Genomic DNA, 230,686 nt, shown 5'->3' on the forward strand with positions numbered 1-230,686 from the left:
ACTTGTTGGGTGACCGCGTACCTTTTGTATAATGGGTCAGCGACTTACGTTATGTAGCAAGGTTAACCGAATAGGGGAGCCGTAGGGAAACCGAGTCTTAAATGGGCGACTAGTTGCATGGCGTAGACCCGAAACCGGGCGATCTATCCATGGCCAGGTTGAAGGTGCCGTAACAGGTACTGGAGGACCGAACCCACAAATGTTGAAAAATTTGGGGATGAGTTGTGGATCGGAGTGAAAGGCTAATCAAGCTCGGAGATAGCTGGTTCTCCTCGAAAACTATTTAGGTAGTGCCTCATGTATCACTCTTGGGGGTAGAGCACTGTTATGGTCTAGCGGGCCGTCAAGGCTTAGCAGCCCATTGCAAACTCCGAATACCAAGAAGTGCAATCATGGGAGACAGACTGCGGGTGCTAACGTCCGTAGTCAAGAGGGCAACAACCCAGACCACCAATTAAGGTCCCTAAACTATACTAAGTGGGAAAGGATGTGGGAAGGCTTAGACAGTCAGGAGGTTGGCTTAGAAGCAGCCACCCTTTAAAGAAAGCGTAATAGCTCACTGATCGAGTCGGCCTGCGCCGAAGATTTAACGGGGCTAAGTATAGTACCGAAATTGTGGATGCCGTAAGGCATGGTAGAGGAGCGTCGTGTAAGTCTGTGAAGGTGTGTTGGAAAGCATGCTGGAGATATCACGAGTGCGAATGCTGACATAAGTAGCGATAAAGGGTGTGAAAAGCACCCTCGCCGAAAGACCAAGGTTTCCTACGCAACGTTAATCGACGTAGGGTTAGTCGACCCCTAAGACGAGGCTGAGAAGCGTAGTCGATGGGAAGCAGGTTAATATTCCTGCACTTTTTATTACTGCGATGGAGGGACGGAGAAGGCTAGGTCATCTTACAGTTGGTTTTGTAAGTTTAAGGTCGTAGGCAGAACCCTTAGGCAAATCCGGGGGTTTAATGCTGAGAACTGATGACGAGTCCGTATGGACGAAGTGATTGATGCCATGCTTCCAAGAAAAGCTTCTAAGCTTCAGGTAATAAAGAATCGTACCCCAAACCAACACAGGTGGTCAGGATGAGAATTCCAAGGCGCTTGAGAGAACTCGGGTGAAGGAACTAGGCAAAATAACACCGTAACTTCGGGAGAAGGTGTGCCCCTGCCGGTGATGAGACTTGCTCTCTAAGCTAGTGGGGGTTGCAGAGACCAGGTGGCTGCAACTGTTTACTAAAAACACAGCACTCTGCAAAATCGAAAGATGACGTATAGGGTGTGACGCCTGCCCGGTGCCGGAAGGTTAATTGATGGGGTTAGCTAACGCGAAGCTCTTGATCGAAGCCCCGGTAAACGGCGGCCGTAACTATAACGGTCCTAAGGTAGCGAAATTCCTTGTCGGGTAAGTTCCGACCTGCACGAATGGCGTAATGATGGCCACACTGTCTCCACCCGAGACTCAGCGAAATTGAACTCGCAGTTAAGATGCTGCGTACCCGCGGCTAGACGGAAAGACCCCGTGAACCTTTACTACAGCTTTGCACTGGACTTTGATACTATCTGTGTAGGATAGGTGGGAGGCTTTGAAGCAGGGACGCCAGTCCTTGTGGAGCCAATCTTGAAATACCACCCTGATATTATTGAGGTTCTAACCTAGGCCAGTGAATCCTGGTCAGGGACAGTGTATGGTGGGTAGTTTGACTGGGGCGGTCTCCTCCTAAAGAGTAACGGAGGAGCGCGAAGGTACCCTCAGCACGGTCGGACATCGTGCAATGAGCGCAAGAGTAAAAGGGTGCTTGACTGCGAGACTGACACGTCGAGCAGGTGCGAAAGCAGGTTCTAGTGATCCGGTGGTTCTGTGTGGAAGGGCCATCGCTCAACGGATAAAAGGTACTCCGGGGATAACAGGCTGATACCGCCCAAGAGTTCATATCGACGGCGGTGTTTGGCACCTCGATGTCGGCTCATCACATCCTGGGGCTGAAGTCGGTCCCAAGGGTATGGCTGTTCGCCATTTAAAGTGGTACGCGAGCTGGGTTTAGAACGTCGTGAGACAGTTCGGTCCCTATCTGCCGTGGGCGTTGGAAAATTGAGAGGGGCTGCTCCTAGTACGAGAGGACCGGAGTGGACGAACCGCTGGTGTTCGGGTTGTCATGCCAATGGCATTGCCCGGTAGCTACGTTCGGAAAGGATAACCGCTGAAAGCATCTAAGCGGGAAACCTGCCTCAAGATAAGTTTTCCCTAGACTTTAAGTCTTCTAAAGGGCCGTTTGAGACTAAGACGTTGATAGGCAAGGTGTGGAAGCGCAGTAATGTGTGAAGCTAACTTGTACTAATTACCCGTGAGGCTTAACTATACAACTCAAAAGTGACTTTGAATGTTAAATTAAAACATTTGAACTGGCATGTTGAGCTTGAGAAAATGCTTAGATATGTGAAATTGTTACTAAAATATTTAAACTCTTTACGAGATTTATTCTAAATTCAGTTGTGACTGAGTCAGGGTGTTGATATAAAAACTAAAATTCAACACTTCAGACACAACATAACCCTATTGCTTGGGGACCATAGCAAGTTGGAACCACCTGATCCCATCCCGAACTCAGAAGTGAAACGACTTAGCGCCGATGGTAGTGTGGCAGGTGCCATGTGAGAGTAGGTCATCTCCAAGCTTCATTCCTAAAACCCGCTTATCTTCGATGGCGGGTTTTTTTTTGCCTATATTTACTGAATACCATTTACTAAATAAAAAACCAGCAATATCGGCTGGCATTTATTTTTTATGGAGCTATTTATTAGATTTTAATGGCTTCCAGCTGTTAGCCCAATTTTATTTCCCCATTTTAATACCGCTGCTGTGGCCGCTTTCATTGCATTGTCTGGTAGTTTAAGTATGTTTTTTGCCAAATCGCGGTAGTATTTAATTTCTTGAGTGATGTATTGCTCGCCACCCGCCGCACTAACGACATAATTACTTAAAATCACTAGTGCAGTTATGTGTTTTATTTTTTGGTCGCTGGCAGTTTTTACCGCAAAATCGACATCATGATGAAACAATAGGGCTTTATAAATTACAGGGTCAATATTCCATTTCTTTGAAACAATCGCGCCAATCATTGTATGGTCTGTTTTAAATAGCTCATGCTCTTTTAGAAAGCCAGTTATGGGGTTACCCATTTGTGCCTCAAAAATCTCTTGGTACTCAACAGAATACCTGGATAGGTATAATGCCCCTATGTTTTGCATAAGACCTGCCATATAGGCTTCTGAGCGTGATACATCAAATACCCAATAGGACATTTCAGCTGCCGCAATACCTGACTTTGCACCATGCATTAATATGGCTCTTTCAGTCGGAGATTCAGCTAATAATTGGGTAATACTGGCAGAAAGAAAAATATTGTAGATTTCATCCAATCCCATCACATTAACAGCCGCTTTAGCGTCTTTGATTTGTTGATTTTCTGTGGTTAGGTTGGTGTTGACCAAAGTCATAAAGTCCGCCAACAATTCGGCATTATGCGAAATTAAATTAGCGATGGTAACAGTATTTGGGTATTTTTTATGGAGTTCTTCTTGAAGGCGTATCACTTCCTCAGGTAGGTTTGGGACATTCATTTGAGCCAAAATGTTGCTGGCTACTTTTATTTTGTCTTGCATAAAAACTCAGTCCTCTTTGATTCCTTCTAATTCTACAAATTTTATTCAATTTAGTCGATGAATATTTGTCGCAGTTTGTTATTATGTATTTTTATGACAATTTTGTATTGGGATATAAATGTCTTCCAAAGAAGTTATTTTAATTATAGAAGACCAGCTTTCTATTGCAATGTTACTGAACGCAAAGCTTGTTGAAGTATGTGATTATCCAATTTTGCTATTAAAGTCTTTAGCAGAGGTGGAAGAGGTCTTAGCATCTGAATTTGTACCAATTATTGCTTTATGTGATTTAACTTTGCCAGATGCACCGCATGGTGAAACCGTCAAGGTACTTAGAAAACATAAAGTAACCACAATTGTGTTAACCGGTCGATATGACAATGCAACACGAGAGCGAATGCTAAATGAAATGGTCGCTGATTATGTTATCAAAAATGGGCCTGCTGCCATTCAGTATGTCGTTTCTACTGTCTTAAAATTAATTCAAAACAGTCAGCGTACGGTTTGGATTTTAAGTCCATTGATTCATAATACCCAAAAGTTAATTGGTATGTTACGGGTTCAACGCTATAAAATTAAAGTGTTTGAAACCTATGCTTTAGTCAAGGAAATGTTACTGACTGAGTTGCCAGACTTATTGGTGCTTGAGTCAATAGAGCAACTTAAAGAGATGCCCCCACTTAATTTTGTTGAGCAAGTTCGTGGACAATATTCGGCTAATGAATTACCCATCTTAGCGTGCGAACCTTCTGAAAACATTTTCTTTGCCATTCACTTAATGAAATATGGTGTTAATGACTTTTTTAATGCTAATTTCACCGCGGAAGAGTTATATGTCAGGGTACATCAAAACATCCTACAGTCAGAGTCCTATCGTAAGATTCAAGCCATATCTCAAACAGATTCTTTAACCGGTTTGCATAATCGCCGTTATTTCTTCGACCAGGGTGGGGTGCAATTAAACAGCTATCTGCAGATGGGTGCATCAAAATTTTTGTTAATGTGCGATATTGATCATTTCAAAAAAGTTAATGACACTTACGGGCATCAAGTTGGGGACAATGCGATTGTGTTTGTTGCTCAACTAATCAAAGAAGTTTTTAATGATTGTTTAGTTGCTCGATTTGGTGGTGAAGAATATTGTGTGTTTGGTGGATTGACCCAAGAAGATGTGCAGTTGAGAGCTGAAACACTCAGAGAAAAAGTTGAACAGGAATCAAAGTCGCATACTTCAGTTGCTTTTACCTTGAGTTTAGGCGTTGCCTTTGAGTTTGAAACTTTAGATGCTGGCGTAGGATTTGCAGATCATGCTTTATACGCTTCGAAATCAAATGGTAGAAATTTGGTCTCTGTTTACTCGAATGAGTAATCTTGAGACCCTTATTCGTTTAGCTTATTAAGCTTCGTCATCATCAATATTTTTGATTTTACGGTAAGCTTTTTTAACGGCTTTTTTGACTTTGGCTTCATGCTCTAAATACTCACTTCCTGACATATAAAATGACATATCAATGTCATAGCGTATGTATTTTGGAGGGATACGATTGAGTGCTATGCAGGCCATATCGGCTAACTGGTTACTGGTTAAACCTGAGTGGGTATAGTTTTCATGGACTTCTTGAAAAACTTTGCGTTCATAATAGTTATGGACTGTTTCTAAATCTGACATGCTCATTTCAAATCCTTTCAGTGGTCAAGTGTCGTATTAAGTTGAATGATTAAATTAAACCACAACGCATTCATTTAATCTAATCAAATTCTTTGAAAATCTTAAACAAAAAAGCGAACACTGGGTTCGCTTTTGAGTAGTCATGGTTAAGATAAAGATTCTCGGCGAACCGCACGATGGCCAATGTCTTTACGAGAATAAACACCGTCCCAATGGATGGCATTAACACCTTGATAAGCGCGCTTTTGTGCTTGAGTTACATTCTCGCCTAAAGCGGTTACGCACAATACGCGACCGCCAGCCGTTATGACTTTGTTGTTAGCGTCTAAGGCTGTTCCGGCATGAAACACTTTAAGGTCAGAAGCATTAGCTGATTCTAGGCCTTCAATCACATCGCCTTTTTGATACTCATCAGGATACCCTTTAGCGGCTAATACCACACCCAGCGCAGCGCGCGAATCCCATTCGGCCGATACTTCATTTAAACGCTTGTCTAAGGCCGCATTACAGAGGTCAGTTAAATCAGACTTTAAGCGCATCATTATGGGTTGTGTTTCAGGGTCACCGAAACGACAGTTAAACTCTAGCACTTTAGGCGTTCCATCGGGTGCAATCATAATGCCGGCATACAGAAAACCTGTGTAAGGAATGCCATCTTTGGTCATACCTTCAATGGTAGGTTTTATGACTTCATCCATAATACGATTATGAATTTCACGGGTCACCACTGGCGCAGGGCTGTAAGCGCCCATCCCCCCTGTGTTTGGACCTGTGTCACCATCATTGCGAGCTTTATGATCTTGAGAGGTTGCCATGGGTAAAATATTTGTGCCATCTGCCATCACGATAAAGCTGGCTTCCTCGCCATACAGAAATTCTTCTATAACAACTCGTGCGCCGGCATCCCCAAATTTATTGCCCGCTAACATATCTGAAACAGCTTCTTTAGCTTCTGCCATGGTATCGGCCAAGATCACGCCTTTACCGGCAGCTAAGCCGTCGGCTTTAATGACGATGGGCGTACCCATTTTTTCTAAATAGGCATAAGCCGGTTCGATTTCGGTAAAAACATCGTAAGCGGCGGTTGGAATGTTGTGTTTTGCTAAGAAGTTTTTTGAAAACGCTTTTGAACCTTCAAGTTGTGCAGCTTTTTGTGTTGGACCAAAGCAGCGTAATTGTGCTGCTTCAAAGGCATCAACCACACCAAGCACCAAAGGCACTTCAGGCCCTACAATGGTTAAATTAATTGCATTTTCTTGGGCAAATTTAACCAGGCCTGGTATGTCATTGACCGCAATATTAACATTTTGAACCTTATTTTCTAAAGATGAACCCGTATTGCCTGGGGCAACAAAAACTTGAGAAACTTTGCTGGATTGTGCCGTTTTCCAAGCTAGAGCGTGTTCGCGTCCACCACTACCAATAATCATAACTTTCATGTTGATAAATCCTTGTGTTATCAGTGTTTAAAGTGGCGCATGCCAGTAAAGACCATCGCAATACCGTGTTCATTTGCGGCATCAATGACTTCTTGATCTCGCATAGAACCGCCGGGATGAATAACCGCCGTAATACCAGCAGCGGCTGCGGCATCAATACCATCGCGGAAAGGGAAGAAAGCATCAGATGCCATGACAGAACCAGGTACTTCTAAGCCTTCATCAGCGGCTTTAATACCAGCAATTTTGGCAGAATAAACACGGCTCATTTGCCCCGCGCCCACACCGATGGTCATACCGTCTTTGACATAAACAATGGCGTTAGATTTAACAAACTTGGCCACTTTCCAAGCAAACATAAGGTCTGCCATTTCGGTTGCGGTCGGTGCGCGGTTGGAAACCACTTTTAAGTCAGCTTCGGTAACCATGCCTAAATCACGGTCTTGTACCAACAAACCACCGGTAACGCGCTTGTAGTCATAAGCCGCTAATTGTTCACCTAATGCGCCACAAGCCAATAAACGCACATTTTGTTTGGCAGCAACCACGGCCTTCGCCTCATCAGAAACGCTGGGTGCAATAATCACTTCAACAAACTGACGCTCTACAATTGCTTTGGCGGTTTGTGCATCAAGTTCGCGGTTGAAAGCAATAATGCCACCAAACGCAGAAGTTGGATCGGTTTTATAGGCACGGTCATAGGCTTCAAATAATGAGTCGCCAATAGAAACTCCGCAAGGATTGGCGTGTTTAACAATGACACAAGCGGTTTGAGTGAAGGTTTTGACCAACTCCAAAGCCGCGTCCGTATCGGCGATGTTGTTAAAGGATAATTCTTTGCCTTGAAGTTGAGTCGCCGTAGAAATCGAAGCCTCTGAGGGATTGCGCTCAGTGTAAAACGCGGCCGCTTGATGAGGGTTTTCACCGTAACGCATACTTTGTTTTTTAACAAATTGTGTGCTGAAGGTGCGTGGAAAATGGTCCTGTTCATCGGTATTGAACATAGTGCCAAAGTAGTTAGCAATCGCACCGTCATAACGAGCAGTTTGTTCAAATGTTTTGATGGCTAAATCAAAGCGAGTCGCATGGGCTAATTGACCATTGTTGGCTTGCATTTCTTCAAGAATACGAGCGTAGTCCGCTGGATCGGTGACGACCGCAACATCTTTGTGGTTTTTTGCGGCAGAACGCAACATGGTTGGCCCGCCGATGTCGATGTTCTCTATTGCATCTTCAAGTGAACAGTCTGCTTTAGCAACCGTTGCCTCAAATGGATAAAGGTTAACAACTACCATGTCGATTGGGTCGATATTATGGGCTTGCATAATGGCATCATCTGTTCCACGGCGCCCTAAGAGTCCACCATGAATTTTTGGGTGAAGTGTTTTAACGCGTCCGTCCATCATTTCTGGGAAACCTGTATATTCAGATACTTCAGTCACCGGTAAACCCGCTTCTGAAAGTACTTTATAAGTACCTCCGGTAGATAAAATAGCCACTTGCATTTTGCTAAGTGCTTGCGCAAATTCTAAAATCCCTGTCTTATCAGAGACGCTGATGAGTGCACGGCGAACGGGTTTCATAGTTTTCAGTCCTTTCGAAAAATAAAATGGTTTACAAATGGTATTGTTGAATTTTTTTGCGCAGGGTATTGCGATTTATCCCCAAGAGGGCGGCAGCTTGACTTTGGTTTTGTTCGGTATGTTCCAGAATGAATTGAATCAAGGGTTTTTCCACTTGTCCAATCACCAGTTTATGCAAATCAGTAGGCACTTCGCCTTCTAACGATTTGAAATAGGTCTGCAGCGTTAGGGTTACCGCTTGGCTGAGAGATTGATATTCAGCGTTTTCTTGCAGTTCTTTAAGTGTGTTCATGAAAATAACTTTGTATTAAGCGTAACTGAGTTTGCGGCGTTTCTAATCGATTGAAATCTTTACGGAGAACTTCTCCGTTGGGTAAATATTGGCTATACCAGCCTATATGTTTTCGTGCAATTCGAATGCCAAGGTGGCTGCCATACAATTCATACAACCCTGTCAAATGGGTGTTTATGGTGCTTTCAAACTCACTCAAACTGGGTTTTTCTGCAAGCGTTAGTGTTGTTAAATAGTGTTTAATTTCACGAAAAATCCAAGGATAACCTTGTGCTGCTCGTCCAATTAGGATGCCATCCGAGGCTGTGTATTTTAATACAAATAAGGCTTGCTCGGGCGTAGAAATATCACCATTTGCAATAATGGGAATCGTAACCTGCTGTTTGACTAATTTAATCAGGTTGTATTCTGCATGTCCTGAAAACTTATCCGCGCGCGTTCTACCATGAATGCTCATGCCCTTTAAGCCGCAGGCCTGGGCAATTTGAGCAATTTCTAAAACATTTTGATGCTCAGCATCTGAGCCGGTTCTGGTTTTTACGGTAATGGGTAAATCTACCGCGGATACTAGGGCTTCAAAAATGGCTTGTACTTTATCCGGGTGTGCCATAAGCGCAGAACCCGCCGCCACATCACACACTTTTTTTGCGGGGCAACCCATATTGATATCAATCACTTGCGCACCCTGTGAGGCTTGCCAGACAGCCGCTTCAGCCAACTCTTCAGGCTCGGTGCCGATTAGTTGTACGATGCGTGGTGATGTTTCGTCTGCAGAGGCGTTTCGAGTGCTGGATTTTTGCGAATCCCATAAGGATTTCCTGGACGCCACCATTTCCGAAACGGCATAGTCTGCGCCTTGTTGACGACAAATATCTCGAAAGACACGGTCAGTGATCCCCGCCATAGGCGCAAGTCCGACTAAAGGGCGTTGTCCTAAATGCGGTTGAAGCACAGCAATGACCAATCTTCATGGTTTTGTTGTTCAACAAACTCAAAATTTAGACTGTTGTAAAATTCAATTAAGTCAGCTGCTTGCGTGGTTAACAGCCCCGACAAAATGAGCGTGCCTTGTGGTTTGAGTAGGCGAGAGAACTCGGGTGCCAGTTCTTTTAGCGGGCCAGCCAAAATATTGGCTAACAGGGTGTCTGCTAAAGGCGGGTGAAAGTCTTTGACTAAAGCAAAAGTCATGGCTGCGTGATTACGCTCAGCATTATCAATACTGGCGGTAATGGCTTGTGGATCAATGTCAGTTCCCCAAACTTCAGTTGCGCCTAACTTTTTAGCAGCCAATGCCAAAATGCCTGAGCCGCATCCATAATCTATGACCGTTTGATTGTGTGGTGCATGGACATCTAACCAAGTTAGGCATAAAGCGGTTGTGGGGTGAGTTCCTGTGCCAAAAGCCAAGCCTGGGTCTAAAATTAAATTGATGGCTTCAGGTTTGGGGGCTTGCATGGTGCTGGGCACTATCCAAAGGTTTTGACCAAACTGCATGGGCTTGAAGTTTTCCATCCAGGCGCGTACCCAATCTTTGTCTTCAAGGGCTTCTGTTTTAAATTCAAAAGGACTGACTTCTGGCAAGACTTCTTTTACAAATTCTATCACCGGTGCGCTATCCACTTCTGCGTCATAAAGGGCGGTAACTTTGGTTAATGACCAAACCGGGGTAGTGCCAATTTCTGGTTCAAAAATGGGTTGATCTTCTGCATCGATAAAAGTAACCGATGCAGCATTGGCATCCATAAAAGCATCTGAAAGCGGTTCAACCAAATGTTCTGGTACCGTAGCGTTAATCTGAATCCAGGGCATGTTTTGATTTCCTTAAAATTAAAAAAGCCCTCATTTGAGGGCTTAAATGAAGCGCTATCGATTAAACGAGATGTTCTAAGCGTTCTTCTAAATAGTGAATGTTACGGCCACCTTCGCAGAAACCTAGGTCATTCATAATTTCACGCTGTAGACGGATGTTGCTGTCTATGCCCACCAGCACCAATTCGCTTAAGGCACTGTCCATACGGCGAATAGCAGTGTTGCGGTCGCTACCATGACAAATCAGCTTGCCAATCATTGAATCATAATGAGGTGGCACGCTGTAACCTGTGTAAATGTGAGAATCCCAACGAACGCCTAAGCCACCGGGTAGGTGCAAGCGTTCAATTTTGCCAGGTGAAGGCATAAAGTTTTTAGAAGGATTTTCCGCATTAATACGACATTCAATGGCATGGCCTGTTAACTTGATGTCTTCTTGTTTTAAAGAAAGCTTTTCACCGCGCGCAATTTTGATTTGTTCTTTGACCAAGTCAATACCTGTAACCATTTCGGTGACGGGATGTTCAACTTGTAAGCGCGTGTTCATTTCTATGAAATAGAACTCGCCATTTTCGTATAAGAATTCAAAAGTACCCGCGCCACGATAGTTAATATCGATACAGGCTTTTACACAAGCGGCACCAATTTTGGCACGCTGTTCTGCTGTCACACCCGGTGCAGGCGCTTCTTCCACCACTTTTTGGTGACGGCGTTGCATAGAACAATCACGCTCACCTAAATGAATCGCGTTACCCTGACCATCTGCCAAAATTTGAATTTCAACATGACGAGGGTTCTCTAAGAATTTTTCCATGTAAACTTCTGGGTTGCCAAAGAAGTTCCCTGCTTCAGATTGTGTTAACTGAATTGACTTAATCAAGTTGGCTTCGGTGTGTACCACGCGCATACCGCGTCCACCGCCACCGCCAGAGGCTTTGATGATGATTGGATAGCCAATTTCTTTGGCGATGCGTTTGTTTTCTTCATCGTTTGGACCCAAAGGGCCACCAGAACCGGGTACCGTTGGAACGCCTGCCGCTTTCATGGCGCGAATTGCAGAAACCTTGTCGCCCATTAGGCGAATGGTTTCTGCTTTAGGGCCCATAAACACAAAACCACTTTCTTCAACGCGCTCTGCAAAATCTGCGTTTTCAGATAAAAATCCATAACCAGGGTGAATGGCTTCTGCATCGGTAATTTCTGCAGCGGCTATCAAAGCAGGAATATTTAAATAACTGTGTGTTGATGATGGTGGTCCAATACAAACGGATTCATCAGCCAATAAAACATGCTTTAAGTTCGCATCTGCAGTTGAGTGAACGGCCACGGTTTTAATACCCATTTCTTTACAAGCACGGAGCACTCGTAAAGCAATTTCACCACGGTTGGCGATAAGAATTTTGTCGATCATATTGGCTCCTTATTCGATAATGAATAAAGTTTGGCCATATTCAACAGGCTCGGCGTTATTCACCAAAATTTTCTTAATGGTACCTGAAACATCGGATTCAATGGGGTTCATGATTTTCATGGCTTCAATGATGCAAAGTGTGTCGCCAGCGGCAACTTTGTCGCCAACCTTCACAAAGGGTGCGGCATCGGGAGAACCTGCGGCATAAAAAGTCCCCACCATAGGTGAGTTCATTTTGTGACCTGTTTCAGCAGCCGCAGGAGCGGGTGCGCTAGTCACTTCAACGGTTGCAGAAGGTGCGGCTTGTGGCGCAGCGGGTGCGTAATTTTGTGCAGGAGCACTCATCGCAGGTGCAGAAATGTAAACAGGTTCTTTGCTACGCGTAATGCGAATGTTTGATTCGCCTTCTTTGATTTCAATTTCAGCAATGTCAGACTGTTCCACAATTTCAATCAGTTTGCGAATAGAGCGAATATCCATGAGTCTTTCCTTTTCAATCTTTGAGTCTTTATTTTTTTGTTTAGATGGTGTGTTCAATGTGTTGTCTTTGTGTGAGTTATCAAAAATTATTTTTTATATTTGTTTAAGTCTATTTAATGCGTTCAACGGCTGCGGCTAAAGCCAGTTGATAGCCCATTGGGCCAAGCCCTGCAATAACGCCTTCGGCGAGGTCTGAGAAGTAGGAATGTTGCCTAAAAGCTTCTCGTTTATGAATGTTTGAAAGGTGCACTTCAATAAAGGGAATTTTTACGGTTGCCAAGGCATCTCTTAATGCCACGCTGGTGTGGGTGAAAGCAGCAGGGTTAATGATGATGAAATCGATATCGTCATCCATGGCCAAATGAACACGTTCTACCAATTCATGTTCTGCATTGCTTTGAAAGCTGTGGAGGCGAACTTCGTAGTTATCAGCGAGTTCTTCCAGTTCCAAAATAATGTCTTTGAGGGTTTTACGACCGTAAATTTCGGGTTCGCGTTTACCAAGCATGTTGAGGTTTGGGCCATTGAGTACCAATATGTCCGCCATTCAAAGGTTCCATTTAATTGATTTTAATCAGCAAATTATACATAAGTTTTCAAAACTATGCGAAAAATGCGTGTTTTATGGGTGTGTAAATGATGCGAAATGCGCTGAAAGTTTATAAAAGCAGGCTTTTTAAACTAAAAAGGCCGCAAAAATAACCAGGCCTGGTCATTTTTGGGCTTGTTTTGAGGGTTTTAAGGTTTAAAACCATTTTGAATGTTTTGAATAAAGGCTTCTGGTTTTTTGAAACCGACAACTCTGGCTGCGGCATTTTCAACGCCATTATTAAAAAACATAATGGCTGGTGGGCCAACGACCTGAAAAGCTTTCATTAACGCTTTATCCGTATCATCATTGGCTGTGACATCTGCTTTGAGCAGCGTTACGCCAGAGAGCGCCGCTTTAACTTGTGCATCGCTAAAGGTGAATTTTTCCATTTCTTTACAACTAATGCACCAGTCTGCATAGAAATCGAGCATCACTTTGGGATTGGCAGCCAGTTCAGCATTTAGGTCGTCAATCGATTTAATGGTTTTAAAAGTTAAATGGCTTTCTGCAACTGCAGTACCACCGCCTTGATAAACTTTAAGAGGGTTTAATAAGTCCTTTGAACCTCCCGCTAAACCGAGTATTAAAATTAAACCATAGGCTAGCAGGGTAACGCCCAAGGCTTTAAATAATTTAAACCAGCCAGATTTTGTACCAATCGGTTCTAGTGCGCCCAAGTAAATGGCAGAGCTGATGAGTAGGATTGCCCATAAAGCTAAAGTGACTTCAGCAGGTAAAATGCGCTCTGCCATCCAAATAGCAACACCCAACATCAATACCCCGAAAACGGCTTTGACATTGTCCATCCAGGCGCCGGCACGCGGTAACAGTTTGCCGGCAGAAGTCCCTAGTAATAGAAGAGGGAGCCCCATGCCTAGGCTCATTGCAAACAAGGCTGAGCCGCCTAATAACGCATCACCGGTTTGACCAATATAAATCAATGCACCGGCTAATGGAGGGGCAACGCAAGGCCCTACAATTAAAGCAGATAAAAAGCCCATGATGGCAACGCCAGTCATCGTGCCGCCCGATTGTTTGTTTGAAATATTGGTGATTTTAGTTTGCAAGCCAGAAGGCAGTTGTAGTTCGTAGAAGCCGAACATGGAAAAGGCTAAGAGTACAAAGATGATGCTAAAAGTTCCGATAATCCAGGCATTTTGAAAAGCGGCTTGCAGGTTTTCGCCAAACAGTCCAGCTAAGACACCTGCCACTGTATAGGTCACTGACATGGCTAAAACATACACCAACGACATGGTAAAAGCTTTGCGGGTAGTGAGTTGGTCGCCTTGCCCCACAATGATGCTCGATAAAATGGGAATCATAGGAAAAACGCAAGGCGTTAAAGACAACAACAACCCAAATAAAAAGAAAGTGCCAATCACGACCCAAACGGTGCTGTTTTTTAAAGTATCGGTAATTTGGTCTGTTTCTGATAAGGATGAGCTAGATGCAGTTGGCGCAGGAGCGACATTGGTTGTAAGGGCAGCTTGTGCGCCGCTACCCAAAGTGGCAGTGTTGATTGCAATGGTTTTTTTGATGGGAGGATAACAGACACCGGCTTCTGCACAACCTTGAAAGACGATTTGAACTTTTGCATCGCCCGATAGGTTACTGATTGGCAAATAGCCGGTAAATGGGCCATGATAGACCTTAAGATTTTTATTAAAAACCTTGTCATATTTATCTTCAGCGACGGGTAGGCTAATGTCGCCAAGCGTGGCCGAGCCTTCTAAAACCTTGGCTTGAATTTTTTCTTGATACAAATAGTAGTGGGGGGCAACAACCCAGTTTAAAACCAATTGACCTTTGCCATCGGGCTCGGCATTAAAAGCAAAGGCTTCGTCTGCAGCAAGCAATTCAGGCTCTTCATCGGCAACCAGTTTGCTTAAATCTTGTAACGAGTTAAAGCCGTTGTTTGCTTGAGCAACTTGGAAAAAACCAAGCCATAAAACTGCCAATATTGTCAGAAACCCTTTAAACTGTTTCATATCCCACCCTTGAAATGTTTTTATTTATAACCATAAATTAAATTAAGCTTTGCTTATAAGCAATTCTAACCTATTTTAAATGCGATATTGATGGATTGCCTGAAGCAATCTTGACAATTCTTTTGACTGAGAAGCCCTTTATGAAATTTCTTGTATTATTTTTGCTGGTCCCTTTAACCGAACTCTATGTATTAATTGAGGTGGGCAGCGTGATTGGCGGTTTAACCACGGTATTATTGGTTGTGGGAACGGCGATTTTGGGGGCGAGTTTAATGCGTAGCCAAGGGTTGTTAACGATGCAAAAGGCACAAGCAGCATTAGCCTCTGGCGAGGCACCTCAGCAAGCAATGCTAGAAGGTGTGATGATATTTATTGGCGGCTTATTTTTATTGGTTCCCGGGTTTATTACCGACATTTTAGGCTTGTTATTTTTGATACCGCCAATACGCCATCGTTTGGCCAGCCAGTTTTTAAAACATCGCACTTCCAGCCGTTATTATCATCGCCAAAATATTTATGAAGGCGATTGGCAGGAAAAAACCGACAAAGGTGATCTTAAAGTGACCAAGTCAATTGAGATTATTGAAGGGGAAATTGTAAGCGGGTCAGCCGATAAAAAGCAATCCTAACAAAGAACCCCAAAAAGGATGACTTTGGAGGTTTAAAGTAGATGGATGCAGGCTAAAGCCTGCGCCCCAAAGGTTTGTGATATGGATTCGTGATGCTTACAAAACCTAATGGGGTGGAGGCTTTAATTTCTGACAGAATGTTAATTTAAAGTTTCTAAAATGGCCGCATAACCTTCTTGATAGGTTGGATATTTAAACTCATACCCAGTGCTGCGAATTTTTTGATTAGACAAACGCTTGTTACTTCTGAGCAAACGCGTATTTTCGGTAGGTTCTTTGTGTTCTAAATCGGGAACAGACAATTGCTCTGCTAACCAATCATAAACCTCACAAGTCAAGGTTGGTAGATTGTCTACCCCAATATACAGGCTTTCAGGGTTTTCCAAATTCATCAGGTGTTCAAGCATCGCGGCACAATCTTCAGAGTGAATGCGATTGCTGTAAACATCTTCCATGCAATGTGCTTTACCAGAAATAACCGAATCAATTAGATGCGTTCTTCCTGGGCCATAAATCCCGCCAAAACGCACGACGGTTGCAGGGAAGGGGCCATTTAAAGCCAAGGCTTCACCCTCTAAAATACGGTTACTTGAGAAGTTTTTGCCCTCAGATGGGCTTTCTTCAGTCACCCATTCGCCGTCCGACTGGCCAAATACCGATGTGCTTGAAATAAAAAATAGGCGGTTAATCGATTGGCCATTTAAAGCTTTAATCAAGTTTTTAAGGCCAAGCACATAGGCTTGATAATATTCAAAATCTTTATAGCTGGCAGCAGACACTATGTAAAACGCATAGTCTAGGTTTTGGGGGATAGCGGTGTTTAGATTAAACAAATCGCCCGCAATGGGATTGATGGGCGCAGATATCTTTGAAATATCGCGTCTTAATCCGAAAACTTCATGTCCTTTAGCGCCAAGGCTGTTGCCCAACATACAACCTATGTCGCCACACCCTGCAATTAATACTCGTGCCATTGTTTTGCCCTCACTTTTTGCGAATAGTATCACAAAAAAATCAAAAGGGAATATGACAACCCTGTGACAGCAAAAATATAAATAGTTTGAGGTTAAATTTAACCAGGCCTGGTTGGATTTTAGAAGCGTTCAAAACAAAAAAGCCACTCGTTTGAGTGGCTTTTAATTGTGTCTAATTTAATGGTTTAAATTAGAAGTTCATGCGTAAAGATACAGTGTAGCCGATTTGAGAGTGATCAACGGTGTGTGTGCTAGCATTCGCTGGGTTGCTTAAGTAAGGGGCAGCTGCGACTTGTGTAGATCCGCCCGCGACGGCAGCGTTGTAAGCCATTCCGCCACCAACTGCGCCAGTATTAATTGTTTTTGAAACCTGAGGCGCATAAACTACTGCTCCATCAATCGCAATGTTTTTAGTTAAGCTGTATCCTCCACCAAAAGTAAAGTGTTGCTCAACAACTCCAGGGAAGAAGTGATTATTGAAAAGATTTGTTGCTTGGTTATTGTATCCACCTTGAGCAGCAGTTTTTGATTCATCTAAGACTTTGATTGGGTCAGAGCCGTAGTTATAACCTGCTCCTGCCCAGTATCCATTGCCAGAGTATTTTACACCTAAACCAAATACATTTTGATCCTCCCAGCCAAAGTCTTTGTATCCTTTAGCGGATCCCCAAGCTATGTTTTTGTAGTCACCAGTGAACATTAAACTTCCCATGGTGTAAGCAACACCAACTTTCATTTCCGCTGGCTGTTCTAAGTCATCACTCATGGTTAAACCAAAGCCAGTAGCGGCAGTTGATATTTGGTTTTTGTATTTCATCGAAATTGCTGATTGATAAGCAAGTGCTAAAGTTAAATCATTTGTAATATCAAAGTATCCACCAAGATTGTAACCAAAGCCTAGGTCCGTTGACATGCCATTACCTACATTACTTGTTCCTTGGTTGGCGTAAGTAGCTGGATTAATAGAGCTAGCTTTGTAGTTGATATCAAGAGCACCATACTGAATAACTGGAGCAAAACCGATACCATAATTATTTGAATTGTATGCTAATGTTGGTGCAAATTTCATTAATTGCAAATTGCTGTAGCCGTTAAATAAAGCTGTTCCATCACCATTCTGACCTGCTGCTGCAGTAATACCATTTGTACCTGCATTGTCACGATAATCCACCCCCATTCCCGCAGAGCCAAAAATACCTAAACCAAAAGTAAGATTTTCAGATAGACGAGTTGAAAGAGAAACTTCTGGAATTACATTGGTATCATTATCACTTGTCTGTGAAACTGGTTGACCAGTCATAGATGCCACGTCAGTAGTTGCTTTAACATTTGGCTTAAACAAAGTTCCGCCGATTGTAAATTCAGTGCCAACAGATTTACCAAGCATTCCAGGGTTAGACAGAGCATTTTCAGAACCATAGAACGCTGCTGTACCAGTTCCGCCCAATGCGCGTGATTGAGCGCCTAAACCAATTAGAACATCACCATTGGTTGCAAAGACTGGTGTAGATGAAAGTGCTGCTGTTGCGATTGCTAAAGCGATTCTTGTTTTTTTCATGTGTATTTTCTCTCTTTGTTTTTAATTTGGGTTGCACCGCTTCCTTCTCTGGACGGGGTTTAACTGCTTGTTAAACGGTGCTTGTTTAATTACGTTTGCTACTATGCATTAAAGTTTTTGGGCTTGATAATTAAATAAATTTTATGGCCGATTAGGTGTATTAATTCGTATTGCTTTAGGGGTTGCTTTTTACGTTTAAAATGCCTTTAAAGTGTTGATTTTATTATTTATAAGTAATTTCTAATATAAGGATTTTGGGTTATAAGGTTTATTTTGGGTTCATTCCAAAAAATTTTTATACCTACGCTGATAATTTTTATCAAAGCCTTTATTTATGGTGCTTTGCGGGGATTTTAAAAAAGAATGGGTTAAGTTAGTTTTTGAGGTGTTCAGGTTTGGGTATGTTAAATCTACAAAAGTGGTGGCAATAAAAAACCCGCGTTTTTAGGCGCGGGTTTCTATTGGGGTAAAAAGCAAAAAACTGAGCGTATTAGAACTCGCCTTTTTTACCTTTTTGTAACATTTCCCACATGGTGTCACGCACTTGCATAGTGGCTACTTTTAGATCTTCTGGCATTTTTTTGCCCATTTTGATCGCCATGTCCATGTTCATGGTGTAGATGTGTAAGCCATCTTCTTCTTCAATGATATTTACACGGCAAGGTAGGAAACCACCCATTGCAGGAGAGAAGTCGATCATTTTACGAGCAGTTTCTGGGTTACAGAAAGACATAACGTGAATGGCTTTAGATTCAATGCCACGTGCTTTCAATTCTTCAGATAGTGGAAGTTCACCAACGTTTTTAATGTTGTTGTTTACGCCAACAGCATTGATGGCATCGATGACGTCTGCTAAAGCAACACCTTCATCGACTTTAACTTCCCACATAGTGGCGTCAGCGATATCACCTTCAGAGGCAGTCCATTTGTCCCAAACTTGCATGAATGTATCACCAGCACCATCGTTTAGGTTAGAGATAGCGTTAATTGTGCCACAACCAGATAGGGTAAAGATCGCACCAGCGATGAATGCAGCTTTAAAAAGGTTGATTAGTTTCATTGAATTTCTCCGTTGTAATTTTAAGCAAAGCTTGATGTGTATCAATTTTCGAGTATAAGAATACGCCTGTTTTTTGCAAATGGAAACTTAAGTTTTTTTGTGATGTGATAACTTTATTTTATATAAGATCATAAGCCACTAATATTAGTGGTGTTTAATTTGCAGAATCTATTAAGGTTTGTCGATTATAAATCCCAGCGCCATCAGCTGCGAATGCAAGTTTGCAGAGGCTCCTTTCACCGTTTGATGTTGCCATTCTCTATAAATGGGATAATGGCGGCGATAGTATTCAAATTGTGATTGCACATCTTCGATGTTATCCGCACGAATGGCTAAATCGTCAGCATGAGGATTGTGCGCGCTGCTGAAAATCTGTTTGAGTTGATGTTGTAATGATTGGTGCGCATCGACTTCTATAATCTTTGGGGCTTTTGGTAGCAGGGCTTGCCATTCATTTTCATTGGGGGTTTGCCAAAAATCACACAGCGCTTCATAAACCATTTGGCTTCCCGCGACTTTGGCATCTAATGAATGGCCGGCAATATGCGGGGTAGCTTGTATGGCTGTTTTGTAAAGTTGCGCATTGATATTGGGTTCTTTCTCCCAGCAGTCAATTAAGTTGGCTTGGGTGGGGGTTTGAATCCAAGCAGTTTCATCGATAATGCCACCTCTTGCCGCATTAACAATAATGGTATTGGGGTTGATTGCTTTTAGCCGTTCTGCATTGAGTAAATGATATGAAGGGTGTTGGCCATCAAATGTGAGCGGCGTGTGAAAAGTAATGATGTCTGCGGTTAATGCCGTATCTAGGTCAACAAATTCGGGTAGGTTTTCGTTGGCTTGTCTTGGCGGATCATTCAACAAAGTGCGTATCCCCAGGATTTCAGCTTTTTTGGCAAGCCTCGAGCCAACATTGCCAACCCCAATAATGCCTAAAGTTTTGCTGTTGAGCTCAAAGCCGAGTTGTTCAGCAAGTTGATAGAGTTGTGTGATGACAAACTCGGCAACGGAGTTTGCATTGCACCCTTGCGCAGAATAGAAGAAAATGTCGTTTAATTTTAACCAGGCTTGGTCAATATGATCGAGCCCCACAACAGTGCTGCCCACAAATTTTACCTGGGTATTAGCCAGTAAGGCTTCGTTGACTTGGGTGCGAGATCTCACAATTAAAGCGTCGGCATCTATTAAGTCGGCTTGAGAAATTTGCCGACCCGGTAGGGTAACAATTTTTCCTAAATGAGAAAACATTTCTTGGGCATAGGGAACGGCATCGTCTAGGACAATTTTTCGGTGGTTTGTCATTTTAAGGCTCAATATTAATAATAAAGTGTATTAAGGATAATCAGCCTATGCGAAAAACGCAATCAACAATCATTGCCGGTGCGGTGGGGGATTTGGAAATACGCATCAATCCGCCATCGGATGGACATCGTTGGGTGGTGATCAGTCATCCGCATCCGCAATTTGGCGGAACGATGGATAATAAGGTGGTCACCACCCTAGAGAAAGCTTATCAGTCGATAGGCTTTGGGTCGGTGGTTTATCAGTTTAGGGGCGTTGGCTTAAGTGCGGGTGAATATGATGGCGGTGAGGGCGAGCAAGCCGATTTGGCGGCAGTGGTAAATTGGTTGACCAATGAATATACCCCAAGTTATTTGGTGCTGGCGGGGTTTTCATTTGGGGCTTATATTTCACTCAAGCAAGCAGCTACTTTAGAGCCAGACCATCTGTTGGTCGTGGCACCACCGGTTAACTTATATGATTTTTCAGCGATTCAATTGCCCAGTGTTTCTTGGACTTTGGTGCAAGGTTCGGCTGATGAAGTGGTGCCGGCTTTAGAGGTTTTGGACTGGGCTTTAAAGCTGGAAAATATGCCGGATATTCACTGGCGGAGTGGGGCAAGTCACTTTTTTCACCGACAATTAGTGTGGTTGAAAAAAATTGTTTTGATGGCATATTAGCTTTTTCTTATATTTATTTTGGTTTATAATTTGCGCAATATTAGAAAATTCTTATATGCTTATAAATTTGTATTATCGCTCAATAGTCGCTATTGTTAGCGAAATTAAACACTTATCGAGTTTTCGGAGTGATTAGCAAAGATTAGGCATTAAATTAAAATGTCATATTTAGGAAGTCTTATGAATTCAACCTCGCTCTTATTGAAGACAAAACTGAAGGCCTTATCTGTGGCCTGTATATTGGCCATGCCAGCATTGGTTTCGGCACAAACCCTTGATTTTAAGGCTTGTGTAGAAGCAACGCTAAGTCAAAACCCAGAAGTGGCTGTTAGCCAATACCGTAAACAACAGGCAGAAATGGCGCTCAAAGAAGCCGATGCACATCGTTTACCACAAATTACGGCGTCAATGACCGCTTCGCAATCAGATAATGCTTTGAATGTATTTGGAATGAAATTACAGCAAAGACAGGCTTCATTTTCAGATTTTGGGTTTGATAATAATGCCATGTCACAAATTAGTGCAGGCAACTATGCCTATCAACCAAACGACCTAAACAACCCAGGTTCGCACAACGATTTCAATACTCGCATTGAAGTGCTCATCCCTGTTTGGAATGGCGGTAAGGTGTCTTCTTATCAAGACCAAGCCAAGGCGATGATTCAGGCGGCTGACCATGCCGATACCGCTGTGCAACAATTTTTAACATTTAATGTCTTCCAAGCTTATCAAGGCGTTCACACCGCTCGTGCTTACATAGAAGTGGCTAATCAAGCGGTTAAAGCATCGCAAGCCTATGTGAATACCACCCACAGTTTGGTGGAGCAGGGCGTGGTGGTGATGAGTGAATTATTGACGGCTAAGGTTCATTTAACCGAAGCCAAGACAGCGCTAGAACAAGCCAAAAAAGAAGAGCAAATTGCCCTAGAAAGTTTGAAAATGCTGATGGGTTTAAGCACCTCAGAAAACTTAGATGTTGCGGGCAGTGTTAATATTTCTATGCCAGCAGATACGGTAGATGAAATTTTGGTGATGGCAATGAATGCCAATCCAAAATTAGATGCGCAAAGACAACAAGCGCAATCTGCGGTGGCGGCAATTGATGCTGTGAAGGCAGATAATTATCCTTCTTTTAACCTGATGGCTCGCAATGATTGGAACGACGACTCCTTAGGTTTGGGCAGCAGTGCTTATACGGTAGCGGGAGTGGTTTCTTGGAAACTTACTGACTTTGGTGCCACCAGCAGTGCAATTGATCGCGCCGCTGCCGCCGCAAACGAAAAGAAAGCGGCTGTTCGCTCTGAAGAAAACAAAACCCGTTTAGAGGTTTTGACCGCTTGGAAAAGTTTACAAGTGGCCATTAAGCAAGCAGATTCACAGCGTGTTGCCGTGGGTCAAGCGGATGAAGCCCAGCGTTTGGTCATGAAGCGTTACGAAGGTGGTATTGCAACCATGACCGAAGTGTTGGTGAGCCAAGCACAGTTAGATAAGGTGCGCGCAGACCTAGTGAAAACACAATACGAAATTAATATTTACAAAGCGCAACTGCGTTTAGCCACCGGCACTTTGTCATTGGCACAGCTTTAAATCTAGGTTTTTAGGTAAAAATAATGCCTAAAACCTCCTAAAAATGACCAGGCCTGGTCATTTTTAGTCTTGAAATTAATCAATTTGGCGCTTTTGTAAAGCTGCTGTTTAAATCGTTTTTAAATTAAGGTATAGGAAGAAACATGAAAGCCCTATTAAGTTTATTTGCCATGGGATTTTTAATGCTGTCATTGTCAGCATGTAATCAAGAAGAAGCGGCTAAGCCCGTTAATAAAGCGTTAGCGGTGCAAACCATTCAAGCTAAGGTGCAAACGGTCGAGCTTGGCAATGTGCCCTTAACGGCGGTGGTTCCTGGGGCGGTTGTGCCAGACCAAAAAGCCAAGATTGCTTCGCGTTTAATGGGATACATCAAAGACTTGGATGTTAAGGTTGGGCAAAAAGTTCAGCGTGGTGATTTGTTGTTCTCGATTGATTCGAGTGATGTAACCAGTGGTATCAACCAAGCCAAATCGGCTTATGCACAAGCCAAAGCGGCTTTGATGGATGCAAAATTAGATTACGACCGTTTTGAAAAATTGTACAAAGATGCTTCTGTGTCTAAGCAGCAATTTGACAAAATCAGTTTGCAATATAAGGTTGCGCAAGAAAACTTAGTGGCCGCGCAATCTGGCTTAAATCAAGCCGAAGCGCAATTAAAGTATGTGAATGTGCGTGCGCCGTTTGATGGCGTTATTGTTGAGAAAATGGCGGTTGCGGGCGACTTGGCGGCACCTGGCAATCCAATTGTGGTCATTGAAAACTTAAAATCTTTAAGTGTGCAAACGCAAGTTGCTGAAGACTTGTTTGCGGTATTGCGCCCTGAAGATGAAGTGGATGTGGTGATTGATGGTCAAAAAGAATTATTGAAAGGGACTATCTATACCTTGGTGAGTGCGGCAGATCCAAAAACGCGTACGCATACCGTTAAGTTAAGCTTGCCGGCCATTAACAATGTCAATTCTGGCACCTTTGCGCGCGTTAACTTCCATCGCGGTGTTAGACAAACCATGATGGTGCCAACTTCTGCGATCGTTGTGCGTTCTGGGATTCAGGGCGTGTTTGTGGTCGAAGACCAAAAAGCTTCATTTCACATGGTGCGTTTAGGTGAAACCATTAACGATAAAATTGAAATTCAATCTGGCTTGTCTTTAGGGGATGTCATCGTTGTTGATAATAATGTCAGTATGTTGAATGGCGATATTGTTGATGTGGTTAAGTAACAGTTGGTGATAGGAGCTTAAAGCATGTCAGAAATTCAAAACTCAAATCCCGCTAAAGAAGAAAAACTCAATATTGCGGGTAAATTAGCTAAGGCGTTTATCCATTCAAAAATCACTTTGATGATTATGATTGCAGTGACGCTTGCGGGAACCTTGGCTTATGTTGTAACGCCAAGAGAATATAATCCGCAAATCATTGTGCCAGCGGCCAATATTATCGTGCCTAAAGGGGGGGCTACCCCTGAAGAAGTGCAAAACATGGTGGTTAAACCTTTAGAAACCATTATGGGCGCTTTGCCTGGGGTGGATCATACTTTTGGTTACGCTTCGAACGATTTTGGTGTGGTCACGGTTCAGTTTAAAGTGGGTGAAAATCAGGTAGATAGCTTGGTTAAACTTTATAACCAGCTCATGCAAAACCTTGACAAAATGCCACCGGATACCCAACAACCGATTGTGCGTCCGATTAATGTTGACGATGTGCCTATTATGACCTTGGCGGTGACTTCTAATGAACTTTCAGGTTTTGATTTGCGAGATGTGTCACTGAAGTTAATCGAAAATCTTCGTAATATTCCTGGGGTGTCTTTCACCGATGTGGTGGGTGGACATCGTCGTGCCATTAATGTTTGGTTAGATGCGCGCAAGATTGCCTTAACCGGTTTATCTTTAGAGCAAGTCAGTGACATGCTGTTAGGCAGTAATGTGTCCTTGCCCGTGGGTAGTTTGGTGAATAACAATGTTAACCATTTGGTTCGTGTGAATGGTTATTTGGGCAGCGCAAAAGAGGTAGGCGAGATAATTATCGGTGCTGATTTAGGGCGTCCAATCTATCTAAAAGACATTGCCGAAATTACTGACGGCCCCATGGAAATGGATATAGATACCCGTATCGGTTATGGCCCTGCATCTGATCATGTGGTGCGTGGCGAACAACCTGCCGTCACCATTACCATTGCTAAAAAACCAGGGACCAATGCGGTTACCGTGGCGAATGCTGTTTTAGAACAATTAACAGAATTAAAACGCAGCGTTTTGCCAGCCAATGTTGAAGTGTCGGTCACTCGTAATGACGGTGAAAAAGCCAATGCTGCGGTTAATTTGTTGATGGAGCACTTGGGCATTGCCGTAGGTTCGGTCATTATTATTTTGGTGTTATTCTTAGGGTGGCGTGAAGCAGGCATAGTGACTTTTACCGTGCCGTTAATTTTATTCATAGTGTTGTTTGTGGGCTATATCTCAGGGCAAACTATTAACCGTATCACGCTGTTTGCATTGATTTTGTCTTTAGGTCTATTGGTAGATGCGGCCATCGTGGTGATAGAGAATATCCACCGGCACATTCATAATGGCTTTGACCCAGAAAAATTTGACGAGGTCATGATTAAGGCAACCAATGAAATTGGTAACCCGACGAATGTCGCGACCTTTGCGGTTATCTTGGCTTTTATCCCGATGATGTTCGTAACCGGCATGATGGGGCCATTTATGGCACCGATTCCCTTTAATGTTCCAGTTGCCATGATAGCCTCGTTGGTGATTGCATATATTTTAGTGCCTTATGCCGCTTACCGTTGGTTGGGTAAAAAAGCCATTCGCGAAATGCAAGAGCGCGAAAGTATGATGGAGCATCATGTTCACAAAGAAGATTGGATGCAGAAACTCTATGTCAAAGCCATTGTGCCTTTGATAGAAAGTCGCACCAAGCGCAATATCTTCTTGTTTGCGGTCTTGATGTCTTTGTTTGCTGCCATGTTACAACCCGCTTTACAGTTCTTGCGCAGTGATGGCATGAATAATCCGCTGCACCCATTGGGTGTTGAAGTCAAAATGTTGCCTTATGACAATACCAGTACTTTCCTAGTGCAAGTGGATATGGATGAAGGCACGGCGCTCGAGGCTACCGACCAAGTGGTTCGTAAGGTGAATGAAGTGATTAAAACCACTGAGCATGTCACCGATTACAGTGTGTATTTAGGGCAAGCGGCGCCAATCGATTTTGCGGCATTGGTTCGTGGGGACTTGATTAAGCAAGGGTCAAATTTCGCGCAAATTCGAGTCAACTTGGTGAATAAGCATCGTCGAGATGAATCATCGCATGAAATTGTAATGGGCTTAAACGAACGACTAGAGTCTGTGCGTAAAGTTTATCCTAAAGCCAATATCAAACTTTATGAAACGCCGCCAGGGCCACCAGTCACAACTCAAATTATGGCTGAACTTTACGGTCCAGACTATGATAAGTTGCGCGAAGCTGCACTTGAGTTAAATGGTACTTTCAAAGGTATTTACGGTCTAATCAATGTTGATGACTCGGTGAATGCGGATACGAAAACTTATGAAATTAACATTGACCGTGTAGAAGCCAATCTTTTAGGGGTTGCTCCGGCAGCGGTTTCTAAAATGTTGCGCGACTATATCAATGGGTTTGAGTTAGGGTATATGCACTTAGACAATGTGCGTGAGCCAGTGAATATCGTGGTGCGTTTACCTCGTTCTGAAAGAACGGTCCCCGAGCAGTTATTGTCTTTGCGTGTGCAGTCTCGTGCGGGGGCAGCCGTGCCTATCTCAGCTTTAGCCAGTATCAAAGAAGTGGTTCAGGCCAAACCGATTATTGGTAGAGATCAGCACAGAATGGTGATGATGGGTGGTGAGTTATTAAAATCATCGCCTGTGTATGCCGTGCTGTCATTAGATAGCATGATTGATGAAGTGGCCTTGCCAAAATCAGGGGTTACTTTCCATACCGCAAACCTAGGGTTTGTAACGGCGCAACCGAAAGATGTGATGGATTACACCTTGTTATGGGGCGGCGAAATGCGCTTAACCTTAGATGTGTTCCGTGATATGGGTAGTGCGTTCATCGTGGCATTGATTTTCATCTATTTGATCTTAGTCGGTTACTATAAATCCTTCATGATGCCGGTGATTGTAATGGGTGCTATTCCGCTAACCATGATTGGGGTTTTCCCTGGGCATTGGGCAACAGGGCAAGCGTTTACAGCCACTTCAATGATAGGGGTGATTGCTTTGGCGGGTATCGTGGTTCGTAATTCGCTGTTGTTAATCGACTTTATCTTGGATTATCGCAATGAAGGCTACAGCCTAAAAGATGCGGTTATTGAAGCTGGTAAAGTGCGCTTTAGACCGATTCTATTGACAGCCTTAGCCATTATGTTTGGCTCCATGATTATGGTGACCGACCCAGTATTTGGTGGTCTAGCGGTTGCACTGATTTTTGGAACGCTGTCTTCAACCGTATTGACGCTGTTGGTCATTCCGTTGATGTATTTCATCTGGCAATGGCACGGTGGGGTTAAATACATCGAAGGTGATGTTAAACGCTGATTAAAGCCTGTTCATTAAGAAACCCGCTGCGAGCGGGTTTTTTATTGCCGCCTCTAAAGCATCAGGCTGAAGATTAAATCGTTTGGTTTAGATGCAAACCAACCCTTTGTCTATAGTTGCTAAGAGAGAAGCGGGGTTGCTGATAAAGTTAACGGCTGTTTGCTCAATAGAAAGCCCTATTTGAAACAATTTAAGCCTGCTGGTGCGTCTAAATTGTTCAGGGCGTGCGGATAAGTTAATTGCCATGGACAAGGCTTACTCGGAGCAATAAAAAACCCCGCAAGCGGGGTTTTTTAAGTTTCAACCAATAGGTTTGAAGAGTAACTCTTATAAAGAGTAGTACATATCAAATTCAATTGGGTGAGTAGTGGCGCGGAAACGAGTCACATCTTTCATTTTTAATGCAATGTAAGCATCAATCGTTTCATCATCCATTACGCCGCCCATTTTCAAGAACTCGCGGTCTTTATCTAAGGCGTCTAAGGCTTGATCTAAAGAAGAACAAACCGTTGCATAGGTTGCTTCTTCTTCTGGCTCTAGATCGTATAAATCTTTTTCAGAAGGAGCACCTGGATCAATTTTGTTTAAAATACCATCTAAACCAGCCATTAAGCTTGCAGTGAAAGCTAAGTATGGGTTTGCTGTAGGATCTGGGAAACGAAGTTCTACACGACGCGCACGCTCAGAAGGTGCATAAGGAATACGAATAGAAGCTGAACGGTTTTTACCAGAGTAAGCTAACAGGATAGGAGCTTCAAAACCTGGAACTAGGCGCTTGTAAGAGTTAGTTCCTGGGTTGGTGAAAGCGTTTAATGCACGAGCGTGCTTGATTAAGCCACCAATGTACCAAAGAGCTTCTTGTGAAAGACCTGAGTAAACATCACCAGCAAAAATGTTTTTACCATCTTTAGATAAAGATTGGTTAATGTGCATACCAGAACCGTTATCTCCAACGATTGGCTTAGCCATAAAAGTTGCTGTTTTGCCTAGAGCGTGACAAGTGTTGTGTACAGCGTATTTTAGAATTTGCACTTCGTCAGCCTTAGCCGTTAAAGTGTTACCACCCACCGCTAATTCACACTGACCACCGTTTGCAACTTCGTGGTGGTGAGCTTCAATTGTCAAGCCCATTTGTTCAGCCATGGCACAAATGTCAGCGCGTAGTTCATGTAATTGATCTACTGGAGGCACTGGGAAGTAACCGCCTTTAACTTTTGGACGGTGACCCATGTTACCGCCTTCAAATACTTTTTCAGAGTTCCATGCGGCTTCTTCAGAGTCAATCTTAACGAAAGAACCTGTCATGTCAGCGCCCCAACGAACATCGTCAAATACGAAGAATTCTGGCTCTGGACCAAAGAAAGCTGTGTCAGCAATCCCAGTTGATTTTAAGTAAGCTTCAGCTTTCTTAGCAATTCCACGAGGGTCTTTGTTGTATGGCTCTAAGGTTGAAGATTCTAAAATCATGCAACGGATAATGACAGTTGGGTCGTTAGTGAATGGGTCCATAACCCAGCCATCTGTTTGAGGCATTAGGATCATGTCTGAGTTGTGAATGTCTTTCCAGCCCGCAATAGAAGAGCCGTCAAAAGTAGAACCTACTTCAAAAAAGTCTTCCGTAATACGAGATGCAGGAATGGTTACATGTTGTTCTTTTCCGATGGTATCAGTAAAGCGTAAGTCCGCCCACTTAACATCGTTTTCTTTAATGGCATTGATAATTGCTTGTGGCATTGTTCATCCTTTATTGCGTTGTGACTTTTAAAAAGTAAAAAATATCGTTATTGATAATAGCGTGAAACATGCCAAATTTCCAATAATTTTAAGAAAAAATTTAACTTGTTGTTATTAAAGATATTGTTTTAGGTGGGGGTATTTCAAGGGGCTTAATCAAGCTTGATTAACTGCACTTGTTTGGTGTTTTTGCACTTAATTGGCGCACTGAATAAGTGAGGGGTTTCATCTAGTTGTCATATTGCATCAGTAAAATTGGCAAAAATTTCAAAGTACTAGGATCTATTATGTCAAACCAGGTTCATGAAGCATTAGACAAAGCCTTGAAAGGCCCGCTTTTCGATCGAAGAGTGAGAAGACGCAACCTTAAAGATTCGTTGTTGGGTAGCGGTATCAAGATTGGGGGCGTTGCTATTATTGCGGCAGTGCTTTTAATTATGTTTTTTCTGATTTATGTTGTTGGGCCCTTATTTACTTCAGCCAAAGTTGAAGAAGTGAATCATTATGCCGTGCCGGGTGGTAAAGAGGCTAAAACACTTTATTATGGTGTTGATGAATATAAAAGTACTGCTTTGCGTTTTACGCAATCAGGCAAGCTATATGGCTTTAATTTGCAAACGGGTGAAGCAACCACCGAGGCCACTTTGCCTTTAAAGGGCAATACGATTACCAGTTTCTCGATTATCAGTGATGTCAGCGATTTATTGGCTTTTGGTTTGTCAGATGGTTCTGTATTGTTTGCCAAATATTCTTACAAAGTGAGTTATCCAAATAATGTTAAAACCATTACACCTGCGGTTGAGTTTCCTTTCGGTAGTGAGTCTATTACCTTAGCAAAAGGCGCCATTACAAAATTAGCGGTTAGAGCAAATGATTCGGCGGTGGTCATAGCTTTTCAAGAAGCCAATTCAAAAAACATTCATCTTAAAAGTCTAGCCAAAGAAACTTCTATGTTTGGCGATGATGTTACGCTGACAGAAGATACTGAAAGCGTATTTGAACAGCAAATGATGCCCGATTATTTAATGCTGGATGGCAGTATGCGTAATCTGTATTTGGTGAATCAACAGGGCGTTATTAATTATTACAATGTAGCCGATTTAGAAAATCCCAAACTGCTACAACATATCAACGCCTTGTCTGGCGATGAAAAGATTTCGTCAATTCGTTTTTTGTTGGGTGAATATTCTTTAATGATGGGAACCAATGAAGGGCGTGTCTATCAATATTTTCCAGTACGTAATGCCGATAATATTTTTCAATTACAGTTGATTCGTCAATTTGAAAAATCAAACTCGCCGATTGAAATGATTACCATTGAGCAAGGGCGTAAAGGCTTTGCCACGATTGATGGCACAGGCAGATTTGATTTGTTCCACTCCACTTCAGAAAGACATTTAGAGTCAATGGAAGTGGATGAAAAAGGTTTGTCTTTCGTGACCTTAGCACCGCGTTCAAATGGTGCTTTGGTGGAAACCAAAGACGGTCACCTTAAAGTGTTTGATATTGAAAATGAACACCCAGATGTGTCTATGAGCAGTCTGTGGGGCAAGGTTTGGTATGAAGGTTATGAAGAACCTGGTTATACCTGGCAGTCTTCATCAGCCAGTTCAGACTTTGAGCCTAAGTTTTCGATGGTGCCTTTAACCTTTGGTACTTTAAAAGCGGCTTTATATTCCATGCTATTTGCAGTGCCGATTGCCGTTTTGGCGGCAATCTATACGGCATTTTTTATGGATACCAAAACGCGTCAGTGGGTTAAGCCCTCAGTAGAGCTCATTGAGGCTTTGCCAACAGTTATCCTCGGGTTTTTAGCGGGTCTGTGGTTGGCACCACACATGGAAGCGCACTTGTCGGGATACTTTGCCATCATCCTGTTGGTTCCGTTAGGCGTTCTTTTGTTTGGTCTTGCTTGGTCAAAACTTCCTGAGCCTATTCGCTTAATGGTTCCAGAAGGCAAGCGTGCCGTTTTAATGATGCCCGTTGTGGTGCTTTTGGCCTATATCGCATTGCAATTAAATTCGCCGATTGAAAACCTGTTCTTTGATGGCGATATGCGCCATTGGTTAACCGCATCTGCCGGTATAGATTTTGACCAGCGTAATGCATTGGTTATCGGCTTTGCGATGGGCTTTGCTTTAATTCCTACCATTTTCTCGGTGGCTGAAGATGCTATTTATAATGTCCCTAGCTATTTGGTTAATGGCTCTTTAGCCTTAGGTGCCAGCACTTGGCAAACCATGGTTGGTGTAGTTTTACCAACAGCCAGCCCTGGGATTTTCTCAGCGATTATGCTCGGGTTTGGGCGTGGTGTGGGTGAAACGATGATTGTCTTAATGGCATCAGGCAATACGCCTTTGATGGATGCCAACATCTTTGAAGGCATGAGAACGCTGTCGGCCAACCTTGCGGTAGAAATGGCAGAAGCCGAAGTTTACAGTTCGCATTATCGAGTTTTGTTCTTGTCGGGGTTAGTGTTGTTTATCTTTACCTTTATGTTTAATACGTTGGCCGAGGTTGTGCGTGAGCGCATGCGTCGTAAATATGGTTCACTGTAAGGAGTTTCGTCATGAAAGATTGGTTTAAAAAGGGCGAACACTGGATTTGGTTTAGTGCCTCTGCCGTGAGTATCAGCGTTGTTTTGGTTTTTGGTCTGTTGTTGATGATTTCATACAAAGGATTGATTCACTTTTGGGCGCATGACGTTTACACCTATAACATTACGCAAAGTAATGGTCAGCTAGAAAATATTGTGGGTGAGTTGCATGACACCAAGCTAAAAGAATTTACGCAGGCAAATGGTGAAGTTAAAAAGATTCCACAGTTTCTCATGAAAGTGGGTAACCGTGACATTTACGGTATCGATTTCCGTTGGATCAACACGGCAGATATCGTGGGTCGCCAAGATGTTTTGGATGATGGTGTCACCGTGATTGAAAGAACTGAGTGGGGTAATGTTTACGGCCATTTGGTTGAGGTGCGTAAAGCCGGTGCGGTGCTTGCCAATCAAGATAATGCCAAAGCGGTACTCATGGATTTAGTTGACCAGGGAACGGCGCTGAATGCAGAAATTGCTCACCTTGAAAAGGTTGTGATTGGCGGGATTAACTACAAGCTAGAACAATTGCGCTTAACGCAAAAGAAACTAGAAGCTAAAAATGCCTTTACAGCCGAAGCCGCTCAAGAGTTGGCCGACGAAAGTGCTCAGTTGAATGCGCAATTTAAAACAGAACAAGACAAGGTTAAGTTGCTCTATCAGCAATCAAATGAATTAGGTTCTGCCGTTTTAAAAATTGCTGGCGGTCAAGCGCTGAATGTACCGATTAAAAATATCGTCAGATTTTGGCAGCCTAATAATATGAATTATGGCGAGAAGGTCGGTTTCTTCTTTAGCTCTATCGGACATTTTTTACTAGACGATCCTCGTGAAGCCAATACAGAGGGGGGCGTGTTGCCAGCCATCGTGGGAACCATTACCATGGTAATGTTAATGGCGATTTTGGTCACACCTATGGGGGTGATTGCCGCGATTTATATGTCTGAATATGCCAAAGACGGCACAGTGTTGCGATTGGTGCGTATCTCGATTAACAACCTAGCGGGTGTACCCTCGATTGTGTTTGGTATTTTTGGTTTGGGCTTTTTTGTGTACATTATCGGGGGCTCGATTGATGACTTGTTTTTCAGTTATGCCTTGCCCAGCCCAACCTTTGGAACGCCTGGTTTGTTGTGGGCGGCGTTAACCATGGCTTTATTAACCTTGCCAGTGGTGATCGTGTCCACTCAAGAAGGGTTGTCGCGTATTCCTAGAGCTTTACGAGAAGGTGGTTTGGCGTTAGGCGCAACTAAGTCAGAAACCATTATGCGTATTGTTTTACCAATGGCGACACCGGCTATTATGACAGGATTGATTTTGGCGATTGCCCGTGCTGCAGGGGAAGTTGCGCCTTTAATGTTGGTTGGGGTTGTGAAATTAGCGCCTGCCTTGCCAATCGATTTGAATACACCCTTTATCCATTTGGATAGAAAATTCATGCACCTAGGTTTCCATATTTATGATGTCGGCTTCCAGAGCCCGAACGTTGAGGCGTCGCAACCTTTGGTGTATGCAACCTCATTACTCTTGGTGCTAATTATTGTCGGATTAAACTTAGGCGCCATTACGATTCGTAATCGTCTCAGAGAAAAATACAAATCGCTAGATAATTAAAAACCTTTGCACGAATCAGTATCAATAAATGTTTACCCAGATGAAACGGGTAATTGAGTTAAAAATTTTTAATAGTTAGGGTAGTCAAATGGCCACAGAAAATATGAGTATTGCAATGGACCGAAGCCATCGTGGTTTATCATTGCAAGATGAGAAAGTCGCAATACAAGTGCGCGATTGGAATTTATATTATGGTTCAAAGCGTGCGCTCAATTCAGTCAGTATGGATTTACCAGAAAACCGAGTGACGGCATTTATCGGGCCATCAGGGTGTGGTAAATCGACTTTATTGCGCTGTTTTAACCGCATGAATGATTTGATTGATATCGTTAAGGTTGATGGCCAAATGCTGTTACATGGCGAAGATATGTATGCCAAAGAAATGAATGTGGCAGCTTTGCGTCGTCGTGTGGGCATGGTGTTTCAAAAGCCAAATCCGTTCCCTAAGTCGATTTATGAAAATGTTTGTTACGGCTTAAGATTACAAGGCATTAATGATAAGCAAATCCTTGATGAAACGGTTGAGTGGGCTTTAAAAGGTGCCAATCTTTGGGATGAGGTCAAAGACCGCTTGCAAGAAAATGCCCTAGGCATGTCGGGTGGTCAGCAACAAAGATTATGTATTGCTCGCGCCATCGCAATTAAGCCAGAGGTTTTATTGTTGGACGAACCCACTTCAGCCTTAGACCCCATCTCAACTCTCGCGGTTGAAGAGTTAATTTTTGAGCTGAAAAAAGACTTTACCATTTTGATTGTGACCCACAATATGCAGCAAGCAGCGCGTGTTTCTGATTACACTGCTTTTATGTATATGGGGGATTTAATCGAATATACTGACACTGATACGCTGTTTACCAATCCACAAGTTAAGCGTACCGAAGATTATATTTCAGGACGCTACGGCTAATAATAAGGGAGTTTTCTCATGGAAAAAAAAGAGTTTAACAGCCATATTTCAAATCAATTGAATCGTAATTTAGAAGATTTGTTTAATCATATTTTAGAAATGGGTGGATTGGTTGAAGTTCAGCTAGAAACAGCGTTGCAAGCCTTAGGCGCAGGCGATGTTGCCAAGGCCAAAGAAGTGATTGTTTTAGATAAGGTGGTCAATCAAGCCGAAATGGAAATTGACCGATTATGTGCCAGAGTGTTGGCGCGTCAACAACCAACCGCTTCCGATTTGCGTTTAATTTTAGCAACCATTCGTATCGCCATCGACCTAGAACGCATGGGCGATGAAGTGGTTAAAATTGCTAAGATGATTATTAAGTTTAATGAAGAATATGCCACGGCTTGCAGAGATTATTCTGGCTATGCAGAATTATTAGATATTGCAACACGCTCTAATAGCATGCTCAAAACTTCATTAAATGCCTTCGCAAGAGTCTCTACCGCAGAAGCCTTGGATATAGTGAATCAAGAAGAAGAGATAGATGTTATTTATAAAAATGCCTGCGACAAAGTGACCAATGACTTCAAAGCTAAGCCTGATCAGGTGGAATGTTTATTAGAAGTGATTGGCGCCTTAAGAGCAACCGAAAGAGTCTCTGACCATGCGCGCAATATTATGGAAAGCATTGTGTATTTAGTGCAAGGCCAAGATGTGCGTAGTATGGACGAAGAGCGCTTAATGGCTTTTTTAGCTGAAATTCGTGAAGATTAATTTCTTAATCGAGAGCGGGAGTGGAATGAATGTCTGAACAAACCATTTTAGTGGTTGAAGATGAAGCGGCAATTCGTGACATGTTGAACTTTACCTTGTCTGCTGCCAATTACAAAGTAATGGAAGCACCGAATGCCGAAACTGCCTGGCAAATGCTCAATCAAACTCAGCCAGATTGCGTGTTATTAGATTGGATGTTGCCTGGTGTGAGTGGGGTTGCTTTGGCGCAGCGCATCCGTAATCATGAAAAATTTGCCACCATGCCCATCGTTTTATTGACGGCACGCGGTGACGAAAGTGATCAGGTGCAGGGCTTTGAAGCGGGGGCGGATGATTATGTGGTTAAACCTTTTTCACCTCGCGCTTTGGTGGCACGCATTAAAGCCTTGTTGCGCCGCCAAACCTCTGAATTAGAGTTTGTGGATGTGTTAGCCCAAGGCGCTTTACGATTAGATTTGTCAAGTTACCGTTTTACCGCAGGCGACAACGAGGTTAAATTGGGGCCAACAGAATTTAAGTTGATGCAATTTTTCATGAGCCATCCCAATCGGGTTTATACGCGACTGCAGTTGCTCGACCAAGTTTGGGGAGAGCATGTGGTGGTAGAAGAGCGCACGGTGGATGTGCATATTCGTCGTTTGCGTAAATTGTTAGAGCCAGTCGGGCAAGCCGATATGATTCAAACTGTGCGTGGAGCGGGTTATCGATTTTCAGCTTCAGAGTAACCCAAACTTTCGCTGATACTATAAATCTCACTTTTAGCTTCAAAAAAGCCCTAAAATTAACCAGGCCTGGTTGTTTTTAGGGCTTTTTTGGTTTCTAAGACCCTTTAAATTATGATCAAAAGGACCCTGTGTTGGAATTTAAAATATCAAACGGTATCTCTCGCGAGCTGACTTGGATTATTGTTTCGTTATGGCTGTTTTTGTTGTTTGCCTGGATAACCGACGCTTGGATTGAAACCTTAATTGCGTATGTGTTGTTTTATGTGGCGCGTAACCTCTGGAGTATGCTGAAGTTTGAGCGCTGGATGCGCGGTGGCACCCAAGCGTCTTACCCGCCAACATCAGGGCTTTGGGGCGAATTAAGTTATTTGGTGTCTAAGAAGCAGTTGGCATTGGAGAAACATGCCGATTTAATCAACTATAAGTCAGAGCAATTTCGTGCGGCGTCGATGAGTTTACCGACCGCAATCTTGTCCTTAAACAATCAGCATCAGATTGAATGGTTTAACGAATCGGCACAAAAGATTTTATCCATTCGGCACAGCGATGTTGGACGCAAAATTGAAACCCTGTTGCGTTATCCTGATTTTATTCGTTACTTAAAGTCGCAAAACTATCAAACCCCGATTTTTCTAGATGCGCTGTCTTCGCAAAAGCGGGTTTACAGTTGTCAGATTTTTGAGTATTACCACAATCATAAATTGGTGGTATTTGAGGATGTTAATGAGCTTTACAATCTGGCACAGATTCGCCGTGATTTTGTGGCGAATGCATCTCATGAGTTACGCACGCCCTTAACGGTTTTGAGTGGTTATTTAGAAATGATGATCGATATGCCATCTGAAGAAACCCAAATGTGGCAAAAACCACTCGATCAAATGTTCCATCAAGCCAAACGGATGCAAAGCATTATTGAAGATTTACTCACCTTGTCATCCATTGAATCAGATGTGTTATTAAAAGCGCCGGAAGCGGTGGCGGTTGATGACATTTTACAAATTATGGCGCGCGATCAATTAGCCATTTATGGTGAAGACTATGAGTGGCATTTTGAGATAGCCGAACATTTAGGGCTTAAGGGGTATGCAGAACCCTTGAAAAGTGTTTTTTCAAATTTAATATCCAATGCGGTGCGTTATACCCCGAAAGGCGGAAAGATTCAGGTGCGATGGTATCGTGATCAGCAGGGGGCGCATTTTGAGGTACAAGATACGGGTATCGGTATTCTCAAAGAACATATTCCGCGTTTAACAGAACGCTTTTATAGGGTGGATACCGCGCGGTCAAGAGATACCGGTGGAACAGGATTGGGCTTGGCAATTGTAAAGCATGCCTTAGAAAAGCAGGGCTCGTTTTTAGCGATTGAAAGTCAGATTGGCAAGGGGTCTATTTTTAGCTGCGTTTTTCCAGCAGAGAGGGTACTCACCTTAAAGGATTAAGGTGAGTGAGCTTTCAGGCAGTGAACGGATTAGGGCAACATCATGCCACGAATCATAAAGTAAATCAGTGCGGCCAACAGTGCTGACATGGGCACGGTAATCACCCAGGCAGCCACAATTTTTAAGAAGGCAGAACGCTTAACCAATTCTTTTTGATAAACCTTGTTTAAAGATTTACGCTCTTTTTTCGACAGCTGAACATCCGCTTCTTTTTGTTTAAGTTGTGCCAACATTTCTTTTTTCTGAATCAATGAGGCTTTTTCGAAGCGTTTAATAAAGGCTTCGGTTTCTCGTTGGTCAGCGCCCATGTGATGGTCACGGATTTCTTGAATGGTTTTGGCGTAACTACGCTTGAGGTATTCTCTTAAAAAGCCCACCCCAAAAATGCCCCCCACAGCGATGTGCGTTGAACTCACTGGTAAGCCTAACTGTGATGCCACAATCACCGTAATCGATGCCGCCATGGCAATCGAAAAAGCGCGCATTTGATCCAGCTCGGTAATTTCAGAACCCACGGTTTTAATCAATTTAGGGCCAAATAACAATAAACCTAAAGAAATTCCGATTGCCCCAATCAGCATAATCCACAGCGGAATGCCTGCTTTACTGGACACTTCATGAGAGTTAATGGCATCGTTAATGGCGGCTAAAGGACCAACGGCGTTGGCCACATCATTGGCACCATGTGCAAAACTTAGCAGTGCTGCGGCAAAAATTAAAGGAATGGTGAACAGGCTGTTAACACTGTCTTTTTCATTTTTTAAGTTGACGGATTGTTTAGCCAGTACCGGTTTTACGATTAAGTAGGTCGCTATGGCAATGGCTAAACCGATGGCTGATGCGGTGTAAAAATCGGTTTTCCAAATGTGTTTAAGGCCTTTCATAATCAGATAGGTTGAAAACGCCCAAGCCATAATGGCAATTAAAATAGGAACCATTTTCCTAGAGGAAGCAATCATGTCAGATTGATAGGTGATGCTGCGTTTAATCCAGTATAAAAAGGCTGCGGCAATAATACCGCCGATAACGGGCGAGATAACCCAGCTGGCAGCAATGGCACCCATTTTGTCCCAGTTGGCAATGCTCCAACCTGCTGCGGCGATACCTGCACCTAAAACACCACCGACGATAGAGTGGGTGGTGGAAACGGGCGCACCCATCGCGGTGGCAATGTTCAGCCAAATCGCACCCGCCAATAGGGCGGCAATCATTAGCCAAATAAAGGTGTCGGCATCGCCAATCATAGCAGGGTTGATAATGCCATTTTTAATGGTGCTAATCACTTCGCCACCCGCAATCAGCGCGCCAGCAGATTCAAATATGGCGGCAATAATGATGGCGCCTGTTAGGGTCAAGGCTTTTGAGCCGACCGCAGGCCCTACATTGTTGGCGACATCGTTTGCCCCAATGTTCATTGCCATATAGCCGCCAATCATGGCGGCGATGACCAGTTCAATGCTAACAGTGCCATCGCCAACGGTCAGGTTGGCTGAAAAAAGCATGATTAAAACAATGAAAAGCATGGCAACACCAAAGCGAAACATCTCTTTGCGGCTGACCTCGGTTGCATCTTCAATATCGTTAATGTTTTTAAATTCCATGGTGTCATCTCTTTGTAATCTTTTGACTTGCCGTATTTTATGTCAAAAGCGCTCTAAAATCCCTTTATATTCCAGTAGATTTTGTGAAAGTGACAGAAATTTTTTTGAGGTTGGTTGTGAAATTAATGAGATGTTTGGCTTTTGTCATTTAACTGTCATATTTGTTTCATGTATCTGTTAAGTGCGCTCGCCATAATTTGCACTGTTCAAAACAACTTACTTTCACTTTATGGAGCTTTTTAGCATGAAACATAAATTATTAATGGCAATGGGTTTAGCGACTGCATTGACTTCTCAGATTGCTTTTGCATCTTCAGTTGACGCGGCATTACCTGAGTACAAAACGGTTTCTGGTATTTCTGGAAACTTGTCTTCTGTGGGTTCTGATACTTTGGCTAACCTAATGACTTTATGGGCTGAAGAATTCAAGCGTACTTACCCAAATGTTAACATCCAAATTCAAGCAGCGGGCTCTTCAACTGCACCGACAGCTTTAACAGAAGGTACTTCTAACATTGGACCAATGAGTCGTTCAATGAAAGATAAAGAAGTGGCTATGTTTGAAGAAAAATATGGTTATAAGCCAACAAAAATTGGGGTTGCGATTGATGCCTTGGCCGTTTATGTGCAAAAAGATAATCCAATTAAAGGGTTAACGATTCCACAAGTAGACGCGATTTTCTCTTCAACCCGAAAGTGTGGTGCCGATGATATCTCTACTTGGGGTCAAGCAGGTGTTCAGGGTGAATTAGCTGATAAGTCGGTGCAGCTTTACGGTCGTAACTCGGTTTCTGGGACTTATGGTTATTTCAAGAAGCATGCACTTTGTAAGGGTGACTTCAAGTCTTCTGTAAACGAGCAACCTGGTTCTGCATCGGTTGTCCAGTCAGTGTCTGCATCGGCAAACGGGATTGGTTATTCGGGTATCGGTTACAAAACGGCTGGTGTTCGTGCGCTTCCTTTAGCGAAGAAAGACGGTGCAGCGTTTGTTGAAGCAACGCCTGAAAATGCGTTAAACAAAACTTACCCTTTGTCTCGTGTACTTTATGTTTATGTCAACAAAGCACCTAACAAGCCTTTAGAGCCAGTGGTGGGTGAGTTTATTAAGTTAGTACTTTCTAAGCAAGGTCAAGAAGCGGTTGTTAAAGATGGTTATATTCCGCTACCTGCAGCTGCAGCTAATAAGTACCTTTCTGAAATCAACTAATATCGGTTGAACGCAAGAAAGACAAAACCCCGCAAGCGCGGGGTTTTTTATTGTCTTAATGAAAACTATAAAGCTCAACACAACTAAAACCGATTTTTGCAAAAGGGTTTTAGTTATATTGAGTTTTTAGAGTTGTTTTAATCAGCGCTTAACCAACAAAAACTCAAGTAGCGCTTTCTGAGCATGCAAACGGTTTTCGGCTTCATCCCATACCACGCTTTGTGGTCCGTCCATCACTTCTGCAGAGACTTCTTCGCCACGGTGTGCTGGCAAACAATGCATAAAGAGGGCATCTGGATTGGCTTGTTCCATTATTTCTTGATCCACTTGATAGTCTGCAAAGTCACGCAAACGCTTGCGCATTTCTTCTTCGTGACCCATGCTGTACCAAACATCCGTCACTATCAGGTCAACGCCTTTCGCTGCTTCTAATGGGTTGCGGATAATTTCGACACGGTCTTTGTGTTGTTCCATCATAGCGGCAATTGGCTCGTAACCCTCTGGGCAGGATATACGCAATTTAAAGTCGTATTGCGCCGCCGCATTAATATAGGAATTACACATATTATAGCCGTCACCCACCCACAAAACCGTTTTGCCCTGAATGCTGCCACGGTGTTCGTGAAAAGTTTGCATGTCGGCTAATAATTGGCAAGGGTGATAATCATTAGTGAGGGCATTAATGACCGGCACGCTAGAGTATTGCGCTAAAGATTTCACCATGTCATGTTCGTAGGTACGAATCATGATGGCATCTGCCATGCTAGAAATGACGCGGGCAGAATCTTCTATCGGTTCGCCACGGCCAATTTGCGTGTCGTTGGGAGATAAAAATAGTGCATGACCACCCAGTTGTGTCATACCGATTTCAAAGGACAAGCGCGTGCGAGTGGATGATTTTTCAAAAATCATCGCCAGGGTTTTATGAATTAAGGGTTCATAAACAACACCTGATTTTTGCATGGCTTTGAGTTCAATCCCTCTGTGCAAAACTTGTTGAAGTTCTGCGGGACTTAGATCTTTAAGGGTTAAAAAATGTCTAGTTTGACTCATAAGATTTCTTTTTATTGGTAAAAATTGGTCACCAGTTGCGTGAGTTTCTCAACCAGTTCGTTAGTTTGCTCATTATTCATAATGAGCGGCGGTAATAGACGAATCGTATCACCACGAGTTACATTGATTAATAGGTGTTTTTCTAAAGCCATTTTAACCAGGTCACCACAAGGGCGGTCTAGTTGAATGCCGATCATATAGCCTTTGCCTCTGATTTCTTTCACGCCAGGTATATTGGCAAGTGCCTCTTTAAAGCGTTGCACAATCACAGCGCCATTGAGGGCGGCTTGTTCAATCAAGTTGCTTTTTTCTAGGGTGTTTATAACGGCTAAAGCGGTTGCACAAGCCAAGGGATTGCCACCAAAAGTGGTGCCGTGATTGCCCGGTGCAAACACTTCTGCCGCTTTGCCTTTGGCAAGACAAGCACCAATCGGGAAACCATTGCCCAGCGCTTTGGCGAGGGTCATAACATCGGGTACGATGTTGGCGTGTTGGTGGGCAAACCATTTGCCGGTTCTACCCACGCCAGTTTGAACTTCGTCTATCATCATTAACCATTCGTTGGCATCGCAGATGTCACGAATGTGGGTGAGATAATCATCCGCTGGAATAAAAACTCCGCCTTCACCTTGCACCGGTTCAACCAAAATAGCAACAACTTGTGGGTTAGTGCTGTGGGCACGAATGGCTTCTAAGTCATTAAAGGGTACACGAATAAAACTGTCAACTAAGGGGGCGAAACCTGCATGCACTTTTTCATTACCTGTGGCGGATAAAGTTAGCAGAGTACGACCGTGAAAACTGTTTTCCATCACGATGACTTTGCCGTTTTGAATGCCTCGGTCATTACCATATTTACGCGCAATCTTCAGGGCGGCTTCATTGGCTTCTGCCCCAGAGTTGCTGAAAAATACGCGGTCCATGTGCGAGTGTTGAATCAATTTATCGGCTAAGGCTTCTTGCAAGTCAATGCTATAAAGATTCGAGGTGTGAATGAGTTTGTGGCTTTGCTCGCAGATGGCTTCTGCAACCGCTGGATGTGCATGCCCTAAATTGCAAACGGCAATGCCGCTAACACTGTCAAGGTAAGCTTGCCCATGTGCATCAAACAGTTGAGCCCCTTTACCGGTGACAAAAGCAACGGGAAGTCTGGCATAAGTATTCATTAAATGGTTCATTATTTTTAGCCCGAAAATAAATAGAAGAGTCCATGGTAGAGCGAGTGCAAGCCACGATACGCATTGCGTTAAATAAAAAAGCAACCGGAAGACATGCTTGCGATTGCTTTTTTTGAAAAAGTGCTTTCAAAACAACGATTGTAGCTAACTGGCCGATAATTTCAAGTGAATCAGTTAAATAACCACTAATATTTTGTTTTAATGTTTAGCTAATAGGTTTTTGAAGATTTTTAATATAAAATATGACGGTTTAATTTTACAAAAAAATCAAAGGATTTCGAATGAAAACAATGGATGATCGTGATGGCGTGATTTGGTTTGACGGTGAAATGGTGAACTGGAGAGATGCCAAGACCCATGTTTTAACACATACATTACATTATGGTATGGGTGTGTTTGAGGGGGTTCGTGCTTATGAAGCGGAGCAGGGCACTTCGATTTTCCGTTTAGAAGCGCATACCAAGCGTTTATTCAACTCAGCAAAAATCATGAATATGCCGATGCCTTTTACGCCAGAGCAAATCAATGAGGCGCAAAGAGCTGCGGTGCGCGAGAACGGCTTAAAGTCAGCTTATATTCGCCCAATGGTATTTTACGGTTCAGAAGGTATGGGATTGCGTGCCGATAACCTAAAAGCGCACATAGTGGTTGCGGCTTGGGAGTGGGGTGCTTATATGGGTGAAGAAAATTTAAAGCGTGGTATTAAAATTGCCACTTCTTCTTTCACTCGTCATCATCCAAACATCACCATGACCAAAGCCAAATCAAACGGTTCTTATATGAATTCTATGTTGGCTTTGCAAGAAGCGATAAGCCACGGTTGCGATGAAGCCTTATTGTTAGATACGCAAGGTTATGTGTCGGAAGGTTCTGGTGAAAACTTCTTTATGGTTCGTGACGGAGTGATTTACACCCCAGAGCTTACTTCGGCATTAGATGGTATTACCCGCAATACCATTATTCGTTTAGCGCATGAAGCGGGTTATGAAGTGCGCGAAAAGTGCATTACGCGTGACGAAGTGTATATTGCGGACGAAGCTTTCTTTACCGGAACGGCTGCTGAAGTGACGCCAATTCGTGAATTGGACAATCGTAAAATTGGTTCGGGATCTCGTGGCCCCATTACTGAAATCTTGCAAGCTAAGTATTTCGATGTGGTACACGGTCGTTCAGCGGAGCATTTAGGTTGGTTAACGACGGTTGCTTAATCCGCATGGTTTTATCCGATTAATTTGAAGAGATGATGAGTATGTCAAAACAAAAAGTCGTGGAAGTTACTTATGATGATTTACCGCTGGTGTGCCCAAGACCCGGTGATGAAATTTGGAACAGTCACCCAAAAGTGATGTTGCCAATTCAGGAAACCGGTAAGTCAAAGTGCCCTTACTGTGGAACGGATTATGTTTTAAAAGACTGGGATCCAAAACGCAAATTGCATTAAATTATCAATGCTCTAGAACCAAAAAAACCATCGTAAAGATGGTTTTTTTATGCCTAAAATAACCAGGCCTGGTTATTTTAGGGTTGTTTTTTTGGGGTAAAAGTTAGAGCTTACAAGCCCCGCCGGCACAGCCGTCGTCTTGCGAATCATCTGCGCCATCACGCGTGTTGTGGTAATACAGCGTTTTTAAGCCTAGTTTATAAGCCATCAGCAAGTCTTGTAATACCAATTTAATCGGCACTTTGTCTTCATCAAAGCGCGCTGGATCATAATTGGTATTGGCAGAAATTGCTTGGTCAACAAACTTTTGCATAATACCCACCAGCTGCAAATAGCCGCGGTTATTGGGAATATGCCATAACAACTCGTATTGATTGCGCAGTTCTTTAAAGCCTGGAACAACCTGCTTTAAAATACCGTCTTTAGACGCCTTAACCGACACATAACCACGAGGTGGCTCAATACCATTGGTTGAGTTAGTGATTTGTGAAGAAGTTTCACAAGGCATTAACGCGGTTAAGGTTGAGTTACGCAGACCATGTTGTTTGATGTCTTCTCTTAGGGTTTCCCAATCTAAATGCAACGGTTCTTTACAAACTTCATCCAAATCTTTCTTGTAGGTGTCTATGGGTAAGATACCTTGTGCATATTTGGTGTCACCAAAATAATCACACTTGCCGATTTCTTTGGCGAGTTCTAAAGAAGCTTGCAATAGGTAATATTGAATGGCTTCAAAGGTGCGATGCATCAGTCCATTGGCTGAGCCATCTGAATATTTAACGCCATTCTTTGCGAGGTAATAAGCTAGGTTTGTCACCCCGACACCCAAAGTACGACGCCCTAAACTAGAATGTTTGGCCGCCAAAACAGGGTAGTCTTGATAATCTAATAAACTGTCTAGCGCACGAACAATCAAATCTGATAAGTCTTGCAGCTCACTGAGGTCTTCAATAGCCCCTAAGTTAAAGGCTGATAGCGTACAAAGCGCGATTTCACCATTGGGGTCTTCAATGGAATTCAGAGGTTTAGTCGGTAGCGTGATTTCCAAGCAAAGGTTTGATTGGTGAATCGGTGCTTTCAGCGGATCAAAGGCACTGTGGGTATTTGAGTGGTCAACATTTTGAATGTAGATACGCCCAGTTTGCGCTCGTTCTTGCGCAATTTGAGTAAATAAATCCAACGCCTTAACTTTTTTCTTGCGAATTGATTCATCGACTTCATAAATTTTATAAAGGCGCTCAAACTCGTCTTGGTCTGCAAAGAAAGCTTCGTAAAGACCAGGCACATCTGATGGGCTGAATAAGTGAATATCGCCACCTTCAATCATGCGTTGGTACATCAGCTTGTTGATTTGAACACCATAGTCTAGGTGGCGCACACGGTTTTCTTCAACCCCACGGTTGTTTTTTAAGACAACGAGTGATTCAACTTCTAAGTGCCATATTGGGTAGAAAAGGGTTGCGGCACCACCACGCACACCGCCTTGTGAACAAGACTTAACGGCCGTTTGAAAGTGCTTAATAAAAGGAATCATGCCGGTGTGGAAGGCTTCTCCGCCACGGATTTCACTGCCGAGTGCGCGAATACGCCCAATGTTGACCCCAATTCCAGCGCGTTGCGAAACATATTTAACAATTGAGGATGAGGTTGCATTGATGGAGTCTAGTGAGTCACCGCATTCAATCAATACGCAAGAGCTGAATTGACGCGTAGGCGTTCTCACACCCGACATAATGGGTGTTGGCAAAGACAGTTTGAATAGGGATGATGCATCGTAGAAACGCTTAATATAGTCCAGACGATTTTCAGCCGGGTAATGGGCAAATAGGCACATTGGAATCATCATGTAGATGAACTGTGGGCTTTCATAGATTTGTCCAGAAACGCGGTTTTGAACGAGGTATTTACCTTCTAGTTGTTTAACTGCCGCATAACTGAACGTCATATCACGATCATGGTCGATGTAACGGTCTAGCTCATCAAATTCTGCTTTGGTGAAATCTTCCAAGAGTTGAGCGTCATAAAGGCGGTTGCGGACCATTTTATTAACATGCTCAAACAAAGACGGTGGCGTGTAGCGTTGAAAGGCCTTTTTACGCAAATGAAAAATCGCTAGACGCGCCGCAAGGTGCTGGTAGTCTGGGGCGTTTTCAGAAATTAAATCAGCCGCCGATTTAATAATGGTTTCGTGAATGTCTGAGGTGGACATGCCGTCATAAAATTGAATATGCGAACGCAATTCAACTTCGGAAACTGACACATTATCTAAGCCTTCTGCAGCCCAAGTGATGACGCGGTGAATTTTTTCTAAATCAATGGGTTCTTGGGTGCCATTGCGCTTGGTAACTTGAATATTTTGAGTGGACATATGAAATTTTTGCAACCTGTGAATATTATGATCGTTCAAAATAAATTAACAAAACACTCCAACCCCTTTTTAATCATTAAGTTAGTGCGGCTTTGCACAAAATGATTTAAAAAAGTAAGACAATTGGTAGTGTTCAATAAGGGGTGTTGCCACTATATCTAGTGATATGGTTTTGGCTCGAACGCAAAATATAGTGTATTTTGGGTTTATGTGCAAGTGACAAAGTTTGCGTAATATTCACAGGTCACCAGAATGTTTGCTGTGGTTAACTTCAGCGAAAACCATGTAAAATCCGGCGTTCAGGGTGTGGATAAGTTTGTGGTCAAGATAAAATGCGTAGTGAAAAAAATCTTAATTTTCAGCTTAAATTTTTTATGACTCGAATAAAAAATTATAGGGTAGTTTTTGACAGTTATTAATGGAAAAATTGAGAGTTTTGTGGCAAGGCGTTTGTTAGTCTTTGATTTCTTTGATGCAGGACATGAGTAACTTTTCAAAACCGATAAAATCAAAGTCTGCAGGAGACTCTAAAAGCAGTTCTAAGCGACTGTCTTGTCGATAAGCAATATATTCGCGCGTCACTTCGCCCGCAGCGTATTGAAAGAGCATCCAGGGGGCGCCTGCACGCAACACGCCCTTGGCTCTTTTAACCAGGCCTGGTTGTTTTTGGAGGTTTTCAAAGAGATTTTTGAGTGCCATCCAATTAAAAACCAGCTCGGGTGTAAATATCCAGCCAATTGAGGCGACACCTAACTGGTGCTTATAAGCTCTATTCAACAGACACGGCAGTTCTAGGGGTTGATAGGGTAGTTCTGTGCTAACTTGGGTTGAGGCGTGTTGGTGAGCTATTGTGTTGATGCTTGTAGGTGCATGAGGTTGCAAACGAAAGCCAGAAATAAAACGGTGGCTATGGCTAAGGTAGCTTGGGTCGAGCTGGCTATGGCTGGTTGTGAGTATCGCTTGTTTGGGTGGATAGAGAGTTTCGCAATAGTGTTTGAGTGAGTCCGTTTGTTCTGGGGTTGCGAGGTCTTGTTTGTTTAACACAAGAATGTCAGCCATTGAGAGCAAACTTTGCATAATGGTCAGAGACTTCAGTTCTGAGATGGAGGTGTGCGCAATATCAAAGACGGAAAATAAGGTTTGTACTTCAAAGTTTTTGGATAACTCAGCATCTTTGAATAAGTCCACCAAACTATCAGGTTCTCCCAGTCCTGTGGGCTCAATCAATAATCTATCCAAATTGGGCATTTGCTGAATCAGTTGTTCAATGGTGGTTTTGAGTTCACCTTTGGCCGAACAACAAATACAACCGCCCGGCATTTGGGTAACCATCACTTTGGGGGCATCCGACAAAATGGCGCCATCGATACCAATCGAACCAAACTCATTCACCAAGACCGCCCAAGATTCGTCAGATGGTTTTTGCTCGAGCAGTTGTTTGACTAGGGTGGTTTTTCCAGAGCCTAAAGGGCCGCAAATAATATTAACTTTGATCATGATGTTGAGGTGTTGTGTGTAATAAAGTCGGCTAGGTGTTCAAATGGCAGCGGTTTGCTGAAATAGTAACCCTGGATTTTGTTGCAGTCCATGGTTTGCAAGCTAATCAATTGCGAGGAATCTTCGACCCCTTCAGCAATTGAAGAAATATTCAATGCAGAGGCGAGGGCAATAATGGTTTGAATAATGGCCGAGTCTTTGGCGTTGTGAATATCATCAATAAAAAATTTATCAATTTTCAATTCATCAACGGGCATATTTTTGAGATAAGCAAAGGATGAATAGCCTGTGCCAAAATCATCAATCGCAATTTTACAGCCTAGGCGTTTGAGCTCATGCAAAATGGCCAGGCCACTTTGCATATCGGCCATTAGTGATGATTCAGTGACCTCAAGCATGAGGCGCTGCGCCGGAAATTGCGTGGATAATAAAATTTCTTTGATGGTTTGAACCAGTTTTTTGTCACCAAATTGCACGCCAGATAAATTCACTGAAACCGTATAGGTTTGGTTGGCAAAGTCAGGCAGTTGTTGGGTCTGCTTGAGCACTTCTTCTAATAACCAATACCCCACTTTGATGATGAGGCGAGTGCGCTCTAAAAGCGGAATAAATTTATAAGGTGGAATCAGTTCATTATTGGGGGTGAGCCAGCGTATTAAAGCTTCTGAACCCAGATAAGCGCCGGTTTGGGTGTCCACTTGTGGTTGGTAGTACATCACAAACTCTTTGTTATTAAAGGCGTTGCGCAGTGCGGCTTCGAGTGCAAATTCTTCCTGTGCGATGGATTGCATTTCTTCAGCAAAAAATTGAATATGGGATGTGGGATTGAGCTTGGCACGGTGCAGAGCGGTTAAGGCTTGTTGGTAAATGTCGATAGGCTGCTCTTTTTGTCCGGCAGAAAATACGGTCGCACCAATCGCCATTTCAACATTAAGGCTGTTGTTTCCCACTTGGAAAGGGGTTTTGAAGGCCTCTTCTATTTCATAAATAATTTGATTAGAAACCGTTTGCAAGGCCTCATGGGTTTGGGTTTCTGTTAAGCAAAGTATGGCAAATTCATCGCTGCTGATTCGGGCAAAAGTTTTCTCAACAACATGCTCTAAACTTAATAATGTAAGGCGTCGGCCAACTTGAATAAGCAGTTGATCACCGGCTTCATGTCCCAAAGATTCATTGATGGATTTAAAGCGTTTTAAGTTTATTAAACTTAAAAAATTGTAATAACTTGAGGTTTGCTCCAGTTGTTGGGTGATGCGTTCAATCAATAAAGGGTGGTTGGCCAGTCCGGTTAATTCGTCATGGTTTTGTAAAAAAGAAATTTTGGCGGCGTCTTGTTTCTGTTTGGTTAAATCTTGCGCGTGCGAAATATAGTTAGAAACTCGATGATGTTTGTCATAGACCGCATTAATCTGTTGATAAACCGGGTAGATGGTCCCATCTTTTTTGCGGTTACGAATTTCGCCATGCCAGTGACCCGTTGAAAGCAAACTTTGCCAAATATCTTGATAAGTTTGCGGCGCTTCAAGCCCTGATTTTACAATGCGAGGCGTTAGTCCGATGACTTCTTCTGGCGTATAGCCGGTGGTGTCATAAAAGGATTGGTTGGCTTTTAAGATAATACCTTGCGCATCGGTGATGATGATGTTTTCTTGTGATTCAAATGCAATCGCGGAAACCGCTAAATCGGCTTCTTGGTTTTTTTGGCGTTGAGCCAAACTTAAGCGTTCTATCGCCAAAGACAGGTCATTGGAAAAGGTGGATATCACCTCTAAGACTTCCTCGGTAAATGCATTATTTTGGTCACTATAAAGCGTCATAATGCCATAGATTTTGCCCTGCTCAAATAAGGGTAAACTGGCAACCGACTGTAAGTTAAAAGCCTTAGCTTGTGCCATCCAATACTGCGCTTGTTTTGAGTTTAGGTAATCGTGAATGATAATGGGCTGTTGAGTTCGATAGGCAAGGCTGATAGAACCTTGACCTGCGGGGTGGTTGGCATCCACAGAAATCGGGAGGTGTTTGAGCAAATCTTTGCCCACTCCAGAAACAGCCAGCGCTTTAATCATGCCGTTTTCAGAGGGCTGACTAATCATGCAGCTGGGGACTTTAACGCGCTCATGAATAATGTCTACAATCGCTTGGAAGATTTCTTGGGCATTGTTTAACTTAGCAATGGCTTGGTTGGCCTCACTTAAGCCATGGTAAAGATTGCGCTGTTTTTCCAGTTCTTGGCTGGCTAAGATGAGCTGATGATTTTGCTTAGACAGCTGGTTTAGCACCCACAAGATATAAATCATAAACAGCAAGTTTATGGCGAGCAGCAGGTAGTTAAACTCTTGGCTTTGTTGAACATTTTGTTGCGAGTAGTGTTCGTATCCATCATAAAACTCTAACAACTTGCCCTTGATTGGCGCATTTAGAATGCTTTGGTATTGATAGTGTCTTTTAAGCAAATACTCATTGAGAATTTTGCCGTGTTTGAATAAATCGTTACATTGGTCGGTTGATTTTGCGAGTTTGTCCATGGCTTGCTGAAACTTTAATTGGTTCAGCGATGAGGGTTGAGTGATGTTGTTAATGCCTAAGATATACACCTGTTTTATGATGTCTGAAACCTCTGGTGACGAGTTTTTGTTGGAGCAGTCTTGAATCAGTGTCGGAAAATATAAAGCTGAGTTTTGGAACACGGCATTACTGGACTTGAAGGCATTAACCAAATGAAATTGTTCTTCAAAACTTTGCGTTAGGGCAGTAAAGCGTTTGGCAAGCTGCGGGTTGCTTGGCAGGTTTGCTTGTATTTCAGATAAATAGCGTTGGTTGTCAAGGTGCAAATGGTTGATGCGGTCTAAGTTCACTTGGTTTTGTGACAAGGAAAGGGATAAAACTTCACGCAATTCAGCTTGATTAGCAATCACTTTAACGGTTTGCTGCAAAATTTGGGTGCGGTTTTTGAGCTCATCGACATTACTGAGTAACAGCCAAGCGCTCAAGAGTAAGGAAGAGATAAATAGGGCAGGAAAGCGCCATTGTCGAAAGCGGCGTTTCATCTTTGAGCGGTTAGCGGTAGCCATAAATTAATGATTGCCTGTGCGAGCGTTAGACGCTACTGACATGAGAGGCTTTCCTTGGTATTCACCGGTTAAGGTTTTTAGAAAAGCCTCTAGAAGTTCTAGGTCTTGTTGCCCAAGTTCTTTACCCAGTTGAGCGCGCCCCATTTTGAGAATCGCATCTTGTAATGTATGAGATGAGCCATTATGAAAATAGGGCGCTGTTAAGGCAATGTTTCTTAAAGTGGGCACTTTCATAAAACCTTTTTCGCTGGGATTTTTGGTGACCGTAAAACGATCAGGCGCGCTGGTATCATTTGGAGAAGAGATGTCATCTGAAAAAATCCCCACTTTTTGATACATATTGCTACCTAGGTTAATGCCGTTGTGACAAGCAATGCATCCAAGGTCATTAAAGCGTTGGTAGCCTGCGAGCTCAGTGTCAGTCAGTGCAGAGGGCAAGCCTTTTAGGTAGGCATCAAATTTAGAATTGGGGGTGATGAGGGTTTTTTCAAATTCACCTATGGCATCTACTAGGTTATTTAAGGTCACACCATCTTGATAAAGATTTTTAAAATCATCTAGGTATTGTTTTTTAACATAACTTAAGAGCGTATCTGCTTTTTGGTTGCCCATTTCAATAGGGCTGAATAAGGGGCCTAAGGCTTGAGCGCTGAGGGTGTCAGCTCTTCCATCCCAGTTTTGCGAAAGATTAAAAGCCGCATTAAAAACCGTTGGGGTGTTCAAAGAACCCAGTTGATTGTGAATGCCTTTGGCGGTTTTTAGGCCATCTGTGCCGCCTAAGTTTAACTGGTGACAAGAAGCGCAAGCAACACTTTGATCAGCAGACAGACCTTTGTCAAAAAAAAGCTTTTGACCGAGTAATACTTTTTGAGGATCAGGGTGAAGCGTTTGGGGGATGGGGCTGATAATGCTCAGCTTAATGGTGTCTAGTGTTTCAGAACTTTTAACGGTTTTTTGTGGCTTAGAGTCAGCTTTACTCAGCCATAGAAATGCGAATACAGCAATGGCCAAAATGCTTAACATCGCAGATATCACTAAGGTTGAGCGCATTGATTGAGGCATAAAAGTTAAATCTCTGTTTCACCACAGACTTTGTTCCGGCCGCGGTTTTTGGCTAAATAAAGCGCTTTATCGGCACGATTAAACAGCGTTTCGTAGCTTTCGCCCATTTGGTAAATCGCAACCCCAGCAGAAATAGTGATGGTGAGTTGTTGTTTTTCGGTGCGAATTTTAAGGGGTTTGTTCGCCAGTTTTAGCCGCAAGTTATTGGCAATTGTCATGCCATTGTCGTAGCTGGTGTCGGTTAAAACCACCACAAATTCTTCGCCACCCACTCGGGCAATAAAGTCTTTGCCTTTGGTTTCTTGTTTCAAAAATCTGGCTAAAAATCTTAGGATGCTGTCGCCTAATAGGTGGCCATAGGTGTCATTCACTTTTTTGAAGTGGTCAATATCCAAAACCACCATCACAAAACTATTACCTGATTCATGAGCCGTATTAATCACATTGGCGATTAATTGTTTAAAGCCACGGCGATTTGGAATGTTGGTGAGTTCGTCGGTAATTGAGATATTGGTGGCTTTTTCAAGCTCTGCTTTTAAGCGCACCACTTCATTTTGCGTTGTTTCAACGGTTTGCGCTAAGGCAAGGGTTTCTTCGTGTTGTAATTTTAGTTTGGGCAAAATGATGTCATTAAGCTCGGTGATTACCCCAGGAACCAGCCCTTGTTTGGAAAGGGTGTCAGAAAGTTGAACTAAATGATCTTCAATTTCATGATTGTTCTGTGAAGAATTTTGTAGCCATGCCCGCATATTTTCGACTAATAGATTAATCATATTAGTGAATTCTTCGGTCGGCAGGTTTTTGTGAATAATGTGGCTCAATAGATGGTGGAACATTTCTTCCGCCGTAGCATCGTTGTATTGTTTGAGCTTAATGGCGGTGTCGATTTGTTCTGCGGCAAATGGATCAATTTTGCTAAGCCATTCAAATATGAGTAAAAAATGTAAAGGCGTAGGATTACTGCCTAATTGATTAATTTGAGTGAGTGTATCTTGAGCCAATTGTTGAGATTTTTTAAGGCTCATTGCGTAGCGTTCAGCAAGGGTTGCTGCGTCGGAGCGTTCCATAACCAAAATTCCTTGATTTAATCTCACCGATTATAGTGTTTTTTATTGAGCTGTTGAAAAATTATGATATTTTTGAAATGAATCAATGAGTTCGATGACTTGTTGAGGGATGGCTTGTCATTTTTCTGTCATTTTTACTTCATTTAACTGTTATTTTTAAACATTAAACTTTGTTCTGTTATTTTTAATCTAGGAATTGAGAGTCTTAAAATGAAAAAACTACTAATTGCAATGTCTGTTGCCGGTTTAATGGTTGGTTGTTCTAACGAACCAAAAAAAGTTGAAGTGCCTACTGTTCAGCCTGAAGTGGTTGCGCCAGCTTCTTTAAATAATGAAGATATGTATGTGGCTTATGTTGATGGTCGCGAAAATGTGTTCTACGACGCTGAGCTATTTGTTAAGTTTTTAGAAGAGGGTGAAACTTCTTTCCGCAAAACTTACATAGGTGAAGGCACTAATGGCATGACTTTGGTTTATGGTTTAACCAAAGATGACAAGAAAAAATCAACCAATCCCGCAGAGCAAATGCTTAAGGGTGAGTTAAAGCCAGCAGAAAGTTTTTATGCCGAAGTCTATAACGCTGACCACAATCGCTTTTATGTTTTCTCTGCGTGGGAATCTTTTGATGCTTATCTAAAAAATAGCATTGATAACTTCCGTTATTCAGACATTGCGGCAGGTCCAAAAGGTGAAACAGTGGTTTATGTAGCGGCTGATGAAGCAGCGGCTAAAAAAATACCCGTTGAAGCCATGGCAAAGTTTAAAGCAACACATGGTTTGAAATAAGTAAATTTCTTTAAGTCAAAGTTGTTTAAGCCCGCTCAGCATTTGCTAGCGGGCTTTTTGCATTTAGGGGTATTATAATGAGTAGTATTGATTAGACGATTGTCTAATCAGCGTAATTCTATTAAGAGTAGCTGAATGTCTGGAAGTGTTGATTTAAAATTACCCGGTGAAGCCTATTCGCCCAAAATTCGTGCTCGTTTTTGGTTAACGGGTGACCAAGAAGGCTATTTGGGGATAGGTCGTGTTACCTTATTAGAAAAAATTCAGCAGTTGGGTTCAATGAATCAAGCCGCTAAAGAGATGGGTATGTCTTACAAAAAGGCATGGAAGCTGATTGAAGAATTAAACGCCATGTTTGATGAGCCTTTGGTCATTAAAGAGCAGGGCGGGAAGTCGGGTGGTGGCACTCAGCTGACCCCAAGAGGCATTCAGGCGATTCAACAGTTTAGAGGCATTGAAGAAAGATTAGTGGCCTTTTTAGAAGCCGAATCTAAAAAGCTTCAAAATTAAGGTATATTTAACCAGGCTTGGTTAAAATTGACCTGTAAATTGCTGAGTTTCTAAAAATTCATCCCTTTCATTAAGTTAAGCCAATTTATCTGATAATTAATTTGCTAATTAACTTGCACTTTGTAATTAAATCATTACAATTCCTCTTTTTGATCCTTCCCCTTTTATTGCCCGTTAAACAGTGAAGGAAGTTGTTGTCAAAACAACTGGATATGGATTAGTTAAATTTTTTAGGAAAATGTTATGAGTACATTTGTTGCAAAACCAGCTGAAGTAAAACGTGACTGGTATGTTGTTGATGCAGAAGGTAAAACACTAGGTCGTTTGGCTTCTGAAATTGCTGCGCGTTTACGCGGTAAGCACAAGCCAGAATACACGCCTCATGTTGATTGTGGTGATTATATTGTTGTTATCAATGCGGGTAAAATCGCAGTGACTGGTAACAAAGCAAAAGATAAAATGTATCACCATGTGACTGGTTATGTAGGTCATTTAAAGTCAACTAATTTCACTAAGTTAGTTGATGAAAAGCCTGTGCGTCCACTAGAATATGCTGTTAAAGGTATGTTGCCTCGTGGTCCTTTAGGGCGTGCGATGATGAGAAAGTTGAAATTGTTTGCAGGTGCTGAGCACACGCACGCAGCACAGCAACCTAAAGAACTAAGTTTGTAAGAGGAATAGAAGATGGCAGTAGAACAATATTACGGAACAGGTCGTCGTAAAAGCTCAGTTGCTCGCGTTTTCTTACGAGCAGGTTCTGGCAAAATGACAGTTAACGGTCGTGACATCACTGAGTATTTTGCTCGTGAAACTGACTTAATGGTAATCAATCAACCAATCGAAGCAACTGAAAATGCAGCTAAGTTTGATGCTATGATCACTGTTGTTGGTGGTGGTACTACCGGTCAAGCAGGTGCAATTCGTCACGGTTTATCTCGTGCATTAGTTGCTTATGATGAGGGCAATCGTATTGCTTTGCGTGCTAAAGGTCTATTGACTCGTGATGCGCGTGAAGTTGAGCGTAAAAAAGTTGGTTTACGCAAAGCTCGTCGTCGTCCACAATTCTCAAAACGTTAATCGTTTTTGGATTTGGCTACAAAAACCCGCTTCGGCGGGTTTTTTATTGTCTGAAGTTTGGAACGGCTTGAGTTTAGTTGGACTTTAGTAGGGTTTTTCGGTAAGCTTTGCGCCGAAGTGAATTGGACAATCGCGGAACTGCAAGGTTCGGAGGAAAGTCCGGGCACCAAAGAGCAGAATGCCAGCTAACGGCTGGGCGGTGAGAGCCGACGGAAAGTGCAGCAGAAAATATACCGCCGATGGCTTTGTTTACAAAGATCAGGTAAGGTTGAAATGGTGTGGTAAGAGCGCACCGCGCCACTGGTAACAGTGTGTGGCATGGAAAACCCCATTCGGTGCAAGACCAAATAGGAAAACGCGTTTTGACTTGTCAAAACAAGGTGTTGCTCGCATCTGATTTTCGGGTAGGTTGCTTGAGGAATGCAGTGATGTATCTCCCAGATGAATGATTGTCGCTCGCAAGAGTACAGAACCCGGCTTATAGATTCACTTCTTCTTAATTCTTCAAAAAAGTGGTTTTTTTGAAAAAAATTTCCACTTTTCCCCACTTGGTTGTAAAAACCATGCTTTTACTATATATAGTTGTTGTTAGTTGTAAAAATCTATATATAGTGGATTGTCTTAATTTTGTAAGTCCTGAACTATTGCGATTTTTTTCAACTCCCTAACCTCTTTTTCTAAAGTTGTTTGTACAACCTTTCTCCTAAGTGTTTGAAAAGTATGCGTATCAAAGTTTCTATATTTTAAATTTATGGCGTCATAAAGCTTCGCTAAGTTGTTGGTCTATAAACTAAAATTCAAATTTTCGTGAGGTAAAGTGGGTTGACACTGGCTCGTTGATGCAATATAGTGGCGTCAAGTGGAAAAAAGTGGTGGAAAGTGGTTATCCCATGTTGTTTTTTCGAGGCATCAACTCAATCAGTGTAGACCCAAAAGGGCGTTTGGCTATTCCAAAGCGCTATAGGGATACGATTGCCGAAGCTTCAGAAAATCAACTCATTGCCACAATTGACCTACATAGCCCTTGTTTACTCATTTATACCCTTGATGAATGGGAGATTATAGAGCGTAAACTCATGTCATTACCCAATGTTGACCCCAAAACCCGTGAAGTGCAAAGACTCTTGTTAGGTCATGCAACTGAAATGGAGATGGATGCGCAAGGTCGGGTTTTGTTACCCAGTTTATTGCGTGATCACGCTCGTTTAGATAAGGATGCAATATTGTTGGGTCAAGGTAATAAATTTGAATTGTGGTCACAAGAAGCTTGGGATGCCAGTCGTCCAGAAATGTTGGTATCTGCCTCAGCAGGTCAAGTGTCTGAGTCCTTGGCCAGTTTGAGTTTATAAGATGGAAGAGACCCAAACGATTCATTATTCGGTGTTATTGCATGAATCCATTGAAGGCTTGGCTATCAAGCCTGAAGGTATTTATATTGATGGCACCTTTGGGCGCGGCGGCCATAGTCGCCAAATTTTAAAGTATTTAAATGACAAGGGTCAGTTACTGGCCATTGATCAAGACCCGGAGGCGATTGCTTTTGCCGAGCAAATGACCCATCCGGGGTTCCAAATTCAACACGGCAGCTTTGAAGCTTTAGAGGAATTTTGTGAAGCCAGAGGCTGGGTAGGCCGTGTTGACGGTATTCTCCTTGATTTAGGCGTTTCGTCCCCGCAGTTAGATGATGCAGAAAGAGGTTTTAGTTTTATGCGTGAAGGACCTTTGGATATGCGGATGAATCCGCAGCAAGGTTTGAGCGCCAAAGACTGGATTGCACAAGTGGATGAAAAAACGCTTTCTCAGGTATTAAGACAATACGGTGAGGAAAAATTTTCGGGTCGTATTGCGCGCGTCATCAAAGAATGGTCGGATGCAGATAAATTGCATACCACTTTGGATTTGGTAGAGGCAATAAAAATCGCTGCTCCTAAGGTAGATAAAAACAAGCATCCTGCCACTCGAAGCTTTCAAGCCATTCGTATCGCAGTCAATCGTGAGTTGGATGTTTTAAAGTCTGTTTTGGAGAGCGCTGTTAAGGTTTTGGCGACGCAAGGACGCATGAGTATCATCAGTTTTCACTCGCTAGAAGACAGAATTGTGAAGCAGTTTTTGCGAGATCAGTCCACTTTAAGAGATTTATTTCCAGATTCACCGGTTCAATTGGCTGTGGTTGAGCCAGTTTTGAATCGGATTGGCAAGCCAATTTTTCCATCGGATGAAGAGTGCCGATTGAATCCAAGATCCCGCAGTGCGGTATTGAGAGTGGCAGAAAAAATTTAGCGTTTTGTGGCGAAGTGGCCGCGAAATGAAGTTTAAGTTAATCATTATGTTTTAAACATGTTTTATGGTCGGTAGGGGAGTCATCATGAAATTTAATTTACAAGAAACAACGGTACAAACCTTTGGTATGCCAAAGATTATGGTCATAGGATTGGGCGGTGGCGGCGGCAACGCAGTGGACTATATGGTGCGTTCACAAGTAGAAGGCGTTGATTTTATTTGCGCCAATACCGATGCTCAAGCCCTAAATAACTCATTGGTCGAAAACTGTATTCAGTTAGGTTCAAATGGTTTGGGTGCTGGCGCAAATCCAGAAAAAGGCATGCAAGCCGCTCAAGAAAATATCGAACAAGTTAAGCAAGCCATTAAGGGTGCTGACATGTTATTCATCACTGCGGGTATGGGTGGTGGAACGGGCACTGGCTCAGCGCCTGTGGTTGCTAAGGCAGCACGCGAAATGGGTATTTTGACCGTAGGTGTTGTGAGTAAGCCTTTTAATTTTGAGCGTCGCACCAAAGTTGCTGATGCTGGTATTGAAGCCTTAGCGGCAGAAGTCGATTCTTTAATTACCGTTCCTAACGATAAATTATTAAAAGTGTTAGGTCGTGATTTTGTGCTAGCGAAAGCATTTGATTATGCGAATGAAGTTCTTTTTGGCGCAGTACAAGGGATTTCAGAGTTAGTGACTCGTCCAGGTTTAATGAACGTGGATTTTGAAGATTTGCGTACTGTGATGTCAGAGCGCGGAATTGCAATGATGGGTGTAGGACATGCTAAGGGCGAAGATCGCGCCATTAAAGCTGCCGAGAAAGCCATTGCCAACCCTTTGTTAGAAGATATTTCAGTGGCTGGCGCTCGTGGAATTTTAGTTAACATTACCAGCGGTTTGGATTTCACCATTGGTGAGTTTAATGAAGTCGGTGATGTGATTGATTCAGTTGCTTCGCCAGATGCTAAAGTCATTATTGGGACATCAATTGATGAAACCATGCAAGATGAAATTCGTGTGACTATTGTCGCCACAGGATTAATGAGTTCTGAAGCCGTCAAGAAACCAGAAGTGGTTAAGCCTAATATTGCCGCGGTACAAGCGATTAAACAAGAAGAAATGCAATTAGAGCCTGTTAAAGTTGCACCCAAGGTTGAGCCTGAAATCGTTAGACCTAAAATGGTGGTAAACGGTGGTGTTACGGGTAGCGTTGATGGAAACTCCAATTACTTGGATATTCCAGCATTTCTTCGCCGTCAAGCCGATTAAGTGAAACCTCTAGGATTGTTCTAGAGGCATAACCTAGCGACGAACGCGTGAATTTGTCATCCCCATCAAAACCCAGTCGACCCTTATGGCGTCGGTCTGGGTTTTTTGCATTCATACTTTTAGGAATTTCGATGATTTTGCTGTTGGCGGTTGTTCAGGTTCAGCATCAAGTGCGCTTATTAGAAACAAAGTATTCTGATAAATTGATGCAACAAAAAAACTTGCAAGAAGAATGGGGGCGCTTAAGTCTTGAGCGCAATCATCTAACGGCACCAGCGAGAGTTGAGCATTTGGCAACCCAAAAATTGGGAATGCATTTAATCTCTAACTCAGATAATCAAGCGCAAGTTATTTTCATTAAGCCTGTTATGTCTGATATGTCGGGTGAGCCAATGGTCGCAGGAACTCAAGAAATCGTGATCCCAACGGTTGAGCAGGAAACTGTACCGAAATGAGTTTATATCAGGCCAATCGTCGTATCAAAAGAGATTCGGTTGTCTTTGTGATGATAGCCATTATTGCGTTATTGGTTTTAGCAAGAGCTTTTTATGTGCAGATTCTTCAGGCTGAATTTTTACAGTCCGAGGGTGATAAACGTCAAATACGCACCTTGGAAATTCCCGCGGCACGCGGCACTATCTTTGATCGACAAGGGTCTGTTTTAGCTTTAAGTACGCCCATGGCATCCGTGTGGTGCGATCCCAAAGTTTTGGCACCTTATTTGGATATACAGGCGCATTTGTCTAAAGGGGATTTGAGTGTATTGGTTGAACATAATGAGAAAGAAATTTCGCGTTTGAAAAAACAACTCGCTAACTATCAACAGGTCATGAGTTGGTTGGGCTTGTCTGCGAATATGGTTTCTCAAAAAGTGGCAGGTCAACCGGATAGACGATTTTTATATTTAAAGCGTTCCATTCAGCCAACACTGGCACAAAAAATAGATGACCTTAATATTCCAGGAATTTACGTCGAAAATGAATATAAGCGCTATTATCCTGGTGGCGAAACCACTGCGCATTTAGTGGGTTTTACAGACATTGATGGCAAGGGTTTGTCGGGTGTTGAATCGACTTATCATGATTGGTTGACCGGGCAATCGGGAAAAAAACAAGTCATCAAAGATCGTGCGGGGCATGTGATTGATTTTGTGCAAGACATTACTGAAGATAAGCCCGGTAAAGATTTGGTGTTGAGTATTGATAAGGATGTGCAGTTCTTTTTAGAGCGCGCGTTAAAGCGTGCCATGATTGAACACCAAGCCAAGGCTGCTACGGCAGTTGTGTTAGACGCTAAAACGGGTGAAATTTTATCCATGGCGAGTTTGCCTGCGTTTAATCCTAATGATCGGTCACAGTTAACCGGTGAAGGCATTCGTAATCGAGTGATTACAGATGTGGTAGAGCCGGGTTCTACAGTCAAACCAATTGTTATTGCGAAAGCGCTAGACTTGGGTTTGGTTTCGTTGGATGAAGAAATAAACACCAGTCCAGGCTCGATCACCATTCAAGGTCAAAGAGTCACTGATCCCAAAGATAAGGGGCGTTTAACACCCGAGCAAATCATCGAAAAATCAAGCAATGTCGGTATGGTTAAGGTTGCTATGCGTATGAAACCTGAGCAGCTTTGGCAGCTTTATCAAGATGTTGGGTTTGCGCAAGATTTAGGTATCTTTTTGCCGGGCGAATCTCTAGGGTTTATGAAGCGTTATAGTGAATGGCAAAAAATTGAACATGCCTCGGCGGCTTACGGTTATGGATTTAACATTAACCTATTACAGCTGGCCAAGGCTTACACCATCTTTGCAAACGATGGTCAGCTGGTTCCTTTAAGCATTTTAAAGAAAACGCAGGGTAATGAAAATGCTTTAGAAACCCGAATTCAAGTCGTGTCACCCGAGTCCGCTCATGAAGTGTTGGAAATGATGGAGAAGGTTGTCGGTAGCCACGGTACTGCTCCGCAAGCGCATATTGCCGGTTACCGTGTGGCGGGTAAAACGGGAACGGCGCATAAAACCAAGCGTGGTGGTTACGAAGAAAACCAATATTTTGCCTATTTTGCAGGATTGGTTCCGGTTTCTGACCCAAGATTTATCATGGTGGTGGCGGTGAATGAGCCGAGTCGCGGTATTTATTATGGCGGCAGTGTGGCGGCACCTATTTTTAAAGAGGTCATGACTGAAGTGTTGCGTTTATACAATGTGCCAACAGACATAGTCAAGGAGGTGATGAATGCGCCCTCTTTATGATGTTTGGCAGTTTATCAGCCAATCCACGGATCTCGTTATTCTGAATGGGCATCTTGGGGATGCTGCGAATTATCCCATCCAAGATTTGTTTGATGATTCTCGTCAAGTACAAGCCAACAGTGTTTTTATCGCTGTTTCTGGAAATAAGCTGCACGGCAATGCTTTTATCGAAAAGGCCATCACACAAGGTGCAATATGCGTCATCACAGATGAGAAACCCTGCGAGGAAGTCTTAAGCCAAATGCCACCAGCAGTGGCCATTTGGTGGGTTGCCGATTTGGTCACTGTCTTACCCAAATTGGCCGCCTGGTTTTATAACGCACCCTCAACACAATTAAAACTGATAGGCATAACGGGCACCAATGGTAAAACCTCAACGGCGTTTTATACCGCCCAATTACTAAGCCATTTAACCCATGAACCCGTTGCCATGATTGGCACTTTGGGAAATGGTCTTGTGACTTATGATGCCAATGTAGCCTCTAATCCGCTGAAAGTCGATTTGGAAGTGAGCCCAAATACCACACCAGATGTCATCGTATTGAATCGTGTGTTGGCAAAGTTTGTGGCGCAGGGCATTCGTTATTGCGTGATGGAAGTTTCATCGCATGGCATTGTTTTAAATCGTATCGCGGGACTGATTTTTAATGCGGTCGCTTTAACACAGGTGACCCGAGATCATTTAGATTTTCACCAAACGGAAGCGGCTTATCGTCAGGCAAAGCAAGCATTATTTGAAGACTACTCCGCAACTTATCAAGTGCTTAATTTAGATGATGCATTGGGTCAAGCGCTTTATGCTTCGGATGCTCAGCCATCTAAAAAGTTTGGCTATTCCCTGCAAGTTGCAGCCGATTTGTCACTGTTAAATTTAAAGCTAAATGCGCAAGGCATGATGTTTGATATTGCAACTGAGCATGCCAAATTTGCAACGCATGCCGCGTTAATGGGTAGATTTAATGCTGAAAATCTAGCCTGTGCGGTTGGATTGAGTTTGGTGAATGGTTTTGAGCTGTCGGCCATAGTAGAGGCGCTTCCCAAGTTGCAAGCAGTCACGGGGCGTATGGAAAAAGTTCGCAGTCTGCCCAGTGTATTGGTCGATTATGCCCACACGCCGGATGCTTTGCAGCAGGCATTGTTGGCGGTGCGCCAACACATGGCGCCGGTCGAAACTACTGGGCAGTCCGACCAGAAACTTTGGGTGGTGTTTGGGTGTGGCGGCAATCGTGATAAGGGCAAGCGGCCTTTAATGGGCAAGGTTTCTCAAAATTATGCAGATGCGGTGGTTTTAACCGATGATAATCCGCGTTGCGAAGCCTCTTATGATATTTTGAGCGATATTTTGCAAGGCTTTAATCCGACAAAACATCCGCAACCGCTGATGATTCCTGATCGCCAAACTGCCATAGAAACCGCATTGTCGCAAGCCAATCCGCAAGATATTATTCTCATCGCGGGTAAAGGGCATGAAACCTATCAAGCCTTTTGCCAAGAACAAACCTATTTTAGTGATCAAGCTACTGTGCTGGCGTGGAAGAAAAAAGATGACATGGACTCTTAAACAACTTAGTGATGCAGTAAAAGGGCAGGTAATTAGTGCAAGCGCTGATGCTGAATCAATTACATTTGAACGCATGATAACCGATAGTCGTCAGATACAAGACGGGGACTGCTATGTTGCCCTGCAAGGTCAGAAATTTGATGGCCATGATTTTATTCCTCAAGCCATCAAGCATGGGGTTGCTGTTATCTTGGCGTCTAATCCAGAAGTGGCCCAACATTTGGATATTCCAGTGGTGCTGGTGTCAGATACACGCATCGCCCTAGGGCAGTTTGCGGCATGGCATCGTTTGCAATGCCCATTGAAAACTTTGTTTGCCATTACGGGTAGCAATGGCAAGACCACTTGTAAAACCATGTTGCACAGTGTGTTAGCCCATTTAGGTCATACTTTAGCAACCGAAGGGAATTTAAATAATGATTATGGCGTTCCCAGAACGCTCTTAAATATTCAACCCTCACATGATTACGCGGTGATTGAAATGGGTGCCAACCATGGTGGGGAAATACAGTATTTAACCCATTTAGCTCAGCCCAATGTGGCGATGATTACGCAAGCTTCAAAAGCGCATTTGGAAGGCTTCGGGTCTTTGCAAGGCGTGATTAATACCAAGGGTGAAATTTTTGAAGGGTTATTGCCCGGTGGCAAAGCCATTATCAATTTAGATTCTCCGGGGAGCGAGCAATGGCTGGCATCTTGTCAAGCCCTCGATCGCCAAGTGCTTAGCTTTGGTCGTTCAGAACAAGCAGATGTTCGAGTGCTGAAAGTGACACAAAATGACATAGGTATTCAAGTCGATCTCAAATTACCGGATCAATCTCAAGTGCAAGTGCAGTTGTCCGTATTGGGCCCGCATAACGCCATGAATGTGGCGGGCGTGATTGCTTGTGGTTGGGCGGCAGGCTTAAATTGGGCGCAAATTCAACCAGGCCTGGTCAATTTTAGAGCCGTTTCGGGGCGTTTAATGACTTATCCGTTAAAGCAAGGTGTTCTGATTGACGACAGTTACAATGCCAATCCAACCTCGGTTAAAGCCGGTATTGATACATTGATGGGCTTGAATGGACAGCATTTAGTCTGCTTGGGGTCTATGGCAGAATTGGGCGAACAAAGTTTAGCGGCGCACCAGTCGGTGATTGATTATGCAATGAATGCGGGTGTTGAGTCTATTTTTGTGATGGGTGCAGGTTATGCAGAGTGTCAGTCGAATGATGCAAAAGTTCAGTGGTTTGCCAGCCATGATGCCATGATTGAAGCGGCGCAAAACACGATTCAACAAAATGTAGAAATCAAGATGAATATTCTGGTGAAAGGCTCGCGTTCTGCAGGCATGGAAGTGGTCAGCCAGACCTTGATTTCTAATAACAAACAAACACACAACGGCTAGGAGCAACCTGTATGTTGATTTATTTAACGGAATATCTCACCCAATATGTCTCCGGCTTTGCGGTATTTAACTACATCACCATGCGAGCCATCATGGCGATTCTGACCGCCTTATTGATTTCATTTTTTATTGGTCCAGCCGTTATTCGCTGGTTGATACAACTTAAGGTGGGTCAAGCGGTGCGCTTAGATGGGCCGCAAACCCATTTGGTGAAGCACGGCACACCGACCATGGGCGGAGTAATGATTTTGTTTTCTGTGGCGATGGCCATTTTACTCTGGGGTAATTTAACCAACCATTATTTGCTGATTGTTACCTTGAGCATGATGGGGTTTGGGGTGATTGGCTTTGTAGATGATTACAAAAAGGTGGTTTATAAAGACCCGAATGGCATGCGTTCTCGTACCAAATATTTTTGGCAGTCGCTCGTAGGGTTGGTCACAGCCTATAGTTTATTTGCGTTTGCCAGTTTGCCAGCAGAAACTCAGTTGTTAATTCCCTACATGAAAGACACCTTTATCACGCTGGGGGCTTGGTCGATTGTATTGAGTTATTTTGTCATAGTAGGAACCTCTAACGCCGTTAACCTGACCGATGGATTAGACGGCTTAGCCATTATGCCAACGGTGATGATTTCAGGGGCGTTAGGTGTGTTTGCCTATTTGTCAGGGCATGTGTATTTTGCCAGTTATTTGAATATTCCTTATTTGCCAGGCGTGGGTGAATTGACGATTTTTTGTGCCGCTCTAGCCGGTGCAGGTTTAGGGTTTTTGTGGTTTAACGCGCATCCTGCTCAGGTGTTTATGGGCGATGTTGGGTCTTTAGCGATTGGTGCTGCTTTGGGTACGGTGGCGGTGGCGGTTAAGCAAGAGCTGGTGTTTTTTATTATGGGCGGCGTTTTTGTCGCTGAAACCTTATCGGTTATTTTACAGGTGGGCTCTTTTAAATTACGCAAAGGTAAGCGCATCTTTTTAATGGCACCTTTACATCATCATTTTGAGCAAAAAGGCTGGCATGAATCACAAGTCATTGTGCGTTTTTGGGTCGTCACCATTATTTTAGTGTTGATTGGCTTGGCCAGTTTAAAACTTCGTTAAGAAAGGAAATATCTATGCATCTGGTGGCAGGCTTAGGGCTGACAGGGTTGTCAGTATTGCGCTATTTTGACCGTTTGGGCGAGGCCTGCTTTGGGTTCGATACCCGAGCAGACTTTGATTTGTCTGGCATACAGGCAGAGTTTCCTGATGGACAGTTTGCCGTTGGCAGCTTACCGCCAACTTGGGTTAAAAAGATAGATGCCATTGTATTAAGTCCTGGCATTGCCAAATCTGAACCTTGGGTGTTGGAATTGATTCAGCAAGGTATTGAGGTGATTGGTGACATTGAATTGTTTGCCAGAACCGTTGGGCAACCGATTATTGGGATTACCGGTTCTAATGGCAAAAGCACGGTGACAACGCTGGTCACTGAAGTACTCACCCAAGCAGGTTATCAAGTGGGTATGGGGGGGAACATCGGTACGCCAGCCTTAGATTTATTGGCCAGTGATCAGCCTGAATATCAAGTGTTTGTGTTGGAGTTATCCAGTTTTCAACTGGAAACGACCTATTCTATGCATACCATCGCTTCAACCATCTTAAATTTGTCCGAAGATCATATGGATCGTTATGCGGGTTTAGAGGACTATTTGCAAGCCAAGATGAATATTTTTAATCACACAGAATTGGCTGTTTTACCCAGTAACTTCCCCAGTCATGTTTTTGTGCAAGCGCCTAAGCTTGTGCGCTTTGGTGACGGGAGTCCAAATGGGGTCATGCATTTGGACGGCGAAGATTGGTTGGTATTTGAGCAACAAAAAATAATCAAAGTTTCCGACATGGCTTTGCAAGCGGAGCATCATTATATGAACGCCCTAGCCACCATCGCTTTGTGTAGTGTGTTTGGCATTGAAACATCAGTTTATCAAACGGTGTTTAGCTGTTTTAAAGGATTACCACATCGCACCCAACTGGTTGCACAGCAGGATGGCGTGAGTTGGATTAATGATTCTAAAGGGACGAATGTGGGGGCGACGGTGACTGCCATTCAGTCGATGGGTAAGTCAGCTAACGGAAAAGTGATTTTATTAGCCGGTGGCGTTGGCAAGGATGCCGACTTTAGCGATTTAGCGCCAGTGATGCAAACCTATGGTCGCCACAGTATCCTCTTTGGGCGAGATCAAAATTTAATCGCTCAGGCATTAAGTTCAACGCCTTACACTTGTGTCGAAGACTTGTCGCAAGCCTTAAAACTGGCAAAATCCTTAGCTTTGCCAGGTGATGTGGTGTTGTTTTCGCCCGCATGTGCCAGTTTTGATCAATTTAAAAATTATGCGCACCGTGGTCAAGTGTTTGAAGCCAGTGTGATTGAGCTGTTGCAAAATTGCCATCTGCAGGTCAGCGCATGAGTCCATTGCGTCACTGGCAACATCAAAGTCGACAATGGCCGATTGACTATTGGTTGATTGGGCTGGTGTCGGTATTGATGGTGATAGGGTTGATGATGGTCATGTCCAGCTCCATCGCCATCAGTGAAAAACGCTTTGATCATTCATTTCACTATTTCAGCCGCCAGGCGTTTTCAATGACCTTGGGTATTTTGGTGGGATGGATGATTTTTAAAATCCCTTTGTCCTTTTGGGAAAAGCATCGCGGTAAATTGTTTTTAATTGGCATAGTGCTGCTCATTTTGGTATTGCTGATTGGACGCGACATCAATGGGAGTAAGCGTTGGCTGCCATTGGTGGTTATGAACTTCCAGGTTTCAGAGTTTATGAAAATGGTGGTGGTCATCTTTATGGCAGGCTATTTAGAGCGCCATGCCTCTGCGGTGAGAGAGAATATTTTTGCGGTGATTCGACTGGCATTACCCTTTGGTTTAATGGCGGTGTTGTTATTGCTAGAGCCAGACTTTGGCAGTACTTTTGTGATTGCCGTTATTATTACCGGTATGTTGTTAATCGCCGGCGCACCTTGGTTGTATTTTGTGATTACCGTTTTCCCAATTGCTGTATTACTGATGGTGATGGTCATTGTTTCCCCTTATCGTATGGCGAGGGTAACCAACTTTTTAGACCCCTGGTCTGACCCGTTTGGTAAAGGTTATCAGTTGACTCAAGCGCTCATTGCCTCTGGCAGTGGCGAATGGTGGGGGCAAGGCATAGGGGCGAGTGTTCAAAAGCTATTGTATTTGCCAGATGCGCACACCGACTTTTTGGTGTCGATTTACGCAGAAGAGTTTGGCTTTATAGGCATTGCTGTATTGGTGATGTTGTATTTAATGATTTGCTATCGACTGTTTCGGATTGGCCGCAAGGCGTTTGAAAAGTCCGCCTTTTTTGGCGGCTTAATTGCCTATGGCGTGGGCATTTGGATTATGTTGCAAGCCTTAATCAATTTGGGTGTTAATTTTGGCTTGTTCCCAACCAAAGGATTAACCTTGCCGCTGATGAGTTATGGTGGCTCAAGTGTGTTAATGCTGTGTATTGCGCTGGCGGTGGTTTTACGCGTGGATTATGAAACTCGCAAACCCGAAATTCATCAAACTGACTGACTTTGAATATGAAAAACGCAAGAAAAAAAATCATGATTATGGCAGGTGGAACAGGAGGCCATGTGTTTCCTGGGATTGCGATTGGCCATGCTTTACAAGCTGAAGGGGTCGAGGTCATCTGGCTGGGCACTCAGGGCGGTTTAGAGCAGGGATGGGTGTCGCAAGCCAATATTCCACTGTTTAATATCGCCATTCGCGGCTTAAGGGGCAATGGGCTGTTAGGTTGGTTGGCAGCGCCCTTTAGAATTTTGCGGGCTTGGTGGCAGGCTCGTAAAATTATGCAACAACATCGGCCAGATTTGGTTTTGGGCATGGGCGGTTTTGTGTGTGGGCCAGGCGGTTTGGCGGCAAAGTCTTTAGGGGTTCCTCTAGTGATTCACGAGCAAAATGCCATTCCGGGCTTAACCAATAAACGCCTTGCGCCTTGGGCGGTTAACATCATTACGGCTTTTGAACAAAAGGTTTGGACAGGCCAAAAGGTTTTGCTGTTAGGCAATCCCGTAAGAGCAGGGTTTGAGCAAATCCCTGTTCTACATTCACAAAAACCGCTGCATATTTTAGTCGTTGGAGGCAGTCGAGGCGCTTTGGCGCTTAACGATACCGTGCCAAAGGCTTTGGCTTTATTACCAGCTGAAATCCGCCCAACAGTTACCCATCAAACGGGCGCGGCTTTGCTGGCGCAAACTCAGCAGGCTTATGCCGATGCCAGTGTAGATGCTGAGGTGGTCACTTTTATTGATGATATGGTGAGTGCTTATGAGGCCGCCGATTTAGTGGTGTGTCGTTCTGGCGCTTTAACGGTCAGCGAATTGATGGCCGCGGCACGACCTGCTTTAATGGTGCCTTATCCTCATGCGGTTGATGATCATCAAACGGCCAATGCACAAGCCTTAGTGGGGTTGAATGGGGGAGAGGTTATTTCGCAAGCGGTGATGACCCCAGAATTATTGGCGGAAAAATTGATGCTTTGGTTAGATGTTGAAAAATTAAATGCAGCATCTAAAAGCATTAGGGAGCAAACCCCACAACAAGCGACGCAAAAAATTACGCAACTTTTATTAAATCAACTCAGTGAAAATTCAGTTAAGCCTTGCTAACCTCAGTAAATAAGGCGTGTTTGGATTCTTTGTAGTCAATATTTAAGACTTTGTAAATGACCCTTAAAAGGCCAATTGGGGTAAAAGGTTTTTTAATCCAAGCACTGACTTGATAGGTTTTAAGTATATCTCTGTGGGCGTTACTGTCTTCTGCGCTCAACATGACTATGGGCGTGTTTTTATTTAAACTCTCAGTGCGAGCAGCTTTAATAAAGTCTAATCCGGTTTCCCCATCATCCAACATAAAATCACACAAGATTAAGTCGTAGGATTTGCTTTGCGCAAATTCAATGGCGGTATCAACGGTCTGCGCCTCGTCAACCACATGATCATCACTGGTTAAGGTCAATCTCAATAAAGAGCGAATGACGACAGCGTCATCCAATACAAGTATGTTTAGCATGTTTCGGCTCCGAAAGAGGGGCTGTAAAGGGTCACAAAACCATCAATAATTTTCATTACAGAATCAATGTTTAAAACATTTTGCATGACTTAAGGGGTAAAAGCAATTATGTCGCGGTAATTTGGGTGTAATAACTTGATTTAAAGTTAGTTTTTAGGTGTTAAATGTTGAGTTCTAATTTTTATTTAAGTAAAAGTTCGTAAAAAATTAAAAAGTCCTCGCTTGACTGGCGCATTGCTTTGGCATTTATATTGCTTGTTAAGTTTTACATAAAAATATGACTCATAAGAAGATACCTGATATGGAAGCATTTCTTAAAAAACTGACCCTTAAACAGAAAATTCGCTTTGGATTTGGCGTCATTTGGATTGTTTTAGCCATTATTACCCTACAAGCTGTCATTAATTTGTCAGTGGTGCGGATGAATGTGCAAGAAGTGGTAGAGATAAAACAACCGATTGCTGTCAAAAGTAATGAGATGGCCTTTAGCTTAGAGCAAAGCCTGAGTGAGTTGGTTCAATATGTTTTTACCGGTGATGATCAATCAATGCTGGCTTTTGAAAATCGTTTCAAGCAGGCTGCAGGTCTGTTAAGCGCCTTAAAAGCAGAGTTTAGCAGTGAGCTGGGTCAAGAAGAGCGTCAACTTATTCAAAAATTAGAGTCCTTATTTGAAGGCTTGCCTAGCTTGATTGATGAAGTTAAAACATTGCAAGCGGATAAGTCTAAAAATTATCCGGCGTTTGCGTTTGTGGATAAAAATATGTTGCCTTTAGCAACGCAAATGACGCAAGAAATTAATCTTATGCTGGCATCTGAGTTGTCTAATCTTAATCCTGCACGCCAAAAAGTCATTGAGGATTTGCTTAAAATCCAGTCTAACTGGCAAAACATTATGAGCGGTTTGCGAGGTTATGTGGCTTTCCGTTCGAGTGCTATGGCTGATAGCATCGATATGTATTTAAACCAGTTTGAAAGCTCGGTTTATCAACTCAAAAATCAAACCAAATTTGAACTGACTCTTGAAGAAGAAGATGGTTTGGCAAAATTGCCAGAGATTTATGAAGCCTACCGTGAAAACTTTATGCAAGTGCGTGTGATCCATGAAGGTGAACAGTGGCGCATGGATAACTGGTTGATGATTCACAAAATTAAACCCTTATTTGTCGAAATCGAAAATACCTTAATCAGCTTGTCACAAGTGAGCAACCAAGAAATGGAAGAGCTAGGTTTGGATGTGGCAGACAGCAGCTTAAGAAACCTGATCTTGTTGTTGGTGTTGTCATTACTTGGGCAAGCGGTGGGCATGATGATTTCAAAACGCGTTACTCATTCGGTGGTACAGCCGGTGAAAAACTTGGCAGCGGCCATGCGTGATATTGCCGAAGGTGAAGGCGATTTAACGCGCCGTTTGGCTTTGGCAGGTCAAGATGAGTTAACCGATTTGGCGAGATACTTTAATGCCTTTATCCACAAAATTCAGACGACTCTTAAAGATGTGATTTTAACCGTCGAAGAGTTAGAGAATTCATCAACCAATTTATTACAGGTGACGCAAAATGCCAAATCTGGCGTTGAACAACAAATGCGTATTGCTAAACATTTAAATGGTTCTATGATGGAAATGGCCAATCAAGCCAAACAAGTTGAAGGCCACTCTTTGAACAGCTCAAATGCCACCAAGCAGGCGGCAGAGCGTGTGCGAGAAGGCGGTGAAGTGGTGCGTGGTTCGGCAAGAAATATTCAATTGGTTTCTGAAGAAATGCGCGAAATTACCGCTTCTGTTATGCAGTTGAATGAAGACAGCAAAACCATCAGTACCGTTGTCAGTGTCATTAGAGATATTGCAGAACAAACCAATTTACTGGCATTAAATGCGGCAATTGAAGCGGCAAGAGCTGGCGAACATGGCCGAGGATTTGCCGTGGTTGCTGACGAGGTGCGTGGTTTGGCAAAAAGAACTCAAGAGTCTACGCTCAAAATTGAGAAAGTCATCGCTAAAATTCAAGAGGCCACGCGCATTACCGTGAAAGTTGTCGATTCAGGACAGGAAACCACTCAAGCGGGGCATGATTCTGTGATGCAAGCGCAACAGGTGCTTAATCCAGTGGTGTTATTGATGGAAGACATTAATCAAATGTCGAATCAAATGTTGGCGGCTGCTCAGTCACAAACCACCTTGACTCAGGAAGTGAATCATCAGATTAATGACATTTACAGCGTGTCGGAACAAACTGTGCAAGGGACACAAAAAACTGAAAAAGCCGGGCATCATTTACAAGGATTAGCCGATAAACTCGAAAAGCTGGTACATCAGTTCAAAATTTAACGCGAATAGTTTTAATCAATATCATCAAACTAAGGGGCTTAAAAGCCCCTTTTTTGTTATCATTCTGCCTTTAAGTTTTAGAGTAGGTGGCTGACTTATGTGGCAGTATCCACACATTGATCCCGTAGCCCTGTCGTTGGGGCCATTGCATATTCACTGGTATGGCTTGATGTATTTAGCGGGCTTTGCCAGTTTTTATTTTTATGGCAGCTGGATCGCCAAAAAAACCAACGATTGGAACAGCGATAAAATCAGCGACTTTCTGTTTTATGGTGCGATGGGCGTTATTTTAGGCGGTCGAATTGGTTATATTCTGTTTTATGACTTAAGCCATTATATTGACGCGCCCTTAGATGCTTTGAAGGTTTGGCAGGGTGGAATGTCCTTTCATGGCGGTTTGATCGGGGTGAGTATTGCCATGTGGCTCTATGCCCGTAAGGTTCAAATGTCGGTGTTGGCGGTGGCTGATTTTGTGGCGCCCTTGGTGCCCTTTGGTTTGTTCTTTGGGCGCATAGGTAACTTTATCAATGGCGAACTGTGGGGGCGAGTCACCGATTCTCCTTTGGGTATGGCGGTTTATGATGCGCAATTAGGCCAAGTGGTGACAAAATATCCGACTCAACTGTTAGAAGCCTTTTTAGAAGGGATTGTCTTGTTTGTGATACTCGCCATTTATTCCCGTAAAGAACGTCCTTTGGGTTCTGTGGCTGGGGTGTTTTTATTGGGCTATGGCTTCTTCCGTTTTGTCGTGGAGTTTTACCGAGTTCCCGATTCACAACTGGGTTACCTCTGGTTGGATTGGGTCACCATGGGGCAAATTTTATCTTTGCCGATGATGTTAATAGGTTTGTTCTTGATTTTTTATCGTTCTTTTTCGGTTTCCAAAAAATCCTAAAATCACTTAAAAAGCCCCTAAATTTGACCAGGCCTGGTTAAATTTAGGGCTTTTTGAGGATTAAAATTCATTTTTAAGAGGCTTGGCATGCAGCAATATTTAGACTTACTGACCCATATCATGACCCAAGGTTATGAAAAGGGTGACCGCACCGGCACTGGCACGCGTTCTGTGTTTGGTTATCAAATGCGCTTTAACCTACAAGAAGGTTTTCCGTTGGTCACCACGAAAAAACTTCATTTAAAGTCTATCGTGCACGAGTTGCTGTGGTTTTTAAAAGGCGATACCAATATTGCTTATCTTAAAGAAAATGGCGTGCGCATTTGGGATGAGTGGGCCACTGAAGACGGCGAACTAGGCCCGCTCTATGGCAAACAATGGGTGTCTTGGGAAAAGCCCAATGGCGAAACCATTAATCAAATCGCTGAAGTGATTGAAACCCTTAAGAAAAACCCCAACAGTCGTCGCATGATTGTTTCTGCTTGGAATCCAGCTGACTTGCCAGATGAAACCATTTCACCGCAAGAAAATGTTAAACAAGGTCGCATGGCGTTAGCAACCTGTCACGCATTTTTCCAGTTTTATGTGGCGGATGGCAAATTGTCTTGCCAGTTATATCAGCGTTCGGCAGATACTTTTCTAGGCGTGCCATTTAATATTGCCAGCTATGCGTTATTAACCCATATGATTGCCCAACAAGTGGGTTTGGATGTGGGGGATTTTGTTTGGACAGGTGGCGATGTTCATCTCTACAACAATACCCTAGAGCAAGCGCAATTACAGGTCACCAGACAACCTTATCCTTTACCTAAACTGGTCATTAAACGCCATCCCGCCAGCATTTTTGACTATGTGTATGACGATTTTGAAATTGTGGATTATCAATGTCATCCACACATCAAAGCACAAGTGTCTGTCTAGGCAAAGGGGTTAAAAAATGATGATATCGATGATTGCTGCGATGGATAAAAACCGTGTGATAGGCGCAGACAATACCATGCCTTGGCATTTGCCAGATGACCTTAAATTTTTCAAAGCCAAAACGCTGGGCAAAACAGTCATCATGGGGCGTAAAACATTTGAATCCATTGGGTCTAAGCCCTTACCAGGACGGCGCAATTGTGTGATTAGCCGCAACACTGCTTGGCAGCCTGTTGGGGTTGAAGTTTTCAGCAGTGTTGATGCGGCTATCAACAGTTGTGCGGATGAGGCTGAAGTGGTCATCATGGGGGGCGGGCAGCTTTACGCCCAAATGTTACCTTTGGCACACAAACTCTACATCACGCAAATTGAAGCAGAAGTGACGGGCGACACCGTTTTTCCCGTATGGGAATCCTCAGAATGGCAGGAAATTGAGCGAGCATTTCATCCTCAGGATGAGCGTCATGCCTATGCGTTTTCGTTTATCACCTTGCAACGCAACTGACTCAGTGAGTCAGTACGAATTGAGCGAATAGAATAACCGAGTCAGTTGATAAGAATTATTAATCAACAACCCCTAAAAATTTCGATAGAATTCCGGTATAAAAACATAAAAAAACTGGATACTCATGAAAATCAAATATCGTATGCTGATAGGTATAGCGGGCGCCATACTCTTTCTCGTCATTTCTAATCTCATCACCCTACAAATCATCAATGCCACCAATCAAACGGTGAGCGAGTTGACCGATGTCAACTCGGTCAAAATGAGCGTCTTGAATCGTTTAAAGCATCTGTCTGATGAGCGTGCCATTTTATTTAGAAATTTAATAGTGCTGACCGAAGAAGATGCCGTCAAAGCATCGCGTGAAAGATTAGCGGCCACTTCTGATGAAATTGCACAAATCTTCACCGAACTTGATGGCATGAAACTCGATGCTGCCGAAGCCGCGTTGTATGCCAAAATTCGTGAAAATGTCGTGAGTGCCTATGCTTCATTTGGCAGCTTTATTATGGCCATTGATGAAGATTTTAAGGATGAGGCCACCAATATTTTGGTGACGGATTTTCAAGATAAGTACCAAGGCTTTTCGGATATTGTGAACCAGTTTGTTCATTCGGTTGAAGACAGCAATACTCAAAAAATTGCGCAACTTAAGCAAGAGCAATCCGATGGCTTGTTCAAGATTATTGCGGTTTTAGTCACCAGTATCCTGTTATTTTCCGTGATAGGTGCTTTGGTCGCCCGCAGCTTTTTGCGCCCCATTGATGCTATGCGCAAAACCCTACATTCTATTGTTCAAAGCGGTGAAATGAATCATCAAGTGCCAGTTTTTTCAAAGGATGAACTGGGACAAGTGGCGCAAGACATCAATTTATTGTTAGGCACCATTTCTTCTGCCATTAATGATGTGAATTCGATGATGCATGATGTGTCGAGCGGTAAGTTTGAGCGTGAAATAGACAGTGAATATAAAGGCGATTTCCTAGTCTTGAAAAATGCGGTTAACGAATCCGTGAGCCAAACATTTAACTTGGTGGTGGTATTACGCGGAACTTTAACCGCATTGCAATATGGTCAGTTTTTATCCCTTAAAAATGAAAAAATTGAACTGCGTGGTGACTTTTTAAATGTGTTTAATGATTTGCAAAACGCCATGAATGCCATGTCGGGAACGGTTAGAGATATTTCAAGAACCGTGCAGGGCTTGTCGCAAGGGGACTTTTCAAAACGCGTTACCGTGGATGTGAGTGGCGAGTTTGTTGGCCTTAAGGATGCGGTTAATACCACAGTAAGTAACCTTGAAAGTTTTGTAGAAGAAGTGGTGTCGGTTCAGGTTTCTATCAGTGAAGGGGATTTAACCAAACTGGTGAAAGGCAAATATCACGGGAAAATGGCGGTTTTGAAAGACAGTTTGAATGCCTCTACCAGTAATATTTCAGCGATGATTGCCAAAGTGGGTGCCGTCACGCAAATTGTTGCCGAAGAAGCCGATGCCATCGCCCATGGTAGTCAAGAAGTTTCTGCCAGAATTCAAAACCAAGCCCAGTCACTCGAGAGTTCGTCAGCCCAAATGGAGCGCATGACCTCAACGGTTAAAGGCAATGCGGAAAGTGCGCATCAAACGCGCGATATGACTCAGGCGGCACAGGCCAAATTAAGCTCTGGTGTGGATATCATGAAAAACGCCCTGGTGTCTATGGACGACATGGCGGTTGCCAGTCAAAAAATTAACGACATCATTACCATTATCGATGGGATTGCATTTCAAACCAATCTCTTGGCACTGAATGCGGCGGTAGAGGCCGCTCGCGCTGGAGAGCATGGCCGCGGTTTTGCAGTGGTGGCTGGAGAGGTGCGTAACCTAGCCGGTAAATCAGCTGACGCCGCTTCAGAAATTAAAAAGCTGATAGAAAACTCGGTTCGTATCAGTCATCAAAGTGGTGACTATGTGAAACAAACCAGTGAAGCCTTGATCGAAATTAACCATTCGATGGGCCAAATGGCCGGCATGATTGCCACAATCGCCGATGCCAGTGCGGAGCAATCAAAAGGCATAGAGTTGATGAGTCATTCAATGAATGAGATTGACCGTATGACCCAACAAAGCGCTGGCTTGGTCGAAGAAACGGCTGCCGGCAGTCAAGACTTGAAATCGCAGTCTGTTGAGTTGCTCAATCTGGTTTCAGGCTTTAAGGTCGATATGACCATGGTGCAACGCATTCAAAAATTGCAAAACTCTGATCAAGCGAAACAATTTCAAAAAATGATAGAAGCGCATTTGGCTTGGAAGGGCAAAATTCGTGCGTTTGTCGATGGTATGGATATTGGCGTCACCTATGCTGCTGCAACCGATCACACCGCCTGTATTTTGGGTAAATGGTATTACGGAGAGGGGCGTGAGTTGATGCATATGCCGTTGATGCAGCAATTGGGCAAAGAACAGGAAGAAATGCATCAAGGTATTAAAAAGGTTATGGATGCTAAAAACTTGGATGACAGCACAATGGTTGAAGCTGGCTTAGAGCAAGTGGATACGCAATCTGAAAAAGTGGTTCATATTCTGCATGAGTTGATAGATCAAGTCGCCTAACGCCGCTTTAGCTGATAAATAGCAAATCAATTAAATGCCCCACTGGGGCATTTTTTTGCGCTATTGAACAGAGAATTTTAAGTTCTAGCGCTTTTTAAAACCTCAATAGCCTCATCAAATTCAAAGTTTTCAATCATCGTTTGAACGGTTTGGAATAAAGATTCATTCAAAAACGCTTGAGTAATCGCGGCATTTTCTTGCCAATAATTCAGCGTATCACCGTTATAGTCTTCCATAAAATTCAGTAAGGATTGGCGAACATCTTGCCATTGCTCAAGGGTTGCCTCTTTGCTGGTGGGTTTGCCGTCATTCAGTTGTTGCTGTGCGCAATAGCTTTGCAAATGGTTAATGATTTGACGGTACTCAGGAGCAAATCCCAGTGGCAGCGGAATGAGGGCGGCGGATGGGTTTTGAAGGAGTTGCATTTCTAAAACGCCCCAGTGTTCAGCGAGTTGATCCATTCCTAAAGTGGCGCATAATCCTTTAACGGTATGACTTAAGCGGCAAGCTTTGTCGTATTCTTTTGTCATCAGCAAGGTTTCAAATTGAGTGGTTGCGTTAGCGTAACTTTTTAAAAATTGGCACGCAATTTTGGTAAATCTAGGTAAAGAACCACCTGATAGTAATAATGCTTTTCTCAAATTGACGCCTTCAATATGAGGCAAGTCAACAGGTACAGATGCTTCAGGGTTGGCGAGTGCTTCATTGGGCTCTATTACCCTATTGTTTGCTTTCAAGGTGGTTTTAAGCAGTTCATACAGCTCATTTGGAATGATGGGTTTACTGAGGTGGCCATTCATACCTAATGCCATGCAGCGTTGCTTTTCTTCTTCGAAAGCATGGGCTGTCATTGCAATAATGGGCATATCGGTATCGGAATAAGCTTTGCGAATTTTTTCAGTGGCGAGATAACCATCCATTACAGGCATTTGTAAGTCCATTAAAACGATATCAAAGCCAGGTATTTTAATGATGGCATCTAAAGCTTCTCGGCCATTATTGGCAACCGTGACCTCTGCTTGGGTCGGTTCTAAGAATTCAGTTGCGACAAGTTGATTGATTTCATTGTCTTCTACCAATAGAATTTTTCGACCTTTTAAATCAGGTATTTCTGATGTTTTAAGGCGCTTTTTATCGGTGGTTTCCGTCTGCTCGTTAAAAAATAAAAAGTCAAAAAGTTGGTTAGGAAAAATAGGCTTAGATAAATAGTTATTGATCTGGTTTTTAATGGCCACTTCATACAATCTGTAGGGATCGGCAAAGGACATTAAAATACAGTGATTTTGTAAGTGGGGAAACTTTTCAGTAATGCATTTATAAATCTCAACCCCATCATCGCCCGGAATTAACCAGTCAATAAAAATCCAATTAACCAGTTCAGATTTATGCGCTAGGAAAGTCATGGCTTGCTCTAGATTAGACGCATGGCTGGTGGTAATGCCAAAGGTCGATAATTGTGAAGATATTTGTTTATAAGCCAATTCAAAATCATCAATAACCAGGGCGTGTTGTTGGTCAAACTTTTGCAGACTGATGGCCTTGTGGGCGTGAAACTTGAGTGGCAAGGTCAGTTTAAACGTGCTGCCAACATTGGGCGTGGAAGAAACTAAGATGTCACCTCCCATCAGCACCGCTAAGTTTTTCGAGATGGCCAATCCTAAACCGGTGCCTCCGTATTTGCGGGTGGTGGAGTCATCTGCTTGATTAAAATCGGTAAACAATTTGTGGAGTTGTGATTCAGTCATGCCAATACCGGTATCGTTCACGGCAAACTCTAAGAGCCATTCTGTATCGGTTATTTTGATGGGTGCAACCGTGACAGTGACATAACCGCTTTCAGTGAATTTGACGGCGTTGTTAAGTAGGTTTATTAATATTTGCGTAATACGATAGGGGTCACCTAGCAATTGTGGCTGTTTTAGAGATGCCAGGTTGGGGGTGAGTGTCATAACCACTTCTAAATTTTTATTTCTGGCGAGTCCTAAAATGGGCAAGAGTGAATTTTCGAGGATGTCTTCGATGTTGACATCCGTTTCTTCGATGTTGAGTTTGCCAGATTCAATTTTTGAAAAATCTAAAATATCATTAATGATTTGCAGCAAACTTTCGGCAGAACGATGAATTTTATTGGCATACTCATGGGGTTTGCGCTCTAGATTCATATCGAGCAATAAGTGAGAAAGCCCTAAAATCGCATTCATGGGGGTGCGTATTTCATGGCTCATATTGGCCAAAAACGCCGATTTTATCTGTACCGCTTGTTCAGCTTCAATTCTGGATGCATTTAAACTGCCCATGAGTTCTTGGCGGCGTTGTTCTTGACGTAAACTGTTTATCATGACCCCGCAAGTGCTGTTAAAAGGTTCAAGAAATTCAGCTAATTCTGGTGTGTAATCTTGTTTGGCATTGGCAATGCCGTACATGCCAATCATCTCTTTGCCCCTAAAAATAGGGACGCCCATATACCGAAATAAAGGCGGATGTCCGTGGGGAGTATGTCCACCTCGTGGATCGGTTTGCATATCATTGCTGATGATCATTTTTTCTTCATAAACGACCTTGCCAATCATGTTTTCAGAGCCGCATAACAACATATTTTGCGATTGCAGCTTTTTGAAAAGTTCATCAGAGGCGTCGTCCCAAGATAAATCGGTCAGCGTCCAGAGCTTTAAACAGCGTTTATTATCTTCATTGCGAACGACTTCCCCAATAAATCCATACTCACTATCAGTTATTTTAAGAACCGACTCGAGCAAGTCCTTCCAAACCATACTTTGATTTGAAATGTCGGTTACAAAAGTTTCTGTGGCTTTTTTCAGGGCGCCTAACAAAAGGTTGCGGGTGACCGTTTCAGCCCTTTCTCGGTTTCGTTCAGTTAAATCTGTTAGCAGGCCAATATAGGTAGTTTCACCCATAGAATCTATGCGGCTAATAGCAAGATGCACGGGAAAGGTTTTGCCATTTTTGTGCTTGGCAATCACTTCGCGACCTGTGCCGATGATATGGTTTTCACCAGTATTGATTTGACGTGCGATAAAATCATCATGTTTTACGGCTAAATCTTGTGGCATTAAAAGGGCGACATTTTTGCCCAACAGTTCGTCTGTTTGATAGCCAAATAAGTCCAATATTTTAGGGTTTACGAGTTCTATGGAGCCCTGGCGATTTATTTTAATAATGCCTGATGCAGCATTATTAAGAATGGCTTGATTTTGTTCACTAAGTTTTTTAAAGGCTTGTTCTTGTAAAACGCGCGATGTGATATTGCTGGCAAATTTGATGATTTTGGTGACTTGTCCTTCACTATCAAACACTGGGTTGTAAGTGGCTTCAATGTATAAAACTTGCCCGGCTTTATTGATACGTTCAAAACGGTCGGCAACAAATCCGCCCTTGGCGAGTTTTTGCCAAAAAATTTGGTAATCCGCAGACTCTGCCGTTTCTTTAGACACGAAAATACGATGACTCTTGTTTAAGACTTCGTTTAATTGATAACCGAATAAAGCTAAATAATTGTCGTTTGCAAAGGATAGGTTGTGGTCAAGGTCAAACTCAGCAATTGCCATAGAACGATTTATGGCTGCAACAGCTTGGGTTTCATTGGGAAGGGTTGCTGATGGTAACATAGGGTGTTCCTATTGCGGATTACTTAGGGTTGTTTGATTAAGAATTGGCACAAATCTGATACGCTTGGTGCAAGCATTTTGCAGGCATTTTTTTGCCTTGAAGCAAGCAATGTTTTTTAATGCCTGTCTGACCAATTGTTATGAATGACAGGGAGTTTAGCTTCAATGTTGATGAAGCACTCCAGTAGCTCGGGATCAAAATGTTTGCCTGATTGCGCTTTCATTATGTCCAAAGCCTCCTCATGGCTAAAGCCCTTTTTATAAGGGCGCTCGCTACGCAGAGCGTCATACACATCCACTATGGCCATTAAGCGTCCGGGTAGTGGAATCTCTTTGCCAGCTAAACCATTGGGGTATCCTGAGCCATCCCATTTTTCATGGTGGTTCATGACGATGACTTGTGCAACATGCAAAAATTCACCGTAGTAGCCCATGTTTTTAGAGGCGGATTCCAAAATGTCATAGCCTTTTTGTACATGAAGTTTCATGATTTCGAATTCATCATGATCGAGCTTGCCAGGCTTGAGCAAAACACTGTCTGGGGTGGTAATTTTGCCAATGTCGTGCAATGGCGTGCATTTACTGATGAGATTGACTTCTCTGCTATCCAGTTGATATTCGGGCAAAGCGGCGGCCACTTCATTCGCCAATTCGGTGATATAAAGTTGCGTGCGTTTGATATGGTTGCCGGTGCATTCATCTCGAAACTCCGCCAAAGAAATCATAACCCCCATGCTAGCATCTTGTAGCTTGAAAATATCTGTCAGGCGCTTCTCAAGTTCTTTTTCTAAGAGTGCGTTTTCATTTTGCAGCCAGTCTTGGAAGTTTTTTAAGTCCAAGTGCGTTTTGATACGCGCCATTAATACTCTGGGATTGATTGGCTTTGAAATAAAGTCATTCCCACCAGCATTTAAGGCTTCTTCTTCATCTTCTGGCATATTTTTAGCCGTGATAAACAAAATCGGAATGTGTGCAGTCGTCGCATCTTGGCGAATGTGACGACAAACTTCATAGCCGTCTAGGCCGGGCATCATGACATCTAATAAAATAAGGTCTACACGCTCTTTTTTTAGAAAGGCTAAAGCTTTTTCGCCAGAGTTAAGAAGTTTGACTGTGTAGAGCGAGTTGAGGTGTCCATGAAGAAGGGTGAGGTTTGCGGGTGTGTCGTCAACACACAAAATGACGGGCTTCATATGTATTAGCCTTGTTTAGATTAATTCATATGAATAATACCGACTAATTTGATTTGTGTCAATTAATTATTTAATTAATTCGAATTGTTTGATTGATAAGCTATTTTGACCTAATTGTTCCTTTTTTAGTGTTTGGCTTTGATTAAGCTCACTAAGAAGAAGACGCTGGCGGTTAAGACGATGGCTGGGCCGGTAGAAATGTCAAAGGTGGCTGAAGTGATTAGACCGATAACAACGGATAGCAGTCCGATTAACCAGCTCATGAGTAACATTTTAAGTGGTGTGTTGGCTAGGCGTCTTGCGGCGGCTGCCGGTATGATTAACAGCGATGTGACTAGTAATACGCCGACCATTTTCATGGCTAAAGCAATCATCAGTGCCAAGAGCATAATATAAGCCAGTTGCACGCGTTGCACAGGAGTGCCTTCAACGGCGGCGAGTTCGGGGTTGAGGGTGACATTAAGTAGGTCTTGCCAGTAATTTAAGAAAAACACACCCACCACTAAAGCTAAACCACCAATGAGCCATAGGTCGTTTTGTTCAATGCTCAGAATGTCGCCAAACAATAGGCTCATAAAGTCCACTTGCACTTGTTTTTGCAAACTTAAAATGACCAGGCCTAAAGCCAAGGTCGAGTGAGCTAACAAACCCAGCAGGGTATCTGAGGAAAGTTGTAAACGGCGTTGTAGGCTATAAATGCTCAGTGCCATGAGTACTGAAACACCCACAATACTTAGGGTAATGTTTAACTGAAAAAACACCCCTAAGCCCACACCCAATAAGGCAGAATGTGCCAGCGTGGCGCCAAAATAAGATTGTCTTTGCCAAACCATGAACACACCCAAGGGCGCAGAAATAAAGGCGATACCAAGTCCGCCGAGTAGGGCATAGATTAAAAAACTGGGGGGCGAAAGTAAGAGTTCAAGCATCGTGTATGTGGCTGCAGGTTTCGGGGTTGTGATGATGTTCGTAAAGCGCGATTTCTTCGTTGGCGATGCCAAACAATTTGAGATACTCAGGTGCTTGGTTAACCGTATGAGGGTGCCCAGAACAGCAAATATGTTGGTTTAAGCAAATGACCTGGTCGGTATTTTTCATAACGATGTGCAAATCATGGCTAACCATCAAAATGCCGCAATGGTAATGTTTGCGAATGGCATTAATGTAATGGTATAACTCAGTTTGCCCTTGCAAATCGACACCTTGCACGGGTTCATCGAGCACTAACAGGTCTGGTTTTTTGAGCAAAGCGCGGGTGAGCAAGATGCGTTGCATTTCTCCGCCAGACACCTTTTGGATGGGTTGTTGTAAAAGGTCACTAATATTGAGTTCTTGGATAATCTGCTCATAATGACTTAAATCCGTTTTGCGGCTAAACAATTTGCGGCGCGGTAAGCCGAGCTTTAAAAAACTTTCAACCGTCATGGGAAGCGTGGGGTCGACTTGAATTTTTTGAGGCATAAAACCTATGGTGAGTCCTGGTTTTTGAGTCACCACGCCTTGAGTCGGTTGAATGAGTTTGAGTAGAATTTTAAGAAGGGTTGATTTACCTGCGCCGTTAGGACCAATTAAGGTGATAATTTCATCGCTGTGAATCTTGAGCGAAATATCTTGCAATACCGTTTTATCTCCATAAGAATGGCTGACTTTGACAGCTTCGATGAGCGGTATTCTAAAGTTAAGAGCGAGTTTGGACGGTTTAAATTTAGGTTGCAGAGGCATTTGGATAATCAATAGTCATTAAGTTTTATTATTGTACCTAAACTGTTGCCCAACTCCCGAAGTGTTTTGACCAAAAAGGAAAATAACAAAATCATGTTGCCAGTTATCCAATTATTGAGCGGTTTAAGTTTAAGTATATTCAGCGTGTCCGTTTGGGCCTTGACGATTGTCGCAACCATTCCACCTGTGGGCAGTTTAGCCTTACCTTTTATGTCTGACAAAGATCAATTGTCAGTGATCTTGACCACTGGGCAATCGCCACACGGATTTCAAATGCGACCCTCGCACCGATTGCAATTGGAACAAGCCGATTTAATTTTGGCGGTGGGAACCGGTGTGGATGCTTGGTCAGAAAAGGTGCTTAAAACCATGCCTGAAAAGGTTATTTGGATGCAAAAACAACCAGGCCTGGTTAAATTTAGCCAAAGAAATGATGAAAAATGGCCAAAACATTCGCATCCAAGCAATGCGGCGGCAGAACATCACGAGGCCGGGCATGAGGAACATGAGCATAAGCATGAACATGAACATGAACAATCTACAGCTGATTATTACCAAGATCCGCATATTTGGTTGTCGCCTAAAAATGGTGAACTGATGGGCAGTGCCATTGCGAATCGATTAATGACCTTGGAGCCGCAGCGTACTTTAGACATTCAGCAGAAGTTAGTGGCTTGGCAAGAGAGTATGGCAGCACTGGATAAAAAAATTGCACAGCAATTGGCAGCGGTTAAATCCCAACCTTTTTTAGTGTTGCATGATGCGTTTCAATATTTTGAAAAACATTATCAACTTTATGGCGTGGGGGCGATTCAAGTTAATCCTGAGTTAAAACCCAGCTTGAAAAAAGTCTTGGCTTTACGAGCGCAAATCCAAAAAGACGGGGTTGTTTGTGTGTTTAAAGAGCCGCAGTTTCCAGAAAAACAAGTCACCTATTTAATTGAAGGCTTGGCGGTGCATATGGGGCAGCTTGATCCCTTAGGGCGTCAAGCGCAACTACAACCCTATGCACAGCTATTGCAAGGCTTGGCTGACAGCTTCAGTGAGTGTTTGCAAAAGGGCTCTGGGTCAAGTCAGGGTAAGTAAGCGTGGCGCATAAACCTAGTTTTAATCATCTGTCTTTGGTGGGGTTGCCAGGTTCGGGAAAAAGTCGTTTGGCAGCGCATCTTTTGCATGTCTGCCAAGAACAAAATATTCCTTTAAGTATTGTTGAATCGATCTTACCTGATCTATTGGATAAGAATGCTCGGGTTGTGTGTTTGGTGGATGTGCGTTCACCTTGGCCAGACACTTTAAATGCAACAGAATTGCCAGATTATTTTTTAAAGTTGCTGGCGGTTGCCGATGCGGTCATGCTGATGTTTTTGGCCTCCAGTGACTTGGACTTGCAGATGCATTGGCAAGCTCAAATTCAAACGAGACTTAATCAAATAGGGGCTGCTAAACTCCCCATCTTAAGAAGTTTTGAGGGTGAATTGTCTGCCAGTCAACTTGAAAAATTATGGCAACTACCGCAGAATACCCCCGCTTTAAAAAGTGATCATTTAAACCCTCTTCAAATGCCTCCTTGGCAAACGCTGGTTTTTAAAGTGGGTCAGGTTAATTTAACCCATTTGCAAATGGGTTTAGAAGGTTTGCGCCACAGTGGCTTAGGATTGATTTGGCGTATAGTCGGCAGTTTTGAAACACCTGAATACAGTCATCCCGTCAGCTTGGAATTTACGCCTTTCAGATTGGATTTTTACCCAGCGGAGCAGTGCACGCATCAACTCACTTGCTGGGTGAGTTCACAAAATGTCTTAGTTTTAGAGCCGCTTTTACAAGATCTTTTTAAGGCGTGCTCGGTTGAGTGTCGCCATTCAACATAGACTTTTAATCTATTTCCGACTAAAATACTCAGAAATTAAATAACGAGCTGTTTTGCCGAGTCAGCAGATGCTGAAAAACTCAAGCAAACAGCGCCTTAATAAAGAAACTCATATGTCTGAAGCCCTACAATATCAAGAAATTAATGACCTTTTATCTAAGCACAGCGGTTACAAAGAAGGCTTTGTAACCACGACGGCGGTAGAAACCTTTGACAAAGGCTTGAATGAATCGGTGGTGCGTGCCATTTCTGCTAAAAAAAATGAACCCCAGTGGATGTTAGATTTTCGGTTGAAAGCCTTTAAACATTGGCAGACCATGACCGAACCTCACTGGGCAAAAGCGGATTATGCCCCCATAGACTATCAAGACTATTCTTATTATTCTGCGCCAGAATGTGGCAGTTGTGCATCATCTTGTGGAACTGAGGAAGACGCGGCAAACAATCAAATTGACCCTGAAGTTGCTAAAGCGTTTGCCGCCTTAGGAGTGCCGATTGCTGATGGTTTAGATTCACCGAATATTGCCGTGGATGCCATTTTTGACTCTGTGTCTATTTCCACCACCAAACGCGATGATTTGGCAAAACTTGGCATTATTTTTTGTTCTTTCTCGGAAGCCGTTCACGAATATCCTGAATTGGTTCAGAAGTATTTAGGCACAGTCGTACCTTATCACGATAACTTTTTTGCCGCCTTAAACTCTGCCGTTGCATCGGATGGCACCTTTGTTTATATCCCAGAAAATGTGCGTTGCCCGATAGACTTATCTACTTATTTCCGTATCAACGAAGCCAAAACTGGCCAATTTGAACGTACCATTTTAATTGCCGATAAAGGCAGTTATGTGAGTTATCTTGAAGGTTGCTCTGCGCCTGTTAGAGATACCTATCAGTTGCATGCCGCTGTAGTTGAAGTCATTGTTTTGGATGATGCCGAAGTGAAATATTCAACGGTTCAAAACTGGTATCCAGGAGATGAGAACTGCGAGGGCGGTATTTTAAATTTTGTGACCAAGCGCGGTATTTGTGAAGGTAAAAACTCTAAACTGTCTTGGACGCAAGCGGAAACCGGTTCTGCCATTACTTGGAAGTATCCCAGCTGTATTTTGAAGGGCGACAATTCTATTGGTGAGTTTTACTCTGTGGCATTAACCAACCATCGTCAACAAGCCGATACCGGTACCAAAATGATTCACATTGGTAAAAACACGCGCAGCACCATTATCTCAAAAGGCTTGTCGGCTGGCAGAAGTGACAATACTTACCGCGGCTTAGTGAAGGTATTGCCTTCGGCAGAAGGGGCGCGCAACTTTACCCAATGTGACTCTATGTTAATTGGTGATCAGTGCGGAGCTCATACTTTTCCTTATATTGAAGTGGAGAATCCGACCGCCAAAATGGAACATGAAGCCACCACTTCACGCATCGGTGAAGACCAGTTGTTTTATTGCCAGCAGCGCGGCATCAGTGAGCAAGACGCTATTTCGATGATAGTGAATGGGTTTTGTAAGGATGTGTTTAAAGAACTGCCTTTGGAGTTTGCTCAAGAAGCCGAAGAATTATTGGCCATCAGTTTAGAAGGGTCGGTTGGTTAAGCATTTTTAACCGACACCGCAACAGAATTTTAGATAGGAAATGAGATGTTAAATATAACGAACTTAGAAGCGCAAGTAGAAGAAAAGCAAATTTTGAAAGGCTTAAACTTAACCGTTAACCCAGGTGAAATTCACGCCATAATGGGGCCCAACGGTGCCGGAAAAAGCACCTTGGCAAGCGTGTTAGCGGGCAGAGAAGATTACGAAGTCACCGCTGGCAGCGTGTCTTTGGATGGTGAGGATTTGCTAGAGCTTTCCCCAGAAGATAGAGCGCGTAAAGGGGTGTTTTTGGCATTTCAATATCCCGTTGAAATTCCGGGGGTGAGTAATAAGTTGTTTATGCAAACGGCGTTAAATGCCATTCGTGAAGAGCAAGGATTACCTGCATTGGATATGTTTGATTTTGATGAATACGCCCAAGCCAAAATTGAGTTGTTAGGCATGCGCAAAGACTTAATGGATCGTTCGGTCAATGTGGGCTTTTCGGGGGGTGAGAAAAAGCGTAACGACATTTTTCAAATGGCCTTATTAGAACCTAAGTTGTGTATATTGGATGAAACCGATTCTGGTTTAGATATTGACGCTTTGAAAGTGGTTGCTAATGGGGTAAATACCTTACGCTCGCCAGACCGTAGTTTTATTGTGGTGACGCATTATCAAAGATTGTTGGATTACATCAAACCCGATTTTGTGCATGTGCTTTACAACGGTCAAATTGTGAAGTCTGGTGGTTTTGAACTGGTGCATGAACTTGAAAAGAATGGCTATGATGACATTGTTCAAGCCCATACAGCCGCTTAGGAGTCGCAGATGAGTCTTACCCCTGCGATGCCACAAAAGCGCATGAGTCTTACCGCTCAAAAAGCCATGGATTTTTATGTTGATGTTTCGCAACAATTGATCGATAGCGAACAAAATACACTGGTAAAAGTTGAGCGTTTGTCTGCTCAAGCCGCCCTAGTTCATAGAGGTTGGCCAACCCGTCGAGATGAAGCTTGGCAATACACGCCTGTGAATAGTTTTTTACAGCATGAATTTTCACCCAAAGGCGTTAGCGAGTTAGATATGGCTAAGCTGCAAGCCTATTTGCCCGAGCATGATGTGATTCGTTTAGTGTTTGTTGATGGTCATTTTGACGACAGTTTGTCTGACAGCTTAAGTGACTTGCCTAAGGGGCTGATGATTGAAACCACGGCTGATGTGATTGCTTTGGCTGACCAGCCTCGTCAACTCGAAATCAATACTGATAAAATGGCACAAGAGCCCTTTGCTTTACTCAATACCATGCTTTACCAAGATGGTATTAATATTGAAGTTGAAGCGGGTGCGATGATTGAACTACCGGTTCATTTGGTACATGTGCAAACCGTTGCAAACCATGCTTCAGTTTTGCGCCATAGAGTTGTTTTGCAAAAAAATAGCGCCTTAACGTTGGTTGAGCATGCCATTAGTTTAGATGATGAACTGGTGCAAATGACCAACCATTTGACTGAATTGGTGGTGGGCGAAAACGCCAATCTTAAGCAGGTTGTTGTTCAGGATTTGAATTTGCAGAGTTTCTATTTCGGACACCAATGGATTGAACAAGCAGCTAAGAGTGTTTTTGAAACGCTATACCTCGGTTTAGGTGGTCAGGTTGCGCGTCATCAAAATGCATTAGATATGGCTGGGGAACACGGATTTTCACAACAAAATAGTGTGTGTTTTGTGCAGCAATCCCAAATTCAGGATTCCAGAACAGATACCCAGCATTTAGTGCCTAATTGTCAAAGTCAGCAGTTACACAAGTATGTCTTAAAAGACAAAGCGCGTGGCGTGTTTAATGGCATGATTAAAGTGGCCAAAGACGCTCAAAAAACCGATGGCCAAATGGATAACAAGAATTTGGTTCTATCCAATGAAGCCAAGATGGATACTAAACCTCAGTTGGAAATTTATGCGGATGATGTGAAATGTTCGCATGGTTCTGCAACCGGGCAATTAGATGAAGATCAGGTGTTTTATTTGCAGGCTCGTGGTATTCGCAAACCCCAAGCCATTCAGCTCATCACCGAAGCATTTTTGTTAGAACCTTTGGAAGTGGTTTCAAATCCTAAGTTGGCTAACTGGTTGCAGTCTTTAGTTCAGCAACGCATCAATCACTTAGCTTAAGTCAACGGAGTCTTAAATTGTCTGATATCTCATTGTTAAGAGCAGAATTTCCGATTTTAAAACAGACTGAAAATGGCCAGCCTTTGGTCTATTTAGACAGTGCAGCCACCACTCAGAAACCGCAAAGTGTGATTGATGCCATTACGCAATATTACACTCAAGAAAACGCCAATGTGCACCGTGGTGTTTATGGGTTAAGTGAGCGTGCCACAGAAAAATATGAGGGCGCCAGAGAAAAGGTGCGGGCTTTATTAAATGCCAAATCGACCCAAGAAATTATTTTTGTTAGAGGGGCGACTGAGGCGATTAATTTGGTCGCTGCGACTTGGGCGAGAGATCAGTTGCAAGCGGGTGATGAAGTGTTGATTACCGAAATGGAGCATCACTCAAACATTGTGCCTTGGCAATTGCTGCGAGATCAGTTGGGTATTCGTTTAAATGTACTCAGAATTAATGCCCTGGGCGAGGTTTGTTTAAATGCCATGGCCAGTATGTTGACGCCAAAAACAAAATTGGTTTCGATTACGCATATGTCGAATGCCTTGGGTACTATCAATCCCGTTAAAGAAATGATTGCTTTGGCGCACGGTGTCGGTGCAAAGGTGATGGTTGATGGCGCTCAAGCCGTTGCGCACATGAAAGTGGATGTGCAAGATTTGAATTGCGATTTTTATGCATTTTCAGGGCACAAAACCTATGGGCCAACCGGCATTGGAGTGCTTTATGGTAAGCAGTCATTGTTAGAAGCCATGTCACCTTATCAAGCAGGTGGCGATATGATTTATTCGGTGACTTTTGAAAAGACGCAATACAACGTCTTGCCTTATAAATTTGAAGCAGGCACGCCTAATATTGCAGGTGCTATTGGCTTGGGTGTGGCGGTCGATTTTTTAAATCGGGTCGGTCAAGATGCGATTGGTGCTTATGAACATGAATTGATGGTCTATGCAACCGAGCAATTACAAACAATTGATGGACTTAGAATTATTGGTCAGGCAAAAAACAAAGGCGGCGTAGTGTCCTTTGTGGTGGAAGGTGTTCATCCGCATGATGTGGCCACTTTAATGGATCAAGACGGCATAGCGGTGCGCGCCAGTCATCATTGTGCTATGCCAGTCATGCAACATTTTAAAGTCCCCTCAACCATTCGAGCGTCTCTTGGCATTTATAATAATTTTGAGGATATTGACCGTTTGGTTGCATCTGTTCAAGAAGCGATTCAAATGTTGCGTTAAAATACCAGCAATGGTTATAAACGCAACGAGCAAAGAGGTTAATTTGTCTGATTTAGAAAAAACTCACTCCGAAACGCCTCTGAAACCCTTAGAGTGGATTCGCTTAGAACTTGTGCCACTGTTAGATTCACAAGTGACTGAAAAACTGCTTTATTGGAATCCTAACCAAGGTGAGCTGGTTGGAGAAGGCGCTGAGGAAGTTTTGGCGTGGGTTCAGCAGGCGGTTTCGAACGGCAATCTTTCTGGCTCAACCCTAAGTCAATTTGAAATTACCGATCCTTTACACAAGCCTTCAGAGCTTGCAGCTATTTTGGCGCAATATTATTGGGTAATTCCACAGCCCGTAGAAGCCCCAGGCCTGGTTAATTCTGAAGTAAAAAATACCTTACAATAGTAATTAAGTTTTAAGGTGCTATAATTTCAACAGGTTTAAAGTGGGTTTATTTCAATACATGTCTGTTAAGGCGAAAATTTAATTTAGAGCGTGCCTTAAAGGTGCGATAAGGTTAAAGACTAGTGGCTTTGTGGTTTCAAAAAGGTGAGTATCGTCGTTTTAGGCGGATTAATATGCCGATTCGTGTTTTCGTTACGCCTGTACAACCCATTAAAGACCAGCAGATTTTTGCTTTAGGTATCGATTATTTCCCGCCAACCGTTCAAAAAAAGATACAAGCCAGTCACGAATCTTTAAATTATTGGGTGCGCCATATTCAAGAGCAACAAGAAATCTTAGCGCCTGTTTTTGGAGAAGTTGAAGATTCTGTGCAATATTTTGGGCGTTGTGTTGAAGGTCTTTCTGTGGGTCGTTCTCCAAAGTCTGAACGTTTGGAATGGGCAGAGTTCAATCGCTATTCTAAAGGGGTTGAGAGTATTCTTGCCTTGAAAGTTACCGCACCAAAAACCTTCCAATACTTTGAGCAGATGAATCAAAAGCTGAAAGTCTATTATCATAATTTGTTCAATCTTTTTGAGGGTTCAACCCCAACTCAGCTGAATTTAGAAAGCGAATTACCGGATTCAATGCTGGTTGATGAGATGATGAAACGATTTGAATCTAAAAGCTTTGCCAAAATTCCTCTGGTGCAATCACTTTTTCATCTACATCAACTGATGGGGCATTATTTCAGTGCCTATACCGAATTGCTGAAAGATGTTCGACTGCGCCAAAACCCGAATGCTTGGGAAGAGATTGATGTCAATTTGAGTGCCTGTGGCTTGTCGTTGGTCTTGGAAAAACGCTTTAAACCCAATACCCGTTGTGATGCTTATTTTTATTTTGCCGAAAAGGGACGAATGCTCAGTGTTCGTGCCGTTTTGATTCGAGCCAATTCAAGTATGTCTGATTATCGTGAACATAATTCATTTAACTTTGAATTTCCTGATATTCAGGATCAAAGATTTATTCAATTAGAGATTGAACGCTACGAAATTCAATCGAGTTTAAATGTTCCCTTGTCTTAAACAGGGTTACATGACGTTGATAAGAAGGTAACTATGGGTCAGTTGGATAATCAATTAGAAGCGACTTTTATGAATAGCTTGCCATTTTCTTTGCGTGGTGCTGCCGCTGAAGTTTATCGGTACATGAATTTAAAAGAAATGCTAGAAATTCGGCTGGGAAAAATACCTGCTGCTTTGGCGCTTCATCACCATTTTAATGAAGCGCAATGGCGCGAAATCGGTAACGCCGTTGTATTGACGAAATGTTCTCAAATTCACCTTTCAAGCCACCTCTCAAAAGCCTGCTTATTGCATTTACACAAAATAGTGGCCAGTGCATTGGATTTACCTCAGTCTACATTAGAAGACATTCACCTTAGCATAAAAGACGAAGCGCCTTTTTTAGCGGCATGGGTTTTACGGCTTAATAAATTGTTGAAATAGCTAAACGTCTGTTGACTGTTGATAACAGGCTGAATAGTTTTCTTAATTCTCATCTCCAAAGACCTAAATTAGGTATCATATTGCAATATTCATAACGAACAGAACTCATGAAAGATAAAGTAAAACAAATTCATTTTGTAGGTATAGGTGGTGTCGGTATGGCTGGCATTGCAGAAGTTTGCCTTAGTTTAGGCTATTTGGTGAGTGGTTCGGATATTAATGAAAATCCTACCGTCGAACGTCTCAAATCCTTGGGTGCAAAAATTCAAAATGGTCATGCTGCCGCCTTTGCAAAAAGTGCAGATGTGTTAGTGGTTTCAAGCGCCATTCCTAAAAATAACCCTGAAGTCGACTGGGCGAGAGAAGCCAGAATTCCAGTGATTCCAAGAGCGGCTATGCTGGCTGAACTGATGCGAATGCAGTATGGTATCGCCATTGCAGGCACCCACGGAAAAACCACCACCACCAGTTTAACGGCTGCTGTTTTAACCCAAGGTGGCGTTGATCCAACTTATGTTATCGGTGGTAAATTGAATAAGGTGGGGTCTAATGCGCGGCTAGGTTCAAGCAAATATTTGGTTGCCGAAGCAGATGAATCCGATGCGTCTTTTTTACACCTCACTCCGATGGTTTCCGTCGTGACTAATATCGATGAAGATCACATGGAAACCTATCAGGGCGACTATCAACAGCTCGAAAACACGTTTGTTGAGTTCATTCATCGCTTACCTTTTTATGGGCTGGCCATTTTATGTATAGATGATGTCAATGTTCGCCAAATTTTGCCTAAGCTGAGTCGTAAATTAATCACCTATGGACTCAGTGAAGATGCTGACGTGCAAGGGTTTGCACTAGAGCCTTTAGGGTTAAAAACCCGCTTTAAAGTGCGTAGTACATTTCAGCCAGACTTTGAGGTGTTATTGAACACGCCTGGAGAGCACAATGTCCGAAATGCATTAGCCGCAATTTCCATTGGCTTAGAGTTGGGCATTGCCATAGAAGATATTCAAGTTGCGTTATTAGAGTTCTCGGGCGTGGGGCGACGCTTTGAAGTGTATCCCAACCGTCTGATTGGGCAGTCGAATGTCACTATGGTTGATGATTATGGTCATCATCCAACTGAGCTTTTAGCCACTTTACAGACGGCTCGGGTTGCCTTTCCTGATAAACGCTTAGTATTGGTTTTTCAACCGCATCGCTTTTCGCGGACCCGAGATTTGTTTGATGAATTTGTTCAAGCGTTTGTTCAAGCCGATTTATTAATTTTGTTAGATGTATATGCGGCAGGCGAAGCACATTTGCCAGCATTCGATTCAAAAGCCTTGTTGCAAGCCTTGAGATTGAGGGGCTACAAAAATAGTGTACATGTTGAGAGCGAAACGCAGTTAAATGAAGTGGCAAAAGACATTCTAGTAGATGGTGATTTGGTGTTGGTGATGGGCGCCGGAGATGTGGGGCAAATCGCTAAGCATTGGAAGGAACAAGCATTTACCCTTTTGGAGCAAGCACAATGAGTCAGGCTTTGAATGATATGATAGAAACATCCATTGACCTCAAGCAGTCCTTAGGAAAAGTGGCAGTTTTAATGGGCGGTTGGGCGGCAGAAAGACCCATTTCGTTAAAAAGTGGCCAAGCAGTTACCCTGGCTTTAAAAGCTCAGGGCATTGATGCCACCGCTTGTGATGTTCAGTGCCTTGAAGATGTCATTAAGGTCACTGAAACCTTTGATAGAGCCTTCATTACCTTACATGGTCGTTGGGGTGAAGATGGCACTGTGCAAGCCTTACTGGACTCGTTAAAGTTTCCTTACACGGGCAGTGGCATGGCGGCATCAGCCATCGCTATGGATAAGTTACGCACCAAATGGATGTGGCGAGGTGCGGGTTTGCCAACGCCTAATTTTGTCTTAGTTTCACCCACGCAACCGCTCAACCTAACGCACTTTGAATTAGAGTTTCCAGTCATTGTTAAGCCCATTCATGAAGGCTCTAGTATTGGTATGCGCAAGGTCAATGGACTTGAAGCCTTGGCGGAAGCTGTAAGTTATGCGCAGCAGTTTGACAGTGAAATCTTAATTGAGCAGTGGGTCACTGGCCGAGAGTTTACCGGCGCTGTTTTGTTAGGGCAGGCTTTGCCTTTGATTGAACTTAAAACCACGCATGATTTTTATGATTACGAGGCAAAATATTTTGCCAACGATACGCAATATTTATGTCCAGCCAGTTTGCCAGACGAGTTGGTTAAAACGCTCCCCGACATGATTATTAAAGCCTTTGAGGTGGTCGGTGCCAAAGATTGGGGGCGAGTGGATTTTATGTTGGATCAAAACATGAACCCTTGGTTAATTGAAATCAATACCGTGCCGGGCATGACGGACCATAGCTTAGTGCCAATGGCGGCAAAAGCGGCGAATATTTCGTTTGAGGCGTTGGTTTTAAAATTGATTTCCGCCACTTTGCTGCCCGCCACTACTACATCAGCGAAAGTGTAATGGTTGCTTGGAAACCTTCAAAAAAATGGCTTTTGGCAGCGCTGCTGTTGCTCAGTCTAGGCATTTTTGGAGTGTTGGTCATTTTGCCAGCTGATTTCAGTCAATCGATTAAGTCTGAAGCTGAGGTGTCATCCGAGTTTTATCCCATCAAGCAGTTTAAAGTTGTTTCTACCATTAAAGAGTTGAATCAGGCAGATATAGATCAAGTCATCCAACCCTATATCGGCCAATCTTTTTGGCGAATCCCTTTGCAGCAAGTTCAAGCTGAATTGACTCGATTGGATTGGGTTTTTAGAGCAGAGGTTCGTCGAGTTTGGCCGGATACGCTTTTGGTTAGGATTCAAGAACAAGAGCCCGTGGTGCGTTGGAAAGAGTTTGGTCTGCTGAATAATCAGGGCGAATTGTTTTATCCCAAATCGATAGACCCTTTTGAGCGGTTGGTGGTTCTCAGTGGCGATGAATTACGCTCGCGAGACTTGTTAAAGGTATTGGCGCAGCTTCAACAGGCTTTAGATGATGGGGGATGGATTATTCGCCGCCTCAGCGAGCAAGCCGATGGCGTATGGCGCTTGGAGCTAACCCAAGGCTTGGTTTTGTGGCTTGACCCGGAGAATTGGCAACACAAAATTAAGCGTTGGTTGATTGCTTATCAGCAAGTTTCTAAGGAAACTAGAAAAGTCGCAGAGGAAATTGATTTGCGCTATAGTAATGGGTTTGTTATAAAGCAACATTCAGAGCAACAATTGACCTCATCATAGCTGACTATTTTGTAGTAAAACGATATTAGAATTAAAAACAGGGTGATTTTACACATGGCTCGTAAACAAGCGACAACCGAAAATATTATTATTGGATTGGATATCGGTACATCCAAAATTGCGGCGATTATTGGTAAGGTCAAGTCGGATGGTGGAATTGAAGTTGTCGGTATGGGGCGCTATCCATCTAAAGGTCTTAAAAAAGGCGTGGTAGTTAATATTGATGCTACGGTAGAGTCTATTCAACGCGCCATCGACGAAGCTGAAAGAATGTCTGGTGTGACAGCGCATTCTGTTTATGTGGGCATTGCTGGTAGTCATATTTCAAGTTTCAACTCTAATGGTATGGTGGCAATCAGTCATAAAGAGGTGGGTGAAGAAGATATTGCCCGCGTGATAGATGCTGCCAAGACGATTGCGATTCCCAGTGATCAAGAAGTGTTACATATTTTGCCTCAAGAATTTATGATTGACAGCCAAGGTGGTATTCGTGAACCCATAGGTATGTCTGGTGTGCGTTTAGAAGCAAAAGTACACATGGTGACGGGTTCTGTGAGTGCCGCGCAAAATATCACTAAATGTGTTGAGCGCTGTGGGCTGGTTGTTGCTGATTTGGTTTTAGAACAGTTAGCGTCCAGTGAAGCGGTGTTATCTGAAGATGAAAAAGAATTGGGTGTTTGTCTGGTTGATATTGGGGGCGGCACAACCGATATAGCGGTTTTTCAACAAGGCGCTATTCGTCACACGGCAGTCATACCCATTGCCGGAGACCAAGCGACCAATGACATTGCCCATGCTTTCCGTACGCCAACCAGCGCCGCTGAAGATATTAAAAAACGCTATGCTTGTGCAATTAGCCAGCTGATTGCCAACGATGAAGAAATTGAAGTGCCGAGTGTGGGGGATAGACCCGCACGCTGTTTGTCGCGCCGTTCATTGGTTGATGTGATTGAGCCGCGCTATGAGGAGCTTTTTCAGCTAATTCAAGCAGAGCTACGCCGTGCAGGATTTGAGAATAAGTTGGCCGCTGGCGTGGTCTTAACTGGCGGCAGTTCTTTAGTTGAGGGGGCTGTTGAGTTGGCAGAAGAGGTGTTTCATATGCCAGTGCGCTTAGGCCTGCCTCATGGTGTAACGGGGCTGAAGGAGGAGGTAAATAGTCCTTCTTATGCAACAACCGTGGGATTGTTAATGTTTGCACAGCGCCATTTATCTGCCGCTAAGCCTGAAGAAAATCGTCCTAACAAAAAAACGCAAGATGTTCAGTCTGTTTTTGACAGCATGAAAAATTGGTTCAAGAAAAGTTTTTAAGCTGAGCTGGCCTAGTTTTATAAAATCAACGCCCACTTAGGGCGTTTTTTTTGGTGTGCAAGATTTGATTTGGACGGTCGTATTATTAAATTTATGTTAATATTTGCAGTTTAGAAGACAGAGAAAAGAATCGTGAATCAAAGAACACTGGCAAACACCATTAAGGCGAAAGGCGTCGGTTTACATACTGGGCATGAAGCCGTAATGACCCTTCGTCCAGCACCGGTAGATACAGGCGTTATATTTCGTCGAACAGATTTGTCGCCAGTGGTTGAGTTTAAAGTGGCACCTGATTTGGTTGGCGAAACCATGTTGTGTACCACCATTTTGAAAGATGATGGGTGTGGTGGCCTTGCCAAAATTGCCACGATTGAGCATTTAATGTCTGCGCTAGCGGGTGTCGGTGTTGATAATTTATATATTGATTTAACGGCCGATGAAGTCCCGATTATGGACGGAAGCTCCTCACACTTCATATTTTTACTGCAGTCTGCCGGAATTCAAATTCAAGATTCACCGAAAAAATTTATTAGAGTTTTAAAGTCGGTGACGGTTGAAAACAATAAAGGCGGTATCGCCAATTTTAAACCTTACGAAGGCTATCGTTTAAATTTTTCGATAGATTTCGATCACCCCGCTTTTGATAAAACCGCTGAAAAAATGACCTTAGAGTTTTCATCCACGGCTTATTTTAAAGAAGTCAGCAGAGCTCGCACCTTTGGTTTTATGAAAGACATGGAAATGTTGCGTTCCAAAAATCTAGGTTTGGGTGCCGGTTTACATAATGCGATTGGTCTAGATGAAAAAGGCGTTATGAACGAAGAAGGGCTGCGAGATAAGGACGAGTTTGTGCGTCATAAAATTTTAGATGCCGTTGGCGATTTATTTATGGCAGGTTATGCGTTGGTGGGTGAGTTTACCGCTCATAAATCAGGCCATGCTCTGAATAATGAATTGATTCGTGCCTTGATGGCCGATTCCGATGCTTATGAAATCGTAACCTATGATTCAGGCGAACCGCCAATTCATTATGGCAGTAGCAAAATACTGCTGTAAAATTTTATCTGCAAACTTAATCTAAGTTTATCGATTTAAGTTTACCCATCTAAGTTTTTATTCTTCTAAAGCGCGTTGGCTCAGTTTTTCTAATGCGCTACTCAATCCCTTGCTGTGAACTTTCTGACTTAAAAGTCGCATTTCATTTGCGCAACTGAGCGTTGGGCGTTCCATGGTTTGCGGCTTGATTAAAGTCCTTTCTGCAATGGGCAATATTTGAATTTTGATTCGCTGTAATCTTAAGTGCGGGAAATGAGTTTGATATTCTTTAAGCAATTCTGGCTCAAAAAATCGCAGTTGGGTGCTCCACAAATTATCATCTAGTTGGCAGATTAAAGTGTTTTCTTCAAATCCAACCCCAATTAAATGGGGTTTGAGCTTTTCAGATAGGCAAGATTGTCCAAGGCTGAGCAGTGCCTGAAAAAGCTCTGCTTGCTCCATAATGTGTGCTAATCCATGGCCAGATTGATTTAGGAGTGATTTCATGTTTAAGCCTGTGGTTGTATGCTAGAATATTTTCCATTTTTTACAGTGTTGCACATTTTAGCGCAAAGCACAAAAACTCAATATTTGGTGTTTGCTGATTGGTAAGATCAGTCGCTGTCCTTATTTTAGACGAAATATTTGGAACCTTGATACATGGCATTTAATCTTTTCAAAAAGCTATTTGGTAGTCGTAATGACCGTATATTAAAACAGTACGCAAAACGAGTTGCACAAATTAATGAGCTAGAAGCAAGCTATGAGATGCTGTCTGATGAAGCCCTAAAAGCCAAAACCCAAGAGTTTCAAGCCAGCTTGGCCAGTGGTGTTTCCTTAGATGAACTTTTAGTACCTGCTTTTGCAACGGTTCGTGAGGCGGGTAAGCGCGTGTTAGGTATGCGTCACTATGATGTGCAGTTGATTGGGGGGATGGCTCTGCATTTTGGCAATATTGCCGAAATGAGAACGGGTGAAGGTAAAACGCTGGTGGCAACTCTGGCAGCTTATTTAAATGCCTTACCCGGAAAAGGCGTGCATGTGATAACGGTGAACGACTATCTGGCCGCGCGTGATGGCGAATGGATGGGGCGTCTGTTTGAGTTTTTAGGGTTGAGCACGGGCATTATTGTTTCTGGCCAAAGTAGCCAAGAAAAGCAATTAGCTTATGCCATGGATATTACCTACGGCACCAACAATGAATTTGGTTTTGACTATCTGCGTGACAATATGGCGATTTATCCTGAAGAGCGCGTGATGCGTGGCCAGTATTTTGCCATAGTTGATGAAGTGGATTCTATTTTAATTGATGAAGCCAGAACCCCTTTAATTATCTCTGGACCAGCGGAAGACAAAGCCGATATTTATCGCCGTATTAATCCGTTGGTGCAGCATTTAGAACGCGGCGAAGAAGATAAAGAAACCAAAACTTCAACCGGTGACTACACGGTTGATGAAAAGCATAAACAGGTTTATTTAACCGATCAAGGTTATGAAAAATTTGAAACCCTATTGATTGAAGCTGGTTTGTTGAATGATGGCGAGTCCTTATATGACCTAGAACATATCAGCCTCATGAAGCACATTCTAGCGGCTTTAAGAGCCAATGTGCTTTATGAGAAAAACACGGCTTATATCGTGCAAGATGGTGAAGTGGTCATCATTGATGAGTTTACCGGCCGTAAAATGCAAGGTCGCCGTTGGGGAGATGGCTTGCACCAAGCGGTAGAAGCCAAAGAAGGCTTGACCATTCAGCCAGAAAGCCAAACCTATGCATCGATTACTTTCCAAAACTATTTCAGACAGTATGAAAAACTTTCAGGTATGACAGGGACTGCTGATACAGAAGCCGGCGAGTTTTTGTCGACTTACAGCTTAGAAGTTGTGGTTATTCCGCCTAACAAAATCCCTCAGCGTAATGATTTACCCGATTTGGTGTTTTTGGACATGGAAGGAAAATTTTCAGCCATTATTCGCGATATCAAAACCATTCATGAAACCAAACAACCCATCTTAGTGGGTACGGCTTCGATTGAAATGTCGGAAATGTTGTCGAGTTTATTAACCCAAGCAAAAATTCCACACAATGTTTTGAATGCAAAACAACATGAGAAAGAGGCTTATGTCATTGCCCAGGCAGGTCGTCCCGGTGCAATCACCATTGCCACTAACATGGCAGGTCGTGGAACCGATATCGTGCTCGGCGGTAACTTGGAGATGGAAATTGACTCACTCGAAGATCCAACGCCTGAGAAGATTGCCGAGTTAAAAGAACAATGGAAAGCTCGCCACGCGGAAGTTTTGTCATGTGGTGGTTTGATGGTAATAGGTTCTGAGCGCCATGAGTCGCGTCGTATCGATAACCAATTAAGAGGTCGTTCGGGGCGTCAAGGCGATGTGGGCACCACGCGTTTCTATTTGTCTTTGGATGATGATTTAATGCGCCGCTTTGCCTCTGAGAGCGTTAAAAACATGATGCGTAAATTGGGCATGCGTTCTGATGAGCCAATTGAGCATAAAATGGTTTCTAAGTCCATTGAACGCGCTCAAAAACAAGTCGAGCGTATGTATCAAGATGAGCGCGCCAATTTGTTGAAGTTTGATAATATTTCAAATGAACAACGCAAAGTCGTCTACTCTCAGCGTAATGAACTGATGGATACCGATGAAGTGGGGGAAACCATTGATTCGATTCGCAGTGCAGTATTAACCGATATTATGGGCAGATTTGTGCCACAAGGCAGTTTGGTTGAGCAATGGAATGTCGCTGGATTAACCCAAGCCCTAGAAGAAGAATTTAGCTTAACTTTAGATATTCAGGGTTGGTTGGATGCTGATAAATCCATGTACGAAGAGCAGTTGCGTGAAAAACTGATCGCCGAAGCCGATGCTCTTTATCAGGCTAAGATGGCTGGTGTGGATGTTAAAACTCGCCATCATTTTGAAAAAGAAGTGTTGTTGCGTACTATTGATCAGCAATGGCGTGCACACTTGATGGAAATGGATTATTTGCGTCGTTGGATTCATTTAAAAGGTTATGCACAGCAAGAACCTTTCCAGCAATATCGTCAGCAGTCCGCCAAAATGTTTGAGGATTTCTTACACGAGGTTATGTTTGAAACCATTCAATTGCTTTCAAGAGTGCAAATTCAGAGTCCTGAGGATGTTGAGGCTTATGAAGCTCGTCAAAATGCTGAACGCCCACAGCATCTAGAGGCAAGTCATCCGGCAGCGCAAGGCATTCAAGCAGCAATGACGGCAGAAGTTGAAGAAGTTGTGGAGTCATCGGTGACAGACACCGACTCAGAAACTTATCGTCGTGAACAGCCTAAGGTAGGACGTAACGATCCTTGCCCTTGCGGTTCAGGCAAAAAATATAAACAATGTTGTGGTAAATTAAGCTAAAACTTGGTTTACAATTTGATTTAACATTTCGTTCAAATCCACCCTAAGCCCTAGAAACTTATGGTGGATTTTTAGCATTTATCGTCCGCTCAGGAGGCTTTATCATGGTTCAGGCAGTTAACAATCATCCTATTTCTGGTGTTTATTTAGGCACTACACAAGCGGGCATCAAAAAACCAGGTAAAACCGATATCGTGGTCATGAAATTTGTTGAAGGCAGCTTAACAGCCGGTACTTTTACATTGAATCAATTCTGCGCGGCTCCGGTTACTTTGGCAAAACGCTATCTCAGTACGCATGCGCCGCGTGCGTTGTTAATTAACAGCGGTAATGCTAATGCGGGTACTGGCAAACAAGGTTTGTTAGATGCCGAAGCGACCTGTGCTTGGGTTGCTCAAGAGTTAGGCTGTGCCGTTGAAGAAGTGCTGCCATTTTCGACAGGGGTTATTGGGCAAAATTTACCCCTCGCAAAATTTGAAAAAGGCATTCCAGATGCTGTTGCCAATTTAACCGTGTCAGGATGGGATAATGCTGCGAGAGGCATTATGACCACGGATTTGGTGCCCAAACAAGTCAGCAAACAAATCGAAATTGACGGGCATTTGGTTACCATGACAGGTATAGCTAAGGGTTCAGGGATGATTCATCCCAATATGGCGACTATGCTTGGTTTTGCTGCAACAGACGCTAAAATTAACCAGGCCTGCTTGCAACAAGCTTTAAGTGACGCTGTAAAAGTATCATTTAACCGCATTACCGTGGATGGAGATACTTCTACCAACGATGCTTGCACCTTAACAGCAACACAACAAGTGAATATGCCTATGATTGAGTCGGTTGATTCAGCGGCTTATCAGTTGTTTTCTGGCGCAGTGACGGAAATGATGCTGGAGTTAGCACAAATGATTGTGCGCGATGGTGAGGGGGCGACTAAGTTTGTCACCGTGGAAGTTAATGAAGGCGCCACCGCTGAAGAATGTTTAAAAGTCGCCAACACAATTGCGCTATCACCCTTGGTTAAAACGGCTTTGTTTGCTTCAGACCCTAATTGGGGGCGTATTTTAGCGGCGGTTGGCCGAGCGGGTGTCGAAAATTTAGACATAGATGCTTTAGAAATTTATCTAGGCGATGTATGTATTGTTAGGGATGGTGGACGTGCTGCAGAGTACACTGAAGAAGCGGGTCAAGCGGTGATGAATGAAACTGACATTAAAATTCGGGTAGATTTAAAACGCGGTTATGTCACCGAAACCGTTTGGACAACCGACTTTTCATATGATTATGTGAAAATTAATGCCGAGTATCGCTCTTAAGCGAATGCTATATTTTGGGAAAGCGTGATGACTAACCAAAAAAAGAGTGTGGATATTGCTGTGGGCGTATTAAAGGTCAATGGGCAATATCTGGTTTCACAGCGCCAAGCGCATCAAGATTTGGCGCATTTTTGGGAGTTTCCGGGCGGCAAAATTGAGTCTGGCGAAATCCCTCAAGCCGCACTCAGTAGAGAGTTTATTGAAGAAGTGGGTTTAACCATCACCGACTGGCAGCCGTTAATCGAAATTCCGTGGGATTACGATCATAAGTCAGTTTGCTTAAAAGTATTTATTGCAGAGAGTTTCTCGGGCGACTGTCAGCCAAAAGAAGGGCAGTTGCTAAAGTGGGTTTCTGCAGATGAGTTGCAAAAGCTGTCTTTCCCGGCGGCTAATCAGGGGCTTTTAACCGCCTTAAATTTGCCATCTGTTTACATGATAGCAGGGGCGTATAAAACGCCTAAAGAGGCACTTCAAAAGTTGCAAATTGCTTTGCAAGACGGCGTGAAGCTAGTGCAACTGCGAGCCAACCATCTGGAAGAGTCCGAGTTTTTAGACTTGGCGAAACAAGCTGTTGCCTTGTGTCACCAATTTAATGCCCGTTGTTTTCTAAATGGTAAGCCAGATTGGTTATTGGCAGTACCTGAAGCAGATGGGTTTCAATTGGCATCCAGTCACTTAATGCAGTGGGTTGAAAGACCTATTTCGGACGATAAGTATTTGGCGGTTTCTTGTCATAATGAATTAGAGTTGGCAAAAGCGTTGAGTTTAAAAGCGGATTTGGTTTTGATTTCACCGGTCAAAGCAACGGCTTCTCATCCAGAGTTACCGGGTTTGGGTTGGGAAAAATTTGCGCAGATGGCGGCAAAATTGCCGGTGCCAGTGTATGCTTTGGGTGGCATGAAACCCACAGATAAAACTCAAGCGATTGCTTCTGGTGCGCAAGGCATAGCCACCACTAGCGGTTTATGGCCGGTTGATTTTTGAGGCTTTGAATCAGGGCTTTAACAGCTTTTGATAACTCATCCATAGTCAGCTCAGTATTCAAAACATAGTCCGCTATCTCTAAGCGTTGTGCCCGAGTTGCTTGGTTTGCCATGATGGCTTGAATCATTTCTTGGCTCATGTTGTCACGAGCGCTCACCCTTGCAATTTGGGTTGATTCGGCACAATCACACACCACCACCCAGTCTACATAATCAGGTCTTCCAATTTCTGTGAGTAATGGGATTTCAACCACCACTAAATCTTTTTCGGAATAACAGTTGAGTTTTTCTAAGGTTGCTTGGCGAATCATTGGATGCATAATGGCTTCAAGACGCTGTTTGTCGCTAGGTGACGAAAATATGCGGCGCTTGAGCTCAGCACGATTTAAAACACCATTTGATAGGATGTTTTGCCCAAAAACCTCACTAATTTTAACCAGGCCTGGGGTGCCAGGGGCAACGATTTGACGACTGATGTCATCTAAATCAATGCAGGAAAGGTTTTCAGCTTCTAGGATTTTGCGTACAGTCGATTTACCCGAGCCAATACCGCCAGTAATGGCAATGACTTGGGGTTTTGTTTTGTGGCTTGGCATAGGGTTCATTTAGGCTGAATAAGGGTCTTGAGGTCTTCCGAGTAAATAGCCTTGGAAATGGGTTGCACCAGCGGCCTTAGCTGCGGTTAAATGCGCATCGGTTTCTATGCCTTCTAAAACCAATTGATAACCCGCATGGGTAATCATTTGTGCGGTGGTCATAATGATTTGGTGGGTTTTTTTATCTTGTAATAGAGCATGGGTGAGCGACATATCAAATTTGATAATGTCTACTGGCATATGCGCTAAATATCGAATGGAAGAGTATCCACTGCCAAAGTCGTCTAACGCAATTTTAAATCCCTTTTCACGCAATGCAGACAGTTTTTGAGTGGCCAATTCTAAGTGGCTGATCAGGGTGTCTTCAATGATTTCAATGGTGATTTTTTGGTGAGTTAAGTGTGCTTCAAGGGGTGCAAACAGTGGCATCAAATCTTCGTTTAACAGAGTAGAGGCAGAAATATTGATTGAAACACCTGTATTGGCTTGAATTTTTCCAGCATCCAAATAATGCAGGATTTGATTAATAACCTGTTTGTCGAGCTCAGTTTCTAAGTGACGGTGATTAACGACATCAAAAATTTCAACTGGGTGAATGAGTTTATTGTCAAATTGAATACGAATGAGTGACTCAAAGTAATCGATTTGATTGTGAATGCCATAGACAGGTTGCAAGTGCATGCGAATGTTTTTACCTGAATGTAAAGATTCAACGATGGCGGTGATGTGTTCATTGGATGTCAGGGTTTTACCTGCGTGTTCGTCGTCTTTTTGGAAAACCTGTACTTTTTGATGTAAGGAGCGTTTTGATTTATAAAGCGCAATATCGGCTTGCTTGTGCATTAGAGCAAGGTCTTCGGAATTATGCGAATCTATGAAGCTGATGCCTACGCTGTAAGCAATTTTTTCGCGAATACCGATGTGATTAAAATCATAATTTCGGATAGCATTAAAACAAAGGTTGGCGATGTCTAATACACCAGCGAGGTCTTGATGTTCAACAATACAAGCAAACTCGTCACCACCAATACGGTAAATTTCAACGCTTTCAGGTAGGGCGTTTCTAAAGGTACTGGCAGTAATGCGAATAACCGAATCACCAATTTCGTGGCCGTAAGTGTCGTTAATGGCTTTGAAGAAGTCACAGTCAAACAGAATAAAGCCCACCGGATGCTGTGCCTCATGATAATGCAAAAAGATAGTGTCTAGGCGCGTATCAAAGGCGCGTCTGTTTAAAATATTAGATAGGGCGTCTATTCTGGATTGGCATAAGGCCGTTTCTCTTTGCGCTTCAATTTCAACCTGTGCATTAATTAATTGCTGGTTATAACCCGACAAGGAGTTTTTAAGTTCCTCGAATTCCAGAAAGCAAAAGCGTTTATTCTCTGGGGGAATGATTGAAGAGGGGTTGTTTTTTAACTGCGTTAAATAATTGACCAAACTATTAAGCGGATTCAGTGTTGAAAGTTTGAAAAATATGGTGAACAGACCGGCGAGCAGAATACCGAAAATAATCACTTGGTTAATAAAGTTTTGGATTAATGTCCATAAGTAGTCATTCACGGGGTTTTTAACCGGTTCAAAAATCATTTGCGATTCAATTTGATCCATTTCAACGGTTACAATGTTGTGGGTTTTCGCAATTTGAATGGAAGATTTATCGAGGTAAGTGAATTGATAATTTTGGAGGATGAGAGGCAAAAAATCTAATGTTAAGCCAATATAGCCTTCAAGTTTTTGAGTGGTACTGTTATAGATAGGCTCGAACATTACCAAATCTAAATGTCCCTGTTGATTTAAAAAGAAAGTATTTTTATCTGCGCTGGGCACTTCATTGGGTAAAGCATTCATGTGCTCATCACTGTGGTGAATAGCATGCAAGGGTTTGCGGTCTTTGTTGTATAGCTCTAATTGATCGTAATATTTTTCCCAGTATTGTGACTCTTTGAGGCGTTCATCATGCCAAAAAAAGTAATAACTGGGTTCATTCAGTTGTTGCTGTACTTCTTCCCATAAGGCCATTTCTTTAATTTTGGAACGTGAAATAGCAATGGCGGCATCAATTGCATTAGTGAGTTCAATTTGAGCAAGTTCTTCCGTTCGCTGCTGAGTTTGTTGGCGAATTTCTTCGGCATCTTTATAAAGTTTGATATTAAAGCCAATATATAGCCCAAGCGTTAAGATGAGAAAAAACATCAAATAAAATTTGGCATGCATTATTTTGGGTTTAATCATGATTTGTTTGCCATATTCTCTTAAATTACGCTTAACTTACCTGGGTGATTAGCAATCTTCAGTTGTTCAAAGTGTTGATAATCTCGTTGATTTTATCTTGTAAATCAAATTCATGCTCACTGGAAAAAAAGTGGTTTGCACCCTCAATAACCTCTAAATGGGTTTTGGTTGCTTTTAATTCATCTAACCAGTTTTCACCAACCTTTTGGTAGCGTTTATCGGCACTGCCCATAATGGTGTAACTGGGTATGGTGATGGCATTTAAATAGTCTAGGTTTTGCTGACGCGTTAGCTTGTGGTAAGACAAAAAGCTTTCAGGGGTCGCTAGGTAATTTTTTTGGCAAAAAAGAAAGCTGAATTTCTGCGGTGTTGTTTGATTGGTGTCAATGAGTTTTTTTGCCAAAGCAAGGTCTGAGTCCAGAGTCCCTAAATCTTTTCCGTTTAAGTAAAATAAACTGGTGAAAATAGCCAGTTTAACTTCAGGTTTTGGATGGGTGATTTGTGACAATAAGAGTTCTTGGCTGCCACTGGAATGTCCTAGCAAAACTATTTTTTGATAGCCTTTGGCAATTAACCAATCTACCCAAGCATTAATTTCGGTGACATCTTCTTCAAGGGTATGGGTGTGCAAGCTGTTGCACTTTAAAGACTGTTCTCGCATATTGATGCCCAAGGTTAAATTGGGCGATAAAACCGAGTGACCTTGATCTTTGATGGCATTAATCAGCGATTGCACCGTGCTAAATTTGTTAGTCGTTAAAAAGCCGTGATTGATAAGCACTGCAATATCACTTGCGCCGCTCACAAATTCTGCTTGAGCATGCAAAGTTTTAGTGACAGGAATACTCACCGTTTCAGCAACACTGCTGGTAGAAAAGAGGATTGCGGCACAAAAGATGAGAATGCTCGAAAATTTTGTTTGAATATTAGTGAATAAGGCCATTTTTGCGTCCTTTTACTCATATGAGTCGTATTCTAATAGATTTTTTTACCAACAAGTTTATCAAAGAAATTTAATGGTGACTAATAAATAACTTTAGTGCAACAGGATAGTTAATTATGGACGGGTTTTTCAACAGAGAGTGTGCTTTTAGATAAAATGGTGCACAACTCAAAATAGCCAATAAAAAAGGGAAAGCTATGTGCGGTATTTGTGGTGAAATTTTTTGGTCTGGTCAATCTGCAAATGCGGCAGATTTGGCGCCCATGCTCAAAGCCCTAGAGAAACGCGGGCCAGACGATGGCGGCACTTGGCAGCAAGACCAGGTGGCCCTTGGGCATAGACGCTTAGCGATTATTGATTTGTCTGAAGGCGGACATCAGCCCATGGTGGATGGTGAACTCACTTTGGTTTTTAATGGGTGTATTTATAATTATCAGGCTTTAACTGCCGAGTTAATTGAATTAGGACAAACTTTTCAATCGCATTCAGATACCGAGGTTATTTTAAAGGCTTATCGTCAATGGGGCATGGATTGTGTGACCCGATTTGAAGGTATGTTTGCTTTTGCCATTTGGGATGATTACAACCAACAGTTGCTAATGGCGAGAGATCGTATGGGGATTAAACCTTTGTATTATGCGCCTTTAGACAAGGGTTTAGTTTTCGCCTCGAATACCCAAGCTATTCTGGCGTCAAGTCAGCGCCCCAATATTGATACTTCGATTGACCCTGTCGGCTTGCATCACCAATTTACCCTACACGGTGTGATTCCAGCACCTCACACCATTTTAAAAGGCATTCGCAAACTTGAACCTGGGCACTGGTTGATTGTGAATCCTGATGGGCAAATGTTTAAAAAACGCTATTGGTTCTTAGAGGCAAAAAGACCGCAATCTGAGCTTAAAAACAACCAGCACCCTGAAGGGCACCAGGCCTGGTCAAAATTTGGGCTCTCTGAAGCTTCAACCGAGGCTGATTGGATTGAAGCTTTACACCAAGCCTTAAAACAGGCGGTGCATAAACGCCTAACCGCAGCAGATGTGCCGGTTGGGGTTTTGTTATCAGGTGGTTTAGATTCGAGTTTGATTGTGGCTTTATTGGCTGAAGCGGGTGTTAAAAATATTCGTACTTTCTCGATTGGCTTTGAAGATGTGCCAGAGGAAAAGGGCAGTGAGTTTGAGTATTCAGATTTGGTGGTTGAACGCTATCAAACTGAACACAAGAAATATTTAATCGAAAACGCCCAAGTATTACCCAGATTGCAAGATGCGGTTGATCAGATGTCTGAGCCGATGTTTGGTCAAGATGCGGTGGCTTTTTATTTGTTGTCTGAGCAGGTGTCGCAAGATGTGAAAGTCGTTATGTCTGGGCAGGGCGCTGACGAAGTGTTTGCGGGCTATTTTTGGTATCCGCAAATGGCAGCGTCTTTTGCGCAAGCCAAGCCGGGCGATGCACTGGTCGATCATTTTGCACCTTTTTATTTTGATCGCAGTCATGCGGAATGGTTGTCGATGGTGCAACCTGAATATCATATTGAAGATGTCACTCGCCTGGCCATCAATGATTTATTGCAAGAGCCGGGTGCCGACAGTTTTATAGACCGAGTTTTACGCTTAGATACCACCACCTTAATTGTGGATGATCCCGTGAAGCGTGTCGATAATATGACCATGGCATGGGGCTTGGAAGCCAGAGTACCTTTTTTAGACCATACATTGGTTGAACTGGCGATGGCAGCCCCCGAGTCACTTAAGCTAAAAGACTTTAAATTTTTCTTAAAGCAAATTGCTAGAGGTATCGTGCCAGATGAGGTCATCGATCGTCCCAAAGGCTATTTTCCGATGCCCGCTTTGAAGTTTGTGCGCGGGGCGTTTTATGAGTACATGCGCAATATCTTAACCAGCCCAGCAGCCAAGGCGCGTGGCATTTTTAATGAAGCTTATATTGAAAATCTATTGGCAAATCCTGATGCACCTGAAAGTTTTACGGCCATACAAGGCAGTAAACTATGGCACGCTGCCTTGCTTGAGTTGTGGTTGCAACGCCATGTTGATGCAGGTGAAACCGTTTAGTCAGACAGGATTTAAAATTAGGCATAGCTAATATGTCTGAAATTTTGTTATAATAACCTACCAAAATAGTAAGGCATTGAATTAAGGAGCCCACAAGATGGAAGATGCAGCAAAAGAAACCGTTGAAAGAATTCACCAACAAGTCACTAATAATCCAGTGGTGATTTATATGAAAGGCACACCACAAATGCCCTCATGTGGTTTTTCTAGCCGAGCTTCACAGGCTTTGGCTGAAACCGGTGAGAAGTTTGCGTTTGTGAATGTCTTAGCCGACCCAATGATTTTTGAACATTTGCCTAAGTATCAAGATTGGCCAACCTTCCCGCAATTGTATGTGGGTGGAGAATTGCAAGGTGGTTGTGACATCACGCTAGAGTTAGCTGCTTCTGGTGAATTGAAGGCGATGATGGCTAAAGCCAATGCTGAGCACGCCGCAAAACAAGCTTAATCGGTTTATGTTTTAAGAAAAAACCGAGTTAAATGGCTCGGTTTTTTGCTTTAAAGTGCCTTAAAACTAACCAGGCCTGGTTAGTTTTTAGGGCCTTTTTAGCAGTTTAATCGTTGTTTTCAGGTAATTGAATTGGCCATTGATTGACGATATGGCAAAAAAGGTCAGCCGTTTTTTCAGTGTCGTAAGCGGCAGAGTGGGCTTGAGAGTTATCCCAATCAAACCCCGCCAACTGCACGGCCTTGGCTAAAACGGTTTGACCAAAAGCCAAACCTGCCAAAGAAACCGTATCAAAGGTGCTGAATTGATGAAACGGACTTTTGATTTTGCAGCGTTCAGCAGCCGCTTGAATAAAGTTTAAATCAAAGAAAGCATTGTGCCCAACTAATATGGCGCGTGTACAACCCGTTTCTTTCAGTTGCTGCTTGATGGGGCTAAACAAAGTTTCTAGTGCTTCTTTTTCGCTGACCGCAAAGCGAAAAGGATGGTAAGGGTCGTCTATGCCAATAAACTTTAAGGCGCTAGGGTCAAGCTGACTGCCAGGAAAAGGCAAGATATTGGCTTGATAGGTTTGATCACGATGTAAAAAACCGTCCACCATTTTAAGGGTAACAACAGCCACCTCTAGCAGTGCGTTTTTGTTAGGGTCAAAACCAGCCGTTTCAACATCAATCACGACGGGTAAGAATTTGCGGAATCTTTCTTGAATTTGGGTAACGGGTCTTTCGATTTGGGTCATGCCTTCAACGCTTTTACCAACACTTTAGATTGTCTTTGGTAGTTATAGAGGGATTGTTTTTTCTCTGGGAGTTCAGCCACTTGGGCTTTTTTAAAGCCATGCTCTATAAACCAGTGGTCGGTGTGGGTGGTGAGCAAAAATAGGTTTTGAAACCGATTTTGCATGGCTTGTTTTTCGATGGCTTGCAAGAGTTCTTCACCAAGCGATTGCCCTTGATAAGCAGGGTCTATGGCCAAACAAGCCATTTCGGCACTTTGTTCATCCATGGGGTAAAGGGCGGCGCAACCAATAATATGGTCATCGCGCGCGATGACCACAAAGTTTTCAATTTCTAACTCGAGCTTTTCGCGTGAGCGTTTAACCAGTATGCCTTCTTCTTCTAAAGGGGCAATCAACATTAAAATGCCGCTTACATCTTCAAAAGTGGCTGGGCGAATGTGGTGATAACGGTCGGTGAAAATCATGGTGCCAACGCCATCACGGGTAAAGAGCTCTAACAAAATGGCACCAGGTTCATTTTGGTCTAACAGGTGAATGCGCTTGATTTTGCTGTGGGTGGACTGAATGAGCGAGAGCAAGCGTTTTTGTTTGGGTTCGCTGGTTTGGGTGTTGAGTGCATTGAGTTGCGACATGCTCATCTGTTTGGGTAAATCAACCAAACTTTCAGGGCTAGAGAAAATCATCAGCTTGTCAGCTTCTAGGGCTTTGGCAACAGAGAAAGCTTGTTCTAAAGAGTTTAGATTGAACATTTCTCCAGTTAAAGAGTAAGTGAGCGGCGTTAATAAGACGACCTGCCCAATCGATAAGCTACGCGCAATGGCTTCGTGGTTGATCTTGCGCAAAGCACCAGTGTGTTGAAAGTCGATGCCTTGAATAATTCCTTTAGGGCGCGCAGTAACCCAATTGCCCGAAATGATGGTGAGTGTAGATTGTTCTTCAGAGCAGGCTTCTGTAAATTCTGATTCAATTTGCGCACGCGCCTGGCCAATGGTTTCCACAAAGGTTTTTAAATGCTCTTTAGTGGTTACTCGGCAATTAAAATGCGTTTCCCAGGTCAGGTGATCTCTTTCGAAAGCTTCGTTAAGTTGCAGTTCAACACCCAGGGTGATGACGGTTTTCATGCCCAAATGATTGAGCAAAACCACGTCTTTGGCGAGTTGGAATAACCGTTCATCTTCTTCACTGTCCAGTGATAGGAGTTCGCTAGGAATGTAAATAACAATAGTCTTACCTTGATGTGCTTCAATGTAAGGTGATGACTGTCTTAAGTTATTCACAAAATCTAATTCAGATTGCTGCATAGATATGAGAAAATACCGTAAATTTATTTAGTTTAGTATAACAGCCCCTTTTACAAATCGCTAAATGCTTTTGTAAAAATGGACAAGGAGAAAACATGCCAGAATATCGTTCAAGAACCAGTACCCACGGTCGTAACATGGCCGGCGCTCGTGCTTTGTGGCGCGCAACCGGAATGGAATCACAAGATTTTGGCAAGCCCATTATTGCGATTGCAAACTCATTTACCCAGTTTGTTCCAGGTCATGTGCACCTAAAGGACATTGGGCAATTAGTTGCGAGAGTGATCGAATCAGCCGGTGGTGTTGCCAAAGAGTTTAATACCATCGCCGTTGATGATGGCATAGCGATGGGTCACGATGGCATGTTGTATTCTTTGCCTTCGCGCGACTTGATTGCAGATTCGGTTGAATACATGGTGAATGCCCATTGTGCTGATGCCTTGGTATGTATTTCTAACTGCGACAAAATAACCCCCGGCATGATGATGGCTGCCATGCGCTTGAATGTGCCAACCATTTTTGTCACCGGTGGCCCAATGGAATCGGGTAAGACCGTTTTAGGGGGTGAAGGCATTAAACTGGATTTGGTGGATGCCATGGTTATGGCGGCAGACAGTAATTGTTCAGACAGCGATGTTGAAGAAGTTGAGCGTTCTGCTTGCCCAACTTGTGGCTCTTGTTCAGGAATGTTCACAGCAAACTCTATGAACTGCCTAGCAGAAGCACTGGGGATTGCTTTGCCAGGTAATGGTACCGTTTTAGCAACACACGCTGATCGCAAAATGTTATTTGAAGAAGCTGGTCGTCGCATAGTTGAAATTACCAAACAATATTACGAGCAAAATGATGAGCGTGTATTACCTCGTTCAATTGCAACCTATGAAGCCTTTCAAAATGCGATGGCATTAGATGTTGCCATGGGTGGGTCTACTAACACAGTTTTACACTTATTAGCGGTTGCACACGAAGCCAAAGTGGAATTTACCATGAGTGACATGGATGAGATTTCACGCAAAGTACCCTGTTTGGTTAAGGTAGCTCCTAACTCCAAAACTTATCACATGGAAGATGTGCACCGCGCGGGTGGCATTATGCGAATCTTAGGTGAGTTAGAGCGTGGTGGTTTAATTAATACCGAAGTTCATACGGTTCACGCATCAACCATGGGTGCTGCGATTGATTTATGGGATATTAGCCGTAATGATGATGCTGCCATTGAAACCTTTTTTAAAGCCGCTCCAGGCAATGTTAGAACCACTCAAGCATTTAGCCAGTCTAAGCGTTGGAAGACAGTTGATATCGATGCTGAAAATGGCTGTATTCGTTCGATTGAGCATGCCTACACACAAGATGGTGGTTTAGCGGTATTGCATGGTAATATTGCCATGGATGGTTGTATTGTCAAAACGGCTGGTGTGGATGAATCTATTTTTAAGTTTACTGGTAAGGCCAAAATTTATGAAAGTCAAGATGCTGCGGTTGCCGGCATTTTGGGGGACGAGGTGGTTTCTGGCGATGTGGTTTTAATTCGCTATGAAGGACCTAAGGGTGGGCCGGGGATGCAAGAAATGCTGTATCCAACCAGTTACTTAAAGTCGAAAGGTTTGGGTAAAGAGTGTGCCTTATTAACCGATGGTCGCTTCTCTGGCGGGACTTCTGGTTTGTCGATTGGACATTGTTCCCCAGAAGCAGCTGAGGGCGGAAACATTGGTCTGGTGGAAGAAGGGGATATGATAGAAATTGATATTCCCAATCGCACCATCAATGCATTGATTTCAGAAGAAGAGTTTGCAAAGCGTCGTGCTGCGATGAATGCCAAAGGGGCTTCTCATGCTTGGAAACCTGCTAAACCCAGAGAAAGAAAAATCAGTTCAGCTTTAAGAGCTTATGCAGCTATGACTACCAGTGCAGCCTTTGGTGCAGTGCGTAATGTCGAACAAATTGAAAAGTAAGGGGTAAGCCATGTTTGCTAACCGATTAACACAAGAACAACGCCAAGCTGTTTTAGACATGGCAGCCAATTTAGCCTCAGCGGATAATGAAGTTTCTGAAGAAGAGCTTCAATATTTAACAGATTTTAGTACGGCTTTTGGATTGGAGTTTCAATTAGATAATCCTGATATCAGTATTGATGATCTCGTAGTTGTTTTTGATACTCGCCAGTCTAAAATTATTGCTTTGCAGGAGCTGATTAAGCTGTCTTACAAAGATGGACATTTCGGACGAGAAGAGCAAGATAAGGTTTTTGCCATCGCCCAAAAATTTGGCTTAAATAACCCTGAGTTAATCATGCGTATCGAAAAATGGGTGCGAAGTGGTTTTGATTGGATTTATGAAGGCGAAGAGATGTTGTCTGAATAAGCTTTAAAATAGAGTGTAATAAAAAAGGGGCGTTGCCCCTTTTTTATTTTGGAAGCAAAGCAGTTAAAGAAATACGACAAATTTTGGGCATAAAAAAACCAGCGCTGAGCTGGTTTTTTTATGCAATCTAGAAATTACTCGCGGTAACCAGGACCATTAATTTCTAAACCATTTGATAGATAGGCTTCAAAAAACTCTAGGTTTTTGTAAGTATCACTTTGTGGTTTAGCTGGGTTAGCACGCATGTTTTTGTTACAACCAACATAACGGTTATGTAATGTGGTTAAAGCTTGAGCACCTGCACGGAAAACCGGGAAGTGAGATGTGTGACCAACGGCTGGTGATAACAAGTTTGAACGCGCTTTTTTACCTGCTTGGTAAGTATGGCACTTAGCACAAGAAAGGTTTAGCTGACCAATTGGCTTAATGTAAAAGTCTTGACCAGCTTCAAATGCTTTACGAGCACCTTCAGATTCGATTTTAACATTAATCTTTTGTCCACGAGCATTGTATGCTAAATACCCAGATACTTTAGCGATATCGCCTTTACCTTTTTCAGCATCTTTATAAGCTGCTAAACCAGCATCAGCACGACACTTATTGATATCACCTTCTAGAGTAACAACTTTTTGAGTTGCTTCGTCAAAGTAGGGGTATTTTGCACGAATCTTAGTGACATCATCACCAAAACATTTTTCGTAAACTGCTTTGTCTGCATTGTATAAAGCTTCACCTGCATCAATAGCATCTAAATAAGGGGGGAATTCTTCAGCGGCTTCCCATTGAGCCATTTTATCTTCTGAATAAATGTATGCACCATTAATATAACCATCAATAGCAATGTTTGGATTCTTTGCTTGAAAGAAATCAATCATCATTTGACGACTTTGCTCTGGCGTTACATCTGCAGCCATTGCGATATTGGCTGACGCTGTTGCACCTAACATTAAGGCGACTAGCAATGTCTTCTTCATCCTATTCCTCCGTCCGAGAACTCTTTATTTTTTAAAGTATTATTATATTTTTTATTTTAACCACCCCTAATGACTTAGGGGTGGGGAAGAAACATTAAATTATTTCAATTTAATTGTTTCAGTTCCTTTGTCACCAGTGTTGTCAGCTAGGTTGATAGTAACATCGTCACCAGCATTAGCTTTAATAATAACACCCATGTAAGGGTTGGTAGATACAGCACCAGACCATTGTGAATCAACTGCTTTAGTACCATTTACTAATACTTCAACAGTGTTGATGTATTTAGCTGGAAATGGCTTGCCAGTCTTTTTGTTCATACGAGCGCCAGATTCCATTTCGTGTTTGATCAAAGCTTTAACTTCAGCTTCACCGTTAACAACCTTAGCACGCATTCTGATATTGATTGCCATGTTTTAAATTCCTTTAATTTCTATAATTGTGTTTTGTTAAGTGGGTTAATCAACTGGGTTGATTATTAACCACCACATCCACCGATAGTTACTTTAACTTCTTGCTGAGCTTTCAAAAGTTTTCCGCCAACCTTAGCGATAGCGATAACGTTTTGAGTTTCACCCATTTTGATACGAGTAGAAACATAGCCAGTTGCTGCAGCACCGAAAGTGTATTCACACACTAATGGCATTGGGTTTTTGCTAGCAATGATAGAAATTGATTCAACACCAGATAGGCCAGTCGCATCAACAGTAATAGGAGTAACAGCACCGTTTTCAGCAATTGCTGGGGCTTTTAGTTTGATGTCAGCTGAATCAGCAGCAGAAGCTGAACCGTAAGCTGCGTTTAATGCATCGTCAATGCTCTTAGCACCGAATGCTTTTGCATTCCATTCTGCTAATACTGTAGAAGGTGTTAGTAATCCAGCGTTAACTGCAACAGCAGCAACACCAGTTGCTAGAGTACCTTTAAGGAAAGATCTACGTTTCATAAGGTTAAAAACTCCCGGTTAAGGTTAATAAAAGTTAGTTATAAAGAATAAATATAATCAGTGATTAAATCGATTTCTTTATCGGTTAGGATTCCATTTTGTCCAAATGGAGGCATCATGCTATCTTTAACTTGGGTTTCAGGTGTACCCCAAATCTTATCGTGCAATTTTTGCTTATCGGCATAGCGTGCTTTCATCATGATTAAACCAGGTCCAATGTTACCAGGTTCGTTACCACCTTGTACCCAGTGGCATGCTAAGCAGTTGCCTTTTGATTTATCGAAAGCTAATTTTTTACCAGCTGCCAATGGATCTTCGTCCGCTGCAAAAGCTGCACCTGAAAATGCTACAGCAGATGAGATGGTAACGGCAGTGATTAATTGCTTAAGTTTCGTTTTCAACATTATTATCCTCCTAAAGTGTCTTTCGACTGTCCCTATTAATTTGGGTTCTTATTGTTGAGCACTGACTGCTCTTGACCTGATAGGTTACTCAGTTTTACGAGAATCGCAAGTTTTTTAGAACATTTATGCGATAGTATTATTTAATCGATGTTAAATAATTTTTTATGGCTAGTTATAAAAAAATTACTTTTCTTTTGTTTTTTCATCGTCTTGAAAAGGCTCGTTGAGTAATGTTTCAATCTTGCCTCTTAAGTCAGAATTATAATCCTTGTTAATTGTCTTTGCTTTTTCTAATAAATGCTTGGCATTTTTAAAATTCCCAATTTCTATGTTGGCTAACGCCCCATAGTAGTAGGAATAAGCCAGATTTTGCGGTTTTTCATCTTGCGCATAGAGCTCAGCCAATTCATTGTATAGTAATGTTTTGTCATTAAATAAAGCCACAGAGTCTTCAATAAGTTGCTGTGCTTTTTGTCTATTTTCAAGATTTGCGAGCGCTTGCGCTTTGCGAAGCAGAATTGACGGGTCGTTTGGAAATAGATCAGTTAGATATTGAAATTGTGTCAAGGCTTTGGCTTTTTTTTGCGCAGAATTTACCTGGGCAAGGATAAGAAGCGGCAGTTTTTCGGTTTTATATTCAGTTGACATGGCATTTAAACAACTATCGTCTAAATCAGTTTCAATATTTTTGCTTAGCGCAACCGTATTTTTTAAGTAACATTGCTCGTAGGTATTTAAATGACTTAAAGCATCAGGAGACAGTTTTGTTTGATTGCTTAGGGCATGAATACGCAGCTTTAGGAGTTCAAAGTTTAAGCTGTTGGATTTTTTAATGGTTTTTGGAAGCTGACTGGCCCTGTCTTGTGCTTGTGCCAATCGGGTTTCAGTGACTGGGTGGGTTAAGAGTAGTTCTGGCACTTTAAATTCATACAGTTGGCTGGCTTTTGAGAGTTTGCCAAAAAAATCACTCATAGCCATGGGGTCGTATCCGGCTTTGGCTAAATAATCTATGCCAAAGTAGTCTGCTTCGTGTTCATGCGCTCTAGAGTTTTTCAATTGTTCTTGAATGTTTAATCCCATGCCGCCCATGTAGGTTGCTATGCCAGCACTGGGGTCTTGAGTGCCCACCAAAATTGCCGCAATAAGGGTAGCAATGCTGGTGATATTGACATTTGACTGCGCATTGTAAGTTCTTGATAGGTGATTTTGCGTTACATGGGCTACTTCGTGAGCGATAACAGAGGCCAGTTCGTCTTCTGAGTCTGCACTCATGATTAAACCTGAGTGTATTCCGATAATGCCATTTGGGCCAGCAAAGGCGTTTATTTCTGCATCATCAATAATGTAAAACTTAAAAGTACGATTATTGCCGGTTTCGCGGGTAATTTTATGGCCAATTTCACGGATGTAATGTAATGATTCTGGGTCACGAATCATAGGATATTGAGTGTTAAGTTCTCTAGAAAAAGCTCTGCCCAGTGCTTGTTCGGTTTGCGAGTCATAGGTGACTAAGTCTGGTGACCCCAAATCTGGTAGATTGCTCGCTTGTGCATATTGCATACCTAAAATAGTCAAAGCAATCACAAAAAACTGAGTCATGGTTATCCTTATGCGATTATAAAATCACAATAGTATAGTGGAGTGATTTGCCTTAAGGATTAAAATACGCTTAAAAATGATTTGGGGTATTTTATTTAGATTTAATTGACTAGAAGGTGTGTTTTACGAGGATTGTATTGTAAGATAATTATTATTTGATGATGCATCACGAGTTTTAAAAAGTGAGTTTTAATGACTGAAAGTTATTTGGATTTTAAGGGGTTGCCGTGCCCTTTGCCTTTGGTAAAGCTAAAAAAAGCATTGGTTACTCAGCCAGAGGTGGCTATTTTTAAAGTCGTAGCAACTGATAAAGGGGTGCTGAAAGATTTGCCGGCATTTTGTAAAACCCAAAACTTGTTCTGTGAAATACTGGCCGATAAAAGCCCTTTTGAGTTAACGATTCATCGGACTTGAGTGGCTTAACTTTTCAATTTCAGAGTAAAAACACACGAATGACATCCACAAATCTTGGTTCTAATATTTCGTCTTCAGAAGCTTTAACGCCCCAGTTCAGTATTATTGTTTCCAAAGGAACTTTAGATGCGCTTTATCCTGCCTTGATTTTGGCCAGCAGTGCTTCGGCAATGGGCAAACAAGTTGAATTGTTTTTTACTTTTTATGGATTGAAGTGTCTGTTAAAGGATACCCGCAGCATTAAAGTCACGCCTTTAGGCAACCCAGCGATGGAGATTAAATGTCCTATTGGGCCTAAGTGGCTCAAGAAAATTGATTTTAATCATGTATTTCCGCCACTCATCTGGACTTTGCCCGGTATGACATCACTGGCTACTTGGGGATTTAAAAAAAAGATGCAAAGTCAAAATCAATTGAGCTTAGAGGCATTGAGAGATTTGTGTGTATCGATGGACATTAAAATGACCGCTTGTCAAATGAGTGTGGATTTACTCGGATATCAAGAAAATGAGTTTATTGAAGGTATTGAGTTTGCTGGCGCAGCAACTTATTTTGCTTCAAGTGCTGATAACCAAGCTTTATATATTTAGAATTTAGGAGAAAAAATGTCATACAAAAAACTAACTAAAGCCATTTTGCCCGTTGCGGGTCTTGGAACACGATTTTTGCCAGCCACTAAGGCCATTCCTAAAGAAATGTTAACGGTTGTTGATAAGCCTCTCATTCAGTATATCGTGCATGAGGCGGCAGAAGCGGGCATTACAGACATTATTTTGGTTACACATTCGAGTAAGGGCGCCATCGAAAATCACTTTGATAAACATTATGAGTTAGAAAATGAGCTCAAGATTCGTGGTAAGAATGACCGCTTAATTCCCCTTGATGAAATTACGCCTGATGGTGTTCGGTTTGTGAGTGTGCGTCAGCCAGAGGCTTTGGGTTTAGGGCATGCCATCTTGTGTGCGGCGCCAATTATTGCACCTGACGAACCCTTTGCAGTTTTGTTGCCTGATGTATTGATGTATCACCCTCAAAAAGGCTGTTTAGCTCAAATGGTTGAAGATTATGAGCGTTTGCACACCAGCATTGTAGCGCTAGAAGCAGTTGAAGCCGATCAAGTTGAAAAGTATGGGATTGCAGGAGTGCGTGGTCCAGATATGCGTATTGACCGTTTGGTTGAAAAGCCCAAGCCTGAGAATGCGCCGTCTAATTTATCGGTGGTCGGGCGTTATATTTTTACCCCCAGACTGATGGAATTATTAAAAACAACCAAGCCAGGTGCGGGTGGAGAAATTCAGCTTACGGATGCTATGGATGCATTATTAAATGAAGAAGTGATGTTTGGCTTTGAATTCAAAGACGGTAAGAGCTATGATTGCGGGGATAAACAAGGATTTCTGCAAGCCAATGTTGAATATGCCTTGCGTGACCTAAAATTAGGTGCTGGCTTTAGAAGTTATTTAGAAACACTTAATATTAACGAAATTTAAGTAAAAGGTGGGGTATGGGAGTTGAAACTTCTGCTGCATGGCAGGCATTAAATGTTCATTGCGATTCGGGCGCAGGCAGTACGCATCTTAGTCAATTGTTTGAAGATAACACCAGAACAGAGCGTTTCTCTATCGAGTTAGATGAAATGTATGTTGATTTTTCTAAGAATCGCATTACCGATGAAACCTTGGGTTTGTTGTTTAATCTTGCCAAACAACAAGATTTATCTGGCTGGATTAAGAAGCTGTTGTGCGGTGAAAAAGTTAACGATACCGAAGACCGTGCCGTACTTCACACGGCTTTAAGAGCGCAAGGTATGGGCGTTGATTGTTTCGCAAAAGAAGTTCAACCGCTGGTTGCTGAACAGTTAGCCAAGATGGGTAAAATTGTTGATAAAATCCGCGCTGGCCATTGGCGTGGTTATAGTGGAAAGCCGATTACTGATGTGGTCAATATTGGGGTTGGAGGGTCTGATTTAGGGCCTTTAATGATAACCAATAGTTTGCAAACCATTAAGTCTCCTGTCAATTTACATTTTATTTCGTCCATAGACGGCACCCAAACTTCAAACCTTTTAAAGAAACTCAGTCAAGAAACCACTTTGTTTATTTTGGCTTCGAAGTCCTTTAGTACCATTGATACGCTATCCAATGCAGAAACCGCCAAAGATTGGTTACGCGAAAAAGTGAAAAGCGAAAAGACTTTGTTGGCACAACACTTTTTAGGGGTGTCAACTAAACCAGACATGATGACAGAGTGGGGAATTCCACCTGAAAACCAATTGGTCTTTTGGGACTGGGTAGGGGGACGCTATTCACTTTGGTCTGCAATAGGGTTACCGATTGCGCTGCAAATTGGGATGGATGGTTTTTCTGAGTTGTTGTCTGGTGCACACCTAATGGATAGCCATTTTGGAACCGCACCTTTGGAAAAAAATATTCCCGTATTGTTGGGATTAATTGATGTTTGGAATGTCAACTTTTTAGGGATTCACGATAAAGCAATTTTGCCTTATGACGCGCGTTTGAAGTATGTGCCTTCTTATTTTGAACAGTTGGTCATGGAAAGTAATGGTAAGTCTGTGAATCGTGCCGGCGAACGAGTGCAATATAAAACTTGCCCGGTTTTGTGGGGTGAGGTCGGTCCTAATGCACAACATGCGTTTTATCAATTGCTGCATCAAGGAACTCAACCCGTTATGTGTGATTTTATTGCACCGGTTGAGCGTGACGACTTTGACATGAGTTCGCATGCTGAAAAAGATGAAAGCTTAAGTTATCAACATGAGTTGGCGATGGCAAACTGTTTTGCGCAATCTCGAGTGTTGATGTTGGGAGATGATGCAATTCCAGATGCATTAAAAGCAGCGTTTGATTCCCCCTTTAAGCACTATCCAGGTAATCAACCTTCTAATACGATTTTGTTAAAAACCATTTCGCCCAAAACCTTGGGTATGTTGGTAGCGCTTTATGAGCACAAAACCTTTGTGGAAGGGGTCATTTGGGAAATCAACTCTTTTGACCAGTGGGGTGTTGAACTCGGAAAACTGATTGCTAAAGAAACGCACGCTGCAATCAAATCGGTAGCCTTGGCAGAAAAATTTGACGCTTCTACCGCAAGCTTAATCAAAAGGATTACAAAATGAAAGTTTCGGTTTTTGGATGTGAATTAAGTGGATTGGTCACAGCCGGCTCTTTAGCGCACACGGGTAATAATGTGATGGCCATTCCGGTCGGAAAGGTCAAGGTAGAAGACCTTATTAAAGGCATTTTGCCAAGAGAAGAGCCTGGGTTAGATCAACTTTTGGCCAATGAATTTAAAGAAGGTCGCTTAACGTTTGAATCTGACTGGGAAAAAGGCATTATGCATGGTGACGTGCTATTTTTAAGCATGCCTTCTTGGTTGGCAGAAAGAGCAGAAGCCGTGATTGAGCTGGTTGGCCAAAAAGCGCAAGGCGATGTTTTGGTGGTGAGCCAAAGCACTTTGCCGATTGGAACCGCAGACCGTTTTGAAGCCATGCTGAAACTGGCATTTGCACAGCGTGGTTTGGTGGCTAAGGCGGTTGTCGTTGCCATGCCCGAATTTATTAGTGAAGGTTCAGCGATTTCAGACTTCTCCAAACCTAATCGAGTGGTACTGGGTAGTGGCGATAAAGCGGCGACTAAAGTCATCAAAGACTTGATGCGTCCATTTAATAATGTGACGGATCAGTTTAAAGTTATGTCAACGCGCGCTGCAGAATATACCAAATATTCTGTGAATGCTTTGCTGGCAACTCGTATTTCATTGGTCAACGAACTGGCTAACAACGCAGAACACTTTAATATTGATATGGAAGAAGTGCGTCAAGGTTTGGGGTCTGACCATCGTGTTGGGTTTAATTACCTTTATCCAGGTTGTGGTTTTGGTGGGCCTAGTTTTGCCGCTGATGTGCAGTTGTTGGTGAAAACGCTTCAATCAAAAGGCTATGATGCCGATTTGCTGAAAACCGTTTTGTCTAATAACGAAGCGCAAAAAGAAGTGCTATTTCGTAAAGCTTGGCGCTTTTTTGAGCAAGATTTGCGCGGCATTAAAATCGCCATTTGGGGATTGTCGTTTAAGCCTAATACCGCAACGGTCGATAACGCGCCCAGTATTAAAACCATTGAAGCGCTGGTCGCGCAAGGTGCAGAAGTTATCGCCTATGACCCTAAAGCAGCACCTGCCTTTAAACACTATTGGGGCGATCGTCCGCAAGTGACTGTGGTTGAAGAAATGTATCAAGCTTTAGAAGGCGCTGATGCATTGATGGTTTTGACTGAGTGGAAAAGCTTCTGGAGTCCAGACTACCAAAAAATGTTGTCTTTAATGGAGCGTCCTGTGATATTTGATGGGCGTAATATTTATGAGCACAGCGTGATGCGCGAAAAAGGCTTTAGATATTTCGGTATAGGTCGTGGCGAAGTTATTTAATTTTTCATGACTTTTAAATGCTGAAAAGCGTTAAAAAGCGCTCAAAAATAACCAGGCCTGGTCAAATTTGACCAGGCTTTTTTATTTAAGCGTTTGAATGATTGAGTTATCAAGGGCTCTCTTATAGAATGGTGCTCTTAATTCATTAAAAAGGTGCTTGCATGAAGCCATTTGAAAAAGGCATTTATTTACTGCCAAACTTAATGACCACCACCGCATTGTTTGCGGGTTTTTATGCGGTAATTGCGGGTATGAATGGTCAGTTTGAGGCGGGCGCCATCGCAATATTTATTGCTATGGTGTTTGACGGACTCGATGGCCGCGTGGCGCGTATGACCAATTCGTGCAGTCGTTTTGGGGCAGAATATGACAGCTTGTCAGACATGGTGTCTTTTGGATTGGCGCCGGCACTTTTGATGTACCAATGGGCTTTGCATGACTTTGGCAAGTTAGGGTGGTTAATAGCCTTTATTTATACGGTCGGTGCAGCCTTGCGTTTGGCCAGATTTAACACCCAAGTGGATACCGCTGATAAACGCTACTTTCAAGGTTTGCCCAGTCCTGCCGCGGCCGCCTTATTGGCAGCCATGGTTTGGATGGTAGAAACCAACGAAATTTCGAGTGGCCTTGAGTCTTATATCGCCCTATTTTTAACCTTGGCGGCTGGCTTGATGATGGTGAGTAACTTGCGCTTTAGCAGCTTTAAGGAAGTCAACCTTAAAGGCAAGGTGCCTTTTGTAACCCTCTTATTGTTTGTGTTGGTGATTGTGGTTGTAACGCTTAAACCAGCGATGATTCTATTTTTAGCCTTTTTGGCCTATGCCATTTCTGGTCCAGTGATGACTTTAGTTTTATTGCAAAAAAAGAAAAAAATGCGTCGCCAAGCTAAGGCAGCAGAGGTCAAAGATCCTGTGGCTCCAGAAGCCACCGACACTTTAGCAGCGGATTCAATCCATAAGAAAACCCCTGAAAATTCCTAATTCATTTGAGCTGTTTTGATTAAGAGTAAACCCCATGAAAGATCATTTAATAATTTTTGACACAACTTTGCGTGATGGCGAACAAAGCCCCGGCGCCTCTATGACCAAAGAAGAAAAGGTTCGTATTGCCAAGCAACTTGAAAAATTAAGGGTTGATGTTATCGAAGCTGGTTTTCCAGCTGCCAGTGACGGTGATTTTGAAGCGGTTAAAGCGGTGGCTTCGGTTATTAAAGACTCCACCATTTGCGGTTTAGCTCGCGCAGTGGCCAATGATATCGACCGTGCAGGTGCGGCCATTATGCCGGCTAACTCAGGTCGTATCCATACTTTTATCGCGACATCACCCATTCATATGCAAATGAAATTGCGCATGACACCGGATGAAGTGGTAGAAAGAGCGGTTTGGGCCATTAAGCGCGCCAGACAATTTACGGATGATGTTGAGTTTTCGCCAGAAGATGCCGGGCGCTCAGAAATTGATTTTTTATGTCGTGTTATTGAAGCTGCAATTGATGCCGGTGCAACCACCATCAATATTCCAGATACGGTTGGTTATAACATCCCAAAACAATTTGGTGAATTGTTTGAACAGTTACTCAATCGTATTCCGAATGCTGATAAGGCTATTTTTTCAGCGCATTGCCATAACGATTTAGGGTTGGCAGTCGCCAATTCTTTAGCGGCGGTGCGTGCGGGCGCCAGACAGGTGGAATGCACCATCAATGGTTTGGGTGAGCGTGCTGGCAATACCGCTTTGGAAGAAGTGGTGATGGCCGTGCGCACTCGTCAAGATGTGTTCAGTGTTGACACTCGCATCAACAGCCGTGAAATTTTGGCAGCGTCTCGTTTGGTGTCTAACATTACCGGTTTTGCGGTGCAACCCAACAAAGCTATTGTGGGTGCGAATGCATTTGCTCATGAGTCTGGGATTCACCAAGATGGTGTGTTAAAGCACCGTGAAACCTATGAAATTATGAGTGCTGAAGATGTCGGCTGGTCTGCCAATAAAATGATTTTAGGCAAGCATTCAGGGCGTAGTGCATTTCGTGCACGCCTAGAAGAATTGGGCATTGCGTTTGAAACTGAACAGGCTTTAAACGATGCGTTTGTGGCGTTTAAAAATTTGGCGGATCGCAAGCATGAAATTTATGATGAAGACCTACAAGCCTTGGCAACCGATGCCAACATCTTGCGTGTTGAAAATGAATTTTACCGTTTGGTATCTTTGCAAGCGGGCACCGAAACTGGCGAAGCGCCGCACGCAGAAGTGGTGTTGTGGATGAATGGCGAAGAGAAATCTGCCAAAGCCACTGGTGGTGGTGTGGTGGATGCAACCTTTAAAGCGATTGAAGCGATGGTCAAGTCGGGCGTGAATTTGGAATTGTATTCTGTGAGTAATGTCACTAACGGCACAGATTCTTTGGGTGAAACCAGCGTGCGCCTTGAAAAGGGTGGTCGTATTGTGAATGGTCAAGGGTCGGATACGGATATTATTACAGCCTCTGCCAAAGCTTATATTAATGCCTTGAATAAATTGGTTGGGGAAGATTTAAAAGCCCATCCTCAGTCATCCGTTTAAGGTTTGTTGTTTTGAAAGAAACTCAGTTCTCAGCGGAATTTTTAGCTAAGTTGGGTGTGCAAGCTTGGCAAGAAAATCCTAACTTTGTCAGCGCGCGCAGTTTAAAAACACCGCCGAAGGTACAAACAGATTATCAAGTGCCTCAGCCATTAGAGATGGTTGAGCCCTTAGATGAATCGGTTGAGCCGGTCGTGGTTGCAGAAACGCCGGCACCAGCACCCATTGCTTCCACGACAGCCATGTCAAGCGTTCAGGTTGAGAAAGTGCCTTTTATTGTAATTGGCGAGGATCTCAGTCGAGTTTGGCAAAACGATGAGTCTTTAGAATGGCAGTTGTGGAAAAACATAGCTGAAGTGTTTGGGTGGGGTGTTGAACAAATACCTTTCTATGACACCCTGCTTTTGAACTCAGAAGATGCCATTATGGCTACTTTGGAAGAAGTCATGGAGATGGAGCTAGACTGGGTTTTGTCAATGGATGCAGAATCTTTGCTTGCTGAGCATTTACAAGAAGGTTTAAGGGTTAAACCCTGCCCCAGTTTATCGACCATGTTGTCCGACCCTTATGCCAAAAAAACTTTCTATCAGCTCATGCTGCAGATGTCGGTTCAGTAGTTCACGGTTTTTATCATGTCTTTTGCTTTCTTACGCCCTATGGATGAATCTGATTTATTGTGGGTGAATGCCGCTGAAATCCAAGCCTATGAGTTTCCCTGGTCGGAAGACGGTTTTTTAAAAGCGCTTGATGACGGTCTGTGTTATGTATTTTGTGATTTAGACGAAGAGCCATTGGGTTATGCTTGTTTTATAACCGTGTTGGATGAGCTGCACTTGTTAAACTTTTGCGTGATTCCAGATTTTCATGGGCAGGGCATTGGCCAGGCGGCCATGCTGGCGTTGTTGGAGCAGTTTGCAGAATCCAAATATGCGGTAGTGCTATTGGAAGTCAGAGAGTCTAATGATGCTGCAATTCATTTGTATGAAAAAATTGGGTTTAAAGTCGATGGCAAACGCCCCAATTATTACCGAACTCAAACCGGACGCGAGCATGCCATTTTAATGTCTTATCGGTTTGAGGTTTAGGTCTCTAAAAACCTCAAAAGCCGCGGGAGTTTGACCAGGCCTGGTTGATTTTGAGCCAGTTTTAGAGAGTTTTGCCATTTTTATTAAAGCGGCAAAGCGGTTTTATCAATCACTTTACGCAACACAAAACTGGTATGCACGCCGCTGACACCTTCAATTTGCGTCACATGATTCAGTAACAAATCTTGATAAGCCTCCAAATCTTTCACCACGACCTTAAGTTGATAATCTGCGGATTGTCCCGTCAATAATAAGCATTCCAATATATTCGGCAAGGCTTGCACTTCGGCTTCAAAACTTTGAAAACGCTCTTTGGTGTGTTTATCCATTGAGATGTGAATCAATGCCATCAAATCCAATCCCAAAGTTTTAGCATCTAATAAGGTGCGATAACCCAAAATTACGCCACTGGCTTCGAGCGCTTTAAAACGCCGCAAACAAGCCGAAGGCGACAAGCCGATTGCATCTGCGATTTCTTGATTGCTGAGGCGACCATTATTTTGCAAGAGGTTTAAAGTGGCAGAATCGTAGCGGTCTAGGTGCATTTTGAATATCCTTGAATGATTCGGTTGATAATGTCATTAATATTAGCATTAAATTGTTAATATATGGGTAAGAGTCGCAATATTTGCAATCTTATGCCTAAGCAAAGCCTTTAAGATAAGCCTTAATCCACCATCTATTTAAAAAGGATGCTCATCTTGAAATTTGCTAAATATCAACCAACAGTCACTCCAGATTTACCCGATCGCCAATGGCCCAATCAACGCTTGGTCAAAGCACCCTTATGGGTCAGTGTGGATTTGCGTGATGGCAATCAAGCTTTGGCCAATCCTATGACGGTTGAGCAAAAGCTTAAACTTTGGCATGAGTTGGTCAAAATGGGATTCAAAACCATTGAAGTGGGTTTTCCGTCTGCCAGCCAAGTCGAGTTTGATTTTACGCGCCGCTTAATTGAAGAGAACTTAATCCCTGAGGATGTCACTATTCAAGTGTTGGTGCAAGCGCGTGAGCATTTAATTAAGCGCACCTATGAAGCGTTACAAGGCGTTAAACAAGCGGTAGTACATGTTTACAATACCACCTCGATTGTACAGCGTGAAAGAGTGTTTGAAAAAAGCAAAGCAGAGATTAAAGCCATGGCGGAGCAGGGCGCGCTATGGGTTAAAAATTATGCGCAAGCTGCTCAGCAACAGTCGCCTGTTAGCCAGTTTATTTTTCAGTATTCGCCCGAAAGTTTCTCGCAAACCGAAACCGCTTATGCGGTGGAAGTTTGCGAAGCGGTCATGGATGTTTGGCTACCTACACCTGAAAATCCATGTATTTTGAATTTGCCTGCCACAGTGGAAAGCACCTCGCCCAATCGGTTTGCCGATCAAGTGGAGTATTTTATTCGTCATCTGCCCAATCGAGCATCGGCATTGATTTCCATTCACACGCATAACGACCGTGGTTGTGCGGTGGCGGCAGCTGAATTGGCTTTATTGGCCGGTGCTGACCGTATTGAAGGTACTTTATTAGGTAACGGTGAGCGCACCGGTAATATGGATATCGTGACCTTGGCGATGAACTTGTACAGTGAAGGCATTGATCCTGAATTGAACTTGAGTAATCCAGATGAGTGGATGGCCGTGGTTGAGGAGGTGACGCAAATCAAAACTCATATGCGTCATCCTTGGGTGGGTGAAGTGGTTTATACCGCCTATTCGGGGAGTCATCAAGATGCCATTCGTAAATGCTTGTTAAAACAACAAGCAGATGAGCCGTGGCAGGTGGCTTATTTGCCGATTGATCCAAAAGATGTGGGGCGCGATTATGAGGCGGTGATTCGCGTTAATAGTCAGTCGGGTAAAGCCGGCGCCGCTTTTGTGTTGGAGCAAGAATATGGTTTAAAGCTGCCCAAATGGTTGCAAATTGACTTTGCACCTGTGGCTCAAGCCTTAGCTGAAAAGCAGGGCGGTGTGATCAGTCATAAAAATTTATATCAGGCATTTTTAATACATTATGCCTTAACGGAAAAAAAGCCCAATATCTCTAACTACCAGATTGGCAAAGCAGGCGAGATGGAAACCATTCGTTTGGATTATGAGCAGCAAATCTTAGAAGGGAGAGGTAAAGGCACCTTGTGCGCTTTGTGTGATGCATGGCAAAACTCTACGGGGCAAGTGGTAGATGTGTTGGATTATGCGGAACATGCCATGCATGAAGCGATGGATGTTGGCAAAAATGCCCGAGCCATGGCTTATGTATTATTGGATGTGGATGGCCAAAAAAAGATAGGTTTGGCGATGGCAGAAGATACCGTAAGTGCGATGTTATTAGCGGTTTTAAAGGGTTTAAATTAAGCACCTAAAAATTAAACATCTATAAGCCAAAAGCCGTCAAATTTGACCAGGCCTGGTCATTTTTGGCGGCTTTTAAGGTTTTTTGCTGGCTTAAAAAGAGTAAGGCGAGCGTTATTTGCGAAATTGTTCTGGAATGTGTTTAGTGGTAATTTTAGCCATTTCTTTCAACATTTTTGGGTTGGCGGCAATAATATTTCCCGTTTCTAAATATTTATCGCCGCCACGCAGGTCGGTCACTAATCCGCCTGCTTCTTGAACAATCAGCGCGCCAGCTGCAACATCCCAAGGTTTAAGATTCATTTCCCAGTAACCATCAACACGACCACAGGCCACATAAGCCATGTCGAGTGCTGCAGAACCTGGACGGCGTAAACCCGCAGTTGATGTCATAAAGGCTTTAAAAGTTTCAATATAGGCATCCATATAATCAAATTGATAATAAGGAAAACCGGTGGCCAATAAGGAATCTTCTAGGTTTTTTTGATCGCTAACACGAATGCGGTAGTTATTCATGCGGGCACCGGCGCCGCGGCTGGCACTGAATAGTTCGTCACGAATCGGGTCGTAAACCACGCCGTGCATTAACTTGCCTTTTTCACGGACCGCAATCGACACTGAAAAGTGTGGGAAGCCATGCAAAAAGTTGGTCGTACCATCTAGAGGGTCGATAATCCATTCAAAATCAGAGTTGTTTTGCTGTGCACCAGATTCTTCTGCCAAGATATTGTGCTTGGGGTAGAACTTTTTAATGGTGTCCATAATAATGCGTTCGGCGTGTTTATCGACTTCGCTGACATAATCACTGCGACCTTTTTTCTCAATGGTGAGTTGGTCAAGGTTTTGTAGTTGGTTGGCGATAAACTCACCCGCGTCTTTGGCGGCCATAACGGCGACATTTAAAATGGGATGCATAGGGTTTTGGGTTCTCTGTTAAAATGTTAAAGATTACGAATTGTACATTTCTATAATTATAGCGGAAAAGCATGACTGAAGATTACACAACGCATCCTAATTTAGCAAAAATAAAAATTGTGCTGATAGAAACCTCTCACCCAGGCAATATTGGTGCGGTGGCGCGTGCCATGAAAAATATGGGTTTGAGTCAATTAGTGTTGGTTAATCCCAAAGAATATCCCAGTCAAGTAGCCTCAGCAAGGGCATCGAGTGCGGCAGATGTGCTTAATAGCGCTCAAGTTTTTGCAACCTTAGAAGAGGCGGTTGCCGGCTGTCAGGTGGTGGTGGGTGCGAGTGCGCGTTTGCGCAAAGTGTCTTGGCCACAAATGGATGTTCGCGAAACGGCGGCAATGGCGATGCAAATTACCGATGCACAAGATGGGCAAATTGCCATTTTGTTTGGCCGAGAAGATTCGGGATTAAGTAACTTAGAAATGGATAAATGTCATTATTTGGCACACATTCCTTCGAATCCGCATTATTCTTCACTGAATATTGCCGCGGCGGTACAGGTATTTGCTTATGAGTTTTTAATGGCGGCTAATCTTAAAAATGAAGCGGAATTAAAGGGCTATAAGCATGATTTGGCCACGGCAGAGCAACTGGAAGGGTTTTACCAGCATTTGCAGCAAGGGTTAATTGATATAGCCTTTTTAGAAACCGCTAAAAACACCCGTTTTATGCGCCGTATGCGCCGTTTATTTAATCGCGCACAACTGGATGTGCGGGAATTGGATATTTTGCGGGGCATTTTAACGGCAGCGCAGCGCCAAGCCCAAAAATTAAAATCTTTATTGGAATCCAAAGATGTTTGAAAGAATTAAGTCGGATATTAATTGCGTTTTTGAGCGAGACCCTGCGGCGCGAAATAAATTTGAAGTGTTGACCACTTATCCGGGTTTGCACGCTATGTTGTTTTATCGCATGACGCATTTTTTGTGGCATAAAAACTGGAAGTGGTTAGCCCGCTGGCTGTCAGGGTTTGCGCGCTGGTTTACGGGCATAGAAATTCATCCAGCCGCCAAAATTGGCAATCGTTTTTTTATTGACCATGGCATGGGCGTGGTGATTGGTGAGACGGCAGAGATTGGTGACGACTGCACTTTATATCACGGCGTAACCTTAGGTGGAACCAGTTGGAAGGAAGGTAAGCGTCACCCCACACTGGGTAATGGGGTTGTGGTGGGCGCTGGGGCTAAAGTACTGGGGCCGATTGAGATTGGGGATAATGTCCGGGTGGGTTCTAATGCGGTGGTTTTAAAGTCCATCTCTGAAGGGCATACCGTGGTTGGGATTCCGGGGCGTGTGGTCGATAGAGAACGCACTGAAAAAGAAAAGCGTCGCCAAAAAATGGCGGAAAAAATGGGGTTTGATGCCTATGGTATCAGTCCTGATATGGAAGATCCGATTGAAAAAGCGATTTACAGTTTGCTAGATCATATTCAGGTGCAAGACGAAAAGTTGGATGCCTTGAATAAAGAAGTTAAGCGATTGGGTGGGCATGCGGTTGATATGGAGATGCCAAGTTTGCAAGAAGCGGTTCTGGAGCCAGAAGATCCTAAGCAAGCGGCGCATCTTCATAGTAAGGATTAAAAACATATTCCTAGGCGGATAAATCTTGAGTGATTTGCTGGGTTATTGTATAATCCTGACTCAAAACCTAGGAATTTAAGGATGTTTTTATGAAGCTCACCTCTAAAGGGCGTTATGCAGTGACTGCCATGTTGGATATTGCGTTAAACCAAGCCTCTGGTCCGATTACGCTTTCCATGATTTCGGAGCGCCAGGATATTTCATTGTCTTACTTAGAGCAAATTTTTGCCAAGCTTAAAAAGTCTGATTTAGTGCTGAGCGCGCGCGGCCCTGGGGGCGGTTATCGCTTAAGTCGTGACGCTTCACAAATCAGTGTCAGCCAAATTATCACGGCCATGAACGAGAATATGGATTCTCGAAAATGTAAAGGTAAGCAAAACTGTCAAGGTGGTGTGGAGTGTTTATCTCATGAGCTATGGTCGGATTTAAGCGACATGATTGATGGCTTTTTAGAGCATATTTCTCTACAGCAATTGATAGATAAGCGTTCTAAAGTTAAAGAAATAAAGTTTGCCTAAGACTTCCATTTTGGAATATGCTTAATTTAAAATTGAAAAAGTTAAATAAAACTAGGAAGTAATATGTCGGTTACCTTAACAGAATCTGCGGCGCAACGCGTTCGCACCATGCTCAGCAAAAGAGGGCATGGTTTAGGGTTAAAATTGAGTACCAAAGTCAGTGGTTGTGCGGGTTTCTCTTATGTTGTGGATTACGCGGATGAAGTCACTGAAGATGATGAAGTGTTTGAGAGCTTCGGTGTCAAGGTGGTGGTTGACAAAAAAAGCTTAACTAATGTGAATGGTATGGAACTCGATTATGTCAAAGAGAGTTTGTTGAATGAAGGGTTTGAATTTAATAACCCCAATGTCAAAGACAGCTGCGGCTGTGGTGAATCCTTTACGGTTTAATTGACACACCTTGTTGCCGGTAAAAGAGCCCTGCTAGAGTCAGGGCTTTTTTGTTTTTAGCCGTTGAGATTTTACTTGAGTGGTTTTTCTGCAATTTATTGGTTAGCTTGTTAAAATAGCGTTTTTTAAAATTCTTGGGAGTTCTCGTGTTAGAAACCACCTTTTCTATAATTAAGCCAGATGCGGTTAGCCGTAATTTGACAGGTCAAATTATCAGTAGATTTGAAGCCCAAGGTCTTAAAGTGGTTGCCTCCAAAATGTTGCAATTAACTCAAGCGCAAGCCGAAGGTTTTTATGCTGAGCATAAAGGCAGAGATTTTTACGAGCCTTTGGTGGCTTATATGATTTCGGGTCCGATAGTGGTTCAGGTTTTGGCCGGAGAAAATGCTATCGCTTTAAATCGTCAAATCATGGGTGCAACCAATCCAGAGAAAGCCGATATGGGAACCATTCGTAAAGATTTTGCGCTGAATATGCGTGAGAATTCGGTGCATGGTTCAGATTCTCCAGCCAGTGCGGCGCGTGAAATCAGCTATTTTTTCAGTCAAACTGAATTGTGTTTAAGATAAGGTTGTTGTGCGTTGAGTATTGCTGAAGTTTCACTAGGTTCGGTCACTTTTGAAAATAAAGTCGACCTGCTCGGTATGGATAGACAAGCCTTGGAAGCGTTTTTCACCAAAATTGGAGAGAAACCTTTTCGTGCCACCCAAGTCATGAAGTGGATTCATCAGTTTGGCGTGAGCGATTTTGAGGAAATGAGCAATTTAAGTAAGGCGCTTAGAGAAAAACTTCAGCAAAAAGCTGTGATACGCACCCCAAAGTTGATTGAAGAGCAGCGTTCCGCAGATGGCACGATAAAGTGGTTACTAGAAGTTGATAATCATAATTGTGTCGAAGCGGTTTTTATCCCCGAAAAATCTCGTGGTACTTTGTGTATTTCTTCTCAAGTTGGTTGTGCTCTGGAGTGTACTTTTTGCTCAACGGGTCAGCAGGGGTTTAACCGCAACCTAGAAAACTGGGAAATCATCGCGCAAATGTGGGTCGCAAACAAAGCCTTAGGTTGTAAGCCCAAAGAAGAGCGCATTATTTCAAATGTGGTCTTTATGGGCATGGGTGAACCTCTTTTGAATGTTACCCATACATTTCCAAGCGCCAGAATCTTGATGGATGACAATGCTTATGGTTTGTCCAAACGCCGTGTCACCATCAGTACCTCAGGGGTTGTACCTGCGATTGGCATGATTAAAGAAGAGTTAGATGTCAGTTTGGCCATCTCATTACATGCACCCAATAATGCACTGCGCGATATTTTGGTCCCAATTAATCAGAAGTATCCATTAGAGCAATTAATGCCCGCTTTGCATGATTATGTTGCTGATGGCCATAGCAAAAAGCACGTGACCGTTGAATATGTCATGTTAGATCAGGTTAATGATCGCTTAGAGCATGCGCATGAGTTAGTGGCTTTGTTAGGTGATTTGCCCTGTAAAGTGAATTTGATTCCGTTTAATCCTTTTCCAAACACGCAATATCAGCGTTCATCTAATAATGCCATTCACCGCTTTCAAGATGTTTTGATGCAGGCAGGGTTAAATTGTACCGTCAGAAAAACCCGCGGCGATGACATTGATGCCGCTTGTGGACAGTTGGCTGGCAAGGTCAAAGACAGAACCAAAAGAACCGCAGAAAAGCTTTAAGCTGATTGTTTCACCAAAAAAGGAAAAAAACACTATGACAGAACGCATTGAATCTTCAGAAAGCATCGAGTCTAGTGGGTTAAGTGAGGCTTTAAAAAAAGCGCGCTTACAAAAAAAGCTTTCATTGGTTCAGGTGTCTGAAACCCTAAAGGTGGCAGAGCGTCATTTAGCCGCGTTTGAAAATGAGCCGCTGAATTTAACCGTGCTAACACCGTTTCAAAGAGGCTACTTAAGAAATTATGCAGAACTCTTAGAGGTTTCTCTGCAGCCTTATGAGGCTGATTTGCAAGGTCAACCCGAGTTGGAATCCAGCTTAAAAACCATTGGTCAACAGCCTTCTCAATTGATGAAGTTGACTAACACCAAAATCCTATTGAGTCTGCTAATAGGTGTGATAGCGGTTTTAATTATTTACAGCCTTTTGTCAGGGATTTAGTTTCTGATAAACGGTAGGCGTTAAACGCTCAGCTGAGCGATAAAATTATCATAAAGGAAGTCAGGTGGCACAAATATCAGCCATTCGCGGCATGAATGATATTCATGGTCAACAAGCAATCGCATTTGATTTTGTAACCGAAACGGCACAGGCCGTTTTACAGCAGTATGGTTTTCAATCTATTCGTTTGCCGATTGTCGAAAAAACAGAATTATTTTGTCGCAGTATTGGGGAAGTCACCGATATTGTCGAAAAAGAGATGTACACTTTTAATGATCGTAATAATGACAGCTTGACGCTGCGCCCAGAAGGAACCGCAGGGTGTGTTCGAGCCGTGATTGAAAACGGCTTGGCTCATAACCAGATCCAAAAGCTGTTTTATATGGGGCCGATGTTCCGTTACGAAAGACCTCAAAAAGGGCGTTATCGCCAGTTTAACCAGTTTGGTGTTGAAGTTTTTGGGCTGGCTTCGGTGGATGCGGATGCCGAGTTGATTGCTTTGTCTGCACGCCTTTGGGAAAAATTAGGCTTAGAAAATCTTGAGTTGCAAATTAATTCACTGGGCTCTCAAGAGTCGCGTGCCGCTTACCGAGATATTCTGGTTGCTTACTTTGAGGCTCACCGTGCAGAGTTGGACGAAGACAGCTTGCGTCGTTTAACGACAAACCCTTTAAGAATTTTGGACACTAAAAATCCAGACTTAAAAACGCTGGTGGCCAATGCGCCAAAGTTGCTTGAGCATTTAGATGCAGAGTCTATTGAGCACTTTGAGCATTTAAAGAATCATTTAGAAGATTTAGGTATTGATTATGTCGTGAACCCTAACTTGGTTAGGGGTTTAGACTACTATAATCGTACGGTTTTTGAATGGGTTACCACGGAACTCGGCGCACAAGGAACGGTCTGTGCGGGTGGGCGCTACGATGGTTTGGTTGAGCAAATTGGCGGCAAGCCAACCCCAGCCGTTGGGTTTGCAATGGGTATAGAGCGCTTGATGGCTTTACTGATTGATCAAGGTGTTGTTCCTGAAACCAGTGCCCAAGACATTTATATGGTGTTAGTGGGTGAACAGGTTCAAAGACCGGGTATGGTTTTGGCAGAAAGTCTGCGAGATGCCTTTCCGGAATTACGCATTCAAATGAATTGCGGGGGCGGGAGTTTTAAGAGTCAGTTTAAAAAGGCCGATAAATCAGGCGCCTCGTTTGCACTGGTGTTAGGTGATGATGAAGTGACGCAACAAACTATTGTTGTTAAACCCTTGCGAACTGATCAAGCGCAAAAAGTGGTTGCATGGGATGCCCTTGTCGAAACTTTGGCCCAAGAATTTTCAGAAATTTAAAATCAACAAAAAATAAAAAATAAAGTGTAAGGAATAAGCAATGAGTCGTTATGAATCTGATGATGAACAAGTCCAAGCGTTAAAAGACTGGTGGAAAGCAAACGGCACTTCGTTATTGTCAGGCCTTTTGGCTATTTCAATTGCTTGGGCAGGTTGGAATTATTGGCAAAATCAAACCTTGTCTAAAGCCGTTATGGCCTCAAGTACTTTTGAAGTGTTGCAAATTAAGATGGAACAAGGTCAATTTGGGGATGTGGCGCGCGATGGTTTGAAGCTGATGGAAGAGCAGCCAGACAGCCCTTATGCGACAGGCACCGCTTTGCTATTGGCCAAATTTTATGCTGACAAGCAAGAGATGGATAAAGCAGTGGAGCAATTAGACTGGGTGATGGCAAATGCACCTGACTCAAGCTTAAAACTGATTTCTCGCTTAAGACTTGCGCAATTACAACAGCAAGCTGGCAATTTGGATGAGGCAAAAAATGCCTTAACGCAAGCAAAAACGCTTAAGTTATCAACTGCCGAGCAAGCGAATTTAGATTATGCCTTAGCGGAATTGTTTTTGGCGCAAAAAGATTTGGATCAGGCACGCACCCATTTAAAAGCAGTGCTGGATAATCAAGAAACTTCTACCAATCTTGCAACTTTGGCACGCTTGCAGTTGGATGACATAGCACAGTAATGAACATGATAAATTTAATTGGGTCGTTATTAAAACCTCAAACTTTTGTTTGGTTAATGGTTTCTATGTTGGGCTTAACGGCCTGTTCTTCTGCCAAGATTGTGCGTGTTCCGACACCTTTAGCAGAAATGTCATCCCCCTTAGAATTGCAAAGAGATTGGCAGTTAACTTTAGACCAGTTTGCCTATTCAGATAGCGAAGGGTTGTATTTTGGCGCTGACGACCAACAAGTTTATTTTGCAACCCCTTCTGGTTTGTTAACGGCAGTGACCAAATCAACTAAAACCCGTTGGCAGGATCAAATTGTTTGGCAACAAAAGTTTGATCAACCCTTGATTTCAGGTCCAACGGTTGAGGAAGAAAATCTCATCCTAGGCACTGCAAAAGGCAGTTTGATAGCCTTGTCGAAAAAAACGGGTCAGTTGGTTTGGCAAACACAATTATCCAGTGAGGTTTTAAGCCGTGCCGTGGTCGCTGATGGTGATATTTATGTTAGAACGGTGGATGGAAAATTAAATGCCGTTAAAGCGTCCACGGGTAAAGTTAAATGGGTTGTTGATCATCAATTACCTAATCTTTCTTTAAGAGGGATAGCACCGATTACCATTCATGATGATGTCGTTTATGTTGGTTGGGAATCGGGTTATGTTGAAGCCTTAAGCGCCAAGTCAGGTGAGCGTTTATGGCGTACTCAAGTGGCTATACCAAAGGGGCGTACCGATTTAGAGCGCATGGTCGATTTGCAGTCTCAATTGATTTTGACGCAAGGGCGGTTATTTGTGTTGGGCTACCACGGGCAATTAGTGTCTTTGAATCCTCAAACCGGTAATCTCTATTGGAGCAAGCCAGTGTCTGGCTTTAGAGATTTTGTGGTGGATGAAAGCCGGGTTTACTTGGTCGATGAAGACGATATTTTAAGCGCATTTGATGTGGCTAATGGCACAGAAGTGTGGCGCAAAGATGCTTATAAATATCGAGTTTTAACCGATGTGTTAAGTTACAACTCCGATCAATTGTTGTTGGCGGATGGTCAGGGCTATGTGTTTTGGATTGATAAAATTGACGGTTCAGAATTTGCCAGATCTCGGGTATCCAATAATTATGGAACCGGCGATAAAATTGTCCGCGTGATGCAGGACGACAACCGAATTTATATTCAAGATGTGGATGGTATCGTCAGTGCCTACCGTATTAAACCGTCTAATTGGTACCTTTTTAAACACCCAGAAGATCCTTTAAAAATAATTCAAAAATCAGCGCCTTAGTCTGATTTAAACTGTTTGCGGTTTCCGCAAGAGAGAGCATTGTGAGTAAACCTGTTATTGCCCTAGTAGGCCGCCCAAATGTGGGTAAGTCTACATTATTTAATCGTTTAACACGCACGCGTGATGCCATCGTGGCTGATTACCCGGGCTTAACCCGCGACCGCCAGTATGGTACGGGAAGAGTTGGTCATATCCCTTATATCGTGGTGGATACCGGCGGTTTGAGCGGTGAGGATGAAGGCGTTGATCCGTTAATGGCAAACCAAGTTAAAACCGCCATTGAAGATTCTGACGCGGTTTTGTTTTTGGTGGATGGTCGCACAGGACTTTTGCCTGCTGATGAAAGTATTGCCAAATACCTGCGCCAATTCAACAAGCCTATTCATTTGATGGTCAACAAAGCTGAAGGTCATGAGCGTGAGCAGATTACAGCAGAGTTTTATCAAATGGGCTTGGGAGATCCTTATGTGATTTCTTCCGCACATGGCGATAATGTTCACGAGTCTTTAGATGATATATTATCGAGTTTGCATAATTTTGACGAAGAACAAGCTGAGTTTGAATTAGACGAACATCCGGGGATTCGTGTCGCGGTTATCGGGCGTCCTAATGTGGGGAAATCCACCTTAATCAATCGCATGATTGGTGAAGATAGAGTGGTGGCATTTGATATGCCGGGTACCACGCGCGACAGTATTTTTGTACCTTTTGAGCGTGACGGCGATTTATACACGCTGATTGATACCGCAGGGGTGCGCCGCCGTAAAAACATTTCTGAAAAAATTGAAAAGTTCAGTATTGTTAAAGCCATTGAAGCCATGTCAGATTCCAATGTTGTTATTTTGGTAATGGATGGTTCAGAAGGGGTTACTGACCAAGATTTAACACTTTTGGGTTTAGCGTTAGAGTCAGGCCGTGGTTTGGTCATTGCCATTAATAAGTGGGATCACTTAACCCAAGAACAGCGCAATAAAATCAAGCATGAGCTTGAGTTTAAGTTGGTGTTCGTGGACTATGCTAAACAGCATTTGATTTCAGCCTTACACGGCACAGGGGTTGGGGATTTATTCCGTACAGTCAAAACCGTTTATGAAGCGGCCATGCGCAAGGTTTCAACCTCTGAACTTAACCGTGTTTTAGAGCAGGCTGTTTTAGATCACCAACCTCCTATGATTGGAACCAGTCGTGTCAAACTGCGTTATGCCCATTTGGGTGGCTTGAATCCGCCACGCGTGATTATTCATGGTAATCAGGTAGATAAACTGCCGAGCTCTTATGTGAAATATCTGATGGGTGTTTTCCGTAAAGCCTTTAAGTGGGTGGGCACCCCGGTGATGATTGATTTTAAAGTGACCGAAAACCCTTTCAAAGATCGCAAAAAAATGGTGATACATCGTAAGGGTAAATCGGAAGAGCAGGCCACGAATAATTTTATTAAACGCAAAAACAAGCGCGCTAAGCAACAGAAGCGCCGTGCAGAATAACCACATAAAATAAGGTATTTAGCGCGCCTTAAAACCTGTGACAATATTTTCAAAACCGACTTTAATAGTCGGTTTTCGCTTATAATACTTTACTAATATTTAGCTGTAAAACTTGGAACTCCTATGTCATCTAGAATCCGCGAAATCCCCTACAACTACACATCTTTCTCAGACAAAGAAATTGTTAAGCGTTTCTTGGGCGAAACTTGTTGGCAGACGATTGAGTCTTTAAGAGATTCTCGTGGTACTGGGCGATCGGCTCGTATGTTGTTTGAAGTGCTTGGGGATATGTGGGTGGTTACTCGAAACCCTTATATTCAAGGGGATTTAATTGAAAACCCCAAACGCCGTGATGCTTTGATTAAAGCGCTTTATCACCGATTACAGCAAGTTGAGAACCGTTTAAATGGTAATGAAGTGGCTGCAAACCTTTTGCAGAGCGTTCGAGATGCCGTCAAAATATTTGCCGATTGGTTTCCTGCGCAAATTGCCATGCGAGCCAAAGTTCGCAAAGAACTCAGCAAGTTTACCCGCACAGATAATATTGATTTTGGCGGGCTGGCGCGTGTTTCTCACGCAACTGATGCGACTGACTGGCGTGTAGAGCTGCCTTTGGTGGTGGTTTCGCCAGACACAGAAGCAGAAGTGGCTTATATCGTCGATGCGTGTATCCATTTAGGTTTGACTATGATTCCACGAGGTGGGGGAACAGGCTATACCGGTGGTGCGATTCCGTTACATCAAGAATCAGTGGTGATTAATACTGAAAAGCTTGAATATATGAGTTTGGTTGAGCAGGTTGACTTGCCTGGCATTGGAAAAGTGCCAACCATTCAAACGGGCGCGGGTGTGGTGACTCGCCGAGTTTCTGAGCAAGCCGAACGCTTTGGGTATGTATTTGCGGTAGACCCGACTTCACAAGATGCCTCTTGCATTGGCGGTAATATCGCCATGAACGCCGGTGGTAAAAAAGCCGTTTTATGGGGAACAACACTCGATAACCTAGCTTCTTGGAAGATGGTCATGCCAGATGCGCGCTGGTTAGAAATTGAGCGTCTGAACCATAATTTAGGCAAGCTACAAGATCAGAAAACGGTTTCTTTCCGTTTAACCCGCTATGAAAAAGACGGTAAAACCCCAGTGGGTGAGCCTACCTTTTTAGAAATGCCCGGCTCTAGTTTTAGAAAAGCGGGTTTAGGCAAAGATGTAACCGATAAGTTTTTAAGTGGTATTCCGGGCGTTCAAAAAGAAGGCTGTGACGGGATTATCACCTCTGCGCGCTTTATTGTGCATCGTATGCCTTCGCATACCCGTACCGTTTGCTTAGAGTTTTTTGGTACAGACCTCAGTTTGGCGGTACCTGCAATTGTTGAAATTACCCAATACATCGAGTCTAAAAAGCCTGAAGGGATTTTGTTATCTGGTTTAGAGCATTTGGATGACCGCTATATTAAAGCCGTTAATTACAACACCAAAGCGGATCGTAAAGGCTTGCCAAAAATGATTTTGTTGGCCGATGTCAGTGGTGAGAATGGTTTTGAAGTAGCCAAGGCTTGCCAAGAAATTGTCGATTTAGCCAATAAACGCAACGCCGAAGGTTTTATTGCGGTTTCTGCAGAAGCGCGTAAGCGTTTTTGGGCAGACCGTTCGCGTACCGCGGCGATTTCTAAACATACCAATGCATTTAAAATTAATGAAGACGTGGTGATTCCGCTAGAGAAACTCAATGAATATAACATTGAGATAGAGCGCATCAATATCGAGAAATCGATTGAGAATAAACTCGAAATTTTGGCCGCACTTAAGCAGTATTTTGCCGGTGATATTGCGGAATATAAAATCAAAGACGACTTTGAAACGGCCCAAGCACCGGCGCAACACTTTAATGCGAAGGTTGCCGGAACCCGCGCTAAATTAGAGCAAGTTGAGTTGCGTTGGAAAAGTGTGTTGTTAAATTTAGACACGCCGGTGACTGAGTTTCAAGGGCAATTATTTGACGAAGAGCGTGCGCACTTTAAAGAGGGCGATACCCTTTTGAATTTACTGTTGCGTCGTGAGTTGGTGATTTCTTACAAACAAGAAGTCTTGAAGTTTTTAAAAGAAACCTTTATCGGTAATGACTTTGAAGCGCTGCACAAAAAAGTCAAAACCCTGCATGGTGAGATTCGTAATGCGCGCTTGTTTGTGGCGTTACACATGCATGCGGGCGATGGCAATATCCACACCAATATCCCAGTGCACTCCAATAATTACGCCATGATTCACCAGGCCGAAGCGGTTGTTGACCGCATCATGGCAGTTGCTAAGCGCTTAGATGGGGTTATTTCTGGGGAGCACGGTATTGGTTTGACCAAGATGCAATATTTGGATGAATCTAAAATTGCCGCTTTTGTAGCCTATAAAAACGAAGTTGACCCAAATGGTCACTTCAACAAAGGCAAACTCATGCCAGGCTCAGGTTTGGATAATGCTTATACGCCCTCACTGCACTTGGTTCAGCAAGAAGCTTTAATTCTTGAAGCGCACGCTTTGGATGAACTCAATAACGACATTAAAGATTGCTTGCGCTGCGGTAAATGTAAGCCTGTTTGTCAAACCCATATTCCGGGTGCGAATTTATTATATTCACCCCGCAATAAAATTTTGGCAACAGGTCAAGTCATTGAGGCTTTCTTGTATGAGGAGCAAACTCGCCGCGGTATTTCATTGCATCACTTTGATGCCATGAACGATGTGGCAGATCACTGTACCACTTGCCATAAGTGTGCCAATCCTTGTCCTGTGGATATCGATTTTGGTGATGTGTCGATTCGGATGCGTACTATCTTGACAGACATGGGTCAAAAGCGCACCAGCTGGATGGTTAAAGCGGCTATTTACTTTTTAAACACCACCAATCCGCTGACGATTAATGTTTTGCGTAAAACCATGATTGGTTGGGGCGCTTTGGCGATGACAGCGGGTTACAAAGCGGGTCGTTTACTCGGTTTGGTTTCTCGCAAAAACAGTTTGCCATCTAGCACCTCAGAACCTGCGCCTATTCAACAGCAGGTGATTAACTTTGTGCGTAAGCCATTAAATACTGGGCCTAATCAAAGTAGTTATCGCCGAGTATTGGGTATTGAAGATGCAACCCAAGTGCCCATTGTGCGTCGAGCGGATGTCACTGAAGATGCTGAAGCCGTGTTCTACTTCCCTGGGTGTGGTTCAGAGCGTCTGTTTAGCGATATCGGTTTGGCAACCATTGCTTCTTTATATGATGCAGGGGTGCAAACGGTCTTGCCGCCAGGGTATTTATGTTGTGGTTATCCGCAAGCTGCAGCCGGTTTAGCGCATAAGAGCTCACAAATCACCACTGAAAATCGTGCTTTGTTCCATCGTGTGGCCAATACGCTTAACTATTTGGACATTAAAACGGTCATCGTATCTTGTGGAACTTGTTATGACCAGCTCACCAAATATGAGTTTGAGCGTATTTTCCCAGGTTGTCGTTTGTTGGATATTCACGAATTTCTAACCGAAAAAGGCATGGGGCTAGATAACGCGACGGGTAAAAAATATTTGTATCACGCACCTTGCCATGACCCAATGAAAATCATGGATGGTACGACCGTCGCGAAAGACTTGTTAAAATCAGAAGTGGGGTTTTCAGATCGTTGCTGCAGTGAAGCGGGTACTTTGGCAACCAGTCGTCCAGATATTGCGCACCAATTGCGTTTCCGCAAAGAGGCTGAATTGACTAAAGGTTTAATCAGTTTAACGGGTGAGTCGCGAGTTAAAGATGGCAGCGTTAAAATTTTAACGGCTTGTCCTGCGTGTCAACAAGGGTTAAACCGTTATGAAGAAGCGACCGGGTTACAAACTGACTATATCGTCGTTGAGTTGATGAAAAACCGTTATGGCGACCACTGGAACAAAGAGTTTATTCAAAAGCTTGAATCCGGTGGCGTTGAGAAAGTTTTGCTGTAACTTTCGTTTAAGCTAAGCAATCCATTCAAACCGCACACTGTGCGGTTTTTTTTGAGGTTCAAATTAAGTTTTTAAGCGTTAAAACACCCTAAAAATGACCAGGCCTGGTTAAAATTGTGGCTATTTTTGAATCAAATTAGCCTTTCTTAATGTGTTGTTATTCTCGACAAAGAGTGGATATAATCAATTCATTACCACAAAGGAGGGGTTGTAATCATGTCTAAGTTATCAATGGGATGGCAACATGCAGTATTGATTGGCAGTTTGAGTTTGGTTGGCATCAGTCAAAGTTTTGCTAAAGATGCTGATGTTCAGCAACAAGATTTGTTGAACCAAAAAATTCAACAAATCAATGTGTTGACACAAGAATATGCTGCTTTAAAAGAACAGTTGGTCGCAGCACAAACGACAATTGGCGAAATAGAAAAAGAACAAGCAGAATGTTTAAAGCAGAATCGCGCTTATCGCAACCCATTGAGTTTATCTGGCATGAGAGATTGGCGGTTGGTTCAAAAACTTCAAGATTCAGCCATCTATGGACAAGATCCTAAGAAAACCTATTTGGGCGTTTTGGATTTTTATGGAAAACATCGCGATTCGATTTTTAACCCAGAGTCACCTTATGGTGATGTGAGAAATCCGAATTCAGTTTGGAATTTGAATGGTTATTTCGGTAATCCAAATTCTCCGGCATCTATACACAATCCTTACAGTAAATCTCCACCGTTGCTCAAAAAATTTGGGAATGAGTATGGCGCTATTACCGCAAATGCAGCCTATCAAGACCTTAAACCAGTCGATCCCACTTGGTTAAGACAGGTACAACCCATTGTTTTGGAATATTCTAAATAATGATGTAACAGAGTTGAAAAAAAAGCCTCTCAAATTTGAGAGGCTTTTTTATTTAGGCCGGTGACATTTGTAAGTAAGCGAGCACAACACCGTCTGGGTCTGCGCCATTGGTGGCTAGGCATTGAATACCCTGATCGGTTAATTTGTGGCTCATGCCTTGCCCCAAACTTTCGCTGATTAAACAGTCAATACCATTAAGAGGGTGGCTTGGGAGTTTGGAAAGAGGCAGTTTAAGCATACTGAAAATTTCATCGGCCTTGAGGTGGATATGCTCTTTTTTGAGAATCTTTCGATTCAAAGTTTCGTATACCAAAAAGCTGTTACAGCCAGCAGCTGGGCCAGAAATTTTTTGGGTATTAGCACTGGAAACGGCGATTTTCATACATGAGCCTTCAAGGTATTGACGAGTGTTAGAGCGCGAAACAGGTGTTTTTAAATTACGCTCAAGAATGTAGTCATAATATCATTAAAAACGCTTATAGATAAATTAATGATGTTTATTAGGGCTTATGCACTTTTCTTTATACATAACCCTTTAAAGCGCCACAAAAAAACCTCGCAAGCGAGGTTTTTAGACTGAACTTTTGAGAGGGTTTCTTTATAAAGAAACCACCGTCATGGTGCTGAGCCACCACATTAAAGCGATAGACCCAAACGTGAGAAATAATCCCCACAAGATAGCTTTGATTCCTGTCATGTTATTTTCCTTTGCCACTGTCTAGGGCTGCATAATAATCGGCTAAAGCGGTGATTTCGGCATCGGTTAAATCATGGGTAAATTGCCCCATGCCTTCGTGGATGTCATTGGTGCGATGGCCTGCTTTGTAAGCGTGCATGGTGCGGATAAAGTAATGCGGTGTTTGTCCAGCCAAAGCTGGTGTTACCTCATTACCTTCGCCGTGTGCACCATGACAAGAAGCGCAGGGCGTAATCATGCGACTGGCATCGCCCTTGCGCACCAAACGATCCACTTTGGCAAACTCAGTGGGTTTAGCGGCATCTGTTTTAGGCAAGGTTTGTTGTGCATAATAAACCGCTAAATCCGCCATATCTTGCTGTGATAAGGCATGTGCGGCGGCTTGCATGACTGCCGACTTGCCATCGCCTTCATGACGTAAACCCGATTGATAATCTAATAACATTTTAAAAGTGTATTCGGGGGTATTGTCCGCTAAATTAGGCACATTTCGAGAAGGTGCGATGCCGTGGGCGCCATGACAAGTCATGCACATGGCATCACGGTGCAATTTTTCGCCCTTAAGCGCATCCCCTAAAGGCATGGCACTTTGCGTGGCATTCCATTGTGGAAGAGTCCAAGGGGTTGCCAAATTTGCGCCATGTTCATTGGCAAGACTTAAATGAGCAAAAGCGCCCAAGCTTAAGGCAAGGGTACTGATGAATAGTGTTTTTTTCATGTTTTAACTCCTAGCCTTAACTAAACATATCTTTGCGGAAAGTGCGTTGCCAGTTTTTGGCCACTTCAGCGCGAATGCGATTGGTGTAAGGATTGTCTGAAACCGCTGAGGTACGCACTTGCGTGGCATAGCCTTTTTGCTTGGCATCATCAGTAAAGCGGAAAGTGGCGGTAATGGTCATGCCATAATCTTCGCCCGCCATCGCTACACAGTTATTAGTAATAAATGGTGTGCCAGGCTCGCGCCCCGCTAATAAATCATTTATGGCCGCTGCCACCACTTTGGCTTGGTTACTGGCGACATAACCAGTTTTAGGCATGGGAGAATCGACCATGTCACCAATCACATAGACATCCGGATGTACTTTGGAGGCAAAGGTTTTGGGCTCGTAAGGTACCCAGTTGCTACCTAGGGCTAGGCCGTTTTCAATTGCAAAGCGACCGGCTTTTTCTTCGGGGATGATGTTAATCACATCCGCTTTAATGATGTCGCCATTGGCGGTTTTCACACTTTTGTTTTGGGTATTCAGTGCCGTGACTATGCCGCCTTTTTTGGCTTGCACCCATTCAATGCGGGAGTTGTCTGTGCCAAAACCATGATGCTTTTTCCAATAATGCTCAAAATGATCTTTAAACACATAATCATCTTTAGAATCCAAAATGAGAATTTTGGCCGTAGGATTGGTGTTTTTCATCATATTGGCCACAAATGAAGCGCGCTCGTAAGGTGCTGGCGGACAACGATAAGGTATTCTGGGCGAGCTGATTAATAAAGTGCCGCCTTGTGGCAACGCATCAATCTGTTGCTTAAGTTTGGTGGTTTGCGGACCTGCTTTCCAAGCGTGTGGAAAATCGCTGGCTGCTAAGGTAGCGTTGTAACCCTCAACAAACTGATAATCGAAATCAGGGCCTGGTGAAACCACCAATTTGTCATAGTCAATCACTTGACCTTTAAGGGTACTGATTTGATGTTTTTCATAGTTTATTTCGGTGGCTATGTCTTGCACGACATCGACATTAAAACGACTTTTCAGTGTTTGGTAATTCACCGTTAAGTTTTCAAGCGTTTCATGACCCGACAAAATTTCATTACTGCCAGGGCAGAAAGTATAGGTTGGGTGAGGCTCAATCATGGTGATTTTGACATCGCTATTAGCCAAACGCATATATTTGGCAAAGGATGCGCCACCAATGCCGCCACCCACGATGACAATGTGCGCTGTATTTTTAGCATAGGCTTTTGAGGTTGCCCCTAATAAACCAGTGCTGGCCATGGCGCTGGCGCCAAACCATTTGATGAGTTCGCGACGGGTTAATTTACTCATGGTGGTTTCCTCCTTGAAAATCTGAGCGAGTCCACTCAACCGGCTCTTGTTGCGCAAAATAGTCTGCCATGGCTGAAATTTCAGCATCGGTAAAAACATAAGCCACATCATGCATGACGATGGTTGGGAAAGCATTCGCACGGTAATCTTTCATCAATTTGATAAAGTTTTCAGCCTTCATACCGGCTAAAGGGGGCATGGCTTCATTAAATTCGGCGCCTAGTGTGCCATGACACGCTGAGCAATTGTCGGCTAACATTTTGCCCGAAGGCATGGGGTAGGCTGCGACAATACTGTCAATTTGTGCTTGAGTCATCGGCTGGCCGCCTTCTGCAGCCTGTGCAGATGCTAGGCTTAGAAGGGTGATGCTCGTTGCGATTAAAGTTCTTTTAAACATAGTCATCTCCTTATTGCACCCAAGTCCAGATACCCGCTACGAAGAATTGAATGACCCACAGAATCATAATCCATAAAGCGATGGTTCCCATGCGATTAACCGCAGGGCTAGGTGTGTAAACCCCCACCGTTTGACCGGCTTTCCAAGCAATGGTTAGGTAGTAAGCTAAGGTGCTACCGCCGACGATGGCAAAGGTTAAGAAGAACAGGCCGGTTGAGTACCAGTCCATAACGATTTTGTAGTCCATAAAGTCGTAATGGAAAAAGTCATTTAGGATGCTGTAACGCAACATTTCACGCGAAGTCGCAACGATTAATCCAATCACTAAAGCTACGGGTAATGCCATGTAACTGCAAAACTTAGCTTCGCCTTGTAAGCGAACTTGCGCCCAGATGGCAAAGAACAATACCATCACGCCGCCAATAATGCCCCAGAAAGAGGTGGCAAAACTGCCTGCAGTTTCTGGCAAGGTCATCATCCAAGCAAGGTATAAAACGGTGGCAATCACAGAACCTACTTTAATCCAAGTTTTACCCAAATCGGCTGCCCAATTTAAATACCCCATGTCCGCATCTTCGCGCACCATTTTAAAACGGCGGTAGGTCACTAACATGGCGCCAGTAACTGGAATGGCCATTGAGATAAAGAAGGCAAAACGCCAAGGGTTATAGGCATGCAGTTGTGAACCAGAATAATCCAATACACCGTTTTGCAAATACCATTCTTTCCATAGTTCTGGGTGCAGCATTTGTGAGGTTAGGCTGTGCATAATAAAGCCGACGACCAGCATCAAAGCCAAGCTTAACATCATTGACCAACGCGCTTTAGGTTGTGCGGTTTTATCTTTGTTTTTGCCGTTGGTGAAGTAGTAGAAATACATCGCCCAGTAAGCGAAAATTAAGATGATGATAAACCCAATAACCCAGTCTGCCGACAAGACATTGGAGGTGTACCAATGGGGGTCGTAAACCACCTGCACAAATAGCAAAGGCGCAACACCCACTACGATAGCGACCGACACTGAAACCTTGGCGATTTCAAGCATGGCAGCCGCTAAACGACGCCAGTAGGGCGATTGGCTGAAACTGCCAAAAATGGTAATGGCTGAGGTGCCGAGCATGATTTGTACAAATAAAATATGCAAAGCAAAGGTTAAAACGCCCAATCCCATAAAAATAATTGGAAAAGTCGGTACGCCAGCGGGATTACGCAGGGCATACATCATTTCTGTCACTTGCGCGACTTGAGAAGCATCCATCATTATTGAGCCTCCTGTGTTAGAGCCACTTTGTCTTGTGCTTTTTGCATAGCCAAGGCATGGTCAGCTGCTTTTAATTCTTCTTTAATGGCGACTTGCACGGCTGCATCACCGCCGCTGTTGTTAAGCATTAGGTAAGCCGACAAGGCTTTTACTTCTGATTCAATCATGGGCATTTTAGGCATATAAGCAATATTGCCAGTCGTCAATACACCACGCACATAGCTTTCCATACGGGCTTGAGTAATGCCCTCTGGAAAATAACGGTGTAAGGGGCGAATCCCGGTTTGACTGGGTGAGTGACAGTTTGAACAATAAGTCATGGCGATGAATTCACCGGCTTGAATTTTATTGTTGTCGGTCACTGTTTTTAAATGCTCTGGTGTAAAAGGATGCGCTTGTAAAATCCCGACCTTTTCGATGATGGGCAGTTGTGACTTCACATCCATACCGGGTACATCGCGGCCAATCACTTGGTTTGAATAAACATATTGTCCAGCTACCCAAGGTTTACGCATCGATTCACGCGCGGTTTCTTCTGGCCAAAGACCGGCCACCAAAATCACAACGGCCATACCGCCAGCAAAACCTTGCACTAAGGTTTGGGGGCGTAACATGGTAATGATGAAATACGCCAAAGTACCCGCTAACACCGCAATAATGCTTGGTCCAAAATAATCAGGCAAACGGTTTTCCATCACCAATAACGCTTGGCTCGGTACAGAGGTTAAATACAGTTGGAATAAACCTGCGCCCACCAAGGTGGCGATAATTCCTAACCAGCCTAACTTACGCGCCATTTCTTTTTTGAATGCGGCATCTTTGATGGATGCAACGACGATACCACCGACCACAGCGGTCATGGTGAACATAAAGGCCACGCGCATCCCCATTTGAATAAAGGTATTGGTGCCGTAGAAGCCATTTAAATAGCCGCCTTCTTGGAACCATTGTTCTTTGCCTGGCACCATCATGAAAGATAAAATCCCAATGATGATGATCATGGTGGCAAAAGAAGCAATCCCAAAAAGTACCGAAATTTTCATGTGCGTACGCTTATCGACCTTGCCGACCAAATACACAATCATGTAGACGCCGACCACTTCAATCACAAAGAAAACCCACTCGGTTGCCCATTTCCACACAAACGAGTGAATCAAAGCGCCAATACCATTTGGGCTGGCAACGGTGGTGGAATACCAAATCCCAGGACCCGTAATGGAACCCGCCACATAGGTAAAGACCATTAAAAACAAACCGTACTTCTTAACAAAATCCAGTAGGTCGTCGCGGTCTTCGCGATAAGCTTTGTGCGATAAATAGGCAAACAAGAGTGCTGCACCCACCGAAGTGTGGGACGCTAGCACATGGAAGGTGGCAATCAGCGCCACCACCCAGCCAGAACCCACGGTGGGTTCGTACCAAGTGGGATAGAGCGAAATCAAATCCATGATAAATTCCTTACTATTAATAAAGTTAATCCGGCACAAAATAAATCTATGCCTATGAGGCGCATTCTATAGACGAAGCTGTTTGCTGAATAATGAAAAAAATTTATTATGGGTCGATAAATAAATTTATAGGCAAATAAAGTAGGGGAATAGGTGGCTTCAAAGCCCAGTTTTAAAGGCTTTTAGATAATTTTGGAGCAGAATTTTAACCAGGCCTGGTCGTTTTTAGGGCGTTTTTTGAATCATGAAGATAAGTTGAAGCACGTAAAAGCAGACGATTTACGCAAATAAGGGCACAAAAAAACCAGCATTACGCTGGTTGATTTTTGAAAGCGATTTAGGGATTAAAACTTAAATTCAGAGGCTTTAGTGGCGTGAACCAAGGTTGGCATAACGGTTTCAAATAGACTTTCAACCTCCCATTCACCTTCGGCAATGCGCGTGACCAGTTGTGTTGTCATCACGGTGCTGACGCCCAAAGTTACCAATAAGCGTCCACCCAAAGTGAGTTTGTGTTTAAAAGTATCCGGTAAAGTTGCCATCGCACCGGTAAACATAATCACATCATACTCTTGACCATCATTCCAATCTTGGCTGGCATCGCCCGTTTGGAAAGTAATATTGTCATAACCTTCTAAACGCGCTTTCGCAGTTTCCTGCAATTCAGGGAAAATTTCAACGGTGGTCACCTTGTCTGCTAACTTGGCTAAAAGTGCTGTCATAAATCCAGAGCCAGTGCCAATTTCTAAGACCGATTCATCCCCTTGGACATCAACCGCTTGTAAAATTTTGCCTTCTACTCGGGGATGCAACATCGTTTGATTGTGTCCAATGGGTAATTCAATATCCGAATAGGCAAGGGCAACTTGGCTTTCAGCGACAAACTCGTGGCGAGGCGTGTCCATTAACAAATCCAATACCTTAGGATCTAACACATCCCACGGACGAATCTGTTGTTCAACCATATTAAATCTCGCTTGATCTAAGTTCATTTGGGCAGGCCTCTTCGTTAGTTTTTTGAGCAATAAAGAATCTAGCCCAAAATTATAGCGGAAAACACCTCGAAAGGGGAGTCTAAAGACTAGGCATTTTATGGATTGCTCGTTAAGATAGGTCGCAGTAAAGTTTAAGGAAAGCGTATGGATATGACAAAAGTCTCGTCATTGACTGATAATCAAGCTGCTGGTATTTTGCCAATGGCAGTCCAAAATTATCTGGGTGAGGTTAAGTCTATTGAAAAACTGCCCAACCTGTTTGAAGACAGTACCCATGCAATCTGGCGTTTGCAAACTCAAGATCATTGTTATGCCTTAAAAAAATGTCCTGCCCATTTACATGAAATCAAAACCGCCGTATTTTGGCGAGGTGTTCGTCATCTATGGGGATTGGATTTACCAAACCAGTTGGGTGATTTTGCAGAGGTCTATGCTTTTTTATCAACATATTCAGGACTGCAAGTGCCGCCTTTAATCATGGCACAATCCAGTGATGGCATTCATGAGGGCTGGCTGTTGAATCGTTGGATGCCAGGCTTGGAGATAAAAGCCGCTTCTCCTAAGTTGATCGCACAACTGGCAAATCACTTGGCAAGTTTACACAGTCAAACACAACCCTATTTTGGAAGCCTAATGGGTGAGCAATTTCCCTTATCAACATTTGGTAACAAGGTTTTGGAAACGCTAGAGTTAATTGCTTCAACTCAGTCGAGTTCATTAAAATTAACAAATGATGAAGTAAAAAGTTTACAAAACTGGTGCCCACAAGTCAGCGTACCAGTGATGTTGGATTTGCGTTGGGATCAATTTTTACAGTCCCAACAAGGTGACCTAACCACTTTGGTGGATTGCGATGCCTTTGTATGGGCGCCTAGAGAGTTGGTTTTAATCCAAGTTTATAAACTGATATTAGCTGAGGACATGAAATATTTTAATCCAGTATATTTTCAAGAGACATTGGAAACCGATTTTATTGAGGCGCCACTAGGGACAGCACTCTTAAAGCTGTTTGAAAGCATGAATTGTTTTGGTTGAAACTTTTAATGAGCTATTTGGCTTAATAACTGCTTAACTCTTTTCATTAGCCTCTAGTCGTGATTTAAATTGGGACAGTATATGAACAATTTTTTTAAAGTAAAAAAGAGTGCTTTTTGGAAAAAAAATGGCTTGTTAATCACTCTATTAATAGGCTTGATGGGATTAATGGAGATGAGTGTTCAAACAGCTTATGCCGCAACGCTGAATGTGCAGAACTTACCCCAAGCATCTACAATTCAAAATTTGCCAAGCACAGGCTTAAATCAAATTGCACGAAAAACAGTCAGTGATTTAGTCGTAGCTGAGCGGCAAATTCCAATCAAAAATATAGAGCGCTACAAGACCAAAGATATCAGCGGTATAGCGGATGTTGGCGATTTGAATAACTTAATCACAGTGAATAATTTTTTACCCATCACAACGAAAGACTTGAATAGACTAAATATTCAAAATGAATTTCTAAAAACCTATCATCAAACAGAACTGTGGTTGCAGAATTGGCAAACTCAAACAGAAAGTGTTCAGGAAATGCAGCACGCTCAGATTGCGCTAGGTGAATGGCAAAAGTTAAGAGAAAAACTAATGCAATTGATTGCCAAGCAAGAGGAAGTAGACGAATTATTGGAATATTTAAAAAAGCTTAAAACAGTCAGTCGTTCTTCAGTTTTGCCACCAGTAGATATTCAAAATAATTTGTTGGTTGAACGCCAAGTTAAGGCTGCTTCTCCTCAGTATTTTTGGCCAAGGTAATAGCGTGACATACAAAAATATTCTTGAGTAAATTGGTATAAATGCCTAAGATAACATCATGTTAATGTTTGATTGATTTGATTAAGCATTTTTGATGTTTTTTGTTAAGAAACTCATGACCGAGCCGTTAATGCTAATAACCTGAAAATTATTTTTAGGAGTTAAGTTTGATTGAGATTCAGCAAAACTCATTTAAACTCAAGTATATAACTAATAAATGAAAGGATTTTTGATATGAAAATACAAAACACTTTTTTTAAAAAAACGTTGGTGGTTTTAGCCATGTCCGCAGGGTTGTTTAACCTTCCTGCCCACGCAACCACTGTAAACATTGGCGCTTCAGTCACGGTAAATAACACGATTAATGTGGCTTTTACGCCTATGAACTTAGGAACGATTTCAGCGACCAAGGATGATGCTGCGGGAGCAGAAATTGCCACTATGGTGCTTTCGCCTAACCCCGCAACTGCTCCTGTCGCTACAAATGGTGCCACTTCAGATGCCACGATGGTCGTACTTTCAGCCGGTTCTCCGGCAACAGTTACTGTCAGTGGCGCAGCAAGCAATTATGCGCTTGCGGTAACTCTTCCCACAGTTGCCGTTACACTGTCTGATCCCGCTGCTGCCTCTGCGGATACTTTTACTTTGGATACCTTTACCAAGTATGCGACCACGGAAGGCAATAACCAAACCTTTGGTACAACCACTGATGCAACAGGGAACCTTGTTTTTAATGTGGGTGCGACTCTCAAAACGGTTGCGAACGGTGCTGCACCAAAAGATCTTTATGATGAAACAACCTATACAGGCACCTTTGCGGTAACGGTAAGTTATTAATTTTATTAATAAAATTTCTTAATTCTAAAAACCTTCTTCTTGAAGGTTTTTTTATTTAAAACCGCTTAGATGGCTTTAAAAGATGCAAATTAGAATTCAAAAGGTTTTGACTAGTTGGTTGTTATCACTGAGTTTGGTCGTCCAGGCGGGTGAAGTCTCTCAACAACAAGCTTTAAGTTTTGGCAAAATTGCGCTCAAAAATAACAATACAGTTGCCATCATGCAAATCACATCTACGGGTCAAATTTTAAAGGATGATGCGTTTGTGGTTTTAGAGGCTGGTCAACCTGGGCGTTTTTTATTGTATGACTTTCCGCCTTTCACGCAGTTATCGTTTTCGATAAGCCCGGGCTCTACTGCAAGCAGCTACTCAGGTGGAGTGACACCGACTCAATTTAGTATTGAACCCTATTTGGATTTTGCCACGCAAAATACCAATGCCCAGGGGGAATTAATTTTAAACTTACCCGCTCGGCTCGTCACTTCTGGTAATGGTAGTGTTTATCCAGACGGTGATTATTACCGCTTTTTTGAACTGAATATTGATTATTAAAAAGAAATTATTATGAAAAATCTCATCTTTTTAGTGCTGATGATATGCTCTACCCTAGCGCATGCCAATTTGTTAATCAGCCCGACCCGTATACTCTTTAGCGGCAATGAACGCGCTGAAAATGTTGTGATTATGAATCAAGGCAACACTACAGCAACTTATCGTATAGAGTTGGTTACTCAACGCCAAACAGCTGACGGTGGTTATTTGCGTCTAGACAACAAGAAAGACGATTTAACTGGAATGTTTGCAGCAGAGGATATGATTCGCTTTAGTCCGCGACAAGTCACTTTGGCACCGGGAGAAAAGCAAACCGTGCGTTTAAGTTTACGCCGACCAGAGCGCTTGCCAGAGGGAGAGTACAGAACACATTTGGGGTTTACGCAATTGCCCAATCCCGTTGCCATAGATTCTGCTCCTGGGGCTGCAAAGATGCAGGTTTTTATGTTGACTAGTTTTACTATTCCGGTACAAGTTTGGCAGGGCAAATTAAATTTACAGGCAAAAATTGCCAAAGCGCAAATCTTGGCAACCCCAGTTTCTGAAAATCCCAAACAAAAACAATGGGCAGTTGCGATTGATTTAAACCGTTCTGGAAGTTTTAGTAGTGTAGGCAAGCTTAATGTCTATTGGAAACCAACCTTGCAAGAAGAGTATCAACGAGTGGCTTTTTTAGACAATTCCACGCTCTATCGAGAGCTTTCTCACAGAACCATTTTAATTGGTTTGAAAGATCAGCCAGCCAAAAAAGGCTACTATAAGGTGGATTATGAAGCTGCGAAATTTTATCCGCAGCGTATTTTTGATGTTTTTGAATTTCAATATTAAAACTTAAGGCTTTGTATAAACTGATGCAGCTTTTTGATGCGCGCCCCCTAGTGATATGTTTTGGCATAATACTTAGCTATTTTCTATGGCCCATTACAACTTGGGCAGACAATCAAAGTGCGACAAAAGGGTTACTGTTTGATCCAATCTCTGGCAAGATGATTTCCCAAGAAGACTTGGCTCGAACTCAAATTCAAACCCTAATTTTAGATACCTATGCCGACAACATTTTGCTGGGCGAACTCAGTGTGGAAGAGCGCGGCGAAGATTTGTGGGTTGATTTTGAGGAATTGTTGCGTTTATTAGATTTTCCAATTCCAATTCAAAAGAAAAATGGCATTTTGGGTGCGGAAGGTTGGTTTATTCGTCCTGAAAATCGATTTAAGTTATCTCCCACACCCAATGTGCCAGAGCAATATGATTTGGATTCCGCCTTTATCAAAGATAAGCCTCATCGTTTGGATGCTAAAGAAATTGAGGTTAATGCCACCCGTATTAAAGTTAAGCTTGTTGAAGCGCTCAGTTGGTTTGGAATACGCCAAACCGTCAATGCTACGGAATTAATCTTAAAACTTATCCCACAACAAAAATTGCCTATACAAGAGCGTCTCATGCGTGAATTGCGCCAGAAACAATCCATCATGAGTGATTTTGAGGTGCGCTTACCCCGCCAAGATGTACCTTATCAAGCATTTTCACCAGTCTTTAGTGATGTACAGTTTTCACTTAATCGTGATTATCAAGCAAAACATCGCTTAAATTTATCTTTGTTGGGCTCGGGCGACCTTGCCTATATGACAGCAAGGTATTTTGGCAATTTAAATTACGATGAGGTCGCGCAGCGTACTCAGCCAAATTTTAGGCTTGCTCTTGAGCGAAGCAGTTTAGATTCCGAGATGTTGGGTCCGCTGAATGCCTCTTATGTTTCGTTGTTGGATATCTCAACGGCAAGTATTGCGCATTTGCCCACGGGTGGGAACGATTTCGGGGTAAGAGCCAGCAATCGCCCTCTTGGGCGCGTGACCAATGCGAGTAGTACGACCTTATCAGGGTTTCAACAACCAGGTTGGGAAGTTGAGCTTTATTTAAATGGTATTTTTTTAGAGCGACTCGTGGTCGGTGAGGATGGACGATATCAATTTGTAGATCAACCCTTATCCATTGGTGAAAACCGCTTCATCTTAAAATTTTATGGCCCGCAAGGTCAAAGAGATGAAAAGGTAGAAACCTATGTATTAGATCAAGCTAGTTTAGTTGGCGGAGGGTTGATTTATGATGTTTCTCTAACTCGACAAGACTGGCAACTCTCTGACTTTATTGAGAAAGAGCGCCAAAATGATCCTTACAATTGGCGATTCAATACACATTTAGAAGCGGGGTTAACCCAAAATATATCGATTACAGGAGATCTGAGTCAATATTACTTTACCGACCAAACATTACACCAGTTTATTCAACCAGGGATTAGAGTTTTTTGGAACAATTTTTTAGTGAATGCGAGTTGGTTACAGGATTTGGCTGCCGGTAGTCAAACGAACTTTAGTCTTTCACGGGGATTGGGACAGACAAGGTTGCATAAGTTTAGCTATTCACTTGAACAAAATTCCGCAGATTTTGCAATCAATGCCGATGCATTGGCCAGAATAAAAAACGCCCAAAGATTTGATTTGCAAGGGCCTTTGAATTTAGGACTGTCTAATCCTCTCAGTTATCAGTTGACAACGGATTTCACCGAAACCTATGAAGCAACTAAAAGTGAAAGTTATGGTTTGAACCTTGGCACCCAGATAGGTACCATCAATTTGGCAAACAACCTTATCCATAATCAATCTCACACAGCATCAGGTGATAACAAATCTACCAGTGGAAATTTTCAAGTATCTGGGCGTTTTGGGTCGGTGTTTGTTCGTAATAGTTTGCAGTATAACCTTGAGCCGACGCTTGAGTTTAATTCAGGTAGTTTGGATTTTTTAACAAGCTTAGGAGGAGGATGGAGCACCGAAATTAATTATACTTATGATTTTGTCAATCAATCCTTAGGGGAAGGTTATGCTTTGGATTGGCAAAATAAAGACTTTATCGCACGATTTAAATTAGGAAAAAATAATCAAGATTACAACGCTAATCTCATTGTGCGCTTTGCATTTGGACAAGATCCACTGACCCATCGATATTTACTGTCATCAAGCAGTCTTGCCAACACGGGAGGGGTGTCGGCCCTTGTATTTGAAGATTTGAATAATAATCAACGCTTCGACCTAGATGAACCTGTGATTGAAAACGCTGAACTTATTGCCGTGCAACAGCATCGTCGTGCAAAAACAGATCAGTTGGGTGTCGCAACGCTGAAAGGACTTTATGACAACCAACCGACCGATTTAGAAGTAGACCAGCAAACATTGGCCGATCCCTTCTGGATGCCATCTCAGCCTGGGGTTTCTTTTTTACCAAGACCTGGCGTTATCAAGACTTTGTTTATTCCTATTGTATTAGCTGGTGAAGTTGAAGGTACCGTGCGATATGCGGAAAGCTTGTTTGCAAAGCCTCAAGACCAAGGGCGAGTACCCATGGTGCTCTCGCATAAAACAAATCCACAAATAAAATATCAGACGGATACAGCGTATGATGGCTATTATTTATTTGAAAAAGTAGCGCCAGGCAATTACTGGCTGCTAGTGGATCCTAAGTTTTTGCAGGAAAAAGGTCTAAGGTCGCGAAACCCTTTGTCGATTGAGGTAAATCACCGAGGTGCCCTTGTTATGGGGGCTAATTTCGAACTATTTCCCGTTGAAAAGTATAATTTTGCCCAAACCTCAGAAAAGGAAGAACCATTTCAAGATCGTGTCAGCGGCAAGTTTTTAGTCAATTTAGGCACTTTTATTTCTGAAAAGAACGCCCAAACTGTTTTGCAAGCGTTGAGAAGTGTTTTTCCTGGTTTATGGGCACAAGTTAATCATGCTGAGCCGTTAGAAATGTCTTTAGAAAAAACAACCCAAAATCAATTTGTTTTTTGGTTGGGCGTTTTTAGAGATTTAAATCATGTCAAATACTTGTGTGGTGCGTTGGTTAAAGAAGGTTTAACTTGCCAGGTCAAAAAAATAACTTCTGAACCAGTAAGTCCGCAAATTCTCCAACTAACAGACTCAATAGAGGTAGCTCCCTATGAGGCATTTAATGCGCCTTCAAGCGCGCTTACCAATAAGGTTATTTTGCAAAATAACCCAGCAAAAAGTTTTACCTTGCAGTTGATGAGCGTTAAGGCAAAAGCCTCATTGGAGGCGTTTGTTCAAAGCCATCATCTGCAAGATACCTGGATAGAAACGGTGAATATAGAAGGAGACAAGCGCTATCGATTGAATATGGGACATTTTGCAAACAAAGCTTCTGCCAACAAGGTTGCTCAGAAGCTACAAAAAACTAAAGGTCTTAAAGCTTGGATAAAGCCAATTTAAGAAGCCTTAGGTAATAGATATGTTTGGCGCCACTGCCAATACCCATAAACCGCCAGTACCCAATAAACCACGAACATTGCAATCGTGACAAAAAACCCAGTTTGCCAATAGAGTGCTATGGCTGCTGTGTTAATCACTAACCAATAAAGCCAGTTTTCTAAGACTTTATGTGCCATTAGGAGGGTGTTCATCACAGCAAAGACCGTGACGCTTGCATCTAAATAGGGTAAGCGATTATCGGGGCTAAGTGATAACGCATAGCCCAAAGCCAAACTGATACTTATACCAGCACTGATAAAAATTAAGTGAAAGTTTAGTGGACGCCGGCTGACGGTTAGGCTTTTTTCTTGGTTTTGTATTGCGTGTGTTTTTGTCCACACCCAATAACCATAAACGGCTACGCCAATATAATAGGCATTGAGTAATGCCTGCATGGGAAGTTGACCTTCCCAAAATAGCACAGTGTATATCAGCGTGCTGATAAACGCGGCCGGCCAACACCAAACAGATTCTTTAGCTGCCAAAATGACATAAGCTATCCCTAAACTGGCTGCCAACCATTCCCAACCCGATTGTGCTAACAGCGCGTTGAATAGCTGTTCAGTCCAAGACTCATTCGCAAGCACGAATGTTTGCCTTTTCGCGATTGGTACCTATCAACTTAATGACAAACACGGTTTCAGGAATGCTTTCTAATACCTTCAGAATTTCTTGATTTAAACACGCCATCACCACGGCATAATCACCATAAATATGTGTGCTCATGCTATTGCGCTGAATTGAAACCTCCGGAAAAGTTTCAAGCTGGTTAATAAAATTTACAATGGGTTGGCAATATTGGTCCTGTAACGGATACATACTGATGTCGACAGAAATTTTCATAAGTTTCCTTTTGAGTCATTAAAACGGTTAAAAAACCAAAAAAAGGCCCGAAATTTAACCAGGCCTGGTTGTTTTTGGGTGGGTTTTAAAGATTTAGTAGTCGTAAGCAACGGTTAAACCAAAGGTTCTAGGTGCGCCTTGTTGGGTGTAAAGGTCTGCTGTGTAGTTGGTTCTTGGGTCTATGCCAAAGTAGTATCCACGCACTTCATAGCGGTTGTCGGTAATATTTTTGGCCCATAAATTAACGGTCCAATTTTTAAGCGCATACTCTAAATTGGCATTAACTAGGTTATATGCTTTAGATTTTTGGTTGTGACTATTTGAAAAGTAAAAGGCGTCTTTCCCTTCGATATTGGTTGCAGCTGTCCAGTGGTCATCTAAATAAAACTCTGCCCCAACGCTATATTGGTAAGAAGGCGCATGCGCTTGTTCACGACCGTTTAAATTAATTGTGTTGGTTGTATCGTTAGGGTCAACATAGGTGTAGTCGGTAAATGTGGAGTTTAATAATCCTAACGAGCTATGGATTTTAACTTCTGGTGTGATTAACCAATCCATTTCTCCCTCAAGTCCATAGTTTTCGCCCTGGGCGGCATTGTCTAAATAAATGGTAAAGTCAGTTGGGTCATTTGCAGTCGCTGAAGAACTATTGACCTGTTGGTCATTTCGCTGGGCATAAAACACACTCAAACGGGTTTTGAGTGTTTTATTAAACAGGGAGGAATTTAATCCAGCTTCTAGGTTCCACAGAGTTTCGGTATCAAAGGCAATCTTGTCTTGAGGCAGGGAGCTGTCATCGTTTACACCGCCCGCTTTATAGCCCCTTGAAAGACTTAGGTAACTAAGATGTTCTGTTGATATTTGATAGTTAACACCTAGTTTTCCGCCATAGAGTGTTTCAGAGGTGCTTTTGTTGAAACCATAAGAATTGCTGTATTTTGCATTGAACTGTTCAATTCTCAAGCCACCAATTAAAGTTGTTTTTGCATTTAAATGATGATCAAGCTGTCCGTAAGCTGCTGTGTTGCTGGTTAGGTATTTGTTTGATTCTTGACCTGTTGGGGAATCTACATAGGGATAAGTTCTTGAGAGCTGTTCATCCTGTGCTAAGTAATAAACACCCGCTGCCCAGTCAGTGCTGTTGTTAAAAATTCTTCCTAAATCAGATGACAAAAGGCGCATTTCAAATGAATGGTTTTTACGACTTCTGGCGTAATTGTCTTTAGCAGAATAGCCATAGACATCGAATCCATTGAAAGTCCAGTCGTCGTCATAACTATATAAAGATTCAGAATCGGATTGAGTAATGGTACTTTCTAAAACAACTTTGGGGTTCATTTTCCAAGTTGACTTTAGGGCAAAGGCGTTCGATTTTAAAGAATCTTTTCCTGGCTCATCGGTAATGGTTGAATCGTCATTTTCAAAGTTAAAAGCATCATACCCATTATTGAGATTGATGTGTAAGACCGTTAAATCGAGTGTTAAGCCATCATTAACCAACCACTTTAATTTTCCACGGGCAGTCAACTCATCTTGGTTTTGGGTGTCTGAACGATTTAGGTAATCATTTTTGATATAACCATCAGAAGTGTATCTTTGAACAGCTAAACGCCCTAACAAGGTATCTTTTATTAAAGGTCCGCTGACGGCGACGCCTTCTGACTGAGTGTTGTAGTTACCAATGGTTCTTTCTAGGTGGGCTTGCAGTTCATTGGTGGGCTCATTGCTTTTAACATTAATCACACCTGCTAAGCCATTCGCACCAAAGCGTGTGCCTTGCGGGCCACGCAGAACTTCAACTTGTTGAACATCAAATAGAGTGCCTGCTGCGCCAAGTCGACTGTAATCGATGCCATCAACCATTAAACCGACAGAAGGATTGAGCGGTGTATTAAATTGTCCGCGTTCTCCGATACCACGAATTTGAAAATAATGCGCTGGGTTGCCGCCACCAGCCAGATTGACATTGGGGGCTAAGTTGAGAACATCTTGTAAATTTTGTGCCGCACGCTTTTGAATATCGGTTTGATCAATAACGCTGATACTAGAAGCAGTTGTTTCAATCTGGGCGGGTCTAAAATCGGCATTGACAACAACGGGTGAAAGTTCGGCGGCTAAAGTCGTGCCTGAAGACATTAAGCCCAGGAGAGCAAAAGATAAAGGGGTAAGTTTCATTTAAGATTCCTTTTAATCAAAAATTAAAAGGACAGGATGACACGGTTTTGACTTGTTAATGAAAGTCAGTAGGAGCGTATCTGCCTGTCCCTACGCTGGTATTAACCAGATCAGGTTCATAGGGTTCTTCAAACAGAAGTCTCAGGCCTTGCGACCACCCCTAGGCAATTCAAGCGTTATTATGATGAAAAGCTTAATTAATTGCAATGTTTGTTGTGGTAGAGTTGCTGCAAAAGTTGTTTTGGGCGATTTATAAAACTTGTGAAAATTCGATTGAATGATTAATATTGCGTACTAATCTTATTTATTCCTGAAAGGATATGTTTGTGGCTGCAGAAAACATCGTTGTTAAACCCAATGTCAGTCGCGCGATATTAGAGCGTTTGCACAGTTTGGATGATTTGCCGCATTTTCCAAATGCCTTGATGAAGCTAGAGCAACTGTTAGCCTCTCACACAACGGTTCATTTAGAAGACGTTGCGCATCTCGTCGCACAAGATCCGCGCTTGGCGGCGGGTTTGATAGGTGTGGTGAACTCTGCTAAATATTCTCCTGGTTTTAAAGTGGCTGATTTAACATTGGCTGTTAATCGCATCGGTACCTCAGATGTGCGCATGATGGCGCATGCCATCAATTATAAGTCTGCCATAAAAACCAAACCGCCTTTCAGTGAAAAAGAGTTTATGCAACACGCTATGTTGGCGGCTTTTATCGGTCAATCTTTGGCAAAAGAATTGCATATCAATCCAGGTGAAGGTTTTTTGTGTGGTTTGATGCATGACATTGGCATTTATCTATTGTCGACTGAAAATAGGGAAGCTTATAAAACGGTTATGTTACAAGTCATGGGCGAGGCCAGAAACTTAGTGGCCATTGAAAACACCCATTTTCAAACAGCTCATCCCATATTGGGTGCACGCCTTTTGCAGCAATGGAAGTTTCCCTCTGAAATTGTCATGGGCGTAGCGGGTCATCATGCGCCAGAGTTGTCGGATAGCAAATATCAGGCTTATGCCTTCTTAACTGGTTTGTCGGAGTTTGGGGCATATCGTGATGGACTTACCAATGGCGTAGTGGGGGCAGATAACTTGCTCAATGATCAGGTTATGCAGGGATTGGACTTTTTTGGATTGTCAGAGTCGACTTATCAGGAGTTAATTGCCGATGCTTATGATAATGCGGTCAATTGTGGTTTGGCTTAAATTGAAAATGATTAGAGAAATTGTATAAATTATGAGTAATGACGCACCTTATAAAATCACCAGCGCGCAAATGATTGATGCTTTGGGCGACTTAAAACGCTTGCCCTCTTTTTCAAATATCTTGTCTGAATTTGATCGTTTAGTCCTAAAACCAGAGGGCGCGCACATTGAAGAAGTGGTTGAGTTGGTCATGATGGATCCGCGTTTATCAGCGGGTATTTTACAGGTGGTGAACTCAGCGCGTTACAGTCCAGGTTTTATGATTTCTGATGTCTCTCAAGCGGTTGCTCGTTTGGGGGTGACTGATATTCGCGTGATGATTGTAGCGTTAAACTTTAGAGACTTATTGGGTGACGCTCAAGGTATTAACAAAAATGCCTTTTTACAACATGGTTTGGTGTCTGCTTTTATTGCCAGAAAGTTAGCGCCTAAATTCCATGTAGACCCTTATGATGCTTTTATGATGGGGCTGCTGCATGAAGTGGGTCTTTACATGATGGCGCTCTATCATCCCGAGGGTTTTAAAGAGTTGTCAGACATGAGTATGTATAAGCTCACTCGACTTTTGGGGGCAGAAAAGGCAGTTTTTGGCGTGCTACATCCTGCCGTTGGTGCGCAGTTGATTCGTAAATGGCACTTTTCAAAACTCATTGTGATGGGCGTTTTAGGGCATCATTCTCCGGTAAAGGTTGACCGAGAATATCAAAATGCGGCTTACATGACCCAATTAGCAGAGGCGGGTGCTTTTTACTTGGGTTATTACAATGGTTTGGTCACCACCGAAAAATCCGTTTTAACAGACTCTATGCAAGCCATCTTAAAGCGAACAGGGCTCAATGAAGATGAGTTTGTTGATTTACTAGCGTCCGCTCTTCGTGAAGCGCAAGAAACCGGTTTTGTTGGTTAATCATTTTTTATCAGAATAATCTTATATATAGTCAAGTCCGTGTGCTAAAATTCTCTTCTTAATTTTTTTCAAAATTACCAAATATTTTTTATCTACAAACTAAACAATTAAGAGTGATTAAAATGCCTGTTATTACCCTACCAGATGGTTCAAAAAGAGAATTTCCCCAAGCAGTTTCAGTAATGGAAGTGGCTACGGATATCGGTACGGGATTGGCAAAAGCAACGGTAGCCGGGCGTGTTAATGGTCAGTTAGTGGATGCTTGTGATTTAATCACCGACGACGCGTCGTTAGAAATTGTGACCATGAAAGATGCCGATGGTTTGCACATTATGCGCCATACTTGCGCTCACTTATTGGGGCATGCGCTCAAACAATTGTATCCAAATGTCAAAATGGCGATTGGTCCAGTCATTGAAAATGGTTTTTATTATGACGTGGATTCAGACATTAAAATCACACCAGAAGATTTAAAGAAAATCGAAAAACGTATGGCTGAGCTGGCCAAGACCAAATATACCGTCATCAAAAAAATGACCCCGCGCGCAGAAGCCATTGAAACTTTCAAAAGTCGTGGCGAAGATTACAAATTAGAATTGATTGCCGATTTGCCAGATGAAACCCAATTTGGTTTCTATCATCACGAAGAATACATTGATATGTGTCGTGGTCCACATTTGCCAAATATGGGGTTTATCAAAGCCTTTGAATTGACCCATGTTGCGGGTGCCTATTGGCGCGGTAATTCAGACAATAAAATGTTACAGCGTATCTACGGTGTGGCGTTTGCGTCCAAAGAAGAATTAAAAGAATATTTAGTGATGATGGAAGAAGCTGAAAAGCGTGACCATCGTAAACTTGGCAAATCTTTAGATTTGTTCCATGTTGAAGAATTAGCACCGGGTATGGCGTTTTGGCATCCAAAAGGTACGGTGTTGTTCCGTGTCGTAGAAGAATACATGCGCCAGCAGTTGCGCGAAAACGATTATCAAGAAATTCGTACCCCATTGATTATGGATCGTTCTTTATGGGAAAAATCAGGTCACTGGGACAAGTTTAAAGACAATATGTTTACTACGGCCACAGACAACCGTGATTATGCCGTTAAGCCCATGAACTGCCCTGGACACATTCAGGTGTATAACCGTGAATTAAATAGCTACCGTGATTTACCGATTCGTTTAGCAGAATTTGGTTTGGTGCACCGTAATGAGCCTTCTGGAACTTTGCACGGTTTGATGCGTGTGCGCTCGTTCACTCAAGATGACGCTCATATTTTCTGTACAGAAGATCAAATTAAAGCAGAAGTCCAAGGGTGTATCGATTTAGTATTTAACACTTACAAAGACTTTGGTTTTGACAATATCGCGGTTAAGTTCTCAACTCGCCCAGAAAACCGTGTAGGTTCAGATGAGGTTTGGGATTTAGCAGAAGCGGCACTTGAGCAAACTTTAAAAGACGCTAACTTAAGTTATACTTTGCAGCCGGGCGAAGGTGCTTTTTATGGCCCTAAGATTGAATTCCAATTAAAAGACTGCATTGGGCGTGTGTGGCAGTGTGGAACCATTCAATTAGATTTCTCGATGACTCAAGCTGAGCGCCTAAATGCGGTTTATATTGGTCAAGATAATGAAAAACATCATCCTGTGATGATTCACCGTGCCATTTTAGGTTCGTTAGAGCGTTTTGTAGGTATTTTGGTGGAACATTATGAGGGCAAATTCCCAACTTGGTTAGCGCCTGTGCAAGTCGTTATTGCTTCAATTGCAGAAGTTCACAGTGATTATGTGGTCGATTTTGCAAAAAAATTGAAAAAACAGGGGTTTAGAGTCGAAACAGACTTGAGAAATGAGAAGGTTGGGTTTAAAATTCGCCAACATTCTTTAGCGCGAGTACCTTATGTATTTGTGGTAGGGGATCAAGAGATGCAAAACGGAGCCGTTAATGTTCGTGCCAGAGGTGGAGAAAACCTAGGGTCTTTTACATTTGACGAGATCATTAATTTACTGACGGATGACATTGCCAATTTAGGGCGTGTTGTTCAGTCATAGGAGGATAATACCATCGCAGTAAGAAGAGGTCGTGGGAAACCACTAAAGCCAGAAACCCCAAAAGACAATATTAACGACATGATTACCGCCCATGAAGTGCGGTTAATCGATGAAGCGGGTGAGCAAGCCGGTATCGTGTCTATCGAAGATGCTTTACAAAGAGCCCAAGCTGCTAACTTGGACCTGGTTGAGATTACTGCGAAGTCGGTACCTCCTGTTTGTAAGATTATGGATTACGGTAAATTCCGTTTCCAGAAACAGAAAAAAGAACAAGAAGCTAAGAAAAAGCAAAAACAAGTTCAGGTTAAGGAAGTTAAATTCCGTCCAGGAACTGAAGATGCCGATTATCAAGTTAAGCTTCGCAGTGTTATGAAGTTCCTTGAAAATGGTGACCGTGTTAAAGTCACAATTTGGTTCAGAGGGCGTGAGATTACCCATAAAGATTTGGGTATGAACATGCTAGAACGCGTTAAGGCAGATTTAGGTGACACAGCCATGGTAGAGCAAATGCCTAAAATGGAAGGTCGCACACTGCAAATGATGGTTGCTCCAACGAAAAAAGTTTGAGTCGCTACAAAATTTTTTAACCGGTTTATGCCGGTTAATCAATAGGCCGAAATGCCAAAAAAACAATAACTAGGATGGCGTCCAACGCCATTACTGGTGCAGCTCACTCAGTGCTGTTTATTGTTCCAAGTTTTTAAGTTTACAAAAGCTTAAAAATATTTCAAAACTGACTAGGTACCTCGGTATCTAAATTGGAGTTTTAGCAATGCCTAAGATGAAAACAAATAAAAGTGCTCAAAAGCGCTTTAAAAAAACTGGCTCAGGCCGTTTTAAATGCAAACAATCACACCTTCGTCATATCTTGACCAAGAAGTCTTCTAAGCGTAAGCGTCATCTTCGTTCTGCGAGCATGATTCACGATAACGATGTGGCAATGGTTCGCCGCATGCTTCCATACAGCTAAGGAGATAGAAGATGGCAAGAGTTAAAAGAGGCGTAATTGCGCGCAGAAGACATAACAAAGTATTGGCCTTAGCAAAAGGTTATTACAACGCGCGTCGTAAGATTTTCCGCGTTGCTAAGCAAGCTGTTACTAAAGCAGGTCAATACGCATACCGTGACCGTAGAACGAAAAAGAGACAATTCCGTAGATTATGGATTGCTCGTATCAATGCTGCGACTCGTATGCACGGTATGACTTATAGCCGTTTTATCAATGGTTTGACAAAATCTGGCGTACAAGTTGACCGTAAAGTTTTATCTGACATTGCGATTCATGATGCAGCAGCATTTGCTGCCATTGTTGAAAAAGCGAAAGCAGCTTTAGCTTAATTCAATCTCGTATTGAAACTAAGGGGACGCAAGTCCCCTTTTTATTTTTAAAATTAATGATTTAAGTAATCTGATCAGCCAAAAAGTCAATAATTTTAAACATAGAATTAACTCAAAAAGAAGGTCTTAACGATCATGCAACAAAAACTGCAGGATATAGTGTCTCAAGCCCAGACGCTGATTAACTCGGTCACGGAGTTGGCTAGCCTCGACGAAATCCGTATTCAATACTTTGGCAAAAAGGGTGAGTTTACCGAACTGATGAAAACCCTAGGTAAGCTTTCAAATGAAGAACGCCCTAAGGTTGGTCAATGGATTAATGATGCTAAGCAAACGGTGCAAACCGCATTGGGCGATAAAAAGCGTGCCCTAGATGATGCAGAGTTGGCCAAAAAATTAGCCGAAGAGCGCATTGATATTACCTTGCCAGGTCGTGATTTGGATATCGGTGGCTTACATCCGGTGACGCGCACTTTGCGTCGTATTGAGTCTATTTTTGCTAAGGCAGGGTTTGATGTTGAAACCGGCCCAGAAATTGAAGATGATTGGCACAACTTTGAAGCCCTCAATATTCCAGAAACCCATCCTGCGCGTGCCATGCACGATACTTTTTATTTTGATGAATCAACGGTACTTAGAACACATACTTCAGGTGTACAGATTCGCACCATGGAAGAACGCAAAGGGGCCATGCGCATTATAGCGCCAGGTCGCGTTTACCGTTGTGACTCTGACCAAACCCATACCCCAATGTTTCATCAGGTTGAAGGTTTGATTATTGAAGAGAACGCCAGTTTTGCGCAATTGCGTGCGTTGATAATTGAATTCTTGCGTCAATTCTTTGAAGACGACAATTTAAAAGTGCGCTTTAGACCCTCTTATTTCCCGTTTACCGAGCCGTCTGCAGAAGTGGATATTGCCACAGATTTATTTGGCGATGGCCGTTGGATTGAAGTTTTAGGGTGCGGCATGGTGCATCCAAATGTCCTAAAAAATGTTGATGTCGATTCCGAAAAATATACCGGCCTAGCCTTTGGTTTGGGCGTTGAGCGCCTTGCCATGTTGCGTTATGGCGTAAAAGATTTGCGTCAATTTTTCGAGAACGATTTACGGTTCCTCAAGCAATTTAAATAAACCCAAAAGGGTCGAAAAACGGTCTAAAAACAACCAGGCCTGGTGAGAATTTGATATGAAATTAAGTGAAAATTGGTTAAGAGAGTGGACGAATCCGGATTGGGATTCAAACAGATTGGCAGAAGAGTTAAGTCTTGCCGGTTTAGAAGTGGATGGCATTGAGCCAGTTGCGCCAGCCTTTAATAATGTGGTGGTCGGGCATGTATTATCGGTTGAAAAACACCCAGACGCAGATAAGTTGAATGTGACCCAAGTGGATGTTGGTCAGGGTGAACCAGTACAAATCGTATGTGGTGCCAAAAATGTGGTTGCAGGCATGAAGGCCTGTTGTGCCATGGTTGGGGCGACTTTACCGGGTGATTTCCAAATCAAAAAAGCCAAATTACGCGGTGTGTCTTCTAATGGTATGTTGTGTGGAGCAAGTGAACTGGGATTGCCTGACGATGGCGTTGATGGCTTACATGTGTTGCCAAACGATGCCCCGATTGGTATGGATGTTCGTGACTATTTAAATTTGAATGACACGGTTTTGGAAGTGGATTTAACCCCTAACCGTGCGGATTGTTTAAGTGTGGAAGGCATTGCGCGTGATGTGGCTGCCGTTGCCAATATTGCTTGGCAACAACCCTTTGAAAACATGATGGTTGCCCAGCAAGGTGCTTGTTCGGTAGAGATTAAGGTACAAGAGCCTGCCTTGTGTCCTAAGTATTTAGGATGCGTGGTAACAGGATTCGACACTCAAGCCAACACACCAAAATGGATGCAACAACGCCTGCAACGCGGTGGTTTAAATCCTAAGAATTTGATGGTCGATATTACCAATTATGTCTTGTTGGAATTGGGTCAACCAATGCACGCTTTTGACTTGGCTAAATTAACAGGCGCGATTCAAGTTCGCAAAGCCGTTGCGGGTGAAAAGCTCATCACTTTGGATGAAAAAGAACTGACCTTAACCGACGATACCTTGATTATTGCCGATGACAACGGGCCTTTGGCTTTAGCAGGGGTGATGGGCGGATTGCATTCTGCGGTTTCAGACACAACCCAAGCGATTTTCTTTGAGTGTGCACATTTCACTCCATTAAGTGTTGTGGGTAAAGCCCGTGCTTATGGTTTGCACACGGACTCTTCGCATCGTTTTGAACGAGGTGTAGATGCACAGTTACCCGAGCGTGCGTTAGCGCGTGCATTGGCGTTGTTTACCAAGATTGCTGGTGGTCAGGTTTCTGAGGTGAATGCCCAGATTTCCGCTGAATTATTGCCGCAAGTTAAGCCGATCGCCTTGCGTCCTGAGCGCATAGTGAAATTATTGGGTGCATACATTGCCAATGATCAGGTTGAAAGTATTTTTAAACGCTTAGGTTTTAGCATTGAAAACCAAGCTGATGGTTGGTTAATGACGCCACCATCTTACCGTTTTGATATGGCGATTGAAGCCGATTTGATTGAAGAAGTAGGCCGTATTTATGGCTATAACAACCTACCAGAAACGCCTGTTGAAGCCCCTGTGCGTTTGCCTAGCTTACCTGAGTCTGAGCAAGAGTTGTATGGCCTAAAACAAGCTTTAGTGCAGCGTGGTTATCATGAAGTGGTCACTTATAGCTTTGTTGAAGAAGCCAAGCAAGCGGTGTTATTACCTGAGTTGCCCTATGTGTGTTTACAAAACCCAATCTCTGATGACATGAAGGCGATGCGCACCACCTTATTCCCTGGGTTTTTAAATACCATTGCTTATAACCAAAATCGTCAACAAAACCGTGTGCGTATTTTTGAGTCGGGTTTAACGTTTGTTCAAATAGATGGCCAAGTTCAGCAAGTTCCGGTGTTGGGTGGTGCGATTGTTGGTTCTAAAACACCCAATAGTTGGGCGGTGACCGAGCCAAGAGTCGTGGATTTTTATGACCTAAAAGGTGATGTTGAAACCTTGTTGGGTATGAGCCATTTACAAAATCGTGTGCGTTTTGTTCCCCATGAATATACCATTTTTCATCCCGGTCAATCGGCAGCCATACAGTTAGACGGTAAAACCGTTGGCTTTATGGGGCAGTTACACCCCAAACACGCAAAACTCACAGGGGTCTCTGGCAAGGTATTTTTATTTGAAATTCGTTTGGATGCTTTGTCTACAAAATTGGTGCCTTCTGCGAATGCCATTTCAAAATTCCCAGAAGTACAGCGTGATCTGGCGTTTGTGGTCGATGGGGAGTTGCCAGTCCAAGCGTTATTTGATGCGGTTGAGTCCGTTGAATCCAGCATTTTGCAAGGGGTGGAATTGTTTGATATCTACCGTGGACAAGGCATAGAGCCTCATCAAAAGAGTATTGCATTAACTTTGAAAATTCAGCATACCGAGCGTACCTTGCAGGATGAAGAAGTAGAAGCCTTGGTCGCTCAAATTATTGATTTGGCGGCGCAAAAAGTACAAGCAAGATTAAGATAATAAAGAGGGAAATAGAGATGGCCTTAACCAAAGCAGAAATTGCGCAATCTTTAACCGATACTTTTGGCTTTAACAAGCGTGAATCAAAAGAGGTGGTTGAACAGTTTTTTGAAGAAATGGGCAGAGTCCTGACCAAAGGCGAACAAATTAAATTGTCTGGTTTTGGCAACTTTGAACTCAGAGATAAGTCCTCTCGTCCAGGTCGTAATCCAAGAACCGGTGAAGATGTTCCCATTTCTGCTCGAAGAGTGGTAACATTTAAGCCTGGTCAAAAATTGCGTGCTCAAATAGATAACCATGGCTAATCCAAAAAACACTTCAATTTCCTCAGCTAAACAGCTTGAGATTGATATTCCTGATAAAAAATATTTCACCATTGGTGAAGTCAGCGAAATATGCGATTTAAAAGCGCATGTTTTGCGTTATTGGGAACAAGTTTTTGATCAACTAGAGCCAGTCAAACGCAGCACTCGCCGTTATTATCAACGCAAGGATATTGAGTTGGTGATAGAAATTCGTTCATTATTGCATGATCAAGGTTTTACCATTCCAGGTGCCAAAGCGCGTTTGGCAAAAGGTAAACACGCGGTGACAGTCGAAGCCCCTAAAGCTGATGACAGCTCTTTGGTTGGGCAATTACAAAATTTAAGAACTGAAATAGCGCAATTTAAACGCTATATTCAAACTAAATATTAATTCAAGTCAAACCCAAGCCAGACTTTTCTCACGCACAGTGCTTTATCAATTTAAAGTTAAACCTTTACTGAGTTGGTCATTAAAGCAGTTCTAACCATCTTTAAGTCTTCTTGTTGCAGCATTAATTCTTTGATGCCATCTTGCTGGTATTCTTTCATTTCAACGCCACTATAAGCACCTAAAGAAATTTCCGAAACCACGGCATTCGCCACTTTTAACATACCCACCATGGCTCTAACTTCGTCATTTTTAATGCGTTCACAGCTTTCATTGTGGTGGAGCATAATCGCATGAATCATGGTGGACGGAAGATGCCATTTTTTGGTAATCAAAACGCCAACCATGGCATGGTCGGTTCTAAATAAGCTGGCTTCTTTTTGAAGAATGGTTTTGGGCAAACTTAATGAGCTGGTAAAAAGCGGTCCGAAGGCTTTTGGATTAATGCCTGCGAGCATTAAAGCACCCACATTATGGAAGAGTCCCAGCATGTAGGCTTCATCTCGCGTAATGCCATGCACAAACTCTGATAATTCTGCCATACAAAAAGCCACATCGACACTGTGATCCATAATGTCTTTATGCAAACCTTTATCGCTAAAGAGTTTTTTTAGCGCTGAAGCGACCACTAGATTATAAATATTGTCTAACCCCAAAACCTTCACCGCATCTCTGATAGATTTAATCGGCGAGTTGAGTTTGAGTTTCATAATCGGCGAGTTGATAATTTTGATCACCTCACCTGATAAGGTCGCATTTTGTTCAATAATATTGGCGATTTGAATAATGTTAGGGAATTTGCTTTGAAGCTCTTTTTCTAGGCGCAAGATTTCTTCGGGTATTTCAGGAATTTTATGTCCATAAATGGCTTGCATGGCTTCTTGTAGTTTTTGTTGTAGCATGGTCAAACCTCATCTTCATCTTCATCACTGGCTAATTCTGGGTGGCGAATTTCCCAAATCCGAGTGAACTTATCGTCTTCTAACTTGTGTTGTAATAGGGTGATGGCCGCAATATATTGGTCAATATATTGGTAGCGCCCTTTGCGTAAAGATTGCCACAGGTGGCGGTATTTTGCGGGTAAAAAATCTTTGAAATGCGGAATTAAGCCATAGTCGCCTTCGGTTTCTTGAATGCGTTGCATCACGGTGATTCTGGCTTGATAAAAAAAGCGCTTTTCAAATTGATCGAGCATTTTGCCAACAATAAACAACAACAATGCGGCCACTAAAAAACTGGCCACAAAATAACCGGTTAAAAAAGTGCCTAACAGGGTCACGGTGACCAAAAAGATAGCCGAAACCGGCATGGTTAAAACAAATATCCAAGCGTGTTTGCCCTTGAGTTGATCCGCTAGGGATTTAATATCAAATATACCGGTATCAACCGCTCTCAAGCGTGTCAGCATTTCAGCTGCGGTTGGGGTTGAGGGTGAAGTGTCGTTTTCTGCTTGATCCATGCGTTGTGGGTGCCTATCTCAAAGTTGGGTTATGACGATTTTGCCTTTTTGGGTTGGCAAGCTTGCGGACAATCAATGGTATGACGCATTTTTGAGTCTAGGCAATAGGCCGTCAACTTGCCACCCCAAAGACATCCTGTATCGGTGGTGTGGATATTATAGGCATCAATTGCCCCTAAAGTAGACCAATGACCGAAGAAAATTTCGGCGGTTTTATTTTTGCGGTGTGGCCAAGTAAACCACGGCTGAAAGTGGCTAGCGTTGTTCTCAGGTTTGCCCTTTTGGCTAAACTCTAATTCACCATCTGCCGAGCAATAGCGCATTCTGGCAAAGGCATTGACGATGTAACGCAATCTGTCCCAGCCCGTTAGGCTTTCTTGCCACAGGGTTGGTTCGCTGCCAAATAGATGATGGCGTAATTGATCTTGCCAGTCATCCGCCTGAAGACTTTTTTGGACTTCATCGGCTAAATTTTGGGCTTGCGAAATCGTCCACTGCGGTGGAATACCGGCATGCACCATCACCAAAGGTAAAAACTCATGGCGTACCATAAGAGGTTGTTGGCGCAGCCAATCCATCAGTTCATGGACATCTGGCGCATTGATAATGTCTGTTAGGGTATCTGATTTAGACAGAAATTTTTCAACACCGCTATAAGCCGCTAGTAAATGAAAGTCGTGATTGCCAAGTACCATCTTGCCTTTAGAACCTAAGTTTTTAACAAATCTTAAGCAATCCAAAGACTTGGGGCCGCGATTAACTATATCACCGGCAAACCACAGTTCATCTTGCTCAGGTTGATAGTTGATAAGGCTGAGGAGTTGTTGCAACTCATCATAACAGCCTTGTAAGTCGCCAATCACATAGGTTGCCATTAGAGCTTCTCTGCCGTATAGCGGTTGGTTAGGTTAACAAAATCTTCCACAGTCAGGCGCTCGGCACGAATGCCTGGGTCGATGCCACAAGCAGTGATTTGCGTTTCGTCTAACCAACCTTTTAAATTATTGCGCAAGGTTTTGCGCTTTTGGCTGAAGGCTTGGCGCACCAAGTCTTGGAAGTCTTTTTCGTTGTTCGCCACAAAAGGGCGAGTTTTGTAGGGCGTGAGCCTAACGATGGCTGAATCGACTTTGGGCGGGGGGGTGAAGTTTTCTGGGCCCACTTCAAACAAAAACTCAGTAAGGCAGCTGTATTGCAGCATGACACTCAAACGACCATAGGTTTTAGAGCCAGGTGCCGCAGTAATGCGCTCGACCACTTCTTTTTGCAACATAAAGTGCATGTCTTGAATTTGCGCAGCAGAGTCTAATAAGTGAAACAATAATGGGCTGGAAATATTGTAGGGCAAATTGCCCACCACGCGAATTTGAGTTTCATTCGGATCTAACAGAGAGGCATAATTAAACGACAGGGCATCCGCATGATGTAAGAAAAAAGCAGGGTGTTGTGCAAAGCGTTTAGTCAACGGGCCAATTAAATCGTTATCAATTTCAATAATATCGAGTTTGCGAACCTTGTCTAACAGAGGTGCGGTTAAAGCCGCTTCACCTGGGCCAATTTCAACCAAATGTTGATCAGGTTTGGGGGCAATGTGGGCAACGATTTGTTGAATAATGCGCGGGTTGTTTAGAAAGTTTTGTCCAAACTCTTTTTTGTGTTGGTGTTTAGACATGAGGGGTTTCCTGTGTTTTGCCGGTTAACATATCGCAGGCCACTTGAATGGCATATCTAAAACTGGTGTCTGTGCAAATGCCTTTACCGGCAATATCCAGTGCCGTGCCATGATCCACCGAAGTACGAATGAAAGGTAATCCCAAGGTGACATTGACCGCTTGTCCAAAGCCCAAGTGTTTTAAAACGGGTAACCCTTGGTCGTGATACATGGCCAAAAACGCATCGCCTTTTTTGAGTTTATCTTGGGTAAACATAGTATCTGCCGGTAAAGGACCAATGAGATTTGGCATGCGCTGCTTGAGCTTTTGAATCACAGGAATCATCACATCGATTTCTTCCCTGCCCAAATGGCCGTCTTCACCTGCATGTGGATTAAGCCCTGCAATATAAATGACTGGGTTAGCAATGCCAAATTGTTGTTGCAAGCTGTCATAGGTGATGGTGATGACTTTCTCTAGAAGTTCAGGCGTAATGGCATCAGGAATCGCGCGTAAGGGTAAATGGGTGGTTGCTAAAGGCACACGCAAACCCGGTGTTGCCAACATCATGACAACCTGGTCAGTGCGCGATTTTTCGGCGAGATATTCGGTGTGTCCTGTGAATTTTAGGCCGGCTTCATTAATGATGCCTTTGTGCACGGCGCCGGTCACCATACCATCAAATTCACCGCTCATGCATCCGGCAATCGCTCGGTCCAGCAGTTGAATCACAAACCCAGCGTTGGCGACATTGAGCTGACCAGCAATCACCGGTTGCGGTAGGTCAATATCAATCACTTTGACTTGGCCTAACAAGTTGGCAGAGGGCAAGGCATCTGTTTGATAGTATTGAATTTGAATGGGCAAGTTTAAATCGGTAGCGCGTTGTTGGATTAACGCGGCATTGCCAATCACAACCCATTCAATGTCCCAAGGCGTTTGCGCCAGTTGGACAATTTGTTCTGCGCCTATGCCCGCAGGCTCGCCTAGGGTAATTGCTAAACGAGGTATTTGTTTGAATTGAACACTCATTTATAGGCTGCCTTCAATGCTTTCTTGCGGCGTATCTGCCAAAGGATGGGTAATACGATTTTCAATCATGGATTCTTCTTTTAAACGACGCAACCAAATCTCATAAGACTCATTGGCTTTCTGTTGGCGCAGTGCCAGCATGGCTTGTTGGCGTTTGTTTTTCAAGGATATGTCTGTCTGACGCGTGGCATCGACATACAAAATAACCCAGCCTTGCTCGGTGGCAAAAGGATCTGCAGCCCCTGGAATGTTCGTTAAACTCTGAATGGCTTTTTCATCGGCATTAGACAGTTCCGCAGCAGTCATCCAGCCTAGGTGACCATTTTGGTTAACCGACGCAGGGATGTCAGAATAGCGTTGATTGAGTTCTTGAAATTTTGCTAAGCTGTTCATTTGCTGAGCCACTTGTTTTAATGCAGATGGCGGAGTGGCTTTTTGCAAGGCGTCATCCGATAAGATGATAAATTTATGCACATCATATTGCGTAACGATGGTGGCATCTTTGTCTTTGGTTTCTTTCAACTTGAGAATGTGAAAGCCTAAAGGGCTGCGAATCAGTTGGCTAACTTGACCCACTGCGAGTTGCTCAACCGTATCGACAAAAAAGGTGGGAATTTCTTCCGAAGTCAGCCAGCCCAAATCGCCGCCTTCTAAAGCTTTATTTCCATTAGAGTAGCGCACCGCTAATTGCGTAAAATCTTCACCCTGTTGTAAACGGTTTAGCAGGTCTTGGGCTTTGGCTTCCACTTGTTTGCGTTGTTCGGGCGTGGCATTTTCTGGCAAGCTCACCATGATGTGTTGTAGGTGATATTGCAAGTTGCTGTTTTGTAATTGTAGGCGCTGTAGGTAGTTATCAATTTCACCTTCGGTGACTTGAGTTTTTGAGATAACCTCCACTTCACGGAGTTTTTGCATCAGCATTTGTTGGCGAATTTTTTCACGCACTTTGCTAAAACCATCGGATTCTTGCAGATTGAGTTTATCTCTAAGTTCCGCCAAGCTGAGTTTGTTTTGTTCGGCAATGTCTTGCAGTTGGTCAAACACTTCTTCGTCTGATACGCTCAGCCCCAGTTGTTGAATGCGTTCATCTTGAATTTTTTCTAAGATTAAATTGTCCAGAACCTTTAAGGTCAGTTGTTGATAGTCTTGAATCAAAATATTGCGCGCGGCTAATTCTTTTTCGGCTTCTTGAGTGCGGATTTGCAGCTCGGATTTGAGAATAATGCTGTCATCAACGATGGCGGCAATCCCATCTAGTGGGATTAAATTAGCCTTTAAATCGCTTGAATTTGACCAGGCCTGGTTAAAAATACCGCTTAAAACAACTGCAGAAACGCTTAAAGAACGCAGTAAAAATGGGGTGAAAGGGCGAATGTTCATCATTTAAAAGTTCAACTTATTGTTTAGGTAATCGGTAAAGGTTGTGCCGACAGAGCTGAGTCCTTTGAGCTCTATGACATATTGAATGCTGTAATTATACAGTCCATTGGTGAGTTGTGTCTCTTGAACTGACAGTTCGGACGCCCAACAACAACTGTCGTACCGCAAAGCGTGTTGCACTTCGGTTTTTTGTTCTAGGGTGAAATCATAGTTCCAATAACTTCCCAGCGTCCAGCGAGAATTGATTTGCCAGTTGATCCCTGCAGCCAGGGTTTCTTTTTCACCGGCTTGATTGTAGTTGGTTACGGCATTGGTGAGTAGCAACTTGAAGCGGGGCGTAAAGTCTAACTTTAAGCGGTTGTTGGCATTGGTAAGCTCATAGTTGTCTTTGTTATATTGGCTGGTGGAATAGAGCGTTAATGGCCCCAAAGTGCTGCCCAGTTTGACAAAATAATCCGAAACGCGATCGGTATCCACCGTGTTTCCGCTCAGTTGCACTTGGCGGTCAGCTAGATAAAAAATTTGCCCCAGTCCCGCTTCGGCAACCGGCTCACCTTGCTCGGTAAAAAATTTTGTGGTGAGCGCGGCAGACACTTGGTTGGTATCGCCAATGCGGTCATAACCACTGAAACGATTCAGACTGAAGAGGTTTGAAAAATCCAGACTTTGTGCCGCCGTATCAAACAACGGAATATTGGATTGATCTTGATAGGGCACATACAGATATTGCACTTCGGGTTCAAGGGTTTGCACCCAATTGCGATTGGCTAGGCTAAAATCCCGCTCAAACACCAAACCACCATGCACTGCAAATTGTGGTACAGTGATATCCAATTCTTCTGTGCCAGTGGTGTTGTAGGCAGTGTTTTGTAAGTTGTAATGCACCTTATTGGCAACCGCTTGAGCCGAAAGTCTGCCATACGAGCGTTGTGTGTCATAGCGCAAGCTGGGTTTTAAAAGACTGCGTCGGCCTTCGGGTTTGGTATGGCCTTCGAGCGGAATCTCAAACTCGGTGGTTTGGGCGGTTAAGTCATAACTGAAAGTCTCTAACTGCTCGGGCAAGCTGTCGGCATAGTTCAGAGTGAGCTCGGGGCGTTTTTCGTAGTTATAAGCGGCATCTTGGCGCAGTTGCAAATAGCTCAGTAGGCTCAATTGGCCATTAAAATGTCCTTGAGTAAAGTTTAAATTTACATGGCGTTCGGTTTGTGTGAGGTTGCGCAAGGTGGTTTCCACAGGGATGTCGTTAAAAAATAACTTATCCGACACCTCGTGCCACAGTACATCACCACTCAGACCATGCCCCCAGTTTTGCGTGGTGACTAATTTACCACGCCAGCGCTCGGCTTGGGATTCACCATAACTCACTATGCCACTGCTATTAATTGACGCCAAGCCATCGCGCTGGGTTAGTTGGTCGTTTAAGCCGGTCAAGGTTAAATCAATTTGACCGTAAGGGTTTAAATAACGCAATTCGTTGTCGACAACCCAGCCACGGTCTTGCATTTTGATCAGGGTGAGGGTGTCGTCGGCATTAGGAGCTAGGTTGATGTAATAGGGTAATGCAAAATAACTTTCGGGGGTGTCTTGGCCCAGCGGCTGGCGAGAACCAAACACCGGAAACAAAAGGCCTGAAGCACGCTCGTCCATTGGAAAACTGATGTAGGGTGTGTAAAAAATTGGCACCGTTTGAAAATACAGCAGGGTGTTGTAACCGTAAATACGGCGTTCTAGGTTGTTAATGTCTAAGTCGGAAAAATCTAATTCCCAATCTAACTTTTCGCCAGAGGCTTGGCGAGAGTCTGCTTGATGAGCACGCACTTGCCACTCATAGGGGTTAAGCCGACAGGTGGTGTAGCTGGCATCGCTGAGTTGTATGCGTTCTTGTGTTTGGTCAAGCGTTAAGGCTTGCGCACGACCATGGGCTCGGCTATCCATAAACTGATATTGCACCTGTTGCGCTTGTGCTGTTTTAGCCGTTTGATTAAGTTCAGCGGATTCTGCCGTGAACATCACATCTTCGCTATAAATCACCACTTGCCCCCAAAGATTGGCTTGTTGCGTTTGGCGTTGAATGCGTGCAAAGTCGCTTAAAACCACCAGGCCTGGTTGTTTTAAGCGCACTTTTCCGGTCACTTCGTAGGTCAGTGCATCGGGTTGTGTCAGTTGATTGGCTTCTAGGGTACTTTTGGGTTTTTGTTGGGTATTTGGGTTGGGGGGCACATCGAGTGGTTCAGCAATCCAATCGGGTAAACAGTCCAAATTTTGCGCTTCAGCGGCCAGAACACTGGCGTCAGGTAACAGTCCGATTAAGACTATCGAAGCGATTAAGTGGCTAAGGTGAGCTGTTTTTGGAAAAAATTTCCGAGCGAGAATTGACATTACCACCTAAATCATGAATTATGCAAACTCTTTATTTTACCTGACTTGGACGCTTCATGACCGAAAGATTTGAACGAATGTGTGATTGGTTAGCCACTTGCGAACCGCTTAAAAATCAAACCTATTCACAGCCCGTTGCGGCATCCAGCGATGCCAGCTTTCGGCGTTATTTTCGCTGTGAAGTGGCTAGCCACACCCAAACTGGGCAACGCCACAGTTACATCATTATGGATGCGCCGCCAAGCCATGAAGACTGTAAACCCTTTATTCGGGTCAGTGAACAATTACATGCCATGGGGCTTAATGTGCCGCAAGTTTTGGCACAAGATTTAACCCTGGGCTTTTTGTTGTTGAGCGATTTGGGCAATACCACCTATTTATCGGTGTTAAACGAGCAAACGGTGGATGGTTATTACAGTGATGCGTTTGATGCTTTGATTACCTTGCAACAAAAAGGCAAGGCTTATCAAGCAACTTTACCGCTGTATCATGAAACTTTGCTGACAAATGAAATGAGCTTGTTTAGTGATTGGCTCTGTCAAAGTCACCTAGAGTTGAGTCTTGGCAAGCTGGAAACCCAAGCATGGCAGAGTGTGCAAACCCATTTGATTAAAAGTGCTCAACAGCAGCCGCAAAATTTTGTGCATCGTGATTACCACAGCCGAAATTTAATGGTGACATCCGAACAAGCCAACACTGGCCGTAATCCCGGAATTTTGGACTTTCAAGATGCGGTTTGGGGAGGCGTGACCTATGATGTGGTGTCGTTGATTCGGGATTGTTATATCAAGTGGCCTGAAGAACAGGTCAAAGAATGGCAGCGCGCCTACTTTTTAAAAGCCTGTGAAGGTCATTTGTTTTTAAAAAATGAATGGGAGGGCTTTGTAAAAGCCATGGACTTTATGGGCGTGCAGCGCCACTTAAAAGCCGCGGGTATTTTTGCGCGCTTGTATCACCGAGATGGTAAAGACGGTTATTTAAAGGATATTCCCACCACCTTAAGTTATATAGTGGAACAAGCCAGTGCTTATTCCGAGTTAAAGGATTTGGCTAAACTCGTTGAAAACCGAGTCTTGCCAGCGATGGATAATCTAAAACCATGAAAGTGATGATTTTAGCCGCCGGACGCGGCGAGCGTTTGCGTCCCATCACCGATGACTTGCCCAAGCCCTTGGTTGAAGTTGCAGGCTTTTCCTTAATTGCGCATCATTTGCGCAAGCTTGAAGGCTGTGAGGTGGTCATTAATCATGCTTGGTTGGGGCATAAAATTGAAGCCGCCTTAGGTGATGGACACTCCTATGGTTGTGCCATTCAATATTCCCCCGAGCCAGAGGGCGGTTTAGAAACGGCAGGCGGAATTGTTCAAGCCTTGCCTTTGTTAAGCGATGGCGTTGAGCCTTTTGTGGTGGTCAATGGGGATGTGTTCAGCGATTTTGACTTGCGTCGTTTATTAACGCATTCGTTAGAACCCGGAAAATTAGGGCATTTAGTGCTGGTGCCAACCCCCAGTTTTAAAGCTCAAGGCGATTTTGGTTTAGCGAACCATCAGGTTTTGCCAGAAGGAAAATGGACCTTTTCGGGTATCAGTATTTTGCATCCTGATTTATTTAAAGGCTTGCCGAATGGCAAATACCCTTTAGCCCCCATTTTGCGCCAAGCCATGTCAAAAGGTTTGATAACGGGCGAAGTGTTTGAAGGCTACTGGAGCGATATCGGCACTTTAGAGCGCCTAGAAGCTGCTCAAGCACATAAAGCAACCGCCTCAAGCGTTTGAGATTGTGACAAACGCAAAAAAGTGGCGTAGAATTAAGCGTTTTTGCTCAAAAATCAAAGGAGAAAATTATGAGCCACAAGCATGTTGCTATTATTGAAAAAGTGTTTGCTCACCCCATCGCAACCAATGTCGATTGGACCAAACTTAAACATACGCTAGAGCATTTTGGTGCTCAAATTAGTGTGGGTAACAATAACCGTGCGCACATTCGCATCTATGAGCACGAGTTGACTTTAGGATTACCACACCACGGTCACGAATTAGCCGATAAGCCAGAAATTACTAAATTGCGTCATTTTTTAGAAGAAGTGGGTCTAACACCTGAAAAAGTTAAAGCAGAATAAATAACGCTATTGTGCTGCCCTAAAGGAGATTGTTATGTTGATGTTAATATCGCCGGCCAAGGCTTTAGATGAGTCGCCCATGGCTCAAAATTTGCCAGTCACTCAGGCCAGTTTATTGCCACAGGCACAAGATTTAATTCAACAATTACAACCTTTGACCCCAGCGGATATTGGACAACTCATGCATTTAAGCGATGCATTAAGTGAGCTCAATTTTGAACGCTTTCAAAGTTGGCAGCTTCCAATGGGGGAGGCCGCAAAGCCTGCACTGTTTTTATTTAAAGGGGATGTTTACCAAGGTATTGAAGTTGAAACCTTGCCTGCAGAAGGGCTGAGTTACTTGCAAAACCATTTGGCTATTTTGTCTGGTTTGTATGGTGCTTTAAAACCGTTGGATTTAATGTTGCCTTATCGCCTAGAAATGGGCACTGCTTTTCAAAATAGCAAAGGTAAAAACCTGTATCAGTTTTGGGGCAGTCAAGTGACCGATTGGGTTAACCAAGCCCTCGCTCAATCAGGTTCATCTGTTTTGGTAAATTTGGCTTCTTCCGAATATTTTAAAGTGGTTCAGCCCAAAGCCATTCAAGGGCAAATCATTACCCCAATTTTTAAAGACTGGAAAAACGGACAATACAAAATCATCAGCTTCTACGCCAAAAAAGCCCGCGGCTTAATGGCGCGCTATGCCGCAGACCAACAAATCGAAAATGTCGAAGACCTAAAAGGCTTTAACTACGATGGCTACGCATTTGACGCCAATCTGTCATCTGAAAAAGATTGGGTGTTTACACGGCGCTTGGAAGGGTAGGCGGTTTATCTAAACTCTGAAACTGAACGAATACCACCCAGTTATTGACTTGATTTGGCTAGCTCGCTATGTTTAACTCTTGTTAAGAATGGGAGTTTAAAACTCAATAAGTTACATTTTTTGAAAAGTAATTTTGAGCGTTTTCCAAGAAGGCTAAAGCCTTCGCCCCAATTGCATGAAAGAAGCGGGGCGCAGGCTTTAGCCTGCTTATATTGTAAGGGGTTTGTTAACTATTGAGTTCGGGCTTAAATAGTTGATTAATATCCTCTTCGTTGAAGCGCAAATGATAGTTGCAGATTTCATTGTGGATGACAATCTCACCTTGTTCGGCTAGGAGTTGGCGTACTTCTTCTTCGCCCATAGACTTCAGTAATAGTTCTACACGGGTTTTGTCTTCGGGGCACTCATACATCACGGTTTTGCTTTCAAAAAGTTCGAGGGTTTCTTCGTGAAATAAGCGGTGCAATAATTCTTGTGATTCGCAACTGCAAAGTTCTTCTGTATTGAGGGTATTACTTAAACTCAATACTCTATCCCAGCCATCTTCATCTCGGTGATCTGTGCCAGGCAGTTTTTGAATCATGACACCGGCTAGCGTATCTCGGTTGGCACCCAGCCATAGACGGGTTGCGAGTTGTTCGGATTGATTGAAAAAAGTTTCAAACACTTCAGCGATGCTATCGCCCTCACGAGGTACAAAAGATTGAAAGTGGTGTTGGGTTTGAGTATTTTCCATCGTCACCATCACTTGGCCATCACCCAGAAGTTCATCCATAGTCGATTCGCTGGTGATGGTTTGGTTGGTTTTAGCAACGCCACGCAGTTTTAAGTCGTGAGTTACTTCAACCACGAGCAAGTTTATTGGGCCTTGCCCTTGTACTTGCAGGGTAACTTTGCCTTGGTGTTTCATGCCATTTGCCATCATGATCGCGATGGCGGTGAGCTCACCTAATAGGGCAATGATACTGTCTGGATAACCGCGATTTTCGGTCATTTTTGACCAGGCCTGGTCAATTTTGAGGTGTTGTCCGCGAATATCGAGGTCTTTAAATAAGAAGCGTTGAATGGTATCCATGGTTGTTTCTCTCAAAGTTTAGATTAGCCGTGAAATTGTCCGCTGGCTTGCAGGTCAGCGTGATAAGAAGAGCGCACCATGGGGCCAGAGGCAACATGAGTAAAGCCCATTGCTAAGCCGCGCTGTTCGACTTCTTTAAATTCTTCTGGTGTCCAATAGCGTTTAACCGCTAGGTGGAAATCACTGGGTTGCAGGTATTGGCCAACGGTGAGCATTTCGACATCGTGATTTCGCAAATCTTGCATAACTTGCAATAACTCTTCCATGGTTTCACCTAGGCCAACCATTAAGCCTGATTTGGTTTTAATGTGCGGCGCCAGTTGTTTAAAGCGTTTCAATAAGTCTAGCGAGCCTTGATAGTCGGCAGCTGGGCGGGCTTCTTCATAGAGGCGTGGAATGGTTTCTAAATTGTGGTTTAGCACATCAGGTGGCGTTTGTGCCAAGATGTCTAAAGCAATCGTTAAGCGGCCTTTAAAGTCGGGGACTAGGGTTTCAATGGTGATGTTCGGCGAGGTTTGTCGAATCTCTTGAATACAGTGTGAAAAATGTGAGGCGCCACCATCGCGTAAGTCATCTCTGTCAACTGAGGTAATCACCACATAGTTAAGTTGCATGGCTTGAATGGTCTGTGCCAATTGTTTGGGCTCATCGGTTTCAAGTGGATCTGGGCGGCCGTGGGTGACATCGCAAAACGGGCACTTACGGGTGCAGATATGTCCCATAATCATAAAGGTTGCCGTGCCATTGCCAAAGCATTCGCCTAGATTAGGGCAAGAGGCTTCTTCACAAACGGTGTTGAGTTTTTGTTCGCGCAAAATGCCTTTGAGTTCTTTGACTCGACCTAGGTGTTTGGCAGAGGGCAACTTGGCTTTAATCCAACTGGGTTTTTTAAGCTTTGGGGTTTCAGGATCAGGTTTATGCTTTAGCGATTTGGTTTTGTATTCGCCTTTGGACATTTCTGAGTTACGCGCCTTTAAACTTTGTGAAGTTAAGGACTCTAAGCTAATTTCTTGATATTGCGGACCGCTCATGACACTTCTCGATGTTTTAGAGTCGCTTATTATAATGGTTTCGATAGGGTGTGTTTGCTGAAATAGGATTTGAAAATTGCGCTGAGGTCTTCGGCAACCAGTTCAAGAGTGATTTTGGGAACGAATTCACAGATCTGAGTCATTTGCATGCCTTGTAATCCGCAAGGATTGACTCGGGTAAAAGGGGTTAAGTCCATACACACATTTATTGCTAAGCCGTGGTAAGTGCATTGTTTACGAACTTTAAGGCCCAAAGAGGCAATTTTATGGCCCTGCACATAAACGCCTGGCGCATCGGCACGGGCTTGGCTTTGAATTTGGTAGTGCGCCAATAGCTCAATGATTATGCCTTCCAAGTCATGCACGAATTGACGCACGGAGAGTTGGTTTCTTTTTAAATCAATTAAGCAATAGGCCACCAGTTGGCCAGGCGCATGATAGGTGATTTGCCCACCGCGATCTGTTTGAATGACGGGAATGTCGTCAAAAGTTTGTAGCAGATGTTCTGCTTTACCATTAAGCCCTTGGGTAAAGACGGGCGGATGTTGGACAAACCAGATTTCGTCTGGTGTTTGTGGGGTGCGTTCTAGGGTAAATGTTTGCATGGCTTGCCAAGTTTCCGCATAGGGGAGCAGGGCAAGCGGGCGAATGATAAGTGACATGCTTAATGAGGGGATTACAATGTCATGAGTATTTCAGGGTGGGCTTTAAGGTCTGCATAAAGGCCATGCACTTGCTCTAAGCAGGTGACATAAATCGTAATATTGACAGAGATGAACTTGCCACCTTTTGAATGATGGAGGCTGATTTGATCACGCTTGACCTGTGAGTCGTACTTTTGTGCGATTGCAAAACAGGTTTCTACCAAATCAGGGGTGTTTTTACCCATGGCTTTAAATTTGTAGTCGCAAGGAAATTCAATTAGGGATTGATTGTCGGGGTTGTGTAAATCTTGTGTCATTTTTTACGAGTTCTTTTAAGAGCGATTGGCGTTTAAAAAGTCAGCTTTGTAGGCTTGATAATGTTGGCGTAACAGTTGCCAAATTTGACCAGGCCTGCCGTTACCTACCGGTTTTCCATCGAGCTGAGTGATGGGTAAAGCTTCTTTGGTTGAGCTGGTGAGCCAAATTTCATCTGCTTGAAGCAGTTCATCTAGCGTAATGTCTGCTTCTAATAGAGGGATTTGGTGGTTTTGAGCGACTTTTTCAATGACTAAGCGTGTGATGCCAGGCAAGATTTTGTGGCTGTTGGGCGGTGTAATCAGTGTGCCGTCTTTGACCATAAACACATTACTGGCAGAGCCTTCGGATACCAATCCATCACGGCCAATCAAAATGGCATCATCAGCCCCTTGTTGTTTGGCCGCCAGTTTCATCATCACATTCGGCAGTAGGGTGATGGCTTTGATGTCACAACGTAACCAACGAATATCTTCTAGGGTAACTATCTTAATGCCGTTCTCAATAATATCGGCTGAAACCGGTTTTAAGGGGTTGGTGTAGGCATAGATGGTTGGGGTCATACAATCGGCGGGTAGGTGGTCGCGCACCATTTGAATACCGCGGGTGACTTGTAAATAGATGAATTGATCTTCCCAAGGATGGCGTTGAATCAGTTCATCGAGCAGCTTTTTCCATTCAGCATCCGTGAGTGGATTCAGAATGCTGGTGGCTTGTAAGCTGTTTTTTAAGCGCTCTAGGTGAGCGTCAAATTCAAACAGTTGCTTTTGGTAAACGGGAATGACTTCATAAACACCATCGCCAAATAAAAATCCGCGGTCTTGGGTCGAAATTTGCGATTCGGTCATCGGCACGAATTGGCCGTTTAAGTAGACAGTTTGTTGTTGTGCGACAGTCATGCCAATTCCTAATCAAACAAGTGGAAAAGAGAGTTAATAATTTGTTTGATTTGGTCTATCAATTTTTTAAAGAAAGAACCTTCTTCAACATTGGCTAAAGCAACAATTGGCTTTTCTGTAATCAGGGTGTCGCCCAAAGATACGCTGAGCGTGCCTAAATTATCTAATTGAGCAAGCGGTGCTTCAATGTGATTATTGATGGTGGTTTCAATTTTTAAGCTTTTGTATTGACCACGCGGAATAGTGATATATAAATCATCAGTTAAACCCACGCCAACTTGATCACGATTACCTTCCCAAACACGCGCATCGTTTAAGCGTTGCATGCTGGAATAGAGTTTGTGGGTTTCAAAGAAACGAAAGCCATAATTAAGAATTTTTTGGCTTTCTTGGATACGCATATTGGCTGATTCTGTGCCTAAAACCACACTGATTAAGCGCATATCTTCGCGTTTGGCAGAAGACACTAGGCAATACCCAGCAGATTCTGTGTGCCCGGTTTTTAAGCCATCAACGGTGGCATCTTGCCAAAGCAATTTATTGCGATTGTATTGCGTGATGCCATTGAAGGTAAATTGTTTTTCTGAGTACCATTTGTATTCTTCTGGAAATTGCGAAATCAGCGCTCGAGTCAGTTTGGCCAGGTCATTGGCGGTGGTGTAGTGGTCTGGATCTGGTAAGCCCGTTGAATTGACATAATGCGTGTTGGTCATGCCTAAGTTAGCGGCATATTTGTTCATCAATTCGGCAAAAACCGCTTCGCTACCCGCAATATGTTCTGCTAAGGCAACACTGGCATCATTGCCTGATTGAATAACCATGCCTTTTATTAAGTCTTGTACAGACACTTGTTTACCGACTTCGATAAACATTTTTGAACCAGGCATTTTCCATGCTTTGCTGGAAATATTCACTGGGTCGCTCATTTTAATATTGCCATTGATCAGTTCATTAATGACCACAAAACCGGTCATGATTTTGGTCAAACTGGCGGGTTCAACGCGTTCGTCGGCATTTTTTTCGGCTAGGATATCGCCACTGTCAAAATCCACTAAAACATAAGCATTTGCCGCCATGTTTGGCGCAGATGGAATAATTTGTGGGGTAGGGACTTGAGTTGGCGTAGGTAAGTCTTGGGCTTGGGTGGCGAAGCTCATGACAAGAAAGCTTGCGCTCATGAAAAGAGTTTTTAAAAAGGTCATAGGCGTTGAGTCACTGCTTTTAATAAAATTAGTTAAATGAGCGATAATTTAACACAAATCGCACAGAATCTAAATGGCTTGAAGGGGATTGTCAGGTTTTCGTTAGAGTGTGTTTAAGTGGAGAGCATTTTTTTGTGCGTATGAATAGACATTAAAATACCAAAACTGATCATGAGTGTCAGCAGCGCGCTCCCGCCGTAACTGACAAGGGGTAAGGGGAGCCCAACCACTGGCAATAATCCACTGACCATGCCGATATTTACAAACACATAAATAAACAAGGTCATCACTAAACTGGCAGACAGTAGTCTGGTAAAGTTATCTTGTGCTTGACTGGAAATGTATAGGCCTCGGGCGATAATTAAGCTGTAAAGAATAAGTAATAACACAACGCCTATCAGCCCAAACTCTTCTGCGAGCACTGAAAATATAAAGTCAGTAGTGCTTTCTGGTAAAAAATCCAAGTGAGCCTGTGAACTGCCTAAAAAGCCCTTGCCTTCAATGCCGCCAGAGCCAATCGCGATTTTGGATTGAATAATGTGATATCCACTGCCTAAAGGATCGGATTCTGGGTTTAGAAAGGTCATGACCCTTTGTTTTTGGTACTCATACATATAAAAATTCCAGATCACCGGTGCGCTGGCGGCTACGATTAGGGCGGCCACTGAAATCCACTTCCAGGAGAGTCCAGCAAAAAACAATACAAACAAGCCGCTCATGGCAATGAGTATGGAGGTGCCTAGGTCTGGCTGAATAATGATTAAAGCCGCAGAAAGACCCACTAAAAAAAGACCAAACAGCATTTTTCTGCCAGGTGGGGGAAGGTGGTCGTGAGCATAGAGCCAAGCGAGCATCATCGGCAGGGCGAGTTTCATGAGCTCTGAGGGTTGAAATCTAAAGAAGCCTAAGTCTAGCCAACGCTGTGCGCCTTTGCCAATTTGACCAAATAGCACAACCGCCAATAACATGATAAGCCCCGCGGTAAAAAGCCAGGGGGCAATCACTCTTAAATAAGTCGGTGGAATTTGTGCAAACGCAACCATAATGATAAAGGCAATGCCAACCCTTGATAAATGTCGCAAAGTCACTTCTTCATCTCCACCAGAGGCACTAAAAACCACTAGGCTGCTGAGTAAAATCAGAATTAAAATGCCAATCAATAACCACAGATCTAAGTGCAGCGCCGAAAGTAGCCCTTTATTTTTTCGATAGACCTTTTCTTGCCCAGTTAAATCAATTTGCATTTTGTTTCTCAGTGGCTAGATGTTCAAAATAATAGCGAGCAATGTCGACAGCAACAGGTGCAGCTTTGGCACTGGCGTTTTCAATGACAACGCTGATGGCAATTTCTGGGTTATCGACCGGCGCAAACCCGATAAATAAGGAATGGTCTCTCAAAGTGCGGTCGATGTTGTCGGCATCATACTCTTCTTCATTTAAGCTAAATACTTGGGCCGTGCCGGTTTTGCCCGCCATTTTAAAGGGCAATCCTTTGGTATAGGCACGAGCGGTTCCATGGGTGCCGTGCATCACCTTGACCATGGCTTGAATCACTTTCTCCCAATTTGAGATTTTATTGATAGGAATCAACAGGTTTTCATCATTAGAGGTGTTTTGGTTTTTTAATAAGTGGGGTTCTGATATTTTGCCGCGGTTAGCAAGGGTTGCCACAGATTTTGCCAGTTGCAAAGGCGTTGCCAAGAAATAGCCTTGCCCAATGGTCGCGATAATCGTCTCCCCGTTATACCAGTTTTGTCCACGCGCTTCTTTTTTCCAGGCTTTAGAGGGCAGGATTCCCTTTTTTTCGGCGGGTAAATCAATCCCTGTTTCGTGCCCGAATCCGAAAGGGTAAAGTGCGTCATGAATCATGTCTATGCCCATTTTTAACCCCAAATCATAATAATAGGTATCGCAAGATTGTTCAATGGCGTCGCTCATATTGACTATGCCATGCCCACCACGCTTCCAGTCACGATATCGGTGGTCCATATAAACATAATAACCTGGGTCAAAAATTTGTTTTTCGGGCGTAATGATGCCGTTTTCAAGCGAACCCAGTGACACGAAAGGTTTGATGGTTGAGCCGGGAGGATATTGACCATCAGTAACACGATTAATGAGCGGGCGGCCTTTGTTATGAATCAATTCATCGTAATTTTTTTGACTGATGCCATCCACAAATAAATTCAGGTCATAACCGGGATGACTGATAAAGGCTAAAATTTCGCCAGTTTTTGGCTCCATCACAACGACCGCCGCCCTTTGATCTTCTAGCAACTTCTCGGCATATTTTTGCAAGCGAATATCCAAAGTTAGGTGAATGTCTTTGCCAGGAGTAGCAGGGGTGGTGCTTAGGGTTCTGAGCACTCTGCCGCGGGCATTGGTTTCAATTTCTTTATAGCCTGGGTAGCCTAATAGTAGATCTTCATATTGTTTTTCAACCCCAGATTTTCCCATAACATCTGTGCCTAGGTAACGATCTGTATCAAGTGTTTGGGTTTCTTTGTCATTGATGCGGCCGACATAACCTAGGGCATGAGAAACTAAATCTTTGTAAGGATAGTAGCGTTTGAGCTTGGCGGTTAAGGAAACCCCAGGAAAGCGGTCACTGTTAGCCGCAAAGGTTGCAGCCTGTTTTTCAGTGAGGTTGACATCAAAGGTTAATACCTTGGCACGATAACCACTTTGCAGGCGTTTAAAAAATTCTTGCCATTTATCCGCAGCAATTTCTGGGAAAAGTTGCATGAGTTGATCTGGGTAGTTTTCCTGTTTGTTCATCTTTTTTTTGTCAAAGCGCAGCACAAAAATAGATTGATTGTCGGCTAATACATGGCCGTTTCGATCATAAATTTTGCCACGCATTGGGGGGATGGTTTCAATGGAAATACGATTGCCATCAGCCATGCTTTTGTAGTGATGGTAGTTAAACCATTGCAAATAACCCATGCGTGCAATTAAAACCCCAAAGAGTATGAGTACAAACACCATCGCCAGTATTAGGCGAGTATGCAATAGGCGTTTTTGAACTAACTTTTCGGCGTCAGTATTGTGGACAAGTTGAGCCATATGAATCTGCTAAGGCGCGGAGGCCACTTTAAGGCACTGGTGTTTGATAATGAAAAGGGTCACTGGCCATAAAATAATAATCAGTAAGGGTGAAAGCCAATAGTCGTAGGCATTGCTGGCGTTGAAAACCGGCTGTAACAAAAAGAATCCTAAAATCTTAGCGGCATAAAAATACAATGTAATAATAAATGTTTGCTGCCATAACGGATAACTTCTAAAGCTAAAGCGGATTCTTAGCAATAAGAAAACCAGTAAGGAGAATAAAATGGCGTGAGCACCTAAGACGGAGTTAAATATCCCATCGCTTAAAAGCCCTAAAATCAAAGCCGTAAACAAATGGGTTTTGTTTTGTAACAGCATGGTCCAAATCAACAGCATGAGAAGCGTCATGGAAGGTAGTGTCACTGGCAACAAGGCTAAGCTATTCATGGAGTCTAAAACCAGCGTTATGAAGTAACTCAAAAAAAGTAACCACTTAACTTGCGAAAAACGAAAATGCATCAGTTTTTCAGTCATGGAACACCTCGCCAGAGGTTGGAACAGGTTGTTGTAATATTAACACCTTGTTTGAAATGTGGAGATTGGCAAGGGCTTGGGCATAAATTTCAAAATAGGGTTGGTCATCCCAGTTTTGCAAACTGGCGACTTTCGCCACTGGAATTCCTTCTGGGAAAATGCCGCCTAAGCCAGAAGTTTCGACAATATCACCAATAATGATGGAGCTAGAATTGGGGATGTATTCTAAAAGCAATTTGTCATTTCCTGTGCCGGTTAAAATTCCGCGTTGTCCAGTGCGTTGAATGCGAACCGGTACTTGGCTGTCTGGGTCGGTAATCAGCAAAACTCTGCCTGAGTTAAGGGAGAGCTGATTGACTTTACCAATGAGACCTTGCGCATCAATGACGGGGCTGTTGAGTTTAACTTTTTCTAATTGACCGCGGTTAACGACTAAAAAATGTGCAAGTGGCGAATCACTGTAGCCTATGACGCTGGCAATTTGACTGGTATTTTTAGGGATCTGACTGGCAGTGCCTAACAAAGCGTTTAAACGGGTGACTTCAATTTTGTATTTATTGAGTTGCTGAAGCTGCGCTTTGAGTAGTAGGTTTTCTGTTTCAAGTTGTTGCTTGTCATTTTCCAGTTGGCTAAGGGTGTTGAAGTCTTGTGAAAGCCATTTGTAAATGTCTTGCGGCGCTGTGGCCACTTTTTCGATAGGGTCGAGCGCTGTTAGAAGAACGCTACGAACATTGTCCATCAGCTGAGTGTAATGATCCGTGACCATGAGCACAATCGAAAACACAAATATAATAATAAATTGAACCCCCTCTTGTTGAGGGGTCGTTGAATTTAAGCTAATGGTGTTTTCTCCCGTACCACTCGGTGTAATGCTGAACTAAATAGATGAGATGACCTTAGTCAAAAGAAAATACATCTATGCCTTTTTCATCCATCATCTCTAATGCACGACCGCCGCCACGCGCCACACAGGTGAGTGGGTCGTCAGCGATGATAACTGGAATGCCTGTTTCTTCAGAAAGCAGGGTGTTTAGATTGCGAAGCAATGCGCCTCCGCCTGTTAAAACAATACCGTGTTCAGCAATATCTGCCCCCAGTTCTGGTGGGGTAAATTCTAGTGCAGTACGCACAGCACTGACAATTTGTGCCAAAGGCTCTTGTAGGGCCTCTAACACTTCATTGCTGTTTAAAGTAAAGCGACGCGGAACCGATTCTGCGATATTGCTACCGTGCACTTCCATCGTATCCGGATTCACTTCGTGATAAGCGGTACCAATTTGTTTTTTAATTTTTTCAGCAGTCGCTTCACCAATAATCATGCCGTAATTACGACGAACATATTTAATAATGGCTTCATCAAAACGGTCACCACCCACTTTTACGGATGCAGACCAAACAATACCGTTTAAAGATAGGGTTGCCACTTCAGTGGTACCACCACCGATATCAACCACCATTGAGCCAATCGGTTCGCTGACCGGCATGCCAGCGCCAATAGCAGCTGCCATGGGTTCTTCAATGAGGTAAACTTCACGAGCACCTGCGCCCGCAGCCGATTCACGAATGGCGCGGCGTTCAACTTGCGTAGAACCACAAGGCACACAAACTAATACACGTGGGCTTGGCTGAAAGAATCTGGCTTCATGGACTTTACGAATAAAGGCTTGCAACATTTTTTCAGTGACTTCGAAGTCAGCTATAACACCGTCTTTAAGTGGGCGAACCGTAATGATTTTTTGGTTTTCTTTACCCAACATTTCTTTGGCGCCTTCACCGACCGCCACAATAGAGCGAGGTTTTCCATGGTCGCCAATGCGAATGGCGACAACAGAAGGCTCATTGAGAACCATACCTTTTCCGCGAACATAAATCAGCGTGTTAGCGGTTCCTAAATCGATTGAAAGGTCATTAGAGAAGAGTCCCATGAGTTTACGAAACATTGGTCAAAATCCTTTGAATAAAGAGGTGGGTTGTTTAATCAAGGTATTTTATATCAATCAATAAGTAAAGACAGAAAAAATGCCATTAATCTTGGTTTTAATTCAGGTTTTCAATGTGTGACGAATGATTGACTGAGCGAATTATGCAGTGAAAAGGTGCTTATGACTTTTTTGAATGACCAAAATGTGGTAATTTATAAAGGTTTTTCGTTGTAAAAAAAATACTTGGTTAATAAAGCAGATTTAAGGGGAATTTTGTGTCAATCGGACAAAAAGAAGTTGAAACCATTTCTCGCTTAGCAGCGATTTCAGTGAAAGAGTCTGAAGTACCGGCTGTTGCAGAAAAATTGTCTAACATTTTAGATTTATTTGCCCAGATGGCGGCGGTTAATACGGACCATGTTACCCCAATGGCGCATCCATTAGACCAGGTGCAAAGACTGCGCGATGATGTTGTCACTGAAACTGACCACCATGAAAAATATCAAAAGCTTGCGCCTGCCGCCCAAGATGGTTTGTATCTAGTTCCCCAAGTGATTGAGTGAGATAAAAATGCATAAATTAAGTATTCAGCAAATGAGCGAACAATTGCAAAGTCGCCAATTAACCAGCGTTGCCTTGACTCAACATTACTTGGACAGAATTGCAAAATTTGACCCAGAACTCAATGCCTACATTACTGTTACGCCCGAATTGGCAATAGCTATGGCCAAAGAAGCGGATGCCAAGCTAGATGCTGGCAACGCTCATCCTTTAACGGGTATTCCCATTGCGCACAAAGACATTTTTTGTATTGATGGGGTGAAAACAACTTGTGGTTCAAAAATGTTGAGCAATTTTGTTGCACCCTATGATGCTCATGTGGTTGAACAGCTTAAAGAATTGAATATGCCAATTTTGGGTAAAACCAATATGGATGAATTTGCCATGGGGTCCTCCTCTGAAAGCAGTTATTTTGGGCCCACCAAAAATCCTTGGGATTTAAAAGCGGTTCCGGGCGGTTCTTCTGGGGGCGCTGCAGCGGTTATTGCGGCTGGATTAGCGCCCTTAGCGACGGGTACGGATACCGGTGGTTCTATTCGTCAGCCAGCTTCTTTTTGTGGTATTTCAGGCATTAAGCCCACTTATGGTGCGGTATCGCGTTACGGCATGATTGCCTACGCTTCCAGTTTTGACCAGGGCGGTCCTATGACGCGCTCTGCGCAAGATTCTGCTTGGTTATTAACCGCTATGGCAGGCTTTGATCTGCGTGACTCTACCAGTTTTGAACAGGCAAAACCAGATTATACAACCGAGTTAAATGCCTCTTTAAAAGGCTTAAAAGTCGGCGTGCCTAAAGAGTATTTTGGAGAAGGTTTGGATGCTGGGGTTGCAACGGTAATTAAAACCGCCATCGCCGAACTGGAAAAACAAGGTGCGCAAGTAGTTGAAGTCAGTTTGCCTAATAAAGATTTAGCGGTGCCTGCTTATTATGTATTGGCACCGGCCGAAGCGTCTTCCAATTTATCGCGTTTTGATGGCGTGCGTTATGGTTATCGTTGTGAAAATCCGCAAGATTTAAACGATTTATACACCCGTTCGCGCTCTGAAGGCTTTGGCGCAGAAGTGAAGCGCCGCATTATGGTCGGCGCTTATGCTTTATCAGCGGGTTATTACGATGCCTACTATTTAAAGGCACAAAAATTACGCCGCTTGATTAAAGACGATTTTATGAAAGCCTTTGAAAGCTGTGATGTGATTGTTGGGCCAGTGGCCCCAACCCCTGCATTTAACATTGGTGAAAAATCAGATGATCCCATCAGTATGTATTTAGCAGATTTGTATACCATTCCAGTTAACTTGGCCGGCTTGCCAGCAATGTCGGTGCCTGCTGGGTTTGTGGAAGGTCGTCCAGTAGGGTTGCATATCGTGGGTAATTATCATGCCGAAGCCAAATTGCTAAATGTGGCGCATCAATATCAACAAACGACCGATTGGCATAAACAAATGCCAGCGGCTTACCAATAATTTGAAGGGGAAGAAAATGACTTGGGAAGTTGTTATCGGTTTGGAGATTCACGCTCAATTAACCACGCAAACAAAGATTTTTTCGGGTTCAGCTATTGCATATGGCGCACAACCCAATACGCAAGCTAACTTGCTAGATTTGGGGATGCCTGGACAGCTACCGGTTTTAAATAAAGCGGTGATTCCTGCGGCCATAAAACTGGGTTTAGCAATAGGTGCAAACATTGGGCGCAAATCCGTGTTTGACCGTAAAAATTATTTTTATCCTGATTTACCCAAAGGATATCAAACCTCACAGTTTACTTATCCAATTGTGGATAAGGGTGGGGTGGTTGAAATTGAAGTCGATGGTGTTAAAAAGAAAATTGGCGTAACGCGCGCTCACTTGGAAGAAGATGCGGGTAAATCCATGCACGATGCCTTTCCGGGTATGACAGGCATTGACTTGAATCGTGCAGGAACGCCTTTGCTAGAAATTGTATCGGAACCCGATATGCGCTCTGCCAAAGAAGCGGTTGCCTATGCCAAAAAAATGCACGAGCTGGTCCAGTATTTAGGGATTTGTGACGGTAATATGCAGGAAGGCTCTTTCCGTGTGGACTCGAATGTGTCGGTGCACAAACCTGGTACGCCATTTGGCACGCGTGCTGAGTTGAAAAATATCAACTCTTTCAAGTTTATTGAAGCGGCTATTGAAATAGAAATCGAGCGCCAAATCGAAATTTTAGAATCGGGCGGCAAGGTTGTTCAAGAAACCCGTTTGTATGATGCCGATAAAAACGAAACTCGTTCTATGCGTGCTAAAGAAGAAGCCAATGATTACCGTTATTTCCCCTGCCCAGATTTATTACCAGTGATCATTACCGATGAAGACATTGAAGCGATTCGTGCAGAAATGCCAGAAATGCCTGATGGTAAGCGAGATCGTTATATGTCTGAGTTTGGTTTGTCGGAATATGATGCAGCTGTTTTAACTGCTTCGCGTGGCATGGCAGAGTATTTTGAGGGCTTGGTTGCGTTGACCAAAGATGCCAAGTTGTCTGCCAACTGGATGATGGGCGAGCTATCGAAAGCGTTGAATCAACATAATCTAGATATTAAAAACTCGCCTGTGTCAGCAGCTATGCTGGGTGGTTTGTTAGCCAAAATTTTAGACAATACGATTTCTGGCAAAATTGCTAAACAAGTGTTTGATGCCATGTGGAAGGGTGAAGGTTCTGCTGAAGAAATTATTGCGGCTAAAGGTCTGGTGCAAATTACGGACAGTTCAGCGATTGAAAAGTTGATCGATGAAGTGCTTGCCGCTAATCCGAATCAAGTTGAAGCCTACAAAGCAGGCCAAGAAAAAATGTTTGGTTTCTTTGTGGGGCAAGTGATGAAAGCCTCGCAAGGCCAAGCCAGCCCAGGGCAGGTGAATCAATTATTGAAAGATAAGTTGAAATAATGTTTTGCTTTAACGGTTGCTTTAATGGTTAATTTAATAAAAGGTGCTTCGGCACCTTTTTTATTTTATGGAAGTCTAGGCGGTTTAATCCAGATCCAACTGAGCCAGCCCCAGTGAATCATCCAAATGAATCCGCCAATCGGAATTAAAAAGTGCAGGGATTGAAAACCCATTGCCAAAACATAAAGACCACCACTGAAAAACAAAATTCCCAAGCCATTTAAAATGGCTAATTTTTGCCAAATTTTAACCAGGCCTGGTTGTTTTTGCGCTAAAAATCCCAATAAAAACAAGGTAAAAGCATGCAAGCTATGATAAAAAAGAGCCGTTTGCCAATAGCCTTGTTGTTCAATGTTCATTTGTGGTTTTAATGCATGACTGGCTAATGCACCTAAGATGATAATGAGCAGCATATTTAGGCTGCCCGCCAGAAATAGATAACGCTCGGTTTGAAGAGGTTGATTCACAAATACTTCCTTAAGATTATTTCAAAGGTTTTTAGGCTTTTTTGCACAAGTATCCCTTGAAACATTATAAAAAATCTTTATATTAGTCGTAAGAGAAAGTTTATCGCGTTGCCCCTAAGGTAACCTGCTTTAAACTTCATATTTAACATTTCAGATCATTGGAGAAAAGAGATGAAACGAATAGGTTTATTTTTATTAACTAACATTGCGGTGCTTGCGGTTGCAATGATTACTATGAACCTTTTGGGTGTGGGTAATTATATGCAGGGAACCAGTTTAGATTTGGGTAACCTGTTTGCTTTTGCCTTAATTTTTGGTTTTGCAGGGTCTTTCGTTTCTTTAGCCATGTCAAAATGGCTGGCTAAAATGTCAACGGGTGCGCAAGTGATTACGCAACCTCGCAATGCAGATGAGAAATGGTTGTTAGACACCGTCACTCGCCAAGCAGAAAAAGCGGGTATCAAAACGCCAGAAGTGGCTATCTACGACTCACCAGAGCCAAATGCTTTTGCAACCGGTATGACGCGTAATTCTTCATTGGTTGCGGTATCCACGGGCTTATTGCGCAGCATGCGTCAAAACGAAGTGGAAGCGGTATTGGGTCACGAGGTTGCTCACGTTGCGAATGGCGATATGGTGACTATGGCATTAATGCAGGGCGTTTTGAATACCTTTGTTATTTTCTTCGCCAAAATCATTGCTTGGGCAGTGGACAGAATTGTGCTTAAAAATGAAGAAGAAGGTCATAGCTGGACATTCATCATTGTAGATTTAGTGGCTCAGATTCTATTGGGTATTTTGGCAAGCATTGTTACCATGTGGTTCTCGCGTCGTCGCGAATTCCATGCGGACAATGGTGGTGCTTACCTTGCTGGTAAAGAGAATATGATTGCAGCTTTGCGTCGTTTACAAACCATGACGCCAGGTCAGTTACCTGATCAAATGGCGGCGTTTGGTATCTCTGCGGGTGGTTCTAAATTTGGACAGTTGTTTATGTCACACCCACCTTTAGAAGATCGTATTGCTGCTTTAGAAGCAACTGAACAAAGCCAATTGAAAATTGCTTAATTAATGATTAGCAGTTAATTCAATAATAATAGAAAAGGGCCGTAAGGCCCTTTTTTAATGGACGTCAATTAAGCTTGTATGCGTGCGTTGGCTTCTGCTTGAATGCGCTTAATCATGTGATACAAGCCGGTTGAGCGGTTAGAAGATAGATGTTGGAGTAAACCAATTTCGCCTAAAAAACTGAGCGGTGCGCTGGCAATTTCTTGAGGTGATCTACCGTTATAAACTTTTAATAACAAAGCAATCAAGCCAGAAACAATCGCAGCATCACTCATGGCTTGCATGAATAAAATGCCATCCTTTTCTTCAATGTGAATCCACACCTGAGATTGACAGCCATGAATTCGATTGTCTTCAGTTTTATAGGCTTCATCCATACCTTGCAGAGTTTTGCCCATATCAATTAAATATTTATAACGGTCTTTCCAATTTTCAAAATGGGTAAATCGTTTGACTAGGTCGGTTTGAGTATCAGATAAAGATTTAGCAGCTGGTGAAAAGTTCATCGCAATTTGATTCCTAAAATTTTGGCGTATTTTAACAAATTTTTAGCGTGAAAATTTCTGATTGTTTTAGTAGGTTATTAATTGCGCCAAATTTGAATAAATTTTGTGTCATTTCTACAGGGCTTTGTTGCAGTTTTATGATAAGGCAGTTATATTTAGAAAGTTAATTAATAAAAAAGTTTTAACGGGCACTGGCTTAAAGCAATGTGTGTCAGTGAGCGTAAGTCTTAATATTTCAAGGGGGAAAAATGAAGAGACGAGATTTGTTAAAGTCAGCCTTAGGATTATCGGTATTAGGTGGGTTATCGGCTCTAAAACCTTTATATGCCAGTAATGATTTCACCATCAAAGCTGACCCTATGTACGACGTACCCTCAACTAAAGTTACCGATCGTTGCTACTACATTTTAGCCAAAGACCCTGAGCCCTCACCAGAAAACCATGCCTTTTTTAACAATCCTGGCTTTGTTGTGACCAGTGAAGGGGTTGTGGTGGTCGATACGGGTAGTTCTGTTCAAATTGGTGAAATGGTACTGCGTCAAATCAAAAAAGTTACTGATAAGCCAGTCGTGATGGTTATCAATACCCATTATCACGGCGATCACTTTTTAGGAAATCACGCTTTCGTTGAAGCCTTTCCTAAGGTCGATATTTATGCTCATCCGGCCTGTATTAAAAATATTAAAGCGGGAGGTGGCGATTTTTGGGTGAGCTTTATGCAGCGTAATTCGAATAATGGTATTTCTGGAACCGTTGTGACGGTACCTACTAAGACCTTTGTTGGCGGGGAAGTCGTTAAGCTTGGTGACACGACCCTTAAAATTCACCAGTTTGGTAAAGCGCATACCGAGTCTGATTTGATTGTTGAAGTGGTTGAAGATAAGGTTGCCTATTTAGGTGATACCGCCATGCGTCGTGTTGCCAATATGGCAGATGGATCTTTTGCCGGCACCATTGAAACCATGAAGCAAGCAAAAGCACTGGGTTGTGAGCATTATGTATTGGGCCATGGTCCTCATGATGGTGCTGCCATTTGTGATGATATGCAGAGTTTCTGTGAAACGATTTATGAAAGTGCTGCCAAGTATTATGACGAAGGATTGTCAGATTTTGAAATGAAGCCTAAGATTTTAGCCGAACCCTTTATGAAGGACGTTGCCAGTCAATGGCCTGGGTTTGAATCTACCATGGGCAACTTTATCAGCTTAGCTGTTCAAGAAGTTGAAAAGAGCATGTTCTAATTATTAGAAAAGTATTCTATAAAAAAGCGGGTATTGCCCGCTTTTTTTATTGCTTGAAAACGAAAAGCCGAGATTATTTTTGAATATGCAGTAAATCTAAAACGGCATCTAAACCGCGCACATTCAAAACGATATCCGCTTCGGCTTGTACTTTGGGTTTTGCGTGGTAAGCAATGCTTAGGCCTGCGGCATGCATCATTAGTAAATCGTTAGCCCCATCGCCGATTGCCATGGTTTGGTTTAGATTAATGCCCATTTGGTCGCAGAGTTCATTTAAAAAGTCGGCCTTCGCTTGAGCGCCAATAATTTCGCCCAGCACCTTGCCTGTGAGTTTATTGTTTTCAACTTCAAGAACATTGGCGCGAGTAAAGTCGAGCATCAATTCACTTTTTAAACGCTCAGTAAAGTAAGTGAAACCACCAGAAACCAATGCAAAGGCAATGTCTTTGTCTTTTAGGCCATTAATCCAAGTTTCTGCGCCAGGATTAAGGTGTAAGCGTTCGTTATAAACTTTTTCAAGTGCGCCTATTTCTAAGTCCTTAAGAAGCGCAACACGCTTTGTTAGAGAGGCGGCAAAGTCTAGTTCGCCACGCATAGCGGCTTCGGTGATTTCTGAGACCTGCGGTTTTAGGTTAACCATATCAGCAATTTCATCAACACATTCGATGCCGATGAGGGTTGAATCCATGTCGCTGATCATCAGTTGAATTTGTTTAGGTTGAAAGTGCCCTGGGATAAGGTTAATGTCTAACCCAGTTTTGGAGCGCAGTGTTTGAAATTGTTCGTAGTCAAAGTCATCACTGACTTCTGCTTGAAAGTGATTGGCAACACGCGAGAGTTTGCCTAGGCTGCGTTCAAGCGTATTGCTTTGATCAAAGTTTAATGCGCTTTCGTGGATAATTATAGTGGCCATAGCAGAGTTCTCAGTTTATTGCGATTCTTTAATGGACACTATTTTAGTGCCTGCTAGCAAATCTTGCAAAGTTTGTCTTTTACTGGGTATAAACAAAGTTATCCATCCAACACTAAAAAAAAGGCAAGCCGTGATAAATCTTAAATGAGCATTTTGTCGGGTGAGTAAATAGTCATCGTTGCGAACCAAGCGAAGCTTCCAAGTTCTTAAACCGGGCGTTTGGCCACTATTAACCCAGAAATAGCTGAGATAAATGTAGGTAATGGCTAAAATATAGAGTTGAAAGCTTAATAAAACCAAGGGTTTTTGCTGAAACTCACTGCCTTGCCACAGTACAAATGGAATGGCTGAGACAAACCAAACGGCGCAAAGTAAAAGTAGGTCGTAAAGAAAGGCAAACAGTATTTTGAAAGCAAGCATGTTAAAAATGTCTTTATATCAGTGATTAACTTCGTATGATAACGCAATCTAAGATAAAAAATAATGAGGTTCTTAATGAATTTAATGGATGATGGTTTTTCTTTAGTATGGATTGTTTCGGGTTGGTTGGTGTTTTTGTCTGCCTTGGTGTGGAGCTTAAAAACAGCGCCCTGGGGTCGTGTTAAAAGTGATTCGGGGGCTCAGCATGTATTTTTAGGGGCAACTGTTTTGGTTTTTTTGGTTTGGATTTTGTCGGCAACCATTGAAGGTGGCTTAAGTTTTCATTTTTTATTGATGACTTTAATGGTGTTAATGTTTGGACCACAGTTTGCCTTTATTTTGGCAACCTTAGCTCTAGTCGGTATTACGCTGTTAGGCAAAGCAGGTATTTTGGTTTTTGGTTTAAATGGCACTTTGATGGGATTGGTGCCGGTACTCGTCACTTGGACAATTGTCAATTTGGCTTACAAGTATTTAGAGCATAACTTTTTCGTGTTTGTGTTGTTGAATGGTTTTTTTGCGGCGGCTCTGTCAGCCTTTGCGGTATTAATGCTGGGTGGATTAGCGATGCTTTGGGGTGACGTGCATACCATTGAAAAATTAACGCAATCTTACTTTCCTTATATTCCAATGTTAGCCGTACCGGAGGGGTTTATTTCTGGAATGATGGTAGGGGCTTTGATTTTGTTAAAACCAAATTGGATTGGTTGCTTTTCGGATGAGTTGTACTTAAAAGGTAAGTAACCATCCATGGCAGTTTAGAGAGGCGAAAAAAAACCGACACTAGATCGGTTTTTTTGTCTGTCTATTAATTAACCAGAATTTATTTATACCAGCCTGGTTTAACATCTGCATATTTCATTGATTGCTCAACTTCGGCTTCAGCAGTTTTTAAAGCTTCTTTCGCAAACTTAAGTGCAGCAGCTTCATCACCTTTAGCCTTAGCTTCTGCAGCTTTTGCTAGATAATCTTCAGCATAAGACATTTTCATTTTCTTTTGCTTCCAAACATTGCCCATTTTTTTAGCTTCAGCATGAGCCATGGTTGCTTTTTCAACAGTTGCATCATACTCAGATTTAGCAGTAGGTGTTGATGCACATGCACCAAGAGTTAGCGAAGCTGCAACGGCTGAGATTACGAGTAATTTTTTCATGTATATCCTCCAAGATAATAAGCTCATATTAAATTTATTTTGTAAGCCAGTTTCTAATTCTAATCTTTAATCACTTTGATTAAAAGCCAAAACAGTGATTTTTTGTATCAATTTTTTATCTGTTTTTGTCTTACTGCATAACTTATTAAGTTTACCCCGTCGCTGTCAATCTTTATAATGTACACTATTGTGTTAAAAAACCAGTTTTAAAGCGCTGATTAGCGTGTTTTTTCTATTTAACCTATTGAAAGTGATGACTTTTTTGTTTGTTTGAGCGGGTTTGTTAGGATTTAGAAAAAAAACTAATCAGGTTATAAGTATAAGTAAAAGGTGGAAAATCATGCGTATCCTGCAGGAAGCTTTAACATTTGACGATGTATTATTGGTGCCCGCTCACTCAACCGTATTGCCGAATGAAGTGTCTCTAAAAACCCGTTTAACCAGAAATATTAACTTGAATATTCCGTTTGTTTCTGCGGCGATGGACACGGTGACTGAGGCACGTTTAGCAATCTCTATGGCTCAAGAGGGTGGTATCGGGATTATTCATAAAAACATGAGCGTTGAAGAACAGGCGCACGTAGTTTCTAAAGTGAAAAAGCATGAGCATGGCGTTGTTTTAGAACCGATTACGGTTCAAGTTTCAAACACAGTTGAAGAGGTTATTCAAATCACCAATAAAAATCGTGTTTCAAGTGCGCCAGTGATGGATGGTAATGATTTAGTGGGCATAGTCACCAGCCGTGATATGCGTTTTGTGACAGATATGTCGCAATCAGTTGCAAAAATTATGACGCCAAAAGACCGCTTGATTACGGTTAAAGAAAAAGAAGATCCTAAGGCGGTTTTAGATTTATTACATGAGAACCGTTTAGAAAGACTGTTGGTCGTTGATGATGCTTTCAAGTTGAAAGGGATGATTACGGTCAAGGATATGTCAAAATCTTCTTCACACCCAAATGCCTCTAAAGATTCTAACGGTCGTTTGATTGTGGGTGCGGCGGTTGGAACTGGCGCTGATACTGAAGAACGTGTTGCCGCTTTGGTTAAAGCTGGTGTGGACGTTATCATTGTGGATACAGCGCATGGTCATTCACAAGGTGTTCTAAACCGAGTTAAGTGGGTTAAAGAAAACTTTCCAAAAGTTGATGTTATCGGTGGCAATATTGCAACTGCGGAAGCAGCTTTGGACTTAGTTAAAGCGGGTGCAGATGCGGTTAAGGTTGGTATTGGACCAGGCTCTATTTGTACAACGCGTATTGTTGCGGGTGTCGGTGTTCCACAATTGTCAGCCATTTCAAATGTGGCTAAAGCCCTTGAAGGTACAGGCATTCCATTCATTGCTGATGGCGGTATTCGTTTTTCGGGTGATGTGGCTAAAGCCTTGGTTGCGGGCGCATCTTGCGTGATGTTGGGCAGTATGTTCGCCGGTACTGAAGAGTCGCCTGGCGAAATTGAATATTACCAAGGGCGTGCTTATAAGTCTTACCGTGGTATGGGTTCTTTAGGTGCCATGTCACAAAAACAAGGTTCATCAGATCGTTATTTCCAATCTTCAAACGCAGCTGACAAGCTGGTGCCAGAAGGTGTAGAAGGTCGCGTTGCTTATAAAGGACCTTTGGCACCTATCATTCACCAGCTGGTGGGTGGGATTCGTTCTTCAATGGGCTACACAGGTTGTAAAGACATTGCAGAATTTAATACCAAGCCCTCGTTTGTGCGTGTGACTGGCGCAGGGATGGCTGAAAGCCATGTGCATGATGTCACGATCACTAAAGAAGCGCCAAATTATCGCGTTTAGTCGCAAAAATAACCAGGCCTGGTTAAATTTAGGCCTGGTTTTGCCTTTTTAATTCTTCAAAAACTCTTCATTTTTTAGGATGCTTTATGCAACACAATATTCATGATCACCGTATTTTAATTTTGGATTTCGGATCTCAATACACTCAGCTGATTGCACGACGTATTCGTGAAATTGGGGTGTATTGTGAGGTGGAACCTTGGGACATTGATCCTGCTGCGGTTGAAGCCTTTGGTGCTAAGGGTATTGTATTGTCAGGTGGTCCAGAAACGGTAACGGGCGATGATGCACCAGTTGCTCCAGAGGTTGTATTTAACCTAGGCGTGCCTGTGTTGGGTATTTGCTACGGTATGCAAACCATGGCGCAGCAGTTAGGCGGTTTGGTTATTAATGCCGATGAGCACGAATATGGTTATGCCCAAGTTCGAGCGCATGGTCACACCAAACTGCTCAAAGACATCGAGGACATGGTAACGCCAGAAGGCTATGGCATGTTAGATGTTTGGATGTCGCATGGAGATCGTGTGGATCAATTGCCCGAAGGCTTTAAGTTAATGGCCAGTACGCCAAGTTGCCCGATTGCCGGTATGGCGAATGAAGAAAAGAATTTTTACGGCATTCAATTTCACCCAGAAGTCACGCATACCAAACAAGGCTATCGCATGATTGAGCGCTTTGTGGTGAACTTGTGTGGCTGTGAAAAACTGTGGACAACTGAAAATATCATCGATGACAGTATCAAGCGTGTGCGTGACATGGTCGGAACCGATCAAGTCATGCTGGGTTTATCTGGGGGCGTGGATTCTTCGGTGGTTGCCGCCTTATTGCATAAAGCGATTGGCGATCAATTGACTTGTGTGTTTGTGGACCACGGTTTATTACGCTACCAAGAAGGTGATCAAGTGATGGCCATGTTTGCCCAAAATATGGGCATTAAGGTGATCCGCGCAGATGTTGAAGAGCGTTTTATGTCTGCTTTGGCTGGCGAAGTCGATCCTGAGAAAAAGCGCAAAATCATTGGGCGTGAGTTTATCGAAGTTTTTGATGCAGAGTCGGCGAAATTGAAAGGCGTTAAATGGTTAGCGCAAGGCACGATTTACCCCGATGTCATTGAATCAGCGGGTTCCAAAACGGGTAAAGCCAAAGTCATTAAATCGCATCATAATGTGGGTGGTTTACCTGAAGACATGGAAATGTCTTTAATTGAACCTTTGCGTGAATTGTTTAAAGATGAAGTGCGTAAGTTAGGGGTTGCCTTAGGGTTGCCTTATAACATGGTCTATCGCCACCCATTCCCTGGGCCTGGCTTAGGGGTGCGTATTTTGGGTGAAGTGAAAAAAGAATATGCTGATATTCTTCGCTTGGCAGATCATATTTTTATTCAAGAGCTCATCAAGTGGGAGCTTTACGACAAAACCTCTCAAGCGTTTGCGGTTTTCTTGCCTGTGAAATCGGTCGGTGTTGTCGGTGATGCGCGTCGTTATGATTATGTGGTAGCTTTGCGTGCCGTTGAAACCATCGATTTTATGACAGCTCGTTGGGCGCATTTGCCTTATGAGTTTTTAGAACATGTTTCTGGGCGCATCATTAACGAAATTCCGCGTATTTCTCGCGTAACCTACGATATTTCTTCTAAACCACCAGCAACGATTGAGTGGGAGTAGTTATTAACGTGTAAGTTATTGATTTATATCGATTAATTACTTACACGCTTGTTTCACGCTCAGAAATCAATCGTTGATTTCCTTAGTCTTTTTTCATACAGTTACACAAAATGTTGCACAAACGTGTGACTACTAAAACTCGTATTAACTCAGAGACTAAGATTTGGCAATGAAGAAACAGCACTTTGCTGAAGGCGAAATAGCAATATTTGACGAGGCTTGTATCTACAAGCGAGGCGAGTATTGGCAGTTTCGAATCTGGTTGGCAAAGGAAAATAAGTACGCACGAAAAAGCCTTCGTACACGCAGTGAAAGCACAGCAATTGAACGTGGCAAAGCAGCTTACTTAGAAATCTACGCAAATCTTTAGCAAGGCAAAAGCTACTTCTCAATTACTACAAAAGAGGGTGTTGAGAAGTACTTGAACTTCCGCAAGCGTGATGTTGAACTTGGACATATAGTCAAAGGAAGACATGCAACAATCGCAACACATCTACAGCACTTTCTTAGCTACATTGGCAAAGATACTAAGCTAAAAGAGTTGGAACGCAGTGACTGCGAAAACTACTACTATCATCGCCACAAATCCTCCAACACCAACACCAAAGTCAAACAAGTCACAGTTCAAAACGAGCAAAGCACTATCAATGCTATGTTGAAATGGCTGCATAAGAATGGCGAAACGCACATTGATAGCTTCGACTTTAAGAAGCTTCCACGCTTAGATAAAGGTAACGAAGCTATTCGTCGTGCAACACTTACTAACGATGAATACGAAGCGCTGTATCGTGCTATGCGTACCTACACTGCCAAACACAACAAGCTAGATGATGCAGAACTTAGAGTGCGAAAAATCGTGCAGCACTATGTTCTAATCGCAGCTAACAGTGGGTTGCGAGTTGGCGAACAGCGACAGTTGCGTTGGAGTGATGTGCAGATTGAACAGCACAAAGTGAACGGCGAAGAACAAAAGCTGGCACGTATCCACGTACGTGCTGAAACAAGTAAAGTGCGTACAAGCCGTACCTTCTTGTGTCGCAACGGACAGTACTTTGAACGCTTACGTGAAATTACCAAACCTAAAACTGCTGATGAGTTAATATTTACTGCTGATGGCGCTAGTGAGTTAAGTAAGCGTACGCTGCTGTATCACTGGCACAAGATGATTGAGTTAGCCGATATTGCCGATAGGGAAACACGTGACTTAGTACCCTACAGCTTGCGTCACTTTATGATTACGCAGCGCATTATGAGTGGCTTAACGTTTAGGCAGATAGCAGACATGTGTGGCACTAGCGTGGCGCAGATTGAAAAGACGTATTACCACTTAAACGATGAAATACGTTTAACCAACGCTGTAGCTGACTACAGACGCAGAGATGATGTGTAAAAGTCACGACTTCATCTGACACTGCTCTTGAAAAAGAGCAAGTTTCCCGTTTTGATATTAGGTGTCTAATCAAAATCAAAACAAAGGAAACTCACATGATTAATACTAATCAAAAAATCATCAAACATAAAGTCGGATTACTCAATCTTGCAGAAGAACTTGGCAATGTTTCAAAAGCCTGCAAAGTAATGGGCTTATCTCGAGATACTTTCTATCGTTATAAAGCTGCCGTTGATGACGGTGGTGTTGATGCTCTAATCGATAAAACCCGCCGGAAACCCAACCTTAAAAACCGAGTAGATGAAGTAACTGAACAAGCCGTTATTCAATATGCGATTGACTATCCTGCTTACGGTCAACTTAGAGCAAGCAATGAACTCAGAAAACTCGGTATATTCGTTTCATCTAGTGGCGTGCGCAGTATCTGGATCAGAAATGAACTGGCTAACTTCAAAGACCGTTTAAAAGCTTTAGAAGACAAGGTTGCCAACGACGGCATTATTCTGACCGAAGCGCAGGTCGTAGCCCTTGAAAAGAAAAAGCATGACGATGAAGTCAGCGGTGAAATTGATACTGCCCATCCAGGGTACTTGGGTTCGCAAGATACCTTCTATGTTGGCACCTTAAAAGGTGTTGGCAGAATCTATCAACAAACCTTTGTCGATACCTACTCAAAAGTAGCGTTTGCTAAGCTTTATGCCACCAAAACACCGATAACAGCGGCAGATACCCTTAATGATCGAGTGCTACCATTTTTTGAGCAACACGAACTGCCCATGCTCAGAATCCTGACTGACCGTGGCACTGAGTATTGTGGTAAAGCGGAGCAGCACGATTATCAATTATACTTGGCGCTAAATGATATTGAGCACACTAAAACCAAAGTCAAATCACCGCAAACCAATGGCATTTGTGAGCGCTTTCACAAAACCATTTTGCAGGAGTTTTACCAAATCACTTTCCGCAAAAAGATTTACACATCAATTGAACAACTTCAAACGGACCTGGATGAGTGGATTCATTTTTACAACCATCACAGAACTCATCAAGGTAAAATGTGTTGTGGAAGAACACCAATGGAAACATTGGAAGATGGCAAAAAGATATGGGCTGAAAAGTTCGTAGCTTAAACTTAAACTGACAGACACTCATAAAAAACGGGGAACTGTCAGATGAAGTCTGAATTTCTACAGATGATGGCACTATTGAAGTTGTTTAGATTAACTCGGCAGCGTTACGTTTCATCTCATCATTTACTGTTACGTAACGCTGTGTTGTCTGAATGCTTCGATGTCCAGCCATATCAGCTAGTACAAATACGCTAACGCCTTTCTGACTAAGCGTTGTTAACCAAGTACGTCTGCCACTGTGCGACGTAGCGCCAGCAATTCCTGCACGTGCATACAAGCGTTGTAGATGCTGTGTAGCACTGTTTGCACTAAACCTTGCACTCTTTTGCGTAGAGAACAAATAACCGTGCTGTGGACGCTTAGCAACGCTGCTAACGTATGCTTGAAGCTGACGCTGCATTTGCTTTGGCAGAAATATCTTACGTGCACGTTTTGACTTAGTACGTGCTGCATCAAGTGTCATTTCGTCTCGTACTGTTTCGTTTGCATCTAATACGTCATCAAAGCGCAGTGCAGCTACTTCTCCAACACGTAAACCACACAAGTGCGTGAACAGTAGCATCGTACTGTCACGTGCGGCATAGCGACTGCACGAATTTGTTACGTCTAGTAGCTGCTTAAGTTCTGCTTTGCTAAGTGTCTTTGCTTGTGCCATATGTCACCACCTAAATGTAATGTTTTCATGCATACAGCGTATTTTCTGATGTTCTATTTGAGCAACCAATAAGTGCTCATATAATTCCTTCCATACATCAAAGACTTATGTGGAAATGTAAGATAATTGTTATTTTATTATGTTTTATGAGTGGCGCTAAATTATGAGTTAAAGTGTCAGCTTCGCTAACACTACTTGTGCCGTTTGTTCATTCGCTTGCGCTCAATCACATACAGCACTACGTATTTTTTCTTGTATCGTTATTGATGTGGCTCATTTAGATTGTGTTTAGCCATAAGAAGGCTTAAGCAGCCTTCTAACAGCTTTTAGCGTCTCATTTGAGTTGCTATCAGCCACTGTGTAACAAGCCTTCTTAGCGTACCGCTAAGTTTCGATATGGTTGGGCGATTACCGTTTACTTGCCTAAGTACCAACGCAACTACGTAGCATTACACAGTGTGCTACGCAGCTTCTGCGGTTTCATCATCCACAGACTTAACATGCGTCTTGTTTTGTATAGTGTTGTGGCTACACTATTTCGTACCTAGATGATGTTATAAAATCATCATCCAAAGGAGACCCGAAATGGCCAATGCAAAATATGACCCTGAACTCAAAAAAGAAGTGATTGACGCTATCGTTAATGGCGGAAGAAGTTCAGCCCAAGCTGCCAGAGATTATGAGTTACCAGTAACCGTTGTTTACACATGGGTTCGTGCGCATAAACTTAAAAATGATTTGGCAGTGATTCCAAATCAATCTGAATCTCTAGAGCAAGAAAATAAACGGCTCAAAAAAGAACTTGCTCAAGCCAAGATGGAGCGAGATATCTTAAAAAAAGCCACCGCATACTTCGCCAGCCTCGACAAGTGAAGTATGTCTGGATACAAAAGCATCGAGAAGAATTCCTGCTTGCGCTGATGTGCAAGGTATTAAAAGTGCCTATCAGCAGCTTTCATAGCTGGCTAAAACTGGATTTGACAGATAAGGTCGGCGAACAAAAAGATAATGCTGACTTGATTAAAGATGCCTTTACCACCTTAAAAGGAAATGCAGGAGCAAGAGGCATAAAAGGTTATTTAGCCAACGAAAAGAAAGTGACGATGAGTCGGCGAAAAATCGCACGAATCATGAGAGAACAAGGCCTAATCGTGCAAACTCGTAAGAAGTTTAAGAAAGCCAATAGTGCGGCGATTAATGACCCCAAAATAAAGCCAAACCTACTCAAACGTGAGTTTAAAGTCTGCTATATCAACCAAGTATGGGTTGGTGACATAACACAAGTAAAAACCCAGCAAGGCTGGATGTACTTGGCGACCTACATCGACCTCTACTCAAGAAAAGTAGTCGGCTGGGCATTAGAATCACACATGCGTTCTGAGCTGATTGAAACCGCATTAAAAAGAGCCTTGTAGAATCGTAAGCCCCCTAAAGGACTGATGGTTCACACTGACCAAGGTAGTCAATTTATCAGTAATGATTATCGCAAACTGATTGCCCATTGGAGCATTAAGCAAAGCATGAGTCGTCGTGGAAATTGTTGGGATAATGCCGTCATTGAGAGCTTCTTTAAGTCTTTCAAAACAGAAACAATTTACCAGCTTAAAAAAATAATAAGCCAACAAGAAATGCGCTGGCTGGTTTCAGAATATATGGGTCACTACAACCATATCAGACCACACAGCTCGAACGGTTATATTTCACCGGCAAAATTCGAGAAATTGAGACTAGACCGACTAAAAGAAATTGAAGAAAATCTAGGTACGAAAAAGTGTTGACACTCCAAAGCGATTACGAAGCTACCGCTTTTGAACGCCTCTGCTAGAACGTTGCGTGTGCTGACAAAATCCGTTGGCTTCAACCTTCGTTGGCAAACTCGATGTCGTTTAGTTGGGCACTGTGTGCAGATAAATACACGGCAATACTTACAAGCTGTGCATATTGTTATTTATCAACTGAGGAAGAAAAGGATGCAGAAAACGGTTCTAAACGATGTATTTGAGTTATTGGTGCAGATTGGCGCTGTTAGCAGCGAAAGTGAGTTCAGCAAAGATTGGCTGTGTAGAAGCGAGTGCTACATGCGTACGCTGCGTTTTAAGCGTGTCAAACCTAGTGTGGGCACATTGGCTATATGTGCAAGCAAATTACAGCACTACGGACGCTGTATGACGGTGACAGAACGCCATACACAGCTTGGAAAGCGTTTTATTGAGCTGAGCGAACAGTGTCACAAGCAGATTAATAGTGATGCTGTAGGATGGTGGAAAGACGAGGTGAGGGTTTGACGCATAGCACTGTAGCTTCAACTCAACAGCCTCGTCATCCGAAATTGGGTTTTAAGTAGTAAATTTTCGTGCTGCGGTTTTCTGCGGTGGAGTACTTACAGAAGTGGGGTGGTGATTTTGCATCAGTACACTCTGCTAGTTGCTAAATAACAGTATGAACAAGACAGCACTACAAGATATACAGCAATCCTTAAACGCTATACGTGGTGAGATAGAACGTGTTGATGACGAAACTAAGTGGGCGGCACTAGAGTTAATGCTAACTACTAGCAGTAGCGTTGTGGCACTCGCAAAGAAGATGGCTAAACCAGAAACAAAGACTGTCACACGCACTGTAACAGTGCCTAAGACGAAGATAGTCAAACAAGAACCACAGCAGCAGACTACATCAAAAGACACAGAACGAACAGACTTTACACCTATTCGTCCACAGCCACCGTTACCAAATCAACAAGACGACAGAGACAGACGTTAAGAATCAATCCAAAGCGTACAGTTTGTAGCTGTTTGACTGTGTGGTTGACGCAATGACTGACTGGCATAGTGAGACGCTGTGCAAATACTTCTCCCTTAAAATCATTACACTACAGCAAGCGTAGAAAAAACGTGCTGTTCATTCCCTTAACAAATCTATAATATAAGACTGAAACATAACCAACGGAGGTGTGTGATGAAATCTTATGACGAGTTGAAAGCTGAAATGGAAGCAATTCAGCAGCAGATGGTTGAAGCTAAGAAGAACGAACGTGCTAACGCACTGAAGGAAGTAAAACGTCTTTGTAAAGAGTTTGGCTTTACTGCTGGCATGTTAAAAGGATCATTGGCCAAAGGAAGAGGCGTACAATGAAAGAGCGTATAAAAGATAAACTAAGAAAATATAAGCTGATAGTGTCTCTTTACAGAAAATTAAGGGGAACGAAAAGAGAAGGAACTGGCTGGGAGAAAGTCGCAAAGCAACTAAAAGATAAACAAATTTTATTTTGTAAAGACAACCCATCTGTTGAAACACTTCATTTAGAAATCGACCAAATCAATAAAAAACAGATCAGCGAATGGGGAGCGATGGTTTATTGTGGTGGAGCCTTGTATCAAGGCTACAACAAACTCGGATTGTTTGGTGTCAAACCAACTGAAGATAGGTTGGAACGTTATGACGCATTTCGTTACATTAATTCAGAAAGTTGTGTTCTTGATATTGGTTCTAATGCTGGATTTATGAGTTGCGAAATTGCAACAAAGGCGAAAAGCGTATTAGCTTTAGAGTACAACAATTATCTTAATGAGATAGGGCGGGCAACAGCTAATCATCTTGATCTAAAAAATGTTGAGTTTCTAGATAAAGACTTTCAGAAATTTTCGTCGGAAAGACGTTTTGACTGTGTTCTATCTTTATCAAACCACCATACCATCGACGGTGGGCTAAATATCTCATTTGAGCAATACATTAACAAGATTTATAACCTTATGGCTGACGGTGGTATTTTGTTATTTGAAAGTCATAACGTTTGGGTTGATGACTCAGATTTGGCGGAAAAATTTAAAATAGCTAGTAAGTATTTTGAACTTGAAAGAAGTAAGATGGTTGAAGCTTTCTTTAAGCCAGACATTGATAAACTTTTTGCAGTTTTTCGTCGCAGAGATCAAATTTTTAATGGGGATAGTTTGCTTAATTTTGACTTCAGTAAAGCAATCGAAGCATACGATTTTATTGAATATTGATCGGAAACAATTCTGTTTTTTTATTTTGTATAACATACAAAGAAACAGAGTATTAAGTTAGCTGTAGTTGAACGTGCAATGCACAACATTGGTAGAGACGCAGCGCCAGCATTTAAGCCTAAAGCATCTAAGCTAGATAAGTTTCTGAATACATATGACTAATCTTCGGATGACAGCCTCGGAACTCTGAAAGCACAATGCCTTTAGCTAATAAGGAGGCTGTTATGTCTGTACTTGATACACTAAATTTCGTTGCTTTTAACCCACTTCAAAGTAGTAACCCTATCGCTGTTCGTCGTCGCAAGCTGATTGCAAAGATTGATGAACAAATCCAACTTGCAGCAAATAAAGATTACACACCTACGCAACACAAGTGGGTTACTGACGAACATGGTAATCAACGCAAAGTGGAGGTTGCCAAACGTGTTAAGCGTTGGTGGACTGCTAGTGTTGATGGAAAGATTAATCTTGTAGTGCGCTATGGAAGCAAGCCTTTAGAGTTTGCCAAAGGCAAGAATGCAATCGAACTAGCTACTGAAGCAGAAGTTGCTGATGTGCTAGCTAAGGTGCGCGAAGCTGCTGAATATGGTGAGTTAGACACACTTATTGAACAACAAGCGCAGTTTGGCAGACGAGTGACACAAAAGAAAAAATGACAAGTTATATGGTGAACGTGTTTGGTTAAAGCACGTTCTTCGTCTTACAATGTGCAACAAGGGATTGCGTAAACTATTGAATTGCAATAGTTGCACAAGCGCAAATAAAACGTGCAAAGTAGTGGTAGACTTACACATTACTTACACGCTAACTATTATTATGTGGTAAATGATTGATATTAAACAGGAAATTATCAATGTTACTACTGAGTGGGAATAGACATTAAAAAGGCTTTCTGACGAAAGCCTTTTTTATAGCGTTCAAAAGAGTTTTTAATGATTCCTATTTGTCCAGAGAACCTAAGTCAAGCCGAGCAAGATGCTTTTTGGATGAGCTATGCGATGGATTTGGCGCAGAAAGCTGAAGAGGCTGGAGAAGTGCCGGTTGGCGCGGTTTGTGTTAAAGATAATCAATGGGTTTCTGAAGGGTTTAATGCTGTCATTCATCAAAATGATCCGACAGCACATGCTGAAGTCTTGGCTTTAAGAGCAGCGGGACAAGTGATTAAAAACTATCGATTAATTGATTTAACTCTTTACGTTACTTTAGAACCCTGTTCTATGTGTGCAAGTGCTTTGGTTCATGCCAGAGTAAAGCGTTTGGTATATGGGGCTAAAGACCTTAAAACTGGCGCAGTGGACTCTGTGTTTCAGTTAACTAACTCCTCATTGTTAAATCATAAGATAGAATCGGTGCAAGGGGTTTTAGAGGATAAGTGTTCTGCACAGCTCAGTCTGTTTTTTAAAAAACGCCGTGATGAGAAGAAGCGTGAGAAACAGCAGTTGTTGCCAAAATAAAAGAATTAAACGCCTTTAAAATGGCAGTATAAATAAATCTTGTGAGGGATTTTGAACTAATACTTGCGTGCTTAATGAATAAATGCGAGTATTATTACTATTAATTTTTTAAGGCTTAAATTAAAATTCATTTAGGTATTTATACTCAATATGCAAATCAGTATTGATCCAGCGGAAGGCATAAAAACAATTAAGATTCTGCCGGGTGAATTTTATGTCACTCGTGAAAACGAACGCATTGAAACTGTGCTGGGTTCCTGTATTTCTGCTTGTGTTAGAGATCCCATCAGTGGGGTGGGCGGCATGAATCATTTCATGTTACCGGTTGATAAAAACTCCACAGGTGCTTCAGAACTTTCAGATGCGAATCGTTATGGTAACTATGCCATGGAAAACTTAGTAAATGCTTTGTTAAACAATGGTGCAAAACGCGAGCGACTAGAATTTAAGTTATTTGGTGGTGGAAGAATAATGAATTCCATGACTAACATAGGTTGGTACAATATTGGCTTTGCATTTGACTATGTGTACACAGAAGGCTTTAAAATAGTTTCGCAAGATATTGGCGACATATATCCACGCAAAATTTTGTTTTATCCCAACAGTGGCCGAGTTCGTGTTAGACGACTCAATGCCATGCACAATCAGTCATTAGCGGCTGAAGAAACGCGTTATATTAATAATATCGGCACAAAACCTGTTGAAGGCGATGTGGAACTTTTCTGAGGAAGTGATTATGGACATGATGGAAACATTTCGACAAACCTATCTTGAAGAGAGCTTTGAGGGCTTGGATGTCATGGAGACTGGGTTGTTGAATCTCCCGCCAGGAGTCCCAGACAACGAAAAGATTAATGAAATCTTTAGAGCAGCTCACTCAATTAAGGGTGGAAGCGGCACTTTTGGTTTTACTGAAATTGCTGGATTTACCCATGTCCTAGAAACCTTATTGGATGAAATGCGCGATGGTCGTCGAGAAGTTACTCAGCCATCTATTGATGTTATGTTGGCAGCTGTTGATGTCTTAAGAGATATGCTATCGCGTTTACAAAATCATGATCCCATTGACGAAGAAAGAGCTGCTGAAGTTCAGGGGCAATTAGAAGCCATTCTGGGTATGGGCTCTGATCATTCTGAAGCGGCCACTGCAAGCGCTTCGCCTGCTGCTGAAAGTGCACCTGCTACTGTTGATTCTGATGGTATTTGGAAAATTAAAATTATTCCTGAGAAAGAGCTTATTCAAACGGGCAATGAGCCAATTAGAATTTTTAGAGAGTTAGAAACACTGGGCAAACTCTCAGTATTTGCGAATGACGAAAACTTACCATCTGCCGATGATTTAGACCCTGAAGAGCTGCATTTATCATGGGATTTAGAATTAACGGGTGAGTCAATTGCCCTTGCTGATGTGAAAGAAGTCTTTGAATGGATTGACGGCGACGGTGCGCAAGTAACTATCGTTGCGCCAGAAGTTAAAGCAGCACCAGTAGCGGCTCAACTTGAAGTGGTTAAACCAGCGGCTGCTCCAGTTGCCGTGGCACCTGCTGCAGAAGCAGCTAAAGTTGCCGAAAAACCCGGTGGAGCCGCTCAGTCTGCCAAAGCACCACCTAAGCAAGATGGTTCTATTCGTGTTGATTTAAGCAAAATCGATCAAATGGTGAACTTGGTTGGTGAATTGGTTATTACTCAATCAATGCTTAGTCAGTTTGGCGAACAGGCTGAACAAGCTGAACAGGGTGGTGAAAACGCTACCGACTGGGTAGATAAACTGAAAGAAGGTTTAACTCACCTTGAGCGTCACACGCGTGATTTGCAAGAAAGTGTTATGAATATTCGTATGTTACCAGTGAGCTTTGCATTTAACCGTATGCCTAGAATTGTGCATGATGTGAGCCAAAAATTAGGTAAGCAGATTGAACTGGTGATGGAAGGTGAAGGCACTGAATTAGATAAAACGATGTTAGAGGCCTTAACAGATCCATTGGTACATATTGTTCGTAACTCGATTGACCATGGTATTGAAAGCCCAGAAGTTAGAAGAGCAGCCGGTAAACCTGCGATGGGGACTGTTAAAATGGCTGCTTTCCACCAAGGTGGCAATATCTTAATCCAGATTACGGATGATGGTGCAGGGATTAATGTTGATCGTGTTCGTCAAAAAGCCATTGAAAAAGGCATTATTGATGCAGAACACAAGATGTCTGAAGATGACATTGTTGATTTAATTTTTCATGCAGGCTTCTCAACAGCGGATGTGGTGAGTGATATTTCTGGTCGTGGTGTTGGTATGGATGTGGTTCGTCGTAACATTCGCGGCTTGGGTGGCTCTGTAGAAGTGCACACCGAAAGAGGTAAAGGCAGTGTGTTTACGATTCGTTTACCTTTAACATTGGCTATTTTGGATGGACAGTTGGCAAGTGTTGGGTCGGAAGTTTATGTATTCCCGCTAGTGTCGATTGTTGAATCTATCCAGGTGGATAAATCTTTGGTGAAATCCGTTGCGGGTAATACAGAACTTTACAAGTTAAGAGATACCTATATTCCTGTGATTCGTTTACATCACAAATTAGGCGTTAAGGATGCCAGAACAGACTTAACCAAAGGCTTGTTAGTGGTCGTTGAAGAAAACGGTAAGCGTGCAGGTGTGTTTGTAGATGACTTATTAGGTCAGCAACAAGTGGTTATTAAAAGTTTAGAAAGTAATTTTATGAAAATAAACGGTATTGCTGGTGCAACCATTCTTGGGGATGGTACAGTTTCTTTAATATTGGATATTTCTGAGACACTTTCTAGTCATAAAGGTGGGACTTACCATCAACCTCAAGTTGCTTAAACCCTTTTAAGTGGCATAAAAAAACCTTCAATTTTGAAGGTTTTTTTGTTTATGGCCTTTTTATGTTGATTACCTCAATAAAGGTTTGTTTTGCAAAATCAAAAAAATGCTTACTTTAATGACATTAGTCGTTAAAATACACAGATGGTTAATCGATAAGAAACGAGGGTACGATGGCTTCACACGAAAATGAATATGCATTAGGGGCAAAAGAAGTTCAAGAAACGATTTTGATATTAAACTTATCCATCGCCCAAATAGAGTTGTCGATTACCGAAGGTGACCACTCGGTGAATACTTTGATAGACTCGTTTACTTTTATGTCTAATCATATTCACAGTATCCAAGAATCTTCGCGATTAATATCAGAAATGTCAGGCAATGTTGATGGCATTCAAGAGCATAACGATTCTTTGTTATTGCAGACTGGTGAGTTAGCTGAAAAAATGCAACAAGCCATTATGGCATTTCAGTTTTACGATAAACTCAGCCAGCGTTTAGACCATGTTTCAAAAGGTTTAACGGGTTTAGCAGAAATTGTTTCTAACGAAATGCATGTTAAAAATGCCGAACAATGGGAAAGCTTCAAAGTTCAAGTGCGTCGTGGTACGACTATGAGAGAAGAAGAGGAATTGTTTGAGTTGATTTTTGATCAACAATTACCTGGTGATAAAGCGATTGAAATTATGAAGGTACGTATGCTTGAGCGCATGCAAAATCAAACGGCTGCAGAACAAGATGAAGAGGAAATAGAATTTTTCTAATCCTGTAAACCAAGCGTCTACACCAAATTATCAAAAAGCCCCGATTGGGGCTTTTTGCATTTTAGACCTTTTTAATGGCTAAGTTTGACTTTGGCTTATTCTCTGATAAAAAAAATGAATTTTCTTTATTCAGTAAAGTTTATAACAATGGCAAAGTTGTATATAAATAAGAATGCAGTGATTGCTTAAAACAAATGAATTTATTTAAGTCATTGCAAATATAAAAGGATATTTCATGAAAAATTTTAGAACAATTCAGTTGCCAACGTTGGCTTTAGCTGCAATTTTCGTTGCTCCAAGTGTTTGGGCAGATACCTATCAACCTTTTGTATTGGCAGAGACAACTGCTGATTCAGTTGCCGCAGCTTCAGATAAGGCTAAAAGCAGTTTAGTTGGGCAAGGCTTTGAAGTCGTTGGAGAGTATGCGCCAAACGACGCTACCCATATTCTAGTGGTTACAAATGCGACTTTAAAATCCCTAGCAGCCAATTCTGAGAACGGTGGTTTTGGTGCAATTGAAAGAGTGGCTGTGGTCAATCGAGCGGGTAAGGTGGAAGTTTCTTATACCAATCCAACCTACCAGTTTAACGCTTACCGTATGAAAGGCGATATTTCTGGCGTGCAAACGGCTATGGAAAAAGCGTTGGGTAACGTTTCCACTTATGGCGCGGATGAAGGTTTGTCTGCAGAAGATTTGCGTGAATATCATTATAAAATGATGATGCCTTATTTTGATGATGAAGATAGATTGGCTTCTTATGGGTCTTATGAAGAAGCCTTGAAAACAGTCGAAGCAGGTTTGCAGGCTAAAAAGTCTGGCGTTGCAAAAGTCTATCGTGTCGATATTCCAGGCAAAAATATGTCGGTTATTGGGGTTTCTTTGTCACAAAAAGAAGGTTCAGATGCCAATATTCTGGCTCAAATTGATCAAAATGGTCATTCTCATGCCGCACACTTACCTTACGAGATTTTAGTGGTTGAAGACAGAGCCATTGCTTTAAATGGTAAGTTCCGTATTGCCATTAACTGGCCGAGTTTGTCTATGATGGGTTCTGGCAGCTTCATGTCCATTGCGAATGCACCTGATCACATCAAAGAAGCCTTAGAAACAGTTGCTGAAAAATAGAAATTTTTAGAGATTTTTAATGGTGTTTGACTTGTCCATTTTTTCGATTTGCTAGCGCTATTAATGATTCCTCCTTGAAACCCATTTGGTATTAAATGGGTTTTTTTTTGCCTAAGACTTGAAAAAGTGAGGGCTGTCCTTATTGATTAGGTACTTATCAAGCCTTTGCAACTCAGCAAAGAGTGTATTCGTTAGTCAATTAAATGGAGAATATTAATGAGCCAAACCGAAACTCATGCCTTTCAGACGGAAGTCAAACAACTGTTAAAGTTGATGATTCATGCCTTGTATTCTAATAAAGAGATTTTCTTAAGAGAGTTGATTTCAAATGCTTCTGATGCGTTGGATAAATTGCGTTTCGAATCGGTGTCAAACGATGCTTTAACCGAAGGCGAAGCAGAGCTTGCCATTACTCTAAGTTATGACAAAGAAGCAAAAACCATTACGCTAACTGATAATGGTATAGGGATGACGCGTGATGAGGTGATTGCAAATATTGGAACGATTGCCAACTCAGGGACTAAAAAATTCTTAGAAAGTTTATCAGGAGATCAAGCTAAAGATTCACGCTTGATTGGACAGTTTGGGGTTGGTTTTTACGCCTCGTTTATTGTTGCTGATAAAGTCACTTTAACGACTCGCCGTGCAGGGGATGTTGCTCAAAATGCAACGCGTTGGGTTTCTGAGGGTGAAGGTGACTACACTTTAGAAACGGTTGAAAAACCAACCAAGGGGACTGAAATTGTTTTGCATCTTAAGGAAGATATGGATGAGTTTTTAGATGATTATCGTCTAAAAAATATCGTGACGACTTATTCAGACCATATCAGCTTCCCAATTAAAATGATTAAATCTGAGTGGGATGCCGAAGCTAAAGAAATGAAAAGCACTGGTGAGTTTGAGCAGGTTAACAAAGCAACGGCTATTTGGACTCAGCCAAAGTCTGAACTCACGGATGAAGAATACAATAATTTCTATCAAACCCTATCACACGATTATGAAGCGCCTTTAGCACATATTCATAATAAAGTGGAAGGCACCTTGGAATACACCTCGTTATTGTATATCCCTAAGAAAGCACCTTTTGACCTTTACGACCGTGATCGTCGTTATGGTTTAAAGTTGTATGTAAAACGCGTTTATATTATGGATGATGCTGAACAACTCATGCCGACTTATATGCGCTTTGTTCGTGGTGTGATTGACTCTAATGATTTACCTTTGAATGTATCGCGTGAAATTCTGCAAAGCAATAAGGTGGTTGATAAGATTCGTTCTGCTTCGGTGAAGCGTGTATTGGATCATTTGACCAAGTTGTCTAAAGAAGAAGATGCTAAGGATTATGAAGCTTTTTGGGATCAGTTTGGAAATGTCATCAAAGAAGGTGTGATTGAAGATTTTGCTAACAAAGACAAGATAGCTGGTTTATTACGTTTTGCTTCAACCGCAAATGATGGTCAAGCTCAGCAAAGAGTTTCTCTGCAAGCCTACATCGACAGAATGAAGCCAGAGCAAGAGCATATTTATTACATCACAGCAGATACGCATTCAGCAGCGGCAGGAAGTCCTCATCTTGAGATGTTCCGCAAGAAAGACATTGAAGTCTTGTTGTTGTCAGACCGTATTGATGAATGGTTGGTTTCTCACTTAACTGAATTTGAAGGCAAAAAATTAAAGTCAGTGACTTCAGCAGATTTAAAAGAGTTTGAAGAAGAAGCGGAAAAGAATCTTTCTGAAGAAGATAAAAAATCTCGTGAAGCCTTAACTGAAAAAGTTAAAGCCGCAATCAGTGATTTAGTGTCTGATGTTAAGGTCACTGCCAGATTGACTGATTCTCCCGCCTGTGTGGTGAGTCCAGAAGGCGAAATGTCAGCGCATATGGCTCGTATGATGGAACAGCTGGGTCAATCTGTACCTGCACAAAAGCCTGTCTTAGAATTAAACCCGGATCATGCTTTGGTTAAAAAACTGGATACATTTACGGATGAATCCAAAATTAAAGAATGGTCATTGTTTTTGCTAGAGCAAGCGCAATTAGCAGAAGGCAATCAGCTTGAAAAACCTGCTGAATTTATCAAACGCATGAATCAGTTATTGATTGAAGTGATTTAATATTTAGCAAATACTAAAAGGGCTCGTTAAGAGCCCTTTTTTTTGCCAATAAAATGGTAAAGATTATTTTTCTCGACTCAATCTAGCCATCTCGATTTCTTTGCTTTGAATAAAGTAAACCAATTTACGACGGTCATCTTCAGACAGTTTTGCATACTCTAAGGCAACCATTGAACAATTAGCACATGACTTTCCTGGCATCACTTTAACAATGTTACAACGCACTAAAATGGGTGATTCATCTTTTAAAGGTTGAATTAATAAATCAATCTTATCATTGATAGTTACAGTTTCTTCAACATCAAAGGCTAAACCGCTGGCGCTGAGGTTGACCATGCGTTGTGGGATTGCTTTAGTCAGTTGTTTTTGATCAACTGTCTGTAAGATAAAGTTAATTTTGCTGTTGATGGCTGTTAATGCAGTTGCCATGAGTAGGCTTTTTGAACCTATTTGATTGATGATGTCATTAATCTGCTCGTCAAGTTGGCCAAGATTTTCTAAAAAGTATTTTTCAATATAAGAGGTATCTGGCGACGAGGGCAAAGGGTGTGCTTGAGCTTCTTCAGCTGAAATCACGCGATAACTACAAGGTAGGGTGACATCTAAACGAAAAAAAGAGCGTTGATCCATCGACATTGTTGAAGCCTCATTTAAAATTTCTAAAAAGTGTAACTGTGTTTAGGCTTAAAGTGAAGCAGAAAGTGAGCCAAATGGGGCTTATCATCCAGAAAGTAGAAAACTGAGTCGAAATATTTAGGCTTTACCTAGAGAGGTTTGCATTTTGGATTTTTGTCTTTCGCCAGAAGCCCCATAGACTTGACTGGAGGGAGATGTTTGGCCCGTTAAAATATTCAATGAAACTTGATTGATATTATTTAAGGTTTGAACGGTCATGCCATTAGCCATATTCATATCGTGACATTCATTAGTAAGCGCAATTAATTTTTTGAAGCTTTTTTGAAGTTCTTTTGACAGGGTGGGAAAGATGTCACTTTCTAGCCAAGCGTCTAACGTTTTGGGTGTTTCACTGCCTAGACAGAGATTGAATTGTTTAAAGCTTGCTTCAATGGTTTCAGACAGGGCAGATTTTTTTTCTAATAATTCAGGCAGGGTTTCAATATTGAATTTTTTTAGGATATTAGACTCTTGTTGCAAAACTTCTTTAAACTTTGACAAAGCATCTAATAGTTGACGAGTTTTAAGGATGAGGGCTTGTTCGTCAACTAGATGATTCATGTAGATGCTTCCGTCTTAAGTTATGCACCAGCGAACATTGATTCGGTTTGAATCAATTTTGAGGCAATATTTTGTGCATTAATCTGATAGCTGCCATCTTTAATGGCCGCTTTGATTGCTTCAATGCGCGCTGTTTGATCAATTTTGCTGTCAGCTGCTTTGGCTTCTAATTCTTTTGCCTGAGATGACATATTGGTCAAAGTCACTTTGTCAGTTGACTTTGCAGAGCCTGAGCCTTGGTTGTTAAGACCGCCAGCTGGCTTTTCTTGGTTGCGAACAGCGTCGTTGGCACGGCTGTTAACTAAACTTGGATTTAAACTTTTAATGTCCATGATGGTAACCCTCAATAATCCCTGTGTATTCTATCAATATTATATTTTTATGTCTTTATATCTTTCTTAAAATAGTTAACGGCTGGCCTTGAGATAACTTTAACAAAATATCATCTTTTTTTGAGTATTTTCAGCGGTTTAAATTTTAGTTATGGAATCCATACGGTGTTGGGAGCAATAACTATACCTTTAACGCGTTTTTGTGAAGATAAATTTTTCACAGTGACCTGTTCTTGCTCTACCGCATCACTTAAAGCAACCCCTTTTGTTTCGATATTAATATCGCCAATATGGGTCACAAGATTAACGGGTTTGTCTTTAAAAACCCAGTAGGGCGGTAGTACATCTTTTAAGGTAATGATGGTATTGGGACTTATATTTTTTTTGGCACGATACCCCAAAACTTTTTGCAATTGGGTAAAAGCACCGCGTTTTACTTTTTGGTAAGGAACCAGTACCGTTGCAATATCGTCTTTTTTAATAACGGCAGACTTTAAAATTCCTTGAGTGCTCATGATGACTGGCAAATCTCCTTCAACCTTAGCGGTCATATAGATTGACCAGTCGGGATTTTCACAGCTGACCTTAAAGGTATTTCGACCTGCTATGTCTGTTGGGTTTTTGTCTAGGAGATCAGGGGTGGTGGTACATTGTTGAAATCTAAGATGTTTACTTAAAGTTTGTATCTCAATTTTAACATTAAACAATTGTTGGTCAGTTTTTTGCTTAAGGTGTTCTAGAACCAATTGGTAGAGGCTTTCAGGAGACTGAAGTGGCGTATTTTCCTCTGCGGAATGCGCAGTTTGAGTGAAAAATATACTCAAAAACAACCCAAAAATAACCAGGCCTGGTTGTTTTTGAGAGTGTTTTAAGCGTTTTGGTGCGCTCCACAGAGTTTGCAGCGGTGTTCTCCAAAAAGACATGGTTTACTACTTTGGCTTTATTGCTTTAGTGGTTAAGAGATTTCAGTTATATTAACTGAATTGACATTAAATGGGTAGGTTTAGTCCCCATTTGAATAAGGGCTTCGGCCGCATTGAAATTGAAAAAGAGGAATTAGCATGTCTAGTTTTCTAAAAGGGGTTGACCAGCGTACTTCGCTTGCCGGTATGAACCGCATGGAGTTATTGCTGTTTAAAATACATGGTGATCAGCTGTTTGGTATCAATGTGTTTAAGGTGAGAGAGGTGATTCGAACACCTTTTATTTCCCCCGTGCCCAAGTCGGACTCAAGGATTGTTGGGGTGTCTGACATTCGTGGTCAAACCATGCCCATGATTGACTTGGCAAGAGCTTTGGATTTAGAGCCGGTTGATATGAATGCCTATCGCGAAACCCTAACAATCGTGACTGAATTTAACAGTTCTGTGCAGGGTTTCTTGGTTGAAGATGTTGACCGCATTGTGCATTTGCGCTGGGAAGATATTTTGGCACCGCCGGAGTCCTTGCAAAATGTCAACTATTTGACGGGTATTACGCGTGCGCAAAATCAAATTGTTGAAATTGTTGATGTTGAAAAAGTGTTGGCAGAGGTTTCGGGTAGACAAGAAGAAATGACACCAGAATTCTTAGAAGCAAATCAGTCAAAAACCAAAGACCATGATTTCTTTGTGTTGGGTGCAGATGATTCTGTGGTGGCGCGAAACCAACTTAAAACAACCCTTGATAAGCTGGGTATTGCCAATCGTATTATGAATAACGGGCGTTTAGCCTTAGAGTTTTTGAAAAAATGGGCGGACGATGCGGACAAAGGCATTTCTCCTCCAGTGGGTGAAAGACTTTTAATGGTGATTTCAGACATTGAAATGCCAGAGATGGATGGCTATACCTTAACCACCAATATTCGCAAAGATCATCGTTTATCGGATTTATATGTTGTGTTAAGTTCATCACTCAGTGGTGGTTTTAACGAATCTTTAACCGAGAAAGTTGGTGCCAACCGCTTTATGTCTAAATGGCATCCCGAAGAATTGGCACAAGCCATTATTGACCGAATTGACGAAGTCACCGCGCAGGGTTGGTCTAAAGACTAGAGGGATTGGAATTGAAGGCTGTTCAAAATTTTGTTGCATTGCTGTTTTTGAGTGTGTTGGGCAATTCTGTTTGTATGGCAGAGGCGCCAAATCGCTCAGACTTCTTGAATTATGAAGATAGCCCGCCAGAGAATGCCTTTAAATTTCAACTGCCCAAGCCAAGTTTAGTCCCGCTGGAAAACCGAAAAACGCTTGATGGTTCTGAGGTGTTGCCGGTTCAAGAGGTGATTAGGTATGAAAATCGTTGTGTTCATGCCAAGGGCACGGCTTCTACTGAGGGCGTCAGTGAAGCGTTTGCCAGACAAATGGCAATCCGTGATGCCTTAAAAAATGCCAGCATGCAAAATAATGTGAAAGTGAGTGCCACTCAAGAAATGGAGAACTTTCGCTTAACCAAGGCCTCAGAAAGATTCACCACGCAAAGCAAAGTTCAACAATATCAAATCACCCGTGAAGGGATGATGGAGTTGAATTTTGAAAACCAATATGACCAATATGGTGAAGAAATTAAGGATGCTGAAAAAAAGGCCTCAACCACCTATGAAGTTGAATTGGATGTTTGCTTAACTGAAGATCCGGCAGCTTGTAATCAAACCCCTGGAAATCAGTACCAATTAAAGTTAGCCGTTGCTCAGGTAGCCATGGACCCAAATCAAGGACAAAGTGTTTCTGATATCAGCAATTTATTGCGAGGTTACCAATTAGAGTTGGATCGCCGTTTAACTTTGCAAGGGTATCAAAATAAAGAGATGATTGAAACTGGATCAAATGTGTATCCTAATTTGGGTTTAACCCCTAATTTGTCGCCAGATGTTTTGGATCCAATACGGGATCGTACTGGGGCGCAATATTTACTGGTCTCTATTATTCGTTCGGCGTCAAGACACAATGACGACTCTAATACCTGGAACAATATTAAGCGTTTTTACAATCAAGAAATAAAGCCCAATGCTCGATATATAGAGCTGGATTGGTATTTGATAGACTTGATGAATCATAGGGTTCAAGCGCAAGATAGATTGGGATTTGATGTCAAAGGTAATGTGACCGTGGGGCGTGAAAAACCTTTTGGTACCAATGCATTTTTTGACACAGATACTGGCATGGTTTTTCATGCTCTGCTAGAACAACAAACGCAAGGCGTGATGCAAAGTTTGCATTGCTTAGCGCTTGAAACGCAAATTATTGATAAGCGAGATGGCGATATTATTATATTTTTGTCAGCAGATTCTGGCGCACAGGTGGGTGACACCTTGGCGGTTTATCATAAATTTGGTAATGCCATTCGTTTTCAGGGCGTTGATTTAGGGGTTGATAGTGAACCTTCTGGTTTTCTGAAAATTAAACGGATTCAAAATAAATTTGCAGTGGCGACCATAGAAAGCCAGCAAGGCCAAGGGTTAATTGATGTGGGAGATCTGGTGAAAGCCTGGTAGTCGAAAGTTTGACACTATTGATTACCTTTAAACTCCCCCTAATTTTGACCAGGCCTGGTTAATTTAATAACTTCAACGGAAGTTTTTCAGTCGAACACTGGCAAAACTTGCCGAATTTATAGAAATAATTGCCTTTTTAGGCAATTTTTTTGGTTTTTTCATTAAAGTTTTTCTTCTTCCTGCCGAAAGGCGTCCTTCTTTCGGTTTCTTTAGCGTTATTTTTCATTTTTTTTCAAAAAAGTTTCAAATTGGCATTCTCATTGCTAAATCCTAAGCAAATATAAAAATACTTTGCATGACCAGATGGCCAACTCCTTAAGAGTTGAAAGGATAGAAAAATGGAATCAATTTTTGGACTACATGAAAGAGCTTTACAAGTGCGTTCTGAACGCCAGCAAGTGCTTGCCAATAATTTAGCCAACGCCGATACCCCAAACTTTAAAGCACGCGATGTCGACTGGCGCAAACAGTTATCTGCGGCGCAGGATGATATGCAACGCACGCCCTACAAACCAGATATGCAAAAAACCAATTCCAGACATATTGATGGTTTTGCGGATTTTACGACAGAAGACTACCTAAAGTTTCGTATGCCGACTCAAGCAGCCTTAGACGGCAATACAGTTGAAGCGCATATTGAGAAAGCTCAGTTTATGGAAAATGCCATGCAATACCAAGCGTCGCTTGAATTTATTAACGGCAGAATCACCGGTATTCGCGGTGCGTTGAGAGGGGAGTAATAAATCATGTCCATGTTTAGAACCTTAGATATTTCAGCCACAGGCTTACACGCACAAACAATTCGATTAAATACCATCGCGTCTAATATGGCCAATGTGGACAGCATTAGTTCTAATGCCCAAGACACTTTTAGAGGCAAAAAACCTGTGTTTGAAACCATTATGGATGAAGCCACTGGCTTACCTGCCGGGGGCGTTAAAATCAAAGACATCGTAGAAAACAAAGCACCTCTCAAAATGGAATATATGCCAAACCATCCCATGGCAGACGACAAAGGCTATATCTATCGCCCTAATGTCAATGTGGTTGAAGAAATGGCCGATATGATGAGTGCTTCAAGAACTTACCAAACCAATATTGAAGTGATGAACACTTCAAAACAATTATTACTTCGCACCATTCAAATGGGCAAATAGGAGGGTTAGAAAATGGCAACCGTATTACCAACCACTGGCGTTAGTGCATCTGAGTATGCAACAGCTTTGCAACAAGCTTCTAACCCATCGACTTCTGCGCCTAGTAATGCTTTGGGGCAGGCAGATTTTTTAAGACTTTTAACCACGCAGTTAGCTAACCAAGATCCTAATAAACCCATGGATCCAACTAACTTTGTGACGGATTTAACACAGATGAGTCAATTAGAGTCTACCAATCAGATGAATGCATCAGTTTTGGCCATGACCAAAGGTTTTCAATCCTTACAAACCCTACAAGGCGCTGCTTTAATTGGTAAATCTGTTCAGGCTGAAGGCGAGGAAATGAGCCATACGCAAGGCAAAGAAACCAGTTTTAGATTAGAGCCAGATCAGCCGCTATCCGATGTAAAAGTTGTGATTACCAATGAGTTTGGTCCTGTCAAAGAATTGTCATTAGGTGATTTAAATCGTGGTGAGAGCACTCAATCATGGGATGGCTTAGATGAGCAAGGCAATCCGATGGCATCAGGACAATATTCTCTAACCGTTTACGGTACAGATGAAACTGGAGAGCTGCAGTCGATTAAAACGATTGTACCCAGTCAAGTGAAAAGCGTTGGTATCAATACGGATGGAACCATGGCTTTAACATTGGCTACAGGTGAACGAGTTGCGCTAGATGCCGTTCGTGAAATCAGCGAATAACTTCACATAGATTAATCCAAAATTAAAAAATTATTAAAAGGTAGCTCAAAAGCTGCCAAAGCAACCCAAGGAGAATTAACATGGCTGTCGCTTACGATTTAAATGCTTTAAGTGGTATTAATGCCTCTGCAAACGGTTTGGCCGTTATTTCAAACAACCTCGCTAACTCGCAATCAGTTGGTTTTAAAAGTTCAAGAGCTGAGTTTGCGGATATGTTTTCCAACTCACAAAAGTCCCCTGGCAGTGGTGTGAGAGTTGCGGCGATTACCCAAGATTTTTCTCAAGGAACAGTAGCAGGTACAGGCCGTGATTTAGACATGGCGATAGATGGCGAAGGTTTCTTTGTTTTAGAAGATCAAACGGGTAAGTATGACAGTGTTTATACTCGCAATGGTTCATTTAAAATGGACAAAGATGGATATTTGACCACTCAAGAGGGTAATCGTGTTCAAGGGTATATTTTGAACGAAGAGCTGTCAACCGAAACCAAGCCAATATATGACACCACTTTAAACTCAATTGATTTGGATGCTTTAAACAAAACCCCTAAAGCCACCAGTGATATGACTTTTAACATCAACCTAGATGGTCAAGAAGACAATAATGTGGATAACTTTCAAACCCCAAGTGCAGGTTTGATTAATAACTCAGTTGCTGGGACTGACTATGATCCTGTTGCTGGTGTTACTGACCCTACATTAATACCATCAGGCTCAACGCTACCAAATATCCAGAAATTGACGGATCCAGAGACAGAACCTTTTGGGGGGTTTCCCAACTTTTCAACCAATAAAATTATTCATGATTCATTGGGAGGAGAGCATCGTATGACCGCAAATTTTTATAAAAGAGATGTTGTCACGGTTGCTAACTCAGATTTAACCTACGATTCGGCAACTGATACTTACACACAGGAAGCTAATCCTGGAGATGGTGATACCAAATATACTAGCTGGTTGGTTCAATACACAATTGAAGATTATGATGTCGATACAGATTCATGGGTAACTTCTGGGCATAGAGAAGCGTTTGCAGCAGGAATTCCAGCAGGAACTCCTCCAACTCCTTTGAAAGCTGCTTCAGGTGATGCTGGCATGATTTATGAGTTGCGTTTTGATACCAGTGGTCAGTTAATTGATGTGCGTGAGCCTAATATTGCAGCTTTGGCTGCAGATGCCAATTCAACTCCTGTAGGTCAGAATACTGCCAACACGCCTTTGCCTGACGCAAGTTGGACAGTAGCGGGTAGTGCACCCCAAATGCAATGGGTTATAGATAAACCACTTACAGGAGCATATGACCCAGTCGGTACGCCAGGAGATCCTTTAGGGGTTGGGATTACAGCTGATTTTTCAGATATGACTCAATTTTCAGGTTCTTACAATCTGCGTGGTGTGAGCCAAAACGGTTATCAGATTGGGGACTTGGTTGGTTTATCGACTGGTTTAGACGGAATTATTGAAGCCCGTTATTCAAATGGTCGATCCATCCCAGTTGCTCAATTAGCCATTGCGACCTTCTCTGATAAAAATGCCATGGAAAAATTGGGCGGTATGACTTATGCAGAGAGTTATGGTTCTGGTACGGTGAACTTAGGTCAACCTCAACAAAATGGTTTTGGAACCATTCAGGCAGGTTCATTGGAATATTCCAATGTGGATGTTGCGGGTGAACTGGTGAATATGATTCAAATGCAAAGAATGTATCAGGCATCAGCGCAAGTTATTTCAACTTCGCAGCAGCTAACACAAACCATTCTTCAGCTTTAATTAGGTTTTAAAAGTTCTTAATGGGTTAATTTGAGTTGTCAAAAAACCAACACTTTTTAATCTAGTTTTTAAATGATTTGTCAGGCCGGCATCAATTGCCGGCTTTATTTTGCTTAAATCCCTTCTATATAAGCGTATCGGCGCTTTTCTGAATTCTTTAGTTTTATTTTTCTAATAATTGGCACACTCCCTGCTAAATCATTCTTGATAATAAAAAGCGAAAAAACAAAGGTTCGCTAACACACAAGGGAACTGGTTTAACGGAGCAAAGACTCTAAATGAACAGTTCAGTTGGTGGAGGTTTTAAAGCCTTCACCATTTTCAAGATTTTAAGGTATTGGAGTTGAACAATGGATCGCATGTTATATATCTCGATGAGCGGTGCCAAAGAGGCCATGTATGCTCAAGCCAACAATGCTAACAATTTAGCCAACGCCAATACCGACGGTTTTAAGCAAGACTTTAATCAATTTAGAGCACAGCACATGCAAGGCCCAGGTTGGCAAACTCGAACCTATTCGATGGATGAGCGCCCAGCCACCGATTTTACGCCAGGTGCCGTAAAAGTCACCGGACGCAATATGGATGTGATGACGCCCGCTGAAGGTTTTATGGCGATTAATTCGCCAGATGGAAAAGAGGCCTTAACAAGAACGGCTTCTATGCAAGTCACACCAGAAGGCGATTTAGTCGACATTAATGGAAACCCTATGCTAAATGAGGGGGGCGCTCCGATTAACTTGCCACCGTTTAAAGATATTAATATTGGATCTGATGGAACCATTTCAGTGATTCCTGCCGATGCCACCAATAACCAGTTTGTGGCCATTGACCAATTACGCTTGGTTAAACCCGATACCAAACAGCTTGAAAAAGATGAAAGCGGCTTCATCCGCTACACCGGTGACGACAACTTAGAACAGGGTGGTGTCAAGGTGTTATCTGGTGCTTTAGAAACCAGTAATGTCAATACCGCTGAAGCACTGGTGGATATGATTGAGTTTTCCAGAAAATATGAAATGCAGGTCAAGATGATGAAGACCTCTAAAGAACACTCACAAAGCTCTGACAAGCTATTGTCACTTAACTAATTGATTAGATAACCGAGGAATTTAAAATGAACAGAGCACTCTATGTCGCCAAAACGGGTTTAGAAGCACAAGATTTTAGACTTGCGGCTATCTCCAATAACTTAGCCAATGCCAATACTTACGGTTATAAAGCCGGCAGAGCTGAGTTTAACGATTTACTTTACCAAAATGTTCGTCAACCCGGCGCTCAAGCCAACCAAGATGAATCAAGCACTTTGCCATCAGGCTTACAATTGGGTACTGGGGTTAAAGCCATCGGTGTACAAAAAATTCACACCCAAGGTAATGCCATGGTCACAGACAATCAATTGGATGTGATGATTCAAGGCAATGGTTTTTTTCAAGTGCTAGACCAAGATGGCAATATCAACTATACCCGTGATGGTTCTTTCCAAGTCAATCAAAATGGCGATTTAGTGACCTCAGCAGGACATTTGGTCGAGCCCAATATCAATATTCCATTAAATTCAACAGAAGTGTTTATTGCCAGCGACGGTACCGTATCTGCCAAATTACCAGGTGATCCAACGCCCGCACAGTTGGGACAACTGCAATTAGCCACCTTTATTAATCCCGCTGGTTTAGATTCTATAGGTCAAAACTATTACAAAGAATCTTTGGCCAGTGGTACGCCAAATGTTAAAGCGCCGCAGACAGAAGAGGCGGGTTCTCTATTACAAGGTGCTTTAGAGTCTTCCAATGTGAACACGGTAGAAGAATTGATTGGCATGATTGAAGCCCAGCGTACTTACGAAATGAATTCAAAAGCCATCAAAGCCGCAGACGGCATGATGTCTTACTTAAATAACAATGTTTAACCCTAACTAATTCAGGGGAATTAAAATGAAAACCAAATTTAACTTAACTTTATTAGCCACAACCGTTTTAGCAATGACCGTATTAAGCGGCTGTTCTTCAACGCCAGAACGCTTAGAA

211 protein-coding genes, 2 rRNA genes, 1 other RNA gene, 1 pseudogene and 1 riboswitch (2 of these 216 running past the window's edge) are annotated in these 230,686 nt (G+C 42.7%); of the genes and pseudogenes, 135 read left to right on the plus strand and 80 right to left on the minus strand.

All coding sequences use genetic code 11. The features are described from left to right. Both THMIRH_RS03095 and rrf read left to right on the plus strand, forming a co-directional pair. Positions 1 to 2,348, plus strand: a 23S ribosomal RNA gene (locus THMIRH_RS03095) (it extends 513 nt beyond the left edge of the window). A 200-nt stretch (positions 2,349 to 2,548) separates the two neighbouring features. Next, a 5S ribosomal RNA gene (rrf, locus tag THMIRH_RS03100) occupies positions 2,549 to 2,663 on the plus strand. A 130-nt stretch (positions 2,664 to 2,793) separates the two neighbouring features. Here rrf and THMIRH_RS03105 read toward each other — a convergent pair. Beyond that, positions 2,794 to 3,651, minus strand: coding sequence for an HDOD domain-containing protein (locus tag THMIRH_RS03105; RefSeq protein WP_173290652.1), 858 nt, complete (start codon positions 3,649 to 3,651; stop codon positions 2,794 to 2,796). Positions 3,652 to 3,769: 118 nt separating this feature from the next. On the opposite strand from THMIRH_RS03105, the gene THMIRH_RS03110 reads away from it, so the two are divergent. After that, the gene (locus THMIRH_RS03110) at positions 3,770 to 5,020 is read left to right on the plus strand and encodes a diguanylate cyclase (RefSeq protein ID WP_173290654.1); all 1,251 of its coding nucleotides are present in this window, start codon (positions 3,770 to 3,772) and stop codon (positions 5,018 to 5,020) included. A gap of 27 nt (positions 5,021 to 5,047) precedes the next feature. Here the strand turns inward: THMIRH_RS03110 and THMIRH_RS03115 are convergent, their stop codons facing one another. The 10 genes from THMIRH_RS03115 to dsbD all read right to left on the minus strand — a co-directional run bounded on the left by THMIRH_RS03115 (position 5,048) and on the right by dsbD (position 14,914). Then, a complete protein-coding gene (locus THMIRH_RS03115) occupies positions 5,048 to 5,326 on the minus strand; it encodes a late competence development ComFB family protein (RefSeq protein ID WP_243831486.1) in 279 nt (92 codons plus the stop codon). Positions 5,327 to 5,466: 140 nt separating this feature from the next. After that, entirely contained in the window at positions 5,467 to 6,759 is a 1,293-nt protein-coding gene (gene purD, locus THMIRH_RS03120; protein WP_173290656.1) for a phosphoribosylamine--glycine ligase, read from the minus strand. A gap of 20 nt (positions 6,760 to 6,779) precedes the next feature. Beyond that, the gene (purH, locus tag THMIRH_RS03125) at positions 6,780 to 8,342 is read right to left on the minus strand and encodes a bifunctional phosphoribosylaminoimidazolecarboxamide formyltransferase/IMP cyclohydrolase (protein ID WP_173290658.1); all 1,563 of its coding nucleotides are present in this window, start codon (positions 8,340 to 8,342) and stop codon (positions 6,780 to 6,782) included. A gap of 31 nt (positions 8,343 to 8,373) precedes the next feature. Further along, on the minus strand, positions 8,374 to 8,634 hold the full coding sequence (locus THMIRH_RS12135) for a helix-turn-helix domain-containing protein (protein WP_173290660.1): 261 nt from the start codon (positions 8,632 to 8,634) through the stop codon (positions 8,374 to 8,376). Then, positions 8,621 to 9,586 (minus strand): tRNA dihydrouridine synthase DusB, encoded by a 966-nt coding sequence (gene dusB / locus THMIRH_RS03135; protein ID WP_243831487.1) that lies wholly within the window; start codon positions 9,584 to 9,586, stop codon positions 8,621 to 8,623. Before dusB ends, THMIRH_RS12135 begins: the two co-directional genes overlap by 14 nt. Further along, positions 9,568 to 10,443: a 50S ribosomal protein L11 methyltransferase gene (gene prmA, locus THMIRH_RS03140; protein WP_173290662.1), complete on the minus strand. Its 876-nt coding sequence runs from the start codon at positions 10,441 to 10,443 to the stop codon at positions 9,568 to 9,570. Before prmA ends, dusB begins: the two co-directional genes overlap by 19 nt. A gap of 61 nt (positions 10,444 to 10,504) precedes the next feature. Beyond that, a complete protein-coding gene (gene accC, locus THMIRH_RS03145) occupies positions 10,505 to 11,854 on the minus strand; it encodes an acetyl-CoA carboxylase biotin carboxylase subunit (RefSeq protein ID WP_173290664.1) in 1,350 nt (449 codons plus the stop codon). 9 nt (positions 11,855 to 11,863) lie between these two features. Then, a complete protein-coding gene (gene accB, locus THMIRH_RS03150; RefSeq protein ID WP_173290666.1) occupies positions 11,864 to 12,334 on the minus strand; it encodes an acetyl-CoA carboxylase biotin carboxyl carrier protein in 471 nt (156 codons plus the stop codon). Positions 12,335 to 12,443: 109 nt separating this feature from the next. Further along, positions 12,444 to 12,881: a type II 3-dehydroquinate dehydratase gene (gene aroQ / locus THMIRH_RS03155; RefSeq protein WP_173290669.1), complete on the minus strand. Its 438-nt coding sequence runs from the start codon at positions 12,879 to 12,881 to the stop codon at positions 12,444 to 12,446. Between the two features lie 191 nt (positions 12,882 to 13,072). After that, on the minus strand, positions 13,073 to 14,914 hold the full coding sequence (gene dsbD, locus THMIRH_RS03160) for a protein-disulfide reductase DsbD (RefSeq protein WP_173290671.1): 1,842 nt from the start codon (positions 14,912 to 14,914) through the stop codon (positions 13,073 to 13,075). A 140-nt stretch (positions 14,915 to 15,054) separates the two neighbouring features. Here dsbD and THMIRH_RS03165 point away from each other — a divergent pair, with 140 nt between their 5' ends. Further along, positions 15,055 to 15,543, plus strand: a complete 489-nt coding sequence (locus THMIRH_RS03165; RefSeq protein WP_173290673.1) for an FxsA family protein — start codon at positions 15,055 to 15,057, stop codon at positions 15,541 to 15,543. Positions 15,544 to 15,683: 140 nt separating this feature from the next. Here the strand turns inward: THMIRH_RS03165 and THMIRH_RS03170 are convergent, their stop codons facing one another. The 4 genes from THMIRH_RS03170 to THMIRH_RS03185 all read right to left on the minus strand — a co-directional run bounded on the left by THMIRH_RS03170 (position 15,684) and on the right by THMIRH_RS03185 (position 20,437). Further along, a complete protein-coding gene (locus tag THMIRH_RS03170) occupies positions 15,684 to 16,517 on the minus strand; it encodes an SDR family oxidoreductase (RefSeq protein WP_173290675.1) in 834 nt (277 codons plus the stop codon). A gap of 190 nt (positions 16,518 to 16,707) precedes the next feature. Continuing rightward, on the minus strand, positions 16,708 to 18,075 hold the full coding sequence (locus THMIRH_RS03175) for an OmpP1/FadL family transporter (protein ID WP_173290677.1): 1,368 nt from the start codon (positions 18,073 to 18,075) through the stop codon (positions 16,708 to 16,710). A gap of 490 nt (positions 18,076 to 18,565) precedes the next feature. After that, positions 18,566 to 19,018 (minus strand): DUF302 domain-containing protein, encoded by a 453-nt coding sequence (locus THMIRH_RS03180; RefSeq protein WP_243831488.1) that lies wholly within the window; start codon positions 19,016 to 19,018, stop codon positions 18,566 to 18,568. A 288-nt stretch (positions 19,019 to 19,306) separates the two neighbouring features. Beyond that, positions 19,307 to 20,437, minus strand: coding sequence for a 4-phosphoerythronate dehydrogenase (locus THMIRH_RS03185; protein WP_173290681.1), 1,131 nt, complete (start codon positions 20,435 to 20,437; stop codon positions 19,307 to 19,309). A gap of 47 nt (positions 20,438 to 20,484) precedes the next feature. Here THMIRH_RS03185 and THMIRH_RS03190 point away from each other — a divergent pair, with 47 nt between their 5' ends. The 4 genes from THMIRH_RS03190 to THMIRH_RS03205 all read left to right on the plus strand — a co-directional run bounded on the left by THMIRH_RS03190 (position 20,485) and on the right by THMIRH_RS03205 (position 27,251). Beyond that, entirely contained in the window at positions 20,485 to 21,096 is a 612-nt protein-coding gene (locus THMIRH_RS03190) for an alpha/beta hydrolase (RefSeq protein WP_173290682.1), read from the plus strand. Positions 21,097 to 21,276: 180 nt separating this feature from the next. Beyond that, positions 21,277 to 22,683: a TolC family protein gene (locus tag THMIRH_RS03195; protein ID WP_173290684.1), complete on the plus strand. Its 1,407-nt coding sequence runs from the start codon at positions 21,277 to 21,279 to the stop codon at positions 22,681 to 22,683. Positions 22,684 to 22,826: 143 nt separating this feature from the next. Further along, entirely contained in the window at positions 22,827 to 23,903 is a 1,077-nt protein-coding gene (locus tag THMIRH_RS03200) for an efflux RND transporter periplasmic adaptor subunit (RefSeq protein ID WP_173290686.1), read from the plus strand. A 24-nt stretch (positions 23,904 to 23,927) separates the two neighbouring features. Beyond that, positions 23,928 to 27,251, plus strand: coding sequence for an efflux RND transporter permease subunit (locus THMIRH_RS03205; RefSeq protein ID WP_173290688.1), 3,324 nt, complete (start codon positions 23,928 to 23,930; stop codon positions 27,249 to 27,251). Positions 27,252 to 27,578: 327 nt separating this feature from the next. On the opposite strand, the gene glnA is transcribed toward THMIRH_RS03205, so the two are convergent. Continuing rightward, positions 27,579 to 28,985, minus strand: coding sequence for a type I glutamate--ammonia ligase (gene glnA, locus THMIRH_RS03210; RefSeq protein WP_173290690.1), 1,407 nt, complete (start codon positions 28,983 to 28,985; stop codon positions 27,579 to 27,581). A gap of 287 nt (positions 28,986 to 29,272) precedes the next feature. Between glnA and THMIRH_RS03215 the strand changes: the two genes are divergently transcribed. From THMIRH_RS03215 to phoR, 6 genes are all read left to right on the plus strand, one after another. After that, positions 29,273 to 31,543 carry an ABC transporter permease subunit gene (locus THMIRH_RS03215; protein ID WP_173290693.1) on the plus strand — a complete coding sequence of 757 codons (2,271 nt, stop codon included), beginning with the start codon at positions 29,273 to 29,275 and terminating at the stop codon, positions 31,541 to 31,543. A gap of 11 nt (positions 31,544 to 31,554) precedes the next feature. Continuing rightward, the gene (gene pstA, locus THMIRH_RS03220; protein WP_173290695.1) at positions 31,555 to 33,195 is read left to right on the plus strand and encodes a phosphate ABC transporter permease PstA; all 1,641 of its coding nucleotides are present in this window, start codon (positions 31,555 to 31,557) and stop codon (positions 33,193 to 33,195) included. An 88-nt stretch (positions 33,196 to 33,283) separates the two neighbouring features. Continuing rightward, positions 33,284 to 34,102, plus strand: a complete 819-nt coding sequence (pstB, locus tag THMIRH_RS03225) for a phosphate ABC transporter ATP-binding protein PstB (RefSeq protein WP_173290697.1) — start codon at positions 33,284 to 33,286, stop codon at positions 34,100 to 34,102. 18 nt (positions 34,103 to 34,120) lie between these two features. After that, on the plus strand, positions 34,121 to 34,858 hold the full coding sequence (phoU, locus tag THMIRH_RS03230; protein ID WP_173290699.1) for a phosphate signaling complex protein PhoU: 738 nt from the start codon (positions 34,121 to 34,123) through the stop codon (positions 34,856 to 34,858). Between the two features lie 29 nt (positions 34,859 to 34,887). Further along, positions 34,888 to 35,583, plus strand: coding sequence for a phosphate regulon transcriptional regulator PhoB (gene phoB, locus THMIRH_RS03235; RefSeq protein ID WP_173290701.1), 696 nt, complete (start codon positions 34,888 to 34,890; stop codon positions 35,581 to 35,583). 131 nt (positions 35,584 to 35,714) lie between these two features. Then, positions 35,715 to 37,022, plus strand: a complete 1,308-nt coding sequence (gene phoR / locus THMIRH_RS03240; RefSeq protein ID WP_243831489.1) for a phosphate regulon sensor histidine kinase PhoR — start codon at positions 35,715 to 35,717, stop codon at positions 37,020 to 37,022. 29 nt (positions 37,023 to 37,051) lie between these two features. Here the strand turns inward: phoR and THMIRH_RS03245 are convergent, their stop codons facing one another. Next, complete coding sequence (locus THMIRH_RS03245; RefSeq protein ID WP_173290703.1) at positions 37,052 to 38,623, minus strand: inorganic phosphate transporter; 1,572 nt, start codon at positions 38,621 to 38,623, stop codon at positions 37,052 to 37,054. Between the two features lie 244 nt (positions 38,624 to 38,867). On the opposite strand from THMIRH_RS03245, the gene THMIRH_RS03250 reads away from it, so the two are divergent. Next, positions 38,868 to 39,830 (plus strand): PstS family phosphate ABC transporter substrate-binding protein, encoded by a 963-nt coding sequence (locus THMIRH_RS03250; RefSeq protein WP_173290705.1) that lies wholly within the window; start codon positions 38,868 to 38,870, stop codon positions 39,828 to 39,830. A gap of 141 nt (positions 39,831 to 39,971) precedes the next feature. Here THMIRH_RS03250 and argF read toward each other — a convergent pair whose 3' ends face one another. Together argF and THMIRH_RS03260 are read right to left on the minus strand one after the other, a co-directional pair. After that, on the minus strand, positions 39,972 to 40,883 hold the full coding sequence (gene argF / locus THMIRH_RS03255; RefSeq protein WP_173290707.1) for an ornithine carbamoyltransferase: 912 nt from the start codon (positions 40,881 to 40,883) through the stop codon (positions 39,972 to 39,974). Between the two features lie 11 nt (positions 40,884 to 40,894). After that, positions 40,895 to 42,049 carry an aspartate aminotransferase family protein gene (locus THMIRH_RS03260; RefSeq protein WP_243831490.1) on the minus strand — a complete coding sequence of 385 codons (1,155 nt, stop codon included), beginning with the start codon at positions 42,047 to 42,049 and terminating at the stop codon, positions 40,895 to 40,897. A gap of 293 nt (positions 42,050 to 42,342) precedes the next feature. Between THMIRH_RS03260 and THMIRH_RS03265 the strand changes: the two genes are divergently transcribed. Both THMIRH_RS03265 and THMIRH_RS03270 read left to right on the plus strand, forming a co-directional pair. Next, positions 42,343 to 43,269: a branched-chain amino acid transaminase gene (locus tag THMIRH_RS03265; RefSeq protein WP_173290711.1), complete on the plus strand. Its 927-nt coding sequence runs from the start codon at positions 42,343 to 42,345 to the stop codon at positions 43,267 to 43,269. 41 nt (positions 43,270 to 43,310) lie between these two features. After that, positions 43,311 to 43,502 carry a zinc-finger domain-containing protein gene (locus THMIRH_RS03270; RefSeq protein ID WP_425335808.1) on the plus strand — a complete coding sequence of 64 codons (192 nt, stop codon included), beginning with the start codon at positions 43,311 to 43,313 and terminating at the stop codon, positions 43,500 to 43,502. Between the two features lie 103 nt (positions 43,503 to 43,605). Here the strand turns inward: THMIRH_RS03270 and nrdA are convergent, their stop codons facing one another. The 5 genes from nrdA to THMIRH_RS03295 form a co-directional block, all read right to left on the minus strand. Next, positions 43,606 to 45,870, minus strand: a complete 2,265-nt coding sequence (nrdA, locus tag THMIRH_RS03275; protein ID WP_173290715.1) for a class 1a ribonucleoside-diphosphate reductase subunit alpha — start codon at positions 45,868 to 45,870, stop codon at positions 43,606 to 43,608. Between the two features lie 453 nt (positions 45,871 to 46,323). After that, positions 46,324 to 47,367, minus strand: coding sequence for a CobW family GTP-binding protein (locus THMIRH_RS03280; RefSeq protein ID WP_173290717.1), 1,044 nt, complete (start codon positions 47,365 to 47,367; stop codon positions 46,324 to 46,326). Then, positions 47,364 to 50,438 carry an EAL domain-containing protein gene (locus tag THMIRH_RS03285; protein ID WP_173290719.1) on the minus strand — a complete coding sequence of 1,025 codons (3,075 nt, stop codon included), beginning with the start codon at positions 50,436 to 50,438 and terminating at the stop codon, positions 47,364 to 47,366. The genes THMIRH_RS03280 and THMIRH_RS03285 overlap by 4 nt, the downstream gene beginning before the upstream one ends. 3 nt (positions 50,439 to 50,441) lie before the next feature. Next, a complete protein-coding gene (locus tag THMIRH_RS03290; RefSeq protein WP_198415243.1) occupies positions 50,442 to 51,500 on the minus strand; it encodes a cytochrome-c peroxidase in 1,059 nt (352 codons plus the stop codon). Between the two features lie 5 nt (positions 51,501 to 51,505). After that, positions 51,506 to 52,567: a GGDEF domain-containing protein gene (locus THMIRH_RS03295; RefSeq protein ID WP_173290721.1), complete on the minus strand. Its 1,062-nt coding sequence runs from the start codon at positions 52,565 to 52,567 to the stop codon at positions 51,506 to 51,508. 210 nt (positions 52,568 to 52,777) lie between these two features. Between THMIRH_RS03295 and THMIRH_RS03300 the strand changes: the two genes are divergently transcribed. The 16 genes from THMIRH_RS03300 to murG all read left to right on the plus strand — a co-directional run bounded on the left by THMIRH_RS03300 (position 52,778) and on the right by murG (position 68,362). Next, entirely contained in the window at positions 52,778 to 53,353 is a 576-nt protein-coding gene (locus THMIRH_RS03300) for a putative periplasmic lipoprotein (RefSeq protein ID WP_173290723.1), read from the plus strand. Positions 53,354 to 53,488: 135 nt separating this feature from the next. Continuing rightward, positions 53,489 to 53,863, plus strand: coding sequence for a winged helix-turn-helix domain-containing protein (locus THMIRH_RS03305; RefSeq protein ID WP_173290725.1), 375 nt, complete (start codon positions 53,489 to 53,491; stop codon positions 53,861 to 53,863). Between the two features lie 243 nt (positions 53,864 to 54,106). Continuing rightward, positions 54,107 to 54,535 (plus strand): 50S ribosomal protein L13, encoded by a 429-nt coding sequence (rplM, locus tag THMIRH_RS03310; protein WP_173290727.1) that lies wholly within the window; start codon positions 54,107 to 54,109, stop codon positions 54,533 to 54,535. 12 nt (positions 54,536 to 54,547) lie between these two features. After that, a complete protein-coding gene (rpsI, locus tag THMIRH_RS03315) occupies positions 54,548 to 54,940 on the plus strand; it encodes a 30S ribosomal protein S9 (RefSeq protein ID WP_173290729.1) in 393 nt (130 codons plus the stop codon). Between the two features lie 114 nt (positions 54,941 to 55,054). After that, an RNA gene (gene rnpB, locus THMIRH_RS03320) (RNase P RNA component class A) lies at positions 55,055 to 55,437 on the plus strand. 342 nt (positions 55,438 to 55,779) lie between these two features. Beyond that, positions 55,780 to 56,289: a division/cell wall cluster transcriptional repressor MraZ gene (gene mraZ, locus THMIRH_RS03325; RefSeq protein WP_243831491.1), complete on the plus strand. Its 510-nt coding sequence runs from the start codon at positions 55,780 to 55,782 to the stop codon at positions 56,287 to 56,289. Between the two features lies 1 nt (position 56,290). After that, positions 56,291 to 57,220 carry a 16S rRNA (cytosine(1402)-N(4))-methyltransferase RsmH gene (gene rsmH / locus THMIRH_RS03330; RefSeq protein WP_173290731.1) on the plus strand — a complete coding sequence of 310 codons (930 nt, stop codon included), beginning with the start codon at positions 56,291 to 56,293 and terminating at the stop codon, positions 57,218 to 57,220. An 85-nt stretch (positions 57,221 to 57,305) separates the two neighbouring features. Continuing rightward, on the plus strand, positions 57,306 to 58,478 hold the full coding sequence (gene ftsZ, locus THMIRH_RS03335; RefSeq protein ID WP_173290733.1) for a cell division protein FtsZ: 1,173 nt from the start codon (positions 57,306 to 57,308) through the stop codon (positions 58,476 to 58,478). 131 nt (positions 58,479 to 58,609) lie between these two features. Then, positions 58,610 to 58,933 (plus strand): cell division protein FtsL, encoded by a 324-nt coding sequence (gene ftsL, locus THMIRH_RS03340; RefSeq protein ID WP_173290735.1) that lies wholly within the window; start codon positions 58,610 to 58,612, stop codon positions 58,931 to 58,933. Next, on the plus strand, positions 58,930 to 60,726 hold the full coding sequence (locus THMIRH_RS03345) for a peptidoglycan D,D-transpeptidase FtsI family protein (protein ID WP_173290737.1): 1,797 nt from the start codon (positions 58,930 to 58,932) through the stop codon (positions 60,724 to 60,726). The genes ftsL and THMIRH_RS03345 overlap by 4 nt, the downstream gene beginning before the upstream one ends. After that, positions 60,710 to 62,287: a UDP-N-acetylmuramoyl-L-alanyl-D-glutamate--2,6-diaminopimelate ligase gene (locus THMIRH_RS03350; protein WP_173290739.1), complete on the plus strand. Its 1,578-nt coding sequence runs from the start codon at positions 60,710 to 60,712 to the stop codon at positions 62,285 to 62,287. Before THMIRH_RS03345 ends, THMIRH_RS03350 begins: the two co-directional genes overlap by 17 nt. Further along, positions 62,271 to 63,674, plus strand: a complete 1,404-nt coding sequence (locus tag THMIRH_RS03355; protein WP_173290741.1) for a UDP-N-acetylmuramoyl-tripeptide--D-alanyl-D-alanine ligase — start codon at positions 62,271 to 62,273, stop codon at positions 63,672 to 63,674. The genes THMIRH_RS03350 and THMIRH_RS03355 overlap by 17 nt, the downstream gene beginning before the upstream one ends. Before the next feature lie 11 nt (positions 63,675 to 63,685). After that, the gene (gene mraY, locus THMIRH_RS03360; protein ID WP_173290743.1) at positions 63,686 to 64,771 is read left to right on the plus strand and encodes a phospho-N-acetylmuramoyl-pentapeptide-transferase; all 1,086 of its coding nucleotides are present in this window, start codon (positions 63,686 to 63,688) and stop codon (positions 64,769 to 64,771) included. A 14-nt stretch (positions 64,772 to 64,785) separates the two neighbouring features. Beyond that, positions 64,786 to 66,120, plus strand: coding sequence for a UDP-N-acetylmuramoyl-L-alanine--D-glutamate ligase (gene murD, locus THMIRH_RS03365; RefSeq protein ID WP_173290745.1), 1,335 nt, complete (start codon positions 64,786 to 64,788; stop codon positions 66,118 to 66,120). Continuing rightward, positions 66,117 to 67,265 carry a putative lipid II flippase FtsW gene (ftsW, locus tag THMIRH_RS03370; RefSeq protein WP_173290747.1) on the plus strand — a complete coding sequence of 383 codons (1,149 nt, stop codon included), beginning with the start codon at positions 66,117 to 66,119 and terminating at the stop codon, positions 67,263 to 67,265. Before murD ends, ftsW begins: the two co-directional genes overlap by 4 nt. An 8-nt stretch (positions 67,266 to 67,273) precedes the next feature. Beyond that, positions 67,274 to 68,362 carry an undecaprenyldiphospho-muramoylpentapeptide beta-N-acetylglucosaminyltransferase gene (gene murG / locus THMIRH_RS03375; protein ID WP_173290749.1) on the plus strand — a complete coding sequence of 363 codons (1,089 nt, stop codon included), beginning with the start codon at positions 67,274 to 67,276 and terminating at the stop codon, positions 68,360 to 68,362. Here murG and THMIRH_RS03380 read toward each other — a convergent pair. Then, entirely contained in the window at positions 68,349 to 68,765 is a 417-nt protein-coding gene (locus tag THMIRH_RS03380) for a response regulator (RefSeq protein ID WP_173290751.1), read from the minus strand. The genes murG and THMIRH_RS03380 overlap by 14 nt on opposite strands. Before the next feature lie 301 nt (positions 68,766 to 69,066). Here THMIRH_RS03380 and THMIRH_RS03385 point away from each other — a divergent pair, with 301 nt between their 5' ends. The 5 genes from THMIRH_RS03385 to THMIRH_RS03405 all read left to right on the plus strand — a co-directional run bounded on the left by THMIRH_RS03385 (position 69,067) and on the right by THMIRH_RS03405 (position 76,002). Beyond that, complete coding sequence (locus tag THMIRH_RS03385; protein WP_173290753.1) at positions 69,067 to 71,091, plus strand: HAMP domain-containing methyl-accepting chemotaxis protein; 2,025 nt, start codon at positions 69,067 to 69,069, stop codon at positions 71,089 to 71,091. 97 nt (positions 71,092 to 71,188) lie between these two features. Further along, positions 71,189 to 71,986, plus strand: coding sequence for a prolipoprotein diacylglyceryl transferase (gene lgt, locus THMIRH_RS03390; protein ID WP_173290755.1), 798 nt, complete (start codon positions 71,189 to 71,191; stop codon positions 71,984 to 71,986). Between the two features lie 87 nt (positions 71,987 to 72,073). After that, complete coding sequence (locus THMIRH_RS03395) at positions 72,074 to 72,907, plus strand: thymidylate synthase (RefSeq protein WP_173290757.1); 834 nt, start codon at positions 72,074 to 72,076, stop codon at positions 72,905 to 72,907. A 16-nt stretch (positions 72,908 to 72,923) separates the two neighbouring features. Then, entirely contained in the window at positions 72,924 to 73,412 is a 489-nt protein-coding gene (gene folA / locus THMIRH_RS03400) for a type 3 dihydrofolate reductase (protein ID WP_173290759.1), read from the plus strand. A 124-nt stretch (positions 73,413 to 73,536) separates the two neighbouring features. After that, positions 73,537 to 76,002: a methyl-accepting chemotaxis protein gene (locus THMIRH_RS03405; RefSeq protein ID WP_173290761.1), complete on the plus strand. Its 2,466-nt coding sequence runs from the start codon at positions 73,537 to 73,539 to the stop codon at positions 76,000 to 76,002. Positions 76,003 to 76,079: 77 nt separating this feature from the next. On the opposite strand, the gene THMIRH_RS03410 is transcribed toward THMIRH_RS03405, so the two are convergent. The 4 genes from THMIRH_RS03410 to THMIRH_RS03425 all read right to left on the minus strand — a co-directional run bounded on the left by THMIRH_RS03410 (position 76,080) and on the right by THMIRH_RS03425 (position 82,543). Beyond that, complete coding sequence (locus THMIRH_RS03410; RefSeq protein WP_173290763.1) at positions 76,080 to 79,628, minus strand: PAS domain S-box protein; 3,549 nt, start codon at positions 79,626 to 79,628, stop codon at positions 76,080 to 76,082. Positions 79,629 to 79,744: 116 nt separating this feature from the next. Then, a complete protein-coding gene (locus tag THMIRH_RS03415; RefSeq protein ID WP_173290765.1) occupies positions 79,745 to 80,821 on the minus strand; it encodes an HD domain-containing phosphohydrolase in 1,077 nt (358 codons plus the stop codon). Between the two features lie 125 nt (positions 80,822 to 80,946). Further along, positions 80,947 to 81,750 carry a metal ABC transporter permease gene (locus THMIRH_RS03420; protein ID WP_173290767.1) on the minus strand — a complete coding sequence of 268 codons (804 nt, stop codon included), beginning with the start codon at positions 81,748 to 81,750 and terminating at the stop codon, positions 80,947 to 80,949. Continuing rightward, on the minus strand, positions 81,743 to 82,543 hold the full coding sequence (locus THMIRH_RS03425; RefSeq protein WP_173290769.1) for an ATP-binding cassette domain-containing protein: 801 nt from the start codon (positions 82,541 to 82,543) through the stop codon (positions 81,743 to 81,745). Before THMIRH_RS03425 ends, THMIRH_RS03420 begins: the two co-directional genes overlap by 8 nt. A gap of 93 nt (positions 82,544 to 82,636) precedes the next feature. Here THMIRH_RS03425 and THMIRH_RS03430 point away from each other — a divergent pair, with 93 nt between their 5' ends. The 14 genes from THMIRH_RS03430 (at position 82,637) to lpxC (ending at position 96,888) form a co-directional block, all read left to right on the plus strand. After that, positions 82,637 to 83,629 (plus strand): zinc ABC transporter substrate-binding protein, encoded by a 993-nt coding sequence (locus tag THMIRH_RS03430; RefSeq protein WP_173290771.1) that lies wholly within the window; start codon positions 82,637 to 82,639, stop codon positions 83,627 to 83,629. 2 nt (positions 83,630 to 83,631) lie between these two features. Beyond that, positions 83,632 to 84,411 carry a hypothetical protein gene (locus THMIRH_RS03435; protein WP_173290773.1) on the plus strand — a complete coding sequence of 260 codons (780 nt, stop codon included), beginning with the start codon at positions 83,632 to 83,634 and terminating at the stop codon, positions 84,409 to 84,411. A 112-nt stretch (positions 84,412 to 84,523) separates the two neighbouring features. Continuing rightward, entirely contained in the window at positions 84,524 to 86,005 is a 1,482-nt protein-coding gene (sufB, locus tag THMIRH_RS03440; RefSeq protein WP_173290775.1) for a Fe-S cluster assembly protein SufB, read from the plus strand. Positions 86,006 to 86,050: 45 nt separating this feature from the next. Further along, complete coding sequence (sufC, locus tag THMIRH_RS03445; RefSeq protein WP_173290776.1) at positions 86,051 to 86,806, plus strand: Fe-S cluster assembly ATPase SufC; 756 nt, start codon at positions 86,051 to 86,053, stop codon at positions 86,804 to 86,806. A 9-nt stretch (positions 86,807 to 86,815) separates the two neighbouring features. Next, the gene (gene sufD, locus THMIRH_RS03450) at positions 86,816 to 88,156 is read left to right on the plus strand and encodes a Fe-S cluster assembly protein SufD (protein WP_173290777.1); all 1,341 of its coding nucleotides are present in this window, start codon (positions 86,816 to 86,818) and stop codon (positions 88,154 to 88,156) included. Positions 88,157 to 88,173: 17 nt separating this feature from the next. Next, positions 88,174 to 89,391 carry an aminotransferase class V-fold PLP-dependent enzyme gene (locus THMIRH_RS03455; protein WP_173290778.1) on the plus strand — a complete coding sequence of 406 codons (1,218 nt, stop codon included), beginning with the start codon at positions 88,174 to 88,176 and terminating at the stop codon, positions 89,389 to 89,391. Positions 89,392 to 89,434: 43 nt separating this feature from the next. Beyond that, positions 89,435 to 89,785: a hypothetical protein gene (locus tag THMIRH_RS03460; RefSeq protein ID WP_173290779.1), complete on the plus strand. Its 351-nt coding sequence runs from the start codon at positions 89,435 to 89,437 to the stop codon at positions 89,783 to 89,785. 122 nt (positions 89,786 to 89,907) lie between these two features. Then, positions 89,908 to 90,852, plus strand: coding sequence for a hypothetical protein (locus THMIRH_RS03465; protein ID WP_173290780.1), 945 nt, complete (start codon positions 89,908 to 89,910; stop codon positions 90,850 to 90,852). Positions 90,853 to 90,885: 33 nt separating this feature from the next. Beyond that, positions 90,886 to 91,275: a hypothetical protein gene (locus tag THMIRH_RS03470; RefSeq protein WP_173290781.1), complete on the plus strand. Its 390-nt coding sequence runs from the start codon at positions 90,886 to 90,888 to the stop codon at positions 91,273 to 91,275. Positions 91,276 to 91,382: 107 nt separating this feature from the next. Then, positions 91,383 to 92,789: a UDP-N-acetylmuramate--L-alanine ligase gene (gene murC / locus THMIRH_RS03475; protein ID WP_173290782.1), complete on the plus strand. Its 1,407-nt coding sequence runs from the start codon at positions 91,383 to 91,385 to the stop codon at positions 92,787 to 92,789. Beyond that, a complete protein-coding gene (locus tag THMIRH_RS03480) occupies positions 92,786 to 93,766 on the plus strand; it encodes a D-alanine--D-alanine ligase (protein ID WP_173290783.1) in 981 nt (326 codons plus the stop codon). The genes murC and THMIRH_RS03480 overlap by 4 nt, the downstream gene beginning before the upstream one ends. Further along, positions 93,766 to 94,524 carry a cell division protein FtsQ/DivIB gene (locus THMIRH_RS03485; RefSeq protein WP_173290784.1) on the plus strand — a complete coding sequence of 253 codons (759 nt, stop codon included), beginning with the start codon at positions 93,766 to 93,768 and terminating at the stop codon, positions 94,522 to 94,524. Before THMIRH_RS03480 ends, THMIRH_RS03485 begins: the two co-directional genes overlap by 1 nt. 54 nt (positions 94,525 to 94,578) lie before the next feature. Continuing rightward, positions 94,579 to 95,832, plus strand: a complete 1,254-nt coding sequence (gene ftsA / locus THMIRH_RS03490; protein ID WP_173290785.1) for a cell division protein FtsA — start codon at positions 94,579 to 94,581, stop codon at positions 95,830 to 95,832. Between the two features lie 132 nt (positions 95,833 to 95,964). Beyond that, positions 95,965 to 96,888, plus strand: coding sequence for a UDP-3-O-acyl-N-acetylglucosamine deacetylase (gene lpxC / locus THMIRH_RS03495; protein WP_243831492.1), 924 nt, complete (start codon positions 95,965 to 95,967; stop codon positions 96,886 to 96,888). Positions 96,889 to 96,945: 57 nt separating this feature from the next. Here lpxC and THMIRH_RS03500 read toward each other — a convergent pair whose 3' ends face one another. After that, positions 96,946 to 97,374 (minus strand): DciA family protein, encoded by a 429-nt coding sequence (locus THMIRH_RS03500; RefSeq protein ID WP_173290786.1) that lies wholly within the window; start codon positions 97,372 to 97,374, stop codon positions 96,946 to 96,948. 153 nt (positions 97,375 to 97,527) lie between these two features. Between THMIRH_RS03500 and secA the strand changes: the two genes are divergently transcribed. The 3 genes from secA (at position 97,528) to THMIRH_RS03515 (ending at position 102,569) form a co-directional block, all read left to right on the plus strand. After that, positions 97,528 to 100,272, plus strand: coding sequence for a preprotein translocase subunit SecA (secA, locus tag THMIRH_RS03505; RefSeq protein WP_173290787.1), 2,745 nt, complete (start codon positions 97,528 to 97,530; stop codon positions 100,270 to 100,272). 104 nt (positions 100,273 to 100,376) lie between these two features. Next, a complete protein-coding gene (argJ, locus tag THMIRH_RS03510) occupies positions 100,377 to 101,585 on the plus strand; it encodes a bifunctional glutamate N-acetyltransferase/amino-acid acetyltransferase ArgJ (protein WP_173290788.1) in 1,209 nt (402 codons plus the stop codon). A gap of 27 nt (positions 101,586 to 101,612) precedes the next feature. Continuing rightward, a complete protein-coding gene (locus tag THMIRH_RS03515; RefSeq protein ID WP_173290789.1) occupies positions 101,613 to 102,569 on the plus strand; it encodes a Nudix family hydrolase in 957 nt (318 codons plus the stop codon). On the opposite strand, the gene coaE is transcribed toward THMIRH_RS03515, so the two are convergent. From coaE to THMIRH_RS03530, 3 genes are read right to left on the minus strand one after another with little or no spacing between them, the layout of a single operon-like run. After that, entirely contained in the window at positions 102,541 to 103,164 is a 624-nt protein-coding gene (gene coaE / locus THMIRH_RS03520; protein ID WP_173290790.1) for a dephospho-CoA kinase, read from the minus strand. The genes THMIRH_RS03515 and coaE overlap by 29 nt on opposite strands. 9 nt (positions 103,165 to 103,173) lie before the next feature. Continuing rightward, on the minus strand, positions 103,174 to 105,399 hold the full coding sequence (locus THMIRH_RS03525; RefSeq protein WP_173290791.1) for a GGDEF domain-containing phosphodiesterase: 2,226 nt from the start codon (positions 105,397 to 105,399) through the stop codon (positions 103,174 to 103,176). 58 nt (positions 105,400 to 105,457) lie between these two features. After that, positions 105,458 to 106,342 carry a DUF1749 domain-containing protein gene (locus THMIRH_RS03530; RefSeq protein ID WP_173290792.1) on the minus strand — a complete coding sequence of 295 codons (885 nt, stop codon included), beginning with the start codon at positions 106,340 to 106,342 and terminating at the stop codon, positions 105,458 to 105,460. Between the two features lie 197 nt (positions 106,343 to 106,539). Between THMIRH_RS03530 and THMIRH_RS03535 the strand changes: the two genes are divergently transcribed. Together THMIRH_RS03535 and grxD are read left to right on the plus strand one after the other, a co-directional pair. Continuing rightward, positions 106,540 to 108,414 (plus strand): N-acetylglutaminylglutamine amidotransferase, encoded by a 1,875-nt coding sequence (locus THMIRH_RS03535; RefSeq protein WP_173290793.1) that lies wholly within the window; start codon positions 106,540 to 106,542, stop codon positions 108,412 to 108,414. A 97-nt stretch (positions 108,415 to 108,511) separates the two neighbouring features. Next, a complete protein-coding gene (grxD, locus tag THMIRH_RS03540; RefSeq protein WP_173290794.1) occupies positions 108,512 to 108,862 on the plus strand; it encodes a Grx4 family monothiol glutaredoxin in 351 nt (116 codons plus the stop codon). A gap of 106 nt (positions 108,863 to 108,968) precedes the next feature. On the opposite strand, the gene rnt is transcribed toward grxD, so the two are convergent. Continuing rightward, complete coding sequence (gene rnt, locus THMIRH_RS03545; RefSeq protein ID WP_173290795.1) at positions 108,969 to 109,601, minus strand: ribonuclease T; 633 nt, start codon at positions 109,599 to 109,601, stop codon at positions 108,969 to 108,971. Then, complete coding sequence (gene argA, locus THMIRH_RS03550) at positions 109,598 to 110,902, minus strand: amino-acid N-acetyltransferase (RefSeq protein ID WP_173290796.1); 1,305 nt, start codon at positions 110,900 to 110,902, stop codon at positions 109,598 to 109,600. The genes rnt and argA overlap by 4 nt, the downstream gene beginning before the upstream one ends. A gap of 95 nt (positions 110,903 to 110,997) precedes the next feature. On the opposite strand from argA, the gene ilvD reads away from it, so the two are divergent. Together ilvD and THMIRH_RS03560 are read left to right on the plus strand one after the other, a co-directional pair. Beyond that, entirely contained in the window at positions 110,998 to 112,854 is a 1,857-nt protein-coding gene (gene ilvD / locus THMIRH_RS03555) for a dihydroxy-acid dehydratase (RefSeq protein WP_173290797.1), read from the plus strand. Positions 112,855 to 112,864: 10 nt separating this feature from the next. Further along, the gene (locus tag THMIRH_RS03560) at positions 112,865 to 113,263 is read left to right on the plus strand and encodes a tellurite resistance TerB family protein (RefSeq protein WP_173290798.1); all 399 of its coding nucleotides are present in this window, start codon (positions 112,865 to 112,867) and stop codon (positions 113,261 to 113,263) included. A gap of 134 nt (positions 113,264 to 113,397) precedes the next feature. Here THMIRH_RS03560 and soxA read toward each other — a convergent pair whose 3' ends face one another. From soxA to THMIRH_RS03585, 5 genes are all read right to left on the minus strand, one after another. Beyond that, complete coding sequence (soxA, locus tag THMIRH_RS03565; RefSeq protein WP_173290799.1) at positions 113,398 to 114,237, minus strand: sulfur oxidation c-type cytochrome SoxA; 840 nt, start codon at positions 114,235 to 114,237, stop codon at positions 113,398 to 113,400. Positions 114,238 to 114,336: 99 nt separating this feature from the next. After that, complete coding sequence (soxZ, locus tag THMIRH_RS03570; protein WP_173290800.1) at positions 114,337 to 114,648, minus strand: thiosulfate oxidation carrier complex protein SoxZ; 312 nt, start codon at positions 114,646 to 114,648, stop codon at positions 114,337 to 114,339. Positions 114,649 to 114,713: 65 nt separating this feature from the next. Next, on the minus strand, positions 114,714 to 115,181 hold the full coding sequence (gene soxY / locus THMIRH_RS03575; RefSeq protein ID WP_173290801.1) for a thiosulfate oxidation carrier protein SoxY: 468 nt from the start codon (positions 115,179 to 115,181) through the stop codon (positions 114,714 to 114,716). Between the two features lie 38 nt (positions 115,182 to 115,219). Continuing rightward, entirely contained in the window at positions 115,220 to 115,585 is a 366-nt protein-coding gene (soxX, locus tag THMIRH_RS03580) for a sulfur oxidation c-type cytochrome SoxX (RefSeq protein ID WP_173290802.1), read from the minus strand. Between the two features lie 183 nt (positions 115,586 to 115,768). Then, positions 115,769 to 117,184 carry a M48 family metalloprotease gene (locus THMIRH_RS03585; protein ID WP_173290803.1) on the minus strand — a complete coding sequence of 472 codons (1,416 nt, stop codon included), beginning with the start codon at positions 117,182 to 117,184 and terminating at the stop codon, positions 115,769 to 115,771. 192 nt (positions 117,185 to 117,376) lie between these two features. Between THMIRH_RS03585 and THMIRH_RS12180 the strand changes: the two genes are divergently transcribed. The 9 genes from THMIRH_RS12180 to rimI all read left to right on the plus strand — a co-directional run bounded on the left by THMIRH_RS12180 (position 117,377) and on the right by rimI (position 125,682). Next, positions 117,377 to 117,598, plus strand: a complete 222-nt coding sequence (locus THMIRH_RS12180) for a sulfurtransferase TusA family protein (protein ID WP_173290804.1) — start codon at positions 117,377 to 117,379, stop codon at positions 117,596 to 117,598. A 38-nt stretch (positions 117,599 to 117,636) separates the two neighbouring features. Further along, positions 117,637 to 118,188 (plus strand): DsrE/DsrF/DrsH-like family protein, encoded by a 552-nt coding sequence (locus tag THMIRH_RS03595; RefSeq protein ID WP_173290805.1) that lies wholly within the window; start codon positions 117,637 to 117,639, stop codon positions 118,186 to 118,188. 15 nt (positions 118,189 to 118,203) lie between these two features. Then, entirely contained in the window at positions 118,204 to 119,088 is an 885-nt protein-coding gene (gene galU, locus THMIRH_RS03600; RefSeq protein ID WP_173290806.1) for a UTP--glucose-1-phosphate uridylyltransferase GalU, read from the plus strand. A 14-nt stretch (positions 119,089 to 119,102) separates the two neighbouring features. After that, the gene (gene pgi, locus THMIRH_RS03605; protein WP_173290807.1) at positions 119,103 to 120,734 is read left to right on the plus strand and encodes a glucose-6-phosphate isomerase; all 1,632 of its coding nucleotides are present in this window, start codon (positions 119,103 to 119,105) and stop codon (positions 120,732 to 120,734) included. Further along, positions 120,731 to 122,041, plus strand: a complete 1,311-nt coding sequence (locus THMIRH_RS03610) for a UDP-glucose dehydrogenase family protein (protein ID WP_173290808.1) — start codon at positions 120,731 to 120,733, stop codon at positions 122,039 to 122,041. Before pgi ends, THMIRH_RS03610 begins: the two co-directional genes overlap by 4 nt. Positions 122,042 to 122,202: 161 nt before the next feature. Continuing rightward, positions 122,203 to 123,021 (plus strand): CDP-diacylglycerol--serine O-phosphatidyltransferase, encoded by an 819-nt coding sequence (gene pssA / locus THMIRH_RS03615; protein ID WP_173290809.1) that lies wholly within the window; start codon positions 122,203 to 122,205, stop codon positions 123,019 to 123,021. A 34-nt stretch (positions 123,022 to 123,055) separates the two neighbouring features. Next, positions 123,056 to 124,600, plus strand: coding sequence for a 2-isopropylmalate synthase (locus THMIRH_RS03620; protein WP_173290810.1), 1,545 nt, complete (start codon positions 123,056 to 123,058; stop codon positions 124,598 to 124,600). Positions 124,601 to 124,611: 11 nt separating this feature from the next. Further along, entirely contained in the window at positions 124,612 to 125,214 is a 603-nt protein-coding gene (locus THMIRH_RS03625; RefSeq protein WP_173290811.1) for a hypothetical protein, read from the plus strand. Positions 125,215 to 125,229: 15 nt separating this feature from the next. Then, positions 125,230 to 125,682 (plus strand): ribosomal protein S18-alanine N-acetyltransferase, encoded by a 453-nt coding sequence (gene rimI, locus THMIRH_RS03630; RefSeq protein ID WP_173290812.1) that lies wholly within the window; start codon positions 125,230 to 125,232, stop codon positions 125,680 to 125,682. Between the two features lie 83 nt (positions 125,683 to 125,765). Here the strand turns inward: rimI and THMIRH_RS03635 are convergent, their stop codons facing one another. Further along, positions 125,766 to 126,227 (minus strand): Lrp/AsnC family transcriptional regulator, encoded by a 462-nt coding sequence (locus tag THMIRH_RS03635; RefSeq protein WP_173290813.1) that lies wholly within the window; start codon positions 126,225 to 126,227, stop codon positions 125,766 to 125,768. 147 nt (positions 126,228 to 126,374) lie between these two features. On the opposite strand from THMIRH_RS03635, the gene THMIRH_RS03640 reads away from it, so the two are divergent. Further along, positions 126,375 to 128,027, plus strand: coding sequence for a 2-isopropylmalate synthase (locus THMIRH_RS03640; RefSeq protein WP_173290814.1), 1,653 nt, complete (start codon positions 126,375 to 126,377; stop codon positions 128,025 to 128,027). Between the two features lie 111 nt (positions 128,028 to 128,138). On the opposite strand, the gene THMIRH_RS03645 is transcribed toward THMIRH_RS03640, so the two are convergent. Beyond that, positions 128,139 to 128,939: an inositol monophosphatase family protein gene (locus THMIRH_RS03645; protein WP_173290815.1), complete on the minus strand. Its 801-nt coding sequence runs from the start codon at positions 128,937 to 128,939 to the stop codon at positions 128,139 to 128,141. Between the two features lie 71 nt (positions 128,940 to 129,010). Between THMIRH_RS03645 and THMIRH_RS03650 the strand changes: the two genes are divergently transcribed. From THMIRH_RS03650 to THMIRH_RS03710, 13 genes are all read left to right on the plus strand, one after another. Continuing rightward, a complete protein-coding gene (locus tag THMIRH_RS03650) occupies positions 129,011 to 129,796 on the plus strand; it encodes an RNA methyltransferase (RefSeq protein WP_173290816.1) in 786 nt (261 codons plus the stop codon). Next, the gene (cysE, locus tag THMIRH_RS03655; protein WP_173290817.1) at positions 129,789 to 130,574 is read left to right on the plus strand and encodes a serine O-acetyltransferase; all 786 of its coding nucleotides are present in this window, start codon (positions 129,789 to 129,791) and stop codon (positions 130,572 to 130,574) included. Before THMIRH_RS03650 ends, cysE begins: the two co-directional genes overlap by 8 nt. Before the next feature lie 89 nt (positions 130,575 to 130,663). Next, positions 130,664 to 131,092 (plus strand): Rrf2 family transcriptional regulator, encoded by a 429-nt coding sequence (locus THMIRH_RS03660; RefSeq protein WP_173290818.1) that lies wholly within the window; start codon positions 130,664 to 130,666, stop codon positions 131,090 to 131,092. Between the two features lie 63 nt (positions 131,093 to 131,155). Continuing rightward, on the plus strand, positions 131,156 to 131,482 hold the full coding sequence (locus tag THMIRH_RS03665; RefSeq protein WP_173290819.1) for a HesB/IscA family protein: 327 nt from the start codon (positions 131,156 to 131,158) through the stop codon (positions 131,480 to 131,482). A 146-nt stretch (positions 131,483 to 131,628) separates the two neighbouring features. Further along, positions 131,629 to 132,051, plus strand: coding sequence for a nucleoside-diphosphate kinase (gene ndk, locus THMIRH_RS03670; protein WP_198415244.1), 423 nt, complete (start codon positions 131,629 to 131,631; stop codon positions 132,049 to 132,051). 12 nt (positions 132,052 to 132,063) lie between these two features. Further along, positions 132,064 to 133,179, plus strand: coding sequence for a dual-specificity RNA methyltransferase RlmN (gene rlmN / locus THMIRH_RS03675; protein WP_279585851.1), 1,116 nt, complete (start codon positions 132,064 to 132,066; stop codon positions 133,177 to 133,179). Positions 133,180 to 133,213: 34 nt separating this feature from the next. Next, entirely contained in the window at positions 133,214 to 133,615 is a 402-nt protein-coding gene (locus tag THMIRH_RS03680; RefSeq protein ID WP_173290821.1) for a helix-turn-helix domain-containing protein, read from the plus strand. Between the two features lie 91 nt (positions 133,616 to 133,706). Next, positions 133,707 to 134,954: a histidine--tRNA ligase gene (gene hisS / locus THMIRH_RS03685; protein WP_173292377.1), complete on the plus strand. Its 1,248-nt coding sequence runs from the start codon at positions 133,707 to 133,709 to the stop codon at positions 134,952 to 134,954. A gap of 40 nt (positions 134,955 to 134,994) precedes the next feature. Next, positions 134,995 to 135,636, plus strand: coding sequence for a YfgM family protein (locus THMIRH_RS03690; RefSeq protein WP_173290822.1), 642 nt, complete (start codon positions 134,995 to 134,997; stop codon positions 135,634 to 135,636). After that, positions 135,636 to 136,901 carry an outer membrane protein assembly factor BamB gene (gene bamB / locus THMIRH_RS03695; protein WP_243831493.1) on the plus strand — a complete coding sequence of 422 codons (1,266 nt, stop codon included), beginning with the start codon at positions 135,636 to 135,638 and terminating at the stop codon, positions 136,899 to 136,901. Before THMIRH_RS03690 ends, bamB begins: the two co-directional genes overlap by 1 nt. A 41-nt stretch (positions 136,902 to 136,942) precedes the next feature. After that, the gene (gene der, locus THMIRH_RS03700; RefSeq protein ID WP_173290823.1) at positions 136,943 to 138,385 is read left to right on the plus strand and encodes a ribosome biogenesis GTPase Der; all 1,443 of its coding nucleotides are present in this window, start codon (positions 136,943 to 136,945) and stop codon (positions 138,383 to 138,385) included. A gap of 123 nt (positions 138,386 to 138,508) precedes the next feature. Then, a complete protein-coding gene (locus THMIRH_RS03705) occupies positions 138,509 to 142,354 on the plus strand; it encodes a DUF3683 domain-containing protein (protein ID WP_173290824.1) in 3,846 nt (1,281 codons plus the stop codon). A gap of 216 nt (positions 142,355 to 142,570) precedes the next feature. Next, positions 142,571 to 143,206 carry a hypothetical protein gene (locus THMIRH_RS03710; protein ID WP_173290825.1) on the plus strand — a complete coding sequence of 212 codons (636 nt, stop codon included), beginning with the start codon at positions 142,571 to 142,573 and terminating at the stop codon, positions 143,204 to 143,206. A gap of 52 nt (positions 143,207 to 143,258) precedes the next feature. On the opposite strand, the gene THMIRH_RS03715 is transcribed toward THMIRH_RS03710, so the two are convergent. From THMIRH_RS03715 to THMIRH_RS03745, 7 genes are all read right to left on the minus strand, one after another. Further along, positions 143,259 to 143,588 carry a NifB/NifX family molybdenum-iron cluster-binding protein gene (locus THMIRH_RS03715; protein ID WP_173290826.1) on the minus strand — a complete coding sequence of 110 codons (330 nt, stop codon included), beginning with the start codon at positions 143,586 to 143,588 and terminating at the stop codon, positions 143,259 to 143,261. Between the two features lie 316 nt (positions 143,589 to 143,904). Then, positions 143,905 to 144,621: a c-type cytochrome gene (locus THMIRH_RS03720; protein WP_173290827.1), complete on the minus strand. Its 717-nt coding sequence runs from the start codon at positions 144,619 to 144,621 to the stop codon at positions 143,905 to 143,907. A 16-nt stretch (positions 144,622 to 144,637) separates the two neighbouring features. After that, positions 144,638 to 145,945: an FAD-dependent oxidoreductase gene (locus THMIRH_RS03725; RefSeq protein ID WP_173290828.1), complete on the minus strand. Its 1,308-nt coding sequence runs from the start codon at positions 145,943 to 145,945 to the stop codon at positions 144,638 to 144,640. After that, entirely contained in the window at positions 145,938 to 146,342 is a 405-nt protein-coding gene (locus THMIRH_RS03730; protein ID WP_173290829.1) for a c-type cytochrome, read from the minus strand. Before THMIRH_RS03730 ends, THMIRH_RS03725 begins: the two co-directional genes overlap by 8 nt. A 10-nt stretch (positions 146,343 to 146,352) precedes the next feature. Then, positions 146,353 to 147,603 carry a hypothetical protein gene (locus THMIRH_RS03735; RefSeq protein ID WP_243831494.1) on the minus strand — a complete coding sequence of 417 codons (1,251 nt, stop codon included), beginning with the start codon at positions 147,601 to 147,603 and terminating at the stop codon, positions 146,353 to 146,355. Then, positions 147,603 to 149,051: a cytochrome c gene (locus THMIRH_RS03740; protein ID WP_243831495.1), complete on the minus strand. Its 1,449-nt coding sequence runs from the start codon at positions 149,049 to 149,051 to the stop codon at positions 147,603 to 147,605. Before THMIRH_RS03740 ends, THMIRH_RS03735 begins: the two co-directional genes overlap by 1 nt. A gap of 344 nt (positions 149,052 to 149,395) precedes the next feature. Further along, positions 149,396 to 150,043 (minus strand): protein-L-isoaspartate O-methyltransferase family protein, encoded by a 648-nt coding sequence (locus THMIRH_RS03745; protein WP_173290830.1) that lies wholly within the window; start codon positions 150,041 to 150,043, stop codon positions 149,396 to 149,398. A 147-nt stretch (positions 150,044 to 150,190) separates the two neighbouring features. On the opposite strand from THMIRH_RS03745, the gene THMIRH_RS03750 reads away from it, so the two are divergent. From THMIRH_RS03750 to THMIRH_RS03775, 6 genes are all read left to right on the plus strand, one after another. Further along, a complete protein-coding gene (locus THMIRH_RS03750; RefSeq protein WP_173290831.1) occupies positions 150,191 to 151,081 on the plus strand; it encodes a hypothetical protein in 891 nt (296 codons plus the stop codon). 81 nt (positions 151,082 to 151,162) lie between these two features. After that, positions 151,163 to 151,834 (plus strand): hypothetical protein, encoded by a 672-nt coding sequence (locus THMIRH_RS03755; RefSeq protein WP_173290832.1) that lies wholly within the window; start codon positions 151,163 to 151,165, stop codon positions 151,832 to 151,834. A gap of 282 nt (positions 151,835 to 152,116) precedes the next feature. Next, positions 152,117 to 152,671: a DUF4402 domain-containing protein gene (locus tag THMIRH_RS03760; protein WP_173290833.1), complete on the plus strand. Its 555-nt coding sequence runs from the start codon at positions 152,117 to 152,119 to the stop codon at positions 152,669 to 152,671. Between the two features lie 82 nt (positions 152,672 to 152,753). Next, on the plus strand, positions 152,754 to 153,224 hold the full coding sequence (locus tag THMIRH_RS03765; protein ID WP_173290834.1) for a hypothetical protein: 471 nt from the start codon (positions 152,754 to 152,756) through the stop codon (positions 153,222 to 153,224). Positions 153,225 to 153,236: 12 nt separating this feature from the next. Continuing rightward, positions 153,237 to 154,052 (plus strand): fimbrial biogenesis chaperone, encoded by an 816-nt coding sequence (locus tag THMIRH_RS03770; protein WP_173290835.1) that lies wholly within the window; start codon positions 153,237 to 153,239, stop codon positions 154,050 to 154,052. A gap of 23 nt (positions 154,053 to 154,075) precedes the next feature. Then, positions 154,076 to 157,504, plus strand: a complete 3,429-nt coding sequence (locus THMIRH_RS03775) for an SPOR domain-containing protein (RefSeq protein WP_173290836.1) — start codon at positions 154,076 to 154,078, stop codon at positions 157,502 to 157,504. On the opposite strand, the gene pnuC is transcribed toward THMIRH_RS03775, so the two are convergent. The 3 genes from pnuC to THMIRH_RS03790 all read right to left on the minus strand — a co-directional run bounded on the left by pnuC (position 157,501) and on the right by THMIRH_RS03790 (position 160,561). After that, a complete protein-coding gene (gene pnuC / locus THMIRH_RS03780) occupies positions 157,501 to 158,130 on the minus strand; it encodes a nicotinamide riboside transporter PnuC (RefSeq protein WP_173290837.1) in 630 nt (209 codons plus the stop codon). The genes THMIRH_RS03775 and pnuC overlap by 4 nt on opposite strands. Beyond that, entirely contained in the window at positions 158,117 to 158,386 is a 270-nt protein-coding gene (locus tag THMIRH_RS03785; RefSeq protein ID WP_173290838.1) for a hypothetical protein, read from the minus strand. Before THMIRH_RS03785 ends, pnuC begins: the two co-directional genes overlap by 14 nt. A 93-nt stretch (positions 158,387 to 158,479) precedes the next feature. Beyond that, positions 158,480 to 160,561 (minus strand): TonB-dependent receptor, encoded by a 2,082-nt coding sequence (locus THMIRH_RS03790; RefSeq protein ID WP_173290839.1) that lies wholly within the window; start codon positions 160,559 to 160,561, stop codon positions 158,480 to 158,482. A gap of 69 nt (positions 160,562 to 160,630) precedes the next feature. Beyond that, positions 160,631 to 160,733, minus strand: a riboswitch (TPP riboswitch). 154 nt (positions 160,734 to 160,887) lie between these two features. Here THMIRH_RS03790 and THMIRH_RS03795 point away from each other — a divergent pair. The 10 genes from THMIRH_RS03795 to THMIRH_RS03840 all read left to right on the plus strand — a co-directional run bounded on the left by THMIRH_RS03795 (position 160,888) and on the right by THMIRH_RS03840 (position 170,329). Next, on the plus strand, positions 160,888 to 161,763 hold the full coding sequence (locus tag THMIRH_RS03795) for an HDOD domain-containing protein (RefSeq protein ID WP_243831496.1): 876 nt from the start codon (positions 160,888 to 160,890) through the stop codon (positions 161,761 to 161,763). Positions 161,764 to 161,794: 31 nt separating this feature from the next. Beyond that, positions 161,795 to 162,670, plus strand: coding sequence for an HDOD domain-containing protein (locus tag THMIRH_RS03800; protein WP_173290841.1), 876 nt, complete (start codon positions 161,795 to 161,797; stop codon positions 162,668 to 162,670). Positions 162,671 to 162,792: 122 nt separating this feature from the next. Continuing rightward, a complete protein-coding gene (gene thrS, locus THMIRH_RS03805) occupies positions 162,793 to 164,721 on the plus strand; it encodes a threonine--tRNA ligase (protein ID WP_173290842.1) in 1,929 nt (642 codons plus the stop codon). A gap of 12 nt (positions 164,722 to 164,733) precedes the next feature. After that, positions 164,734 to 165,288 carry a translation initiation factor IF-3 gene (gene infC, locus THMIRH_RS03810; RefSeq protein WP_279585855.1) on the plus strand — a complete coding sequence of 185 codons (555 nt, stop codon included), beginning with the start codon at positions 164,734 to 164,736 and terminating at the stop codon, positions 165,286 to 165,288. A gap of 205 nt (positions 165,289 to 165,493) precedes the next feature. Further along, positions 165,494 to 165,691: a 50S ribosomal protein L35 gene (rpmI, locus tag THMIRH_RS03815; protein ID WP_173290844.1), complete on the plus strand. Its 198-nt coding sequence runs from the start codon at positions 165,494 to 165,496 to the stop codon at positions 165,689 to 165,691. An 11-nt stretch (positions 165,692 to 165,702) separates the two neighbouring features. Continuing rightward, the gene (gene rplT, locus THMIRH_RS03820) at positions 165,703 to 166,059 is read left to right on the plus strand and encodes a 50S ribosomal protein L20 (RefSeq protein ID WP_173290845.1); all 357 of its coding nucleotides are present in this window, start codon (positions 165,703 to 165,705) and stop codon (positions 166,057 to 166,059) included. Between the two features lie 135 nt (positions 166,060 to 166,194). Further along, a complete protein-coding gene (gene pheS, locus THMIRH_RS03825) occupies positions 166,195 to 167,193 on the plus strand; it encodes a phenylalanine--tRNA ligase subunit alpha (protein WP_173290846.1) in 999 nt (332 codons plus the stop codon). 55 nt (positions 167,194 to 167,248) lie between these two features. Beyond that, entirely contained in the window at positions 167,249 to 169,633 is a 2,385-nt protein-coding gene (pheT, locus tag THMIRH_RS03830) for a phenylalanine--tRNA ligase subunit beta (RefSeq protein WP_173290847.1), read from the plus strand. 17 nt (positions 169,634 to 169,650) lie between these two features. Then, entirely contained in the window at positions 169,651 to 169,938 is a 288-nt protein-coding gene (locus tag THMIRH_RS03835) for an integration host factor subunit alpha (protein WP_173290848.1), read from the plus strand. Then, positions 169,931 to 170,329: a MerR family transcriptional regulator gene (locus tag THMIRH_RS03840; RefSeq protein WP_173290849.1), complete on the plus strand. Its 399-nt coding sequence runs from the start codon at positions 169,931 to 169,933 to the stop codon at positions 170,327 to 170,329. Before THMIRH_RS03835 ends, THMIRH_RS03840 begins: the two co-directional genes overlap by 8 nt. A gap of 56 nt (positions 170,330 to 170,385) precedes the next feature. Here the strand turns inward: THMIRH_RS03840 and THMIRH_RS03845 are convergent, their stop codons facing one another. From THMIRH_RS03845 to THMIRH_RS03875, 7 genes are read right to left on the minus strand one after another with little or no spacing between them, the layout of a single operon-like run. Beyond that, complete coding sequence (locus tag THMIRH_RS03845; RefSeq protein ID WP_173290850.1) at positions 170,386 to 171,228, minus strand: HDOD domain-containing protein; 843 nt, start codon at positions 171,226 to 171,228, stop codon at positions 170,386 to 170,388. 2 nt (positions 171,229 to 171,230) lie between these two features. Beyond that, positions 171,231 to 171,785: a hypothetical protein gene (locus THMIRH_RS03850; RefSeq protein WP_173290851.1), complete on the minus strand. Its 555-nt coding sequence runs from the start codon at positions 171,783 to 171,785 to the stop codon at positions 171,231 to 171,233. 29 nt (positions 171,786 to 171,814) lie between these two features. Then, positions 171,815 to 172,660 carry a symmetrical bis(5'-nucleosyl)-tetraphosphatase gene (locus tag THMIRH_RS03855; RefSeq protein WP_173290852.1) on the minus strand — a complete coding sequence of 282 codons (846 nt, stop codon included), beginning with the start codon at positions 172,658 to 172,660 and terminating at the stop codon, positions 171,815 to 171,817. Beyond that, positions 172,660 to 173,454 (minus strand): 16S rRNA (adenine(1518)-N(6)/adenine(1519)-N(6))-dimethyltransferase RsmA, encoded by a 795-nt coding sequence (gene rsmA, locus THMIRH_RS03860; protein ID WP_173290853.1) that lies wholly within the window; start codon positions 173,452 to 173,454, stop codon positions 172,660 to 172,662. The genes THMIRH_RS03855 and rsmA overlap by 1 nt, the downstream gene beginning before the upstream one ends. Then, positions 173,447 to 174,466 carry a 4-hydroxythreonine-4-phosphate dehydrogenase PdxA gene (gene pdxA / locus THMIRH_RS03865; RefSeq protein ID WP_173290854.1) on the minus strand — a complete coding sequence of 340 codons (1,020 nt, stop codon included), beginning with the start codon at positions 174,464 to 174,466 and terminating at the stop codon, positions 173,447 to 173,449. The genes rsmA and pdxA overlap by 8 nt, the downstream gene beginning before the upstream one ends. Further along, positions 174,467 to 175,849 carry a peptidylprolyl isomerase gene (locus tag THMIRH_RS03870; protein ID WP_243831497.1) on the minus strand — a complete coding sequence of 461 codons (1,383 nt, stop codon included), beginning with the start codon at positions 175,847 to 175,849 and terminating at the stop codon, positions 174,467 to 174,469. Then, positions 175,850 to 178,225 (minus strand): LPS-assembly protein LptD, encoded by a 2,376-nt coding sequence (locus THMIRH_RS03875; protein ID WP_173290855.1) that lies wholly within the window; start codon positions 178,223 to 178,225, stop codon positions 175,850 to 175,852. Between the two features lie 56 nt (positions 178,226 to 178,281). Here THMIRH_RS03875 and THMIRH_RS03880 point away from each other — a divergent pair, with 56 nt between their 5' ends. The 4 genes from THMIRH_RS03880 (at position 178,282) to yaaA (ending at position 181,151) form a co-directional block, all read left to right on the plus strand. Then, positions 178,282 to 179,328, plus strand: a complete 1,047-nt coding sequence (locus THMIRH_RS03880) for an aminoglycoside phosphotransferase family protein (RefSeq protein ID WP_173290856.1) — start codon at positions 178,282 to 178,284, stop codon at positions 179,326 to 179,328. Continuing rightward, positions 179,325 to 179,999, plus strand: coding sequence for an N-acetylmuramate alpha-1-phosphate uridylyltransferase MurU (gene murU / locus THMIRH_RS03885; RefSeq protein WP_173290857.1), 675 nt, complete (start codon positions 179,325 to 179,327; stop codon positions 179,997 to 179,999). The genes THMIRH_RS03880 and murU overlap by 4 nt, the downstream gene beginning before the upstream one ends. A 68-nt stretch (positions 180,000 to 180,067) precedes the next feature. Beyond that, entirely contained in the window at positions 180,068 to 180,343 is a 276-nt protein-coding gene (locus THMIRH_RS03890; protein WP_173290858.1) for a hypothetical protein, read from the plus strand. A gap of 34 nt (positions 180,344 to 180,377) precedes the next feature. Next, positions 180,378 to 181,151 carry a peroxide stress protein YaaA gene (yaaA, locus tag THMIRH_RS03895; RefSeq protein ID WP_173290859.1) on the plus strand — a complete coding sequence of 258 codons (774 nt, stop codon included), beginning with the start codon at positions 180,378 to 180,380 and terminating at the stop codon, positions 181,149 to 181,151. Positions 181,152 to 181,377: 226 nt separating this feature from the next. Here yaaA and hslO read toward each other — a convergent pair whose 3' ends face one another. The 11 genes from hslO to THMIRH_RS03950 all read right to left on the minus strand — a co-directional run bounded on the left by hslO (position 181,378) and on the right by THMIRH_RS03950 (position 191,839). Next, positions 181,378 to 182,226 (minus strand): Hsp33 family molecular chaperone HslO, encoded by an 849-nt coding sequence (hslO, locus tag THMIRH_RS03900; RefSeq protein WP_173290860.1) that lies wholly within the window; start codon positions 182,224 to 182,226, stop codon positions 181,378 to 181,380. 23 nt (positions 182,227 to 182,249) lie between these two features. Further along, positions 182,250 to 183,257, minus strand: a complete 1,008-nt coding sequence (gene lipA / locus THMIRH_RS03905; RefSeq protein ID WP_173290861.1) for a lipoyl synthase — start codon at positions 183,255 to 183,257, stop codon at positions 182,250 to 182,252. A gap of 29 nt (positions 183,258 to 183,286) precedes the next feature. Further along, positions 183,287 to 183,919 (minus strand): lipoyl(octanoyl) transferase LipB, encoded by a 633-nt coding sequence (gene lipB, locus THMIRH_RS03910; protein WP_173290862.1) that lies wholly within the window; start codon positions 183,917 to 183,919, stop codon positions 183,287 to 183,289. Positions 183,920 to 183,933: 14 nt separating this feature from the next. After that, positions 183,934 to 184,218 carry an HP0495 family protein gene (locus THMIRH_RS03915; protein ID WP_173290863.1) on the minus strand — a complete coding sequence of 95 codons (285 nt, stop codon included), beginning with the start codon at positions 184,216 to 184,218 and terminating at the stop codon, positions 183,934 to 183,936. 15 nt (positions 184,219 to 184,233) lie between these two features. Next, the gene (locus THMIRH_RS03920) at positions 184,234 to 185,115 is read right to left on the minus strand and encodes a D-amino acid aminotransferase (protein ID WP_173290864.1); all 882 of its coding nucleotides are present in this window, start codon (positions 185,113 to 185,115) and stop codon (positions 184,234 to 184,236) included. A gap of 8 nt (positions 185,116 to 185,123) precedes the next feature. Further along, on the minus strand, positions 185,124 to 186,293 hold the full coding sequence (locus THMIRH_RS03925) for a D-alanyl-D-alanine carboxypeptidase family protein (RefSeq protein ID WP_243831498.1): 1,170 nt from the start codon (positions 186,291 to 186,293) through the stop codon (positions 185,124 to 185,126). A gap of 137 nt (positions 186,294 to 186,430) precedes the next feature. Next, positions 186,431 to 187,561, minus strand: coding sequence for a rod shape-determining protein RodA (gene rodA, locus THMIRH_RS03930; RefSeq protein WP_173290866.1), 1,131 nt, complete (start codon positions 187,559 to 187,561; stop codon positions 186,431 to 186,433). Next, positions 187,551 to 189,383, minus strand: coding sequence for a penicillin-binding protein 2 (gene mrdA / locus THMIRH_RS03935; protein WP_173290867.1), 1,833 nt, complete (start codon positions 189,381 to 189,383; stop codon positions 187,551 to 187,553). Before mrdA ends, rodA begins: the two co-directional genes overlap by 11 nt. Before the next feature lie 9 nt (positions 189,384 to 189,392). Then, positions 189,393 to 189,899, minus strand: a complete 507-nt coding sequence (mreD, locus tag THMIRH_RS03940) for a rod shape-determining protein MreD (protein ID WP_173290868.1) — start codon at positions 189,897 to 189,899, stop codon at positions 189,393 to 189,395. Beyond that, entirely contained in the window at positions 189,892 to 190,665 is a 774-nt protein-coding gene (gene mreC / locus THMIRH_RS03945; protein ID WP_173290869.1) for a rod shape-determining protein MreC, read from the minus strand. The genes mreD and mreC overlap by 8 nt, the downstream gene beginning before the upstream one ends. Before the next feature lie 130 nt (positions 190,666 to 190,795). Beyond that, positions 190,796 to 191,839 (minus strand): rod shape-determining protein, encoded by a 1,044-nt coding sequence (locus tag THMIRH_RS03950; protein ID WP_173290870.1) that lies wholly within the window; start codon positions 191,837 to 191,839, stop codon positions 190,796 to 190,798. 257 nt (positions 191,840 to 192,096) lie between these two features. On the opposite strand from THMIRH_RS03950, the gene gatC reads away from it, so the two are divergent. From gatC to gatB, 3 genes are read left to right on the plus strand one after another with little or no spacing between them, the layout of a single operon-like run. Then, positions 192,097 to 192,384 (plus strand): Asp-tRNA(Asn)/Glu-tRNA(Gln) amidotransferase subunit GatC, encoded by a 288-nt coding sequence (gene gatC / locus THMIRH_RS03955; RefSeq protein WP_173290871.1) that lies wholly within the window; start codon positions 192,097 to 192,099, stop codon positions 192,382 to 192,384. A gap of 7 nt (positions 192,385 to 192,391) precedes the next feature. Continuing rightward, positions 192,392 to 193,846 carry an Asp-tRNA(Asn)/Glu-tRNA(Gln) amidotransferase subunit GatA gene (gene gatA, locus THMIRH_RS03960; RefSeq protein WP_173290872.1) on the plus strand — a complete coding sequence of 485 codons (1,455 nt, stop codon included), beginning with the start codon at positions 192,392 to 192,394 and terminating at the stop codon, positions 193,844 to 193,846. A 16-nt stretch (positions 193,847 to 193,862) separates the two neighbouring features. After that, on the plus strand, positions 193,863 to 195,290 hold the full coding sequence (gatB, locus tag THMIRH_RS03965; protein WP_243831499.1) for an Asp-tRNA(Asn)/Glu-tRNA(Gln) amidotransferase subunit GatB: 1,428 nt from the start codon (positions 193,863 to 193,865) through the stop codon (positions 195,288 to 195,290). 65 nt (positions 195,291 to 195,355) lie between these two features. On the opposite strand, the gene THMIRH_RS03970 is transcribed toward gatB, so the two are convergent. Next, positions 195,356 to 195,757, minus strand: a complete 402-nt coding sequence (locus THMIRH_RS03970) for a DUF423 domain-containing protein (RefSeq protein ID WP_173290874.1) — start codon at positions 195,755 to 195,757, stop codon at positions 195,356 to 195,358. A gap of 171 nt (positions 195,758 to 195,928) precedes the next feature. Here THMIRH_RS03970 and htpX point away from each other — a divergent pair, with 171 nt between their 5' ends. Beyond that, a complete protein-coding gene (gene htpX, locus THMIRH_RS03975) occupies positions 195,929 to 196,825 on the plus strand; it encodes a protease HtpX (protein WP_173290875.1) in 897 nt (298 codons plus the stop codon). Between the two features lie 68 nt (positions 196,826 to 196,893). Here htpX and THMIRH_RS03980 read toward each other — a convergent pair whose 3' ends face one another. Continuing rightward, complete coding sequence (locus THMIRH_RS03980) at positions 196,894 to 197,331, minus strand: SufE family protein (RefSeq protein WP_173290876.1); 438 nt, start codon at positions 197,329 to 197,331, stop codon at positions 196,894 to 196,896. Positions 197,332 to 197,579: 248 nt separating this feature from the next. On the opposite strand from THMIRH_RS03980, the gene THMIRH_RS03985 reads away from it, so the two are divergent. Continuing rightward, complete coding sequence (locus THMIRH_RS03985; RefSeq protein ID WP_173290877.1) at positions 197,580 to 198,572, plus strand: MBL fold metallo-hydrolase; 993 nt, start codon at positions 197,580 to 197,582, stop codon at positions 198,570 to 198,572. 73 nt (positions 198,573 to 198,645) lie between these two features. On the opposite strand, the gene serB is transcribed toward THMIRH_RS03985, so the two are convergent. Both serB and THMIRH_RS03995 read right to left on the minus strand, forming a co-directional pair. Further along, entirely contained in the window at positions 198,646 to 199,485 is an 840-nt protein-coding gene (gene serB, locus THMIRH_RS03990; RefSeq protein WP_173290878.1) for a phosphoserine phosphatase SerB, read from the minus strand. A 15-nt stretch (positions 199,486 to 199,500) separates the two neighbouring features. Further along, positions 199,501 to 199,905 carry an RDD family protein gene (locus THMIRH_RS03995; protein WP_173290879.1) on the minus strand — a complete coding sequence of 135 codons (405 nt, stop codon included), beginning with the start codon at positions 199,903 to 199,905 and terminating at the stop codon, positions 199,501 to 199,503. 75 nt (positions 199,906 to 199,980) lie between these two features. Between THMIRH_RS03995 and THMIRH_RS04000 the strand changes: the two genes are divergently transcribed. Then, the gene (locus THMIRH_RS04000) at positions 199,981 to 200,649 is read left to right on the plus strand and encodes an energy-coupling factor ABC transporter permease (RefSeq protein ID WP_173290880.1); all 669 of its coding nucleotides are present in this window, start codon (positions 199,981 to 199,983) and stop codon (positions 200,647 to 200,649) included. Positions 200,650 to 200,728: 79 nt separating this feature from the next. Here THMIRH_RS04000 and THMIRH_RS04005 read toward each other — a convergent pair whose 3' ends face one another. Further along, positions 200,729 to 201,058 (minus strand): hypothetical protein, encoded by a 330-nt coding sequence (locus tag THMIRH_RS04005; RefSeq protein WP_173290881.1) that lies wholly within the window; start codon positions 201,056 to 201,058, stop codon positions 200,729 to 200,731. A 340-nt stretch (positions 201,059 to 201,398) separates the two neighbouring features. Here THMIRH_RS04005 and guaB point away from each other — a divergent pair, with 340 nt between their 5' ends. The 5 genes from guaB (at position 201,399) to THMIRH_RS04025 (ending at position 207,043) form a co-directional block, all read left to right on the plus strand. Beyond that, a complete protein-coding gene (gene guaB / locus THMIRH_RS04010; protein WP_243831500.1) occupies positions 201,399 to 202,859 on the plus strand; it encodes an IMP dehydrogenase in 1,461 nt (486 codons plus the stop codon). Positions 202,860 to 202,945: 86 nt separating this feature from the next. Beyond that, complete coding sequence (guaA, locus tag THMIRH_RS04015; RefSeq protein WP_173290882.1) at positions 202,946 to 204,523, plus strand: glutamine-hydrolyzing GMP synthase; 1,578 nt, start codon at positions 202,946 to 202,948, stop codon at positions 204,521 to 204,523. 169 nt (positions 204,524 to 204,692) lie between these two features. Continuing rightward, positions 204,693 to 204,893, plus strand: coding sequence for a hypothetical protein (locus THMIRH_RS12070; RefSeq protein ID WP_198415245.1), 201 nt, complete (start codon positions 204,693 to 204,695; stop codon positions 204,891 to 204,893). Between the two features lie 51 nt (positions 204,894 to 204,944). Then, complete coding sequence (locus tag THMIRH_RS04020; protein ID WP_198415246.1) at positions 204,945 to 205,913, plus strand: tyrosine-type recombinase/integrase; 969 nt, start codon at positions 204,945 to 204,947, stop codon at positions 205,911 to 205,913. Positions 205,914 to 206,008: 95 nt separating this feature from the next. Then, positions 206,009 to 207,043 (plus strand): IS481 family transposase, encoded by a 1,035-nt coding sequence (locus THMIRH_RS04025; RefSeq protein ID WP_173289970.1) that lies wholly within the window; start codon positions 206,009 to 206,011, stop codon positions 207,041 to 207,043. A gap of 85 nt (positions 207,044 to 207,128) precedes the next feature. Here THMIRH_RS04025 and THMIRH_RS04030 read toward each other — a convergent pair whose 3' ends face one another. Further along, a complete protein-coding gene (locus THMIRH_RS04030; RefSeq protein WP_173290883.1) occupies positions 207,129 to 207,698 on the minus strand; it encodes a tyrosine-type recombinase/integrase in 570 nt (189 codons plus the stop codon). Between the two features lie 585 nt (positions 207,699 to 208,283). On the opposite strand from THMIRH_RS04030, the gene THMIRH_RS04035 reads away from it, so the two are divergent. From THMIRH_RS04035 to htpG, 13 genes and pseudogenes are all read left to right on the plus strand, one after another. Beyond that, entirely contained in the window at positions 208,284 to 208,571 is a 288-nt protein-coding gene (locus THMIRH_RS04035; RefSeq protein ID WP_173290884.1) for a transposase, read from the plus strand. Then, positions 208,568 to 209,179: pseudogene (locus THMIRH_RS12160) on the plus strand (IS3 family transposase); the annotation flags it as partial. The gene THMIRH_RS04035 and the pseudogene THMIRH_RS12160, both read left to right, overlap by 4 nt. Before the next feature lie 39 nt (positions 209,180 to 209,218). Next, positions 209,219 to 209,476 (plus strand): integrase core domain-containing protein, encoded by a 258-nt coding sequence (locus tag THMIRH_RS12185; protein WP_425335810.1) that lies wholly within the window; start codon positions 209,219 to 209,221, stop codon positions 209,474 to 209,476. A 192-nt stretch (positions 209,477 to 209,668) separates the two neighbouring features. Next, positions 209,669 to 209,983 (plus strand): DUF6626 family protein, encoded by a 315-nt coding sequence (locus THMIRH_RS12190; RefSeq protein WP_425335809.1) that lies wholly within the window; start codon positions 209,669 to 209,671, stop codon positions 209,981 to 209,983. Positions 209,984 to 210,653: 670 nt separating this feature from the next. Beyond that, positions 210,654 to 210,830 carry an H-NS family nucleoid-associated regulatory protein gene (locus tag THMIRH_RS04050; RefSeq protein WP_173290886.1) on the plus strand — a complete coding sequence of 59 codons (177 nt, stop codon included), beginning with the start codon at positions 210,654 to 210,656 and terminating at the stop codon, positions 210,828 to 210,830. Then, positions 210,827 to 211,702, plus strand: coding sequence for a class I SAM-dependent methyltransferase (locus THMIRH_RS04055; protein WP_173290887.1), 876 nt, complete (start codon positions 210,827 to 210,829; stop codon positions 211,700 to 211,702). Before THMIRH_RS04050 ends, THMIRH_RS04055 begins: the two co-directional genes overlap by 4 nt. A 224-nt stretch (positions 211,703 to 211,926) precedes the next feature. Next, complete coding sequence (locus THMIRH_RS04060) at positions 211,927 to 212,358, plus strand: DUF6641 family protein (protein ID WP_173290888.1); 432 nt, start codon at positions 211,927 to 211,929, stop codon at positions 212,356 to 212,358. Between the two features lie 276 nt (positions 212,359 to 212,634). Continuing rightward, positions 212,635 to 213,156: a tRNA adenosine(34) deaminase TadA gene (gene tadA, locus THMIRH_RS04065; protein ID WP_173290889.1), complete on the plus strand. Its 522-nt coding sequence runs from the start codon at positions 212,635 to 212,637 to the stop codon at positions 213,154 to 213,156. Between the two features lie 150 nt (positions 213,157 to 213,306). Beyond that, a complete protein-coding gene (gene cheD, locus THMIRH_RS04070; RefSeq protein WP_173290890.1) occupies positions 213,307 to 213,882 on the plus strand; it encodes a chemoreceptor glutamine deamidase CheD in 576 nt (191 codons plus the stop codon). Between the two features lie 10 nt (positions 213,883 to 213,892). Then, positions 213,893 to 215,989, plus strand: coding sequence for a chemotaxis protein CheA (locus THMIRH_RS04075; protein WP_173292383.1), 2,097 nt, complete (start codon positions 213,893 to 213,895; stop codon positions 215,987 to 215,989). A gap of 173 nt (positions 215,990 to 216,162) precedes the next feature. After that, positions 216,163 to 216,753, plus strand: coding sequence for a hypothetical protein (locus THMIRH_RS04080; RefSeq protein WP_173290891.1), 591 nt, complete (start codon positions 216,163 to 216,165; stop codon positions 216,751 to 216,753). Between the two features lie 235 nt (positions 216,754 to 216,988). Beyond that, positions 216,989 to 217,879, plus strand: a complete 891-nt coding sequence (locus tag THMIRH_RS04085; RefSeq protein WP_173290892.1) for a hypothetical protein — start codon at positions 216,989 to 216,991, stop codon at positions 217,877 to 217,879. A 216-nt stretch (positions 217,880 to 218,095) separates the two neighbouring features. Continuing rightward, positions 218,096 to 219,991 carry a molecular chaperone HtpG gene (gene htpG / locus THMIRH_RS04090; RefSeq protein ID WP_173290893.1) on the plus strand — a complete coding sequence of 632 codons (1,896 nt, stop codon included), beginning with the start codon at positions 218,096 to 218,098 and terminating at the stop codon, positions 219,989 to 219,991. A gap of 63 nt (positions 219,992 to 220,054) precedes the next feature. Here the strand turns inward: htpG and THMIRH_RS04095 are convergent, their stop codons facing one another. The 4 genes from THMIRH_RS04095 to flgA form a co-directional block, all read right to left on the minus strand. Further along, positions 220,055 to 220,627, minus strand: a complete 573-nt coding sequence (locus THMIRH_RS04095) for a PilZ domain-containing protein (RefSeq protein ID WP_173290894.1) — start codon at positions 220,625 to 220,627, stop codon at positions 220,055 to 220,057. A gap of 117 nt (positions 220,628 to 220,744) precedes the next feature. Continuing rightward, positions 220,745 to 221,227: a flagella synthesis protein FlgN gene (locus THMIRH_RS04100; protein ID WP_173290895.1), complete on the minus strand. Its 483-nt coding sequence runs from the start codon at positions 221,225 to 221,227 to the stop codon at positions 220,745 to 220,747. Between the two features lie 20 nt (positions 221,228 to 221,247). Beyond that, the gene (flgM, locus tag THMIRH_RS04105) at positions 221,248 to 221,559 is read right to left on the minus strand and encodes a flagellar biosynthesis anti-sigma factor FlgM (RefSeq protein WP_173290896.1); all 312 of its coding nucleotides are present in this window, start codon (positions 221,557 to 221,559) and stop codon (positions 221,248 to 221,250) included. 149 nt (positions 221,560 to 221,708) lie between these two features. Further along, positions 221,709 to 222,482, minus strand: coding sequence for a flagellar basal body P-ring formation chaperone FlgA (gene flgA, locus THMIRH_RS04110; protein WP_173290897.1), 774 nt, complete (start codon positions 222,480 to 222,482; stop codon positions 221,709 to 221,711). A gap of 138 nt (positions 222,483 to 222,620) precedes the next feature. Between flgA and THMIRH_RS04115 the strand changes: the two genes are divergently transcribed. The 9 genes from THMIRH_RS04115 to THMIRH_RS04155 form a co-directional block, all read left to right on the plus strand. Continuing rightward, complete coding sequence (locus THMIRH_RS04115) at positions 222,621 to 223,592, plus strand: chemotaxis protein (protein ID WP_173290898.1); 972 nt, start codon at positions 222,621 to 222,623, stop codon at positions 223,590 to 223,592. Between the two features lie 11 nt (positions 223,593 to 223,603). After that, positions 223,604 to 225,028 (plus strand): hypothetical protein, encoded by a 1,425-nt coding sequence (locus THMIRH_RS04120; protein ID WP_173290899.1) that lies wholly within the window; start codon positions 223,604 to 223,606, stop codon positions 225,026 to 225,028. Positions 225,029 to 225,366: 338 nt separating this feature from the next. Continuing rightward, on the plus strand, positions 225,367 to 225,768 hold the full coding sequence (flgB, locus tag THMIRH_RS04125; protein WP_173290900.1) for a flagellar basal body rod protein FlgB: 402 nt from the start codon (positions 225,367 to 225,369) through the stop codon (positions 225,766 to 225,768). A gap of 6 nt (positions 225,769 to 225,774) precedes the next feature. Further along, positions 225,775 to 226,185, plus strand: coding sequence for a flagellar basal body rod protein FlgC (flgC, locus tag THMIRH_RS04130; protein WP_173290901.1), 411 nt, complete (start codon positions 225,775 to 225,777; stop codon positions 226,183 to 226,185). 12 nt (positions 226,186 to 226,197) lie between these two features. Continuing rightward, positions 226,198 to 226,890: a flagellar hook assembly protein FlgD gene (locus tag THMIRH_RS04135; protein ID WP_173290902.1), complete on the plus strand. Its 693-nt coding sequence runs from the start codon at positions 226,198 to 226,200 to the stop codon at positions 226,888 to 226,890. Positions 226,891 to 226,970: 80 nt separating this feature from the next. Next, positions 226,971 to 228,659 carry a flagellar hook protein FlgE gene (locus THMIRH_RS04140; RefSeq protein WP_173290903.1) on the plus strand — a complete coding sequence of 563 codons (1,689 nt, stop codon included), beginning with the start codon at positions 226,971 to 226,973 and terminating at the stop codon, positions 228,657 to 228,659. Positions 228,660 to 229,009: 350 nt separating this feature from the next. Then, positions 229,010 to 229,750, plus strand: a complete 741-nt coding sequence (locus tag THMIRH_RS04145; RefSeq protein ID WP_173290904.1) for a flagellar basal body rod protein FlgF — start codon at positions 229,010 to 229,012, stop codon at positions 229,748 to 229,750. 26 nt (positions 229,751 to 229,776) lie between these two features. Continuing rightward, a complete protein-coding gene (gene flgG / locus THMIRH_RS04150; RefSeq protein WP_173290905.1) occupies positions 229,777 to 230,568 on the plus strand; it encodes a flagellar basal-body rod protein FlgG in 792 nt (263 codons plus the stop codon). A gap of 25 nt (positions 230,569 to 230,593) precedes the next feature. Further along, a protein-coding gene (locus tag THMIRH_RS04155) for a flagellar basal body L-ring protein FlgH (RefSeq protein WP_173290906.1) crosses the window boundary here: on the plus strand, positions 230,594 to 230,686 show its start. It continues 633 nt past the right edge of the window; only the first 93 of its 726 coding nucleotides appear in the window; the start codon lies at positions 230,594 to 230,596; the stop codon falls past the right edge of the window.

Source organism: Thiosulfativibrio zosterae, assembly GCF_011398155.1.
Taxonomy (GTDB): Bacteria; Pseudomonadota; Gammaproteobacteria; order Thiomicrospirales; family Thiomicrospiraceae; genus Thiosulfativibrio; species Thiosulfativibrio zosterae.

What these genes read in the sequence shown, in the direction of transcription:
- THMIRH_RS03800 (WP_173290841.1), top strand. Translation starts at nt 161,795, where the DNA reads ATGAGTAATGACGCACCTTATAAAATCACCAGCGCGCAAATGATTGAT.
- pheS (WP_173290846.1), top strand. Translation starts at nt 166,195, where the DNA reads ATGCAACAAAAACTGCAGGATATAGTGTCTCAAGCCCAGACGCTGATT.
- ilvD (WP_173290797.1), top strand. Translation starts at nt 110,998, where the DNA reads ATGCCAGAATATCGTTCAAGAACCAGTACCCACGGTCGTAACATGGCC.
- THMIRH_RS03870 (WP_243831497.1), bottom strand. Translation starts at nt 175,849, where the DNA reads ATGATGAACATTCGCCCTTTCACCCCATTTTTACTGCGTTCTTTAAGC.
- murC (WP_173290782.1), top strand. Translation starts at nt 91,383, where the DNA reads ATGAAAGATAAAGTAAAACAAATTCATTTTGTAGGTATAGGTGGTGTC.
- glnA (WP_173290690.1), bottom strand. Translation starts at nt 28,985, where the DNA reads ATGCCACAAGCAATTATCAATGCCATTAAAGAAAACGATGTTAAGTGG.
- THMIRH_RS03765 (WP_173290834.1), top strand. Translation starts at nt 152,754, where the DNA reads ATGCAAATTAGAATTCAAAAGGTTTTGACTAGTTGGTTGTTATCACTG.
- THMIRH_RS03290 (WP_198415243.1), bottom strand. Translation starts at nt 51,500, where the DNA reads ATGCCTCAATCAATGCGCTCAACCTTAGTGATATCTGCGATGTTAAGC.
- THMIRH_RS03285 (WP_173290719.1), bottom strand. Translation starts at nt 50,438, where the DNA reads ATGGCTACCGCTAACCGCTCAAAGATGAAACGCCGCTTTCGACAATGG.
- soxX (WP_173290802.1), bottom strand. Translation starts at nt 115,585, where the DNA reads ATGTTGAAAACGAAACTTAAGCAATTAATCACTGCCGTTACCATCTCA.
- dsbD (WP_173290671.1), bottom strand. Translation starts at nt 14,914, where the DNA reads ATGAAACAGTTTAAAGGGTTTCTGACAATATTGGCAGTTTTATGGCTT.
- THMIRH_RS04095 (WP_173290894.1), bottom strand. Translation starts at nt 220,627, where the DNA reads ATGTCGATGGATCAACGCTCTTTTTTTCGTTTAGATGTCACCCTACCT.
- ftsL (WP_173290735.1), top strand. Translation starts at nt 58,610, where the DNA reads ATGATTTTGCTGTTGGCGGTTGTTCAGGTTCAGCATCAAGTGCGCTTA.
- THMIRH_RS03180 (WP_243831488.1), bottom strand. Translation starts at nt 19,018, where the DNA reads ATGCAAGTTTGGGACAAATGGACTGCCTCTGAAGGTGATATCGCTGAC.
- nrdA (WP_173290715.1), bottom strand. Translation starts at nt 45,870, where the DNA reads ATGTCCACTCAAAATATTCAAGTTACCAAGCGCAATGGCACCCAAGAA.
- lipB (WP_173290862.1), bottom strand. Translation starts at nt 183,919, where the DNA reads ATGTCACTTATCATTCGCCCGCTTGCCCTGCTCCCCTATGCGGAAACT.
- THMIRH_RS04080 (WP_173290891.1), top strand. Translation starts at nt 216,163, where the DNA reads ATGGCTTCACACGAAAATGAATATGCATTAGGGGCAAAAGAAGTTCAA.
- THMIRH_RS03845 (WP_173290850.1), bottom strand. Translation starts at nt 171,228, where the DNA reads ATGCTACAACAAAAACTACAAGAAGCCATGCAAGCCATTTATGGACAT.
- THMIRH_RS03835 (WP_173290848.1), top strand. Translation starts at nt 169,651, where the DNA reads ATGGCCTTAACCAAAGCAGAAATTGCGCAATCTTTAACCGATACTTTT.
- THMIRH_RS03350 (WP_173290739.1), top strand. Translation starts at nt 60,710, where the DNA reads ATGCGCCCTCTTTATGATGTTTGGCAGTTTATCAGCCAATCCACGGAT.
- THMIRH_RS03430 (WP_173290771.1), top strand. Translation starts at nt 82,637, where the DNA reads ATGTTGCCAGTTATCCAATTATTGAGCGGTTTAAGTTTAAGTATATTC.
- THMIRH_RS04000 (WP_173290880.1), top strand. Translation starts at nt 199,981, where the DNA reads ATGAATTTAATGGATGATGGTTTTTCTTTAGTATGGATTGTTTCGGGT.
- THMIRH_RS03750 (WP_173290831.1), top strand. Translation starts at nt 150,191, where the DNA reads ATGGATATGACAAAAGTCTCGTCATTGACTGATAATCAAGCTGCTGGT.
- THMIRH_RS12135 (WP_173290660.1), bottom strand. Translation starts at nt 8,634, where the DNA reads ATGAACACACTTAAAGAACTGCAAGAAAACGCTGAATATCAATCTCTC.
- accC (WP_173290664.1), bottom strand. Translation starts at nt 11,854, where the DNA reads ATGATCGACAAAATTCTTATCGCCAACCGTGGTGAAATTGCTTTACGA.
- rsmH (WP_173290731.1), top strand. Translation starts at nt 56,291, where the DNA reads ATGGAAGAGACCCAAACGATTCATTATTCGGTGTTATTGCATGAATCC.
- sufC (WP_173290776.1), top strand. Translation starts at nt 86,051, where the DNA reads ATGTTAAATATAACGAACTTAGAAGCGCAAGTAGAAGAAAAGCAAATT.
- folA (WP_173290759.1), top strand. Translation starts at nt 72,924, where the DNA reads ATGATGATATCGATGATTGCTGCGATGGATAAAAACCGTGTGATAGGC.
- guaA (WP_173290882.1), top strand. Translation starts at nt 202,946, where the DNA reads ATGCAACACAATATTCATGATCACCGTATTTTAATTTTGGATTTCGGA.
- THMIRH_RS03195 (WP_173290684.1), top strand. Translation starts at nt 21,277, where the DNA reads ATGAATTCAACCTCGCTCTTATTGAAGACAAAACTGAAGGCCTTATCT.
- THMIRH_RS03245 (WP_173290703.1), bottom strand. Translation starts at nt 38,623, where the DNA reads ATGGAATTTAAAAACATTAACGATATTGAAGATGCAACCGAGGTCAGC.
- ftsA (WP_173290785.1), top strand. Translation starts at nt 94,579, where the DNA reads ATGGCTCGTAAACAAGCGACAACCGAAAATATTATTATTGGATTGGAT.
- secA (WP_173290787.1), top strand. Translation starts at nt 97,528, where the DNA reads ATGGCATTTAATCTTTTCAAAAAGCTATTTGGTAGTCGTAATGACCGT.
- THMIRH_RS04035 (WP_173290884.1), top strand. Translation starts at nt 208,284, where the DNA reads ATGGCCAATGCAAAATATGACCCTGAACTCAAAAAAGAAGTGATTGAC.
- THMIRH_RS03215 (WP_173290693.1), top strand. Translation starts at nt 29,273, where the DNA reads ATGTCAAACCAGGTTCATGAAGCATTAGACAAAGCCTTGAAAGGCCCG.
- prmA (WP_173290662.1), bottom strand. Translation starts at nt 10,443, where the DNA reads ATGCCCTGGATTCAGATTAACGCTACGGTACCAGAACATTTGGTTGAA.
- THMIRH_RS03635 (WP_173290813.1), bottom strand. Translation starts at nt 126,227, where the DNA reads ATGCACCTAGACCGCTACGATTCTGCCACTTTAAACCTCTTGCAAAAT.
- rodA (WP_173290866.1), bottom strand. Translation starts at nt 187,561, where the DNA reads ATGCAAATTGATTTAACTGGGCAAGAAAAGGTCTATCGAAAAAATAAA.
- ftsZ (WP_173290733.1), top strand. Translation starts at nt 57,306, where the DNA reads ATGAAATTTAATTTACAAGAAACAACGGTACAAACCTTTGGTATGCCA.
- THMIRH_RS04005 (WP_173290881.1), bottom strand. Translation starts at nt 201,058, where the DNA reads ATGAAAAAATTACTCGTAATCTCAGCCGTTGCAGCTTCGCTAACTCTT.
- flgG (WP_173290905.1), top strand. Translation starts at nt 229,777, where the DNA reads ATGAACAGAGCACTCTATGTCGCCAAAACGGGTTTAGAAGCACAAGAT.
- pstB (WP_173290697.1), top strand. Translation starts at nt 33,284, where the DNA reads ATGGCCACAGAAAATATGAGTATTGCAATGGACCGAAGCCATCGTGGT.
- mraY (WP_173290743.1), top strand. Translation starts at nt 63,686, where the DNA reads ATGTTGATTTATTTAACGGAATATCTCACCCAATATGTCTCCGGCTTT.
- THMIRH_RS04025 (WP_173289970.1), top strand. Translation starts at nt 206,009, where the DNA reads ATGATTAATACTAATCAAAAAATCATCAAACATAAAGTCGGATTACTC.
- THMIRH_RS03535 (WP_173290793.1), top strand. Translation starts at nt 106,540, where the DNA reads ATGTGCGGTATTTGTGGTGAAATTTTTTGGTCTGGTCAATCTGCAAAT.
- THMIRH_RS04145 (WP_173290904.1), top strand. Translation starts at nt 229,010, where the DNA reads ATGGATCGCATGTTATATATCTCGATGAGCGGTGCCAAAGAGGCCATG.
- THMIRH_RS03105 (WP_173290652.1), bottom strand. Translation starts at nt 3,651, where the DNA reads ATGCAAGACAAAATAAAAGTAGCCAGCAACATTTTGGCTCAAATGAAT.
- THMIRH_RS03380 (WP_173290751.1), bottom strand. Translation starts at nt 68,765, where the DNA reads ATGCTAAACATACTTGTATTGGATGACGCTGTCGTCATTCGCTCTTTA.
- THMIRH_RS03485 (WP_173290784.1), top strand. Translation starts at nt 93,766, where the DNA reads ATGGTTGCTTGGAAACCTTCAAAAAAATGGCTTTTGGCAGCGCTGCTG.
- THMIRH_RS03730 (WP_173290829.1), bottom strand. Translation starts at nt 146,342, where the DNA reads ATGTTTAAAAGAACTTTAATCGCAACGAGCATCACCCTTCTAAGCCTA.
- ftsW (WP_173290747.1), top strand. Translation starts at nt 66,117, where the DNA reads ATGAGTCCATTGCGTCACTGGCAACATCAAAGTCGACAATGGCCGATT.
- purD (WP_173290656.1), bottom strand. Translation starts at nt 6,759, where the DNA reads ATGAAAGTTATGATTATTGGTAGTGGTGGACGCGAACACGCTCTAGCT.
- rnt (WP_173290795.1), bottom strand. Translation starts at nt 109,601, where the DNA reads ATGACCCAAATCGAAAGACCCGTTACCCAAATTCAAGAAAGATTCCGC.
- accB (WP_173290666.1), bottom strand. Translation starts at nt 12,334, where the DNA reads ATGGATATTCGCTCTATTCGCAAACTGATTGAAATTGTGGAACAGTCT.
- THMIRH_RS03305 (WP_173290725.1), top strand. Translation starts at nt 53,489, where the DNA reads ATGTCTGGAAGTGTTGATTTAAAATTACCCGGTGAAGCCTATTCGCCC.
- argA (WP_173290796.1), bottom strand. Translation starts at nt 110,902, where the DNA reads ATGCAGCAATCTGAATTAGATTTTGTGAATAACTTAAGACAGTCATCA.
- THMIRH_RS03785 (WP_173290838.1), bottom strand. Translation starts at nt 158,386, where the DNA reads ATGAAAATTTCTGTCGACATCAGTATGTATCCGTTACAGGACCAATAT.
- THMIRH_RS04140 (WP_173290903.1), top strand. Translation starts at nt 226,971, where the DNA reads ATGGCTGTCGCTTACGATTTAAATGCTTTAAGTGGTATTAATGCCTCT.
- guaB (WP_243831500.1), top strand. Translation starts at nt 201,399, where the DNA reads ATGCGTATCCTGCAGGAAGCTTTAACATTTGACGATGTATTATTGGTG.
- THMIRH_RS03645 (WP_173290815.1), bottom strand. Translation starts at nt 128,939, where the DNA reads ATGCATCCCATTTTAAATGTCGCCGTTATGGCCGCCAAAGACGCGGGT.
- THMIRH_RS03740 (WP_243831495.1), bottom strand. Translation starts at nt 149,051, where the DNA reads ATGGATTTGATTTCGCTCTATCCCACTTGGTACGAACCCACCGTGGGT.
- THMIRH_RS03265 (WP_173290711.1), top strand. Translation starts at nt 42,343, where the DNA reads ATGAAAACAATGGATGATCGTGATGGCGTGATTTGGTTTGACGGTGAA.
- THMIRH_RS12190 (WP_425335809.1), top strand. Translation starts at nt 209,669, where the DNA reads ATGCAGAAAACGGTTCTAAACGATGTATTTGAGTTATTGGTGCAGATT.
- lipA (WP_173290861.1), bottom strand. Translation starts at nt 183,257, where the DNA reads ATGAGCGGTCCGCAATATCAAGAAATTAGCTTAGAGTCCTTAACTTCA.
- THMIRH_RS12185 (WP_425335810.1), top strand. Translation starts at nt 209,219, where the DNA reads ATGAGTCGTCGTGGAAATTGTTGGGATAATGCCGTCATTGAGAGCTTC.
- THMIRH_RS03620 (WP_173290810.1), top strand. Translation starts at nt 123,056, where the DNA reads ATGAAAGATCATTTAATAATTTTTGACACAACTTTGCGTGATGGCGAA.
- htpG (WP_173290893.1), top strand. Translation starts at nt 218,096, where the DNA reads ATGAGCCAAACCGAAACTCATGCCTTTCAGACGGAAGTCAAACAACTG.
- argJ (WP_173290788.1), top strand. Translation starts at nt 100,377, where the DNA reads ATGGTTCAGGCAGTTAACAATCATCCTATTTCTGGTGTTTATTTAGGC.
- coaE (WP_173290790.1), bottom strand. Translation starts at nt 103,164, where the DNA reads ATGCCAAGCCACAAAACAAAACCCCAAGTCATTGCCATTACTGGCGGT.
- THMIRH_RS03995 (WP_173290879.1), bottom strand. Translation starts at nt 199,905, where the DNA reads ATGCTTGCTTTCAAAATACTGTTTGCCTTTCTTTACGACCTACTTTTA.
- THMIRH_RS03595 (WP_173290805.1), top strand. Translation starts at nt 117,637, where the DNA reads ATGACATCCACAAATCTTGGTTCTAATATTTCGTCTTCAGAAGCTTTA.
- THMIRH_RS03855 (WP_173290852.1), bottom strand. Translation starts at nt 172,660, where the DNA reads ATGGCAACCTATGTGATTGGCGACTTACAAGGCTGTTATGATGAGTTG.
- THMIRH_RS12070 (WP_198415245.1), top strand. Translation starts at nt 204,693, where the DNA reads ATGAAGAAACAGCACTTTGCTGAAGGCGAAATAGCAATATTTGACGAG.
- THMIRH_RS04115 (WP_173290898.1), top strand. Translation starts at nt 222,621, where the DNA reads ATGTCTAGTTTTCTAAAAGGGGTTGACCAGCGTACTTCGCTTGCCGGT.
- flgM (WP_173290896.1), bottom strand. Translation starts at nt 221,559, where the DNA reads ATGGACATTAAAAGTTTAAATCCAAGTTTAGTTAACAGCCGTGCCAAC.
- phoU (WP_173290699.1), top strand. Translation starts at nt 34,121, where the DNA reads ATGGAAAAAAAAGAGTTTAACAGCCATATTTCAAATCAATTGAATCGT.
- flgA (WP_173290897.1), bottom strand. Translation starts at nt 222,482, where the DNA reads ATGTCTTTTTGGAGAACACCGCTGCAAACTCTGTGGAGCGCACCAAAA.
- flgB (WP_173290900.1), top strand. Translation starts at nt 225,367, where the DNA reads ATGGAATCAATTTTTGGACTACATGAAAGAGCTTTACAAGTGCGTTCT.
- mrdA (WP_173290867.1), bottom strand. Translation starts at nt 189,383, where the DNA reads ATGGCTCAACTTGTCCACAATACTGACGCCGAAAAGTTAGTTCAAAAA.
- THMIRH_RS03270 (WP_425335808.1), top strand. Translation starts at nt 43,311, where the DNA reads ATGTCAAAACAAAAAGTCGTGGAAGTTACTTATGATGATTTACCGCTG.
- soxA (WP_173290799.1), bottom strand. Translation starts at nt 114,237, where the DNA reads ATGAAGAAGACATTGCTAGTCGCCTTAATGTTAGGTGCAACAGCGTCA.
- THMIRH_RS03395 (WP_173290757.1), top strand. Translation starts at nt 72,074, where the DNA reads ATGCAGCAATATTTAGACTTACTGACCCATATCATGACCCAAGGTTAT.
- hisS (WP_173292377.1), top strand. Translation starts at nt 133,707, where the DNA reads ATGAATGATATTCATGGTCAACAAGCAATCGCATTTGATTTTGTAACC.
- THMIRH_RS03355 (WP_173290741.1), top strand. Translation starts at nt 62,271, where the DNA reads ATGACATGGACTCTTAAACAACTTAGTGATGCAGTAAAAGGGCAGGTA.
- THMIRH_RS03560 (WP_173290798.1), top strand. Translation starts at nt 112,865, where the DNA reads ATGTTTGCTAACCGATTAACACAAGAACAACGCCAAGCTGTTTTAGAC.
- rplT (WP_173290845.1), top strand. Translation starts at nt 165,703, where the DNA reads ATGGCAAGAGTTAAAAGAGGCGTAATTGCGCGCAGAAGACATAACAAA.
- THMIRH_RS03720 (WP_173290827.1), bottom strand. Translation starts at nt 144,621, where the DNA reads ATGAAAAAAACACTATTCATCAGTACCCTTGCCTTAAGCTTGGGCGCT.
- grxD (WP_173290794.1), top strand. Translation starts at nt 108,512, where the DNA reads ATGGAAGATGCAGCAAAAGAAACCGTTGAAAGAATTCACCAACAAGTC.
- THMIRH_RS03890 (WP_173290858.1), top strand. Translation starts at nt 180,068, where the DNA reads ATGAGCCACAAGCATGTTGCTATTATTGAAAAAGTGTTTGCTCACCCC.
- THMIRH_RS03190 (WP_173290682.1), top strand. Translation starts at nt 20,485, where the DNA reads ATGCGAAAAACGCAATCAACAATCATTGCCGGTGCGGTGGGGGATTTG.
- mreD (WP_173290868.1), bottom strand. Translation starts at nt 189,899, where the DNA reads ATGACTGAAAAACTGATGCATTTTCGTTTTTCGCAAGTTAAGTGGTTA.
- murD (WP_173290745.1), top strand. Translation starts at nt 64,786, where the DNA reads ATGCATCTGGTGGCAGGCTTAGGGCTGACAGGGTTGTCAGTATTGCGC.
- cheD (WP_173290890.1), top strand. Translation starts at nt 213,307, where the DNA reads ATGCAAATCAGTATTGATCCAGCGGAAGGCATAAAAACAATTAAGATT.
- rsmA (WP_173290853.1), bottom strand. Translation starts at nt 173,454, where the DNA reads ATGTCTAAACACCAACACAAAAAAGAGTTTGGACAAAACTTTCTAAAC.
- THMIRH_RS04060 (WP_173290888.1), top strand. Translation starts at nt 211,927, where the DNA reads ATGTCTGTACTTGATACACTAAATTTCGTTGCTTTTAACCCACTTCAA.
- THMIRH_RS03875 (WP_173290855.1), bottom strand. Translation starts at nt 178,225, where the DNA reads ATGTCAATTCTCGCTCGGAAATTTTTTCCAAAAACAGCTCACCTTAGC.
- THMIRH_RS03745 (WP_173290830.1), bottom strand. Translation starts at nt 150,043, where the DNA reads ATGAACTTAGATCAAGCGAGATTTAATATGGTTGAACAACAGATTCGT.
- THMIRH_RS03530 (WP_173290792.1), bottom strand. Translation starts at nt 106,342, where the DNA reads ATGGCCTTATTCACTAATATTCAAACAAAATTTTCGAGCATTCTCATC.
- THMIRH_RS03770 (WP_173290835.1), top strand. Translation starts at nt 153,237, where the DNA reads ATGAAAAATCTCATCTTTTTAGTGCTGATGATATGCTCTACCCTAGCG.
- THMIRH_RS03115 (WP_243831486.1), bottom strand. Translation starts at nt 5,326, where the DNA reads ATGAGCATGTCAGATTTAGAAACAGTCCATAACTATTATGAACGCAAA.
- pssA (WP_173290809.1), top strand. Translation starts at nt 122,203, where the DNA reads ATGAAGCCATTTGAAAAAGGCATTTATTTACTGCCAAACTTAATGACC.
- THMIRH_RS03300 (WP_173290723.1), top strand. Translation starts at nt 52,778, where the DNA reads ATGAAAAAACTACTAATTGCAATGTCTGTTGCCGGTTTAATGGTTGGT.
- galU (WP_173290806.1), top strand. Translation starts at nt 118,204, where the DNA reads ATGTCATACAAAAAACTAACTAAAGCCATTTTGCCCGTTGCGGGTCTT.
- THMIRH_RS03170 (WP_173290675.1), bottom strand. Translation starts at nt 16,517, where the DNA reads ATGGCACGAGTATTAATTGCAGGGTGTGGCGACATAGGTTGTATGTTG.
- THMIRH_RS03610 (WP_173290808.1), top strand. Translation starts at nt 120,731, where the DNA reads ATGAAAGTTTCGGTTTTTGGATGTGAATTAAGTGGATTGGTCACAGCC.
- rplM (WP_173290727.1), top strand. Translation starts at nt 54,107, where the DNA reads ATGAGTACATTTGTTGCAAAACCAGCTGAAGTAAAACGTGACTGGTAT.
- THMIRH_RS03735 (WP_243831494.1), bottom strand. Translation starts at nt 147,603, where the DNA reads ATGATGGATGCTTCTCAAGTCGCGCAAGTGACAGAAATGATGTATGCC.
- THMIRH_RS03840 (WP_173290849.1), top strand. Translation starts at nt 169,931, where the DNA reads ATGGCTAATCCAAAAAACACTTCAATTTCCTCAGCTAAACAGCTTGAG.
- THMIRH_RS03850 (WP_173290851.1), bottom strand. Translation starts at nt 171,785, where the DNA reads ATGGATCAAGCAGAAAACGACACTTCACCCTCAACCCCAACCGCAGCT.
- phoB (WP_173290701.1), top strand. Translation starts at nt 34,888, where the DNA reads ATGTCTGAACAAACCATTTTAGTGGTTGAAGATGAAGCGGCAATTCGT.
- THMIRH_RS03790 (WP_173290839.1), bottom strand. Translation starts at nt 160,561, where the DNA reads ATGAAACTTACCCCTTTATCTTTTGCTCTCCTGGGCTTAATGTCTTCA.
- rpmI (WP_173290844.1), top strand. Translation starts at nt 165,494, where the DNA reads ATGCCTAAGATGAAAACAAATAAAAGTGCTCAAAAGCGCTTTAAAAAA.
- THMIRH_RS03710 (WP_173290825.1), top strand. Translation starts at nt 142,571, where the DNA reads ATGTCTAAGTTATCAATGGGATGGCAACATGCAGTATTGATTGGCAGT.
- aroQ (WP_173290669.1), bottom strand. Translation starts at nt 12,881, where the DNA reads ATGGCGGACATATTGGTACTCAATGGCCCAAACCTCAACATGCTTGGT.
- THMIRH_RS03775 (WP_173290836.1), top strand. Translation starts at nt 154,076, where the DNA reads ATGCAGCTTTTTGATGCGCGCCCCCTAGTGATATGTTTTGGCATAATA.
- THMIRH_RS03880 (WP_173290856.1), top strand. Translation starts at nt 178,282, where the DNA reads ATGACCGAAAGATTTGAACGAATGTGTGATTGGTTAGCCACTTGCGAA.
- THMIRH_RS03425 (WP_173290769.1), bottom strand. Translation starts at nt 82,543, where the DNA reads ATGCCTCTGCAACCTAAATTTAAACCGTCCAAACTCGCTCTTAACTTT.
- THMIRH_RS04100 (WP_173290895.1), bottom strand. Translation starts at nt 221,227, where the DNA reads ATGAATCATCTAGTTGACGAACAAGCCCTCATCCTTAAAACTCGTCAA.
- THMIRH_RS03345 (WP_173290737.1), top strand. Translation starts at nt 58,930, where the DNA reads ATGAGTTTATATCAGGCCAATCGTCGTATCAAAAGAGATTCGGTTGTC.
- lgt (WP_173290755.1), top strand. Translation starts at nt 71,189, where the DNA reads ATGTGGCAGTATCCACACATTGATCCCGTAGCCCTGTCGTTGGGGCCA.
- tadA (WP_173290889.1), top strand. Translation starts at nt 212,635, where the DNA reads ATGATTCCTATTTGTCCAGAGAACCTAAGTCAAGCCGAGCAAGATGCT.
- THMIRH_RS03660 (WP_173290818.1), top strand. Translation starts at nt 130,664, where the DNA reads ATGAAGCTCACCTCTAAAGGGCGTTATGCAGTGACTGCCATGTTGGAT.
- THMIRH_RS03280 (WP_173290717.1), bottom strand. Translation starts at nt 47,367, where the DNA reads ATGATCAAAGTTAATATTATTTGCGGCCCTTTAGGCTCTGGAAAAACC.
- THMIRH_RS03915 (WP_173290863.1), bottom strand. Translation starts at nt 184,218, where the DNA reads ATGACACAAGATTTACACAACCCCGACAATCAATCCCTAATTGAATTT.
- THMIRH_RS03725 (WP_173290828.1), bottom strand. Translation starts at nt 145,945, where the DNA reads ATGAGTAAATTAACCCGTCGCGAACTCATCAAATGGTTTGGCGCCAGC.
- bamB (WP_243831493.1), top strand. Translation starts at nt 135,636, where the DNA reads ATGAACATGATAAATTTAATTGGGTCGTTATTAAAACCTCAAACTTTT.
- THMIRH_RS03295 (WP_173290721.1), bottom strand. Translation starts at nt 52,567, where the DNA reads ATGGAACGCTCCGACGCAGCAACCCTTGCTGAACGCTACGCAATGAGC.
- yaaA (WP_173290859.1), top strand. Translation starts at nt 180,378, where the DNA reads ATGTTGATGTTAATATCGCCGGCCAAGGCTTTAGATGAGTCGCCCATG.
- rimI (WP_173290812.1), top strand. Translation starts at nt 125,230, where the DNA reads ATGTCTTTTGCTTTCTTACGCCCTATGGATGAATCTGATTTATTGTGG.
- rpsI (WP_173290729.1), top strand. Translation starts at nt 54,548, where the DNA reads ATGGCAGTAGAACAATATTACGGAACAGGTCGTCGTAAAAGCTCAGTT.
- pstA (WP_173290695.1), top strand. Translation starts at nt 31,555, where the DNA reads ATGAAAGATTGGTTTAAAAAGGGCGAACACTGGATTTGGTTTAGTGCC.
- hslO (WP_173290860.1), bottom strand. Translation starts at nt 182,226, where the DNA reads ATGGATACCATTCAACGCTTCTTATTTAAAGACCTCGATATTCGCGGA.
- THMIRH_RS03760 (WP_173290833.1), top strand. Translation starts at nt 152,117, where the DNA reads ATGTCCGCAGGGTTGTTTAACCTTCCTGCCCACGCAACCACTGTAAAC.
- pheT (WP_173290847.1), top strand. Translation starts at nt 167,249, where the DNA reads ATGAAATTAAGTGAAAATTGGTTAAGAGAGTGGACGAATCCGGATTGG.
- THMIRH_RS03980 (WP_173290876.1), bottom strand. Translation starts at nt 197,331, where the DNA reads ATGAACTTTTCACCAGCTGCTAAATCTTTATCTGATACTCAAACCGAC.
- gatB (WP_243831499.1), top strand. Translation starts at nt 193,863, where the DNA reads ATGACTTGGGAAGTTGTTATCGGTTTGGAGATTCACGCTCAATTAACC.
- THMIRH_RS03385 (WP_173290753.1), top strand. Translation starts at nt 69,067, where the DNA reads ATGGAAGCATTTCTTAAAAAACTGACCCTTAAACAGAAAATTCGCTTT.
- THMIRH_RS04075 (WP_173292383.1), top strand. Translation starts at nt 213,893, where the DNA reads ATGGACATGATGGAAACATTTCGACAAACCTATCTTGAAGAGAGCTTT.
- THMIRH_RS03525 (WP_173290791.1), bottom strand. Translation starts at nt 105,399, where the DNA reads ATGATTAAACCCAAAATAATGCATGCCAAATTTTATTTGATGTTTTTT.
- THMIRH_RS03650 (WP_173290816.1), top strand. Translation starts at nt 129,011, where the DNA reads ATGACTGAAGATTACACAACGCATCCTAATTTAGCAAAAATAAAAATT.
- mraZ (WP_243831491.1), top strand. Translation starts at nt 55,780, where the DNA reads ATGCAATATAGTGGCGTCAAGTGGAAAAAAGTGGTGGAAAGTGGTTAT.
- murG (WP_173290749.1), top strand. Translation starts at nt 67,274, where the DNA reads ATGAAAAACGCAAGAAAAAAAATCATGATTATGGCAGGTGGAACAGGA.
- THMIRH_RS03640 (WP_173290814.1), top strand. Translation starts at nt 126,375, where the DNA reads ATGCTCATCTTGAAATTTGCTAAATATCAACCAACAGTCACTCCAGAT.
- THMIRH_RS03165 (WP_173290673.1), top strand. Translation starts at nt 15,055, where the DNA reads ATGAAATTTCTTGTATTATTTTTGCTGGTCCCTTTAACCGAACTCTAT.
- THMIRH_RS03950 (WP_173290870.1), bottom strand. Translation starts at nt 191,839, where the DNA reads ATGTTTCGTAAACTCATGGGACTCTTCTCTAATGACCTTTCAATCGAT.
- THMIRH_RS03175 (WP_173290677.1), bottom strand. Translation starts at nt 18,075, where the DNA reads ATGAAAAAAACAAGAATCGCTTTAGCAATCGCAACAGCAGCACTTTCA.
- THMIRH_RS03480 (WP_173290783.1), top strand. Translation starts at nt 92,786, where the DNA reads ATGAGTCAGGCTTTGAATGATATGATAGAAACATCCATTGACCTCAAG.
- THMIRH_RS03925 (WP_243831498.1), bottom strand. Translation starts at nt 186,293, where the DNA reads ATGAGCGCAAGCTTTCTTGTCATGAGCTTCGCCACCCAAGCCCAAGAC.
- THMIRH_RS03110 (WP_173290654.1), top strand. Translation starts at nt 3,770, where the DNA reads ATGTCTTCCAAAGAAGTTATTTTAATTATAGAAGACCAGCTTTCTATT.
- murU (WP_173290857.1), top strand. Translation starts at nt 179,325, where the DNA reads ATGAAAGTGATGATTTTAGCCGCCGGACGCGGCGAGCGTTTGCGTCCC.
- THMIRH_RS03515 (WP_173290789.1), top strand. Translation starts at nt 101,613, where the DNA reads ATGACTAACCAAAAAAAGAGTGTGGATATTGCTGTGGGCGTATTAAAG.
- THMIRH_RS04030 (WP_173290883.1), bottom strand. Translation starts at nt 207,698, where the DNA reads ATGGCACAAGCAAAGACACTTAGCAAAGCAGAACTTAAGCAGCTACTA.
- flgC (WP_173290901.1), top strand. Translation starts at nt 225,775, where the DNA reads ATGTCCATGTTTAGAACCTTAGATATTTCAGCCACAGGCTTACACGCA.
- argF (WP_173290707.1), bottom strand. Translation starts at nt 40,883, where the DNA reads ATGAGTCAAACTAGACATTTTTTAACCCTTAAAGATCTAAGTCCCGCA.
- THMIRH_RS03690 (WP_173290822.1), top strand. Translation starts at nt 134,995, where the DNA reads ATGAGTCGTTATGAATCTGATGATGAACAAGTCCAAGCGTTAAAAGAC.
- mreC (WP_173290869.1), bottom strand. Translation starts at nt 190,665, where the DNA reads ATGGTCACGGATCATTACACTCAGCTGATGGACAATGTTCGTAGCGTT.
- gatA (WP_173290872.1), top strand. Translation starts at nt 192,392, where the DNA reads ATGCATAAATTAAGTATTCAGCAAATGAGCGAACAATTGCAAAGTCGC.
- soxZ (WP_173290800.1), bottom strand. Translation starts at nt 114,648, where the DNA reads ATGGCAATCAATATCAGAATGCGTGCTAAGGTTGTTAACGGTGAAGCT.
- sufB (WP_173290775.1), top strand. Translation starts at nt 84,524, where the DNA reads ATGTCTGAAGCCCTACAATATCAAGAAATTAATGACCTTTTATCTAAG.
- THMIRH_RS03715 (WP_173290826.1), bottom strand. Translation starts at nt 143,588, where the DNA reads ATGAAAATCGCCGTTTCCAGTGCTAATACCCAAAAAATTTCTGGCCCA.
- THMIRH_RS03585 (WP_173290803.1), bottom strand. Translation starts at nt 117,184, where the DNA reads ATGACTCAGTTTTTTGTGATTGCTTTGACTATTTTAGGTATGCAATAT.
- THMIRH_RS04050 (WP_173290886.1), top strand. Translation starts at nt 210,654, where the DNA reads ATGAAATCTTATGACGAGTTGAAAGCTGAAATGGAAGCAATTCAGCAG.
- THMIRH_RS04085 (WP_173290892.1), top strand. Translation starts at nt 216,989, where the DNA reads ATGAAAAATTTTAGAACAATTCAGTTGCCAACGTTGGCTTTAGCTGCA.
- THMIRH_RS03410 (WP_173290763.1), bottom strand. Translation starts at nt 79,628, where the DNA reads ATGTTACCATCAGCAACCCTTCCCAATGAAACCCAAGCTGTTGCAGCC.
- soxY (WP_173290801.1), bottom strand. Translation starts at nt 115,181, where the DNA reads ATGAAACGTAGATCTTTCCTTAAAGGTACTCTAGCAACTGGTGTTGCT.
- THMIRH_RS03420 (WP_173290767.1), bottom strand. Translation starts at nt 81,750, where the DNA reads ATGCTTGAACTCTTACTTTCGCCCCCCAGTTTTTTAATCTATGCCCTA.
- htpX (WP_173290875.1), top strand. Translation starts at nt 195,929, where the DNA reads ATGAAACGAATAGGTTTATTTTTATTAACTAACATTGCGGTGCTTGCG.
- THMIRH_RS03680 (WP_173290821.1), top strand. Translation starts at nt 133,214, where the DNA reads ATGACAGAACGCATTGAATCTTCAGAAAGCATCGAGTCTAGTGGGTTA.
- THMIRH_RS03985 (WP_173290877.1), top strand. Translation starts at nt 197,580, where the DNA reads ATGAAGAGACGAGATTTGTTAAAGTCAGCCTTAGGATTATCGGTATTA.
- THMIRH_RS04135 (WP_173290902.1), top strand. Translation starts at nt 226,198, where the DNA reads ATGGCAACCGTATTACCAACCACTGGCGTTAGTGCATCTGAGTATGCA.
- THMIRH_RS03250 (WP_173290705.1), top strand. Translation starts at nt 38,868, where the DNA reads ATGAAACATAAATTATTAATGGCAATGGGTTTAGCGACTGCATTGACT.
- THMIRH_RS03205 (WP_173290688.1), top strand. Translation starts at nt 23,928, where the DNA reads ATGTCAGAAATTCAAAACTCAAATCCCGCTAAAGAAGAAAAACTCAAT.
- THMIRH_RS03665 (WP_173290819.1), top strand. Translation starts at nt 131,156, where the DNA reads ATGTCGGTTACCTTAACAGAATCTGCGGCGCAACGCGTTCGCACCATG.
- serB (WP_173290878.1), bottom strand. Translation starts at nt 199,485, where the DNA reads ATGGCCACTATAATTATCCACGAAAGCGCATTAAACTTTGATCAAAGC.
- THMIRH_RS03185 (WP_173290681.1), bottom strand. Translation starts at nt 20,437, where the DNA reads ATGACAAACCACCGAAAAATTGTCCTAGACGATGCCGTTCCCTATGCC.
- sufD (WP_173290777.1), top strand. Translation starts at nt 86,816, where the DNA reads ATGAGTCTTACCCCTGCGATGCCACAAAAGCGCATGAGTCTTACCGCT.
- THMIRH_RS12180 (WP_173290804.1), top strand. Translation starts at nt 117,377, where the DNA reads ATGACTGAAAGTTATTTGGATTTTAAGGGGTTGCCGTGCCCTTTGCCT.
- THMIRH_RS03405 (WP_173290761.1), top strand. Translation starts at nt 73,537, where the DNA reads ATGAAAATCAAATATCGTATGCTGATAGGTATAGCGGGCGCCATACTC.
- THMIRH_RS03260 (WP_243831490.1), bottom strand. Translation starts at nt 42,049, where the DNA reads ATGAATACTTATGCCAGACTTCCCGTTGCTTTTGTCACCGGTAAAGGG.
- THMIRH_RS03470 (WP_173290781.1), top strand. Translation starts at nt 90,886, where the DNA reads ATGGGTCAGTTGGATAATCAATTAGAAGCGACTTTTATGAATAGCTTG.
- pgi (WP_173290807.1), top strand. Translation starts at nt 119,103, where the DNA reads ATGGGAGTTGAAACTTCTGCTGCATGGCAGGCATTAAATGTTCATTGC.
- purH (WP_173290658.1), bottom strand. Translation starts at nt 8,342, where the DNA reads ATGAAACCCGTTCGCCGTGCACTCATCAGCGTCTCTGATAAGACAGGG.
- THMIRH_RS04055 (WP_173290887.1), top strand. Translation starts at nt 210,827, where the DNA reads ATGAAAGAGCGTATAAAAGATAAACTAAGAAAATATAAGCTGATAGTG.
- THMIRH_RS03500 (WP_173290786.1), bottom strand. Translation starts at nt 97,374, where the DNA reads ATGAAATCACTCCTAAATCAATCTGGCCATGGATTAGCACACATTATG.
- pdxA (WP_173290854.1), bottom strand. Translation starts at nt 174,466, where the DNA reads ATGAGTGTTCAATTCAAACAAATACCTCGTTTAGCAATTACCCTAGGC.
- THMIRH_RS03920 (WP_173290864.1), bottom strand. Translation starts at nt 185,115, where the DNA reads ATGACTGTCGCACAACAACAAACTGTCTACTTAAACGGCCAATTCGTG.
- thrS (WP_173290842.1), top strand. Translation starts at nt 162,793, where the DNA reads ATGCCTGTTATTACCCTACCAGATGGTTCAAAAAGAGAATTTCCCCAA.
- THMIRH_RS03200 (WP_173290686.1), top strand. Translation starts at nt 22,827, where the DNA reads ATGAAAGCCCTATTAAGTTTATTTGCCATGGGATTTTTAATGCTGTCA.
- cysE (WP_173290817.1), top strand. Translation starts at nt 129,789, where the DNA reads ATGTTTGAAAGAATTAAGTCGGATATTAATTGCGTTTTTGAGCGAGAC.
- THMIRH_RS03755 (WP_173290832.1), top strand. Translation starts at nt 151,163, where the DNA reads ATGAACAATTTTTTTAAAGTAAAAAAGAGTGCTTTTTGGAAAAAAAAT.
- THMIRH_RS03415 (WP_173290765.1), bottom strand. Translation starts at nt 80,821, where the DNA reads ATGAAGCCCGTCATTTTGTGTGTTGACGACACACCCGCAAACCTCACC.
- THMIRH_RS03705 (WP_173290824.1), top strand. Translation starts at nt 138,509, where the DNA reads ATGTCATCTAGAATCCGCGAAATCCCCTACAACTACACATCTTTCTCA.